Origin of the sequence: Ferruginibacter albus (genome assembly GCF_020042285.1) — a bacterium.
In the GTDB taxonomy this organism is placed as follows: domain Bacteria; phylum Bacteroidota; class Bacteroidia; order Chitinophagales; family Chitinophagaceae; genus Ferruginibacter; species Ferruginibacter albus.
Window position 1 is genome coordinate 2,730,833 of the sequence record NZ_CP083388.1, and the last position, 230,686, is coordinate 2,961,518.

A 230,686-nucleotide genomic window follows, 5' to 3' on the forward strand; every position below is an offset into this window, starting at 1 on the left:
TGGATGGACGATAGAATACCATGCCAGTCTTACCCAAACTATAGTTGGATAAAAAATTAAATGTAAACGGTGCTAATAAATAATATCCGAAAAGCCCACCCAGAAAGAAACACAGCGATATCCAAAAAATAGCAGCCGTTCCCATTTTTTTCTGTTTGAGAGAAAGAGCCGGCTTAATAAAGCGCCACAGTTCCCAGCAGATATAAGGGAATGCGCAAATTATTCCCCCCATCACGGCTATATTTAATGCTGAACTGAATGTACCATTAACTGTATTCACCTGCAGATCAATATTCATAGAAGGCATGCACAATGTATTACCTAAATGCAATGCCTGTCCTAAGTTGCATAAGGCACCATACGTATAAAAATCATATCGTGCAGGTGCCAATATTAAATGATCATATACCCAATCGATATAAATGAATATTATAGTGCTTGCCGTTAAACAAGCGATAATAGAACGGATAATATGCCAGCGAAAAGCTTCGATATGCTCCCAGAAATTCATCGTATCAGCAGCAGGTGTTTGCTTGCGAAAGCTGCTGAAGAATGATTTTCTATGTGATGTTTCCGTTGCTAACATACCTGAGTTACGGTTTAATTGTTTTATTGGTTTTAAATCCAACAGGTTTATTTTATCGTAACTCAATTATTATTCATTAAAAAAACATTTTATGATAGTTTCAAATTTTTTATTGATCCCTCTTTCCATATTTGCACCGGAACATTTAATAATGATCGCGTTTGTAGTATTATTATTATTTGGAGGAAAAAAGATCCCTGAATTAATGAGAGGACTTGGAAAAGGTGTAAAAGAGTTCAATGATGCAAAGACCAATGTAACAGAGCAGATACAAAAAAGCATTGATACCGATGAATCGGCTAAAGATAAAGAGCTGGAAGAATTAAGGAATAAAGTGCAGCTATTGCAACAAACAAAATGATCGGGAAAAGAATGAAATAATGTAGTCTTCTTTAAAGAAGAACAACTTAGTATAATAGTCGGCATGGCTATTATTTGATAATCTTATTTTATTATAATTTCACTACAATAAGGAGAAGCTCTTATTTTACTTCATACGGACTCGAATAGAGGCAAATCTACTCTTGCTTCATTCAAACAACTTAATTATTAGTAAAATCTTGCGCTAAAATTTATTTTCTATTTTATAAATTGAATTACTTCAATTTATAAATCTCTAATCCTAAACCCACTAATGTTGGGATATAACACATTGATTTACTGTTAAAATTGATATATATCAATAAATCTCATAATAGTTAGCTTTAACAGCAATATAAAACTTGAAAGCCCCGTTAGGGTGCTATCCAATTTTCCTAAAAACATGAAATTCCAAAATCCCTATGCCAAAGGCAATGCTATTGCTTTTTGCATATTGTTCATTAACCTTACTGCTATTGCTCAAATCAACGGAACAAAAACAATTCCGGGCGATTACGCAACTATTTCAGCTGCTGTTACAGCATTAAATACTTCCGGCGTTGGTTCAGGTGGTGTTACTTTCAACATCGCAGCTAACTATACGGAAACTATTTCTGCCACCATTTCACTAACGGCAACGGGTACTTCCGCTAATCCAATCGTATTTCAAAAAGACCCTGTTGCCAATGGAGCAAATCCTTTACTGACTTCTTATACAGGTGGTGTCGGAACTCCTGCTACCGCAGTGCAGGATGGCATTTGGCGATTGGTTGGTTCAGATTATGTAACCATCAATGGAATTGATCTGAAAGAAAATAGTGCCAATACCGGCAACCCGGCTACGATGGAATATGGTTATGCTTTGTACAAAGCAAGCACTACTAACGGTTGCCAATATGTTACTATTAAAAATTGTACGATCTCTTTAAGCAACATTAACAACGCAACAGGCACAGCACCAATGACAGATGGCTCTGCAGGCATAATTGTAATGAACGCTTTACCAGCTGCAGCCATCACTGCATTAAGCCCTTCCACTGTTGATGGCACTAACTCTTATAACAAATTTTACAAGAACACCATTCAAAATTGTAATACGGGAATTTCTCTGATTGGATATGCAGCATCCTCTCCTTTTACATTGGCTGATGATTTTAATGATGTAGGCGGCAATTCAATTGCAACAGGCAATACCATTGTTAATTATGGAGGTGCAGCAGGCGCTACTAATCCTGCTGTAGCTATTCGCACTTCAGCACAATACGATCTGAATGTTTCCTACAATTCAATCAACAATAATAACGGTGCCGGAACAAATCATCCAAATACATTACGCGGCATTTACATTAATACCGCTAAGAGCGCTAATGTAACAGTAACGAATAATACTATTACTGTAAATGGAGGAGGTACTACGCAAAATATTATCGGCATTGATAACGCCTCCGGGTCAACCGCAGCAGGCAATACAGTTACCATAGCCAATAACACGATCTCCAATTCCACTTATACAACTGCTACCACCGGTGGCTTTTATGGTATTAACAATAGTGGTACACCATCAGTATTGAATGTTACTAATAATATTATTTCCAATAACACAAACAGTGCAGTAACAACAGGTTTTTTATATGGGATATATAATTCCGGTGCCGCAGCAACAGTATTTATAAGTAACAATACAGTCACTGGGAACGCTACTACAGCATTAACCACAGGGGTATTTTCAGGTATTTATAATAGCGGTTCGTGTACAAGACTTATGGTAGACAGCAACACTATTGCAGGAAGCACTACTACAAGCTTATCCGGGCCTTATTATGCGATCTATAATACCGGCACCGTAACCACAGCTATTAATATCAACAATAATAATATCGGAACAAATACGTCTAATGCCATTACCTATAATGCAGCCAGTTCGGGCAGTTTGATAGGTATATATGTTACCAAAGGAGGAACTACCGCTGCATTATCTATTAGCAATAATAATTTCCAGGGAATTAATTACGCGGTAGCAGGCACAGGATCTAACACTTATATTTCCAACAGTGCTGCTACACTTTCGCAGGCAATTAACAACAATACGTTTACTAATCTGAATGTGAATACTACAGGAAGCATCACATTCCTGTCAAATGGTGTAATTGTTTCAAGCGCAGGAACACAAAATGTAAATAACAATTCCATTACAGGAACATTCACCAAAGCTGCTGCAGGGGGAACGGTAACATTGTTTACCAGCACAGCAAGCTCTTTAGCAGGCGCTGTCATCAACAATAACAATAATAATTTCTCTAACATAACTGTTACAGGAGGCACCACAATAGCAGGCTGGGTAAATACCGATGCAGGTGCGTCAACAAAGACAATTCAGAATAATACATTTTATAATTGGTCGGGAGGAACAGGTAGTGTTACAGGCATGTCAGCAAATATAACGGGAACGGGTAACTCCATAACAGGAAATACGATCAGCAATATTACCAGCTCGGGAGCTATTACAGGATTATCTACCAGTACAGGAAACAATAATGTCTACTCGAATAGTATTGACTCACTAACAACAAACGGCGCTTCGGTGGTAACAGGTATCGCCATACCCGGCGGCACTAACAACAAAGTGTTCAAAAATAAAATATACGATCTGCAGGCATCGATCACCGGTGGAACAGTTAACGGCATTTTGATTTCAGGTACTTCAATTGTTGCAGCCACTGTTTATAATAACCAGATCGCAAACCTTCGCACTCCCGCTTCCAGTGCAGCTGACCCAATAAGAGGTATTAGCATAACAGCAGCTTCTGCTAATTCAACTATTAATGTTTATTACAACACGATCTATCTTAATGCAAGCTCTACCGGAACAAATTTTGGAACAACAGGCATTTATCATGCTGCCAGTGCTACCGCTACAACTGCTGCATTAAATCTTAGAAATAACATTATCTGTAATACCTCCACTCCTAACGGAACAGGCCTGATCGTTGCTTTAAGAAGATCTTCTTCCTTATTGACCAATTACGCTTCTGCTTCCAATAATAATTTATTGTACGCTGGTTCTGCAGGGAGTACAAGATTGATCTTTTATGATGGTACCAATGCTGATCAAACATTGGCATCGTACAAAACAAGAGTAGCAACAAGAGACGCACAAACAGTTACAGAAGATATATCATCAAAGTTCTTAAGCACTAATGGAGCTTCTTCCAATTTCCTTCATCTTGATGCATCTAAAGCCACATTAGCAGAAAGCGGTGGCAGCAGCATTACGAATTATACGGATGATGCAGATGGACAAACCCGTTATGGCAATACCGGTTATGCCGGTTCGGGAACTGCTACCGATATAGGTGCGGATGAATTTGACGGAACAAAATCTGCTGCAATGTCGGGCACCTATTATGTAGGTACAGGACAAACCTTTACTTCTTTAACTAAAGTCGGCGGCTTGTTTGCATCAATTAACAGCTTAGGCTTATCGGGTGATGTTACGGTATATATTACTTCCGATCTTTCAGAAGACGGAGCCAATACATTATACAAATGGAATGAAACAGGTGCCGGTAATTACGCATTAACCATTCAGCCGGACGCTTCATCATTAAGAACAATATCAGGAGATGTAGTGAACGGGTTGATACGTTTTAATAATGCCGGCAATATCACAATTGATGGAAGCAACGGCACAGCCAACAACTATCTTACTTTCAGAAACACCAATGCTGCCGGAACAACCGGAACTGCCTTTACATTTATCAATGGCGCTTCAGGCAATACTATTACCAATTGTAATATCGAAGCGTATGCCAATGCAACAAACGGTACAATTCTTTTCAGCACATCAACGGTTGCAGGCGGTAACAGCGATAATACCATCAGCAATTGCAACATCAATGCTACTGTTAACAGTAACACTGGAAATGTTTGTATCTATTCAGCAGGTACTGTCGGCAATGAAAACAACTCCAACACTATTTCCAATAATACTATTTATAATTACAGAGACAGAGCTGTGGACATTACTTCTGCAGGTTCCACTGCATGGACCATTTCGGGCAACAGCATTTACAATGGAACTGTTACCGGAAGCATCAGCTATGCGGCTTCTACAACATTGCATGGCATAAGAATATTGGGAGGATCAGGATATACCATTTCAAATAATTATATAGGAGGAAGCGCTGCAATGGCAACAGGATCAAACGCAGTGTATTCATCCACGTTAGGAATAATGTCATACCAGGGAATTCTGTTGACCTCTAACAGTGCGAATGCGGCATCCTATATCAAAGGAAATAAAATCGCAGGCATATCAGTTTCTGCTGTACCCACCTCTACTACTGCTGCCAACGTTTTTATCGGTATAGAAACAAATGGTTCAGGTATTACTATCGGCGGAGCTAATAGCGGAGAAGGCAATACAATCGGATCCAATACCAACAATTCCTCTATAACAGTAACTACTTCTACCACTACTGCTACAAAAAAATCATTGATCATTGGTATTAACTGTTTAAGTACAGGTGGTGCTGTTACCGGCAACCAGGTAAGCAGTATTGACATTACCAATATTGGCACAGCACCTGCGCCATCTACCTTTACGGGTATTCTTGTAAACAATGCAACACCTCCATCACAGGTAACTAATAATATTATTGGAAGCACAGGAAGCGGAGCGATCACTAATAACATTCGTGTATTATCCACTTCAACTGCTACTACCACAGCTTTGATCGGTATATCAGCAGGTGCGCTAATAAACTCAACATTGCAGATAAGCGGAAACATTATTCAAAATATCAGTCATCAAAGCGCTACTGCTTCCGGAACTTTTACCGGTATTAATAATGCAGCTATTTCTCCTGCAGTAATTACAATAACAGGTAATACAATAACAGGCAACGCTAACAATGCTACCGCGGGCGTCTTCTATGGTATATACAGCAATGCTGCATCTTCATCCATTGCCATAACCAGTAATGTTATTTCAAATGACACAAGCACGGCAACCGGCGCAGGTGCACTATATGGTATTTATACAGCAAGCACTCCCTCCTCAATAGCTATCAATAGCAATACATTTTCAGGTAATATAACAGGCGCCCTGACAACCGGCTTGTTTGTAGGAATATATAATGCAGCAACGCCGGCAACACTTACCATTAACAACAATTCATTTTATGGAAATGCTACCACTGCAGTAAGCGGTGTACATTATTCCATTTACAATTCAGGAGCCGTTAGTTCAACTATAAATATCAACGGTAATATTATTGGAACGAGCACTTCCAATGCAATTACCTATAATGCAGCGAACTCAGGCTCACAGGTCTTTATATATAATGCGGGCGGCACTGCTGCTGCTGCACTGTCCATCAGTAGTAATACGTTCCAGGGCATCAATTATGCAACTGCAGGAACTGGAAATAACACCTATATTTTAAACAGTGCTGCAACCCTTTCGCAAGCAATCAATGGAAACACATTCACCAATCTTAATGTTAACACTTCGGGTAATATTACATTTATTTCAGACAATGTGATCGTTGCTGCTACCGGAACACAAAACGTAAACAACAATTCCATTTCAGGAACATTTACTAAAAAGGCAGGCGGCACGGTAACCTTATTTACAAGCACTGCTTCTTCCGTTGCAGGAGCCGTAATCAATAATAATACCAATAACTTTTCCAATATAACGGTTACGGGTGCAACTGCTATTGCAGGCTGGATAAATACAGATGCAGGTGCAGGAACAAAAACCATTCAAAACAATACATTCAGTACCTGGAGTGGAGGAACGAGCTCGGTTACAGCCCTTTCGGTAAACATAACGGCAACGGGTAACGCTGTAACCGGTAACGCTATTAATAATATTACCAGTGGTGCTGCTATTACAGGTATCGCTACTGCAGCCGGAAATGACAATATCTATTTAAATACGATCAATGCCCTTTCAACTACAGGAGCATCGGCTGTTTCGGCAATTGCCATTACTGCCGGTACAACAAAAAATATCTACAAAAATAAAATCTATGATATAGGCGGAACCAATGCTTCCAGTACCGTGAACGGCATATTGGTATCCGGCGGAACTACTGTAAACATCTATAATAACCTGCTTGGGAATCTGACTGCCGGTGCTGCCAATTCTACAACAGATGTTATCAGGGGAATTAGTGTAACATCCACTACTGCCACCTCTAATGTAAATGTTTACTACAATACAATTTATATAAATGCAACTTCAACCGGAACCAACTTCAGCTCTTCCGGTATTTATCATACCACCTCTGCAACTGCAACAACAGCTGCGCTTGACTTGCGTAATAACATCGTCATGAATACCTCTACTCCGAAAGGAACAGGTATTACAGCGGCATACCGCAGGTCGAGTGCAGCCTTAACCAACTTTGCTTCTACCGCTAACAATAATCTTTTCTATGCAGGAACTCCTGCCACTAATAAATTAATTTATTACGATGGCACTAACTCCGATCAAGCATTAACTGCTTATAAAACCAGAGTTTCTACAAGAGAATCATCTTCTGTAACAGAAGACCTAAGCTCCAAGTTTTTAAGCACTACAGGTTCCTCTTCAGTATTTCTGCATATTAACAACAGCCTATCCACACAAATAGAAAGTGGTGGTGCAAATGTTACAGGCTTTACGGATGATGTTGACGGACAGATCCGTGCAGGCAATACAGGATATGTAGGATCATCTTCATCACCGGATATTGGCGCTGATGAAATATTTGGTCTTGAGACCACTCCTCCTTCTATTTCTTATACTGCCTTAAGCAATACAACCTCTACTGTTAACAGGAGCATTACAGGAATAACCATAACAGATGGCAGCGGCGTTAATAACAATGCAGGTACAAAACCAAGAATATATTACAAACGATACAGCGATGCCAATACTTTTGTTGATAATACGGCAAGCACTAACGGATGGAAATATACAGAAGCTACCAACACTTCTTCTCCTTATACGTTTACTATAAATTATTCATTGCTATACGGAGGTTCATCTGCTACTGTTGGAGCTATTCAATATTTTGTAGTGGCGCAGGATATTGCCACTACGGCTAATGTTGGCATTAATTCCGGTACGTTCACGGTTACCCCGGCAAGTGTTGCGTTAACAGCTTCTGCATTCCCGATAACAGGCACCGTAAATAATTACAATATTCCTTTCTCAGGCACCTACAATATCGGCAATACAGAAGTTTTTAAATCGCTGACCAAAACAGATGGCTTATTTGCAGCCATCAATAGCGTAGGGCTGATAGGAAACACCACTATTACCATCACTTCTGATCTTTCAGAAGATGGAACGATCGCTTTAAATCAATGGGTTGAATCAGGAACAGGTAATTATACATTGACCGTACAACCGGATGCTGCCACAATGAGAACCGTTTCGGGAAGTGCAGCCACTGGATTGATAAGACTGGATGGCTCAGACAGGGTAACATTTGATGGAAGCAATGGCGGAAGCGGCAGTTATTTAAGCTTTAAAAATACCAATACATCCGGTACTACAGGAACAGCTTTTACTTTTATCAATGGCGCTACCAATAACACCATTAAGTATTGCGATGCAGAAGCCTATGCCGATGCGACGGACGGTGTCATTCTTTTTGGCACTACCGGTTCTGTTGGCAATAGCAATAATTTAATTGACAACTGTACTGTTAATGCAACCATAAACAGCAACACAGGCACTGTAGCAATTTACTCATCGGGAACTGCAGGAAACGAAAATTCATCCAACACGATCTCCAACAATACTATTTATAATTATAAGCAAAGAGCGATCGATATTGCCGCAACAGGTTCTACTGCATGGACGATCTCCAATAACAGCTTTTACAATGGAACGATAAGTGGAAGCATTAACTATGCAGCCAACACTGCATTGCAGGGTATCCGGATCGCCGGTGGCTCGGGTTATTCCATATTGAATAATTATATAGGAGGAAATTCAGCTTTAGCTTCGGGCACAAACGCTACCTATGCGTCAACGTTAGGAAGCATTTCTTATACCGGCATATCACTTACAACAAACAATGCTTCTCCTGCTTCATACATAAAAGGGAACATCATAAAGAAGATCTCTTTATCAACAATTCCAACTGCAGCGGGCACCGGCATCTTTACGGGTATTGAAACCTATGGTTCCGGAATTAATATTGGCGGTACGGCAGATGGCGATGGCAACAGGATCGGCTCTTTAACTCAAAACGGTTCCATTACGGTCGCTACTTCAACAACGGCTGCAACGAATACGTCCTTTATAAGAGGTATCAATTGCCAAAGCAATAACGGATCGATCGATGGCAACCAGGTTACCGGCGTTGATATCAGCAATACCGGCACCTCTCCTGCTGCATCGGCTTTCCAGGGAATTTATGTGAATGCAGCTGCTGCTCCTTCAGAAATAAACAACAATACCATCGGCAGCACTACCAAATTGAACAGCATCCGTGTTCTATCAACATCAACGGCTGCTGCAACTTCCTTAACAGGCATTGTATTAGGAAGTGCCGTTAGCTCTACTGTACAAGTTAACAGTAATGCTATTGAAAACATAAGCAACCTAAGCACTACTTCTTCCGGAAGCTTCACAGGAATTTATAACGGTGCTTCTTCAGGCGCTGCGGTAACGATCAGTAGCGATACTATTCAAAATATCAACAGCGTCAACAATTCAAATGTCGGCTCTACCATGTATGCAGGAATTGTTTCTGCCAGTACATCTGCCATTACCAATAATATAATCAACAGCATCACCTTGGCTTCAATAGGCAACAATGCACAATTGATAGGTATTGATGTAGCAGGTGCTTATACACATACTATTTCAGGCAATACCATTACTACATTATCTACTCCATCTACCAAAACGGTTTCATCGATCGAACTTTCATCACCGGCTACCGCAACCATTATTGGTATATTAAATGAAGCAACTGCGGCAAACCAGGTTATCTCTAATAATATTATTTCAGGATTGTATTCAACCACCATATCAGCTTTAAATACAAGTGTTGTAGGTATGGGTATTACTGCAACAGCATCCGGAACCATTTACAAGAACCGCCTCGCTAATCTTTCCAATACATCCACAGGAAGTGCACCGGGCATTTGCGGTATAACTGCGTTTGACGGTTCTTTCACTGCATATAATAACGTTATAAATCTTGCCAATACTTCTAATATTGACAATGCAACAAACAGCAATGGCGTTAAACTATATGGAGTAAACCATGCCACCTCCAACAATTGGAATTATTATCACAATACCATCCGTATCAGCGGTAACGCAACCGGAACGGCTCAACGCTCCGCTGCCTTTATTCGTTCTGTAGCGGGTACAGTTACGTTGCGAAACAATGTTCTTGTAAACAAAAGAAATGGTACCGGTAAACAATATGCCATCAGCAATATTACTTCACCGGCAGCTTCTTCGTGGAGTGCATCCGGTTCAAATTATAACGATCTATATAGCAATAATGCCGGCAACATTGCAGAATGGGGAAGCGGAGTGAATAACAGCTTTGCACAATGGCAAACCAATTCAGGCGGCGACGCCAATTCCGTAAATCGTAATGTAAGTTTTGTTAGCGCTACCTATGACCTGCAACCGGACAGCACTACGAACTGTTCGCTAAGCAATACCGGTATCGCTATAACAAATCCTGTTATTAATACAGATATCAACGACAACAGTCGCAATACAACCAACCCCGACCTTGGAGCGTATGAATTTAATTATACCGGGTTTTCGGTTACTGCGGATAACAGCTCTCCTGTTTGTTCGGGAAGTACGATAAGCTTTACCGTTGATGCAGATGATGCTGAAAATCCAACTTATCAATGGACAAATCCTTCTCATGCTGTAATTGCCACTACCCAAAACCCGGGCATTGCAATTTCTACAGCAGGAAGCTATACCATCAAAGTAACCGATATATTCGGTTGCTCAGATTCTGCGAGCACTGTTGTATCGTTGAATGCAACACCTACAGCTACAATAAGCGGCACCGCTTCTATTTGTAACGGAAGTAATGCTACCATCACATTAACCGTAACAGGCACAGGCACTATTGACGGAACATTAAACAATGGAGATGCTTTTAGCGGAACTGCCCCTACCATCACTGTTGTAGAATCGCCTTCTGCCAATACCACATATACCATCGCCACCATGAGTGACAGCACCTGTACTTCCAAAACAAGCGATCTAAAAGACAGCGCTGTAATCACTGTAAACACAGGCATCTGGACAGGCGCTGTTAGCACAGACTGGAACGATGCTTCCAACTGGTGTGGAGGAATGCCTACTGCAACAACAGACGCAACAATATCTTCAGGATTATTGAATTACCCCGTTGTAAGCAGCGTAGACAGCGTTCGCAACATCACTATTGCCTCCAACGCCTCATTATCTATAATTGCTGCAGGCAGCTTTGCAATAACCGGGCAGATCAATGACCAGGGAACATTGTCCAACAATGGCAGCATCATTTTAAAAGGAACGGCTGTTCAACGTTTCCCGGATAGCAATGCTACTGTATCCGCGATGAACAACCTTATCATCAACAATCCCGCAGGCGTAACTATCAATAAATCCTTTACACTAACGGGAACGCTTACCTCAACAGCAGGAACACTTGACCTGGCTGATAAAAACATTACGTTACAATCTGATTCTTCCAATACCGCCAGGGTGGCACCGGTAAGCGGCGCATTTGCATACAGCGGCGGCGGAAAATTCATTGTACAACGTTACCTTCCTGCACACAGAGCCTGGAGATTATTAACAGCTCCCGTAACCGCCTCTACCACGATATTCAATTCATGGCAAAACGGAGGAGTTTATACACCGGGGAAAGGAACATTAATTACAGGTGCATCGCCGGGTGTAGCTAACGGATTGGATGCAAGCCCCAGTAACAGCGTTTCTTTAAAAGCATTTAATCTCGCATCGCAATCATTGACAACAGTTACAAATACCAAAACAAGTATTTCACCGGGTAACACCGGCAATGCGGACAACGCCGGTTATTTTATATTTATTCGTGGCGACCGTGATCCTGCAACAACCAATAATCCAAATTTTGGGCACACACCTGTTAACAGCACTGTGCTTAGTGCAGCCGGTCGTTTGCAAACGGGCAATCAAACATTTACAGCTTCGGCTACCGCCGGCGGTTTTACTTTAATTGGTAATCCGTATGCATCACCGATAGATTTCAATAATGTTTCTTTAACCAATGTTGCAAAACGTTTTTATGTATGGGATCCTACATTGAACCTGGTAGGGGCTTATGTTTTACTGGATGATATTGATGAAGACGGTGTATTCAACTCTTCTGTATTAGGCAGCCACCAGGGAAAAGAGATACAATCCGGTCAGGCATTTTTTGTACAGACGCTGTCTGCTGGCAATGCTTCTGTACTAATCAATGAAAACAGCAAATCAACCATCAACAATAAATTAGTATTCAGACCTGCATCTGTAACACAATCTATTCATATCGTATTGAATTTATTGAATGATGACAGCTCAATAATTTTAGCAGATGGAACAATGGCACAGTTCAGCACTAAATTTACAAACACCATCACTGTAGCAGACGCTGTAAAACTGGCGAATGTAAATGAAAGCATAAGCTTTGTAGAGCAAGGAAAAAAGCTGGCAATTGAAAGAAGAGCGCCTGCTGTTGCCAATGATACGCTATTGCTTAACCTGGCAAATACTACCAAAAGAAATTACCAGCTTTCTGTTTCCAGTGATAATTTTACTGCTTCCGATTTTTCAGCTTATTTATTGGATAATTATACCGGCACTAAAACACCGCTTTCCTATACAGGGCCTGTTACCATTAATTTCAGTATCGATTCCAATTCAAGTTCCCAGGCTGCTAACCGGTTCCAGATCATATTCAATGGCGACAATGCTTTACCCGTTACATTCACCAGCGTTAAAGCCGGTAAGCAACAAAATAAAGCAGCGGTTCAATGGAATGTGGAAAATCAAACCAATATCAAAGAATACATAGTTGAAAGATCGGCTGATGGAAAAAATTTCAGCCAGGCTGCCATAGTAAATGCAAATACGAACAGTTCAACCACCAGCTACAATTGGACAGACGATGCTTCCATAACAGGCGACAGCTATTATAGAATAATAAGTGTGGACCTTGATGGCACTACACAAAACAGCCAGGTAGTAAAAGTAAATTTTGCAGCGGCAGTTACGGCTACTATTTCTGTTGCGCATAATCCTGTGATCAATGGTTCCATTGAATTACTGTTTAGCAATAGTACAGCCGGGCAGTATACACTTAATGTATACACACCGATCGGTCAGCTCATACAAACCAATGCGCTCAATTGTACAGCAACCAATACAAAGCTGGATGTTCCTTTAAGCAAACAGCTGTCTGCAGGAGTTTATTACCTGGAAGTAATGGATGCTAAAGGCGCATATGGAAAAATAGCTTTGGAGATCAGGTAACCGTGAGTAGCATGGAAGAAGGACCTGCATGGCATTTTATTAAACTTTGTTTATTATATTTTTTAACTTTATAAATACTGATACCTATTTTGTTTCATTTTTAATACCATCCTGTTAAAATAATATTGTACCTCTTTATTATAAATACAGTTCATTATGTTTAACGGTCAACTTATTTTTAAAGCAGTTGTATTTATTATTTTAATTAACCTGTATGCCTGTTCAGGCTCGCAGCAGAAAAAAGACAACACCGTTCCTGTTAGTGATACCACTACTACAGCAGCAGACGGCAAGGGTTTTCTCAAAATGAAACTGTCGGGCATTACCGATGAGCAGGTGACAAAAGGCACCGCCTTTTTGTTTATGCTGCCCGAGGGATGGACGTATTCGGGAAATATATCCTGGGATTTTTCGAGCGCTAATTTTCCTGCAAGAGGAGAAATGCAGGTAAGCAATGCAGACAATACTGTTCTGCAACATATATATCCAATGAAGGCGTTTATGCTTGGTACGCAAATGCTTTATATGAGCGGCTTTCGCCCGGGCTCCAAATACATGGGGTGTTATGTGCAAAGCCAGCTTCCGCCCGATACAAAGACAGCTTTACTGAACGAAGTAACGGCACAACGATTATTACCGGCCGGTTTTAAAATAGCCGATACAAAAGTTACACCGGTGCCTGCCAGCACCAATCCTGCAGATGTTGCAGCCGTACGTAATAACCCACAGGCAGCTTTTTTCAGCGATAATATTATCATTACCGGCACATTCAATAAAAACGGCGAAGAATGGAAAGCGTTTGTTTCAGGTAATGTGAATGGCATGGTCAATAAAACTGCGGGGTATGCTTCATGGAGCATAACCCCTATGATCACCTTTATAAAAAATGATCCGCATGAAAAAGAAAATGAAATGTTGGTTGATGCCGTTTACAGATCGATCCGGCCCAGCAAGCAATTCGTAGAAGTGCAATTACAGGTAACAAAAATGTTAACTAATCAATTTTACGCCAACCAGCGAACGATAGCAGCCATAAGCCAAAATATCAGCCGCAATAGCGATGCATTTTTGGCAAACATTGATAAACAATATGCCACCCACAGCAGTACAGGCAGTACGGGCAGCAGCACGGATGCATTTGACCAATACATACGCGGTACCGAAAATTATAAAGACCCCGATGGTGATGTGTACGAACTGCCGGCAAACTATAACAATGCATGGAAGAGTGGCAATGGAGAAGTAATAATGACGAATAATACAGGGTATAACCCTAATGAGGACATGAACGTAAGTAACCAGACATGGCAACCGCTTAATAAATAATGTTGTATGCGCAGGTATGCAACTTGATTGATACAATGCTAGAAGATTTTACTAAAAAGAAAAGGACTGCTGTCAGAAGTCCTTTTCTTTTATAAATGCAAAAATCAATTACCCGAAACTGTTATACTTGCCGGATCACTCCACATACCAGCCTGCACATCATTATAACGATAGATCGCTTTGTATTTCCAGACAGCGCTTGCACCTAAAGCAGGTAGAGGGGCTGTATCCGTATAGTTTGGATAAGTGTCGTATGCCAATAATTGCCAGTTTCCCGTACCTCTATCTACATAGATCTCGATACCATCCATGCGTTGTTTTTTCCAAATTATTTCGGGTTGTCCGCCGGCTATAAGGCGTAGTTGCAAAGCAGGTTTCATTTCGTGTACATCTGTTATTTCTTCAACACCTTCTAAACCTAGGTCATTTCCATCTGCAACAGTGTAAGTATGACTGTCTTTAATACGATTACCAATCGAAGTTGCCCGTTTAAAAAGTCCTGGTGCAACGGAAGGTGGTGGTGGGGCTATATTCGGAGGCGTTGGTTCTACACTGGCAACAGCACCATCTTCTACACCATCTATTAATTGATTTTTAAACTGTGTAAGTTTTAAGCTGTAATCGATGTACTGATTGCGATAATCTATCCAGTAATTGTAATAGGCAGCGCCTGCCATCATTTCCGAAATTTCTTCGGTAGTAATACGGTACTTTTCAGCATTAGCTGTTCAACTTTGCCGAAAAATTTTTAAGCCAATTGCTTTTCTCAAGGTCTGCTTTGGGCAGATAGGATTTCTTTGCCATGTTATTTTTATTTAGTGATTATAAATACAGTTTAAACTACCGACGATTAATTGGTCATCCTCTGAGCCGAAGCGTACGCCCCGAATGACTATACATTTATGCCGGAGGCTGAAGTATTGATGCTCAGACTATTTTCGTTGCTCCTCAATGACTGCAACTGAACGTCCGCTGCCCTGGTTTAAATATTTAATGCTTCAGCGTTTTTCCCCAATGATTTTGTGTAAATGCTGGAAGACAGAGCACACACACCTATTAACCCGGATTGCACACTGACGCATTAAGAATTTACCCTACAGCATCCAGTCTTCACAACCAATCATTGAGAATGGTATAATTACTTTCAAATAGCTTGATCTTTTATAAAATAAGGAAGGCTTTTACAACGGATATAGGTGATTAGGAATGCTTAGGCAAGTAAATTAAAATGTGCAGAATTGTGAAGAAGATTGAAAGCCTTTTAGGACAATTGGAAAGATTTAGGATGATGTATGTCAAAGGAGGTTAATGACATTGTATTTATAAAATGGAGACATTTACTAAATATACAAAGCAGCTCGAATACTTAACGTAATGTCCGTAATGGAGGCGTTGTTGGGAAGAAGAGAATTTCTATAAAAAACCCAAGAAGGCTTTCAAAAATTGAAAGCTTTCTTTTCATTTTATTGGAGTTGAAGAGTTTCATAAGTGTTCAACGATGCTCATTCTAATTCTAAGTATTTTTGTTGCAAACTTAACAAATGAAAGATATAGGCATTAGTGAAGTATCAAGAAGATTTGAAAACCACCTACAAATAGAAAAAAATTTTAGGGTAATAGTATCAGGGAAATTTGGGTTTGGAAAAACCTACTTTGTAGATAAGTTTTTTAAAGAAAGGAAAGAGAAATTTAATAATATTACGCTATTCCCCGTAAATTATGTAATTAGCAATAATGAAGATATTTTTGAATTAATAAAAGCAGATATACTAAAAGAATTATTTCTTACCAATAAGATAGAATTAAAAGAAATTAAAAAAGATACCAAAGCTCAAAAAACATCTTTATTCTTCGAAAATAAACCCTATTTAATTTACAAGTTCTTAATAAAGTTTCTTTCGAAATTAAATCCTACTCTTGAAGTTCCTGTCAGTTTACTAAACGAATTAAAAAAAATCTCAAAGGAGTATGAGAAAAATCAACAAAAAGAATCTAAAACATTAAGCCAAGAAGTCTTCAATTATGCAAGTGAAAGTGAAAATAAAATAGGAAGCATATATGAATATAATTATGTTACAAAGGCGATAAATATATTATTAGATGAAATAAAAACAGACGGAAAAAAAAATGTCTTAGTAATTGACGATTTAGATAGGATTGACCCAGAACACATTTTCCGTATTTTAAATATACTTTCAGCACACAATAATCACTTTGGAGCTGAAAATAAATTTCATTTTGATTATATTATTTTAGTTTGTGACATTGATAATATAAAAAATATTTTTTATCATAAATATGGAAACAATGTAGATTTTGATGGTTATATCGATAAATTTTATTCCACAGATATTTTTAAATTTAGCAATGACGATGCTGTAGAAAATTATATTGATTCAATCGAAATAGCTGAAACAAAAGAAGAAAAAGCCTTTCAAAATTTTTTATTAAAAAAATTAGTTAGGGCAGGACTTTCTGTTAGAAAACTTATTAAATGTCGTTTTGAATTAAATTTCCCCACTTTTGAGACAGACAGGACAAACAGTTTCAAAACATGGCAGCCTTTTTCTCCGAGATTTGCCAATTTCAATTCAGACTTTGTAACATTATCGACAGATGTAAAAATTATTTATTTCATAAAATTAATGTCAATTGTATATGGCGATTTAGATAGATTTAAATCAGCGTTAGAAAATTTAAAAAGAGAGAAAGACAATGAGAAAGACAAAAATTTATTTGAAATCGCAAGTTTTATTTTATTACAAAATCATATACTAAAACAAAACGGAATAGATCTTTACTTTTCCTACAATAAGTATTCAGACGGAGTGGGACGTATTAATTTGTCAGATTTTGATTGGCCAATTATAAAGTATAAAAATATTAGATTTCGAATTTGCCTAAAGTGGAGAGCTGGAAATGTTTACGACAGCGCTTATTCATATTTTTCAGAAGCAAAATTGCAGCATGATCCCCATTCAGGAAATTTTGATTCGGATATAACAAATAATGATATTATAAATATTTTTGAAGGTATAGTTAATGAAGTAATTAACAGAGATTATATGAAATATTTATAGTCTCTTTACCTGCCTAATGTTGAATAGCTAGCTAGCTTAAAAAAAATCTAAGTATATCCAAAAAGAAAAAGTTTATGCAAATGATATGTGCATAGTATGAATAGGGTTTTATTACTTTTGTACGAGAGCGACAATCCGGTTATTGCCACCCCTATCTTAAGTGCAAACCTTCTCATGCCATCCTCATAAAATTTTATGTATGTGTTTGGTGTGGCAGGTAAAATCAGTTATTAAATACAAAGAAAGATGTTTCCTTTTATCAAAGCTTAGTATATATTATATGGCATATTTTTAAATGGAAGCTGTTTTTATGCAAATTAAAAAGGGTCTCAACTTTCAATTCGTTGAAACCCTTTCTGCTACTGGTGGGAGTTGACGGGGTCGAACCGCCGACCCTCTGCTTGTAAGGCATAAAATAACATCAAAACAAAAAATACTAAATATAAATAACAACAAATAAAATATACGTCTATAAAGGATTTCAAAAGATTTATTCTGTTTTTATTTATTATTATTATTTGCTTTTTTATTGAATTTGTATGCAAATTGTATGCAAATTTATCTACGTTTGCATACAAATCTCCCACTAATGTTAAAAGCCACGACTGCTACGTTTTTGGATACACGAAGAATCAAAAAGAATGGAACATACCCGGTAAAGGTTAGAGTTACATTTGAAAGATGGCAAAAATATTATCCCACACCAATTGATCTAACGAAAGATGATTACGAAAAAGTGATGTTTGGTAAAAGACAAACAAGTAGTGAGAAATCATTAAAAATTAAAATCGATGCTTTTGAAAAGAAGGCAATTGAAGTAATAGAAAAATTATCAGTATTTACTTGGAGCAACTTTGAAAAACAATTTCTAAGCAATAGAGCAGCTAAAGATGAAATATTTTTAGCATTTGAAGAACGTGCAAAGGAATTGCGATTAGCCGGACAAATAGGAACTGCTGTAGCTTATGAATGCTCACAGAGAAGCTTAAATGAGTTTGCTCCTAAAACAAGATTCGCTGATATAACACCCGAATTTCTAAGAAATTATGAAAAATGGATGGTAAAAAAAGGCAATAGCTTAACAACTGTAAGTATGTATTTGCGTTCTTTACGTACTCTTTTTAATAATGTAATTGCAGAAGGTTTTCTTACTCAAGAATACTATCCCTTTGGAAAAAGAAAATATGAAGTACCTACAGGAAACAATATAAAAAAGGCGCTTACTCTACAAGATATCGCTAAGATATATTATTATAAGCCGAAGCAAGAGTTCGCTCAAATGTCAAAAGACTATTGGTTCTTTATGTATTTATGTAATGGCATTAATGTAAAAGATATGTGTTTACTCAAATATGAAAATATTAAAGGTGACGTATTAGAATATGAAAGAGCAAAAACTGCAAGAACAAAAAGAAAAATTGAACCTATTAGAGTAATGCTTAGTGAAGATTTAAAAGCTATTATAAATAAATGGGGAAACAAAAAGAAGGATAATAATACTTACGTATTTCCAGTATTAAACAAAGAACTTGACGCTGAAAATGAGAGACGTTTAATTCAGCAACTTACTCATGTCATTAATGATAACATGAAAAAGGTAGCTAAAGAATTGGAAATAGATGGAAATGTTACTACGTATGCAGCTAGACATAGCTTTGCTACTATCCTTCAAAGAAGCGGAGCTAGTACTGAATTTATAAGTGAAGCATTAGGTCATAGTAATGTAAGAACAACTCAAAGTTATTTAGCCGGGTTCGAAGACGAGAGCAAAAAAGAAGCTATCAAAGCATTAATAGCATTCAAAATATAGATTATCTTAATCACGCTATTAATAAATAATTAGTATCAGATTATTTTATTAACCAATCATAAATTTTTTCGATAAAGGATAACTCATCGGAAGTTACATAATAAGTATGATCATTTTCATTCCTTATTCTATTCAATTCTACTAACCATTTTGTTTTTGCCTCCTTTCCTCCTGATATTTTTTCTTCGCCGGGTATAGTATAATTTTTTTCGAATATTTTCTGCCAATTTTGGACAATAATATCTCTATAATTTATTAAATGAAGGCAGTCCCATGGATCTTTTTCGTCCTCCTCATTTTCAATCTCCCTATTTTTTTGAGCAGCAATAGTTGTTGCATCTGTGTAGATTTTTATAGGAACTCCTTTTTTGAACCAACCTTTTCCAAACTCTGTTTCAAGCCTTTCTCGTACACTGGCTTTCAAATACAATTCAATTTCACGGATATATTTAAAAGCTTCTTCATTATTTTCCTTATCCTCTTTCTTAAGAAATTCTTCCAATCCCTCATAATTAATTTCAGAATGAATCTCTTTCATTGCCTTTTGAAGCGTACGCCAGTATTTAGCATCTCCCCCAGCACCATAAGCATTTTTTAATTCATTTTCTTTTTCTTCAGATATATCTTTGAAAAAATGGATTAAAGTATTTAAGTACACTTGAGTTTCTTCGTGAACTTGTTTTGTAGAAGTGATATCGCTAATAACTTTTTCTTCAAATAAATAGTTGATTATATCGTTTAAAATTAAAATTATTCCATAAATACCTTTATTTAAAACTATTATATTGTTTTCTTTTTCCCATAATTCTTCAAGATGATTTTTGATGTAATCAAATGTTCTAATTAATAAATCTGTAATTTTTGTAAATGCCTTTTCTATATCTCCTGCATAAAATGTTCCTATTTTTTCAATCTCAAATTTTTTGACTTTACCTAAAAAATCAGATTTAGATAAAGCAATTGAAATTTGTTGTGTAGAAATTATTTTTTTGTCTTCTCCAATAGAAATTTTGCCAAATAAAGGAGATCTTCTTGACTCCCCGAGAGTTATTGCAATCCTAGATTTCAAAGCTCGCATTTGGTCTAAAAAGCTTTCTGAATCCCATAAAAGATCTGAATCTAATGTATTTCTTAAATCCTTAGAGACTGGCTTTTGGTTTTCGTTTATTTGCATAAACATTTTAACTTGTTCAGTCTTTTCTAAATCAACAAAAGCAACTACAGGGATGGTATTTGATGATTTATACATCGAATTAGAATATCCATATAACCTATGTTGCCCATCAATAATGTAAGCAGATTGATATTTTTTGGGAAGGTGTAAAATTCCTATTCGCGAAAGTGAATTGGGAGCCTGAAGGCTACTTCTTTCAAATTTAATATTCTTATTTCTATCAGACAGAATATTTACTATAATTGAATTGGGGAAAAACCCTTTTTCTTCATCAATGAAGTTATGAATTTCTTTTAAACGAGCTTTTTTGATAATTCTCTGATAAGTTGGCATCATATCTTCGTTAGCTTTATTTCTATGAAGAATATAACCGATTTTCAATAATTTTTCTGGTTCAATTGAGAATGAATAATAAGTATAACCTCCCATTTTACCTTCAATAGCTGGAATTATGTTGTCTAAATCAGGAATCGGTTCTCCAGCAAAGAGTGATCCCAATAATTGATATCTAGCAGAAAGTCCTATCTGTGAGAAAAGTGAATAATAATAATCAATAATTTCCTCTGAAAAATGAATTCCTTTAATAGATAATAATCTTGCTTTATCTGCATCACTAATAGATAAATTTCTAGTCGCTAAGATGTATTTAAACTTCGGAGAAAAATTAGGGAATAATGCACGCACAGAATTTATTAATCCTTGTTTCTTTGATTTCATCGCTTCTAATTCCTTCTTAAAATCTCCTATTTTATTTGAAGTAGCCGATCTGCATTCTATTAATAATACAGTTTCATCATCTTTAGCAAAAACATCAATTTGTTGAGTGAGACTTGGATTTGACTTATCATATGGCAAATGAAGATGCCTATCTTTGTTCATAATTTTAAATCCAAGCAGTGCAAATAAAGTCCAGGTTTTGTCTTCAAACGACACATCGTTTGGTTTTGGTTTTGTAAGCCTGGTTACAGTTTTTAAAATTGAGTCTATTTCCCATCCATGTTTTTTTCTTTCTTCTATATATGGAGAATTGTTCGGAAAACTTTCTTTATATAAATCAGACTTCCTTATTGATATTGCTTTAGCAATATCAGACTCCATTATCAATTTATTAAATAGCGCTATCTTGGCTTCTTCTTTCATCAAATTGTATTTGTAATTATCAATTCAGAATATTGTCCCCTTGTAGCATTTTTCCCACCTATAGAGCTAGCTCTTTTTAATTCAATAACTTTATCCTTATTGTTAAAAATCTCTCTTACCTTTTCATGGGCTGCATTGGTAAGAATGTAATAAGCACCGATTTCTTTGATTTCGCTTATTGTATTTGCCAATCGATATTGATCCTGTAGGGAAAACAATTTTTGATTATAGCTAACAAAGCCATTTTCATTATGAGTAACTGTATAAGGAGGATCTAAAAAAACTAAATCACCTGCATTTACATTTTTGATAGTATCTGTAAAATCCCCAAAAGCAATTTTACAATTTTTTAAAGCAATATTTGCCAACCTTAAGTTCTCAATATCAAGTCTATAATTTTTTCGATGTCCATATGGTACATTGTATTGACCTCTTGAATTTACTCTGTAAATTCCATTAAAAGAAGTTTGATTAAGATAAATAAACTGCGCTGCTTTTCTACTGCTTTTTACAAATTTTTTATTCCGAATCTTATAATAATCTTCTTCAGTGTTTTTAAAACTTAAAAGATCTGATATTACATTCTCAATATCGTCCTGAACAGAGTGATAAGTTTCAATTAATTCTTTGTTTAAATCAGAAAGAAACGATTTTTTTTTAGGTTCCAAAAAAAAGAAGATAGCACCTCCACCTAAAAATGGCTCATGAAAATTCTTAAATGATTTTTCTGGTAAAAGCCTTGGCAGATCTTTTAAAAGCCACCTTTTCCCTCCAGCCCATCGCAAAAATGGTTTAACTTTTATATTATTTTCAGTCATTATATACTTGTGCTATAATTAAAATGAAAAACGATATAGCGCACTATTAATTAAAATTAAATTTTCTATAAAAAGCAGAAAATGCATTCGATAATAATTTATGTCTTGAAATCACTCTCATCGTAGATCTAGATGTCTTTTCAATTAATTTATAATTATTAGAATCCACAACTAATTCCAAGTCCATTTTATTAATGATAAGACTTTTTAAAATTAATGCGCATGAATCAACTGATCGAGCGACCAGAATTCCATTCAAAACACCAGTGCTAAGAATTACTTGTAGTGCTAAAGGATGAACTTCTCTAAAGATTTTTGCTCTTTTCTCATATCTAATAGTTGTAGATACAAGCATACTAACTAATTCCTTATGAATTTCCGTTGGAATCGACGTAATTAAATCTCGTTTTATAACCCCGTCCATCCAATTTAAAAAAATAGTTTTTTTATTTTGATCGTCTATTCTTTTTTCAACTTCCCCATAAAGATCATAATCGGCCCAATGATTTTTTATGGCGATACATAAATTCTCAGTGTTAGAACTTTCCAATTTACTAGTCAATAATTTACCCATTAAAGATTCATCATCGATATTTTCATCTATTTCATTGGCAAATTCGATATCATACTTTTTTATTTCTTCAATCAATTCAGCCTTATTCATTTTTCCAATTTCTTCTGAATCTAATTTTTCTTCTATTATAACTAATTTTGGCACATATACAATAACTGGTTTCCCTTGTCCTAAAGACACTGATGCTTCTGAATCTTTGCCAAATGTGTCTTCTTTTTGAGCCATATATATACAAAAATCAGCCCTTTTTAGCATTAAAGCTTCTACTAAACCTTTAGCTATTCTATCCTCAATCCAAGATTGTGTAGGATTAAAATATCTTAATTTTAGTGGTCTAATATCAGGATTATTAAACAGGTTTTTTGTAAAATTATTGACTGACACAAAATCTGCGTCGCTTCTCATTGATGTAGCAACATATACATCCATGAAATCTGCGCTCAAATAATGAGCAAGATTTTCATACGCTTGTATTTGTGTTTTTTCCATTTCTTCAAAATCATTTCCTCCTTCAGGCTTAATAAATTTTGCTTCTCTTTCTAAAAACTCAGGTGAGGGCGAAAACAATGGAGAAAATAAACTATGCTCAATTTTTGAATTAAATTTTCTCAATAATGAATCATATTTTCTTTTAGTCTTTTCATTATAATTATTCAACGAGAGTTCATTTTTTCTTTTTTGATCTGCAAGAAGATTTAAAAAATTAGCTAGGTCTTTTCTTTCAGATTCTTCAACTTTAACCCGGCTTGCGGCTATATACCCTAAATAAGGAAGTTTTTCATCTGGAATATTTATGATAGATGTCCATTCTGTTCTTTCTCTATATAAACTATCAGATTTAATTGTCAATGGGAATAAAATTTCAGAAAGTTTCTTATGTGAATTAAGTGCAGCATATGCATCTTCGAATGAACTAAAAAGTCTTATTGCATCCTTTTGATATTCCTCTATTCTCTGTTGGAATGAAGCAATATCTTTAAATGCATCAGGAGTTATATATCTTTCAAAAAATTCAGTCGACATTTGAGGAATGTCGTAAAACACTAATATTCTTTGGAAAAAGCTATACGCTTGTTCTGAGGTAAATGTTTTTGAGAAAATATCACTGACTAATTTTTCGACAACCTCAATTACTGACTTATCATGATTAGTTAATGAAATCGGTATTCCTACTAATTCTGATAACCAAGATTCAAACTCCATTCTCAAAACAGCTTCTTTACTTGTAAAAGGCTTCCAAAACTGCTCAGGAATATTTAATTTCTGACAAATTTCAGCTAATATAGCTGTTGGAGGTAATCGGAGCCCTTGTTCAAGATGTGCAATATGGGAACGGTTTACATGACCACCTATTTCTTTCGCTAATTCAATTTGACTAATTTTTTTTGACTCTCTGTGAGCCTTCACCATATTTCCAAGGCTTTCTTTAGAACTTGCTTCAAACATTGCATGGGATTTTTTTGCAATATATCTTAAATTACTCAGGTTTGCAATATTAAAATATTGGATATTCCTCTGTTAAATTAAAACGCTAAAAATTTAATTCGAAAATTAATTAATGTTGGAATAAAGTATTAAAAAGTAAAAAACTCATTTAGATTCACTTGCAAAGTATCTGCAATTCTTAATAATGAAATTATAGTTGTATTAACTTCTCCTCTTTCAATTCTACCTAATTGTCGATATTCAATTTCTGCTTCATTTGCAAGAGCTTCCATCGTGAACCCATTCTCCTTTCGAATTCTTCGAATATTTGCCCCAAGCTCTTTAAGATAAGTATCGTAACGATTTTCTTTCACATTACGAAGCTGATTTATAAGCACAGAAAAATTTAGGTCATATATGACCTAAATGTCTATATTTGGACTAAACCTTTAACATGAAAAAATTATTAGTAATAATTGTATTCTTCATTCCATCTTTGGGATTTGGTCAAACTGCCAATTTATCTGGTGTCGTTACTTATTTTTTTAATGACAATTTTGGAAACAAGCCTGATATTGGAGCAGATGTATATATAATTGATAGTTCATTAGCTACTTTCATAGATATTAAATCATATGATAGTTTAATGAAGGGAAAATATTTTGTTTCAATTTATGATAGATTAATAATATTAAAGATTTCCTGTGATGGCTTAATCGATGAATATAAACTACATGCTAAAAAAAATAAAGAAAAAATCGATTCACTAAAACAGGTTTCAGATTCAATCTCACTTCAAGTAAATAAAACTTCTGACAGTGCATTGCTTTATGGTTGCTATACTGGTAGGTATCGCGCAACGTATTTAGATACAAAAATTTTTGAAATGAAAATGGATATAGAAAGATTAAAAGATAATTTTATAGTTACTAACGTTGATGGAAACGGCAGTTATTCTGCAAATATACCTCTAGGCACTTATTATGTATATATGCAATCAAAAAATCGAAAAGGATTAGGCTCAAGTGAAATCGGTGGAATGATTTATTTAAAAAAAATCACTGTTAAAAACACAATATCAAAAACTATAAGTCACAATTTTGATATAGATGACTAAGGTTTCTGTATAAGAATGTCTTTAAGCTTCAATAATCTTGTTAAATACGCTTTCATTTTAGGGTTAGTGTGATAATTTTTTATAATTAGAAGATGACTATTAATGAAATGAGAAATATCATTTACAAAACTGCAAACATCTAATTTTATTGATTTTGGCATTTTTTTAAAATTTTTAAAAAAAGTCTCTAATTCTAAAATTTCTTTCAATGAAGATTTAGCTTCTAATTTTTGGGGAAATTGAGCATTTATTTTTGGTAAAGGTTGGGATAAATATTGATTATCTATTTTCAGACGCTCAATTTCTTTAAAAGATATACTTGATGAAACTTTGTTATCTTCACTTAGACGTTGTTGGCAATGCTCTTTATAATTAAATCTTAATAAAAAATCGGCAATATCTAAGCCATTAATGTTATCTAGTTCTTTAGATTTAGTTTCAAGTAAATTGGAAACACTGATATTTATAAACTCTGAAAGCTTTTCTGCTTTTTCGTTCCAAATGCCATAAGCATTTATATCAGGAAATAAGAGTACTTTTCTTCCTTTTAGTACATTTACTTTTGGAAAACTCAGAGTATTAATACTTCCAGTTGCAAGCCAAATAAATTCTGGGAAATAAAGACTACTAATAATTGCCGTCTTTTCACTTTCGACAATAGCCACAGGACTGGTTAAATTTTCACGAAGTAAATGTTCTCCAAACAGACACTGTTCTAACTCGAAAGATTCTACACCAAGTAATTTATGTACCCACATTATATAACTTTTAGGAGTTTTAACTCTTTTACCATTATCAGAATTATACAACATTATTTTCCCCGTCCTAATTTTTCCGTGAAAGTCAACCTGCCAAAATATACAAGCTCCATTCCAAAAATTTGAAGTGCCAATAAAGTATTTACTAATTAATAAGCTTGTTGTTTCTTCTCCAAAAGTTTTACAGAGAAAATTTACAAAATTATTTTGTTCATAATCATCCTGTCTTAAACTACTTTGAAAAACTTTAGTATCTATAAATGAAGCTTTCTTTTTAATAACCGGCTTTTTAAAGTTATATTTTGCTCCTTTACTAATATCTTTTCTTTCTTGTTGATAAATTATTTTGTTATATCCATCTTTATACGGACTTAAGTGATATCCACATTTATCCCTACGATTACACATTCCATATTGAGGAGGTAAAAGTTCCCCTGTTTGTGTATCTAAGTAGTATGTAAATTCTCTCTTCTTACCGCAATTTGGACATGTGTGTCTACTTGACGGTGTTTTATAAGGCTCAAGTATAAATCTGTAATCATTCATAAAAAATTTTTTATTTTTTATGTTCGCATTGTTCATTTCGTTCATCGATGAACAATGCGAACAAAATGAATAAGAAAAGAAAAATTATTTCTGCATGTATACTACTAATCCATCAGATTTTTTAGTAATTATATATTCGAGTCTACGTAATCTTTCACACAGATTCTTTCGTGATACAGCAACGTAGCCTCCTTCTTGGCAATAAAGACGATAACCTTGATATATTGTTTTGGTAGGTATAAAATATTCAGTACTTTTTTGGTAACCTTCTTCCTCTAAAAACATCTGTACACTATCTGACATCTTTTTATATAACTCAAGATGCTCATCAACAACTTTACTGTAAGTAAATTTCTTATTAATTAATAATCTGTCAAGTCCTTTTAATATCCAATTAAAAACACCTGCTAGTTCTTGTTCAATTATTTTCTTTGACAATTCCTTATCTTGTTTATCATCAGGAATTGTAACATCAAATGGTACAATTAAAAACCTTCTAAAATAAGCATGTGACTGTTCTACTTCTTTTGGCAATTCATTACAATTGAAAATAAATTTTGCATAATTGCTAATCGTAATCGGTTGCTCGTATAATCTTCTAGCAGAAACAGGCTCTCCAGAAACTAATTGCTTAAAAGTATTACTATTAAGCTTTGCATTAATTTCACTAGCATAGTTTAATATTTTACCAACAAGAGCAGCTCTATAATTACCACTTTCGTTTGTTAGTTCTTGAAGAGAAAAGTTTGTAACATTTTTATCTCCTCCTAGTAATGAATAAACTACTTCAAAAAATACAGACTTGCCATTTGCACCTGTACCAAATAACAATAAAGCTTTTTCAAGTTTTAGTACGTGGGGTTTAATAAAAAGATAGCCTAAATATTCTGCCAATATATCCTGCCTTGCTTTATCAGGCTGAACCATTTCTAAATAATTCTCAAACAAAGGAGCCTTGGCATTGGGATCATAATCAAAAGGAAGCTGATAACATAAAAAATCATTTGGATCTGGAGGCTTTAGATAACGCTTATCAAATCCAATTACATATGTGCCATTTTTTAAATTAATTGTAACCTCATTATTTGAATGATTGGGTTGTGGTAAGTATGCAACTGCATAGAATTGCTTTAAAAGCCTTTCTCTAAAAGAATATAATTTTGCATCAAATTTATATACTCCCATTTTCTCTGCTGCACTACCAAGAAAAGCTTCAAGAACTTCGTCTTCTAAAGGATCCCAATACTCACTATTATATAAGTAAGCAAGCCCATTACTTTTACATAATTTCCAATTGTTTTGATGGGCAATTTTCATGATTTGCTCATTAACACAAATTAAGTAATGCTTTTGCCCTAATTTTTCCTTTTCATCAGTGATATTAGCTAATTCTCTGAAATTAACCACTTCAATTTGTTCTAAGAGTAATGAAAGAATTTTTCCATGAGGCTTTGAGGCAAAAGATTCCAATAGTCTTTTTGCTTCTTTTCTAATTTCCTCAGGATTGATTTCTATTCCTGATTTTTCAAAATCAAATTTTGGTTTTAGTTTTTTTTCCATTTTTTTTTGTTTAAAGTGATTATTTATTTTTTTTGATTTTTTAAAAAATTGTCAACGAATACAACTCCATCGTCCTCCATTTCTTTTGTGGTTTTCCTTCTCCCGTCTTTTAAATAATTAAGCAATTCCTTTTTAGAGAAATAGCATCGTTTAGACCGTTTCATTACGGGTAACTTTTTCTTTGAAACAAGAGAATAAATAGTAGAAACAGATAAATGCAAAAAATTGGCGGCCTCTTGAACCGTCAAAAATGAATCGTCTTCATGGACAGTTGTAGGAGTAGTTTTGAAAACATCTCTTATTGTTTCTTCAATAAGAATTTTTAATTCAGTAGGAGAAATTTGAAGAATAACCATGTCTTGCATTGCTTTTGTTTGTGAACACAAAATTCAATGCAAGAGATACAATGTACGTTTTTGTGTACGTACAATTAAACGGACTTTTTTGAAGAAGCTAAGTAGTCTTCAATTTTTTTTCTGCTCTTAGAGTCAATACTTGGCAGTATATTTTGAATTATTATATCTAAATTTTTCTTGTTGTTATTACAACTAAAATGAGTTCTTACTCTTTCTTTATAAGCTAGTTTATATTGCGCACATACTTTCTTGCAATAGACTTCAATGCTTTCTTCACCTCTCACAATAACTCCTGACTGAGAAACATACCAACAAAATAATCCAATAGCCGGATTAGTAACTTTTGGAGTGATTTCATTATCTAAAAAAAACTGTGATGCCGTATCAACTGAAACTAAATCGAGTGGAAAGCTTATTTCGTTACATATTTTAAAGAAATCAATCTTATATTTAACACAACACATTTGAATTTCAGCAAAAAGAAGATCAAAAAAAATATGTGCTGCTTTAATATATCTAGCATATTTATTTTCAATTTGCCATAGAGACCTAACTGGTTTTTTATCTTTTGTTTTCAGATTATCGTGTATATATTTTCTGTTATGATCAAAAAAATTTTCTGAAACAGCAAATTTCTTAATGTAATGAATTAAAACGTTTCTCTTGCCTTGAGGGCTTTCAATGCACAATAAGTTCATATTAAGTTCTTCAGAAAAAGGTTCTACAAACTTTTTGGGGAGAAATGGGAAATTATCTAATAGTTCTGTAACAACATCATTATTTTCGCCGCTATCATATGACAAAAAATCATCGTTAATTAACCCAGCACATTTTACTAACCATTCTGTGGATAATAAACTCATTTTATTTATCTTTTAATGCATTAAGAATCAATACAAAATAAAGATAATTATAAAATTAAAAGATGAAAAAAGATGAAGTATACGGAAAATTTTATTCGCATTTAAGATGCAAATAAAATTGTCTAATATTTAAAAGTAAAATGCAAATTGTATGCAAATGCCTTTTACTAAGCTATCAATTTTATTAATAAAAATCATGGCTGTATTGAATATGATTTCATGATAGAATAATTTAAGACTATGCCTACGAAGCATATGCTTAAAATGTCCGAAATTATAATTATAATATAAGAAGTTGCCTAGAACACGGATATAAAATGGTGAAGAAACATAAGGATGTTTAAAAAAAATCAGAAAAAGAATAAGGTAGCAAACTCTCTACCTGCTTATAGTATACCAATTTATCGTTGCCAAATAACACTGATTGTATAATTATGTGTAGGTGAATATAAGCAATATTCAAAAAATTTTGAGTCTTCTTCATTTTCTTTTAATTCAAACCAATCTGACTTCCAAATTTCTTGTTTTGCCTCATCTCCTAAATACGCTTTCTTTTTTGCAAATATTTCTGCAGCCACAGAGCCAGAAGGGATTGGTGCATTTTGCTTGAAATTGCAAAAAGAATAAAAATCGGTTGATTTTTTCCACCATTTCATTTTACCATCTTTACAATAAATAATAAAAACAGGATGGTTGCCTCGAGCTACAAATTTTAATATCGCAGCAGTTTTGCTTACGACAAATCGTTGAGCTAAATACCCAATTACTTCTGGGCCAAATTTTCTCTTTTCACATTCCTTATGAAAAATATGTGATGGCATAAGAAATTCTGCAGCAAACTGATTAGCTTCTTGTTCATGTGGTCCAGCTTGATACCAATTCATTAACTCCTCTTCTGTATCAGAAAATACAGGTATTAGGTTTCGATGCAAAATAAAATGGCCAAGTTCATGTGCGGCAGTAAAACGTTTCTTCCCTTCATATATAATATTGGAGTTGATAGAAATAATAGATCTTCCATTTGCTGAAACAATTTCACCTTCTTTTCCATCGAGGGGGACTTCTTCATAAAAAGCCTTTTTTGAGAGAATGATTGTTTTCAGAGGTATTTCTGTTGGATCTTCTATCCCACAATCTATGAGCACTTGTCTTGCCGCTATTTCAGATGGTGTATATACAAAACTGTTTATATTCATTCTTTTTTATTCATGAATTTTAACGTGAAATGTTTTATAAGAATTTTTTTCACGTCATCTATACTCAAAGATTCTACATTTCTAAAACTGACAGTTAACTTCTCTTTCTCTATTACATTTGGCAAAGAAAAATCAATTTCATTCAAAAGTTTTTCAACCCATTCCTCAGCCTGTTTTTTGTAAACATCTGCAGAGTTCATTTCATCTTTTGTTTTCTCAGCTTCAATCATCATTTGCATTTGTTTAATTCTCTTAAGTCCGTCGGAAACTATGTTATCAACTCCCAAGTTTTCGGATGACAGGAATTCCCTTGCTGCTTGTTTGTTGTGACTATCATTTTCTACGGTACTTAAAATAAGAGAGATAATTTCTGTCTTATCTTTTTTTATTTCTTTTTTCATACCGTTATTAATTTAACTTTAAAAAAAGCCGTTGCTTCTCTTATTACAGTCTGCAATCGGCGGTTACCATTGTCGTAATCATTTTCAGTCATTTTGAATTCGGAAATTATCTCTTTGCGTTTCATTCCACCTGAATAAACGCCTAAAAAGATTTCTTCCACGATTTTATCTCCTTTTATTTTTTCTTCTATATATTCTTTAATCAAATTATAATCCAATTCATCTGAAAACATTGGTTCAATATACGGCAGAATACGATCTAAATAAGGAGTTCCATCGCAATCTTCATTCTCGTACCTAAAAATATCCTTGCTTTTTAGATTTTCGTCTGAAGTAGCATCATTACTTACTAAAGAACGTATTAAGTTCCATTTCAAATAAGAGACTAAGTCACCCTTTGAAGAATCGTATTTTTCTGGATTTTTTAAAAATCTTCCTATTCCCTCATAGACATAATCTCTCATTTCTTTACCTTTCAGAAAAGAATTTATACCTCCTCCATGAAACCAATGTTGTTTTTTTAAAAAAGACCGGGTGAAAGCTTCCAGCCTTACAATGACATCCTCCCAATCTATAGAGTTTTCAATCAATCTTTCCATAGCGTATTAGTTCATAATTATAACTGTTGCTGAAGAATGTTTTTTTGCAGGTCTGCAAAAAAAGGTAACTGAGCAACAGTAATAAGTATAACCAAAATAATTAATTAAAATGATAGAACAAAATTCTGGCGCTTCAGACGCCATCGAAATTATTGATGTGGAAGAGTACATTATCAATGGCAGAAAGCCACCTCACGGCAAAAGATACAGAATTAGGGTTGACGGCAAAAAAATTGTATTTGATCATCACATCGTGACAGGGGAAGAAATTTTAAGGGTTGCAGAATTATTGCCTGTGGAGTGCTATTCTTTATACCTTAAAGAGAAAGGATGTGATTTTGAATTAATCAGGCCACACGAAAAAGTCGATCTTATCGAAAGATTAGTAGAACACTTCGTCAGCAAACCGCCTGTCGTATTCAACTATTTTGTCGACAATGAACCAGAAACTACGGAAGAGGAAGAACTTACTCCCAACCAAATCTTAGAACTTGCTGGTATTTTACCAGTTAAGGATTACTATTTAGTTCGTGTAAATAAAGATGGTAGCCAGATTTCTTATAAGGATACTCCTAATAAACCTATTAGAATGGAATGCCCGGCCGTACATTATATCTCAGTATTTAAAGGTGAAACTCCAGTCTCTTAAAATTTACCTTATGGCAAAGATTGACTTCGTAAATCAGTTGTTGGCACTCGGCTACCAAGTCGAGGAGCCACAACTTGGTTTTGTCAGCATAGAATACGAAATACCTGTTGGCAAATTCATTGGGCAAATAGTAATAGTTGCTTTTCAAGTGGATGATAGCTATCCAATGAATCCGCCTCCTGGACCACATTTCAAACCACATTTGCTACCTATAACAGGTGGGGGTGGCACCCATCCCTTTGGAGCTATACATCCAAGTGCTTTAGGCACGGGTTGGCAATATTGGAGCAGACCATTTACAAAGCATTGGAATACTTCAGATAGAACTGCTAAAACTTATCTTGCTCACATAAAAAATCTATTAGCAACCATACCATGAAATCATTTAGCGTAATTATTAAACAAAGTTTGCATGAACATCTATATTCCCATCTTATTCGTGAAGATGGGCAAGAAGATTTATGTTTTGCAACATATATTCCAAGCACAGGGGTTAACAGGTCAACTGGTATAATTTCACATATAATATTCCCATTGGAAGGCGAACGACATGTGCATGGGAATGTAGGCTTTTTACCCAATTATTTTGAACGGGCATTAATAATTGCGACAGAACGGAAAGAAGGACTGGTATTTTTACATTCACATCCTTCTGATGGATGGCAAGGTATGAGTGATGATGATGTAGTTGCAGAAACTAGACTTTCACCTGCAACTTTAGCAGCAACAGGTTATCCACTGCTCGGACTTACTTTAGGTACAGATGGGGCATGGAGTGCGCGATATTGGTTAAAAAATAAAGAAATTAAAAGAAGGTATGATCGTTATTGGTGCGAGACTGTACGTGTCATTGGTAAGGGCTTATCGATTACATTTAATGATGATTTAATTCCTCCTAATTTCCATTTAGAAAAACAGCTACGCACAATTTCTGCCTGGGGAACAAAAAAACAAGAAGATATATCCCGCCTTAAAATTGGAATAGTCGGATTAGGTAGTGTTGGAAGTATTGTTGCAGAAATATTAGCCAGAACAGGCATATCAAAATTTATACTTATCGATTTTGATAGCGTTGAAGAAAAAAATCTTGATAGGCTTACCAACGTCTTTGCAAACGATATTGGCAAATCCAAAGTAACTGTCATAGCAAGTGCAATAGAAAAAAGTGCTACAGCACCTAAAGTAGAAATTACCGAATGTGAGTATAGCATATGTGAACAAGTTGGTTATGAGCAGGCATTAGATTGTGATATTTTATTTAGTTGTGTAGACCGTCCTTGGCCTCGGCAGGTTTTAAATTTTATTGGTTATGCCCATCTTATTCCTGTCATTGACGGCGGTATACTTGTAAGAACCAACAAACGTAATGGTAAACTCATTGGTGCTGATTGGAAGACACAAATTGTAGGATATCGCAGAACTTGCTTGGAATGCCTAGGTCAATATAAAACTGAAAATGCTGTATTGGAAAAATCCGGAAAGATGGATGATCCAAGTTACATGGCTGGCTTAGACGCAAGGGATATTATAGACGCTCATGAAAATGTTTTTTGTTTTAGTTCACATTTAGCTTCAATGGAAGTATTTCAGTTTATATCACTATTCGTTTCTCCTTCAGGCATTAGTGATATTGGTCAACAAATGTATCACTTAGTCACTGGAGTTCTTGATAGAAATCTTAATGATAAATGCAACGAAAATTGCTTTTTTCCTACAGTTATAGGAAAAGGGGATTTATCAGGAATTTCAATCTATGGATTTCATGAAGTTGCCGAAAAAACAAGGCAAGAAAGACTTATAACATTGCAAAAAAATTCGTTCATAAATAAACCTCGACAATATAAATTATGGGAAAAAATAAAAAATTGGTTAAGGTCTAATTATTTCAGAGACAAAAGTTAATATAATAAATCTTCAGATATTCCTTCCTTATCGTAGCAATATTTCCTCGTTTATAACGTTATTTTGATGTAAACACACCTATTTCGAATTTTGCCCTCATAAACTTACCCACTATTTACCGGTCTATATTTTGTTTATATTAATTAAAATGTTTTGCTTATTTTTAAGCATTATAAAAAAAATATATTCAAATTCCAAAATTTATTTTTAACTTTGCAACCCTAAAATAATGACACAATCTAAAAACATATTACTTTCTGCAAAACTTTCTGGCATTAATGATCCGGCGTATACTAAATTTTTAAAAAAATCGAAAGATCTTAAAATTTGGTCAGAAAAGGAAGAAGATTATGTTCATCTTGAAAAGGACTTTCAAAATATTGTTGCCAATTATGCATATTTTATTTACGAATATTTAGAAAAAAATAACAGTAGGAAAATTGATTATAGAGTTGTAAAAAAATTTGCAAAAGAATATAAAAACATGTTAGATTATTTATTTGCGCAGACTTCCCTCCAATCTAAATTAAACTCTTGGTTAAAAGAAAAAGTTGAAATGGTTGAAATGGGAATGTATATGCCTACAAATAGTTATAATAAAAATGTTCACCACTAAACTGGTGAACATTTTTTATTTTAAATAAAATGCTTTCGATGCCTTCATAGCTATATCCCAAATACTTTTTAAATATTCTATATTAGCTTTTAATATTTCCTTTCTCTTTTTTTCTGATGTTGAGAAAATATTTCCTTTAGGATCAAGAAAAAGTTCTCGTTTATGATTTTTGTAGAATTGAATATTGGATTTTGAATTTACTAACGTTGTATCGTTTGCTGATTTCCTCATAATCGAATTATAATAACTTTCGGTAACTCGTGATTTAAAATGTTCATAAAAAGATTCTATTAACTTATAATTTAGAGAGATTATATCCTCATAGTGCTTTTTTTCTTCTGAATCAGTAAAGCCTTTATCTAATATATTAATTTTTATCAGTTCTTTAAATTCGTCTAAGGAAACATCATCACCTTCTTCTCCCATTTGTTTAAATTCTTGTTTTAGGGAATCTCCTAATCTTATTACAAAATCTAAAAGTGGTTTTTTTAATGAAAGCCAAAGTATATTTAACTCAACAGAAGGACAATCCTGATTTAATATTTCTAAATCACTTATCGAAATTTCACACATTAGATAGAACATTAAATTACACCTAATAAATAGAAACTTAAAATCGGCCTCATTAAAATACCAACTACCGTTTTCTTTATTCATAACATATAAATCGGCTCGTGTAAGAAAAAGAAACCAATGAGTGTGGTAATAAATTTTCAAAGAGCTTAGATCCTCATTATTCTGAAAATTATAGGCTAGCTTGTAAGATAAAAAATCTGTAAAAAGATATCTAATTGAATTTAATCCTATATATTCATCAATAAACTGAACTTCAAATTCATCTTTTGATCCAATTGATTGCTTTACACTTTGTTCAAAATTTATAATTTTTTCTTTTGTATTTTTTTCAATTATATTCTTTGGGTTTAATAAAAATGAATATTTTAGGTTAGCTAAATCCTTTACGAGAAAAGATATTACGTGGTTAGCTGCCTCATGCACACATTCACATGCATAAATAGATGGTTTAAATAAATGAGTAAAGTTTATTGTATTATTATATTTAGTCGAAGTTATTACATGGTCTATACGTACATTAACAAAAGGATCTTTAGAGAATTCACCATAAATCCTTTTTGAAATAATTTTATAAATCATATCGTAACAAAATAAAATTTGTTGAATTCCTCCGTGATGTTCAATATTAAAATCATTTATTTCTGTAAAATAATAACCATGAAAATGTCTATTCCAATAAGCTTTATTCCATGTTTCAATAAATGTAATAAATTCCTTAGCATTGCTTGAAATGATTTGATTTTTATCGTCAATTTCTTTATCCAAGAAATTTGACTCAGGATATAAAATATAATTTATTATACCTTCTATATTTTTATTTTTAGGGGATATATTCGAGATGTCTTCTTGATTAGTTTCATTATATAACAATTGTTCTTTTAAAAAAATTAATAAAGGCGATTTTAATCCTATAAAATAATTATACATTAATGGGTCGGTAACAGCGTCATTAAAGTTTAAAATCAAATTTTCCATTTGCCCTTTAATGGTGTGAGGAATTGGATATACACGAAGTTTTTCAATTATTTTATTAAACTTATTTTCATCAATTTTATATTCTTCTAATTCATAAGTGTAATGCTTTGAAATATCATAAGAAAAATACTTTATTGTATTTTCAAATCTTAGTTTAGCTTTATGATTTATAAAATTCTGAACAAACCCGGCATGAAATTTCTGGTTTATAGTAGATATTAAAAGGAAATATTCACTAAAAGAAATAAGCTCATTTGGAAAAACAAATGAAAATTTTCCATCCTGTATATTTTGATACAGATTTAAAGGTTTAATTAAACGCTTTCTCAACTGAGGGGAGAGGGCACCTAAAATAATTTGATTAGCATTCTCTTCATGTCCTGGCTTTATATTCCATGAAACTAAAATAAAATTCTTATCACATTCTTTTAAAAACAGTTCTTTTTCCTTAATCCTTAGCCGACCTTCTACTTTAATATTTTTTTTAGTGTTATAAATTACGTTATTAATATGATATCCAAAAGTTGTTGTTGAAGTGATTATTGGATGAGATTCTAGGAAATCTAAATCATTTATATTTTTATTATTTATCAAAAAAGCAAGAAAAGAGTTATTTGCTACGTCTTTTTGAATACACTCTATTTTTTTCTTTATCCTAATTTTATCATACTTGGAATTTAATGATTCAAACATAACAAGAATTTCTCTAAGATTATTTTTTCTTAATAACATTGAAATCTCATTAATAGCGGAAATACTATTCCCAAAAAAATAAATCGTTAATTCATTCCATCCCAAATTTTCGTTTATAATATAAAACATTTTAAAACCTGCCTCAGATCGTTTCTTTGTTTCTATGAAGTCATCAATTAACAATACTAAATAAAAATTTATAAGTTCAATAAAATTTTGTCCAACTCCAATTAACATCGAATTATTTAATTTAATTGACGTTATACCGGTGAATGGATAAAACTCCTTCCCGTTAAAAAAATCTCGGATAGCTCTATTTTGAAAAATTTCTAATTTTGAATTTTTGGAATTATATATTTCTATATTAGGTATTATTCCTGTATTTACTTGATATTTAAAATTTTTTCCCCCAGAATTTGGTTTGAACTTTTTTGTAGCAAAACTAAAATCATCAATAAGCGAAAATATTGCTAGATCAAAATTTCCAAATAAACAATAAGGAATTGGTTCATAAACTAATGAACTTGGGTGTGCGTTTTTTTGCAAAGCTTCATTTGATAGTGCGGAAATTTTTCCAAGTGATTCTTTATAACTTTTAAATATTTGCTTAATTTCTTTAAAGAAAGTCTGGGGATTATCTAATGATGGGATATCGGTAAAAGCAGAGAAAAAAGCATATTTAAAATATTTGTTGTTGTCGACATTAGGCATAACAGGAATATTTAGGAAACAGTAAATTATTGATAATAGAGAAAGTTAAGTTGGCAAAGATCATATTTGCTCTTTAATATAGCTGATTTTAATGACAGTATAAAATCATCTAAGTTACTGGGCAAATCTTCTTGATTAGAAGATATTTGGCTTATGTTTATTGCAAAAAAAACAAGAGGTCGAATTTTCTCATTGTTTAGTTTTGTTAGAAAATTAAATATTTTATTAGAGATATTGCCTGCATCTATTTTTGCAATTAAAATTGGATTACTATAGGCATTTAAACGTAAACAGTTCAGTCCCAAATACCTTGAAAAAAAGATATTTCTTTTATGAATTTTAACTTCAATAGCGTATAATTTTAATTGCGTTAATATTATTTCATTCCTATATTCATTTAAACTAAATCCACTAGGCTTTGAAATAGTATTCAATAAATATTTTATTATATTAATTTTTTCTAGCTCAGAAGATGTCTTTCTTTTTTTATTTTTTTCTTGAAAAGAATAGTAAAGGTTTTTATTTTTTATAGCCTCAAATTCAAGTGTTGTTGAATTATATTTATACTTTTTAACTTTAAATTTATCCAATTGCTTATTTACTTTTATTAGGGCATATGTAAATGGAAAACACTTGTCTTCGATTTTATCATTGGTAAATGTTGTTCCATTTGTAATAGTATAAACTTTTTGATACACTATCGAGGGTTCATGTAATTCTCCGTGAACATGTCCAGATAATATTATGTCACTACACTCGGCTAATTTATTAAAATTATTGTTTTCAGAATTTATGGGATAGATATACTCTGACTCATGCATATAATAATAAGGATGATGCATAAATGTAATAACAGGATAAGGAGATTCAATTAAAAAATTTGCTACTTTAGAAACAACATCAGTAATATAAAATAAATTATTTCTATCATTTAGACCACTAAAATTGCAGAAAAAGGAGCTATTAACTGATGCAATTCTAATTCCTAATACATCTTTAATGTATGTTGTTTTCAACCCATTATAAGGGAACTTTTTATCGATAATATTTATAATTTTTTTTGTTTCTAATTCTTTCTGTTTTTCTAAATAAGTTTTGAAGTATTCATTTTCGAAATCAGAAAGAAATTTTTTTAATTTCTTTTTATCAGGATCATCAAGGTTAAATTGTGAAACCGTATATAAGGTATTCACAATTTCACTTGATGTAAAAGAATTTTTATTTTTTAGCTTAGGATTATTTTTCTTTGCAGAATACAGATATTGATAGGCTGAAACTATATTTTCTCTATTTATATCATGGTTTCCTGGCGTAGAGAAAATTGCATTCTTTAAAGCTGGAAAAGATTTCACCAATTTTTCTATTAAGCTAAAATAGTAGTCGTAAGCTTCCGCTTTCCCTTGATTAACTAAATCTCCTGCTACTATAACAATGTCAGGCTGCCAATCACTATTAGATTTTGCCAAATTTTCTATACTCGAAACAAGCTTTGCATTAATTTCATCTGCAAGATTAGTTTTGGTTTTAGGGTCAAATTTTGTTTTGTCAAAATGTAAATCGCTTATTAATAATATATTAACCTCTTTCATTAGCCGTTCAAGATCAAGTGCCGAAAACAAGTCTTGAAATCTATAAGATTTTTTCATTAAGGCAGTCAATAATAAGTTAAGAATTATTTTATATTAGCGTAATATATTATTTTTTTCTAAAAAATAATAATACTTAAATGAATTGAAAAAATAATATAGACTACTATATAAAAACGTAGGGAAAGACAAGTAGTGGTTAAAGAAAATTATTAGTGATAGTTAATGTTCAAGAATTGTTTTAAATATTTCTCAAACGCTAGATTGTACGTTAATTTTGTATGCAAATTGTATGCAAACTATAAAAAACAAGAAAGGCTTTCAGTTATTGAAAGCCTTATCTATATTGAGTGGGAGTTGACGGGGTCGAACCGCCGACCCTCTGCTTGTAAGGCAGATGCTCTAAACCAACTGAGCTAAACTCCCTTTTTTATAAACGGAGTGCAAAGATAAGCGGATAATTATTTCTCCCAAATTTTTTTAGTATCATTTATCAAATAAAAAACCTGCCGGTCAAGCGGCAGGTTCACTTATAAAGTAAATGTGTTATTGTTTAATGATCTTTTTAGCTATACCGTTGCTGAAGGATATAAAATATACACCCTGCGGATACCTGCTTAGGTCGATCGTTTGCCTGGTATTCGTCAACGTGATCACCGACAAGGTTTTTCCGGTAGCGGAAGTTAAACGCATTGATGTATTCAACAGTTTATTATTTGTTACCTGTATCGTCAACGCTGTTTTAACAGGATTAGGATAAATAGTAACAGCAGCTCCTTTTAAAGTATACGTTAATACTACGGTATTGCTGTAGCTAAAGTTACCATCCTTGTCTACCTGTTTCAGTCGATATAAGTTGGTACCCTGCAAAGGCGTTTCATCAACAAAATCATATACAGACGAAACATCAGCGGCATTTACAAAGCCTATCTTTTGCCAGGTCTTACCATTATCGGCAGAGCGCCAAACTTCGTACCCGCTGTTATTGATCTCTGCACTTGTTTTCCATGTTAATTGAGCAACATCGTTATTCAGCTTACCGGTAAAAGATTGCCAGGTAACAGGCAATACTGCCGTGCTGCTTACTGCAAAGCTGAACGAAGCTGCATCTGCATCATCGCTATAAACGGTTACACGGGCTGTTTTGTATAAATTATCGGTAGAATGGAACTGAATGGTAAGCGACATGGAATTGCCCGGAGCTATTGTGGTAAGCAACGGACCGGAGCTTACACTAAAATTGCTGCTGTCGGTTCCTGAAACATGCACCGAATCAATGAACAAAGGCGATGCTCCTGTATTTTTAATAGTAAAGGTTTTAGAAAGCGTACCACCGTTCGCTACACCAAAATCGGTATTGTCTACCACGCTGGTAGTAGTGTCACCGGCTGCTATACAAATTGCATTCCCTGTTATATTGATATTAGGATAGCCTCTTACACTTTGTACAATAACAGGTGTATCGGCGATCCAGTTGGAAACGGTATTGTTCAGATCAAAATTATGCAGCTTACCGCCGTAACCGGTACAGCCTTTATGGCTTACATCGTATAATGTATCAATGCCTGTATTAACGCCGCCGGCTACCCCATTTTTAAAATCATAGTATGCCTGCAGGAAGGGCTCGTCGCCGGTAAGGGAGGAATCTTTATACGCCAATATTTCAGCCGGTGTTCTAACGGTATTCCATATGCGCACTTCGTCTATCACGCCGCCAAAATAATTGCTGCCGCTGAAACGTCCTATTTCAAGTGCTGTTTCCTGCTGGGGAGGATTGTTGCCAACAGAATCTCCTATCAAAACCCCGTTCTTATATAATCTCAATTCCTGCGTAACAGAATCGTAAGTTACTGCAACATGATACCAGGTATCTGCGTTTAATGGAGTTACATCTGTCAGCTGGTTGAAATTAGGGAAATGACCGGTAGCCAATTTGCCATTATTAATAAAGAGCGCCGTATTGGTGCCGGAAAGAATATTCGGAAATCCGCCGATAACCGTATTAAAGTTTGGTTTGATCCAGGCTTCTTTGGTATAGGAACCTGTGATGGGAGCAGTAAGCGCCACATAATCATCTACACCATCCATCGCCAATGATTTACCCGGACCGGCATAATTTCCTGTAACGGCATAGGTGAACGTACCTTCATCTCCATCATCATTTGTAATAATTACCTGTGCATTTTTTACTCCTAAATTTCCGGTAGGAGCAAACTGTACTTGTAAGACTGCCGATGAACCGGCAGCGACGCTGGTAACAGGCGAACCGACAACAGAAAAACTGGAAGGATCTGTACCGCCTATTGTTATACTGCTGATAGTAAGATCAGCACCACCTGTGTTTGAAATGATATAGTTCACTGTTATGGGTGTAGCTACGTACACACCAAAATTGGTAGAATCAGTAGTGGAAGGTGTATTGTCCCCTGTATTGATGCAGGAGGAGTTACCGGATACACTTATATTCGGATAGATGTTGGCTGCGGCACCGGCTAATACAACACCTGATGAAACAAAGTTGGATATACTACCGTTCAATGCAAACCCATTAAAAGTACCATTGTAAGGAGAACATTTATCAGCGCTATCAGGCAAAGACGTGATAGCGGTATTATCTGCGCCACCTACGCCCTGGTTAAAATTGTAATAAGCCATCAAGCCGGGTTCATCGCCGGTCAAAGAAGAATCCTGGTAATCGTTGATCTGCGTAGCAGTTCTAACAGTATTCCATATACGCACTTCATCCATTTGTCCGGCCCAGAAAAAACCTGCCTGGAAAGCACCTATGTAATTGGCTGCATCCGTGTACCCCTGAAGGGTTCCGCTTCCTACTTCTACTCCGTTCTTATATAATTTTATATCGCCGGTTGCGGCGTTGTAGGTAACTGCTACGTGATACCAAACGCCGGGATCCAAAGGCGTATTGGTTCCATCTGCAACTTGTGCATACGATGGAGAGATATGCGCCACCGTTAGTATTCCGTTTACCACGTCAAAGGCCTCATCCGTTCCTGAAATAATATTGCCGGTTGCGAGGGAATTATCTGCTTTTATCCATGCTTCTTTGGTATAAGAGCCTGATAAAGTGAAGGGCAGTGTTACGTAATCGCCGGAGCCGTTAAAGTATAGCGCATTACCCGACTGTGAAAAGACTGAAGAATGGGATAGTAAAAGAACAAAAACATATGCAATAAGACGATATGTTTTACGAGTGTTTCGTAGATCTTTTTTCATGTGAACTTGTTTTATGGTGGCAAATACTTTAATGCTACAGGCTAATATCAGGCCAGTATGCAATAAAGGCATAGAAAACAGAATAATGTATTTGTTACACGGAATCTTGGAAAAAAAATCTAATGGGAAGCATTATAAAGATACTATTACATTTACTTTTTGCATAAATATTGTTTTTTTAGTATAATAAATTGTGGAAAATTTTCCCCGCTAATTTCTACAGATTTTAAAAGATACCTTATTAATAATCTTCGGCATATATATAATATTTTTATTTGAATGCCGTTATCTTCGTACTACAAACGCATGCAGACAGACTTAACCAATAAAGCAATCATCGATTTTTTAAAGCGCAGGTATAAGCCAACCAATTTTATTGATGCGCTTAAGATAAAATACCGTTCGCTTATATGCCCTTTTATCAGCTTGATACAAATGGTAAAACCGGGCGAAAAAGTGGGTGATGTAGGATGCGGATCAGGACAGTTTTTATTGCTGCTGTCAAACTTCGCCTCCCCCTCCTATTTATTCGGCATTGAAATAACCCAACGCTTAATTGACAACGCCAATAATCTTTTTTCAGAACTTCCTGCCGGATCGTATGGCTTTAAAACGTATGATGGCATTAGTTTTCCTGAAGAATTAAAAGAGATGGACGTTATTTTCCTGATAGATGTGCTGCACCATGTACCTAAACAGAACAGGGAACTTTTTATAGCGAACCTTGCAAAAAGCTTAAAACCTGGGGCAAGACTGGTACTGAAAGATATCGATGCATCCAGCCCGTTTGTATATTGTAATAAGCTTCACGACCTTATTTTTGCCGGAGAGATCGGAAACGAAATAAGCTTTAATAAAGCAAAAACATTGCTGCAGGATAATGGATTGGAAATAATTGAACAAAACAAACGCTTAATGTATGTCTACCCCCACTATACCATCGTTGCAAAAAAGAAATAAACTTAAAACCTTTTTATTCTGCGTGGGATTTGCATTGCTGTCAATGTATCCCATCTACCATAATTTTTATTACAGCAACGGGTTATTAACCTATGAACGGCACCGTGCAGTAATTGAAAAACGTTCTGAATTTTATAACCCCTGGCAATACCGGGTGTTATGCCCTTATACCATAGAAGGAATGTTATGGGTGTACAATCATACTGTTGATAAAGTATACCCGGTAGAACAAAAGATACATTTCAATATTCAGAGCACATCGGGCACCAACGAAGAGACCGAAGAATTTATAAAGCTGATGCAAACACCGGGAGCCATCAAGTACATGATCCTTTTTATATTATTCCGGTTTATTGAACACGTATTTATCTTTTACCTTACCTGGCGGTTATGGAACTATTTTATTAAAAATAAATGGCTGCTATTTTTTGCATTGAATTTTTTGGCTATTTCTTTGGGGAATGCAGGAGCCGCTGCAGACCTGACCTTCAACACTTATCTCGATATCATTTTCTATTTGATCGCTGCCAATATGATCGTATATGGTGCTAATTCATTGTGGTTATTTGTGATCATTCCTTTTGCAGCATTCAACAGGGAAACCTCCATGATGATCCCGGCGTTATATTTTATTTCTCAAACAGATTTTACTCAATTCAGCTTTAAAAAATTAAATATCAACAAAATTGGTTGGCCAAAGAAAAGCTTGTGGTTACAAACCGCTGCATTGTATGTGATCTTCTTCAGCATATTCTTTTATTTAAGATGGTATTTTGGCTATCGTCCGCAACAGGTATGGAAAGTGCCTTCGGGATTGCCTATGCTGAAATTAAATTTATTCAGCGCTGTGGGTGTTAAAGCCTATTTTGAGCTGATCGGAACATTCGGCATTATCCCTATCATTTTATATAAGTTCAAAAGCTTTCCTCACCTGTTAAAAAAATGGTTCCTGTTTTTAGTACCGGTATGGTTTCTTATACATTATGTATCGGTAGTGGCGTATCAGCCAAGATTATTTATGGTACCGTTGATCTTGATTTTTATGCCGATGCTGTTGTGGCTGATCGATAAAGAAGGTAAGAGGGATGCCCAGCTTACGCATGATTCATAACTTTAAGCAATGAAAGCATATATACAATTAATACGACCAAAGGACTGGGCAAAAAATATGTTTTTGTTTGTGCCTGCTTTTTTTGCCGAAAAGATCTTCGACAAAAATTTATTATTGCATATCTGCGCAGGCTTTGTATGTTTTAGTCTTATTGCCAGCAGCGTTTATATTATTAATGATTACAGGGATATAGAAGATGATAGAAAACATCCTGTAAAAAACAAACGACCTTTGGCTTCGGGCGTTGTATCTAAAACAGCTGCATTAATTATCCTTGCCCTATTATTAATAGCCGGCTTTACAGGTGCGTGGATGATCCGTGATAAATTTTTATTTGTATTGGCTATTTATTTTGTACTGAATCTTGGGTATTCATTTGGCTTAAAGAATATTCCTATCCTGGATATCATCATTATTGCTATTGGATTTGTATTGCGTGTTAAAGCAGGCGCTGTAATTCCACGTATTGAACTGAGTGAATGGTTAACGATCATGGTTTTCCTTTTATCCTTGTTTATGGCAATTGCTAAGCGCAGGGACGATGTATTGATAAAATTAGAATCGGGCAACGATATGCGTAAAGCTGTTAAGGGATATAATTTGGATTTTATTAATGTGGCCTTATCATTGATCTGTGCTATTATAATTGTCTCCTATTTAATGTACACGATGTCGCCTGCAGTTACCGCACGGCTTAGCTATAGAGTATATTATACGTGCCTGTTTGTATTAGCAGGTGTTTTTCGTTACCTGCAATTGATCTTTGTACAACAGGATTCTCAATCACCCACAAAGATCTTATATAAGGATCGTTTCATCCAGGCAACCATAGCGCTTTGGATTATTAGCTTTTATATCATACTTTACATAAAGGATATCCATATTTTTAAATAAAGCTACTTGCAAAAAACTATTGCCTTTTTTGATTTTGATGGAACCATTACCACCAGCGACACCATGTTGGAACTGATCCAATATTGTAAAGGAAGTGCAGCTTATCTATCAGGAATGATATTGTTATCACCTACATTGATCTTAATGAAAGCGGGAATAATTTCTAAAGCTGCCGCTAAAGAAAAAATGTTATCTCATTTTTTCGGCAACATGCCGCTGAATGATTTTAATGAAATGTGTCATCGTTTTATTGATAACAGGCTTCCTTCTTTAATTCGTCCTAAAGCAATAGAAAAGATAAAAGAACATCTTGCCAATAACGATAAAGTTGTAGTAGTTTCTGCATCAGCAGAAAACTGGATCGGCAAATGGTGCACCACAAACGGATTATCCTGCCTGGCAACTAAATTATCTGTTTCCAATAATGTAATAACAGGCAAATTGGCTGGTGCCAATTGCAATGGGGAAGAAAAAGTAAACCGCATTAAAGCTGCTTATACGCTTTCGGATTATTCAACTATTTATTGTTATGGAGATACTAACGGTGACAAACCTATGTTGGCACTTGCTACTTCTTTTATTTACAAGCCGTTCAGGAATTAGTAAACTAAACTCTGCGCATATCAACAGCTACAGATAAGTTGTGATCGCCTACGCTGAAAATAACACCTTTTACGGGAGCAATATCAAAATAATCTCTTCCCCAACCTACTGTTACATGCTGCATGGATGGGAGCTGGTTATTTGTAGGATCAAAATCAACCCAACCTGTGCCGGGAATAAAAACTGAGAACCATGCATGAGAAGCATCTACCCCTATTAATTTTTCTTCGCCTTCAGGAGCGATCGTTTCTATGTAGCCGCTTATATAGCGTGCTGGTAAACCCATTGCACGCACGCAGGCAATAGCCAAGTGGGCGAAATCCTGGCATACTCCTTTTCTTTCTTTGAATACTACTGATAACGGTGTTGCAATGGTAGTAAATCCGGGCTTAAATATAAAATCATTGAAAATACGTTGCATCAGGTCGTATACAGCATCGAACATTGTTCTGCCAACGGTAAAAGACCGTGCAGCATATTCCAATATGTCTGCATTGGCCCTTGTAACAGCCGTATAAGGAATGTACTGGCTAACTTCCAGCCAGTCGCCCTTATGCTGATGCAGCTGCTCTTTCACTTCCTCCCATGATATATTGCCAGGAAGATATTCATCATTATTCAATTTTTGTATTTCTGATCTAACCGTTACCGTTAGTATCTTATGTTCCTGCTGAATGGCAAAGTAAACCAGCTTATTGCCAAAAAAATCTTCATACTCGTTGTAAACATCCGGCTTAGGTTGAATATCTATATTGGCTCTGGCACAAAGTTGTGTAGCAGTATTACGTGGCAGCAAGCGTACAATATTATAGCACAAGCCTACAGATTCGTCATATTGATAGGTGGTAGTATGTGTAACTATATAATTCATTTCACTTCCTTTATTCTGCCAAAAACAATTGTTGCTGCTTTTGCTGATGCTTAAAATATCTTTTTGAAATAGCGTTATTAATAGTTTGCAACAGATCACCTGCTTCTGTCAAAAATGCTTCCAGGCGTTTGTATTTCTTTTTGTTTGCTTCAATAGATGTCAATTGAGCCTTGTGTGCCATTTCCATTAACTCCTGTAATTCAAGCAATAATTTTTTATGCTCTGCAAGGTCTCCTTCTTCTACTTTATCAGGCAACGAATAAATGCTTACATGCAAACGCTCCAACTGGTAAGCCAATGAACGGGGATTGTTCGCATCAAACAACATCAGCTCTAACACCAATGGCAATTGAATATGCGCTTTGTATTTATAACGGTAACTCACCAAACTTTCATTACTCACTAAAAATGCTTCCTGCAGATTATATTCTATCTCATCCTTATACCGTGTGACCAGCATCGACATGATCATATTTATCAGTAAAAGACTGTACTCTATCTTACGACCCGCATCTAATATTAACCAGCCTTGCTCTCTCGAAATGCTTTCCCTATTCAATCCCATAAATGCCATCATGGAAGTGATCAATTGGTTCAATGGGTCTATCATTCCTAAATTCACATTTTCTGTATCAGGAATATTTTGCCATAACTCTTCCATGCCCCGTAACAGGCGCCAGGCATCTGTTGACCAATGCTCCCTTACGGCATAGACAGTATTTTTAAAAAACTGGTAATTATATTTTAAACTACCTGCCCTGTTTTCATTTAATAAAACATCTTTTAATTCAGGAAGGGGCTTTTCCATTAAGCGTATGCTTTTTGCAAAGCCGGGATGCGTATAGGTATATTGCGTCAAAGCTTTCAATAAGCGACGCTCTGTTTCTATATTATTCTTTGCCTGCAGGCGATTGCCCTCGGTAATATATTGTACAACCGTTCTGAAAAAGCGGGCATTCCCTAACACCCGTTCTGTATACCTGCCCACCCAGTAAAGATTTTCGGCAGTGTGGCTTGGCAATACCGGCGTAGCATATTCCAGGTCTTCGATGGATGGTTCGCTTACTGAACCTACAATGGTGCGTTCCGGTTCAGTTCCTATTACCCATGTATCTTTACTTAAGCCCCCCAACTGGTTAGAAATAACAAAATTTCCTTCTTCTGCAGAAGTACGACTTAAGCCGCCGGCGAGAAGCGTGTATTCGTTACTGTTATTCACCATAAAGCTCCTGAACAGTGTATTGCGGCTCAAAATTTTTCCGTCAACTAAAGAAGGTACCGGCGTAATGCCTACTTTCTCCTGCCCTACATATAATTGCGGATCAGCTTTTATTCTCAACGCCAGCGCTTCCAGCTCTTTGGATGAAAGTTCCGATCCATCTGTTGATGTTGGCGCACCCGTTTCTCTATATATTCTTTTTACTACCAATGAAGAAAGATTATCCAGCACATACTTCAATTCTTTCGGCTGACCACACCACCACGAAGCAATGTTGTGCATCACCAGGTCTGTATCAAAATAATAACGGCAAATATTTTCCAAGAAAGGCATAAAGCCCGGGTTTTCCAAAACACTGCTCCCTAAAGGGTTTGCAATGCTTACATTGCCGCTGCGTACTGCCTGCAATAAACCGGGTACCCCTAACTGTGAGTCATTTTTTAATTCCAGGGGATCGCAAAAAATATCATCCACCCTGCGCATGATCACATCTACTTTTTCCAACCCTTCCAGTGTTTTTAGCCAAACATAATTGTCCTTTACCAATAGATCATTGCCTTGCACCAATGTATAACCCAACAGGGATGCCATATACGAATGCTCAAAATAAGTTTCGTTATTAGGTCCCGGTGTTAATATTACAATGCGTGGGTGATGATTATTATGCGGAGCCATATTGCTTAACGCATTGCTTAAAGCAGTAAAATAAGGTTGCTGATGACGCACGGTTAATCCGTTGAAGAGTTCCGGCAATATGCGTATCATGGCTGCACGGTTTTCCCATGCATAGCCGGAGCCGGATGGAGCCTGTGTTCTGTCTGTTACTATCCAGATCTTTCCATCGTTGCTTTTAGCCATGTCGGCTGCATATAAAACAAGATTGCTTTTATGCGGCAAATTTATTCCTACACATTCACGTAAAAATCCCGGGTGACGGTATACTAATTCCATTGGCAGCAAGCCGTTTTTTATCAGTTGCTGCTCTCCATAAATATCCTTTAAAATTAAATTGAATAATTCGGCACGTTGTGTTAAGCCCGTTTCCATCAAATGCCATTCTTTTTCGCTGATGATATAAGGCAACAGGTCCAACTCCCACGGACGATTCAATCCTTTCGGATCACCATATATATTATAAGTAACGCCGTTCTCTTTCAGCAACCGTAACAAAGCATCGTTGCGACTGTTTACTTCTTTGTATCCTAATTTATTAAACGATTGAAAGAATGTATGCCAATGCCGGCTCAGGATCTCATCATTGCCTGATAAACCCTCATAATTGTATCCTTCCGTAAGGTATTGCTGAAAACCTGCATCGTCCAATAACCCTAAAATCATGCAAAAAATTTAAACCGTTGATCAGTTAGTTGGTGTTAAACCATAAAAATACTGAATAAAACGGTTTTAACCAGAATCGCACAGTACACACAAACACGGATATATGTGTTCCTATAATTATTTTTTGGGGCTATCGTCATTATAAAAAATCAGCACCAGTTCCGGCTGTACGCTATACTTCCGCTGCGCTAAGGTGTCGCTTCCATCCGGCAGCCTTTCAACAATATTATTCTATTCAGCTTTTATCAACCCGAAATGCATTTTACGCTTCCCATTTTGTCTATAGCTATTTACATCAACTCCATAGCGCATAGGTTTTGTATCTTTAATACTACTTCAATCATTTATGACAACCGCCATCATTATAACTATTTGTTCTTTACTTTTAATTGCATACGTTTTCGATCTTACTTCGTCTAAAACAAAAATCCCGTCTGTAATATTATTATTACTGCTTGGCTGGATCGTAAAGCAGGCAGCGGATCTATTAGACATTCATATACCTAACCTTACACCACTGTTACCAATACTTGGTACTATAGGACTTATATTAATTGTATTAGAAGGTTCATTGGAACTGGAATTGAATAAATCAAAAACACCAATGATCGCAAAGTCTTTTGTTGTAGCCCTATTACCAATGGTGCTATTAGCTTTTGCCGTTGCTTATTTTTTACATAAGTATGAAAATGTTTCTTTGAAAGATGCACTTACCAATGTTATTCCACTTTGTGTTATCAGCAGCTCCGTTGCTATTTCAAGCGCAAGATCACTAAGCACTCATAACAAAGAATTTGTTATTTATGAGAGCAGCTTGTCTGATATCATCGGTGTTTTATTTTTTAATTTTTTTGCATTGAACAGTACCATTGGGTTTGATTCATTCGGGCATTTTTTATTGGAGTTGGTCATCATTATTATTATTTCTTTTGTAGCTACCGCAGCCCTTTCATTGTTGTTGAACAAGATCAACCATCATATAAAATTTGCGCCCATTATTTTATTGGTCATTTTGATATATGATGTTTCAAAAATTTATCATTTACCCGGATTGATATTTATTTTATTATTCGGATTGTTTTTAGGCAACCTCGATGAATTAAAACGTTTCAAATGGATCGAAAAATTAAAGCCCGATGAATTAGATAAAGAAGTACATAAGTTTAAAGAATTGGTGGTAGAAGCTACGTTCCTGATCAGGGCATTATTCTTTTTATTATTCGGCTATTTAATTAATACATCCGAATTACTAAATACTGATTCATTGATTTGGTCCGTTAGCATTGTAGCAGCGATCTTTATTATAAGAGCCATCACATTCAAGCTGTTTAAAATTCCATTGAACCCGTTATTGGCTATCGCTCCAAGAGGCTTGATCACCATCCTGCTGTTTCTTTCTATCGAACCGTCTCAGACCATTCCCCTGATCAATAATTCGTTATTGATACAGATAATCATTTTAACTGCCCTGGTAATGATGTTTGGCTTAATGTTAAATAAGCCTGCCATAGCATCTACAAATGAAGAACTCGATATTTCCTCTTAAAAATTAATTTTTCATAACAGGGCAACCATTCGGATGAAGTTATTCGATTGTGTTTTCTATAAACAAAATTGTTATGAAAAAAATTTACACCTTCCTTTTACTGATTTCTTTTTCAAGCGCTGTTAAAGCTACTATCATTAATATAAGTGTTACGAACTACCAGTTTAGTCCTGCTAATGTTAATGTAAGTGTAGGAGACGTTGTACGATTTAATTTTGCACCGGGCACTTTTCATAATGCTACTACTAACGGTGTTCCAAACGGGTTACCTTCAGGCGCTGCAGCATTGTATAGTGGAGACGCAGGCACCCAAACTACCTACAGCTATACAGTAACCACAGCAGGCACGTATGAATATGTTTGTGAAATTCATGGCGATGCTGCTACTTACAGTGGAATGAAAGGAGAATTCACTGCCTCAGGCGTAACTCCTGTTATTCTTAATAAATTTTTAGTAAATATCAGTTCTTCAAAAACGGCCTTGCTTACCTGGAGTACTCAAACAGAAGTAAACACAGATTATTTTTCTGTAAAAAAAAGTACAGATGACATTCACTTTACAGAGATCGCAAAGATCCCTGCTACAGGAAATTCTTCAGCCCTGCAACAATACAATTATACTGATAACGACATCAGCAATAACGACAAATTTGTTTACTATGAACTGGCAATTGTTGATAAAGACGGTAATCAAAAGCTGAGCAATATAGAAGTGTTCAGAAATGCAGCTGCTTTACCTAAACTAATTACACAGATCAGTCCGAACCCAATTACCAAACCCGGTCAGCTAATGGTATATTTTAATTCAGAAAAAACAGGAGCAATGAAAGTGCAGGTTTTTGATGCAGAAGGACGACGGGTTCTCTCCACGAATATGAGCGCTATGCCGGGTTTAAACAGTGGTCATATTCATGTTTGCGATTTCAGTCCGGGAATTTATACTATTAATTTTTCGCTGGATGGATTAAAAGAAAGCAAACGAGTAGTAGTAAATTGATCTTTATAGTTTACAATTGATCCATAAAATAAAAGCGCCTCTTTTTTAAGAAGCGCTTTTATTTTATATAAACTTATTCGTTGTTTACCTGATAACAGATATAGAACCACTGATTGGTTTTTTGCCATCCACCAGCTTAATTATATAATAGTAAGTGCCCACCGGTACAGGGTTTCCATGAACAGTTCCATCCCATGCATTATTGCTGTAGGATAAACCTGCCACTTCATACAACAACTGACCGTAACGGTTGAAGATACTTACGGTTGATCCTTCGTATCCTTCCAGGTTCGTGATCACCCATTTATCATTGATCCCATCTCCATTCGGTGAAAATGCATTCGGTATCACCGGTATCTTTAAGATCAGCACCTGTACGCTGCTCGTGTCTGAACAACCATCAGCCGTGGTTACCTTCATCGTATACAGCTTATCCTTTAACGGTGTTACTGTTGGTGTATCGATGTCTGTTCTGTTCAAATATGTTGCAGGAGACCAGCTGATCGTAAGCGTTCCTGTACCACTTGCCTGACCATTCAATCTCGCTGACTTACCTTCTTCCACTGCCACTACCGGACCTCCCGCATAAGCAGATACTGCACTAACCGTTACCGTTATCCCCGTTCTCGGACTTTCACAGATACCGTTGGAAGAAGTCACGTAATAAGTTGTACTGCCTCCCTGGTCTGTCAATGGTGTTGGTGCAGTCGTTCCTATCGAAGCTCCAAAAGAATTGTACCACGTTAAATTAGTACCATTGGCTGTTAAAGGCTGTGCCAGATCCTGCTGGCAATATTTTACGATACCATTGTTTCCTACCGTTGGTGCAGGCGGTATAGCCGGCGGGGCATTGATAGGGGCAGGAGCGGCATTCGATAAACATCCCCCTGCATTGCTTTTGCCGATCACCTGGTAATTACCCTGTGATAAGGCGCCGCTCGTAGCTGAGGTCTGGTAGGTTACTCCGTTATCAAAGCTATACGTAGCATTGTTTTGTGCATTTACAACCGTTATAAATCCATTGGTATTGGTACAGGTAGGCTGCACTATATTCAATTGAGGATCGGCAGGAGCTGTTGGCTGGGTATTGATAATAGCTGTGGTTGCTGTTGAAACACAACCTCCGCTTATTTCTTTCACCAATACCTGGTAAGTGCCGGCTACCAAAGCACTGCTGGTGCCTCCGGGTTGGAAGGTCGCTCCGTTATCAAAGCTGTATTCAACATTAGGTGTGGTACTGCTTGCTGCAATAGTACCCGTAGCTGATGTACAGCTTGTTTGAGTGATATTGGCAGCAGGTGCCTGCGGTATCACAGGTGGCTGATTGATCGTAACTGATTGTGATGAGGATATACAACCTCCTGCTATGCTCTTTACTACCAATTGATAGGTATTCGGCAATAGATTACCAACAGTAGCTGATGCCTGGTAGGAATTACCATTATCAAAACTGTAGGTTACTCCACTTGCAGGTGAAGTAACGGTAATCGATCCCGTTGCTGTAGTACAGCTAGGCTGTGTGGGAGTACCGGTAGGTGCTGAAGGAATTGCATCCACTGTAACCTGCATAGTATCTGTACAGGTATTATTATCTGTATAAGTAATTATAGTTGTTCCGGTAGAAATAGCTGTTACTAATCCGGCATTACTAACACTGGCAACACCACCATTAGAAGATACCCATGCATTAGATGCAGCAGCAGTAGCTGTACTTGCTAATTGCGTAGTACTATTTTGACAAAGCTCAGCATTCCCCGTGATCAACGGCAATGCATTTACGGTTACAGGTAAACCGGCGCTGCAACCATTGATATCAGTATAAGTAATAGTAACTGCCCCTCCTTTTAATGCTAATATCTTTCCGTTCGTTTGATTAATAGAAGCAATAGAAGCATCAGAAGTTGACCATGGATTTGTTGCTGCCGGCGTACCGGAAGCTGTATATGTTGTACTGGTTTGTGCGCATACATTTTGAGAGCCACTAATTACAGGCAGGTCATTTACTGTTACTGTTGCTGTAGTATCATTACCTGCAGCATCCAGATAAGTAATAGTGGTAGTTCCTGCTTTTTTACCACTTACTAATCCTGTATTATCTATGGTTGCAACAGTAAGGTCAGAAGATGACCATGCCGTTGGTGTAGCCGGACTTGTAGTTGCCGACAGCTTTGTGGTACCGTTCACGCAAACCGTTAGCTTACCGGATATGATCGGACTAGAAGATACAGATACGACAGCAGTTGTCGTACATCCGTTGCTGTTAGTATAGGTAATAGTAGTTGTACCATCTACCAAACCTGAAACCAATCCTGTATTACTTACAGTGGCTACAGAAGTATTGGAAGATACCCATGCATTAGAGGCTGCCGCTGTTGGAGAACCTGTTAACTGTGATGTACTGCCGGTGCTTACAGCTAAAGTGCCGGTGATGGTTGGCAGATCATTCACTGTTACAACGGCACTTACTGTATCTGCATTGCTATTGGTATAAATTATTTTACTGGTACCAACGCTTACAGCCGTTACAAGACCTGAGTTACTTATAGTAGCTACTGAAGTATTGGAAGATACCCATGCATTAGAGGCGGCGGCTGTTGGAGAACCTGTTAACTGCGTGGTTTTATTTAAACAAACACTTAAATTACCCGTAATAGTAGGTAAGGTAGTAACGGTTACGGTTACCGTTTTTTGACAGCCGTTGCTATTCGTATAAGTTATAGTAGTAGTACCTGCTGCAATTGCGGATACCTTACCTGTATTATCTATTGTTGCAACTCCTGTATTGGAAGATGTCCAGGGAGCAGATGCTGCGGGAGTGCCATCTCCTGTTAACTGAGACGTGCTGCCCGCTGTTACTGTTGTAGTGCCGGATATAGTAGGTATAGCATTAACCCATATAGTAAGAGTATCCTGGCAACCATTACTATTTCTAAATGTTATTAGAGCATCTCCTATTAAAAGCTGCGAAGTTACTTTCCCTGTGTTATCGACTGATGCAGTTAAAACAGGCGATGATGTCCATGGGTTTACAGTAGCAGGAATAGCTCCGGTGGTTTCTGTCAATTGAATGCTGCCTCCTTGACAAACTGTTGTTGGTCCACTAATATTAGGAACCGGATATGCAATTACAGTTACAGAAGCATAAGCTTCGCATCCATCCGCATTTTTCGCTACAAAATAATAATTACCTTCATCGCCGGGAACAAATATTTTTGAATACCCTTTATTTTGATTGCTATCACTATAATCACGTCCAGGAATAACTGTGGCTGTACTAAATGTGGACCCTTTCATCCATTTCCATTCATCGCCTGTATCAGGGTTTCCAAAAAGAAGTATAGAGCCTCCCGGGCAAAAAGCCCCTCCACCAGTAGCTGCAGGGTTTAAATTTCCTTGTCCTTTAACAAGCTTAAAAGAGTAAGTCATGCCATCGTTACCACATTCAGAAGCTAATGGAGGTTGACCATTGGCAGCTCTAACACTATCACTGGAAACTTTTGCCCTGTAATAAGTAGTTGTGGTAGTTGGCGTAGCAGAATAAACACCTGTCCTTTCGGGGTTACCGATATTCGTCCATGGACCATTAGGTGAAGAAGCACTCATCCACTGGTAGTAAACAACACCCGAAGAGCTACCGGTAATGGCTAACGGCAGGTCATAAAAAGTAGTAACCTTTAACGGTACAGGCGTATTGCTACAAGTTGAAAGTGCAGTATCTTTTGTTCCACTATGATAGAGGTTAATGGATGGCGTACATTTTTTCACCACAATATCATCGATCATCAGGTCATTCCCTGCAGAAGCGCTACCCACCAGGTTGGTTACCTGTAAAGTATAAGTCGGACTTCCGGTTGATGGTGTTACAAATGTTACAGATGCTTCGTACCATTGTTCGTTAGCAGGTATTACGCCCGTTTGTACAGCATCCACTTTTGTTGCTCCATTATATATTGCAAACTCCATACTTGGCTTTGTTTCGGAACCCGTAGCCAAAGACGCATACCATACGGTAAATTCATACCGGGTATTCTGACATAAATTATCAAAGTTTGATTTATAAAAAACTGAATTTACATTACCTGTAGCATTGATGAACAAAGCACCGCTACCACTTCCACCGGTATGGTCTTTCACTTCGGGACGGTTCTGCCAATAATTCCCTGCAAAAGAACTTTGCACTACTGCATACTGTCCATCGTTTAAAGAATTACAGGTACTTCCAGCATAGGTATAAGCAGCGTCAATAAAATTCTTTGTTCCTTTATCAGGAATATCTGCATATCCTCCATGCCTTGAACCATCAGGTGTTCCACCCGTTGGACAAACATATGTAAGTGCATTAAAGCTTTGTCTATATACTTCATCGCTTGTACCGCCCACACTACTGCAACATATTTTTGATGTCAATGTAACACTTGCAGTATCCCACTCTCCTTTTGCTCTATAGTTATCTTGTGTACCAGGACCAATAGCGCTCACAACATTTAATGTATCGGAGGTTCTTCCGGGAATTAATGTTCCATTCTTATACCAGCTGTAAACAGAACCTTCGGAACCTATTCCCTGCGCTGTTAAAGTTATTTCTGTTGCTTCACAAACATTCGTTGTACCACCGGAAACATTAATAGCTTCCTGTTGGCAGCCATATACTTTAATATAATCTATCCCTAAAACAACAGGCATAGTGGATGAACCATCTTGCTTGTAAAATGTAAAGGTGAATCCATTGGTTTTATCACCCAAGGTCATCTGTCCTGTTAAGATAGCATAAGACCCTGCCGGTGTAACCCTCATTATGTGAGAGTTTTGATTTCCCCAGGCATCCCAACCACCACTTGCAACATTGTCTCCATTTGAACCTGTCCAGTTGGTATTACTTTGACCGTCGTGCGCATTATTGGCATTACCTTCCCATTTGATCTTTAATTCATTGTTCCAGTTACACCATTGGTTACAGCCACCAGGCCCTGTTGAAGGCGCAGATATAACATTGTATACTTTTATTTCTACATAATACGTTTGAAGCGGTTGTAAATTCCCAATTTGAAATTGTGCAAATTGATCGTCCTGCCCTTGCCTTGGGTTTATCACCATCATACCGTCAGTAGGTATATTGGCATATTGAGGGTTAAGATCTTTAGGGTTTCTTACAATAGCGTATTGCCTGCTGTTATTTAAATTACTATTTGGGTTTGCCCAATCTATATTTTGGCTGGAAAAGTTTCCGGTAGATGTATAGGTATAAGCAGTTTGATCGATAGAAAAACCGGTAGAACTAGCCTGGTTAACATCCCAACGAGCAGGTTCGGCACCTCCGCCGGTATAAGCAAAAGAAGCATTTGCTATTGCTCTTTGATTACAAGGCACTGTCTGCGACATCACATTTATCGTACAGAAAACTGTACTTATTAAGATCAATACATGTTTAAGTGCCGGTAGAATTTTTTGTAAGTTCAACGTAGGAGTTCTCTTCATAAATTAAGCAATCGAAAATTTAAAATATCACCCAGAAGTTATCTGAATGATTTATTCATTTTAGCTAACAGTAGATGCCGGATACAATGAAAAGGGCTGCTTGCAAATTGAATTTCCAGGTGAATTATTTCACGCTTTATAAAAATCATCTTACGCAAGCCTTTAGTTAATCCCGTCAAAAAACCGGCAAATTAAGCTTTTAAAAATTATTAACGTTATAGCAATAACAATCCTTAAAATTACTTAAGACAGGGTTTTTATTATTGTTTATATGGATAGGATATAAAAAATATAGGCATTTATTGAGATAGATTATTCCTAAATATTTGATAATAAATACAATATATGGTATTTTAATTTATTATAATATAATTCGAATATGCGCTAAATATAGACAAGAAAAGGGTTTCGCATTGCTGCAAAACCCTTTATCTTAAAGCATGAATACAAAGTTACTGGATAAGAATGGGGAAGGTTATCTTATCCGTTGAATTAATTTGTTTTACTTCCATTTCATATACGCCTTTGCTGATTCCTTTTGGTAAAGGCATAGATTGCATGGATACATTACCAGAATTTTTAATTACAGTAGCAGCAATTTGTTGACCTACAGCATTAAAAACCGTCAGTTTATAATTACCTGTAGGTTTGTTAATAAACTGCAGTTGTATCATATTATTTTTAACAGGATTAGAAGTAAGAATAATATTTGACACTTCATTATCGGTTACTTTTACAATAGTGCTGTAATGCTGAGCGCCGTTTACATCAACGCTTATTATACGATAATAAGTTTGTGCAGTGGTTATATTATTATCTATCCAAGTATATTGTTTATTATTACCTGCATTTACTACGCCTGCGTTTATAAAATTTATCCCGTCCGTAGATTTTTGCACTTCATATTGTTTTACCCCCGTTTCATTAGCAACATTCCACTGAACAGAATTGGCGGCATTTTGTTTCCATGCTTTTATAGCAGTAAATGTAACAGGCAATGGGCCTCCATCCGGAATAACAAAAACAATTTTAAAACGATTAACTGCCTGCGAGGCTGCATCCGAGGTAATGGTAAAATTAACTTTGGTTGTATCTCCATCAAGGCTTATAAGAGATCTTTTACCTGTGAAATTATCGATCAAAATACCATCAAATCCTTTTGATGATAAACCCAAAGATCCAAACGCAAACTGATATGTTTTTTGTGAAGTTCCTTTTAAACTTAAATAGATGGTGTCCGTTACCGTTAGTTCCGTTGTCTTGTCTATTGCTATGCTTTTACCATCTCTTATAATGGAAATATTTTCTCCGGGGTTTGGTATCTTCTGCGCATCTTCCAGCCAATTTACGCCATCGCTGTATTGAGGTCCGTAAAGCGCCAATGCTCCATCCACAACAGCGATCTCATCAGGATTCACAGCACTTAACTGAATACCGAATTCCTGAACATCGTTGACATTTACGGGACGGAAAACCATGGCACTTGTGGTGGCTTTGTCAGTCTCTAAAAAATGAGCCGTTCCGGATTTTCCATTCATTATAAATGCCTGACCTGATTCTATTCTGCCTTTTACAAAAGCTGATTGCGGCGCAACTGACCAGGAAGAATAGAAACCGGGACTTATGAATGCCAGGTAAGTATAATAACCAACATTATTATGCCCTCCTTTAGGATCCCAAACAGTATAGTTCTGCCCAACTTTTGGAGAATCTCTTGCAATCAAACTATCCATAATATATTCTGATGGATAAGGATTACCGATCACGTTAAAGCCATTGCCTACTGTTAGCGAAAGTGTGCCTTGTTTTATGGTACCCTTAGAACGCAAAATAGTAGAAGTATATGTATTAGCCGGAGGTGTTTGTACCAACACACTTCTATCTCCTCTTATAAAGATCATATAACCCGGGAAGGTTGTCATGTCAGTTGTATCTGTTCTGCCGGGCACTTTCCATTTTTGTGTAGGCACATCCATGTACATCAAGGAAGGATTATTTGTGGCTGACTTATCATATCCTGTAGCAGAAGGAACCGTTGACAACACATTGGTGATCTCAGTTCCATAACCATGAACATTATTGAACAGATCCGTAGTAACATTATTAGTAGTGTTTTCCTGCCATGCTTGCTTAATGGTTTGTCCGCGGGTGCTCAATGGTGCAGTTAATAAGCGCCATGCACGATAACTATCTATGTAACGTTCTATCATTACTTTACCGGTGATATAAGTAGAAGTTCCATAAATATTCGCTGCTACCTGTGCCGTGCCATTAATATCTGATTTTAATGTAAGACTATCATTCGTAGCAAATACGGCACCGCTATCCACTATTACAGTACCGGGTGTACTCGCCGTTCCTGCAATAATATTCAGGCTTGATGTATTGGTACCATTATTTTCCAAAGAGGCATTTCCAAAAACTGAAATCGTTTTCAAACAATTTTTTGAACCGGCAGCATCATAAGTAAAAGTAAGAGGAACTGATATTGCTGTCATTCCCACTACTAAACTTGAAGTAGAAGAACCCGTTATAGTACCTCTTTTTGTTGGTGCCGAAACATCCGCCGCTTTGTAAGTTCCGGATAATGTTAATGTATTACCGTTAATATCCAAAGTTCCCGACTTCAATGTGCATGCGCCATCCACTTCCAGGTTAGTGCCCAATTTTACATTTGCACCATTGTTACGATCGACATTAAAATTACGTAAGATCTGACCACCTACTAAATCTCCCGCCAATATAGGAGCTGTAAAATATATAGGCCCGATAGTGCCGGAATTAATTCCGGTAATTTCCATATTGGATGTATTAGATCCTGTGATAGTACCTGTAGCAAAACTTGTAAATGCACTACCTGAATACCTGAATGTATCTGTAGCTACATTACTCAATACCAATGCACCGGCAGTAAGTACTACTGATGTTGTTACCTGCAAGGTGCTTCCTAAAGTAGCTGTACTAAACAAATTACCTCTGCTTAAAGAAATTGCTTTAAGCTGATTGGTAGTTCCGGGAACAGATTGATCAAAATACATTGTACCCAAGGCTGTACCTGCACTTCCTCCAACATTCACAGTAGACGTAGTTGACCCCATTATTTTTCCCTTTCCTGTTATAATTCCTGTTAAGGATAATATATTTGTTTCAGCGGCATTAGGACCGATTGATAATTTAGCTCCGGGATTAATGGTAAGCTTTTTAGATATCTGTAATGTTAATACAGTATTGTTTGGATTATTGATAGAGGTAGTATTTTGATAAGATCTTTTACTAGTACTATCTACAGCTTCTCCATTATATACCGTCATATAATCGTAAGTTCCGTTATAGGTAAGCGCCTTAGCTGTCGATCCTCCATTGGAATTTACGGTACTGGTTGTAGTACCGGCACCACTTATAACCCAGCTTCCATCATCGTCCATAACAGCATAGGTAATATTGCCATCAAATCTTCTGTATTCAATTCGTCGAACACCAGTTGGCAAGCTGTTTGGAATAATCGTTCCCCACATGCTGGACTTAGCCACTACATTTGTATTATAATAAGCAACAAGTTTTGTATCAGGGGAGGAAATTTGTAGATTTTCTACTCCTGTTATTGCTAATGGACGGGTAATACCTCCTGTATCGCTATAAAGAAGAACAAAGCTTTTTCCATTCTCAAAACATTTTCCATAGATCCCTGTACATTGGGTTGTAGAGCCGCCGGTAGTACCATACGTTAAAACTGTAATACTTGAATCCAATGCTAATCTTGCTTTGGTATTACCTGAATTATCTCCTATCACGATAGTTGGATATACAGGATTTGTACCGTCAAATCTTGCATTACTTGTGTGTACAAACCCAAACCATCCTGTATAGTTTCCGCTCGCATCCGACGTAAAGGTTTCATAATTTCCGGCACTGGTTAATGCCGGACCGGATGTATAAGTGAATGTAGTTCCGGTTGGATTTATTAAAATAGTATTCCCTGCTCCCGGATTTGCAGTTCCGAAATCACTCGAATTTGCTGCTTGTGTAAAATATCTATAAGTGGTATTAGCACACAAACCACTTACCGTTGCTCTATAGAAATAAGGCAATCGTGTGGCATCACCCGTAGTCATGTATTTTGGAGCTAAAACAGCTTTAAAACTGATCTTAGTTAAATTGGTAGGTAACGTAGAGTTAATAGTTACCGAAGTTATAGGCGATACAGAACCACAACTGTTTTTAGCAGTAATATTATAAGTAGCCGCTGCTAATGTAGAAAAAGTTGCAGAAGCTTGATAAGTAGAACCATCCTTGCTGTATGTCATTCCTGTTTCTGCAGGAGCGGTAACAGTAATCGTACCTGTTGAAACTCCGCACAAACTTGGTTGTGTTGTAGTGACAGTTGGTGCAACCGGACTACTGCAAGATGAAGAACCGTTCAATTGCACGTAAAACATTTGAAAATTACCCGTAGCTCCGCTGGCGCCCCAACCATATATCCTAATCATTATACCATTTGTACTGTTTATAACAGGATTAATTGCCCATGTAACATTAGGAGTAGTAGTCGTTTGACAACCCGATCCATTTGCCGGATTAGTAGCAGCTCCTTTACCTATCCACGAACCACCTCCATCTGTAGAATAATAAATGTCATAATTAGGTGGACCAGTGGTACTGTTACGCAACACAGCAGAAATACTGCTTATTGTAAATTGATACCCTGTATTAGGTATTACTGTAAAAGATACATAACCCGTAGAGTTAAAATTGAATGTACTGTTTCCTCCTCCGGCTGCCGTCCAGTTATTGTTTGACATTCCGTTTGTACAAGCAGTTGTATTAACACTAACACCGTTGTTGCGAACCAAGGCCGCTGATGTTAAAGTAGTATTGATATTAGCAGCGATAAATGTTCTGGAAGGATCATTGGCTTGCCCACCACCTGTTGCATATGTAACTATTGCCTGCCCCTTGCTTTGAGTTATAGCAACTAATACCAAAGTGCACAAGAAAATAATGATCCTGTGCATTGTTTTTTTAGACCCGTTAAAATAAAAATTCTTCATGCTCTATGCTTTTATAAATACAGAATATTGCTTCTCAATAGGGGTAACAGCAATCAATTGATCACTTGATCTTACTCAACTACAACATTGATAGTATTTATAGAATTCTTCAGCCCTTCTACCGTTAATTGATACATGCCTTTCGCAATCTTTTTATTCACCTGTAAATTCTTTACTTGATTTGTTCCGTCATGTGATATAATTGTTCTCAGGATTTCCTGACCAATCGCATTACGAAGAGCTATTGTATAATTACCGGCTGAAATATTTTTAAGAGATATGTTTAGTAGTCCGTTTTTAACAGGATTAGGATAAATTGAGATCTCTGCATTCAAGGCATTGATAGATGCCATTGCTATTTTACTATATGCCTCTGTTCCACTGTTTTCAACAGTTTTAATACGATAATAATTGTTGCCTGCTCCCGCCGCGTTATCTATCCAACTGTATTGCAATGCTCCTGATGATGTTTGAACAGCTATTGTAGCTACTGTAGTAAATGTTTTATTATCATTTGATCGTTCCACTTCATAGTACTTGATACCCGATTGCTCTTCAACATTCCACTGCACTTTAATGGCATTATCAATTACAGGTTGTGCATTAACGTTAGTGAATCGTACCGGCGTTGTAGTTTGCGGGCGAAGGAACAGGACGAAGCGGGTAGGGCTTTTCGAAGCGCTATCACTGTTCACTGTAAAATTTACAATAGTAGAAGAATCTGTAAGAGACACTTTAGTTGAGTCTCCTGTATACTTATCTATCAGGTAAGCATCTGCGTTAACATCCGGTAAACTGTCAACAAAACGTATTTGATATTTTTGTTCGTTTGTGCGAAGCAACTTAAAAAACACTGTATCCAGGTTGCGTAAGCGGGGTCTTCTGTCTGAGAATAAAGCCACGCTATCACGCATTACCGAAAATGTTTCATTGATGTTTGCCAGCTTAGGAGCATCTTCTCCCAATACAGGATCTATACTATAAGCATCATTGAAATAAGTTTGATTATAATCCAGCACACTCACTGAATTATCGTTATTCACTTTATACAATCTTGCGATCATATACGGATTTGTTGGGGCTCCTGTCGGACGAAAGACCAAATTGTTATTTTGCGCTCCTGCTTTGCTGCTCTCATTAAAAATTACGGAACACTGATTGGTAGTTCCTAAAACAAAAAATGCCTGTGAGGACTGAATGAAATTATTTTGTCCTGTTGTTGCATTTGTTTGAAAACCTGAACCTGAATTTTCCAACAACACATATGCTCCTACCTGTCCTATAGAAGGATCCCAGGTGTATACATCTATATTACCTGCCCCATAACCCTGAAATGTAAGTTTATTCAGATCAACAGGTGCTGCATACGGATTGCCTATGAGTGTATATTTCTGAGAAGTAAAGTCGGCAGATGGTACAATTGAAAACTCTTGTTTGCCTGTTTGCAAATTCCCCTTTACACTTAATGTAGTATTATCAACAGGTGCAGTACCTGAATTAGGATTATTAACTGTTTGCGGATTTCTATCTCCACGTACGAATATGAAATAACCTGTATTTTCAGCGCTTCCATTATTTGCAGATTGAGAAATAGCCACATTTGTATTAGCAACATTTTCTAATTTCTGCGTAGCAGCATTAAAAAATTTCATCGAATAGCTACCATTAACACCCGACTCTAATCCATTAGAAGCATTAGGCCCGGTGATCATGGTTCCTTTGCCATGCGTGGAAGCATCATTATCAGAATATATTAAGCCACCTTCCTGCCAGGACTCGTATATAGTAGGTGACCCATTATTTTGCACTGGCGCTGTCATCAACCTCCATGCTCGTTTTGCACTACCTGTGGTAGGATTGCCTGTTGCATAAAAACTATTTTCATCACTTCTTAAATATCGTTGCACTGTTACTTTACCGGTAATGGCACCAAGCACAGGCGCTATCATTGCAGTATTGCAATTATTAGATATTAATGTCAATCCGTCTTGCGTGTTAAAAACAGCACTATTCCCAACGGTTAATTTAGCTGGAGTAGCATTTGTTCTGGCAGCAAGATTTAAAGTGCTTCCCAAAGTAGCTGTTGCATTGTCGTTTAATGTCAGGTTATATAGCGTATCAGCACCGGAAGCAAAATTCAATGATGGATTAACATGATCGTTTGCCAATAGTAAACCGGAAAGCGATGATCCTTTTAGTGTACCCGTTCCAGTTATATTATTATTAACAGTAAGCGTATTTGCTCCAAGTGTTAAAGTTGAAGCCCCTCCTAAAGAAAGATTATATACAGAAGTGTTTTGTGTAAGTTCCGGATATGGAGAAGCATTCACAGGAATATCAGCCAACATATATTGGGTAGGCAAACCATTTGTCCAGTTGCCTGCAGAAGACCAATCTGTAGTAGCATTACTTGTTTTCCATTGCGTAGAAGCTATAGATACAGTAATATTTCCTTGTGCATAAGCAATATTATAATTGCTTGCTGTAAATGTTCCACCCGTTGCTGCTGAAACTGTAATTGAATTGTTATAAATGCCCGGTGCAGCCGTTGCTGCTGCCCCTGAACCATAAGCCACTGTTACTGACCCGATCGTTTCAGGGCTCACCAAATTATTTGAAGTAAATGCTGTTGAACTCGTTCCATCAGACAATGCATCTCCATAATTTTTAGTAATATTTTTTGCAGTTATCGTTAATGATCTTGCGCCAATAACTCCTGTAGCAGTACCATTTACTAAATTATAATTGGATGCATTACCACCATTTGTTCCATTAGATAATGTATAAGTAATTACAACGTTGTTATATGTTCCCGCATTCGCACTGCTGTATGCCGCGGCTGTTGCGGAAACACCTACCGTTTGTGTTCCTACCAAATTTGACAACGTTCCTGCTGTTACTGCTCCTGCCGTTGTTGTACCATCATATGGTTTTTGTGCGATCGCAGGTGCCGTTATGGATAAATCTCTGGCTTTAATTACTCCTGTAGCGGATCCCGCCGCTAAACTATAATTGGATGCTTTGCCGCCATTCGTTCCGTTAGATAATGTATAAGTGATCACAACATTATTATATGTTCCTGCATTTGCGCTGCTATATGCCGCGGCTGTTGCTGAAACACCTACCGTTTGTGTTCCTACTAAATTTGATAAGGTTCCTGCTGTTACCGTTCCTGCTGTTGTTGTACCATCATATGTTTTTTGTGCGATAGCAGGTGCTGTTATGGATAAACTTTTTGCTGACACAGTGCTAGAAACAGGTACTACATTAAATGATTGAGCGCCTGAACTTGAAAGCCCGATATTACCTGAATAGGTTCCTACGTCTGTTGTTGCAGCTAATCTTACAAATACAGAAGTATTAACAATTCCTGATGCTTGTGAAAGCGTTAATGTAGAAGAATATGTTCCTCCGGAAGTAGTTGAATATTCAAACCCGGTTGAAGCTGCTATTGAAATACTACCTGAAAGACCGGTACCGGTTACCTGGAAACTTGTTGGTGTTGCAGAAGCAGTGCCATATGTAGTATTTACAGCAGTTAAAGTACCTACAGCAAATATATATACAGGCAATGTTAGTGCAGAATTAGTAGCGAAAAATTTTGAGGTAGTAGTAAGCTCTGTTGCCAGGCCTGACAAAGAACCAAAAAAAGAAACCTTCGTTGAAGAAGAACTACCGGCTGCATAATATAGATCGTTTGCAGAAGATGAAGGAAAATTTAGAAAATAGGTTGATGGCAATAAAGTAGTACTTGGTTGAAAAGTAGTTGATGCCGTTGCATCACTGCTCTTCGTTATTAAAGCTGCTCCATAATTTATGCCATACAATAAAGTAATTCCGGATTGGCTTGTCCAATGAGAATCATCAGCAGTACCTTGAAAGATAAATAATTGATCTCCGCTTGCATTAAATGAAAAGTTGCTTGGTGCACCCGAATTCCATCCTGTGCCGCTTACACTCATCCCGTTTGTCCACGATAAAATAGTTCCTGCTTTAAGATCTGAAGGAGCAGTATAAATTAAATAGTTCTCATTACTGCGTCCTGCTGTAGCGCTTGTAAATCCATTATCAGTAAAATTTATAACGGTACCGGATCCTATATCTTTTAACAGGATAACAGAAAACTTATCAGGGTTATCTGCATTTATTCCAAGCAATGCAATATCGCCCGGAGCAAGTGTCGTAGCTGTGGCATAAGTTTTTTGCACAGATGTAAATGTTATTACAACGAATAAAAATTTTAAAACTCCATTAAATCTTGAAAGGGATAATTGTTTCATAGTAAGTCCAAACGATAATTTTTGTCTTGTGTTAATATAGATACAGCCATCTGTTGCATTTACCTTTTACATACTTACATAACAGGCAATTCTCTTTCTATTTTCATTATTATAAATAATGTCCAAAGAGCAAATAGTAAAGTAGCAATGCACTTCATAGTTGAAATTTTACAGGTTACATTACTAAATGCAGGCAAATAACTGTTTCATATGTACATCAAGCAATAATTACAGCACTAAGCAGGGCTATTCAAAGGGATAAGAGGTATTGAGAGAGGGGATTCAATAGATTTAGATTCAGCGCAAAATTATCATGGCACTGTTAAGGAATCGTTACCTCAATGTGAACAAATAACACTGTGGAAGATTTTAAGATCGGGTGTGAATTATTCGTGTATTACTTACCGTAAGTTGTTTACTACTCTTTTTAGGTAACACAAAAAGCAGTCCGGCAATTGCTTGCCAAACTGCTTTACATTTTTTTATTTACGAACAATATTATTTGCTGTTAACAGCTGCTTCTGACTTTTTTTGTTTTACCTTTTTAATAACGATGAATGCAAAAAATGCTGCTATTAAAAGGAACATACATGTCATATTGCTGTCAAAAGGTACTGCTAATGGATTATTCTGATCCGGATTAGGTGATGTTGGTGACCCGGGATTGTCATCTTGCGCAAACGTCAGCACAGGCAATACCAACATACTTACTGTAGCCACATTGCGAACAAACCACTTTTTTACAGAATGATTTTTCATTTTAATCTTGAGTTTTTATTTTACAAATATTTTTTGGATAAACACATTTTTTGAAGGCGATACCACCTGCAACTTATAAACCCCTTGAGGATAGATAGCTTTCACATTTATTGTTTTAACCACACTTCCACCGGCATGATCTATCTCTGAATTATATAATTCCTGTCCGTTGGTATTTAAAACCCTGATCAAATATTTTCCTGCCGGCTGATTGGTTAAATGCAACTGTATTTTTCCATCAGTAACAGGGTTAGGATATACTTTTACGAAGCTGTTTGCTTCAGTCAACGTAGCATTTACAATGCTGCTGTATTTTATATCGCCCGACGATGCAATACTTTTAACGCGATAGTAATTGGCTCCTTCCACTGCATCTTCATCTATCCAGCTATAATTACTTGCCATACCTTTTGCAGGCACATAAGCACCGTTTGTAAAATTGATGCCATCAGCAGAATGTTCTACCTCGTATCCTGTAATTCCTGTTTCTTCCGATACCTTCCATTCTACCTGTACTGCTTTATTTAAAGGCGATGCTTTAATGCCGGCAAATGTTACCGGAACAATAGTAGGTGCATTTAACACAAGGCTGAAACGATTAGAAGCGACTGAACCTGCATTTGCATCAACCGTGAAGCTTACTGAACCGCCGTTTGTAAGATCTACCTTAGTGGAAGTATTTAAGTAACTATCTTTTAAGTAAGCGGCAACACCGTTCAATCCTGTCGGAACAAATTGCAATTGATATTGTCCCTGCGCCATATTCCACATGTTATAGAATATAGTATCGGTTGCAGTAACCGGTTGTCTCGCTTCCAATATTAACTTAGAACCGTTACGAAGGATCACAAAGTTTTGTAGTGTATTACTTAATTTTTGAGCATCGTTTCCATCAATAGCGTCAGAATAATCACTGTTGAATACTACAGCATTTGCATCTGCCAGGTTTTGTGTAGTGCCTGATACTGTATATAGATTTGTTTTTAATCTTACTACAGTATTTCCTGTAGGTCTGAACACCATTGCACTACCGTCTGTTTTAGCACTTTCGGTTAATGTGATAAGATTATCGTCATCGCTGGTAGCATGGATAAAGAATGCCTGACCTGACTGTATTATAGTATTCGCAGAAGAATAGCTACCACCCGGTATTATTGGCTCATAATTGTTAGACTCACTGAATACTTGATAAGCTCCCATGTAAGGCGGCGTATTAATTAACTTAGGATCCCACACATAAAACTTATGATCAATTCCCTCTCCTTTTGAAAGCTGTGTAAAATCAATTGCAGATGCATACACGTTGCCTATTAATCCAAACTTGCCAGCTGGCGTAGATATTGGGTTTTGCTCGCCTACATATAATGGACCTGTTGTACGCAAGGTAGTAGCACTGGTTGGCCCGCTATTGCCTGCGTTAGGTGTTTGACGTCTATCACCTCTGATATATAAGAAGTAGCCAGAGGTTGCTGCTACCGTACCAATTAACGGACCATTGGTAGCATCCACATCATTCCATTTATTAGTAACCTGGTCGTAAGTAAGCATAGATGCAGATGGTGTTTGATAATCAAATCCACGATCTGCCCAATCAGAAAGATTGCTTGTGATAATAGTACCATATCCTGCAGGTGTTGTAGAGCCTGTTGCTTCACCTTCCTGCAATGCATCGTGTACCGTTTGCGTTGTTTGCGTTGGAATAGATAATAATCTCCATGAACGTTGCGCATTTGCAGGTATATAACGCTCAACTGTTACATTAGCCGGATTATTAGAATTGATATCAATAATACTTCCGTCCATCGTTCCTACCCTTGCAGTACCATTTATATCAGACGCAAGGATCAAACTATCCGTTGTATATAAAGAAGATCCCGCTGCTAAAGAAACAGTACCTGATGATAAATTATTACCCGGTGCTATTTTCAATTTAGTACCCATTACTGCAGTGGTTCCACTCTCTAACGAAAGGTATTTAAGCAGCTCAGCACCCGGAGCAAATTTTACTGTTCCAGCTAACCCAACTGATGCAATATCCAAAGCCGAACTTGATGAACCTTTTAAGGTAACAGACGTGCCGTCATTTTCATCAGTATTATTATTGGATAGTGTACCGTTTACCGTTAGTTTATGATCACCAAGATCAAGTACAACATTGTTTTCTATCGTCAAATTTCCTACTACCACATCTTTGTTCAATACAGGCATATTTACTGCTGTATTTGGAATTTTGAAATCATTACCATCGGTCGGTACGCCGCATGTCCAGTTAGCTGCATTATCCCATACTGAGCTTACAGCACCTGTCCATGTCTTTCCTGATATAATTATATTAACAGTTGCTTGAGAAACACAAGGAGTTTTAGTAACTGTCCATTGTAAAGTATAAGTACCTTGTCCTTGCGCAGGAATGAATTTAGCAGCTTTATCTGTTGTTGGACTTCCAGGAGATGTTGAACTCGAGAATTGTCCTGCAGTAGCTAAGTTATCAGGATTAGGCGCACCTATTATTGACCATACACCATTTGCACCTGAAGGTAACTGTGCAGCTAATTGCACGTTATTAGCACCTCCATTATCACATACTGTCTGATCAGTACCTGCATCTGCAGTAATTGCACCAACTATAGTAACATTATCAGTAGCATCCACTGCTGCACAACCGCCACCAGCGGCTATTTGATAATGCACCACATATGAATTAGCTGTACTGGCAGAAGGTGTAATAGCACCTGCCGCACTTAAACTTAAACCGGTTGGTACCGATGAAAAAGTACCGCCTGTTGTTCCAGTACGTGTTACATTAATAACAGTAGCATCACTTCCGCAATAAGAAGCATTAGCATAATTAATAGTTGCTGAACGTGCTGCTGTTACAACAATAGTTGTGCTGCCTATTGTTCCGCAACCTGTTACTTGATAATTTACTGTATAAGTGCCTGCTGTACTTGCACCTAAATTAACTGCACCACTTGTAGCATTAATACTTAAGCCTGTAGTAGAAACATACGTACCACCAGCGGGAACTGATGTCGCTGTTACTGAAGCAGTACCTGAAGTGCTACAATAAGGCGTTCCGCTGTAGCTAAAAGTTGCTGTTGGACAAACTGTTTGTACTGATATTTCGTTAGAAGTAGCAGTAGTACTAGCACCATTTACTGCACGAACTGCATAATAATAAGTTGTACCTGCTGTTAAACCGGTTGTAACTTTTGAAACAGTTGGTGCTGTAATTGAGAATGGAGAGCCGGTTATAGGAGAATTTGTTATACCAGTTCCCTGTTGAATTGAAAGATTATCAAGGAAAAAACGTCCTTTACTTGACGAATTTCCTAGGAAGGTTATTGTTGTTGCAGCTGTACCTCCTGTAAGAGGAATTGAAAAAGTTTTCCAGGTGGTTTGATCAGTATTCATACTTGCGGTAGTAACTGTAGTACCATTTACTTGGATATTCAACTGTGCATTATCACCGCTCCAAGCTACTGCATCAAAAGTAAGGTTAAATGCACCTCCATTTGCTGACAAATTAATACTTGGAGTAGTTATGCTACCTACTGCGGAACCTGTCCCCATTTTGGTTGCACCTGCTGCCTGAAAAACCTTAACACCTGACCATCCTGGTGTTTGAGTAAAAGAATTTAAAGTGCCAGATCTATCAGTACTCTCACCTGCACTGGAACCACCGGTATTCGCAGTACCTCCGCTAAATCCACTAAAATTTTCACTAAGCACCGTGTTAATAACACTTCCTGTTTTTGTATAAACATCCAAACTATAGCTTGCTGCTCCTGTAACTGCATTCCAGTTAGCAGTAAATCCATTAGCTCCTATAGCTGTTGCAGCTGTAGCTACCGGCACACTCATTGCAGAAGTTGTAAAACTTAACGCAGTTGCAGAACCCGTACCTCCTCCATTAATTCCGTATGCTCTGTAATAATAGGTTGTACTTGGGTTTAAGCCCGTAATTGATGGCACAGAAAAATTATTTCCACTTCTGTTAGTTGCTGCTACTTTTGTACCTGCAGGGCTAACAAAATTCTGGTCTGTACTATATTCAATACCATAAGACGTAACACTGCTACAACCGTTTGAAGTAAAGGCACCCGCTAAGTTAGCAACACTGTTAACAGTAACAGTTCCACTGCTTACTGTAGTTAAAGCAGGTACTGTATTTACACCAACGCCTCCGGGAGTTACTGTTACATTACCTGAAAACCCACCACCGGCAACAACTATATTACCTGAATATGATTGTGCTGCAGTAGGATTAAATGATACCGACACTACCTGGCTAAAAGTACCGCCGGGTTGCGAAATTGATAATGAAGGAAAATAGTTTGATCCATCTATTGAATAGCTATATCCATTTAAAGCTGCAACAGTTACATTATCTGTTGTAAGGTTTGTACCACTTATCGTAAATGAAGCTGGATAATTGCCATTTATACATTGATTGCCAAAAGTTGTTATAGGTGAGCTTATTGATAATACTGGAGAAGAAACTGCTGTTACTGTAATACTACCTTTTACATAAGTTGGATTATAGTTACCAATAGTTGCTGTACCTGTAATGGGAGCGGATGGTGTAACTGAATTTGTATAAGTGCCGGGTGCATCACCTGCGGCAGCGCCTGTACCATAAGTCATTGTTACGCCTGTAATAGTTTCTCCATTTTGAGTTCCGCTTGTTGTAAAGAAAGCGTTCACGCCATTGGTCAATGTATTACCTTGTGGTTTTACAGTATCCTTAGCCGTAATTGTTATAGGTGCAGCTGTTACCCCGTTTCCTGTACCTGTGCTTATATTTACAGTAGTTAGTCCTGTACTTGTTAAAGCGATATTTTGCGAATTATAGCTACCCGAAACCGGTGCAGTAGCCTTTAACCGAACACTTAATGTACCGCTTACTGAGCCAGATGATGGCGTAAATACTGCGGTATTACCAAAGGTTGTACCATTTGAAGAAACTTCAAAATTAGTACTAGGTGCTGTAGCTGTAATTGTGTTGGTTCCTAAATTAGAGCCTGTAACAGTTGCCGTACGAACTGTTGATATAGCACCATAAGTAGTAGTTAATGCTCCGCTAAGTGTACCTGCTGACATAGAACCTGCAGGTGGTGCAGTAACAGTTCCACTAATAGTTAAAGATCTTGTATAACTATAACCACCTCCTGAACCGGCGCCTGGCGCACGATTTACTGTTATGGTAGCTCCTCCTGCAGGTATAGTTTGTCCATCACTAGGAGAAGTGGGAACAGATAAAGCAGTTAATGTTACATTCCCTCCACAATTACTGGAACTTCCAATACCGGTAACGGCACTGGTATAAGGCCCGCCTGTAGTACCACTTAATGTAAATGAGAAATTTCTTGAACCGGCATTACTGGCATAGGCTGCACCTCCTACAGAGGTAACTTTAACCGTATAACCGGTTTGTGGTGTAATAGTACAAGAATAAGAAGTATTAGCTCCGTTACCTGCTGTAACACAAGATGCAACAACTCCATTGTACTGGGAAACAGTTACCCCAGCAGGTACACCAGAAGCAGCAATATTACCGGTTAAGCCGGTAAAAGTAATAGTAAAAGCAGTGGGTGTTTGAGCCGATACGGAATTAACTGCTGCAAAAAGAAACAGCAGTACCAAAAGTTTTGGTAACAGATTTTTAAAGTGTGAAGCGCATAAATGTTTCATAAGCATAATTTGTTTAAGCCAGAATGATTTAATTATAATTCGATGTGAATCTTTGGGATATAACGGCTTCAGTGGATACTTAAATAGATGATGGCAGTAACGTAAAAGTGTGCGATGAGACTTTTAACAGGAATTTTGGAATTGCGATGTAAAAGTAGGTTTTGAGAAATAAACTTGATACAAATCAAGATTACTTAATCTTTACATAATTGTTACGTATCACATCTAAATAATCAGTATAAGTCGATAATTCTTACATTTTTAATAAGAAAGATGATAGTAGAAGACAGGACACAAAAAAAAATTTTATAAACATAAAGAGGACTGCTTTGCAGTTAAATAGTTTTTAACTTTCTTTATCCGCATTTAGAATTTCACTTATGCCAAAGAGTAAAAAAAACAAGGCAACAAAACTGCCTGCTGCTAATGTTGCGCAACTAACTGCTGCAAACGAACCCAGGCAATGGGTGTTACTTACTGTTTTAGTAATAGTGCTGTTTGTTGCTTTTTCTCCTTCTCTTTCTGCTTACTATATTAACCTTGATGATCCCATTTTATTACTCGATAATAAAACGTTGAAAGTGTTTAGTACAAAATGGAGCTGGAATGCAGTGTGGCATATTTTTACAAATGAGTTTGGAGGAACGTTTATTCCGTTGGTCATTCTTTCGTATGCAGTAGAAATATTTTTTTTCGCTCCCGATCCTTATGCTTCTCCATTTATATTTCACCTGGATAATGTGCTGTTACATATTGGCTGTGCAGTATTGGTATTTTTTATTCTTAAAAAGATGAATATAAATAAATGGGGTTCTTTCATAGGTGCGCTCCTATGGGGCATCAATCCTATGAAGGTAGACTCCGTTTCATGGGTTACAGAACGTAAAGATCTGTTATATGGATTCTTTTTTTTATTGTCGTTGCTTACTTACATTCAATACATCAGGGTAGATAAAAGCAAAACAAAATGGTACTTACTTACAATATTCTTTTCTTTATTCTCTTACTTATCTAAAACACAGGCAGTAACACTACCGCTCTGTATGATAGCAATAGACTTTTATTTTAAACGGGAACATTGGCGTACACCTAGGTTACTCTTACTTGAAAAATTACCATGGTGGTTCTTTTCAATTATGACAGGGGTTATCACCGTATCTTTTACACACACTTATCATGTTACAGGAACATGGGAAGCAGTGATACCATATACGTTTATACAAAAATTGGCAGTAGCCTGTTATACATATGCCTCTTACATCGTTAAGTTTATCTATCCATATCAATTAGCTTATTATCCTTTTCCGCAACAATTTCCGGTTATTGCCTATTTATGTTTGGCAATAGTCCCCTTAACATTGGCAGCAGTTATATGGATGGCAAGAAAAAATATAGTTATACTTACAGGGTTCGCCTTGTTTACAGTAAATGTGATGCTCATGTTCAATATTCCTTTCGATGGTGCAGGGTATATGACAGGGCGGTTTACCTATATTGCTTATATAGGTCTTATATTAATAGTAATACCCGCCTACCTGCAATGGAAGTATAAGAATAAAAAAATACTGCTGACTGCTTACATACTCTTGCTATTGTTTATAACGTATCGCCAGGGAAGTGTTTGGCAAAACACTGTTTCTTTTTGGAAATATAACATAAGTGAAAACAAAGATGATTATTATAATTATTTGGGGCTAGGATTATATTACCAGGACATTGCACAAAACAAATGGAAGGATCCTTTTGTGAATGCAAATGATCCGCAAATAAAACAACTGGCATTCCAAAATATAGAAACAGCAAGAATAAAAGATTCCCTTAATGGCGCCACAGACAGTTTTACTACAGCAAAAATATTAAATGCACATGGTGTGTCTTACACTATTTTAAACTCAAACAACGAAGCTATTGTTGATTTTAATAAAGCAATCGCCTTATCGCCGGGATTAAATGAAGCGTACGCAAATAGAGGATGGTGTTACTATCTTCAAAATAATTATGCACTTGCTTGGGAAGATTATGCGCAGTATACCAAAATGGATACTACCAATGCTGTAATGTATTACATATATGCTATTTGTGCAGGGAATATGAATAAATTTTCAGAAGGATTGAACGGTATTAATAAAGCCATTTCTTTAAATAGTACCAATGCTGAGTATTACCATGTAAAGTCCAGGTTTTTTCACTTTTTAAATCAGCCGGATTCTATGCACATCTATGCGCAAAAAGCTAAAGAAATGGGTATTGATGTAGAACCAATGCTGTTTAAATAACGCCCCGCATTAAATGATCTTGCAACACAAAACACAAACTTGGATAGAAAAATTATTCATGGCATAGTTGAAGACACAGAAATTATAATCGTAGATATAAACGGAATAAATGATTTAATTATCAAAGTATTCGTTTTGTATTTTATCCTCGCATAATTGTGCTTTATTCAATAGTTGCTTTCCCTTATAATAAACAGAAAGGTTTCTATAAATATCAGGTGTATGCACTGTAGATCTTTCTATTCCCTTTACAGAATATATTAATGCCGCCGAATCAAAACCATTAGCAAAACAGAAGGCAGCTTTCCTTATATCTGCTATGGACATTACCTGTTTTTTCCAGCCACTTTGTAACCACACGGTTATACCATCCGGTTTGTTAGGGCTGTCCACCAGCGAATCGATTCTTTTAATCACATTCTCATCAAGGCCTTTCAACACGCCTGTTGCTGTTAATTCCGGAACTTGAGGGAACACTGATACTTTAAGATAGATAGCAGACAGTCCATCAAAATAAACAGGCTTATATCCTGATGCAGCTTTATAAGAAAGAAAATAATTCCACCACCCGGGCTCTTCTATATAGGGAAACATCACAATATCCGGGTCAAAGTCGTCTAGTAGTTTTTTTATGCCGTTCTCCTCCATTACACTTGAATAGTAATTACTGAAAAAATCGTCGTCAATAAGTTCAAGACGTCCGTCAATAAAAACTTTAGTATTTGCCTTTGCCATAAGGTAACCACCAAAATTCAGATGATTCAATATCTTCCCTTTAATATTATTTTTTACAAGGAATGCAGTGGCTTCAACAGGTAGTTGATCTTTATCTTCATTAAGCCCAAATCGATACGGTGAATTTCTAAAAATAGCATAGCCATCAGTAATACTTGTAATGCTAATAATGATAGCCATAAAAACAGTTGCAATCATTATTCCGCGATAAGTGTTTTTATTAAAATTTACTGTTGTAAGCGTACTTTCCTGGTTGTTTTTTTTTCTTTTGTGATGATGATGTTTTTATTTTTTGCTTAGCTATTAATCGCAGCTCCAGCCAATTTGTTATGTAGCGGGTAGTTAAGGGTAAACATACCATTAAATAGTAACCGTAATTTTTTATACCCAGGTTTAGAATAAAAAGGTAAGCCGCCATCAACAATGTATCAGTATATTTTTTTTGTATTATTGAACGTAAAAGGCAAACAATAACAATTATGGCAGAAAGATGAATAAGTAATAATGGATTTGTAAAATAATACTTGCCCAATGCCTCTATTTCCTTTATAGAAAAAGGTGAGTGAAATTCCCCAATGTAAGACTTCGTCAATCCATTGCCTGATATAAGTCCAAACTGTTTAAAAGGAAAAAGTAATCCGTCAACAAAATACGGGTTTATAAGAAAAGCCCCTAGTGCGAAACCGGAGAATAATAAAAGCCTTTTTTCAATTTGTTTATTTTCAAAATAAAGTCCAACATTGTAAATACCTATAGTTACCAAACCCAGAATAGAAAGACTATGTGTATTTACCCAAAACAACATTATTACAGGTAGAAAAAAAATGGATTTGTATTTGCCTTTTTTATACGATTCAAGCACCAGCATTATAAGGTTCAAATATATCCATGAAAAAACATGAGGTCTTATTTCAAATGTAAGCGGTTGCACAAAAAATAAAGCCATAAGAGCAAAAAGACATGCTTTAATGTATGCGGGAACAGTGGTTGAATATTTTGAAAATCGAAACCAGGTTAAAGCAATGGAAAAAGTAATTAACAATGCGTTTACAATAACCAAAACAGGCTGCCCCATTTTATACAGAAAAAACACCAGCAATTGATACAACCATTGCATATCATAATTTGCATGTCCATCGGAACCGTAGCTAAAAGCATCCGTGTAAATAAATTTTTTGTTGTGCAGCATCCACTCTGCAGACTTCAAATGAAAGCCAAGATCGAAACTGTATATCTTTACAAGCCCCATTATAAAAACCATTACCAACAGTGCAAATAGCGATATTGATCCAATACCAAACTCAAACCTATTTTGAGTTTGCAAAACGCCGGATGTTGCAGAATTTTTATCCATATTGTTATCGTAATTCGCAAAAGTAGTTTTTTTGAGAAGTTTTATTGTTAAGTAATCAGCATGTTTTGCTCCTAAAAATAAAAGGGTTTGTGTATACACAACCCTTTTATTTTTTACTACTTGTTACTTGATCAACTTGATTTAATTGTTGCATTCACTGTCACTGCCTGTCCTAATTTTACTTTAATATTATTCACTGTTGTTGACTGGTATCCATTGCCGGATATTGTTACAGAATGTGTGCCATGTATTACCGGCTTTAAACTAAAATTGCCTTGTGCATCTGTTATACACTGTATAATATTGCCCATCAATTGTACTGTTACGCCCGCAACAGGTTGTTTTGTGTCAGCATCTGTTACAGTACCTTTTATTTGAGTGGCCGAATGTGCAGGATCTAAAATTATTCTTGCATTGGTATAAGCCGAAACAAAATCAGAATTGGATGATCTGAAGTTTACAATCAATTTATCCAACTGCTCTTTTAGCTGGTTATCTATGATCTTAATTAATTCTTTTATGTTCTGCGTATGTGTTCCTTTTATTGCTTTTGCTGTACGGGGTTTTGCAATTGAATTGTTATACGCATCTATCGCCGATTGAAAGGTAGTTAACATTGCTGCAGTAATTCCATAGTCGGTTAATGAAGCCGCATTATCATTAGCTGCTTTGTAAATGTTTTGTATAGTGGGCGCTACCAGTTCGTCTTTTAAACGGAATAGATCAGTATAGCTAAAATTAACCGACTGCTTTAATGTATTATTATTGTTGGCTGACGCAAAAGCAAATATAATGGCGCCTACATCCGTCGCATTTCGACAAAGGGCTTTCTTTGCTTCTGTTTTATCAATAGTAATACCCGTTATTACTTCACTCTCTAGTGAAATCGCGGTTATCAATGCGCTAATGTTTGCTTTGTAGCTGTTATACACTGTTTGAAAAGCCGGGTTAGTAGTGATGACATTAGCATTATCATCGCAAATTTTTTGTACGGAGTGATACATGTTGAGTTTTGTCTCCTGGCGTGCTTCCATGACGAATTTTTTTTGAAGTTATTTGATAAGGTTTGTAACTATAAAAGACTGGTTTTCTTTAATGCAGTTGCAGGTTGCTGCGTAAAAGAAGTTGATGTTTGATAATTAAATTTTAATTGCTTTGGTGGAGATGGTTTTTACTACAATGAAGATGGCGATTGTTTGAGTACAAGCACTCTTTACAAGATTCTGATTAACGATTGTTTTGCTGTAGAGGATATTTACAGTATTGTAAATACTACGTGTTTTTTGTTAGTTGATCATGCGTTCATATAAACTACTACTGTTTTACAGTAAGTAACAGTTGCTTCAACGCAAGCGGCATTTGTTGAAACGTAATGAGCGGTTGTTTTGGTGCAAATCATTGTTGTTTATTGGATTTTCGCACTGATCTCTTAAAAATATAATTAATATCTTAAACCCTTTTAGGGACGCTTACTTAGTATCAAAATCTTTTTTGGTAACAATTCCTTAGCATTTTGTTTACATAGCTCTTTTATGTTTGCGCCTCGATTATCCCACGTGATACCCATACCTGTGATTTCTGAAACCTGCATTGCACCAAAAAATGCTGCTTGAAAATCTAACAGTACAAGTGAGTGACACAAAGATGTTGATAGTAGTAATTCAGTTTGACTCAAAAAAATACTGGATACAAAGCTATCAGCAACAATTTTGTGTGATAAATAATAACCAACTGCTTTATTAATTAAAGCGATTTTAATTAATTAAATGAAGAAAATTTTTGCTTTACTCTTTTTATCGTTTTTAATAAGCGTTACTACCTTTAGCCAATGTCCTGTATTAAGGGCCTCTTTGATCAATTCATGTTCCAGTGGTGCCGGGGAAGGCTTGAACGAGTATGTTGTATTTACTACTACTGTTGCTGCTCCGGTAAGCTCTTACGATTATAAATATAGAAATACCGCTCCTACCAATAGTCCCACCGGGTTTTTAGTGGGTGCAAATGCGGGTGCTAAATCCGGTACAGGAACAGTTGCTACATCGGGCGGTTGTACAATTGTTGAAATAACATCACCGAGCCAGGTTATCCCTGCCAACAGTACAGTGGTATATCTTTCTGCAGCATTTGATCAGAACTATGACCTTTCAGGATTATGTACTACCGGAACTATCTATGTTGCTTATATTACTATTGGCACCAACGGTGCTGTATGGCCTACCAATGGCGTACAGGCAAACAGTGGCACCGGTGCAAGATATATGCAGCTTGCTTACCAGGGAACTGATTGCGATATCCATACTTATACTCCAAGCAGTTTAGTTGGTACAGATGGTGCAATGGTATGGTGGGATGCCGGAGTTACAGATGCAAGTGCTTATACCAATAACGGATGTACAACCCCTGTTCCTCCTACACCAACAACAACCATAACACCTTCTGCTATTGCTGCAGTATGTGCAGGCACTACTTCTACAACAATGGCATACACTGCTACCGGTAGCCCTGATGTATATAGTATTACATGGGATAATGCAGCTATCACTGCAGGCTTTACAAATGTTACCAATGCAACACTTACAGCATCACCTCTTACGATAACAATACCGACAGGAGCAACAGCAGGAACATATACAGGAAGCTTAGTTGCTACTAATACATCTAACAGTACCAGCAGCACTGCACAAAATATCAGCGTAACTATTAATGCAGGTAGTAGTTCAAGCATTACATTAACTTCTGCAACAGGAACAAATACTCAGATCAAATGTGTTAATTCTGCTATTACAGATATAACCTATAGTATCACAGGAGGAACGCCATCTGTTACCGGTTTACCTCAAGGCGTTACAGGTAACTTTAATGCAGGTGTGTTTACTATAAGCGGAACACCAACAACAGCAGGCAGTTTTAACTATACACTTAGCTTAAGCGGTGCTTCCTGCGGAGGCACTTCTATTGCAGTGGGCAGCATAACAGTAAGTGATGCTCCGGCTGCTACTATTACTACATCAAAGGCTCCGGTACTTTGCCAAAATGATTCTGTAACATTATCTACCATAGAGTCAAGCAATGCAGGCAATGCATTACAATTTACAGGCAGCAGCAATCAATATGTTGATCCGCAGATACTGCCGAACTTCTATGATAATTTCACTTTTGAAATGTGGGTGAATCCTACTACCACTATTACTTTACAAACACAAAATACATCAGGTGCTTCGGGCACAAGCGGACAACATTATGCATTGTTTCCTACATGGGGCGGTGGTAATGCCAATGGCGCCACTGATGCCGGTGCGGGAGTTTCTGTTGGAACCAATGGTATAGCTGTGTACGAACATGGCGCCGCTTACTTACCTGCATTATTAGTTTGGAATCATACAGTAACCGGTTGGACGCATATTGCCGTAGTATATACTAACAAGCAACCTTCCTTATATGTAAATGGTGTTTTAGTAGCAACCGGCTTAACAAGTTTAAGAACGCATGTATATCCATCATTAGGTCACGGGCAGAATTTCTCCGGACAATATGGTGGCATCGGCGGTGGTTATTACGGATCTTTTACCGGGCAAATAGATGAATTCAGATTATGGAAGACAGTTCGTACAGGTAATGAAATTGCAACTGATTATAACAAAAGCATAGCCTTACCAAACAGCGATCTGTTTGCATATTATAAATTTGATGAAGGTACAGGTACTACTACTGCAGATGCTTCCAGCAATGGCTTTACAGGAGCATTAACGAATGGACCTACCTGGGTTATACCATCGGGTGCTCCTTTAGGTGCATACAGTTATTTATGGACACCTAATGGAGAAACCACTTCCAGTATCACAGTGCATTCAGCAGGAACTTATACAGTTACTGTAACCAATGCAGCAGGATGTTCTAAAACAATTTCACAAGTTGTACAAAACATAACTGCAGTTGAAAAAGATACTGCTTTGACAGGTTGTACAAGTGTTACTTACGGGCCTACTACTTATACTTCTTCTACCACTGTAAGGGATACAGTAAAAAGTACAGGCGGTTGTGACAGTGTTTACATTGTAGCTAGTATAACCATACAGGGAATAACACCTGTTTCAAAAGACTCTTCACTCAGTGGTTGCAACAGTGTTGATTATGGATTAAATACCTATACTTCTTCTACTAATTTTAAAGATACTATACGAAGTGTGGGAGGTTGTGATAGTGTATACATAAACGTTAGTATATCTGTTACTCCTTTTAATGTAACAATAGCTGCTTCCAATAACCCGGCAGATAAAGGAAGTTCTGTAACGGTAATTGCCAGCGGCAATCCTAATACATTTACGGTTAGCAGTTGGGAACCTGCCGCAGTCTTCACATCGCAAAGTGCATTGAACCAAACATTCACTGCAGATACTTCTATGCTGATAAAAGTGACAGCATCCTCCAATGGATGTGCTGACACAGCTACATTGGCATTAAAAGTTAATCCCGTTAATAATGCAGACGATTTTTATATCCCTGATGTATTCTCTCCTAATAATGATGGTAAGAACGATGTGTTCAGAGCATATGGCAGCAACATAAAAATAGGGCAAATGAAAATATACAATCAATGGGGTGAATTATTATTTGAAAGCAGGAATATTGAATTTGGCTGGGATGGAACTTACAGAGGAAGAACACAACCTGTAGGTGTATATGTATATGTTATCACTGCAACTATGAACAACGGCAAAACTATTAACAGTAAAGGATTTTTTAATTTAATAAGATAATGCGGATAAAATTTAAAGTACTATTTTTTGTTGCGCTTTGCGTAAATGCAGTCAGCTCCTTTGCACAGGTGGATCCGCATTTTTCGCAATACTATGCGTTTCCTCTTTACCTCAATCCATCGCTTACAGGTGTGATGGATGGTGATTATCGTGCTACTGCTATTTATCGTAATCAATGGAGCAATATCGATAAGCCTTTTTCTACCATTGGTGTATCAGGCGATATGACCACTACTAAAAAAGTGAATATTGGTATCAGCGCATTCAATCAAACTGCAGGTAATGGAGGCTATAATTATTTGAATGCAAATTTATCAGTTGCCTATACAGGTCTTCAATTTGATCAGGAAGGATATGAACACGTATCGATAGGTTTACAATTGGGAATGATCAACAGGAAATTTGATCCTACTAAAATGAAATTCGGAGATCAGTGGACACAGGGAATCGGGTTTGATCCATCCTCTCCTACTATTGATCAGTTTTCTATAACTTCTTCTGCATCCTTTACAGCAGGTGCAGGCGCTACTTTTTTTAATGCCGATCCAGGCAAAAAATTAAATAGCTATTTAGGATTTTCAGCTATGAACTTAACGCAGCCTACTGATCCTTTTTTATCAGGCGGTAAAACAAAACTACCCATTCGTTATACTGTTCACGGAGGATTAAGATACCAGATAAATCCGAATGCAGCCATCATCCCAAATTTCATTTATATGGTACAGGGCAATGCGCAGGAAGTAGAGGCAGGCGCTTATTTACAATTAAAAACAAGTGAAATAAGCAATGTACTGGCAGGTGTTAATTATAGAGAATATGATGCCATTGCTCCTTATGCCGGATTATACTATAAGAACTTGTTGATCGGTTTAAGCTATGATATCAATACTTCAACTCTTGGTAAGGCAGTAGCAAACACCAACAGCTTTGAACTTTCACTAACAGTTACCGGAAGAAGAAAAGAAAATATAAAAAATTACAATTTCATATGCCCACGGCTTTAATTCAAAATATGCATTCTCGTTTAACCACAACAGCCGCCAAAGCGTTATTCATTGCGGGCATGTTTATCGTTCCTTCCATTACATTTGGTCAGTCTTCCCCTAAATTAATGGCAGCCAATAAATTTTATAAAGATGGTGATTATTACAGCGCCGTTATGCTGTATGAAGAATTATCAGACTCTTCTAAAAAAGATAAGCCAGAAGTAAAGCCTTATTCTTTATCTCGTTTACCTAATAATTATATTAAGTCTAATAGTGAAGACATGCAATTCCGCATGGGATATAGTTATTTTCAATTGCACAATTATAAAAAGGCGCAGCCCTTTTTTGAAAATATTAAAGACAAAAATTCACAGGCTCGTTATTATGCAGGCATATGTGAAAGAGCCAATCAGCAATATGTAGATGCTTCAAAAGATTTTAATGAAGTATTAAAAAGCGATCTTGACAGCAGCTTTAAAAACAAAGCCTCTGTTGAGTTGAACAATCTCCAGTTTGTTGAACAGGAACTGAACAAATCAACCAACGGCGTTTTTAGTGCAGAAAATATAAGCAGCGCAGATGTCACTGCTAACTATGCCCTTACTTCAATAGGAAATGACATCATCATTACATCTTCCCGTAAAGACTCTGTATTAGAGCAACAGAAAGGAAATCCATACATGAATCAATTGTATGCTGTTTCTATAACCAATGATCAGCTTTCATTCAACAATAAACTGGCTATTCCTTTTGATAAAGGAACACACCAGGGAATTGCTTCCTTTACACCAGATGGAAATAAACTATTTTTTACAAAATGGACAAGAACAGCGACTGACACGGTAGCTTCTATTTATATTTCTACAAAACAGATGAGTACCTGGCAGGCACCTGTTAAACTAAGCAATAAGATCAATGTGGATGGCTACAAGTCAATGCAGCCGTTTGTTACATCGGATGGCAAGTATTTAATTTTTGCTTCCGACAGGCCGGGAGGCAATGGCAAGCTGGATCTATGGTATGCCCCTTTGGATAGTAACTTTGAACCCGGCGATGCCATCAACTTAGGAAAAAACATAAACACTAACGGTAACGATGAAACGCCTTTCTATCATAACGCTTCTCAAACATTAATTTTTGCAAGCGATGGCAGGGTTGGTATGGGTGCTTTGGATCTTTATAAAAGTACCGGAGAGCTAACTTCTTTAAGTACTCCGGAAAATTTAGGATATCCGATCAACTCATCTAAAGACGACCTTTATTTTTACAGCACTAACAAAGATTCTATTTGGAAAGATGCGTATATAAGTTCAGACAGGGCTTCTGAATGTTGCTTACAATTAGTAGCCATTAAATATACACCGCCACCGCCACCCGATACTGTAAAGAATATAGTGGTTGACAGCGTTAAACAAGACACAACTGCAATTGTTGCTACAGATAAACAACCAGTGGTGCTTTATTTTGACTTTGATAAATCTTCATTGACAGATTCAGCACAGAATCTTTTAAATTTGATAGCAGAACATCTTCGTGAAAATCCTTCTACTGTATTAGACTTTACAGGATACACAGATGGATTTGGTAGTTCTCCTTATAATCTTAACCTCTCTAAACAAAGAGCCGAAGCCTGCCGGAAATATTTACTGGACAAGGGTATAACAGACAATCAGATCAAAATTCATTATTTGGGTAAATGTTGTCCTGTAGCAAATGAAAAAGATGCTTCTGGAAATGATAACCCGGAAGGAAGACAAATGAACCGCAGAGTAGAACTTAAATATATCAGCCCTGTAACGCTGTAGTAAAAGAAAAAACCTGTTGAACAATATCATTATGAAGAAGAATAAGATACTTGTAGCGCTTTTATCGTTAGCAGTTTTTTTTGCTTCCTGCGATAAAGAATACAATCCTACAAAACCTCCGGTAACTCCACCGGTTGATACAACTACTTATAAAGACAACGATAACCTATTGTTGGGAAATCCTAGTAATGCTGCACATATCTTGGATAGTGGCGATAATTATTTATTAGATCATCAATATTTCATTTTATCATACAACAAAGACAAAGGCATTCCTAATTGGGTAAGCTGGCATTTATCGCAAAGTGATCTGGGTTCAACAGATCGTACGGATGATTTTCGTTATGACAATGCATTGCCTCCAGGATGGTACAGACCGGACTATGATGCTTTTTTCGGAAGTGGCTTTGACAGAGGGCATAATTGTCCTTCTGCAGATAGAACCACTACTGTAACAGCCAACTCAACCACTTTTCTTATGTCGAATATGATACCACAGGCGCCTAATAACAACCAGGGAGTTTGGGCAAATTTCGAAGACTATATCCGCACAAGAATCAACACAGCAGGGCAAGAAGCTTACATTATAATGGGTAATTACGGCATTGGTGGCGTAGGTGATAACGGTCCTGCCAATTATGTAGATGGGGGGCATGTTACCGTACCGGCTCATATTTGGAAAGTAGTATTGTTTTTACAAAATGGCAATGATGATCTTAGCCGTATCAATACTTCTACAACCGTTGTAAGCATTGATGTGCCAAATACAAATTCAGTAAGCAGCAGCTGGCAAACCTACCGTACAAGCGTAGACGCAATTGAAGCTGCAACCGGGCTGGACCTTTTTTCAAGAGTGCCGGTAGATATTCAGGCTGTAATAGAAGCAAAATCAAACTAACATTTTAGCGCTGTTTTAATCTACTTACCAAGTTCGGAATTATCATTGTGTTGCAGATAACTTCTATCTGAATAAAACACCTGTGACGAGAATTAAGCTGAAGCTGAATAAATAACTTTTGTCGATCGTTCAATAGAAAATCATAGTGGAACGGAGCGTCGCCAATGAAGCTCAATCCAGCATCTGCAGCCGGGAAAAAAGACGGGCGGCATAAATGCCGCCCGCAGTTTATTTTTTAAAATGATTTTTAATTTTTCATAATTGTTTTAACAGTACTCAATTTATTAGTTCCTTTTGAACGAACGTTTACAAAATATATTCCTGTTCTATATCTGCTCATATCCACTGCAATCGTTTTTACTTGCTGATCTGCAGCAACAGTAGCAGTATACAAAGTAATGCCGCTTACATTGGTTACGGTAACCAGAATTGGTTCGTTTGTTATCGTAAGGTTTGTCAATTGTATATTTAGTGTAGAGCGAGTAGGATTTGGTCCCATTGTTACTTGTGCCTGCGCCGATGGATTTACCACTACCGAAACAGTATCTCTCGCAACATTACCTTTATTATCTTTCACAGTAAGCATGCATTTGTAAATTCCTTGAACCAGGTTGGCAAAGTTTGCTCTTGCACTACCTGCATTTGAAATACTTCCTGTTGAAGGTCCGGAAATTTTTGTCCAGCTATAAGAAACAATGGTCGTATTAACTGCGGTTCCGCTTCCGTTCAATGTTGCAGTACTTGTTGGCAATGCTATTGACTGGTCAGTCCCTGCATTGGCTGTTAATGCTGTTACCGGCGCTAACCTACCCTGGTCAACAAACACCTGCATAGTATCCGTTGCTGTAGCACCGCTATTATCCGTAACTGCTAGTGCAAACTGATAAGTTCCTTGTACCAAACCGGTTATTGTTGTTACAGCAAACGTGCTGTTAGTAATAGTTGCAGCACCTCCGGAAATTTTCGTCCATTGATACGCAACAATATTTCCATCACCATCATTACCACTTCCGGTTAAAGTTGCATTGTTAATAGGTAATGTAACTACCTGGTCTGCCCCGGCATTGGCTGTTGGTGCAATGTTTGCTGCAAGTACAGTTACCTGCATTATATCAACATCAGTGCCACCATAATTATCAGTAACAGTTAATACAAACCGGTATATGCCTTTTTGATCTAATACAACTCCAGCTGTTTTTGTAGTAGCATTATTGACAATTGCTGTTGAAGGTCCATCCACCTGCGACCATTGGTAGGATGCTACTGTACCATCAACATCCACACCACTACCGGTAATGCTTACACTATTTAATGGCAACTGTATCGTTTTATCAGGTCCTGCATTAGCAAATGGAGCAATGTTAGCAATTACCTGCATTGTATCCGAAGCAGTAGCACCCTGGTTGTCAGTTGCTGTTACTACAAACAGGTAAGTGCCTTGAGCAAAAGAAGTGATCGAAGTAGCAGAAGCATCTGCATTATTAATGATAACAGCTACCGGGCCATCTATTTGTCTCCATTTGTAAGAAACAATATTTCCATCAACATCCAAACCACTTGCTTTTACAGAAACCGTATTGGTTGGAAGTTGTATAACCTGATCAGCACCTGCATTTACCATTGGTGCAAGATTTGCTGCTTGAACAACAACCTGCAATGTATCTGTTGCTGTTCCCCCGTCATTATCCGTTGCAGTCATTGCAAACTGATATACACCTTCTTTTAAGCTGTTTATTATTGCATTGGCGGTGGCTGCGTTACTAATAGTTGCCGATGAAGGTCCTGTGATCTGCAACCAATTGTATGAAACGATGTCGCCATCTGTATCAGAAGCAGTACCTGTTGTTATAATACTGTCAATTGGTAATTGAATAGTTTGATCGCTGCCGGCATTAGCTATTGGCAATACGTTTGGCGCTTTCACAGTTATTTGCACAGTATCAGAACCGGTTGCACCTCTGTTATCTGTTACAGTGAAAACAAATTGATAGAACCCTTTTTCCAGATCAGCAATTGCTGTATTTGCTGATGTTGAATCACTGATAGTTGCCAATGAGGGTCCTGCAATTTGTAACCAATTGTATGAAGCGATGGTTCCGTCTGCATCAAGACCAATACCATTTAATGTAGTGGTTGTAACAGGAAGAATTAATTTCTGGTCGCTACCTGCATTTGCAGTTGGTGACATATTCTCTTTCACTGTAACCAATACAGTATCTATTGCCGCGGTTCCATTATTATCTGTTACCGTAAGTGCAAATTTATAAGCGCCTTTTATTAATTCAGTAGCTATACAACTGGCAGAAGCTGCATTGGTAATAGTTGACAGAGAAGGACCTGTTACCTGCGACCACTGATAAGAAACGATATTACCATCAGCATCTGTTCCACTACCGTTTAAAGTAACTTTATTAACAGGAAGGATTATGATAATTTCATTGGCTCCTGCATTTGCAGTTGGAGGAATATTTACCGGTTTTACAGTAACCTGGATGGTATCCGATGCTGTTGCACCCTGGTCATCTGTTACTGTTAATACAAACCGATAAGTTCCTTGTACTAAACCTTTAACTGTTGTAGTTGCAGATGAAGCATTTGCAATAGTTGCTGCTCCACCACTCAGTTTTGTCCACGAATAAGATGCAATACTTCCATCTGCATCAGTTCCACTTCCACTTAATATAATTGTATTTGTTCGTAATTGTATCGTTAGATCAGTACCCGCATTTGAAACCGGCGCTACATTCGTTGCTTTAACAGTTACGCTCAAAGTATCTGTCGCTGTTGCTCCTTGATTATCGGTTACAGTCAATACAAATTGATATACTCCTTGAGATAAATTATTTACTGTTGTAACTGCTGATGATGCATCTGTTATAGTTGCAGAACCACCAATTACTGACCAGCTATATGAAGCGATCGTTCCATCTGCATCAACACCGCTGCCGCTTAGGCTTACACTATTTGTTGGCAATTGTATTGTTTGATCAGTACCGGCGTTGGCTGTTGGTGCTGCATTCGCTGATCTAACAGTAACCTGAACAGTATCTGTCGCTGTTGCTCCTTGATTGTCGGTTACAGTCAATACAAATTGATATACTCCTTGAGATAAATTGTTTACTGTTGTAGCTACTGATGAAGCATCTGCAATCGTTGCAGAACCGCCAATCACCGACCAGCTATATGAAGCGATCGTTCCATCTGCATCAACACCGCTGCCGCTTAAGGTTACACTATTTGTTGGCAATTGTATTGTTTGATCAGTACCGGCGTTTGCTGTTGGTGCTGCATTCGTTGATCTAACAGTAACCTGAACAGTGTCTGTTGCTGTTGCTCCTTGATTGTCGGTTACAGTCAATACAAATTGATATACTCCTTGAGATAAATTGTTTACTGTTGTAGCTGCTGATGATGCATCTGCAATCGTTGCAGAACCGCCAATCACCGACCAGCTATATGAAGCGATCGTTCCGTCTGCATCAACACCGCTGCCGCTTAGGCTTACGCTGTTTGTTGGCAGTTGTATTGATTGATCAACTCCTGCATTTGCTGTTGGTGCTGCATTCGCTGATCTAACAGTAACCTTAATAGTATCTGTCGCTGTTGCTCCTTGATTGTCGGTTACAGTCAATACAAATTGATATACTCCTTGAGATAAATTATTTACTGTTGTAACTGCTGATGATGCATCTGTTATAGTTGCAGAACCGCCAATTACTGACCAGCTATATGAAGCGATCGTTCCATCTGCATCAACACCGCTGCCGCTTAGGCTTACACTATTTGTTGGCAATTGTATTGTTTGATCAGTACCGGCGTTTGCTGTTGGTGCTGCATTCGTTGATCTAACAGTAACCTGAACAGTGTCTGTTGCTGTTGCTCCTTGATTGTCGGTTACAGTCAATACAAATTGATATACTCCTTGAGATAAATTATTTACTGTTGTAGCTGCTGATGATGCATCTGCAATCGTTGCGGAACCGCCAATCACCGACCAGCTATATGAAGCGATCGTTCCGTCTGCATCAACACCGCTGCCACTTAAGCTTACACTATTTATTGGCAATTGTATTGTTTGATCATTACCGGCGTTGGCTGTTGGTACTGCATTCGTTGATCTAACAGTAACCTGAACAGTGTCTGTCGCTGTTGCTCCTTGATTGTCGGTTACAGTCAATACAAATTGGTATACTCCTTGAGATAAATTGTTTACTGTTGTAGCTGCGGATGATGCATCTGTTATAGTTGCAGAACCACCAATTACTGACCAGCTATATGAAGCGATCGTTCCATCTGCATCAATACCTCTGCCGCTTAGGCTTACACTATTAGTTGGCAATTGTATTGTTTGATCATTACCGGCGTTTGCTGTCGGTGCTGCATTCGCTGATCTAACAGTAACCTGAACAGTATCTGTCGCTGTTGCTCCTTGATTGTCGGTTACAGTCAATACAAATTGATATACTCCTTGAGATAAATTGTTTACTGTTGTAACTGCTGATGATGCATCTGTTATAGTTGCAGAACCGCCAATTACTGACCAGCTATATGAAGCGATCGTTCCATCTGCATCAACACCGCTGCCGCTTAAGCTTACGCTGTTTGTTGGCAGTTGTATTGATTGATCAACTCCTGCATTTGCTGTTGGTGCTGCATTCGCTGATCTAACAGTAACCTGAACAGTATCTGTCGCTGTTGCTCCTTGATTGTCGGTTACAGTCAATACAAATTGATATACTCCTTGAGATAAATTGTTTACTGTTGTAGCTGCTGATGATGCATCTGCAATCGTTGCAGAACCGCCAATCACCGACCAGCTATATGAAGCGATCGTTCCGTCTGCATCAACGCCACTACCACTTAAGCTTACGCTGTTTGTTGGCAGTTGTATTGATTGATCAACTCCTGCATTTGCTGTTGGTGCTGCATTCGCTGATCTAACAGTAACCTTAATAGTATCTGTCGCTGTTGCTCCTTGATTGTCGGTTACAGTCAATACAAATTGATATACTCCTTGAGATAAATTATTTACTGTTGTAACTGCTGATGATGCATCTGTTATAGTTGCAGAACCGCCAATTACTGACCAGCTATATGAAGCGATCGTTCCGTCTGCATCAACACCGCTGCCGCTTAGGCTTACACTATTTGTTGGCAATTGTATTGTTTGATCAGTACCGGCGTTTGCTGTTGGTGCTGCATTTGCTGCTTTAACTGTTATTGTAACTGTATCTTTCCCTGTTGCACTTTGGTTATCAGTTACAGTTAATACAAACTGGTAAGTACCTTGTGCCAAATCCGTAACTGTTGTTGATGCGGAGGATGTACTCGTTATAGTTGCTGTACCGCCACTTAATTTTGTCCATACATAAGAAGCAATTGTTCCGTCTATATCTGTTCCACTGCCGCTTAATGAAATATTGTTTGTTGGTAATTGTATTGATTGATTAATTCCTGCGTTTGCCGTTGGCGCTACATTCACTGCTTTAACTGTTATCTGAACAGTATCACTTGCCGTTGCTCCTTGATTATCTTTCACAGTTAATACAAACTGATAAACGCCTTGATTTAATCCGTTCACTGTCGTAGATGCAGATGAAGCATTTGCAATTGTTGCTGTGCCATTAATTACTGACCAGTTATATGATGCAATGGAGCCATCTGCGTCAATACCATTTCCATTTAATAAGACAGAGCTCATTGGCAACTGAATAACCTGATCATTACCGGCATTTGCAATTGGATCACCATTTGCTGCAAGAACATTAATCAATACTGTATCATTAGTAGTCGCGCCCTGATTATCGGCTACAGTCAATACAAATTGATACACTCCTTGAGATAAATTGCTTACAGTTGTAGTTGCTGATGATGCGTCTGTAATAGTTGCAGAACCGCCACTTAATGTTGCCCACGTATAAGATGCAATCGTTCCATCTGCGTCCGTACCGCTACCGCTTAATGAAATATTATTGGTTGGTAATTGTATTGTTTGATCAGTACCCGCATTTGCTGTTGGTGCTGCATTTGCTGCTTTAACTGTTACAGTAACTGTATCTTTTGCTGCTGCACTTTGGTTATCAGTTACAGTTAATACAAACTGGTAAGTGCCTTGTACCAAACCCGTAACTGTTGTTGCTGCGGAGGATGCACTCGTTATAGTTGCTGTACCGCCACTCAATTTTGTCCATGCGTATGATGCAATTGAACCATCAGCATCTGTACCATTACCACTTAAGCTTACGCTAGTAGTTGGTAATTGTATTGTTTGTGCTAAACCCGCATTTGCTGTTGGTGCTGCATTTGCTGCTTTAACTGTTACAGTAACTGTATCTTTTGCTGCTGCACTTTGGTTATCAATTACAGTTAATACAAACTGGTAAGTACCTTGTACTAATCCTGTAACTGTTGTTGATGCGGAGGATGCACTCGTTATGGTTGCTGCTCCACCGCTTAATTTTGTCCATGCATAAAATGCAATAGAACCATCAGCATCGGTACCACTGCCACTTAATGAAATATTATTAGTTGGTAATTGTATTGTTTGTGCTAAGCCAGCATTTGCTGTTGGTGCTGCATTTGCTGCTTTAACTGTTACAGTAACTGTATCTTTTGCTGTTGCACTTTGGTTATCAGTTACAGTTAATACAAACTGGTAAGTGCCTTGTGCCAAACCCGCAACTGTTGTTGATGCAGACGATGCACTCGTTATAGTTGCTGTACCGCCACTCAATTTTGTCCATGCATAAGATGCAATTGTTCCGTCTGCATCGGTACCACTTCCGCTTAATGAAATATTATTGGTTGGTAATTGTATTGTTTGATCAGTACCGGCATTTGCTGTTGGTGCTGCATTTGCTGCTTTAACTGTTACAGTAACTGTATCTTTTGCTGTTGCACTTTGGTTATCAGTTACAGTTAATACAAACTGGTAAGTGCCTTGTGCCAAACCCGTAACTGTTGTTGATGCGGAGGATGCACTCGTTATAGTTGCTGCACCACCGCTTAATTTTGTCCATGCATAAGATGCAATAGAACCATCAGCATCTGTACCACTGCCACTTAAGCTTACGCTAGTAGTTGGTAATTGTATTGTTTGTGCTAAACCCGCATTTGCTGTTGGTGCTGCATTTGCTGCTTTAACTGTTACAGTAACTGTATCTTTTGCTGCTGCACTTTGGTTATCAGTTACAGTTAATACAAACTGGTATGTGCCTTGTACCAAACCCGTAACTGTTGTTGATGTGGAGGATGCACTCGTTATGGTTGCTGCACCACCGCTTAATTTTGTCCACGCATATGATGCAATTGTTCCGTCTGCATCGGTACCACTGCCGCTTAATGAAATATTATTGGTTGGTAATTGTATCGTTTGATTCGTCCCCGCATTTGCTGTTGGTGCTGCATTAGTTACTATAGCAGGTACAAAGAAAGAAGGCGCACCGGTTAATGCTACTGTTTTACCCGCTACTGTTGTAGCATTTGTATTAGCATAATCCCATTCCATTCTGTTTCCTGAAAATGCAAAAGGGAAAGTGTAAGATGCACTTGCCGCTTCACTTTGGTCGATGGTTGTTTTTGCCCAAAGTACATACGTGTATGTTCCGTCACTTGCTTTAAACGCTCCACCGCCTATTGTTGAAGGCAAGTTTAATAAGGTCGTTTGCGCTGCATCATATGTTTTACCATATAATAATTTTGATTCGGTTCTTGTGGCATAGATCTGTTGTGTTATCGGAGCATTAGCAATGGTTGTAGTAGCCGGTGTTAAATTTCCATATACACCCATTACGTTAAATACACCGCTTGCATCCGCCCCGTTTCCTAAACCATATTTATAGGATTGCAATATTCCTAATTGCTGATGTAATATGTTTGCCTTAATAATAAAATTATTTGCTGCGTCCGGGGCACCCCATTGACCGCTTACAGTTGCCTGTCCAAGGTCAAATTCTGTTATGATGAATTTTTTTGTTGGATAAGTGACATCATCATATTTATATTTAGTCAATACTGCTTTAAACTGTTGCAAATATTCGTTTGCTACGGAAGCCATACCATCCGAGTGGCGACGACAAACCATTGCTCCTTTACTATTATCCCAGTAACAGGTATTGTATGTAGGATAATAGTGATAGCTGATCACATCAAAATAAGCACCGCCCTTTAAAGGATAATCAGTCGTAACACTTCCGTCAACAGGATTATCTGTATTTCTTAATAATGCATCTAAGAATGGAGGATACCCCAGACCACCTGTACAAACATAGCTGTTAGGGTTAAGTCTTTTTATTACATCATAACACACATGCATCATGCGTATGTAATATTGAATAGGCGCTAAAACGTTTGTCAATTCTGCAGGTGCAGGATTTGTTTTTCCCCAATAACCGGCTGAGCTTGCGTCCCACCCGTTATTTCCGTAAGTAAAATCTGCTTCGTTCACTACTTCATAAAATTTCACATAAGGTCCGTAAGTGTTTACTGTTTTATATATATAAGCAGCTAATGTATTGGCCGGATTGATCTGAGTCTTTCCTGCATCTAACCAGATAGGCAGATACATTCCTTTAAACGTTTTTGCTCTTTCTGCACAACCGGGAAAAACAATTGTATCCCTGTCATCCGGTGTACCCCAACCTATATCATTTGGAGCACCAACGAATACAGCGATATCTTTCATTCCTAATTGCTGATAATATTTAAAAGCATCTAAGCGTGAGTTGATACCATAGCCGGTAATTAATTGATCTGACAAAGAAGGACGAATGGATCTTGCGCCAGAGTTGTACGCAAGTGTTGCAATATCCTGATCGGTAAATTGATTACCGAACCAGCCCATATTACTTCCATAAGTAAATGCGCCTGTGTAAGGAACCACAGCGCCAAAATCATTGGCAGTTTGTGCGTGTACGCACAAGGTCACAAAGGTTACGAAAACGACTAATAATTTTCTCATAGGTATGGATATTTAAAACCAAAAAAGTATCGTCGTCGATATAACGAATACTTTAGAATACTTCCGGAAAAATATCCAAAGATGAAAGACCAACTATCGCCAAAGAGAAAACAACGTGAGAAGACGTTCTCAGTTTTGTTTCAGACAAGTGAAGTTTTGCCTGAATGTTTTTGGGCAGCGGATAATTCATATACTGGATTTTTCTTGGTAACTGATTCCTTTATACTAAAACGTAAACAGGCGTTCAATTATTACCGGATTCTTGACAAAAACAAAGCCAAACTCTAAAGTTTCGTAAAATTTCAACCACAATTTTTAAAACAAGTATAAAACGCAGGCCACGACTGCTTATTTCTCGTATTTTTCACATACTTTAAGTAGAAATTTTACTACGTGGATTTATACTAAGGCAGGTAAAATTAAATTTGAATCACATATATATCCTGAAGAAATTATTGTGCAGCATCTCTTATTTTTTTACAATAAATGCAAACTTATCTTTCAATTTAAGAAAATGTTTTTCATATAAATGATAAGAGAGTAAACTGATGATGATACTAACCACCAATACTATAGTACAGATAAGCAACGCAAAAAAAACTGAATTTACTGCAATATTTTTTCGTTCGATAACCTGTACGGCAATTTGAACAGCAATAAAGTGAAGGCAATACAAACCATATGTATAAACGCCCAGTTTACTGACTATTTTAAACTTAGAAAATTTGTAGAAGGAGTTGTTGGCGAAGTTTTGCTCTGCTATAATGAATGCAAAAAAAGCAGCTAATATCAACCTTTCGAACACCAATAAAATGGCAGTAGAAAATATTTCATTTTTAAACAATAAAATGCTGATGGCAAGAATATATACTACAACAATTTTCCAACGTTGCATATTGGTAATATATTTTAATACTTTACTATCCTTAGAACAGAAGTATGCCATTAAACCACCTGTTGCCATATCTCCTATCACAGAGAACGTATGAAAATTCAATACTGCAACATCATGAGAAGTTGCTCCTGTAAAAAATGAACGAAAGATCAATGTAAAAAAGGCAATACCGATAAACAGCCACGCATATTTCTTCGGCGAAGAAAATTTAAGTACGATCGGCCAAACCAAATAAAATTGTTCTTCCACAGCAACCGACCATAGCGCAGCTAAAAAAGCTGCATCAGGCAATGCATTAGAAGCTAAAGAACGCAGGCGTATAAAATCAAAATTACAGGCAAAGATGAGATAGCTTTTAAGATCGGCTACTTCTGCAGGGCTTGGGAAGGTTCTGAATTTTACATAAGGAAACACTACAAACCCCAACAATACCACTAAATAAAACAGCGGCCATATCCGCAATATACGGCGTATATAAAAATTCTTAAGGCTGATCGTTTGCTTAAAAGATTTTTCCTTTATCAATAAATAAGTGATCAAAAAACCACTCAGTACAAAAAATATATTTACACCAACATCTCCGTTTTGAAATAAGAAATTAAGAAAGTGTTTTATACGGCTATCTGGCAACTTCAACAAAATAGTGCCATTGCAATGGTATGCGAAAACAGCAAAAAAGCAAACAAACCTAAGTCCATCAAGGTTAGGAAAAAAAACTTTTTGTTGGGATGTTTCCGTCATATTGTTCGTAGCGATAATAATTGCTTTTATTGATTTTTTACAACATCACTTAGGGGAACACCTATTTGCTCTTCTAATTCAACCACAGAAACATTGTAGTCTTTTTTGGCTGAAACTAATTTTAATTGAGCAGCGATTGATTCTTCATATTGGCTGTTCAACTCATTCAGCTTAATAGAACCATCTGTATAATTTTTTTGCGCAGTTATGTAGGATTCATTTGTTTCTTCCACTATAATTTTTTGCAGACGCAGTAATTCTTTTTTTTCTTTATAGTTTTCATATAATGCCAGTACCTGCTTACGGATAGTACGTATCTTATCTTCTTTTTCAGCTTTGGCAATGTCTATTCTTTCCGTAGCAATTTTTTTGTCGTTCTTAGTTCTTGAAAAAATATCCAAAGGCACCACCACAGATGCATTGTATTTTGGATAGTATAATGCATTGGCACTATTATTTACAACAAACTCATTTACGTTACCAGAAACACTTAATGAGCTCAGCCAGGAATTTTTTGCTTTGTCGTAATTAATTTCTTCTATCCTTATACTTCCATCTGCTGCTTTTAATGAAGGATTATTTAATGCCAACTGTACCAATTTCTCTTTTATTACAGAATCATTTGGTTCATCTATTACGCCTAAGGTTTGTTTATTTTGTGCAGACACTACATTAGAGGATTGCTTATTCATTACTATTTTTCCTTCAGTAGCTGTTTGCGCTAAACTAATTGCACTATTACTGACTATTAATAATAATGCCGCTGTTAAACCCTTTTTTATTCTCATTTTCAGTTGTTTTTAAAACTAATTTACAAAGTATTTGAAATTCCGTTGCTGTTATTTAATTTTTCTGTTCTGCCAGATCAAACTCCATTAAGCGTTGTATTAAAGTCAGTGCTCCATAAAAAAATATTGCTCCGGGAATTTGCCCGATGGCGACCTGCGAGTATTGCGAAACGATAATGGGAAACAACGTACATACAATAGCTGCAACATATGCTCCGTATTCAGGATTTCGTATCCTGGAATGATACCATATTCCCTGGTAAAGAATTAATAAATCAAAAATGATGGTTATCGCCAATCCAAGCCAACCCGTTTCCAGCGCCGCTTTCAACAAACCACTGTCCGGAGGAAAACCGGCCAAAGGATGGGCAGGATAAAAACGTTTACCTTCTATGCCGCTTGTACTTAAACCACCGCCAAAAGGATTTGCATAAATATAGGGTTGAATATTATGCCTGTTTCGATCACGTACGTTCATTGATTCTTCTTTAGAATCGAATATGGTTCGAATGCGATACAATGTAGAATTAGTTACGGGCGCAAACAACACGGCAGCTATCAATAATACCGAAACGAATAAAGTAAGCAAGGTTGTTTTGTTTCTTACCGTCATCATTCCATATAAGGCCAATCCTGCGGGTAATATGATTAATGCAGTACGGGTACCGGAATAAGCCATGCCCATCATCAATATCAGTGTAAAGAAAAATAAAATGTACTTATATTTTTTGTTCGGAGTATTAACGCCTAGTATCAATGTTAAAACTGCCATTGAACCCGACAATATTCCAAACGAAACCACATCGGAAAAGAAAGAAAATTTCCGTAACAATCCTCCCTGATTCATCAACGCAAACTCTTCCGGCTTAGCCGTAATGTAATCCATTTCAGGTGGCAAATACCCAAACCACTGTTGAAAACAACCGTATAAGCCGCCAATAAATGAAAGTATTATCCAATACTTTAAATAGAATTTGAGTTTGGCCGGCGTATCTAATAGTCGATAGGTAACAACATATATGAATGTTAGAAAAACAAACCTTTTAAACGTAGAGACCCAGCCACCTAATCCCATACCGGAAATATTGGGATTGATCACTTCTAAAAAAATATAAATGAATGTAATGGTTAAGCCAATAGATACAGGCGTTTTAAACAGCTTATTTTCTTTTTTACGTTCTTTACGGGCTTTTAATACCGTTCCTAAAAACACAAACACTACCAATACTTCCACACCCGGCGTGATAGGCAGATCCTTCCTTAATAAATGGCTGGGATAAAAAATAAAAAAAGCAATTGTTGACATCAGGTAAAACCCGATCAACGGTTGAAAGATGCAACAATAAACAATAGCCAATCCTGCAATGGCAAACGTTAAACCAAAATTTAAAACTATCAGGTCTTTTGCTGCAAAAAATCCAAACGCAACAGCAATAAGAACAAGCACTATGTTTGCCAATGGCGATGTTAATTTTTTCCGGAAGATCTCTTTACGCATCCACCGCCAAAAACGAGGTTTTGTATAATCGATATTACTTGCCAATGATTAGTGGAATAATATTTTAATGAATAATGCGATCATTACTATTGTAACAAAAACAATAGAAACAATAGCAGTGAGCTGCCTGTTCTTCCGTTCTTTTTCATCTATGTTATTCTTCTGTTGCATGTTGCTTAACCAGTTTAGGTTTAAACCCGATCTTTTCTAAAACAATTTTAAACAGTTCTGGATAAAAATCAAAAGCATATTTAAAACAATTGAGAAAATTAATATTGAAAGACCGCCTCAGAATATACTGTGTCATTATAAATCCAATGACATGTGTTATTAGCAAAGCATATGCCGCTCCCATTAATGCAAAATTTTTAATAAAGAAAATGCATAAGCCGATCTGTATTAATGCAATGATGGTAGTAGTTAAACAATTGACGGCAGGCTTGCCGGTGGAATCGATGATAACACCATAATATTTTATGAACGCTAAAAAAACAACGCTTATAGAAGCCAGCTGCAAGTAAGGTGCTGCTCCATAATATTTGCTGCCACATAAAACCGCCAGGAATAATTTTGGAAACAATATGATAAAGATCACAGCGGGCAATACAAAGCTAAGCGTAGCGCCTACTGTTTTTTCATAATAGTATTTTATTCTTTCAGGATTGTTACTGGTATCACTCTTTGAGCTTTTGGGAAAAAGAATATCCGCCAATACCTGCGAAGGAGTATCAGCCAAATTAATTATACGCAATGCCATATTTTGATATGCATTCAATATCTTATTTCCCAATATAGATGAAAGCAGAAATTGATCAGCATTACGAAAAGCCATATTGCTTAACCCTGTGCCAAAAGCAAATTTTCCAAAATGCCATATCTTACTTACCCACTTTTTTGAATAAACGAGCGAATGACTTAAAGAAGATTTTACCGTAAAATAGGCAACAATAGCGCTGAATAAAATACCAAGGTTAAAAAGCCAAACTAGTAAGTTTAATGTTATATGATTGTTTGAGTAATAAAGAATTGCGATCAGCAACAAAGGAACACCTTGCCGTACAAGGTATGTCCAAAAAAGCCCTTTATACAATAGCTTACCATAGATAATAGATTCAAAATGCATAAATGGAATCAGCAGCAGCAATCCGATCTCATATGTATGCATCATTGGCGCCAGTCCCGGCATTTTTAGCCAGGTAGCTATTTGTACATTAAAAAAGAACAGTAGCACGGCAATAACAATTGTAATGACTGCATTCAAATAAAATGCAGCAGACAATACATCTGTATGTTCGTGCGATTCGCTGTAATTAATAAATTTAACAAGGGAGTTCTTTATTAAGCCCTGCCGGATAGTATCTATAAATGCAGTAACTGTTAAAAACAAACCCCATACGCCGTTTTCTTCTACAGTAAGAGCACGGCGTGCCAACAACATAGTGCTTAACAAGCCGAATAACGGCGTTGAAAAATTTTTCAACCCATTGTAAAACCCGGACGCTAACCACCCTTCATATTTTTTTGATACTGACATTTCTACTATTTTATTTCCATGAATAAAACGCAAGCAAGGTTATCTTCTATTTATCAGCTTTATGTGCTAATCGTAACGAAGGTGATCTTTCAAGACTGAACAACCAATCCATATTTAATCGTTTAGACAATTGGTATAATAAAATGGGAACTATACCTCCCGCAATTATACCCGACAACAATAACACCGGTACATTATATATATGCAATGCTTTGGTAAGCACTACCCGTAACGATGCAAATACTATTACATGCGATACATAAATATAAAGTGAGTGTCTTCCTAAAAATTGCAACCAATTAAGCGTTTTACTTTTTTGCAGCATAAAAGCAATGCAGGCAATAAAGGCGCATCCTATCATTGCAATTAAAATATAAACCAAGGGCTCTTTGTATTCAAAAGACTCATAGCGTGTGTCATTATCCTGCATTGCATAAGAAATACTTTGATGCAAAAAATACACTTGCGAAATAATGAAAGGAACAAGTAATACCAACAAGGTTTTCCAGGATTCAAACCAATGAAAATTCTTTCTGTCGTTCATAAAGCTACTGATAGCATCCCCAATTGCAAAAAATAAATAGTAATGCAGTATGTCTAACACAAATCCTAAGGCTGCCCCATAATGAAATACATAAATAATGGATGATACATAAAACAGTATGGCGCCAATGATTATATTTTGAAAAGCAGTTAGTTTAAATTTTGCTTTAACAAAAGCGTATATAACACTTACATTAAACAACGCATACAAATACCAGAACTGTTCTACTTTACGTGGCAGGTAAAGTAAGTACAGATAATCAACCGGAGAGCGCTGAGCATTTACATACTTTGAAAACACCAATTGCAACGTAATCTGTAAACCACCCCATAAAAAATAGGGGTACAAAATTGTTTTTACTTTAGTGACAGCAAAATCCGCCAGCCCTCTTTTTGCCAAACTACCCGCAACAAAAATTCCCGAAACGATAAAAAACAAAGGCATCCTAAAACTAAAAAACATAATATTGGCATGTTCCAACGAAATATATTTTTCAACCGAAATGCCTGATGCTTTGATCCCTTCAAACACATGACGATACAATACCAGTATAATGGCAATACCCCTTGCATAATCTATCCACGTCAACCTTCCGGGTTTTGTCATAAATAATTATGATTGTCAGGAATTAATATTTTCTACTGAGATATTATTCAGTATAACGCCAAAGTTTTTGTCATGTAAGTTTTGGGCAAACTGAAATGAATTTTCGTCTGCATGTGAAATAGATTCTTCTGCAGAGAACACTGTAAAAATTCCTTCTGCATATCCTGCCAGCTCTTTACTATCGGCGTAATCATTTAAAGATGCTCCTTCAATAATAATAAAATCAAAATATTTTTTCAGCTCCTGCAAAAATTTATCCATATCAATATTGTATAAAATTTCGGAAGGCGTGCTTTTAATTTCGTTACAGCCAATTATGCTTAATCCATCATAAGGTGTGCTGCTCCATAAATTTTGCTTATCTAACGGTAATGAATAATTGACCTTATCGCCGGCATCCTGGATAAATGCTTCTGCATTAAATTTAGTAGTAAGTGTATTGTGAGAGCAGTTCAGATCAATGATAAGCACCTTCTTCTTGCTTAATAACAAGCTGGTGGCTAGCGCTTCTATCACTGTACTTTTACCAGCTTGTTTTTGCGTGCTGGTAATTAAAAAAATGCTTTTACCGCTATTTATAAATTCATGGCGCAGTTTGCGAATGTTGTTTTTATAAATGCCTCTAGGTTTTAGATCTTTATCCGACTCCTGCATTATAATATCCATAACAGGCGTATGTTTCAATTTAAGATGATTCAATACTGCCACCACATTTGTTTTGCTTAACTTAGAAAAGATAGAAGGTGTTTTAACAGATGGATCAAATACTTCCAGGAAAATAAAGATCAAGGCAAGAAAAATTGCCATGGATATTCCTGACAAAGCCATCTTCACCAATGTTTTTTTAGAAGCCGGTTCTACAGCAGGTTGACCAACCCTTGTTTGAATAAAGTTAGCAGTAGGATCATCTTTTAATAAACCCTGTACCTGCGTGAATTTTTCTTTTGCAGATGATAATTGTTTATTCTCAATTTCCAGTTGTTGCTTTAAGGCATCCACTTTTACTCCACCACCAGGATCAGAATTCGCCATTCCCAAGAACTCACGGATCTTACCGGTATAATTATCTATAGTAGCGCTGGAAGCCGCCATTAATGCCTGTTCATCGCTTAGCTCTTTTCTGATATCACTGATCTGATCATTTACTTTACTGGCAGAAGAGCTGCTGTTTGATTTTAAAATGATCTGTGTACGCAGGTCACTTATTTGTTGCTGCAATCCGGCATCGTTTCCACCTTTACGTGAAAGCTCTTCCATCAATGCATTTTTTCTATTGGTTAATTGAATTACCTCACTGTTGCTTGCACTGCTTTGGCTAACACTATTTTCAAGCGAATTTAACTGACCTTGCAAAGCAGTTACTTTATTAGAATGTTCATTATATTTTCCTCTTTCTTCCGCCAGGCTTGCTTCATACTGCTCCACGGTTTTCATAGCGCTGCTGGATTTACTTTCAGGATCTATATTTCCCTGGCTAACCTTAGTTTCCAATAAAACCTTGCCAATACTATCTACCCTGTTTTGTTGATTTTGTACCAACTCTTTAATGCTTTCAGCATTTTCTTCAGTACGTTGTGAGTTTAAGTTCTTATAATAACTTAAAAATTCTTCTCCAATTTGATTTACTACAAATGCAGATAACTCAGCGCTTGGAGAATGATAGTTGATATCAATATAATCCGTTGCCTGAACTCTCTCAATGTTTAAGTTTTCTAATAATTTTTCATAATCATAATTATAGAGCTTAAGATATTCAATTAACAATCTTTCTTCCGGATCTTCTGAATTCAATAATTCATGGTTTGTGATCTTTAATGCCAGAATTCTTTTTGCATTTTCCACATTCACTTCTTTGTAAACCTGGCTCTGGGTATTTTTTACTGTTAGCTTTTTATATGCCTTAGGAGGATTTACGAGGTCGTGAAGCAATAAACGATAAGAGATCATCCCGATTACCTGGGGAGATTTCATTGTTTCAACTACGTTATTAAATTTTACATCCACAGAAAACAGATCTACAGCGGAAGTTCCGTCTGTCAGTCTAACTTTTTCCGCAGTAAAGCCGGTGGAATATTGTGCTACCGATTCATACAGAGGTTTTTTATTTAACAATAAAACAAAAGCGATAATCACAGCTAAAATAGACAAGCCTATTATTATCCACTTGCGACGGTATAATACCTTAAAGAAATAAATTAAGTCCATTATGGTTAAGATGATGGTTGTTAGCAAAAATAACGAAAAAAGGTCTGGCTATTATTTGCCAAACCTTTTACAAACGGGATTTTTATTATATTATTTTATTCAGATTCAATCATTTGTATATTATTAAAAGTCGATTTAAAGCATGAAGCCTGTTTTTCATTTCAAAGAAAACAGCAACAATTCGGCAAAGAACTCATTATCAACAAGATACACTTATCAGTATTAACAAAGAATAAAATTTTAAAAATCAAAAGGTTAAAACATAATGGATTAATTTATTAAAAAAGCCCGGAAATAAAATTACCGGGCCAAAGGTTTTTCGTTTTTAAATCAATTACAGATATAAAAAGTGGGGCTTACTGCACATTAGCAGCATAAATTGCTACAAATAACATCAATAACAAGATAATTCCTGTCAAGAATCTTTTTTTCATACTATCAATAAACTTTATTTAATTAATGCGAAATCTTTAATGGGGCTGTCGTAGTAAAAAGAAGACCGGAAAATAAATGAAAGGGTTACATGCTCAAGGACGCCATTGCAGCTTATTTGATATATATCAGCATAAAAATGGTGTATTTAATCTTCAGCCAATGGCAGCTCAACAAAGAAAGTAGTGCCTTTTTCTTTTTGTGTTTCAAACCAAATACGCCCCCTGTTATGTTCAACAATTCCTTTACACATCGCCAATCCTAAGCCGGCGCCGGAAGTTTTAGTAGTGAAGTTGGGAGTAAAAATATTTGCCTGCAGGGTTTCGTCAATGCCGGTACCATTGTCTTTCACCATCACTAAAATTTTTGAATCAATGAGCTGTTCCGAAACCTGTATATGTGGAGTACGATGTGCCGGTACTGCTTGTATTCCGTTTTGAATAAGATTTGTAAACAGGCGATTGATCTGTGTTTTATCAGCATTTATCATCACGGGCTCTGACAATGGTTCCCAATCCAACTGCAAATTTTCTTCAATAGAATGTAAGCGGGTAAGCTGTTTCAATGATTCGTTCAGATCAAACACTTCATTCTTAGGATTGCCAATATTGGCAAACAAAGAAAACTCTCCCGCTATCTGGCTTAAATGATCTATTTGTTCCACCAGTGTTTTTGCTACACTGCTGCTTAATGTTTTCACATCAGGAGAATTGCCGTCGATAGCTCTTTGCAAATATTGCAAGCTCAGCTTCATTGGCGTTAATGGATTTTTTATTTCATGTGCCACCTGTCTTGCCATTTCCCTCCACGCACCTTCCCGTTCACTTTTTGCCAACGCTGCTGCACGTTCATCCAGCTTTGCAACCATTTTATTGTATTCTTTTACCAGCCCGCCTATTTCATCATTACGGTTCCACTTTATTTCTTCATTCACTTCTCCCAGGTTAATTTCTTTCATTTTATTGCTGATAAAAGAAAACGATCGGGTAATGCGGTTAGTGATCACTAAAGCTACTAGACCTGCTATTAAAAATATAAATGCATTCAGGTTTATAATAGCAACCAGAAAATTGGATATCTCTTGCCGCAATTTTGTTTGTGAAGTGAAATAAGGAATGTTCAAATACGCAAACACCACACCGTTCTTATCAATTACTGGTATGTAATTACTCAAATATTTTAAGGAGCCAATCGTTTCTTCTTTAAAGAACTGTATCTCCTTCAACTTACTCAAATGATAGTAAGAAACTGGATCCATTTTAGTACTCACAATTCCCTTGCTGTATGGCAGCGGCAAAGAAGACACTTCCAATGTACCATCTATATCATACAAATTAACATCTACAGAATTTACTTCTGATATTCTTGTAATATCCTGTTCCAGCTTTTGCCGATAAATACTTTCATACATTTTGGAATTGCTGTCTGCCAGGTTCATTTCACTAACAGAGTTTTTTACTTCATTGCTTAATACCTGTATAGTTTCACTCAGCTTTTCCTGGTTGTTGTTATGATAACGGCTGATGAAAAACAATATGGTTGCAACACCAATTACCACAAATGATAACAAGCTTATGAAAATGATAATGCCATGCACCTGGCTGCGTATGCTTAACTGCCATGTAACACGAATATTTTTCCATCGCAAACGGGTGCGGGCGCAAAAACTAAGCAACCAGAACACAGCAGCGATCACAAGAAACGAACAAAAGAGATAAGAAAACAAAGTAATGGCTTCAATAGAAAAGTTATCTTCTTTTGCAATAATTACCACCCTGCCTCCACCGGCGTTATACCATAGTTCATCGTATCCTTTATTTCTAAAATTTTCAAAATCATTCTTAGGTATTTGTGAAGGTGATAATTGCAATGAGAAAGGATAATCATTATGACTATTTACCAACCTTAAATTATTATAAACTGCATAAGAATAAACCGGAGAATTTTCAATTGAGTTATTGTATCCTTTTAAAAACAGTTCGGGATATAATGCATCGGTTTTATATTTTTTCGGAGTAGTTAAAATAAATACGTACCCCAGCAAACTACCTGTTGTATCTGTAATTTCTTTTTTACTTATATAACTAAACTTATCATAGGATACATCATAATAGTATAGATCAGGGATTCCGGTAGTTTTTCCCTGTGACTTTAGAATAGTAGACAGCGTATTGTACGTAGTGGAATCCTGGTTAAATAAAGACCGTTCATCATCATCAAAAGTATAGATACGTGTATCGTATTTATTGAGATAGCCTGTAACATTTTCATTCAGTAAACTATCTTTTAATGACCGGTTACTGGCAGAATCATTTTTTAGCTTATTGAAAAGAGGAGCCAACACACCACTGCTAAAATCTGTCAATACGCTATTCATTAGCCTTTCGGTAGAGGGGTCGGCTTTTAAAGAAAGGGTTTCTGCGTAACTTTTCCTGTTCTCTGTTTCTTTTTTATCATTTTCAATAATGATAACAATAGTAATGGCCATTGAAAAAAAGAAGAGCCAAAAAATAAGTCTGGATGAGATTATATGGTAGGTATCCAATAAAAAAGCTCTGTTCACGGACAATAATACATATAACAAAAGCCACGCCAGTAAGGACATTTCAAAACCAACTGTATGTGTGCTCATTCGGATGGTCAATACAGCCAATCCTGCAAATGCGATCAGGGAAAGCGTCAATAAAATATTTTTCAGAAATAAAGGACGCAATAAATAAATAATGATCTGGCTCGAAAAAAAATAGCCGATAGCCACACATCCTAAAATAACAAAACCCAATACACTGTAAATATTAAGTGTAAAAAAGTTAACAACATCAAAAGAGATTTGTGAATCCGAAACCATTGATCGCACTAAATTTCCAGCCAACAAAGTGCATAATATCAATAATATTGCCCCTATTATCAGTATTGTCCATTTAGCTTCAGATCGCTGTACTCTTATCCGTATTTTTTTCTCCTGTATATAATATCTAATAAAAAGAATTACCCACAGAAACAATAAAGCGTTGATCAGCAAGTCGCCTAAAGACCTGAAAATAGCATTGTATCCATAAACAGTAGGATCGAATAATTCAAACTGCCGAAAGTTAAGAGGTATAGAAAAATAATAACCTAATATCCTGAATAATGTAACAGCAGTTATCAAAAACAAAACACCACGAAGAAAATTGGTTTGCACCAAATAAATGGCAGTCAGATGAATGAATAACAACAGCAATCCCCAACCTAACAAACGAAGTACGATCGCGATAGAGTTATTATACTCAATAGCACTGATCCTTTTTTGATTAAGATAAAACAATGTGCTGCCATCAACAGATCTAACTGCAGTGTGAGTAGGTTCTAAAGAAATATCATATTCATTGCTAAGCTCTTTGCCGATGATAAACGAATTCTCTAAATACTCGTTAGGAATTGAATAATTCCATTTTACAGGCGTTAATGCTATCAGTAGATAATCATTAATATTTGTCTTACGCCAAACATAATAGCCATTGACCAATTGCGCAAACCCGCTTTTAGAAGTATCATATATAATAGTGTTGGGAGGTTCTGTTACCTGCGTGTTCCAGAAAAAAAGTTTATACCTGTTATTATCGGCTTCCTGTTTATAAACAAATAGAAAGTATTTTTTATCAATTAATCCTTGCAGGAAATTTTCATCATATTGCTTATTGATTATTTTATTGATCGTTTCCCTGTTCCCGCTTAATGCATCAAAATCGATCTCACTTTTATTAATATAATTGGTCAGATTTTTTTGCACTATGTTCAATGACGAATTCCCCGACCAGTAATTATCAATAATGAACGAGATAGTGATCAGCCATGCAGCTGCCACCAGTATATAACTGTTGCGAATAAAGAACCGTTTGAAAGTATTTTCGTATTGCAACCTTTCTTAAATTTTATTTTGGCATTAACTGTACACAATCATTAACTTTTCTTAACCTTATTCCATATTTCATCCATTTCCCATAAGGTTAGTTGCTGTAACGTTTTTCCCGAAGCAGTAACCTCTTCTTCCATTTTTGTAAAGCGGTTGATAAATTTTTTATTCGTCCGTTCCAAAGCATTTTCTGCATCCAATTGCAAAAACCTTGCAAAATTCACCAGCGAAAAAAACACATCACCCAATTCATCTTCCATTTTATTTTTATCTCCTGTAGCTATAGCTTCCAAAAGCTCATTATTTTCTTCTTCTACTTTTTTCCAAACCTGTTCTTTATTCTCCCACTCAAAACCAACCTGCTTTGATTTTTCCTGTAAACGCATGGCTTTTACCATTGCCGGCAATGATTTGGGCACGCCGCTTAAAATGGATTTTTTCCCTTCTTTTAATTTTATTTTTTCCCAGTTTTTAGAAACATCTTCATCGGTTTCAACTTTTACATCGCCATAAATATGCGGATGCCTTGTTATTAATTTTTCGCAAACGCCATTTATCATTTCATCTAATGTAAATTGATTTTGCTCTGCCCCTATTTTAGAGTAAAAAACGATATGCAGTAAAATATCGCCAAGCTCTTCTTTGATCCCCTTCCAATCTCCTTCTGTAATAGCGTCTGTTAATTCATATGTTTCTTCAATGGTCAATTGGCGTAACGATTGAATGGTCTGTTTCTTATCCCATGGACATTTTTCCCGCAAGTCATTCATAATTGATACCAACCGCTCAAAGGCAACTGCATTTGCTGACATATTTTACTTTTAATTTTGTTAAAAATAATAAAGATAAATGGCATCTTCGTTTTTTGGTACATAAACAGCTATTCTAAATTCGATAATGTTGCAATTGCCTATTAGCTTATTTTTGCCGCGAAAAAAAACACTTAATGCACCGCTCAATTATCATCCTTTTGTTTTTTGTTGTTACTACAACAAATTCGCAGGCTCAATACTATTTTAAAGATATTCTTACGCCCAGGCAAATTGCCACAGACAATGGTATTTTAAAAGAACAAAAGATCCACAACATTATTCTGCACAGCTTTGAAGCAGATGAACAACCAAGTGAAGGGTTTTATTGCGAAAAAAAGATCAGCAAGGATTATAAAAAGATAGAAACTTATAATAAATCCCTATATACCAACAAATCCATACTAACTACTTATTTTAACGATAAAGGGCAATTAATTAAAACATCCGATAGTTCAGAAGCAAATGCCTCTTTTTCTGACTATAGTTATGATAGTCTGGGGAGAATAACCAATATCGCATCCGGTTCGCATTCCAGTGATGAAGACTTTCTCACTTCTTTAATCGAAATACATCAATATAAATATGATGACAGCGGACATCTGCAAAAAATGCTGCTTATAAAGAACAAAAAAGACACTACAGAAATAGATTTTCTGCACGACGAAAAAGGAAATATTACAGAAGAGATTGAAGTAGCCGTTTACGGAAATCATTATTATTACTATTATGATACTCAAAACAGGCTTACAGATATAGTTCGTTACAATATTGTAAAGCAGCAAATGGTTCCTGATTTTACCTATGAATATGATGAAAACGGGCAATTGACGCAGATGGTAGCTGTTGATGAAGGTGTTGGATCTAATTATTTCATCTGGCGATATCTATACAACGGTCCATTGAAAATAAAAGAGAAATGTTATTCAAAGGACAAAAAGCTACAGGGATATATTGAATACGAGTATAAATAACGCCTTTATTGATAGATATTCCATAATTATTGTTTAATTAACTTGCTTTTATTCGTTATTGTGATGCTTTAAGGTTACCTTCATCGCATGACTTTCATTGACCGGGTGCTTCAAAAACCCTCTTATGGCTGGAGTGATGAAAAGGGTGAACTGATAATTCCTTCTTCTAAAAAATTATATTCCGAAGCTTTTTCAAGAATAAATATCTTTTCTACTAAGAAAAATTGGATATCATTAATTAGTTGGCTGATGGCAGTTTGTATGCTTCCATTCTTCTTTTTCTTTCTTTTCAAATATTTTTCTTTAAAACTATTGGTTGCTTTTTTATTGTACAGCATGATCATCATGAGTACACATGGCACCATATGGTTCCATCGTTTCAGTACACACAAAGCATATACATTCAGTCATCCTATATGGAAATTTATAACACAGAACTTAGTACTGCGAACTTTTCCTGAAGAGATATATGTTGTATCGCATCATGTGCATCATGCAAAATCCGATAAGCCCGGCGATCCATACAATTCTCAAGGAGGCTTCTGGTATTGTATGCTCTCCGACGTAAATCATCAAAGCATTGCTAAAGATCTAAACGAAGAAGATTACAAACGTGCTGCCGGTTTTTTACAACACACCGGCATATGGATTAACAGCTACACTCAATATCTTAAATGGGGTTCTGTAGCATCCCCGCTCTATACAGTTGGCTTGTGGTTGCTAAATTGGTCTTTCTGGTATTTCATATTTTACCTGTTAGGCGGGAATGGCCTTGCTTGTACATTGTTTAGCGCCGCCATGTTTTGGTTCATTTTTGTAAGAGCCTTCAATTATACCGGTCATGGTAAAGGCAAAGTAAAACATGTTGACGGCATCGATTTTGACCGGAGAAACCTTTCCATCAATCAAACTCGCCCCGGTTTATTTTCAGGTGAGTGGCATAATAATCACCATTTATATCCGGGTAGTGCCCGTGCAGGTTTTCATCGTTTTCAGTTAGACCTGGCTTGGATTTATATCTTCAGTTTATACAAGATCGGGCTTGTTTCATCGTATAGAGATAACAAGAAAGATTTTCTTAAGAAGTATGGCACAAAAGAGGGCGAACTTAGCTCCGCCAATAATAAAACCGTCATTTCTCAATAAAAAGACTATATTTGCATTGTGATAATAGTTCTTTAAGCACTCTTTTTCGACAGACAGTTATATTTTATCTTCCTCTATTTAATATTTCTTCTTTTTTTATAGCGCTTTTCTTTCTACCGTCACAGGTATTTTATTTATTATTTAAATTTTATTTTATGAACATGTATGTTTCAAATTTGAGTTTCAATGTAGATGAAACTGAATTGAACAATCTTTTTTCTGCTTTTGGAACCGTTACTTCTGTTAAGATCATCACAGATAGAGAAACAGGCAGATCACGTGGTTTTGGTTTTGTAGAAATGTCTTCGGATGCTGAAGCAAAAAAAGCTATGGACGATCTTAATTTCAAAGAAATTGATGGCAGAAAAATTTCTGTTGCTGAAGCAAGAGAAAAAACAGAAAGAAGCGGCGGTGGCTCTGGTTTCAGAAGCAACTCCCGTGGAAACTCCGGCGGTTATAATAACAAATGGTAATTCATTCTTTCAATAGCAAGAGCCCGACAAAACGGGCTCTTGTTTCTTTTTATAAATCAATCATATGACAAGCGAACAAATTGAAAATTTTCTTTCCAAACATCTCCTTGACAATACAGAGATCAGAATAAATTTTAAATCACGTAATGCAGTCAAAGGAATATTTATTCAAACAAATGATTTCAACGAATTAAAGTCGAAAAATTTTTGGCGCATTGTAGGGGAACAACACATACCTGAATTTAAAAAAACCAAAGACATCAATCTTGCCAAAATATTTAACGGCACAGAGTTTACAAAACTGGGGTTAACTTAATCTTCTTTTACTGCATGTACCCGTATTAACCAGCATCAGAAGGCAATTCAACATCACACATAATCATTAAAATAATTTCTAAAGAAAAATATGGGAAAATCTCACGAAACATTTGGCAAGAAAGAAAGAGAAAACAAACGGCTTCAAAAGATAAGAGATAAAAAGGAAAAGAAAGAGCAAAGACAGTCTGAAGCAAAGTCAAAAAACTTTGAAGATATGCTTGCCTATGTTGATGAGAATGGAAATATTTCAGCAACACCTCCCAAATTTCCTCGTGCTAAGGTAAATGCAGAAGATATTACGATTGGTGTTCCCACCCAAACTGAAAGAGAGGCTGAAGCCATGAGAACAGGCGTGATCACCTTCTTTAACCAGGCTAAAGGCTTTGGCTTTATTAAAGACCAACAAACACAACAAAGCATTTTTGTTCATGCCAGTGCCCTACAGAATATGGTACAGGAAAATGATAAAGTTAGTTTTGAAGTAGAGAAAGGCCCGAAAGGATTGAGTGCTGTGCAAGTAAAAAAGATATAATTTTCTTCAACCGGAATAAATAAAAAAGCCGCTCAATTGAGCGGCTTTTTTTATCAACTATAATTAAGTACCCAGGATGGGAGTTGAACCCACACGAGCATTGCTGCCCACAGGATTTTAAGTCCTGCGTGTCTACCAGTTCCACCACCTAGGTATCCGAAAAAAAATCCTGTCTCACCTAAGCAAAACAGGATAATTTCTGAGCGGAAGACCGGGCTCGAACCGGCCACCCCGACCTTGGCAAGGTCGTGCTCTACCAAATGAGCTACTTCCGCATTATGTAAAGAACTATTCCTTTTTTTGGGATTGCAAAAATAAGGGGTTACAACAAAAAATAAAAACTTATTTATACTTTGGATTATACAACGTGTTTTCAGGAACTGCTACATCGGGTTTGCCCTTGTAACGATGAGCGTATAAGCCATAGCAACCGCCTAAAACAAAGGCAACCACTACAAACACCTGGCAAAACCAAATGAAACGGGAAGTAGATACCCAATTATGGGCGAAATCTTTATGCTTATTATCTATAAATTGTTCTTCCATTTTTATTAATTATTGCGATGCAAAAATAAGGTGTATCCAACAAAAAAAACTATTTGTTACCAACAATTTCCGAAAAGGTGCTCTTCTTTTTTATAAAATATTGCCATACAATAGAGCCTTTATAAACGCCTTCTAAATTCCTGTTATTTATTTTGGTAAAAACCGATCGCTTTTTATGAAATAATCTCCAGCTGATAAAATGAAAATGCGCTTTAATAACTGCAATAAAATAGCCCCCATTCCCTTTTAGTAATTCCATTACTGCGGCCAGCCAATCCAACAAAAATCTAAAAGGAATTTTCCATACAGCATTCCCAAACGATAAATTCTTTGCTAATAAAATAAGATTGTTTCTAAAATTCAAGAACACTTTTCGGTTATTACCGGTTGGCAATGTGCCGCCGCCAACATGATATACTATGGAATTAGGTTGCACGTATATTTTATATCCTGCAGATTGCGCCCGCCAGCAAAAATCTATTTCTTCCTGGTGTGCAAATAAAAAATCATCCAATCCATTTAGTTCATGATATACATTTGCTTTTACAAAAAATGCAGCCCCACTTGCCCAAAAGCAAGGACGTACTGCGTTGTATTGTCCATTGTCTTTTTCAACGGCATCAAATATCCGTCCTACCGCAAACGGGTATCCTAAGTTATCTATCCATCCGCCGCAAGCGCCGGCGTATTCAAATTCATTTTTATTAGCAAACGATAATATTTTCGGCTGGCAAACTGCTATCGTTGCATCATTCTTCATTAATTCAATAATAGGTTCAATCCAATCCGGCGTCACTTCAACGTCACTATTCAGCAAAACATAATAATCACTCTGCACTTGTTTTAATGCAGTGTTATAACCTTTGGCAAACCCTTCATTACTGCTATTCTGTATGATCTCTACACTGGGGAAATTTTGTTGCAGGAAAGAAACTGAATCATCTGTAGAAGCATTATCCGCAACAATGATCCTTTTGTTATTATAAGTAGTTGCCAGCACCGACGGCAGAAACTGTTGCAGGAAATGTTTCCCGTTCCAGTTTAAAATAACAATGGCCACAGCCGGATCTTTGGTACCAGCCGCAGTAAGCGCTTCGACATCATTGAGACGCATTTCGTTCATCGGCTATACTACTATTAAGCTTTAAGTATGTTTTGCACAAACATAGTTCATTTGTCTGAACCATAATGCTTGCCGGGAAGACAGGAAGTTGTAAAGTTTTAATTTACATAAGAACGTCTTTGCGACTTGCCGGCTATTAAATACATTTACAGTAATGTTCACTCAATATTTAAACTGGCGTACATTATTAGCCCTTGTTGCAATAACTATTGTAACAGGTACTATATTTTATTCCAACTTCTTAGCAAAAAAAATTGCTTTTGATGAACGCCAGAAAATTGAACAGTGGGTAGATGCCGTTAAAGATGTAAATAATGCCAGCAGCGCTACCACTAATTTATCTACACGAATATTAGTGGAGAACAGCAAAGAGATTCCCATGATCGCTGTAACAGAAAAAGACAGCATACTTGATCACTATAATTTAGATTCTTCGCTCGTTATCAACAAAGATTATTTAGAAAATACGTTAAAGGAGTTCAAATCCTTACACGAACCTATAGAATGGAGAAATCCTTTAGACACCACGCAGATCAATCGTGTATATTACGGAGAATCTTCTTTGTTAAAACAGGTTCGCTACTACCCTATTATTCAATTGATCATTGTAGCCCTATTCATCATTATAACATTGATTACTATTTCCACAAGAAATAAATCTACTCAAAACCAGGTGTGGGCAGGCATGGCTAAAGAAACAGCACATCAATTAGGCACCCCACTTTCATCTTTACAAGGTTGGGTGGAAATGCTGAAAGAAATAGAAGGCAACGAAAAAATTGCTTCAGAAATGTCTAAAGATGTTGATCGCTTAAAATTAGTAAGTGATCGTTTTGGAAAGATCGGTAGCATTCCACAATTAGAGCCGATCAATATAACAACACAGGTTGAAAACATGGTTGCTTATATAAAACGTCGTGCAACCGATAGGGTTAGCTTTGCCATTAACAGCAATGAAAAAGATATTGAAGCAAACATTAATGCTCCTTTGTTTGACTGGGTGATTGAAAATTTATTGAAAAATGCATTAGACGCAATGGAAGGCAAAGGCAACATTACTATCAATATAAAAAATGAAGCCGCCGAAACTGTTATTGATGTGACCGATTCAGGCAAAGGCATCAGCAAACAAAATGTTTCTAAAGTTTTTAAGCCCGGCTTTACTACTAAAAAACGTGGCTGGGGATTAGGCTTATCCTTAAGCAAACGTATTATTGAACAATACCACAAAGGAGAATTGTTTGTAAAGCATTCTGAAATAGGTAAAGGGACTACGTTCAGGATCATTCTTAAAAAATAAATATCTCACAGAGGCGCAGAGTAAAATTTGTCTTTTACTATTTAGATTATACATTTGCTTCGCAATATTCAATAGTATTTATTGAATATTCAACTATCAGCGGCGATGGCGAAATTGGTAGACGCACTACTTTGAGGTGGTAGCGGGGCGACCCATGGGAGTTCGAATCTCCTTTGCCGCACAAGGCTTCTCAAATGAGGAGCTTTTTTATTTATATTTATCCCTGCAAAAAACAAAAAAATGGCAAACGAAATAAAATGTCCTCATTGCGGAAATGTATTTGATGTGGAAGATGTATTGGCAGCAGACATCGAAAAAAAATATCAGCAAAAATACCAGGATGAATTAAAGCAATCACTTAATAAAGTAGAAGCCGACAAGAAAAAGCTGGAGACCGAACAAGTTCAATTTGAAGAAAAAAAGAAAAGAGAAAACGAAATTTTTGCACAAAAGCTTCAGCAGGAAAAACAAAAGATGGAGTTAGAACTCCAGGAACAACTAAAAAGCAAGATCGCAGCAGATTATGAAGGCAAATTGAAACTGGTAGAAGAAAACAATCGCCAAAACGAAGAAAAATTAAAAGCAGCAAGACAAAAAGAAATAGAGTTTCTTCAAAAAGAACAGCAGATGAAAAATAAGGAAGCTGAACTTGAAATAACCTTACAAAAGAAATTACAGGAAGAACGAACGAACATTACTGAGCAAATAAGAAAACAGGAAACGGAAAAAAACCTGTTGAAAGAAAATGAATTTCAGCTGAAGCTGCGGGAAATGGAGAAGCAACTGGATGATCAGAAAAAACTGGCGGAAGAAATGAAACGCAGGGCAGAACAAGGCTCTATGCAATTGCAAGGAGAAGTACAGGAAATAATTTTAGAAGAATTATTAAAAACAAATTTTCCGTTTGATGAAATTACGGAAGTAGGTAAAGGCGTACGTGGTGCCGATTGCATACAACATATTCGAAACAACACCGGGCAAGCGTGCGGTAAGATTATTTTTGAAAGCAAGCGTACCAAAGATTTTGCATTAGACTGGGTTGAGAAACTAAAAGTTGATATGCGCAACAGCAGTGCTGACATTGCCGTAATTGTTACGCAAGCTATGCCTAAGGATATGGAACGCTTTGGAGAAAAAAATGGTGTTTATATCTGCACATTCACAGAAGTTATTGCATTAGTAAACGTGTTACGCAACAGTATTATCCGGTTTTATGCGGCAACAAAATCGCAGGAAAATAAAGGAGAAAAAATGAATATGCTTTACTCCTATTTAACCAGTCACGAATTTGCGGAACAATGGAATGCAATACGGGAAGGTTTTATGTCCATGAAATTATCTATTCAAAAAGAAAGAGATGCCATGGAAAAACTCTGGAAAGCAAGAGAAAAACAGTTGGAAAAAGTTTTATTGAATGCAGCACATATCAGGGGTTCGGTAGAAGGTATTGCAGGAAGCGATAGTGTTGATCTGAATTTATTGGACTCAACCGAAACCAATTTATTAGACAGTTAAAGATTAGTATAATTGCAAGAATAATTTATGCCTCAGGAAAACCCTATAATCTCATACAAAATTGGCGACACTACATATGCGTTAGAACCGGGTTATTTACCCAACGGATTCGATACATTACCGCTTGCTACGCAGGATCAAATTCGGTATGCGATAGATAGCATTAAACAAAGCCGCGACCTTCAACAACAACAGGATGCAAGTGTTTCATTTGCACATTTTTGTTGGTCGGCAGTTTTTGGTGCTTTGTTGATCGTTGTGTTAACACTGGCATTAGGCAAATTCTTTGATCGCCTGCAAGGAATACTTAAACAAGAATTCAGCTGGTTCTTCATTGTAGGGCTGTCATTATTTATCCCTGCCATTTATTATGATATACAATGGCTTTCATCCATTCTACTTTTTCTAATCATTATAGCATTAATAATAGTTGTAAAAAAAGCAGGCGTACGTCCTGAAGATACTCCAACTCCTTACGCTATTCCACCGCAGGAAGACTATCCGCAGGAACAGGTGTTGCAATACAGAGGCAGTGAATTAAATTTTTCGCATCCTCAAATACATGATACGCTTACCAAAAGGTGGAACTATTATTCCACGCTCACTCCATTTAACCAACAAAGATTCGTAGGGCGCTTACAAGAATTTATTGCCATTAAAACTTTTTGCATTTATGATAAAAACGGCTTCCTGGAAATGCCCATTCTTATCAGCGCTGCTGCTATTCAACTAACTTTTGGGCTGGATGAATACCTATTAAAAAATTTTCCGGTTATCAATATTCATCCCGAAGAATTTATTGGCGTACATCCGTTCATTCGTTTTTTAGAGGGGAACGTTTCAAACGGTTGCATCAATCTTTCATGGAAACATTTCTTACTGGAGAGCAGCATTACTGATGATGGCCAAAATGTGGGCTTACACGAAATGTCGCATGCTTTGTATTGCGAATGTTTTGCAGATAGAGGAAGGGCAGACAAGCTTTTTCAAAAAACTTATGAAGAGTTCAATACAGTTGGCGGCAAATTATTTCAAACCGGGAAGCCAAATAATGAAAATTTGTTTTGCGATTATGCTTATAAAAATATCCAGGAATTTTGGGCAGTGAGTATCGAAATATTTTTTGAACGCTCAATAGATATGCAAAATAAATATCCCGAATTATATGCAGCACTTTGTGATATTTTAAATCAAAACCCGGCTAATAAAATTGCTATTTTAAAATCGTTGAACTAACCAGGATAAACTATATTCATCAAACAAAACAAATTGCACCTTTAACTGCTCATCGGTATTTTTTAAAAACCGGCATATGGCAGTACCTCTTTTGTTATCTAATAAAATATCCGTAATCTGAATATGCTCTTTAAAATCAACACCGCCATCTCCATACCATTTATAAACTGCTTCTTTGATGCTCCAGCAAAGCAGTTGTATATTGAGTGTTGAATATTGAGCATTAACTATTTTTTCTATTAATCGTTGCTCTTCAATACTCAAAAATTTATCTTTTATTCTACCGATCTTATCATTAAATAATTCAATATCCACTCCTACTCTTTCCTCTTTACTTACAATTACTGCTGCATAATCGCCACAATGTGAAATGGAAAAATGATACGCTTCATTTTCGAGAAAAGGTTTTCGTGTATCTGCAATCCGTATCAGGTCGTAAGGAAAATCAGGATATAATTGTTTTAATAATGATCTGCCTGCTAAATGTTGTAAACGCTTGTGCCAATGAGATATCTCACGTTGCAAAGGAACCTGTTCTAAAAAGAAATCTTCAGTTTCGGCAATATGCCAAATGCCAAGTTTTGTAGTGTCGTTAATATTTTGTTGATAAACCAGCGGCATATTGTTGATTGAATATTGAATATTGAATACTGAATATTTATTTTTACAAATTAACTGATAAATACATAAACAATGATATTGAGTGATAAGCGAATCCTGGAAGAAATAGAAAAAGGTACTATAAAAATCGAACCATACAATCGTGAAAAATTAGGGAGCAATAGTTATGATGTACATTTGAGTAAAAATTTGGCCCGCTATATAAATAAAGAATTGGATGCAAAAAAGCATAATGAAATTGATCATTTCGAAATTCCCGACGAGGGCTTTGTACTGCAACCACATGAATTTTATTTAGGTGTTACGGAAGAATATACTGAAACCCACGCCCATGTTCCTTTTTTGGAAGGTAAAAGCAGCACCGGTCGTTTGGGTATCGATATTCACGCAACTGCAGGAAAAGGAGATGTTGGTTTTTGCGGAAACTGGACCCTGGAAATTTCTGTTAAGCAACCGGTTCGTGTTTATAAAGGAATGCCTATCGGGCAATTAATTTATTTTCCTGTTGATGGCGAAATTGAAGTAAAGTATAATCAAAAGAAAAATGCTAAATACAGCGGTCAGCCAAATATGCCTGTTGAAAGTATGATGTGGAAGAATAAGTTTTAGAGCTTTCCATACTTTTTATAATATGCCACCAACAATCCTGTTACTTCATCGTAGGTTAAATTGCCGGCGGGTTGTTTGTTGCTCTGTAAATATTTCCCGTACATCCATCGTATGATAGGCTCTACAGGGTTTTGATGCGCTTCTGCAAAAGTTCTCCATTGTTTAATGTCTTCTTTTACAGCAGGAGATAATTGCTTTGCAAAACTTTTTGCAGCAACGGAATCAACGATATATAAATTTCTGTTAGTAGTTAAAAACAGATCCAGGTAAACAGAATAGTGAAACAAAGTATCCGATGATGCAGCAGCTGCAAGGTATCCCACAAAATTAGCTTCATCTTCTCTTGCATATCCCACCTGGTGCGCCATTTCATGGCAGGTTGTATAAGGTTGCAAAAAATACGGAACAGTTGTATTTACCTGTGCTTCTCCGGTGAATGGGTCATAATATCCCATGAAGCCTAAATAATTGCCCAACCATCCCCACAAAGATGATTTTACAGCATTGGTTTGATAGGTAAGAAAAGGAAATTGTATTGCAGCGTTTTTGTATGCTTCATCCGATCTTTTAAATATCTCTTTTTTGTTTATTTCTGTTTGATGAATTTGAATCAATGTCGATTTATTTTCATTTACTTTTTGCAGTAATAAAGAATCTACTGCTGCCAGGTCTTTAGCGGTGTATCTTTTTGTATCTAATCCAAGTTGATAAGCAATCCCTAACCTGTTATAGTTTATTCCCCATAAAACATTAAAAATGATGTAAATGAATAATATCCAAACAACCATTTTATAGGCACCACATTTCATCCATGCCCAATTCATTTCTTTTTTAAATATTTTGATAACTGCTTTAACGACCTTTACTACTAAACAAACAGCTATTACTCCATATAAAATATCGCCGATACTAAAAGGAAGCCAGCCGAAAAAAAATCGTAATAGACGGGCAAGGTGCGGATAAAAACCTGTTGAATAAGCAGTTTCGACGAAAAAGCTGTTATTAAACGCAAAATGAACGAATAGAGACAGAACAATTAATCCTAATATGATCAGAGATTTTTTCCGGGTTTGCATAACTGCCATAAAATTAAGCAATGCAGCCGTGCTAAAAATCTGTAATTTATAGCGCTTAATCTGCATTTTTTTATTACCTTTGCCGTCCTTTAAACCAAAACAGATGGCAAAACGAAGAGTATTTGAAATCGCATTTGTAGGTTTAAAGCCTGGAATCCATGAGTTTACGTACGAAGTGGATGACAAGTTCTTTGCAGAAATTGAAAACAAAGAGTTTTCCAATTGTCACGCTGCTATTAAGCTTGAGCTCGACAAAAAGAGCAGTTTTATGCTGCTTAAATTTGAAGTGGGCGGAAAAGCCGATGTAGTTTGTGATCGTTGCGGAAACTTGCTTACTAAAGATCTTTGGGATGAATTTAATATGCTGGTAAAGCTGGTTGATAATCCTGAAGAAATGAACGAGCAGGAAGATGATCCCGATGTTTTCTATATTTCACGAACCGAAAGCCACCTTTATCTAAACGATTGGTTATACGAGTTTGTAACGCTTAGTATTCCCATGCAAAAAATGTGTAGTGAAGATGAAATGGGTGGACCACAATGCAACAAGGAAGTGTTGAAGAAGCTGAAAGACATGGAAGCAAAAACAAAAGACAATACTTCGAACGATGTGTGGAAAGGGTTAGATAAATTCAGAGACAACTAGTTTATAATTTTTTAATTTTTAATTTATAGGTTATGCCAAATCCGAAACGACGCCACTCGCAACAGCGCAGCGCCAAAAGAAGGACACATTATAAAGCATCAGCAACTACATTAACAGTAGATGCCACTACGGGTGAAACACACGTACGTCATCGTGCTCACGTGAGTGAAGGTAAATTGTACTACAAAGGAAAAGTAGTAGCAGAAAAAGCTCCTTTAAAAGCATAGTATTTACAAATACCAAATTATAAATTCCAAATTCAGGGTAAATTATCTTGGGTTTGGTTTTTTTATTTTTGCTTGTAATCAATAATTTGCAATCTGTAATTAATAGTTTATAATTGTAATTAATGAACATTAGCATTGATATGATGGGTGGCGATCATGCGCCACTGGAAGCAGTAAAAGGTGTTGCTCTTTTTTTGAAAGAAGCTGCAAACAATGTTCATCTTACACTTATCGGTGAAGAAAATGCGATAAAAGAATTATTGACTCAACATAACATCCCTGCTCAAAACATAACCGTTGTAAATGCTACACAGGTTATTGAAATGCAGGAGCATCCCACCAAAGCTTTAAGAGAAAAACAACAATCTTCCATCGCTATCGGGTTTCAATTATTAGCTTCCGGAAAAACGGAAGCATTCATCAGCGCAGGTAATACCGGGGCTATGATGGTAGGCGCTTTGTTCAGCATTAAGGCAATTGAAGGGGTGAGCCGCCCAACTATTGGAGCTTATATGCCAAGAGAAAATGGAAAGCTGGGCTTATTGCTGGATGCCGGCATCAATGCTGATTGCAAACCTGAGAACTTAGATCAATTTGCCATATTGGGTTCTTTATTTGCTGAACATATTTTGGGCATTGAGCATCCTAAAGTAGGCTTGCTGAATATTGGTGAGGAAGAAGGAAAAGGAAATTTATTGGCGCAAGCCACCTATCCTTTATTAAAAGAAAACAATCTCATCAACTTTGTTGGGAATATAGAAGGCAGGGATATTTTATTGGACAAGGCCGATGTAATGGTCTGTGAAGGCTTTACGGGAAATGTAGTATTGAAAATGGCTGAAAGCGTTTTTGATATTGTACAACGCAGAAATATAAAAGACGAACATTTTGACCGCTTTGATTTTGAAGCATATGGCGGCGTTCCTGTTTTGGGGGTAGCCAAGCCCGTTATCATAGGACATGGAATTTCTCATGCCCTGGCATTTAAAAACATGATCATTACTGCACAGAAAATGATCGAGAAAGATCTGCTGCAAAAAATGAAAGAAGTATTTATCTCCAAAACTTCCTGATCAACTTTCTTTTTAGGGTGTAACTTTTTTTGCTCAACAGCATTACTATTGTTGACGGGCTGCCTGATTGAAGCGGCACCGTAGCGCAGCGAAGGTATAGCGTAAAGCAGGAACCGTATTTGAAGAAAGATAAAAAGACGAGAGCCCATAAATAAAAAACCGCTACATAAATGCAGCGGTTTTTTTATAAATAATTCGAATGAATTAGAAGCTATAAGCAGCTCTGATACCTGCGAAAGCAGAAGTACCACCATCTTTTGAAGCAGCTTGGTATTTAGCTAAAATATCAAAGTTTTCGCTCACTTTGTAGCCTATACCAGGAGCATAAGTGAATGCGCTTCCACCACCACTTTCAGTAGAGAAAGACATACCAACTTGTACGCTACCATACCAGCTTTCGTTAAAATAATAACGACCACCTACTAATACAGGAATTAAACCTGAAGAAGGGAAACCGTCTTTAGCCATGAAATTCAAATAACCAGCGTTTAATGTTACACCGATTGATGGATCAACCATATATTCACCTTGAACGCTACCGCCTATTGCGAAAGTTGAGATATTTCCTAAATCTCCAACAGGAACGCCGGCTTCAACACCTACGCTGAATTTAAGATCTTTTGAATCTGATTTTTTGCTGTCTTGTGCTTTTGCAGAAAAAGTAGCTATTGCTACAACTGCCAAACTTAAAATTAACTTTTTCATGTTTTAGTTGTTTTTGGTTTAAAAATTCGTGTTCTAGTTATTAAAAAGAGTTAAAAATAAAAATTTAATGATTTGCATAGATACCCTGAAATGGGTATTGGTTTAAACGGAATTAAAAAATATATGCAGCTCTTATTCCCAAAGCGCTTAACGAACCGCCGCTAACAGCATATCCGTCGTACTTAAACGTTAAATCAACTGCTTTCCCCTTATTGGTTTTAAAATTATATCCAATTTGAGGAGAATAAGCAAAACCTGTTGTAGAACTAAATGGAGAGCTAATGAAACCAACACCCAATTGAGCTCCCAAATGTAAACCATCACCAATATAATAGCGAGCCCCAATTCTTAACGGAAGAATAGTAGTTGCTTTATATTTTACACTTGAACTAATTGATTTTCCAAAATAATCAAGGAAACCAAAGTAAACTGTACCACTAACATTTTCCTGAAAAAAATGTTCAGCCTGCAGACTTGCTCCAATCCCAAAGGTAGAAACATCACCAAAACTCCCGGTAGGGAAACCTAATTCAACACCACCGCTAAAACGGGTGCCGTCTTTTTGAGCAAATGAGATGGATGCAAAAGAAATAGCAATAAGGGTTAATGCGAAGATTTTTCTCATAAGTAGAATTCGTGCTTTTAGTGAGGGCAAAAGTAATAGGCTGGCTGCTTACTACCAAATACTAACACATATAAATTTTCAACAAAAAGAGACAATTGGTGCATAATTCCCATATGACAAATCACAATCAATTGATAATAAAACAATTATGATAATACGGCAAAACAGACTTCATTAATTAAAGAAAGAGTTAATTTTTGACAAAAAGCTGATTATCATTACTTAAAATTTGGCCTTAAATGTCGTTTAAGATCATTTATAGGAGGGATAATACCTGCTGCAGATCATCGGGAGTATCTATACTATAACTTTCAAAACCGGTTTCTACGCACTTGATCTTATATCCATTTTGTAACCAGCGGAGCTGCTCTAAAGACTCAGCTTTTTCTAACGAAGAAACCGGCAGTTTGGTTATTTTTTCCAATACATCCGTACGATAGGCGTACATTCCTACATGGCGATAATAATTGTGATGCAAATGCCATTCCTTCTCAGAAACATTTTTTAAGTAAGGAATTACACTTCGGGTAAAATACAACGCTTCATTATTGGAGTTTAAAACGATGCGTGCTTTATCCGGGTTAAATAAGGTTTTATGATCTGTGATCTTTTGCATTTGGGTTGCCAGTTCCACCGTTCCGTCCAACACTGTAGCTAATTCATCTATTTGTTTTGGGTTGATGATGGGTTCATCGCCCTGTATATTAATTATGTATTGATAGTTTTCATTCAGTTGCTGTAACGCATCCCAACACCTGTCCGTTCCACTTGGATGATGAATTGCAGTCATTACCACTTCACCGCCGAAACCTTTTACATGATCGTAAATACGTTCATCATCAGTAGCAACAATAATTTTTTTTAATAAGGATGATTGTGATGCTTGCTCATATACCCGCCGTATCATGCTCTTTCCTTTAATATCTGCCAAAGGCTTGCCGGGAAACCTTGTACTGGCATAGCGTGCAGGTATAATACCAACTATCATTGCGGAACTTGTTCGGTGATTTGATTATTTAGAACAGTATAAAAACCGGTAGGCAATTCATTACGCTTTGCAAAATAAGTTTGATAATCGTTGGTAAAAGTAGAACGCTGCGTAATGGTTTCTTCAAATAATCCGCTTAAATGCATTGCAACTTCTGTTATTTCACGAATAGCACCATTGGCACCGCTGTGAAAGCTAACATAGTCTACCAGGTTATTCTTAATAGCGTAATCAATTAATAATGTATTGCAGGAATGTGCTACCATCATTCTTAAGCCGCAAATTTTAGCTGCAGAAAAATCCAGCACATCATCAAACACAAATAATACTTCGGAGGGTTTTAAATTGTTTTCATAACAGAAATGCTGTAATGCGGTCTCTTTATGTTTTACTCTATAATAAACATCGTTCAGATGTTCACGCTGTGCAAAATGAAAACCTGTTTTATTTTGCTCGCCGGTGATGATAGCTGTAGCAGCCATTTCTCCATTACTTTTTAAATAATGATTAAAGCGCAGCAGGTTGATGCCCATGGAATCGATCTCACTGAACATGCTGGTACCATCACTATATTTTACGCCATTCGTAAACACACCGTCCCAATCAAAAATAAATGCTTTAATGTGCTGCAGTTTTTCTTTGATCGTTTCAGGAGATGAAACAAATTTGCCTTTGAATATTTCTGATGGATTCATTAATTCGCTTCCAGGTTTTGAATATCTAACATTCCAACGGGTTTTTCACCGCTCACTACCATTATTGTATCAACGTTTGTTTTTTTGAATATTGCCAAAGCATCATTCAGCAAAGCATCCGCTTCAATGCTAACAGGTTGTTTATAAGTAAGGTCGCTTAATTTTTTAGAAAGGATCGTTTCTCCTTCTGTTTGTAAATACCTGCGAAGATCGCCATCTGTGAATACTCCTTTCACTGAACCATTACCGTTCGTAACGATCACTGCGCCAAAACCAAAATCGGTCATTTTAACAATAGCATCTTTAACTATTGTATTGGCATCTACAATTGGATTTTTACTATTGATGGCTTCTTTTACCGTTGTTGTCATTAAACGGGTATCACGATAGAATTGCTCCGTACCAACAGTAGTGAAATTATTTTCAGTTAATGATTTTAATACTTTTAAAGGAACAGTGATGGTATGTACACCAATATTAATGGCATTGCGCACATGTTCATTATGACGAACAGAACTGAACATGATCTTGGTATCATAGCCGTACGTATTCACAGCATCTACACATTGTTCTACTAACGCCAATGCATCATGCCCTTGATCTTGCAAACGACCAACCAACGGACAAACATAAGTAGCGCCTGCATGCATTGCCATATATGCTTGTTGTAAAGTGTACACCAAATGTACGTTTACCAATAACCCATCATTGCGAAGCAGTTTACAAGCTCTTACACCTTCCAATGAAACCGGAATTTTAAAAACGGTACGTTTAGGATCTAACCCCAAGTTTAATTGACGATGTGCTTCTTTTACTACTTCTTCGGCTGTATTACCCAATGCTTCAATCTGCAATACAGGAACTATTTTTGAAAGCTTTATAATAGTGCCGTCTACATCGGTTATACCTTCACGTTGCATGAAAGTAGGAGTTGTTGTAAGTCCATCTAAAAAGCCAAGCTTAAAGCCTTCTTCAATTTCTTTCAGGTTTGCTGAATCGAGATATAGTTCCATGTTTTTATTTTAATAAGGCAAAAGTATTACTTATTACGATACTTCACTTCTATCGCATGTAACTCCAATAATGGTTTTAAAAACTCTTCGAGGTCGTAAACACATAACTGGCTGGCTGCATCGCACAAGGCTTTTTCAGGTTCAGGGTGTGTTTCAATAAATACTCCGTCTACTCCTGATGCCACTCCTGCCCTGCTTAATACGGGCAAAAATTCTCTTGCACCGCCTTTTGCATCTGCACTTGGAATACCATATTTACGAATAGAATGTGTAATATCAAAAACCACCGGATAACCTAATTGTCCCATGTGATAGAAACTGCGTGGGTCAACGATCAGATCATTATAACCCATAGTGTAGCCTCTTTCTGTCAAGATAATTTTATCATTACCGGCTTCTACGCATTTGGTTACCGGGTGTTTCATGTTTTCGGGAGCCAGGAATTGTCCGTGCTTGATATTAATAACAGCACCTGTTTTTGCAGCTGCTACCATTAATTCCGTTTGCATACATAAGTAGGCAGGAATTTGTAATACATCGCATACTTCTGCAGCAGGGGCCGCCTGGTAAGGATAGTGAATATCTGTCAATACAGGAAAACCAAACTGTTCTTTTATTTTAGCCAGGATCTTTACCCCTTTTTCCAACCCTGGTCCGTTATAATATTTTAAACTGCTGCGATTATCTTTTGTAAAGGATGATTTATAGATAATATTGATATTCAGCCTGGCGCTTACTTCTTTTAGCTTTTCGGCGGTTTTCATCATTATTGATTCTTCTTCAATAACGCATGGTCCGGAAATAACAAACAATTCATCGGCGCCACAAGAGATATTGCCGACATTGATTTTTTTATTACTCATTTACAATTGAATTTAATTCGCCGCAAAGGTACAGGTAATGTACTAATTTGATAATACTGCTAATATGCTAATTTGAAGAGTTAGTTACATGCAAAAAGTAGCAAACTACTATTACAATTTAATAAGATCAAGAATCTTTTGCGTTGCACCGGCTTGTTCTTTCATAAACGCTAATAATGCCTGGTGAATATTTTGATAGTACAACTCTTCGCCTGAAAGATTTATTAATACGGCTTTACATTCCTCCGCATTCGTAACAGGAAAACAAAACTCTTTTTCTACTAACAGGTTTGCTTCAATGAATCTTTTATAATTAGGTCCGATAATTACAGGAAGTCCAAATACTGCAGGCTCTAAGGTATTATGAATGCCCGTTCTAAAACCGCCTCCCACAAAAGCTATTTGTCCATATTGGTATAAAGATGATAGCATGCCAATATTATCAATGATCAATACCCTGTCGTTGATATAATTCTTTTGCAATGAAAGACTCGAATACAAAACTGCACCTTCAAAAAATTGTAGCACTTCTGCTATACGTTTTTGAGAAACTTCATGAGGTGCAATAATCAATTTATAATTAGCAGGCAGTGCTGATAAACTTTCGAACAAGATTTTTTCATCATTCTGCCAGCTACTTCCTGCAATTAAAACAGGATCGTTGCCAATAAAGTGTTCTACTAACGGCAATTGTTTTTTGTTGGCAGCAATTGACAAAACCCTGTCGTAACGGGTATCTCCTGCCACAATAACCTTAGTTTCATCAACAATATTTTTTATCAATTCTTTACTGCTTTCATCCTGTACAAAAATGAAGGTGAAACATTGCAGCATTTTTCTGAATAAACCTCCATACCATTTAAAGAAAGGTTGTTCTTTGCGGAACGGTGCTGAAATAATTATTGCAGGAATGTTCTGCCGGTGAAGCATATGTAAATAATGATACCAAAACTCGTACTTAACAAATATTGCTAACGCAGGATTTACAGTTTGTATAAACTGTGCTGCATTCGTTTTTGTATCTATCGGCAAATAGAAAACATAGTCTGCATATTGATAGTTGTTTCTTAATTCATAACCGGATGGCGAGAAGAAAGTAAGTACAATTCTATATTGAGGATATTTTTCTTTTACTGCTTCTATTAAATTTCTCCCTTGTTCAAATTCTCCTACAGATGCACAGTGTACCCAGATGCGTTTTTCATTTGGCTGTAGTTTGTCTTTACTATTTTGTTGCCAATTCTTTCTTCCTTCTATCCATTGCTTTGCTTTTGGTTTAAAAAAGGATGCAATAAATATAGCTAAGCCGTATAAACGAATGACTATGTTGTAAAGGAAAAGCATTAATTGATCACACGATTTTTTGCGAATTTCACGAATTAAAGACAATTAGTTCAATTAGACTCAATTCGTGTAATAAAAAATTGAATAGAAATATGCCGTAAAAGGGAGTGACACAACAATGTTTAATAGTAGTACTAGGGCTAAGGACAAAAAAATCATAAATACCTGATCGGGTTGCGTCTCGCATTCATGATATAACGCTTGATATTCATCCAAAAGGCTACAAAAAAATAAACCACTACAGGAGAGCCGATGGTAAGAAAGGATATGTAAATAAAATATTTGCGGATGGTAGTAGTGGCAATGCCGAATTTTTCGCCAATGGCGGTGCACACACCAAATACATGCCACTCAATGAAATTGCGAAAACGGTTCATAGCTGCAATTTAAATAAAAAACGAAATCGTTGCCGTTAAAATTGTGTGATCGAATGCTCAGCCTTGGGCGTTTTTCAGTAAATTTGCAACTCAATTTGCTGATGCTTCGTGCATTATCGAATCCAAATCAAATTCTCAAATCTCCAAATCTGCACTATGGCTTTTGACATTGAAATGATTAAAAAGGTTTATGCAAACTTCGGCAGCAAAGTAGAAGCTGCCCGTAAAGTTGTTGGTAAACCGCTAACGCTGACTGAAAAAATATTGTACGCTCACCTTTGGGACGGTAATGCTACCCAGGCTTATGAACGTGGTAAAAGTTATGTTGACTTTGCGCCGGATCGTGTAGCGATGCAGGATGCGACAGCACAAATGGCTTTATTGCAATTCATGCAATCGGGCAGAGCAAAAGTAGCGGTGCCTTCTACCGTGCATTGCGATCACTTAATTGAAGCAAAAGTTGAAGCAAAGCAAGATCTTGACAGAGCCGTGCATGAAAGCAGTGAAGTGTATGATTTCTTAGCTTCTGTTAGTAATAAATATGGCATTGGATTTTGGAAACCCGGCGCCGGTATTATTCACCAGGTAGTATTGGAAAATTATGCTTTTCCGGGTGGTATGATGATCGGGACTGATAGTCATACTGTGAATGCCGGTGGTTTGGGTATGATCGCTATTGGTGTTGGTGGCGCTGATGCTTGTGATGTAATGGCAGGTTTACCATGGGAATTGAAAATGCCTAAATTGATCGGTGTTAAATTGACCGGTAAATTGAACGGCTGGGCTGCTCCTAAAGATGTTATCTTAAAAGTGGCAGGTATCTTAACCGTGAAAGGTGGTACCGGCGCTGTTGTTGAATATTTTGGCGAAGGCGCAGTAAGCATGAGCTGTACAGGTAAAGGAACCATTTGTAATATGGGTGCTGAAATAGGCGCTACTACTTCTACTTTTGGTTACGATGACAGCATGAGCCGTTATTTAAAATCTACAGGAAGAGAAGATATTGCTGCTGCTGCAGATGTGGTGAAAGAACATTTAACCGGTGATGCTGAAGTGTATGCAAATCCCGAAGCATATTTTGACCAGGTTATTGAAATTGACCTGAATACTTTAGAGCCACATTTAAACGGACCTTTCACTCCGGATCTGGCTACGCCGATTTCAGAAATGAAAGCCGCTGCACAAAAAAATGGCTGGCCTACAAAAATTGAAGTTGGCTTGATTGGTAGCTGCACCAACTCTTCTTATGAAGATATCAGTCGTGCGGTTAGCTTAGCTAAACAAGTAGCAGAAAAAGATCTTGTGTTACATTCTGAATTTACCATTACTCCGGGTAGCGAGCAGGTTCGTTATACTATTGAGCGTGATGGTTTCTTAGATACTTTTAATAAAATAGGTGCTACCGTATTTGCAAATGCTTGCGGGCCTTGCATTGGTATGTGGGCTCGTGTAGGTGCAGAGAAACAAGAGAAGAATACTATCGTTCATTCTTTCAACAGAAACTTTGCTAAACGTGCAGATGGTAATCCTAACACGTATGCATTTGTTGCTTCTCCGGAACTGGTAACTGCTTTGGCAATTGCCGGTGATCTTTCTTTCAATCCTTTAACAGATACATTAACGAATACAAAAGGGGAAAAAGTAAAATTAGATCCTCCATCTGGAGATGAACTACCTGTTAAAGGTTTTGCGGTAGATGATCCGGGATATCAGGCTCCTGCTGCTGACGGAAGCGGTGTTCAGGTTATTGTTTCACCAACCAGCAAGCGTTTACAATTGTTAGATCCATTTGCTGCGTGGGAAGGAACTGACCTTAAAGGTTTGAAACTATTAATTAAAGCAAAAGGAAAATGTACTACAGATCATATTTCTATGGCGGGTCCATGGTTGAAATTCCGTGGTCACTTAGATAATATCAGTAACAACATGCTGATCGGTGCTGTTAACTTCTTCAACGAAAAAACAGATTCTGTAAAGAATCAATTAACAAGAGAATACGGACCGGTGCCTGCAACGCAAAGATCGTACAAAGCTGCTAATATCGGTAGCATTGTGGTGGGTGACGAAAACTATGGTGAAGGTTCAAGTCGTGAACATGCGGCAATGGAACCCCGTCACTTAGGCGTTCGTGCCGTATTGGTAAAATCTTTTGCTCGCATACACGAAACAAACTTGAAAAAACAAGGTATGCTCGCATTAACTTTTGCTAATAAAGAAGATTACGATAAGATACAGGAAGATGATTCTATTGATATTGATGGCTTAACTGCTTTTGCTCCTAACAGACCATTGCAGGTTATATTAAATCATGCTGATGGAACGATTGATTCCATTACTGTTAATCATACTTATAATGAACAACAGATCGAATGGTTTAAAGCCGGCGGTGCGCTGAATATTATTCGTAGAGAGTTTGCTGCTAAAAATTAATAGCAACATCTTTTAAAATACAAAGCGAAGTGTAAAAGCTTCGCTTTTTTATTTTGTGAAATTTTTATTGTTGCTCTAAAGCAGTATTATAGTCTTTCTGCTATCTTAGTAAAAACATAACTCTTCTTGAAAACGTTCTACTTAACATTATTAGCTGTATGTGGGTTCCTATTGCCTGGAGTCGGTCAAAGGCTATATAATATCCGGGCACAAAAAATCAATCCCGATAAAGAACTTGGATTTGATTCCTCATATTCATATTCTTTTAAAAGAATTGTGGTGGACACCTTGTCCGTAGACAGTTTTTCAATAAGCAATCAAATTACATTTGGCGAATACAAAAGATATCTTTTAGAAATAAAAAATGATTCTTCTTATTCTTTTTATCTTCTTCAATTACCTGACAGCTCTATATTATCCAGGCAAGATTATATAAAGTACACTACTGATAACAAATACAATAATTATCCGGTAGTGGGCATACGCTGGAATGCTGCAATGAATTTTTGCAAATGGAAAACACTTAAAGAGAATAGCGGAGATAGCATCTGTTTTATTTACAGGTTACCAAAAATTTCTGAATGGTTAAGCGCTTATAAATTTTTAAAAGACAATTTATTAATCAACGATTTTAATAAAAATTTTTCTGACTGGACGGTAAACACCCATTTTGAAGGCGGTACCAATTTGGACAAGGATATTATTTTATTGACAAACGATAACGATCCTCCAAGGTTAAGCCGTGCAAATGTTATCGGTAATTCTTTTTTATTTCAACGACAAATACTACTCAATCCTATTGGCTATTTTAAATTCAATGGTTTTCGTCAAGTTGCATTTAGAGTTGTGAAAATAGATATAACGAGGGCGGACTCTCCCCGGAAGAGTATTAAAAGTTTATTAAACTATTGGAATATAAAAAATGACTACTAAAATAAAACCCGCATACCATCTCTTATATATACTTGTGTTGAATACATTCTTTTTTCTTTGTCCTTTTATCTCATTTTCACAAATAAATTCTCAAACAATTATACTGGATGACAGCATAAGCTCAACTTATACAATAAAAGATGGAAGAATTACAGGGAAATATTCTTCATACTACAAAAACGGGGTAAAAAAATCAGAGGGCTATTTGCAAAACGGCTATCGGATAGGCGACTGGAAAGTTTGGGATGCAGCAGGAAATTTAAAAATGGAACGGAACTATAAAACCATTTTAGAGTTTGATAGAATTTATCCCAAATCTGATACCAGCGGTGCTATTCCCATGCTTATGAATCATCCTTATAAAATAAAATATAATGAGGATGGTTATGTTGATCTATTTAACGTAAAAGCTGAGTTTGCAATTTGGCGTAACAGAAATTGGCGTTTTTTAAATTCTGTTGATAATAAAGAACTATTTAATGAGAACCGTTTGTATAAGATTATTTGTGCCGCATTGTTATCAAAAAAACAAACTGCTTTTGAAGATGAAAGATTTAAACAAGAACTTTCTTTTGACACCATAGCGAGCATAATAAAAAGCAATAACTCAATCATCATTGGCTATAAAATAAAAGAAGAACTCATTTTTGACCTGGATAGAATGGTCTTTGAATACCGCATTCTTGGAATATCGCCGCAAATAAAAAGCAATGATCAGTCTTCAGATTTATTTTGGGTCTATTATCCTGATTTTAGGAAAATCTTTGCTGGAGAAACTATAAAATTCCCTTCGTTCAAATTTATCAAATCTATTGATGATCTTTTTTTCTATCGTGACTTTTCTTCTACTCTTATCAAAACATCTCTAAATAATCCTTTTGACATGTCTTTAAAGAATTTTCCAGGAATGACTGCTGACAATATTCAATACGAACAAAAAATATTAGAATGTGAATTCATTGAAAGTGAAAATGATATTTGGCTGAATTTAGCCTACTAGAATAAGTCGTGAACAAATCGAATTAATTACACGATCTTATATCTTTGCAAAAAAATAAACCATGGGTATCGCCGATAAATTATTCCAGTTAAAGAACGAAAAAGCACAAGCCAATTTAAAAGAAGGAGAAGATTTTTTGTCAGCTAATAAACAACGGGAAGGTGTACATGAAACTGCCAGTGGCTTACAATACGAAGTGCTGATGTTAGGAGAAGGTGCAAAGCCAACTGCCAACAACAAAGTAACCTGCCATTATCACGGCACTTTAATAAACGGAACTATCTTTGATTCATCTGTACAAAGAGGCACGCCCGCTACGTTTCCGTTAAATATGGTTATTAAAGGTTGGACAGAAGGTTTGCAATTAATGCCCACCGGAAGCAAGTTTCGTTTTTATATTCATCCCAACCTGGGTTATGGAGATAGACATGTAAGCGCTCAAATTGGACCAAACACTACGCTAATCTTTGACGTAGAATTGATCTCTTTTAATTAGACTCAATTTAAAATATCCAGTTTTATTAATAGGACTTTAGAGCCATCCTCTCCCATTTCGATCAAGCTACCATTATTAAATATAACCCTGTTCTGTATTTCAGAATATTCTCGGCTATAAATATCTATTTTGTTATGGGAATGATATCTTAACTGTAGTTCTAAAAAATTATCTGCGTGTTGGTGTGATATCACAATATTGACCCTATTGCAATCTTTAAAAGACTTTAGCAGCAATAAAAAATTCTGTATTATCCTAAAGATGGATGTTTTACGCTTATCTGAAATACTTTCGATCCCTTCATAAGAACAATTAAAATCTACATCGCCTGCAAAAGTTTTGGCAAAGCTTGCAATATGTTCTTCCAATGCAGTGAGTAATCCAAAATGCACAATAACAGAAGAAGACAGTCCGGAACTGATAGCGATCAATTCATCAACAGTCATAGATATCTGATCCAAAATTTCCAGGAGAACCTTGTCATCAGTTTTTGAACTCTTTTCTTTATTACGGCTTTCCAACATTATTTTGCAATAAGAAAGTGTCTGGCTGATATTATCTCTCAGCTTTACCGCCAATGCTTCCCGTTCACCTTCCTGCGAATAGATCATCGACTGCAAAATATGGTTGTTCTTTTCTTTTTCCTGTGCCAATAATTTTGTTTCCAGGTTTTTAATAGGCGTCATATCAATCCCGTGCACAATAAATCCTCTTACTTCATTTTCCACTATATCGGGGTAATACATAACAAAAGCTCTCCGCATTTCGCCATTGGGCAATGTAAATTCTCTTTCAAAAGATTGTTTTTCTCCGTTAAGCACTTTAGCAATAAAGGGCCTCTGCTTGCTGTACAATTCTTTTCCCAGCACTTCAGCAATTGTCATTTTTTCTATCATCTCATCCGGCGCTTTACCCATCCATTCTTTATAAGATGCATTGGCAAAGCGGCATACTTCATCTTTGTCCCAATATGCAAGAACAGCACCAACAGATGATGTTACCAATCGATGCATATTATCAAGATTGTATATCGATGATGACATTAAAATGAGTTTATTGTTTTTAAATTTTTTAAGCTACCAGATCACAATCCTTTTTTCTTCCGGAACATACATTTTATCGCCGGGCTTAACATTGAAGGCTTTATAAAACGGGGTAAAATTGGATAATGGTTCGTTTATCCGTGCAATGTCCGGCGAATGTGGATCGGTATTTATTAACTGCATTGTAAGTTGTGGAGTGTATTTACTGCGCCATTCCGTTGCAAATGCTAAAAAGAAACGTTGATCCGGAGTATACCCGTTTAGCTTATTATTACTTTGACCTTGCTTTGTCATTTTAAACGCATCGTAGGCAATATTCACGCCGCCGAGATCTGCAATATTTTCGCCGGTGGTTAATGAGCCATTGATATGCACGCTATCCATCACAATAAAATTATCAAACTGGGTAATAATACTTTTTGTTTTATTAGCAAACTTTGCGCTGTCTTCAGAAGTCCACCAGTTATTTAAATTTCCTTCCTTATCATATTGCGATCCTTGATCATCAAAACCATGAGTCATTTCATGCCCTATTACCGTACCAATGGCTCCATAATTCAGTGCATCATCCGCATTCACATCAAAAAACGGCGGCACTAATATGCCTGCAGGAAAAACGATCTCATTATATGTTGGATCATAGTAGGCATTTAATGTTGGTGGAGTCATTTGCCATTCGGTTTTATCTACCGGCTTACCTAGTTTTCCTAAATTGTATGCGATCAAATTTTTTTCACAGGAAATAAGGTTTTCAAAGTATTTATTTTTATTGATGACCACTTTACTGTAATCAAACCACTTGTCAGGATAGCCGATCTTTTTAATAAAGGCATGTAATTTATCGATAGCCACTTTCTTTGTTTCACTGCTCATCCAATCCAACTTATTCATCCTCCCTTCAAAAGATTTTTGCAGGTTATTTACCATTTCAAGCATACGTTGTTTTGCCTGCGGTGTAAAATATTTGTCAACATATATTTTCCCTAAGGCAAAACCTAACTGTTCATCTATTGTATATAATACTCTTTCCCAACGTGGCTTCATTTGTTGCGATCCATATAATATCTTAAAGTAATCAAAACGGACCTTTATAAAAGAAGAACTTAAATAGCGTGCGCTGTTACGCAGTGTTGCTGCAGTTAAATAGGACTTCCATACACTAACCGGAGCTGAGGAAAGCAGTGAATCGAGCTTTTGATAATAAGCAGGCTGTTCAAGGTCCATTGAATCAGTATGCAGTCCCAATTCGTTCATGGTACTTAGCCATTTAAGCGAAGGCATTTGTTTGTCGATATCCACTATTGCTACTTTATGATAATTACTTTGAGGATCTCTTAACTCTACATTGGTACGATGACTTGCCGCCAATACTTTTTCCAGATTATAGACCTCGTTCATTTTTTGAGTAGCGGTTGATTCGTTATAACCAATCTGCATGAACAATTTGGTGATATAGGTTTTGTAACCGTTCACTACTGTTAGCGTAACCGAATCATCTTTAAAATAATAATCTCTATCCGGCAATCCCAAACCATCCTGCGAAAAAATAGCAATATTCATCTTGCTGTTTTTTTGATCAGGACCTACATTAACGCCCAATAACAGAGAATTGGCATCCAGAGCCTGGCTGGTTACAAAGGGCATTATGTCTGCATTGGTTTTAAGCGTTTCAATTTGTGCCAAGATCGGTTTAATCGGATCATAACCACGCTTATCAATACCGATGGTATCCATCCCTGAAAGAAAAAAATCGCCCACTTTTTGTGCCAATGTCCCGGGCTGGTTATTTGCTTTTGAAACCGAAAGAAGAATACCATGAAGTCGCTTGTTGGTTTTATTGTACACGTCTGTCCATGTACCAACAGACACTTCATCAGCTGGTATCTTTGTTTTCTTTATCCAATTACCATTTACATAATTATAGAAATCATCTCCCGGTTTTACAGATAGATCCATACCCGGTGAATCAGGAAACTTATTGTATTGCGCCATCGAACCTTCGGAATACAATATCATCAACATAAAAACTATAAGAGTATATTTCATAAACAGGATTTTAACTCTTAACAAGATACAAAGAGAAAAGTGAGGCGCATAATTACAACCGAGCATTTCGGTTTTTTTTGACTTTTGAACGTGTAGGATTTTACTTACACGCTTATGGGGGAAAATACTTAACCAGCTATTAACGCATCAATATATCAATAAAAATCCCGCTTTAAAAAGCGGGATTTTTTATTAAACTAAAAATTTAGACTTATGATCTTATGCAACAGCCTTGTTTACCAATGCAGCAGCTTCGCTCAATAAGATAGCGCTTTGAACTTTCAAGCCGCTTTCATCAATTAATTTTTTAGCAACATCAGCATTGGTTCCTTGCAAACGAACAATAATAGGAATTTCAATATTGCCGATTGATTTATAAGCATCGATAACACCTTGTGCAACACGATCACAACGCACAATACCACCAAAGATGTTAATTAGGATCGCTTTTACTTTCGGATCTTTTAAAATGATGCGGAAACCGGCTTCTACCGTTTGTGCATTTGCAGTACCGCCTACATCCAAAAAGTTAGCAGGTTCGCCACCGCTTAATTTGATCATATCCATAGTTGCCATTGCCAAACCGGCACCATTTACCATACAACCTACGTTGCCATCTAATTTTACAAAGTTCAGGTTGTATTTTCCTGCTTCCACTTCTGTCGGATCTTCTTCATTCAAATCTCGTAAAGCAGCAATGTCTGCATGACGCATCAATGCATTATCATCAATATTCACCTTAGCATCTACCGCAATAATTTTATCATCACTTGTTTTAAACAAAGGATTTATTTCGATCATGCCTGCATCAATACCAACATAAGCGTTGTATAAATTCGTTACAAACTTTACACAATTCTTTAATGACTCCCCGCTTAAACCAAGATTGAACGCAATTTTACGAGCCTGGAACCCTTGTAATGGTCCACCCGGATGAACTAATTCTTTAAATATTTTTTCAGGAGTATTATGTGCAACTTCTTCAATATCCATACCTCCTTCGGTACTATACATAATTACATTCTTGCCTGAACTTCTATCTAACAAAATAGATAAATAAAATTCTTTAACAGGATTTGGTCCATCATAATAAACGTCCTGCGCCACCAATACTTTATGAACCACTTTACCTGCCGGTCCGGTTTGAATAGTAACCAATGTTCCGCCTAAAATATTTTGAGCTATTTCTTTAACCTGTTCTGCACTTTTTGCAACTGCCACACCACGTTGATCTTTACCAACTATGCTTCCTTTACCGCGACCACCGGCATGTATCTGTGCTTTAACAACAGCGAATTTGCTGTCGTACTGAGTATGAATTTGCTTATAAGCTTCTTCCGCTTCGCCGGGTGTATTGCAGGCAATACCTTCCTGTACCGGAACATTATAACGTTTTAAAAGTTCTTTGGCTTGATATTCGTGAAGGTTCATTGTAAAAAAATTTTGGCGAAGATAAGTAATGACTTTCAAGCCACAAGTCGGGAAGCGGGAGTTTTTACGCAAACGTTGTAAATAGTAGATTTTGGTCTTTTTTGTACCATCAGCACATCATTATTCAACATGGTTGTGAACTTATTCTGTTATCCATTTCTTTCACTGAAAAAAATGAGATAATCTCACTTACACAACTACCTTTGCTGAACCTCTTTACCTTATTGCATTTTTGCCTCCTTGCCTATACTCCCTACCTTTGCCCCTTAAAATCAATCAATAATGATAGCAAAAATCAAAGAAGCTGTTGCATATATACAAAGCCAATATCAAACAAAACCAATTGCAGGTATTGTTTTAGGAAGCGGATTGGGAAGTTTTACCCGTGAAATGAACGTGGAAAAGGAAATTAAATATTCTGCTATTCCCCACTTTCCTGTAAGTTCAGTGGAAGGACATAGCGGTAAATTGATTTTTGGCGAGTTGGGGGGTAAGAAAGTAGTATGTATGTCCGGTCGTTTTCATTATTATGAAGGGTATTCTGCACAGGATGTGGTCTTTCCTATCAGGGTAATGAAATTCTTAGGTATTCAAACTTTATTCATCAGCAACGCAGCAGGCGGAATGAACCTTAATTTTAAAGTGGGTGAACTGATGGTAATAAATGACCATGTAAGTCTTTTTGCGGTAAATCCATTATTAGGAAAAAATTATGACGAACTCGGACCTCGTTTCCCGGATATGAGCGAACCTTACAGTAAGGAATTAATTAAAAAAGCAAAAGTTATTGCTGCTGCAAAAAATATCGATCTGAAAGAGGGTGTATATGTAGGCGTAACAGGACCCACATTTGAAACAAGAGCAGAATATAAATTATTGCACATTGTTGGCGGGGATGCAGTAGGTATGAGTACGGTACAGGAAGTAATTGCGGCTGTTCACATGGGCGTTACCGTATTTGCAATGAGTGTAATTACTGATTTAGGTATACGTGAAGAAGAGAATAAAATAACACATGAGGAAGTATTGCAGGCTGCTAAAGAAGCTGAACCAAAATTGACTGCCATCTTTAAAGAACTGATAGCTCAACTATAACACACGGATGAAGCGACTCATCATTTTTTGTTGTTGTTTATTATTTGCTGAAGCCGGTATTGCTCAATTGGGCAATATACTCACGCAAGGCACGGGCAGTAGTGGCAATAATTCACCCAATGACAGCACGCTTGGTTTCACCCATCGTGATCCTGCTGCTGATTCAGTTGCCATAAGTTTTAAGTACTTAGATTCTATTCGAAATAATCCCATTGATTCGTCAGTAAATGATTTTTCAAGATATTATAATATTCCTTCTGATCTGCAATATTTAGGCAACACCGGCAACGCAGGTTATGACCTTATCTATTCCCCTATAACAAAAACCGGATGGGATGCAGGCTATCACGCATTTGATGCCTATCGGTACACCTTACAAAACACTAAGTTTTATAAAACATCCAAACCTTTTTCCCAGATAGATTATTTGTTCATTGGCCCAAATTCTGAGCAGGACCTGCATGCATTTTATACAAACAGCATCAAGAAAAATTTAAACATTGGATTGGAATATAAACTGATAAGTGCACCGGGTTTTTTTGTTACGCAAAATACCAATCATAACAGCTATCGTTTATTTGGAAATTACCAGGGTGTGCGTAAACGTTACTCGTTATTTTTTACCATGGTTGGCAATACCATAAAGAGTTCAGAAAACGGAGGATTAATTAGTGATACGTTTTTAAACAATAAATTATATCCGCAGCTATTTACCATTCCTGTTCAATTAGGCGGTGCAGTTGGTTATTCTCCTAACCCGTTCAATACATCGATTGCTACGGGTAATATCTATAAAGACCTTACTCTATTTCTTCGGCAAACCTACGATATAGGTAAAAAAGATTCTGTAGAAATAAACGATTCTACCACGGAATATTTATTCTATCCTAAGCTACGCTTTCAACATTCATTAACATTTAGCACTTACTCTTACCAGTTTACCGACAATGCCGTAAATACTGCATTTGCAGCATATCAACAATGGTATAATTTAGATTTCCCTTCTACTGTAACCAGCTTTACCAATACCACAAAATGGAAAGTGATCTCCAATGATTTCTCCCTATTACAATTTCCTGATACAAAAAACCAGGCTCAGTTTTTCTTAGCGGGTGCACGACTGGAAAATATAACAGGCTCCAGGAGCACTGCTACTAATTTGTATTCATCCTCCAGTGATAATTATTCGTATTATAATATTGTATTACATGCAGAGTATCGTAATAAAACAAAAAATAAACTATGGGATATAGAAGCAAATGGAGCATTATATTCTACCGGTGTAAACAGTGGTGATTATAATATCTATGCAACTCTTTCAAGATACTTAAATAAAAAATTCGGCAACGTACGTCTTACGTTTAATAATATCAATAGAAGTCAGTCGTTTATTTTTGATCCCTTGTATTCTTTTAATAAAGGTACTACTATCAATTATTCAAAAGAAAACATAACTGCTTTAAAAGCTACTGCCGAAAATCCTTTTATCAATTTGTTTGCTACGAATTACTTTATTACTAATTATGCTTATTTCACAGACTATTACCATACGGCCCAGTACAGCGGTGTAATAAACCTATTGCAGCTAGGCGCTTCAAAAACAATAAAACTAAACAAACACTGGAATTGGTATATTGATGCAGTGCTTCAACAAACGGATGGCGCCGCTCCTATCAGAGTGCCTTTATTTTATACCCGTAATCGTATTGCATATGAAGGACTTTTCTATAAAAACCTGAACGTAAGCACAGGTATTGAATTCAGGTATTATACACCATATAAAGGATATAATTATTCCCCTGTTGTAGGACAGTTCACATTGCAGGATTCTGTAAGCATCAGCAACCGCCCCGAAATTTCTGCTTTTCTTCAATTCCGGATAAAAACATTCAGCGGTTTTTTACGTGTTGAGAATTTGAACACGTTGGATGGCGCTGTTAATTATGCCGCTCCTTTGTACGCCTACCCGGGTTTTATGATCCGTTTTGGTATCCGCTGGTGGTTTGCTAACTAAAATATCAGCCAATAACCTGTAGAAACATTACTAATTTGACAAGCGGTCTTTCAAAATAGACATAAGTCGCTTAATTTTGCAGTGCAATGCGCAAAGTCATTATAGGCATATTAGCTTTTTTATACCTGGGGATCTCTTCAGGTATTGCTATGGATCTGCACTATTGCATGGGCAAACTGATACGCGTTGAACTGCACGAAACACACGACAGCAAAAATTGTGATCATTGCGGCATGAAAGCCAAAAAAGGCTGTTGCGGAGATGATCATAAATTTTATAAGCTTACCGATTCTCACAAAGACGTATCGAACGATATTGATTTCAGCAAAATTGTAATAGCATTCATACATTCAAATTATGCTGTTTACAATACACTGCTACCTTCTAAAGATTCATACAATAATATCAGCAATCACTCTCCACCTGATTGCAATACAGTTTCACTCTGTATATTGAATTGCGTTTTCAGAATTTAAAAATGAATTGATTTTGTTTTTCCGGTAACTGTTTGCCGGAACATTTTTATTTCAATTCATCAAAAAAATCATTCAATGAAAACGTATTTATATTTCAGCATACTATGCTTATTATTCTTTAACATCGTCGCAAAAGGGCAAAGTGCTCCCGGCGACAGCACCATAAGTTTTAAAGTACACGGTACTTGCGGGCAATGCAAACAACGTATAGAAAAAGCAGCAAAGGTCAATGGCGTAACCCAAGCCAATTGGGATATCAGCACAAAAATGCTAACGGTCATTTATGATCCGTTACAGGTTACTCTTCCTTCTATTAAAAAGAATATACTTAATGCAGGGCATGATGTGGAAGATACTAAAGCAACTGATAGAGCTTATGGTAATCTACCACCTTGTTGTAATTATCGCGATCTGGAAAAAGAAGAAAATAAATCTTCCGACTTACCTGGAGTAAACGATAAAACACCCATTGTAAAAGGTATGGTTTTAGAAGCCGATAAAAAAGGGAATTTTAAACCATTAACAGGCGCTTCTGTAATTTGGTTAAATACTACTAAAGGTGCAACTACCAATAACGATGGTTTTTTTGAGATAGCTCCGGACAATTCAACCAATCAATTAATAGTTAGTTATTCAGGGTTTACGGCAGATACTATAGCAGTAAACGATTCAAAAGAATTAAAGATCGTATTGGCATCTAATCATCGGTTAAAAGAAGTGGTGGTAACTGCAAAACAACGTTCTACTTATGTTTCAGCATTTAATCCTATTCGTACAGAAGTGCTGAACGAAAAAGAATTATTCAAATCTGCCTGTTGCAATTTGAGTGAAAGCTTTGAAACAAATCCTTCCGTTGATGTTTCCTATAGCGATGCTGTTACAGGATCCAAGCAAATTCAGTTACTAGGTTTATCGGGGATTTATACACAATTAACCGTTGAAAATCTGCCAGGTCCAAGAGGTATTGCTACTCCTTTAGGTTTAAACTCTATTCCCGGCACATGGGTAGAATCTATTCAATTGATAAAAGGAACAGGTTCCGTTGCAAACGGATTTGAAAGTATTGCCGGACAAATAAATGTAGAATTAAAAGAGCCTGAAACAGCTGAAAAATTGTATGCCAATGCGTATGTAAATGACGGTGGGAAAACAGATCTGAATCTGAATCTCGCTAAAAAAGTAAGTGATAAATGGTCTACCATTTTGTTGCTGCACGACGATTTTTTAGCAAATAAAAATCTAGATTTTAATAAAGATGGATTCAGGGATCTGCCTACTGGAAATCAATTCAGTGCTTTAAATCGCTGGCAATATGAGGGAGAAAATTATCACATACAATTAGGTATTAAGCTATTGAATGATGATAAAACAGGCGGGCAAATAGACTTCAATCCACAATCGGATAAGTTTACTACTAATCATTACGGTCTGGGCATTAATACAAAACGGTATGAAGCATTTGCAAAAACAGGCTATATGTTTCCTGCTAAAAAATATAAGAGCATTGGCTTACAGTTATCAGCCATCAGTCATGAACAAAACTCTTATTTTGGATTAACAAAGTATGATGCTACGCAAAAAACCTTTTATTCTAATCTTATTTATCAATCCATTATTGGAAATACCAATCATAAATTCAGAACAGGTTTGAGTTTTTCGCATGATGATTATAATGAAACGTTTAATGCAAATAATTATTTACGTACTGAAAATGTGAGCGGAGGTTTCTTCGAGTACACATACGATTATCTCACCAAACTTACTATCGTAGCAGGTTTACGTGGAGACTACAATAATCTATATGGATGGTTTGCAACACCTCGTTTGAATATTCGTTATGAACCTATCAAAGGAACAACCATTCGTTTAAGTGCAGGGCGTGGGCAACGTACTGCTAACATTTTTGCAGAAAATATGGGTGTGTTCGTAAGCGCAAGGCAAATAATAATCACTGCTGCTAATAATAAAGGGTATGGGTTGGATCCTGAAGTAGCCTGGAATAAAGGTATCAGCATCGATCAAAAACTAAAATTGTTCAGTCGTTCATCTACATTAAGTTTTGATTTTTATAGAAATGATTTTACTAACCAGGTTGTAGTTAACCTTGAAAATCCAACGCAAATAAAATTTTATAACCTGGCAGGCAAATCATATTCCAATAGTTTCCAGGCGCAACTAAACTTTGAACCGGTTAAAAAATTGGATGTACGGTTAGCGTACCGCTATTTTGATGTAAAGACAACTTACAGCGGAACTTTGCTTGAACGTCCGTTTACCGCTGCCAACAGGGCTTTTGCAAACTTTGCTTATGAGCTAAAAGGATGGAAACTGGATTATACACTCAGCTACACCGGCAGCAAGCGTATACCCAATACCGAAGGCAATCCTGCGCAATATCAATTGCAACAATATTCACCCGAGTACGTTACAATGAATGCACAATTAACAAAAACCCTCGGTAAAAAATTCCCTGTGGATGTTTATATTGGCGGAGAAAATCTAACGAATTACTTCCAGAAAGATGTAATTGTACAAGCCGACCAGCCTTTTGGTGAACATTTTGATGCATCAATGGTTTGGGGTCCGGTATATGGAAGAATGTTTTATGCGGGTCTTCGTTTTAAATTAAAGTAGATGAAAAAGATATTCAAGTTTATATTATCACTATTCAGAAAGAAAAAATGTTGTGAGTAGTTGTGAGTAGTGAATGGTCAGTAATGAACCAATGTTACAGAAAAAATAATCTATAGAGATTTCACTATTGACTATTGACCATTCACTATTTATCTATTTTCCCGCATCCGATCACTAAGTGTTGTAAATTCTTTTCTGCGAAATATTTTTTACAAATATCATCCGATCTATCTAATATCTTTTTTATTGTCAGTTGTTTAGTACCGGTGATTTTATATGCCTGCTTAAATGCATCTGCATCACTCAACGAAGTATTTTGTTGCAATGCTTCCTTAATAACAATTACACGTAAACCTTCATCTTTCAATTTGCCTAGTTCGGCGATCATCCAGCTTAGTGCATAAAAGTGATTTTGTTCCAATATCAGGAAATGCTTTTTATCTCCTGCATCGGGCAATTTATTGAAAGGAGAAGACACAATTTCTTTCGTTAAATACTTTTTTAAATGTGCTGGAACTTTTGGGACTTTGCTTAATTGAATACTTCCGCAAAAAGCCTGGGGATAAATGCTCAGCCAACGCAGCTTACGACGTAGCTCGTGTACATCTGCTTCTACATTTTCAAAATGAAAATCAGAACGCCTGGTGAACTTAATGATCTCTTTAATGGATAGATCGTAATATTCTTTTATCGCTTTTATATCTGCCGCCTCTTTTCTCCATTTTATTTCGCTCATTTTAGAGCGTATCTTTTCAATTTTGGGATCCTTATCAGTTATCCAGCTTTTTTCTTTCAGTATTTCATTGAAATTTTGAGTCTTTTCTCTTGTCATAGCCTGCAGGTATGTAAGAACCGGAGCCGGTATTGCTTTATTAATAGCAAACTCTTTGGCAAAAGCATCATAATAATCAATAGCACCCAAAGCATCTTCCAACACTTTAAAACGGGCATCTAATTTGGAAAACTTGAACTCAGGATACATAGCTGCATACGCTCTTGATAAGGCTTCCAGCATAAATAAGGGCGTACGGGCGTTGTTACGGTATAACCATAATGCAGGATTTTTTTGACTGGTAGCCTTGTTTAACAGCACTTCCAGCTTGCTTAAATAAAAATCGAAGCAGGTAAAACCCTGGTATTTTTTTGATTTCATGGCTATCGCATTGGTTGGATTGACAAGTTATAAATATTTTTTTATCATTCGTCAACAAAAAAAACAATAGATTGTTATAAAGCAAAACAATGTTTAAACATTGATTAATTAACTTTGTATAAAATTACCAACAATGGCAACAACAAAATGGTCAATAGACCCTACACACAGTGAAATTCATTTTAAAGTAAAGCACCTGATGATCACTACCGTAACCGGAAGTTTTGGAAAATTCAGCGGTACCGCAGAAACCGAAGATGAAGATTTTACTACTGCAAAGATTAACTTCTCGGCAGATGTTAACTCAATATCTACAGGAGTTGCAGATAGAGACGGACATTTAAAAAGCGCCGATTTCTTTGACGCAGCCAATTATCCTGAACTGGCTTTTACCGGAACAAAATTCGCAGGTAAAGATTCAGATTTTGAACTGGAAGGAGACCTTACCATCCGTGGTACAACTAAAAAAGTAAAAGTAAATGTAGAATTTGGTGGTATAACTAAAGATCCATGGGGTAGTACCAGGGCAGGTTTTACTATCAGCGGAAAAATAAACCGTAAAGACTTTGGATTAAGCTGGGGTGCTGTTACCGAAGCAGGCGGCGTTGTGGTTAGTGATGAAGTGAAAATTGCAGCGGAAGTTCAATTTGTAAAACAAGCATAACATATATTTCCTACGAAACCGTAAAGCAAAGTTGGTAAATGCCGGCTTTGCTTTTTTTAGTTTTGAGCTATTCTGCCCCGCAATTTATGTTTACGCCGATGCGCTATAATTGCCATTGGCTTAGTGCTTACATTTTTAAAATCATTTGATATTACGCTGATATTTCCATCCGCTTCCAGCGTAGCAATATCTACTTTTTTTACATCTTCTACTCCATGTTCCCTTACTGCTGCTTCCAGTTCTTCTACAGAAATTTGCAGATGATGCAAATGGTCAATCTGTATTTCGCCTTTATAAATAAGTAATACTGGCTTCCCCTCCAGGAGTTGATTTAGTCGCTGGCTTTTATATAAAATACGTTTTAAAATAAAATTGGTAATAAATAAAGCGCCGGCAGCCAATAAACCACCCGATAAAGAAGAATCCTGCCCTACCATTGCATTTTGCACTGCATTGCTTATCAATAGAATAAAAACGAGGTCTATCACTGAAAGTTGCGCCAGTTCTTTCTTTCCAAATATTCGTATAGCAACTACAATAAAAAGATACACCAATATTGAGCGTACCACTACATCAACATAATTACTATTAAAAAGAGAATGCATGAGAATTATTTTTTCAAAAATAATTTGCCTTATGGAATTAACACAGTTTCCTTTGTTAATAACCGTAAAATAGTCAATTGGCTTACTTAAAGATAAAGAATTGAAAACTATTGCTTCGCATCAAACCATATTTGCGTTGCATCTTTCCAATCACCGTTGTAATTAATAGTCAATTCTTCTCCTTTTTTAATAGCTCTTACTGTTTGAATAGTGATAGTATCATCAGTATAGTCCATAATATACTCGCAATTACTTTCATAACTATGATTATACATCGGCACTAATCCAATTGCCATACAGCATTTACCTTTTTTGCCCCAATCAAAAATATAGTTAAATAATACTGTCTTTTCGATGTGAGCTTTATCTTCTTTGCTCATGACGATCACCGGAGAAATTTCGATCACTGTTCCGGGGGCAATACGTTGCTTTGTGAAAACACCTCTGCCCTTTTTTGCTGTTTTGTCAATAAATAAATATGGTTTCAACATAATGTTCAGTTAAAATTAAATAGAGTAAATTGCGGCACAAATTTCAGGGCTATTTTAATAACTTGTATCAATGTCTTTAGAACTGGAAGATATATCTATTCAACAACAGTTTGAAAAAGTAATAGCCACCGGCGATAAATTGCAGTTGCAGGAATTCCTCGACGAGCAAAATATTACCGATGTAGTAGAACTGGTATATGAAAATGAAGATCATGAAGGCAACATCATGAACTGCCTCTCTACACACAGAGCTGCAAGTGTTTTTAAGATCCTGGAACTTACCTATCAAAAAAGAATTATTAAGGAATTATCTCCTCACAAAACAGCCGAGCTTTTAAACGAACTTCCTCCCGATGACAGAACTGCTTTTTTAAGTGAGCTGCCGAGCAATGTGGTACGGGAACTGGTGAAAACACTGGATCCGGAAGAAAGAAAAGTTACCTTGTCACTTTTAGGCTATCCTGAAAACAGCGTTGGGCGCTTAATGACACCGGACTATGTGTATGTTTATGAAAATGATAGTGTAAACGATGTATTAGACACAATTCGCCGCTTTGCTAAAAACAGTGAAACTATTGATGTTATTTATGTGATTAACGAAAAGGGAGAACTGTTGGATGATATTCGGATAAGAGATTTTATTTTGGCTAGTCCCGATAAAAAAGTAAGCGAATTGATGGACGAACGCTATATTTCTTTATATGCCGAAGACGATCAGGAAGTAGCAAATGAAGCGTTCAAAATGAATAACCGTGTGGCATTGCCGGTGGTAAGCCAAAGTAATAAGCTGTTAGGTATTGTAACGATAGATGACGTTTTGTGGGTAACCAACGAAGAATTTAGTGAAGACATTCAAAAGATCGGCGGTACGGAAGTATTGGACCAACCCTACCTGGAAATGCCCATTTTTAAACTGGTGAAAAAACGTGCCAGCTGGCTTATTATCTTATTTTTAAGTGAAATGCTAACAGCTACGGCTATGCAATATTTCAGCAAAGAGATCGAAGCTGCTGCAGTATTAGCATTATTTATTCCTTTAATTATGAGTAGTGGTGGTAACAGTGGTTCACAAGCTTCTACGCTTATTATTCAAGCCATGGCTTTGGGCGAATTAACTATTACCGACTGGTGGCGGGTAATGCGCAGAGAAATCATATCAGGCCTATTATTGGGATTAACCTTAGGCAGCATTGGTTTTCTCCGTATTTTTTTATGGCAGCATATGCACATTTATGACTATGGAATTTATTGGAAATCGGTAGCTACTGTAATTTTCTTCTCACTCACAGGCATTGTGTTGTGGGGTAGTCTTATGGGATCTATGCTCCCTATTATATTAAAAAAATTAAAATTAGATCCTGCTACTTCTTCAGCGCCATTTGTTGCTACCTTAGTGGATGTAACAGGCATTATTATTTATTTTTCAGTTGCCTATATCTTTTTAAAAGGATACTTATTGTAAAAATCTACTCGGACTTATTCGGATACTTGTGCAAGCAGCGTTTATTTTTTATAAATTGCCTCTTCTTTGCTGTGCTGATGTTTTCCATTTTGGCAATAACAATCTTATAGCAAAAAAATTAGTCTAATAATCTTTATTTAGCGCAAAAATAATTAAAAAAATATGTGTGGAATTGTTGGATATACAGGACCAAGAGAAGCTTACCCCATCATTATCAAAGGTCTTAAACGATTAGAATACAGAGGTTACGATAGCACCGGTGTTGCATTGCTTAACAGCGGACTAAAGGTATATAAAAAGAAAGGACGTGTAGCAGAACTGGAAGATTCAATTGTCGGAAAAGATCTGCATGCACATACCGGCATTGGTCATACACGTTGGGCAACCCACGGCGAACCAAGCGACAGAAATGCGCACCCTCACACTTCAAGAAGTGGTAAACTGGCCATGATCCACAATGGCATTATTGAAAATTATGCTCAATTAAAGCAAGATCTTACCAAAAAAGGGTACCAGTTTAAAAGCGATACGGACACAGAGGTTTTATTGAATTTCATTGAAGACATTAAAGAAAACAATCAGTGTAATTTAGAAGAGGCTGTGCGTATAGCATTGAAAAGAGTTACCGGGGCGTATGTAATATTATTGATCGCAAATGATGATCCCGATACGATCATTGCAGCACGTAAAGGAAGCCCATTGGTGATCGGCGTTGGCAAAGGCGAACATTTTCTTGGCTCTGATGCTTCTCCCATGCTGGAATACACAAAAGAAGTGGTGTATGTGAATGACTACGAATTAGCGATCGTTCGCCCCGATGAATTGATATTGAAAAATTTGGGCAACGAAAAAATAACTCCTTTTGTTACTAAGTTAGATATGGAACTGGCTGCTATTGAAAAAGGTGGTTATGATCATTTCATGCTAAAAGAAATTTTTGAACAGCCCAGCACTATTCATGATTGCTTACGTGGACGATTAGACGCAGAAGCCGGTTTAATAACCATGAGTGGTATTACCAATAACCTGGAGCATTTTAAAAATGCCAACAGGATCATTATTATTGCTTGTGGAACCAGCTGGCATGCAGGCCTGGTAGCAGAATATATTATAGAAGAGTTATGCCGTATCCCTGTAGAAGTGGAGTATGCTTCCGAATTCCGGTATAGAAATCCTATTGTAAACAAAGGCGATATCATTTTTGCTATTTCTCAAAGCGGTGAAACAGCAGATACTTTAGTTGCTATTGAAAAAGCGAAAGAACAAGGTGCTATTATATTTGGTATCGTAAACGTAGTAGGCTCTTCTATAGCAAGAATCAGTGATGGCGGCGCTTATACACATGCCGGACCTGAAATCGGTGTAGCTTCTACAAAAGCATTTACAGCACAATTGGCAGTACTTACCATGGTAGCTTTAAAAATTGCCAAAGAAAAAAATACTATCAGCGAAGCGCTTTATAAAGAATTATTGTTTGAGTTAGCAGAAGTGCCGGAAAAAGTAGAAGTACTTTTAAAAAGCGCAGACACTATTAAAGCTATTGCTGAAAAATATAAAGATTCTCCCAACGCTTTGTTCTTAGGAAGAGGTTATAATTTTCCTATCGCATTGGAAGGAGCGCTTAAATTAAAAGAGATCAGCTATATACATGCAGAAGGTTATCCTGCAGCAGAAATGAAGCATGGCCCCATTGCATTGGTAGATGAAAATCTTCCGGTAGTTTTTGTAGCTACCAAAGACAGTTACCATGAAAAGATCGTGAGCAATATCCAGGAAATAAAAGCCCGCAAAGGAAAGGTAATTGCTATCATTACCGAAGGCGATGAAACAACACCAACCCTGGCAGACGATGTATATTATGTTCCATCTGCACATGAAATAATAGCGCCGATGCTGGCTACTATTCCATTACAATTACTTTCTTATTATGTTGGCATTGCTAAAGGCGTTGATGTTGATAAGCCAAGAAATCTTGCCAAAAGCGTAACTGTTGAATAATTACAGGTATCATTAAAACTATTTTAGTACATTAGGTGGCTATTTGTTTTAACTTTTGCTATCCTTGTAATCATTTATGAATATCATCAACAAATATCCGGTTAACGAGCTTGGTTATAATTTTATTCCTGCTGAATATATTCCTGCCGGCAAAGATGAATATTACCTTCGGGATCAACAGAATACTAACGATATTGTGTATCGTAAACTGACAGCGCTTGAAATTGAAGTACTGGTTCGCAATCGCAACACTTCTAACAACTGGAATGAAATATGGGTTTCAGAATCATTTAGCCCTGAGTTGGTTAAAAATTGTCAGTTTTTTGGACTGGTAAGAATAGGCAAGCTGGAATCTTTTTATTTAGAATATCATAACCTGCGGGTTCCCGTGGGACTTTACAATAGTACTATTATTAGTTGCGACCTTGGAAATAACATTTGCATTGACAACGTAAATTATTTGAGTCATTATATTATTGGCGACGATGTTATCATTGTGAATGTAAATGAAATGGCAACTATCGACAATGCAAAATTTGGAAACGGAATTCTAAAGCAAGGTGAAGAAAAGAAGGCGCGGATAGAATTAGAATTATGTAATGAAAATGGTGGCAGAGCCATCCTTCCATTTGACGGCATGTTGCCCGGTGATGCATATATGTGGAGCAAATACCGTGACGATGAAGCCTTGTTAGAAAAATTCAAACAATTTGTCGAACGTAAATTTGATAAGCAACGAGGTTATTATGGAAAAGTTGGCAATAGAACTGTCATAAAGAATTGCAGCATCATTAAAGACGTTCACATAGGAACGGACGCCTATTTAAAAGGGGCTAATAAACTAAAAAATCTTACCATCAATAGCGATGAAAATCGCAAATCTCAAATTGGCGAAGGCTGTGAATTAGTAAACGGAATTGTGGGTTATGGCTGTAAAATATTTTACGGCGTAAAAGCTGTTCGTTTTATCATGGCTTCGCACTCGCAATTGAAATATGGCGCAAGATTGATCAATTCTTATCTTGGCAATAATTCTACTATCTCCTGCTGCGAAGTATTGAATTCATTGATATTTCCTGCTCATGAACAACATCACAACAACTCATTCCTGTGTGCATCTTTATTGATGGGACAAAGTAATTTGGCGGCAGGTGCTACTATCGGAAGCAACCACAACAGTAGAAGTGCAGATGGAGAAATTGTTGCCGGTCGTGGTTTTTGGCCAGGACTTTGCGTGAGCCTTAAGCATAATTCAAAATTTGCTTCATTCACTATTTTAGCCAAGGGCGATTTTCCTGCGGAATTGAATATTTCTATCCCTTTTAGTTTAGTGAGTAATGATATAACGAATAATAAATTGGTGATCATTCCTGCATACTGGTTCTTATATAACATGTATGCACTCGCCCGCAATTCCTGGAAATATGATGACAGAGATAAACGCACAGAAAAAATACAGGTAATAGATTATGGCTATTTAGCGCCGGATACTATTAATGAATTATTTGATTCATTAAAATTTTTGCAGCAATTACGTGTAAATGAAATGGGGGTGGCGGAAGTGAGTGGCTGGGAAAATGCGGATCGTAAAACAGAAATTCTAAAAGTGCCGAAAGCAATTGGTGTTTTTAAAGAACTGATACAATATTATGGTGTAACGGAAATACTAAAACAGATTGCTTCGAATGAATTTGCTGATTTTGATACATTGAAAAAATCTTTATCCGCAAAAATACAACGCAGCGAATGGTTGAATATTGGCGGCCAATTAATTCAAAAGCAATCGATAGATAAGTTAAAAAAAGATATTAAAGAGGATAAAATAAAAAGCTGGGATGAATTGCACAACTTCTATCGCCAACAAGGTGCTGCCTATGCAAAAGATAAATTGCATCACGCCTATACCTCTCTGTTGGAAATATTAAATATTACACCGAAACAATTTACGGCTGCATTGTTTGGCCAATTACTGCAACAATGTTTGATCACTAAAGAATGGATGTGTAAGGGTATTTATAATTCAAGAGAAAAAGATTATACCAATCCGTTCAGAAGGATGGTTTATGAAACCAACGAGGAAATGAATAAAGTAGTTGGCAAACTCGAAGACAACAGTTTTATTCAGCAACAATTAGCAGAGCTGGAAGAAATGAAAAAACAAATTGCCGCCATTACTAAAAAATACAAGCTGTAAGTTCTCCCTATCTTTATCAAAACAACTACCGTGAATAAATTATTCCTGAGTTTATTTTTATTGTGTTGCTGCAACTTTGCCAATGCACAAAGTATTGCGCAAATGAAAAAAGTATTGGATACTACTTCTGACCCTATTGGTTATGTAAAATATGTATTAAAGAAAAAATACACCATTGACACTATAAGTATTTCAAGTACTACTTCTTTTGCCGGCGTTGCGGATAGTCTTGCCTATAAAGGAAAGCAAGGAAAAACATATGGACCTTACACAGGGCGTAGAGGAAAATATCTGGTTAAAATATTAACGAAAGTTCCCAATACGTTTTATCATGTTAGTCATATTTTATTAGATACTTCTGTATTTAGAGTAAAATTTGCCAACTCATTGGCTGATACAATCATTGCAAAAATTCAAGCCGGCAGCAGCAGTTTTGCAGCAATGGCAAGTACTTATAGTTCTGATAATTTAAGTGCTGCAAAGGGCGGAGACCTGGGTTGGTTTAGTCGTGGTGCAATGCTACCTCAATTAGATAGAGCTATTGCCATGCATAAGAAAGGCGACATTTTTAAAGTATGGACTCGTGCCGGTTTGCACATTGTAAGCATTACAGATAGTCCAAAAGAAGATGTAGGATTTGCTTTAATTTTAAAAGTAACGTTGTAATGCTACGCTTTAATTAAAGTTGAAAATTGGAATGCCGTACAAGAGAGTGACACAACGATGTTGAATAGAGGTCAAATGATTGCTACAAAAATTATAGCAGATAAATTATTTCTCTTCTAATTTTTTAAAAGCATAAAACATACAGCAAGCGTGTAATGCCTGTTCAAATTTATTTTGGTTGAGCATTTGTCTCACTTCTTCCAAAGGCAATAATACGATCTCAATATCTTCATTTGCATCCAGTTTTTGCGATGCAATTTTTTTGCCTCCCTGAGCTAAAAACAAATGAGTAAACCCATCTAAAACACCAGGATTAGCAGCTATTTTACCAAGATGAGTGTAGGAGGAAAATTCATAGCCGGTCTCTTCGAGTAATTCACGGGCAATGGCTTTTTCCGATGCTTCATTTTCATCAATGAAGCCACCGGGCAATTCCAAAATAGTTTGTTGAATGGGATGGCGATACTGGCGGACTAAAACTACTTCATTGTTTTCGGTGATTGCCAATGCACATGCGGATGTAGGCAATTCAACAACAAAGTAAGGATCAACAATTTGCCCGTCGGGCCGTTGACAACGGTCACGACGGGCAGTAAAATATTGATGCTTTGAAATATATTCTGAAGATAAAATTTTCCAGTTCATTACCAACTGTTACGTTCTCTTAATTTAGTGATATGCGCTGTATGATGCCTGCCATGCCATGAATAAATAGCCAACAGATCCCACAACGTAATAGTTTTTTTCATTTCAGGATGAAATACCGTACGCTGCCATTCTTCATCTTTAATGCTCTTTAATACTTCCACCAAACGTGTATGTAATGTGTACAACAACGTTATAGAAACATTTACAGGAACATTTTTTGTGTCTGCTAAGTTTGCCCAGCGATCCTGATCGTATGGTTTAATAGTTGGGTTATCTTCCGTTAAACCCAATTTGAATCGTATCAATGAGTTCATGTGGCTATCTGCAACATGATGCACCACTTGCTTCACCGTCCAACCGCCTTCACGATAAGGCGTGTTCAATTGCGATTCATCTAAATTCAGAATTGATTCTTCCAATAGTTGCGGTAAGCTTTCAATATTTTTGATTGCAGCTTTTTTTAATTCTTCCGAGTAAGTTTCTTTACCTGTAAAAGCCTGTTCACTTACTTTCCCGATAGGAAAACTTAAATTCTCACTCATGCTTATTGCTTTTTAGGTTCTTCTGCTTTTGCTGCAGCGGACTTGATGCCTAATAATTCCATTTCAAAAACCAATGCAGAGCCACCGGGTATTGTATTACCTGCGCCTCTATCGCCATAACCCAATGCACTTGGAATATACACTTTCCACTTGTCGCCAACATGCATCAATTGTAAAGCCTCTGTCCAGCCTAAAATTACACCACTAACGGGAACGGATAATGGTTCTCCTCTTTTATAAGAATTATCAAATTCTGTTCCGTCGATCAATGTTCCAATATAATGTGCCACTGCTGTATCTTCTAATTTTGGAGAAGCTTTGGATGAATCGGGAGCTTTTTTCAACACTTCATATTGCAAACCGTCAGGCAAGGTAATTACTCCGGGGCGTTTGCTATTAGCCAATAAAAAACTATCACCGCTTGCTTTCACTTTTGTAGCTTTAACAGCAGCTTCAGCTTGTAACACTTTTTCACCTTCTTGTAATTTTACCTGTATTACTCTGCTTGCCTGCGCCTGGTCTAACAACGACGGAGTTCCTTTAAAACCATCAGTCATTGCTTTTTGCACCATTGCATAATTAATGCCCACACCGTTAATTCCCTGGCTTTTTAAATTGTTGGCAACATTTGACCCTAAGGCATAACTAAAAGAGTCATTCAAAGTTTTTAATAATGGTGCAGCAGGCTTTACTGCTATTGCTTTTGTGGTAGTTTTGGGTTTTGCGGGGGTTGTTGTTTTTGGTTTCACCTGTGCGTTAGCGGCTGTAGTTATTACCAGTACGCTTACTGCAAAAAAGAATTGCTTCATTTGTTTGGTTTTTTATTTATAGATTTTATTTTTTTGTTACAAGCATGTCACCTTTGCTCATCATCGTTGTGTCACTCTCTTTTACTTCAAATTCTTATTCAACCAGTTTAAACTATTCTTCTCTTATATCTTTTCCTGTTAAGTGAATAAAAACGTCTTCTAAATTAGCTGCTTTTACCTGCTTCGGGCGTTCAAAGCCTGAAGCAATCAGGTCGTCGATCAATTTATCAGGCGAAGCTAAAGCAATTATTTTCCCCTCATCTAAAATTGCCAGGCGATCACAAAGTTGTTCCGCTTCATCCATATAATGAGTAGTAATAATAACCGTAGTTCCTTTTGAACGGATGTCTTTGATCAGGTCCCACAAATTTCTTCTTGCCTGCGGATCTAGCCCGGTAGTGGGCTCATCTAAAAAGATAATTTTGGGTTTGTTAATTAAAGTAGTAGCAATAGAAAAACGTTGCTTTTGTCCACCGCTTAATTCTTTGAACTTATTTTTTGCTTTGTCTTCCAGGTTAACCAGCTTCAATAATTCATTTGCATTTACCGGTTGATTATACAGTCCTGCAAACAGTTCTATCAATTCAACCAATTTAAGTCCCGGGTAAAAGCCGGAAGTTTGCAACTGAACGCCAATGATACGTTTTATTTTTTCCTTATCGTTGTCAAGGTTCAACCCATCCACAATGATCTCTCCCGAAGTTTTTTCACGCAGGGTTTCAATTATTTCCAGTGTGCTGGATTTACCTGCGCCATTCGGGCCAAGTAATCCGAATATTTCTCCTTCGTATACTTCAAAAGAAATATCCTTTACTGCCTCAAACGAACCATAACTCTTTTTTAAATTTTTTACAGAGATGATTGTGTTATTCATATCTATTAATACTACGCCTGCTTTAAATAAGTTTCCAATTCCTCCATCATTAATTTACTTCCTACATAGAACGGTGTGCGCTCGTGTAAAGAAGTTGGCTGAATATCCAGCACACGTTGCTTTCCATTGGTAGCAATGGCACCTGCTTTTTCTGCTATAAATGCAAACGGATTACATTCATATAATAAACGCAATTTACCATTTGGTTTTTTAGCAGTACCCGGGTACATAAAAATTCCTCCTTTAATAAGATTACGATGTACATCGGCTACCATACTTCCAATATAGCGCTGCGTATAAGATTCAGGTGTATCCAATACTTTACCCTGGCAGGCATGAATATAATCCTGCACCTGCTTAGGATATTGAAAAAAGAATCCATGATTAACAGAATAGAATTTTCCTGTTGGAGGACATTTTATATCAGGATGACTCAATGAAAATTCTCCAATAGATGGATCTAACGTAAAACCATTCACGCCCACTTTAGTGGCATATACTAAAATAGTTGATGAACCATATACCACATATCCTGCTGCTACTTGTTTATTTCCCGGTTGTAAAAAATCTTCTTTTGTTGCAGGCTTACCTAATTCAGAAACTCTTTTATAAATGCTGAATATTGTTCCGATAGAAACATTCACATCAATATTTGCACTGCCATCTAACGGATCGAACAGGCAAACGTATTTACTTTTATTACTTGTTTCATCATCAAATATTACTACATCTTCCATTTCCTCACTGCCAATACCTGCACAACTAATACCATGACGTAAAACTCCCATCATTTGGTTATTAGCAAATATGTCCAGTTTTTTCACTTCCTCTCCTTGTACATTGGTGGTTCCATAATCACCTAGTATGTCAACCAGCCCGGCTTTATTAACTTCTACATTAATTCGTTTTGCGGCCAAACCAATATCTCGCAATAAGCTTGATAATTCGCCGGTTGCTTGTGGAAATCCTCTGAATTGTTGAATGGTAAATTCGTCTAAGGTTAAAATCCTGCGGTCAATAGCCATAGTTAATTTCTAATTGCAGATTATAGATTTTAGATTTGCGGTTCAAATGTAGTAAGAATAAGGTTCTAAAGAGATACAATTTTAAATTTTTAATTAACAACAGATGAAAGTTTTCAAGTTTGGGGGAGCAAGCATAAGTACCATAGAAAGAATACAAAACGTAGCAGCTATCATGCAATCGTTCCCAAAACAAAAAATATTGATCATTATTTCTGCAATGGGCAAAACTACCAATGCGTTGGAAAAAGTTGCAGAAGCTTTTTATGCCGGTAAAAAAGAAGAAGCATTACAGTTATTTCACCAGGTAAAAGAAAATCATTTAAACACGCTCAAGTATTTGATCTCTGTAAACTGGCAGCAGGCAGAAAACCAATTGAAAGATTTTTTTACAGAAGTTGAATGGCTATTACATGATAAGCCTGTTCGTGAATATGATTATTACTACGACCAGATCGTTTGCTGCGGCGAATTATTAAGCACAGCTATTGTCAGTAATTATTTGAATGAAACAGGCATTAAAAATACCTGGCTGGACGTAAGAGATATTTTTAGAACAGATGATAATTTCAGAGATGCTGCTATTGACTGGAATTTTACACAGCAAAAAGTTACAGAAGATATATTACCACTTTTTGAAACGAATGATATTATAATTACACAAGGCTTTATTGGCGCTACAGATGAAAATGAAAGCACTACTTTAGGCAGAGAAGGGAGTGATTATAGCGCTGCTGTTTTTGCAAACCTATTGGATGCAGAAGATCAAACCATCTGGAAAGATGTAGAAGGTGTAATGAATGCCGATCCCAAACAATTTGCTGATGCAAAATTTATTGAACAATTAAGTTATGCAGAAGTAATTGAAATGGCTTTTTACGGTGCGCAGGTTATTCATCCAAAAACCATAAAACCATTACAGAATAAAAGTATTCCCTTACATGTACGATGTTTTCTAAAACCGATATTACCGGGAACCATTATCAGCAACAAGCCGGTTCATAATCTACCGCCGATCATTGTTGTGAAAGAAAACCAGGCACTGATACAATTTACATCCAAAGATTTTTCTTTTGTAGAAGGAAAGCCGATCGATTTTTTACATGGATTGTTTGACGAAATAAAGATACAGCCCAACCTTACACAAAATACTGCTATTACTATTTTTTGCTGTTTAGATGATCGTACTGATAAAATAGAAAAATTAGCAATAGCTGCAGGTGAATTGTTTGATGTGCAAATTCAAAAAGGGTTAACGTTATTAACGGTTCGCCATTATAATAAAGAAATAGTAGAAGAATTAACAGCGAATAAAATTGAATTGCTTAGTCAAAAGACGAAAGATACTATGCAGATATTGGTTGCTAGTCCAGCTCAATAAAAAACAGAAAGTACAAGTGAGTGACACAACGATGACGGGTAAACGCAGAAATGTTTGTTCCAAAAAAATAACTATATAAAACAAGAAGCGCCTTCTACGAAGGCGCTTCTTAACTCTAAACTATTATTAAATAAGAAAACTAAACTTTAGCCGATTTAACGGTTTTGATGATACGTGCAGCTACTTTGTAAGGATCTGCTGCAGAGTTTGGACGGCGATCTTCTAAATAACCGCTCCATCCTTTTGCAGGAACCAAAACAGGGATACGAATAGAAGCACCACGATCAGAAACTCCGTAAGAGAAATCGTGGATAGAAGCTGTTTCATGCTTACCTGTTAAACGCAATTCGTTGTCAGCGCCATAAACTGCAATATGTTCTTTAACTACCGGACGGAAAGCTTCGCAAACCGCATCAAATGTAGCTTTGCTGCCTGCAGTACGCAATAATCCGTTAGAGAAGTTAGCGTGCATACCGCTTCCGTTCCAATCCAATGCACCTAATGGTTTACAATGCCAGTTAATGGCAACTCCGTATTTTTCACCAATTCTTTCTAATAAGTAACGAGCCACCCAAATTTGATCTCCTGCTTGTTTAGCACCTTTAGAGAAAATCTGGAATTCCCATTGACCGGTAGCAACTTCAGCATTGATACCTTCCACATTGATACCAGCTTCCAAACAAGCATCTAAATGCTCTTCTACTATTTCACGACCGTAAGCGTTGCTAGCACCTACTGAACAGTAGTAAGGACCTTGAGGACCAGGGTAACCACCCGCAGGGAAACCTAATGGTTTGTTTGTTTCTGGATTCCACAAGAAATATTCCTGTTCGAAACCAAACCAAAAATCATTGTCATCATCTTCAATTGTAGCACGACCGTTTGATTCGTGTGCACTTCCATCAGCGCTCAATACTTCGCACATAACCAAGTAACCGTTTTTACGTTGTGGATCTTTTACAACATATACAGGCTTTAATAAACAATCAGAAGAACCACCTGGCGCTTGTTCAGTAGAAGAACCATCAAAGCTCCATTGTTCCAAATCTTCCAGCTTACCGCTGAAATCTTTTACGATTTTTGTTTTGCTACGAAGGCTTTGAGTTGGTTTATAACCATCCAGCCAGATGTACTCAAGTTTAGATAATGACATAAAATAACGATTTTAAAAACATTAAGAAAAATATTAATAATAACTATTTACTGTTTTTTGTGATAGTTACCTTACAAAAATAAGGCGTTAATTCAATAAAAAAAATAAAGATTGAATAAAAATATTAAAAAACTGAAAAAAAATTGATATAATTTATAGATTTAATATAAAAAGATAATAAAATCAATTACAGCGGGTTTTAGAGCGTTTTATTGGTTGCAATGTATTAACATAAAAAAAGGCTCTTTATAAAAAGAACCTTTAAAAAATATATATTTTATAAAATTTTTATCTTAGGAAAAGAAGCTCCCTGTATTTAGGCAACATCCAATGGGCATCGTCTACCAACATCTCCAATTTATCTACATTATAACGGATAACATCAAAATATTTGCCCTTAATAGTATCGCAATATGCGATTGCTTTTTCTCTAGTGTCTGTTAATGCATTTGCCTTTTTACGTTCAGCGATCATTGCCTCCACGCCGCTACTCATACCTTCAATATGCTTGCATATTTTTTCTAACACCTGGGTTTGACTTGCATAAGCAGCTTCACTCAACCCGGCATCTTTCAATCCCTTAATATTTTGAATTAATACGTTCTGGTATTTTATTACAGATGGCAATATGATAGTAGTTGCCAACTCTCCCATTATCCTCGCTTCTATCTGCACTTTTTTAATATACTCCTCCAGCATTATTTCGTGGCGGGCTTCCAATTCAATATGATTGTATATATCGTTGCTTTCAAAAAGTGTTTTTGATTTTTTAGTCAGATATGCATCCAATGCCAATGGCGTTGTTTTTACATTTGGTAAACCACGCTTAGCTGCTTCTTTCTCCCATTCATCGCTATATCCATCTCCTTCAAATAATACTTTTTTACTTTCTACTACATAGCGTTGAATAACGTGCATTACCGCAATTTCTTTCTTCTCTCCTTTATCAATGCTCGCTTCCACATCTTTCTTAAACTGCTTTAATGTTTCTGCAACAATGGTATTCAAAACTGTCATTGCCTGTGCGCAACTTACAGAAGAACCAACCGCCCTGAACTCGAACTTATTTCCGGTAAATGCAAAAGGAGAGGTTCTGTTCCTGTCTGTATTGTCCAACATCAACTCCGGAATACTTTTATGAATATCCAGTTTCAACATGGCTTCATCCTGTTCATCGAACTTGCCTCCTACTCTTGTTTCTACCTGGTTCAATACTTCTGATAAATACTTACCAATGAAGATAGAAATGATAGCCGGTGGTGCTTCGTTTGCACCTAACCGATGGTCGTTACCGGCGCCTGCTATTGAAGCTCTTAACAGATCTGCATAATCGTGTACCGCTTTAATAGTGTTCACAAAAAAGGTAAGGAACATTAAATTGGTTTTCGGCGTTTTACCGGGAGCTAATAAATTAACGCCGGTATCCGTTGCCATACTCCAGTTATTATGCTTACCACTGCCGTTGATCCCTGCAAATGGTTTTTCGTGTAACAATACTGCCAGGCTATGACGTTTAGCAACACGGGTCATAAGATCCATCAATAATAAATTATGATCAACCGCCAGGTTCACTTCTTCAAAGATGGGTGCACATTCAAATTGTGCAGGAGCCACTTCATTATGACGTGTACGTAATGGAATACCTAATTTATAAGACTCTTCTTCAAAGTCACGCATAAAAGCGTATATGCGTTCGGGTATGGTTCCAAAATAATGATCTTCTAATTGTTGCCCTTTTGCAGGCGCATGACCAAATACTGAACGACCGGACATTAATATATCAGGACGGGCATTTGCCAAGCCTGCATCTACTACAAAGTATTCCTGCTCCCAACCTAATGTAGGCGTTACTTTGGTAATGTTCTTATCAAAATATTGGCATACATCTACCGCTGCCTTATCTAAGGCCACCAATGCTTTTAACAAGGGGGTTTTTGCATCCAATGATTCTCCGGTGTAGGATACATATATAGTTGGTATGCATAACGTTTTACCTGTTCCGATCTCCATTACAAATGGTGGAGAAGAAGGATCCCATGCAGTATAACCTCTTGCTTCGAATGTTGCTCTTAAACCTCCGCTTGGAAAAGAAGATGCATCCGGTTCCTGTTGGATTAATGCAGCACCTTCGAATTCTTCAATAGGTGTTCCATCTCCTTTTATAGTAAAAAATGAATCATGCTTTTCTGCAGATGCACCCGTTAATGGTTGAAACCAGTGTGTAAAATGCGTCACTCCTTTTGTTTCTGCCCATGCTTTAATTCCGTTGGCAATTTGATTGCCCATCATGCGGTCGATCTTTTTTCCACCACGTACCGATGACAATAAGCTTTTAAAAGCTTCATCGCTTAAAAACTGTCGGGCCTTTTTTATAGTGAAAACATTCTCACCAAAAATGGCGGTGATCTTTGCAGAAGATTCTACTTTAATATCAGTAGTACTATTGTTTAATTTATCAATTGCCTTAAAACGGAGAGATTGCATATTTTTAAGATTTTGGGACAAAAATGAGGTTGAAGCTAATAAATAAATATAAATATTTGAGTGATTAGCAATAAAAGTTTTATAAATCTTTGAAAAAAGATTAAAAATCAGTGAAATTTAAAACATATATTAATTTTTAATTTGACTGTGCTTATTCCAAAACCTCCAGTTTACATTACATAAAACTGGTGCTATTAAAAAAGGAAGATAAATAGAACGGTATCGAATGACAGCACCTATTACCGGTATTGTATATCCTATTATCAAACAGATTGATAAGGCAAAAAACAGACAAAACGCAATCAATGGATCAGGATTAAACTTCCTGAATTTTATAATAAAGAGAATAGAAGCAAGCAACAATAATTCATATATAAAAACTTCTCCCGCAAATGGAAATAAATATTTAGCATAATGAAATGCGTCTTTAATCGATGGGCGCATTAAAGAATGATTAATTGCTTGCGGTGCATTTCCAAAAAAGCTCTTAAATGTTGGTTGTAATTCATTTACAGGAATATTGGTTGATGATGCCGGAAGCAATAAAAAATCTTTTTGTTTTGTTACCACTTTTTCGGGTAGGCTAAATCGTGAGTTTATTTTATCAGCATTAAAAAATACTACTATTCCAATTATATAGATGCACGAAAAAACCAAAAGCGTTTTTCTTTTATTATAGTAAGATAGAATCCACGCTACTACGGCAGGCAGTAACATTAGCAAAATATAACTACGTAAAAAGAAAATAAATACGGATGCAATCAAAATAGTGATAATAGCACTAATACTTATTCTGCTTGTTTTTAATGATTGATGAATATGATATACAATTCCACTGATCGCCAATAATATTAATCCATCTTTATGAATGCTGCTACCAAAGTATAATAAGGATGGTAAAAGAAAGCAGGCTACGATCAATTCACATTTTCTATTATTGTATACATCAGTAAAAATTCTGAACAAAGCAATACCGCCAAAGAACACAATGAAATTATAGAATACAGTATTTACATAGTAATTACCAAAACTCAATATATCAAATAAAGAATCGAGCTTGATCATCACATTACTTTTCAGATCATTCCAATAGGAATTAGTAGTAGCATTAAAACTTCCGTAAGTAGAATAATTAGATTGAAAAAAGTTGAGAAAATATTCTTTCGGATTGGAGAATAAAAGATGATATTCCTTCACCCCTTCATTATGATAGATCCACACATCTGCCAGGTAATTTACATGTGCTAGTTGCCATCCGTTCACTACACCTGCAATTACTTTTAGTATAAAAATCAGCAATATGATTCTAGTGCTTATCCCCGCATTTTTGATAAATGGAATTTTTACAAGCACCCATGCAAATACCAACAGGTAAATGAAAAACAATAAGTAGCCCAAAGCAGAAAATTTTTGTGTGGGAAGATAGTTAAAATATTTACCATCAACCTAACATAAAAAAGAAATAGCAACGTACTTTTGCGTTTTCTTAAAATATATGGACATAACCGTTAAAACCGCCGAAGAACTTCGCCTTACTGCCGAAGAGTTTGAACTGATAAAACAAAAGCTTGGACGCACTCCAAATTTCACTGAACTGTGTTGCTTTAGCGCCATGTGGAGCGAACACTGCAGCTATAAAAATTCTATTAAATGGCTGAAAACGTTACCTCGTGAAGGAAAGAAAATGCTGGTAAAAGCCGGTGAAGAGAATGCCGGTGTGATGGACATTGGCGATGGTTATGGTGTGGTGTTTAAAATAGAAAGTCATAATCACCCTTCAGCTATTGAACCCTTTCAAGGGGCGGCTACCGGCGTGGGCGGTATTCACCGTGATATTTTCACCATGGGCGCTCGTCCTATTGCTTCTTTAAATTCTCTTCGTTTCGGGAATTTAAAAGAAGCGAAAACGCAACATCTGTTAGCAGGTGTGGTGCATGGTATTGGTCATTACGGAAATTGTTTTGGCGTACCAACTGTTGGTGGCGAAATATACTTTGAAAACTGCTATCATACGAACCCGTTAGTGAATGCAATGAGCGTTGGCACATTAAAAAATGGTGAAACAATTTCTGCTACTGCAAAAGGAACGGGCAATCCTGTTTTCTTTGTTGGTAGTGCAACTGGTAAGGATGGTATTGGCGGTGCTTCTTTCGCATCTGCAAATATTACAGAAGATAGTGTGGAAGATCTACCTGCTGTACAGGTAGGTGATCCGTTTCAAGAAAAAAAATTATTGGAAGCTTGTTTGGAAGTAATCAAAACCGGCGCTGTTGTTGGAATGCAGGATATGGGTGCTGCCGGAATTATTTGTTCTACATCTGAAATGAGTGCTAAAGGAAACGTAGGAATGAATATTCATTTGGATAAAGTTCCTGCACGACAAAATAACATGAAAGCCTGGGAATTATTATTAAGTGAAAGCCAGGAAAGAATGTTGATGGTAGTAGAAAAAGGAAAAGAAGAGGCGGTGTTAAAAGTGTTTGATAAATGGGATCTGCCTTGCAGTGAAATTGGAACAGTAACAGAAGATGGCATATTGAATTTTTATATGAATGGAGAACTGGAAGCATCATTACCAGCAGAAGAATTGGTATTGGGCGGCGGCGCTCCACAATACACAAGAGAGTTTACCAGGCCTTCTTATTTAGATAAAGTGGAATCATTTAAAATTGATTCAATTGGTGAACCTAAAAATTTAAAAGAAGTTGCAGAGCAGTTAATTCAAATTCCAAGTATTGCATCTAAACGTTGGATATATGTGCAATATGATAGCACTGTTGGTGCAGGCACAGTAGGTACAAACGCTCCAAGTGATGCGGCTGTTGTTATTGCTAAACCTACTGATAAAGGTTTGGCATTGACTACCGATTGTAACAGCCGTTATGTGTATGCTGATCCATATAAAGGTGCAATGATCGCTGTTGCTGAAGCTGCAAGAAATATTGTTTGCAGTGGCGGACAACCAATCGGTGTTACCAACTGTTTGAACTTTGGCAACCCTTATAACCCGGAAGTATATTATCAATTTACAGAAGCAATTAAAGGAATGGGAGAAGCTTGTAAAAAGTTTGATACTCCTGTCACCGGTGGTAATGTTAGCTTTTACAATCAATCGCCTGATGGCGCTGTTTATCCTACACCAACAATTGGTATGGTAGGCGTAATGGATAGTGTGAATGATAAGATGACATTGAATTTTAAAGAATGCGGCGATGCCATTTATTTAATTGGCAAAAGCAGGAATGATATTAATTCATCTGAATATTTACATAAGATACACGGCGTAGAACATAGTCCTGCTCCGCACTTTGATATTGATGAAGAGTTTGCATTGCAACAAGCTATCAGCTCATTAATAAAAGATAAATTAATTTCATCTGCACATGATATCAGCGATGGTGGTTTATTTATTACATTGATAGAAAGCGGCTTTACTAATTGTTTAGGCGTTGATGTAAAACAAGCGGCAACGGATATACGCAAAGATGCTTATTGGTTTGGAGAAGCGCAAAGCCGTGTAGTTGTTTCTGTTAAAAAAGAAGATATCGCTAAAATTGAATCTTTCCTAAAAGGAAAAAATATTGCTTTTGAAAAATTAGGCACTGTAACATCGGGCGAAATAATTATAGATGATACCAATTGGGGGAATATTGCTGAGTGGAAAGATAAATATGATAATGCAATTGGTAATTTGTTAGCCGTGCATGAATCAGAACATGCGTTAAGTGCTTTGTAATTTTATTTCACGAATCAAATCGAATTACACTAATTAACTACATCGGACAGTTTTTAAATTCGTGTAATTAATAAAAATAGTGTACTGCAAGATGAAGTTTCTCGTAATAAGACTTTCTTCTATTGGCGACATTGTGCTGGCATCTCCTGTACTGCGTTGCCTCAAGCAACAGGTAACAGATGCTGAAGTTCACTTTCTTACCAAATCATCTTTCAAAATAGTTACTGAAGCCAATCCATACATTGATAAGTTTTTTTATTACAACAATAATATGGATGAGCTGATCGAAGATCTAAAAGAAGAAAACTACGATTACATCATCGACCTACATAATAATATCCGCACATTAAGAATTAAGACTGCGCTAAAAGTAAAGTCGAACACCATTAATAAACTTAATACGCAAAAATTCCTGTTGACGAAATTGCGTATTAACCTGATGCCAGGTATTCATATTACTAAACGCAGCTTGCAAACGGTTGAAAGTTTTGGAGTGAAAGATGATGGTTTTGGATTGGATTATTTTATTCCTGAAAAGGATATTGTTCCGCAAAAAGATATTCCTACTTCTCATTTAGCAGGCTTTATAGCGATTGTTATCGGTGCATCATATTTTACAAAAAAATTACCCGTACATAAATTAAAAGAGCTGTGTAATAAGATCGATCATCCTATTATTTTATTAGGAGGAAAAGACGATGAAAAAAATGGAAGGGAAATTGCGGCTGTTGATCCTGTAAAAATTTATAACGCTTGCGGTAAGTTTAATTTGAATGAATCTGCAGACTTAGTAAGACGTTCAAAATTGGTAATCTCTCATGATACAGGCTTGCAATATATCGCCTGTGCTTTTAATAAGCAAGTATTGGCGATTTGGGGTGGCACTACGCCAAAGCTGGATGTAGAGCCCTATTACGGCAGCCGTTTTTTATCTACTCAAAATAAATTACCTTACGAAAATATTATAGTGCCGGGTTTATGGTGCCAGCCATGCAGCAAATTTGGAAAGAAAAAATGCCCGCTTGGACATTTTAAATGCATGGAATTGCAAAACATAGACAACATTGTACAAAAAGTAAATGAACGATTAAAAAAATGATATGAGTAAGAAAATAGCCATCATAGGCGGAGGAAATTTAGGTAGCGCCATTGCAGAAGGAATATTGAAAAGCAAGTTTGCAAAAGCTGCTGATATTATCGTTACCAAAAGAAATGTAAGCACCTTAAAGTCATTAAAAGACAAAGGTATTGCTGTTATCAGCGATAATGCAGAAGCTGTACGTAAAAGCGAATTGATCATTTTGGCAGTTAAGCCTTTCCAGATTGCAGATGTATTAAGCGGATTAAAAAAAGAACTAACGGCAAAGCATATACTGGTTTCTGTTATAACGGGCGTTTCTATTGCTGATATTGAAGAAATCACCAAAAAGAAATTACCTGTTTTTCGTGCTATGCCTAACACGGCGATCGCTATTCAACAAAGCATTACCTGCATCAGTCAGAAAAATGCAAGCGATGAACAAATCAAATACGTAAAAGAGTTGTTTGCTACATTAGGCAAAGAAGTAAGCATTGACGAAAAATTAATGGATGCTGCTACTGTACTAGGCGCTTGCGGAACTGCCTATGCCATGCGTTATATTCGTGCCAACATTCAAGGTGGTATTGAAATTGGTTTTGATGCAAATACTGCAAACACCATCGTTGCACAAACCGTAAAAGGCGCAGCGGAATTATTATTGCAAAAAGGCACTCATCCTGAACAGGAAATTGACAAAGTAACTACTCCAAAAGGCTGTACGATAGCAGGTTTAAACGAAATGGAACATCAGGGTTTCAGTTCTTCTTTGATAAAAGGAATTGCGGCGAGTTATGATAAGATATTAAAGGGATAATTCTTTTCAAGCAAAGCTTATCCAATTCTTTCAGTGAAACAATTGGACAAGAGAACCAATTCACAACGATGTCACATCAAGGAACAAAAGTTTGTAACAAAATTCTATGCTAATTTTTCAATAACATCAACGGTATCTCCTATCTCTCCCATTCGAGGAAAAATATGTTTTAAACTGTTATCGTGTGCTTCGGGAAACATATCTGTCATTGCATCTTTTACAAAAGAAATATTATAGCCTAATTCGCTTGCCTGTCTTGCTGTACCTTCTACGCCAATACTTGTAGCTACACCGGCAATAACAATCCCTGTAACATTTTTTTCCTGTAAAGCTTCGTGAAGCTTGGTTTCAAAAAAAGCGCCCCAGGTATGCTTGGTTATAAAAATATCACCAGGTTGTGTTTGTATTTCAGGTACGATCTCCAGCCAATCTTCTTTAAAAGCACGATTGGGAACAGGATTGGGTTCTTTACGTGTTTTTGTCCATGCTGCGCCGGCAGGATTTACATTTACTATTACGATCGGCAAATTTGCTTTTCGAAAAGCAGCTACCAATTTTGCCGAATTGTTTAAGATAGTACCCATTGTATGTGCAGTGGGTAACCCTGCAACTCCTTTTTGAAGGTCGATCAAAATCAAAGCGGTGTTTTTGTCAAGTGTGGTAATCATATTAAAGTGTTTAGGTTATACTTCTATTGCAACTTCAACAGGCTGTTTGGAGATCATTTTTTCTACAGACTGTTTTAGTTTTTGTTTTCTAATAAAGCGCAGATGCAGAATACCTATAAGTATTGCCAGAATGCCTTCTGCCAGTACTGTATTTTGAACATCTATCCATTGCGATACAGAGCCTACGATCAAGCCTCCTAAAGGCGTTAACCCAAAAAAAGCCATAGCATAAAAACTGATTATTCTTCCCCGCATATCTGCACTTACAGTGGTTTGTATAATGGTATTGCTGATAGTCACCTGCGACATCATTCCAAATGCGCCTATAGCAGCAAATAATAATGCGAATGGATAATTGGTACAATGCGAAAACAACACCAATCCAATACCGAAAACAAAAGTATTGATGGTTAAAATTTTTCGTAATTCAGTACCCGGTTTTAAGGATGCTAAAAAGATAGCACCCGAAAAAGCACCTAAGCCGATCACACTATCAATTACACCAAACGTAGAGGCCGTTCCATGAAAAATATCTTTTGCATATACAGGTATTAGTGTTGCAAAGGGAAGTACCAACAAACTTATTAGACCGAGCATGATAATTATAAATGCTATTTCAGGAGTTTGTTTTATATAAGTAAATCCTTCTTTGAAATCGGCAAAAGCATTCTTTGTTTTTGGCTTCATGGCACGCTTAGGCAGTTTCATCATTAATAAGGAAACGATCACAGCCAAAAAGCTCAAGGCGTTCAATCCAAAACAAACTGCATCTCCTAATTTTTCAATAGCAATACCTGCAATGCCCGGACCGATCAATCTGGACAGGTTAACCATCGATGAATTTAATGCTAACGCATTCGGCAAGTCATTTTTATCATCTACCATTTCATACACCAACGATTGGCGTGCAGGCACATCAAATGCATTAACAACTCCTAATAAAACGCTCAATACAATTATTCCTGTAACGGAATAATATCCTAAAAATATCAATACGGTCAGCAATAATGCCTGCACCATAGATACTATCTGTGTTGCTAAAAGCAGTTTGTAGCGATCATACCTATCCGCAGCAATTCCACCTATAAAAGAAAATAAAAATGATGGGAACATGGTAGCGAATAAAGTAACTCCCAACATAAACTTTGAATGAGTAAGGGAATAAATTACCCAGCTTACAGCGGTTTTTTGCATCCACGTTCCTATCAATGAAATTGATTGTCCTGCAAAAAACAGCCGATAATTACGACTTTTAAAAGCTTTGAATGTAGTGATCTTCATATATTATTCGTTCTCACAATTGTAACGCTTCAAAAACTGAACCATTACAATTATTAATCATAATTCACCAATTTGGTTAAGGAGTTTATTGCTTTCTGCAATAATTGCAACTCCTGGGCAGAACAGGTTTCTTTTAAAGCTTTACTTAACCATATGTCCCGCTCATCACGAACCGTGTATAAAACCTGTTGCCCTTTTTTTGAAAGGGTAATGATCGACTTACGTTTATCTGTTTTAGAAGGTTTCCTGTTTATATATTCAAGTTCAACCAAATGATTTATTATTTGCGACATTGATTGCGTAGTGATCTTTTCCATTGTAGCCAGTTCACTCGGTGTTAGTTCTTTATGATGATCGAGCAGGGAAAGTGTGGAATGTTCAGTGAGAGAAAGTTTACCGTTTACATCCGATTTGCTACGCAGTTTCATTATAAGCCTGCGTATAACAGTACGTAAATCAGAAGCTAATTGTTGCTCTTCAGTTTTTGTTGGCATTTTAGTAAAGTAAACTTGTAAGTTTACCTTACAAATTTAACTATAATAAACAAGCACGTCTAAAGATTGTTTGGCAATTAACAGTCTGTTTACAAGAAAATTATCGCATGGCTCTTTTATAGAGGTAATACGCCAATGCTCCGAATATAATATTGGGTGTCCATGCTGCTAACCAGGGAGTAAAGTTTCCCTTTTCGGCAAATACCACGGAGAAGCGGCTCGACAGCACATATAATACGCTTAATATAACGCCCACTCCTAAGTTTAATCCGCTACCACCACGGGTTTTACGTGATGCCAAAGAAACAGCAATAATGGTCAGTATAATAATGGATGCAGGAATAGCATCCCGGTTATATTTTTCGAGCAATAAAGATTTTACAATTTCTGATCCGCTTAACCTGCTTTTATTAATATAGGAATTCAACTCACTTGAAGTTAGCCTATCTTTAAAATAATCATCGCTATGAAGATCTTCCGGTTTAAAATCGTATTTTTTTTTCATGACCGATGTTCGTACTATTCTTTCTTTTTCACCTGTAAAATAATGTTCCACCACCTGATTTAGTGTCCATTGCTTTTTTATGGTATCCCATGAAATAGACTGCGCCCGCAGATCATATTTCAATTTATTATCGGCAAATTGCTGAACGAAGAAAGTAGATCCATTCCTATATATGGCATCATAAGAACGTAGCCCGATATAAGAATTATCGGCACCTTTAAAATAAATATTCGCCGGCCTGTTCAAATCAACAGAACCGCTGTTCTGCGAATCAATATACCTGGTCAAAAAATCTCCCCATATTTTATTTGCTTTGGGTAATGTGTATTGATAGCCCACCCACAACAACAACGCTAAAAAAATACTGCCGATCCAATAAGGAAATAAAAATCTTCTGTAACTAACGCCACTGCTTAATATTGCTACCACCTCCGATCTGTCGGCCATCCTGGAAGTAAAAAATATTACGGATATAAATACAAATAATGGAAAGAGCATGGCATCAATATGCGGAATAAAACCAATGTAATAATTAGTGACCAGCTGCCAGAAAGAAAATTTTATGCGAACAAAATCTTCGGTTTTCTCACTAATATCTACCACCACCACGATGGCTGTAAACAATAACAAACAGAAGAAAAAAGTGGTAAGAAATTTTTTGAGTATATAGCTGTCTATCTTCTTCATAAACGTATGCCTGCAAAAGTAACCCAAAAGAAGCAGGACATGAAAAAAGCCGCAAATTGCGGCTTTCGTTAATTAGTTATCGGTGCTTAATGTTTTTACTTCTATGCGTCGGTTGTTGGCTCTTCCTTCTGCGGTTTTATTATCATCAACAGGATTACTCATTCCAAAACCTTTTGCACTAACCCTGGTGGCTGCAATGCCTTTTGACACTAAATAGTCTCTTACTGTATTTGCCCTGTTTTGTGATAATACCAAGTTATCTGCCGCCTTCCCAACATTATCAGTATAACCGTCTATTTCTATCACTTCATTTTCTTTACGTTGAAGATAAGAAACCAATTCATCCAACACGGCAAATGATTCTTCTTCCAAGGCTGCTTTACCTGTTTCAAAATTACAGCCTTGTATTACAAAAGAACTGGCAGGTGTAAAGGAAATGTCGATGGTAAAAGGTTTAGAATAATATTTGTTAGGACCTAAAGCCGGAATATCCAATACATTATTTTGTAAAGAATCATGAAAGCCTAATATAAAATAATCGTATTTATCCCCGGCAGGTAAGCGCAATGAAAATTTACCACCGGCATCTGTCTGTCCCTGGTATTCCGTACCATTTATCTGGCTTTTAAAAATAACGATCTCATTTTGCAATGGCTTATCATTTTTATCATCGTGTACTGTTACATCAATTTTTGCATCCTTTGGCAAGTTAGCCGGTGTTACCGGAGTTTGAGCAAACATTGTTGCAGAAATAAAAAGTAAAACAGCTAAAACAGAAAATTTCAGTTTCATATCATCTTTATTAAGTCTTAAAATTATAATATCAAAAATAACTTTTGGCATTTTTTCAATTATTATGCCATTTTTAACTAATGCCAGACTACAATCGTTGTTGCAAGTTTAAAACCATGTTATTTTTCCATGAAATAAAATCGCCTTCTATAATATGTTTACGAGCCTGCTTTACCAGCCATAAATAAAAAGCCAGATTATGTACGCTCGCAATTGTCAATGCCAGTATCTCCTTTGATTTTACCAGGTGACGAAGATATGCTTTACTATAATAATTACTCATTTCGCAATCAATTCCATCATCGATCACAGAAAAATCCTTTTCCCATTTTTTATTATCAATATTAATTACACCTTTAGACGTAAACAACATAGCATTTCTTCCATTGCGTGTCGGCATCACGCAATCAAACATATCTATTCCCAGTGCAATACATTCCAAAATATTCCACGGAGTGCCTACGCCCATTAAGTAGCGGGGTTTATCTAGAGGCAGGATATCGGCACATAAAGAAGTAAATTCATACATCATTTCAGTTGGCTCTCCCACACTTAAGCCACCAATAGCATTGCCTGCTGCATTTTTAGAAGCTATAAATTCTGCTGATGCAATTCTTAGATCCTTATAGGTACTCCCTTGAACAATAGGAAATAAATTTTGCGTATAGCCGTACCTGTCAGGTGTGGCATTAAAACGGGTAAAGCACCTGTCTAACCAGCGATGCGTAAGCTCCATACTGTCTTTGGCATATTTATATTCGCTGGGATAAGGCGGGCATTCATCGAATGCCATAATAATATCGCCGCCAATGCTGCGCTGGATATCCATTACATTTTCAGGAGTAAACAAATGTTTGCTGCCATCTATATGCGATTGAAAGATCACTCCTTCTTCGGTGATCTTTCTATTGTTAGCCAAAGAAAAAACCTGGTAGCCGCCACTATCTGTCAATATGGGCTTGTGCCACCCATTGAATTTATGCAGTCCGCCCGAAGTTTCCAGTACATCTAAACCAGGCCGTAAATACAAATGATAGGTATTTCCTAAAATGATTTGTGCCTGCACATCTGCATTTAACTGTTGTTGTGTTACAGCTTTTACGCTTCCTACCGTTCCTACAGGCATAAATATCGGCGTCTCAATTTCGCCATGATCAGTTATGATTTTTCCTGCCCTGGCCTTGGAATCTGTATTGGTATGCTGAAGTTGAAATTGTAAAGAAGACATAAATTAATTACACAAATTAAACCATCAATTTAGGATTAGTTATTGGGAATTTAGAATTTTGTTCGACAATGGTATGCTGTTCAAGTGAGTGACACAACAATGCTGAACAAAGCCGAAATTGTTGGTAACAAAAAGATAATTTTAGATCGCATACCGCTATTTTTGCGGCATGATGCACCTGCACTGGCAACCAATTCTTTTTTACTGCTTTTGTTTTTTTACTTTTATTCAAGTGTTGTATTATTTAGTGCTATATGTGCGGCTGGCATTATATAAAACACACAAAAAGGACATTTCACAAACACATCCTGTAACTGTAATTATTTGCGCCAGGGATGAAGCGGCAAATTTAGCAAAAAATCTGCCCGGTTCTTTATTGCAGCAATATCGTACTACGCACGAGATTATCGTAGTAAATGATAATTCATTTGATGACAGCAAATATGTATTGGAAGAATTACAACGCCAGTTTCGCCAATTGAACATTGTTGAATTAAAGCAGGAAGCTAAATTAATTCCGGGAAAAAAATTTCCTTTAAGCATCGGCATAAAAGCAGCCAAGTATGAAATTGTTTTATTAACAGATGCAGACTGCGTTCCCGCCAGTGAATTATGGATCGACAAAATGCAACAAACATTTGACGATGATACGGAGATCGTATTAGGTTACGGCGCTTTTCATAAAACAAAAGGCTTATTAAATAAATTGGTTCGCTGGGAAACCTTTCATACTGCTTTGCAATATTTCAGTTATGCATTGGCCGGTATTCCTTACATGGGCGTTGGTAGAAATTTAAGCTATAAAAAAACAATTTTCTTTCGACACAAAGGCTTTTCGGCGCACAATCATATACCCAGCGGAGATGATGACCTTTTTATTAATATGGCTGCCACTAAAACAAATACTAAAATAAATATCGATAAAGATGCTTTTACTTTAAGCGCTCCTGTTAAAACATGGAGCCAATGGAAAAAGCAAAAGCAACGCCATTACAGTACAGGAAAATACTATAAGCCAAAGCACAAATTTCTATTAGGGGCATACAGCTTTTCACAATTTGTATTTTATCCGCTGCTGGCTGCCTCTTTAATTTTTTATTGCTGGCAATTGGCATTAATAGTTTTTGGCGTTCGCTTTTTGATACAGGCAATTGTTTTATACCCCGCAATGAAAAAACTAAATGAACAGGACCTCTACCCTGCTTTTCTTTTCTTTGATATATGGATGTTTTTTTATTACCTCATCTTTGCAGCATCTATTGTAAAAAAGCCTAAGCAATCGTGGAAATAGTTTTAAAATATTTTGATGACTTTTCTGAAACACAGCTTCAGCAATTTGCTGCATTAAAAGATCTGTATACTGAATGGAATGAAAAAATAAATGTGATCTCCCGCAAAGACATCGATAACTTTTATGAGCATCATGTGCTACACTCTCTGGCAATTGCAACACAATTTGATTTTACCCCGGGCATGCAAATAATGGACCTGGGTTGTGGTGGTGGTTTTCCCGGCGTACCATTAGCAATATTTTTTCCTGATGTTCATTTTCATTTGGTTGACAGTATTCAAAAAAAACTAAAAGTAATAGATGCCGTTGCTGCTGCTACCAACATAAAAAACATCACTACTCAACATACCCGTGTGGAAGATATTAAAGATAAAAAGTTTGATATAGTGGTTTCAAGAGCAGTTGCGCCCTTAAAAGATTTATGGAACTGGAGCAAGCCTTTGCTCAAAAAAAACAATACCTCTACCTCTGGCTTAATATGTTTAAAAGGAGGCGATCTTTCTAAAGAAATTGCCGAAAGCGGTTGCAAACCACTGATCTGGGAGCTTGAAAGCCTATATACAGAAGCATTTTTCAAGGAAAAGTATATGTTACAGGTTCCACTTAAGTAGATGTTTTTCTACACAACAATGAAAGTTATCGCTACACATATAAAGTAAATCATCTATTCCCTATGTGTTGACTTATTTGTCAATTTGCATATTCGTTTTTAACGAAGAGCTATTGCACAAATATTCAATATCTATGAATTTCGAACTAACCCAAATTTCTTCGACAGAAGAAAAGAATGAACACAATCTGCATCGATTGGTGAGCAAAATACTTCAATCCTATTTACCTATTGCTACCGATAAAAAAACGTTATTGGTAAATGATATCGATGAGAAGATAGTGGCTAATATTAATGGAACGCATCTTTCTGGCGTCATTGATTCTATTATCAATATGCTCATCATAAATTCCGAGAACAATTGCATCTGGCTTACTGCCAAAAGATTCCATGATGTGGTATTGATACATGCCAAGAACAATAAACCATTTGATGTTTATTTAAATAAAAGAGAAATAGAAAAATTGCAGGATATTGCCCAAAAAGCAGGAGGCTGTATTTCTATAAATGTACATACCATTGGGAATACTACCATTGTTTTTAGCTTTGTAAACTTAGCTGTTGCAGCTTAAAAGAATTTCCAAAACCATAGATCTGTTTGCGGGGTATTGCCAATCGGGAAATCGTGTCTGTAACCCGAATCTATAAAGCCATACTTACCATAAAATTTTTGCGCTCTAAAATTAAATTCCCATACGCCGAGCCACGCAGCTTCGTATTTATTGCTAACTGCATGATCCAAAAACAATCCCATTAATTGTTGTGCAATTCCTTTTCCGTGAAATTTTTTTTGAATATACAATCGCTTTAATTCTATTGCCTTCCATTTATTTATTTGCGGAAAGCTTTCATCATCTTGTTTAAAGCGGATATACCCTGCAGGAGCATTATCGATCATCGCAAAAAAATTGAAACTATCCTTTTCTTCCAATTCTTTTGTTATTTGCACAACATTAAAATATTGTTCCAGGAAACCCTGCATATCTTCTTCTGTACAGGTTCCGGTAAATGTATCATAAAAGGTTTGTTTTGCTAAAGCAGATAAAACTTCAGCGTCGGTAACTTCTATTTTTTGTATGATGATATTATTCGTCAATCGTGAAACGTAAGAGGTTAATGGCGAGAAGTCTATAGAGAAAGATAAAATATATAATCACATTCTACGATTGACTTCTCACGTTATTACCATTTTAACTCTAATAAATTATTTTTCCTGTCCACATCCGCCATTCGTTTAGAAGGATCGATCTCAACCTTTCTAATATTGGTTAAACGCTGTTTTATTTCAACAACATAGGTTGGATGGGTCCAACGCCATTCATCATGTACAATCCTTGTTTCTTTTGCATTTTCATTTGGCTTTTCGCCGAACATTAGATTTAACGGAATGTAATGCACTTCTGAAGAACCATCTTTAAATGTCAATTGCAAATCTATCGGCATTGGCATTAACCCAATTCTTTTTAAACGGATTTTAGTTACACCATTTTCTTCCCATAAACTATCAATAGAATAATTGATCGTTTTGGTAGTGCTGCACCAATATTCTTTGTACCAGTCCAATTTAATATCACTGACATTTTCGGCTATACGTACAAAATCATCTGCGTTTGGATGTTTGAATCGCCATTGCTTATAATATTCCAATAAAATTTTATCCCGCACGGGAGCTCCAACAATGTAACCCAATTGTTCTAAGAACATTTCTCCTTTGCAATAAGATGCAATGCTGTATGCATAGTTAGTATTGAAATGATCGGCATGAGTGGTCAACGGTTCTTCAAACCCGCTTTTTTCTAATTGAAAATAGCCTGCATATCCATCGCAATGATCATCAGGCAACATGCTTAACAGGTCTTTTAAATTATTATTTTCGGGATCTTGCTTTAATGCATCTTTATATTCATCAATAGAAGCATGCCCCGTGTAAAATTTCATTACCAAATTTTCCGCATAGCTTGTAAAACCTTCGTCCATCCAGGCATACATGCTTTCATTCGTTCCCAACATCATCTGGAACCAGCTGTGCATCCATTCATGAAAAGCGCCATCCAATCCCGGTCCTACCAGCAATGTTGCCATTGGATATTCCATGCCGCCATCACCGCCTTGTATAAAAGAGTAAACAGGATAAGGATATTTACCAAACGTTTTTTCAATAAACGGCAACACTTTTACTGCAGCATCTGCCAATGTTGTCCATTGTGCATCATTGTCTTTATCTTTTGGTTTATTCTTATAGATAACGTTAATAATGGGACCTCCGGCATAGGTTTTACGTACCAAATGAATATAATCAGGATCAGCAGCCCAAACAAAATCATGAATATTGCTACCGGTAAAATGCCAAATTCGTGTATCCTTTTCCGTTGGTTTCAGATCTGAGTTTGGTACATCATATCCCCACCCTATTTCATTGGCATTCTGTAATGTTCCTGTTGCACCTAATTTATATGTTTTATCTATATTGACAGTAACATCGTAATCTCCCCAAACACCATAAAATTCTCTGGCAACGTAAGGAGTAGGATGCCATCCTTCATAATCGTATTCGCACATTTTAGGATACCATTGACTCATGCTGTAACGAACCCCGGTAGTAGGATTATCTCTTCCGCTGCGACGAATTTGTAAAGGAACCTGGCATTTAAAAGCTACGTCAAATACTACTTTTGACCTGGGTAAAATAGGCTGCGCAAGATCTACTTCTAAAATTGTTTCGTGATATTTTAATGATTGCAAAATGCCATTCATTTTTAATGATACTACAGAATCATACCCGATTTCGTCAGGTGTAAGGTTTACGATCCTGTCCCTAACTCTATTATCCCAATCAGGACGCTTTTGATTGATCATTATTTTACCTAACTCACGGCTACGCACATCCATACTGCTGTTTGGCTGAAATGCATTCCAGTATAAATGATAAAACACTTTCTTTAAGGTATCAGGAGAATTGTTGGTATACTCTAATTGTTGCTTGCCTGTAAAGCGATTCGTAGTAACATTCACATCCACATTCATTGTATATTTTACATGTTGCTGCCAACGATCGGGCTGAGCAAACGCTACAACGTTACATAGAGCAAGCAACGAAAGAAAAAATTCTTTTTTCATCTTATTATTATTTTATTTTCCTGCAACAACAATTACGATTTCGCCTTTTACAGTTTTACTGTTAAAGTAATCACAGACCTGTTGCAAAGTACCTCGTTTATTTTCTTCAAATTTTTTTGTGAGCTCCCTGCTAACACAGCATTGGCGTTCTGCACCAAAGTATTCTATAAAATCATGTAAGGTTTTAACCAATCGCATCGGGCTTTCATAAAACACCATCGTTCTTTCTTCTTCTGTAAGATTTTTTAAAAAAGTTTGTCTTCCTTTTTTTAATGGAAGAAATCCTTCAAAACAAAAATTATTTATGGGTAGTCCGCTATTTACCAATGCCGGCACAAATGCCGTAGCTCCGGGTAAACATTCTACTTCAATATTATTTTTGATACATTCCCTTACTAATAAAAAAGCGGGATCACTAATCCCCGGCGTGCCAGCATCTGTAAGCAATGCCATTGTTTTACCGGCTTGCAATTGCTCAATTAAATGTTGTAAAACTTTATGCTCGTTGTGCTGGTGATAAGGCGTGATGGGCTTTTGTATTTGATAATGCTGCAATAATACAGAAGAGGTCCGGGTATCTTCTGCCAAAAGAAGGTCGGCTGTTTTTAATGTATCAATTGCACGAAAAGTTATATCAGCTAAATTACCTATTGGAGATGGAACAAGATAGAGTTTCATATGCTGATGTAAATGGAACGCTGATTTTTATGATCTATCATGATCATCTGCTCTATCTGCATTATCAGCGTTCTATCGTAATACTTTATTATTTTAGCTGATCGATACTTCGAACATTTCCATTACCGGGTTTGCCAATAGTTTTTTAGCGGCTTCTTCTGCAGTTGCCTTTGCACTGTCGGCTGAAGCGGCTTCTATTTGCAAAACAATATTTTTACCGATGCGTACATCCTGAACATTGTTTAAACCCAAATTATCTAATCCGCTTTTTACAGCTTTTCCCTGTGGGTCTAATAATTCTTTTAGCGGCATTACTTTTATCTGTGCAGTAAAGGTCATGTTGATTGTTTGTTTTTAAAGAGCAAAGATAAAATAATGTAAGCAATGAAAATAACCGGAATTGCCAGCCACCTCAACAATAATACGGCAACTATTCCCAATGCTATTAATATAAATTGAGGCTGGTTATTTTTAAAGGAGAAATTTTTAAATTTTAATGCTAATAAAGGCAGATTGCTGACCATGAGCCAGCTTACTACAATTATTACCGAATATAAAAACCATTTGTTGATAAGCCATTCGTTTATGTTGATGAAACCGGAAGGAAAGTGCAATATCAACGGAAAGGATGCTATCAATAACCCAACTGCTGGAGTTGGCACACCTTTAAAGCCGTATTGTTGTGTTGTGTCTATATTGAATTTTGCCAGGCGGTATGCTGCCGCACAACTAATTAAAAATGCGGGTAATAATAGAAAAATGGACACATCCAATCCCATTTCTTCCTGGGCATAGCTCATTCGCAATAATTGATACACTATTACTCCCGGTGCTACACCAAAGCTTACTACATCCGCCAATGAATCTAACTGCTTGCCCATTTCTGAAGTTGCCTTAAATAAACGAGCTACAAAGCCATCCAAAAAATCTACAACAGCTGCAAAAAATAATAGAAGCGCGGCTACTGATAAATTTTCAGGAATATTGAAACTGCTGGCAAATTCATCATTTGTATATATTAATACACTTTGCGTTTGTAATGCAAATACAATTGCCACAGCACCCAGAAATAAATTGGTGAGCGTAAAAAGATTGGGAATTTGTTTCATTTATTTATGAATAAGAAGCAAGATAATGGATATTTGATTAACGTAACTGTTGCCAACAAATGTGACGAGTTCTTGACGGAAACGAATTTACTATTTCTATCTAGTCCCAGCTACAATGATCTTTTGTACTACAGGTATTTTATCACTACCTGTTACCTTAAGTATGTAAATACCTTTTTTAAAAGAAGTATTTATAGATGATATGGTCTGAGTCATCGTACTTGTATAAATCATTCTTCCTTGTTGATCATACAAGCTGACAATGGCAGGTAAAACTTCGGGAGGTGTATTAATGGAAATACTACCAGTAAAAGAATTATTAATTACTTTAATTACTGATGTTATAGGAGCTTTTACAGAAACTACTGAAGAATATTTTATATCCCCTGCTACATCTACAATTTTTATACGATAGTAAAGCGACGCTTCCATAAATGATTCGTCTGTATAAGAATATGTTTTTACAGCGGCAGCATTCTTTGCTTTCAATGTGCCAATATCTGTAAAACTGTTGCCATCAATACTTTTTTGTATAATGTATGAAGTATACCCGGACTCAGAAGAAACATTCCAGTTAAGTATGTTCTTTTCATTGACAGCATTAACAGTGAAATTATTAAGAGTAACCGGCAACACAACATTGTATATAATAACACAACCATTTAAAGCATTGGGAACATTAGAAGCAAAGATCAGATCCTGATGACAAGGGATACATACAAAAGCAGCACCTGAAGGGCCGATAACACCAGAAGAACCTATAGAATCGAGTGGAACTGCAGTAAATATGTTAACAATAACTCCGGGCGGCCAACCTTGTAATAATACACCGCATCCACCTGTACAGGTTGGATTTCTTACTTCAATACCTGATGCTCCCGGGGGACATTGCGCTTGAATAGTAGTTATAAAAAAAAGCGCAATAAAAAAATTCAAAACAAACTTCATAAAGATATTGTGCGTTTTCAGGGTTCTCAAAGCTACCTTATAATTTTTAAATGAAAGAAAGAATAGTAAAAATTATGTCGGCAATTTTCAATAAAATATTATAAACTGATTTAAATTATTTTGTTTTAAAATTTGTCTTACCGAAAAAAGGTTATGCGAAGGCGTTAGTAACGATAAACTGAAGGTATATTATAAAAAATACATCTTTTAAGTAATTTATATTTATGAAAAAAAATATAAATTATTTGTTACAAGCTATAAAAGATTTTGTTACCCGACCTGGTTTCGAACCAAGACTATCAGAGTCAGAATCTGATGTACTACCGTTATACTATCGGGCAATAATGCAACTGCAAAGATAAAATGTTTCTTTACTGATGAAAAGAGAAAATAAAATTTTAATGCTATACTTCAAATGCTCCTTTCATATAGAACACACACTGGCCGCCGATGGAGACTCTCTCTTCATTTAACTGTTCGCACCAAAGTTCGCCTCCGCGTTGCGATAATTGAAATGCATGCAGCTTATTTTTATTCAACTTTGCAGACCAATAAGGAATTAATTGAGAATGTGCAGAACCCGTAACAGGATCTTCATTTATACCGGCAGATGGAGCAAAGAAGCGGGAAACGAAATCGGCATTACTTCCTTTTGCTGTGATGATAACTTTTTCTCCTGTTTTTTTTAATGCTGTAAAATCCGGCGTACAATTTTTTACAGCATCTTCATTTTCCAATTCTACTAAAAGATCTCTATTTTTTGAAACGTTTACAATTTTTACGTTTCCTAATATTTCTGATAGATGAAGAGGATAAGAGCTATACGGTTGTGGTTTCCACGAGGGAAAATCCATTATATACTTGCCGGCATTTTTTGTAATAGTTAATAACCCACTTTTAGAACTAAATACGATCTTATCTTTTTTAAAATCCAATAACTCATATAAAACATAGGCAGACGCCAATGTAGCATGCCCACATAAATTAATTTCAATTTCAGGTGTAAACCAACGAATATCGAAATCGGCGTTTTCATTTTGGGAAGGAATAAAGAAAACAGTTTCGGCCAAATTATTTTCCAACGCCAATTGCTGCATCAACTTATCATCTATCCACTGCTCCAAAGGCACTACAGCCGCAGGATTACCATGAAATAATTTATTTGTAAATGCATCTATTTGATATAATGTCATTTTGTTGTTTTATATGATTGATTACGAAATAAACAGCAGGAACAAGGGTCACTAAAAGTATAGCCGGCAAAAACCATATGCCTAATCCATTGCTTTTCCCGATTGTCATTAAATAAGTTGTTACCTCTATCATACTAAAGATAATAAGTATTATCATTTTAAGGTATCTAAGCATTTTAGTTGAATTTGCATACAGCGTCAATGCGTTTTCTTCCGTTACATTTACCGGATAGTTATGCAAATAAGGATACCTGTTTATTATTGTAAGTAGCAGGTAAATGAAAGTAGCAACAGAAGGTAAAATAAAAATAGATGATCTGCTGCCGTATTCATTTACTTGCCCTGAAGTATTAAAATGTATTGGAATTGTTTGGGGCAAGTTTGAAAAGACAAAAAAAGGCAAACACCAAATAAAAACCAGCAAGACTATAGCAGCTATTTCAAGTAGTTTATCACGAAGAGTAAGTTCAGCTTTTAAACGTGGTCTTGTTTTCATATTGATAAATTTAAAAGCCGGGCAATATGAATTTCAACAATTACTCACCCATCATTTCTTTTATTACCCTGATTATATCTTCTACATTCGGTTTACTGAAATAATCTCCATCGCTGCCGTAAGAAGGGCGATGTGCTTTTGAAGTGATTGTACGGGGAGCAACATCCAGCCATTTATAACCATTTTGTTCTTCCATTACTTTATTGAACATGTATGCTGCTGCACCACCGGGCACGTCTTCATCAACAAAAAGAATGCGATTGGTCTTTTTCAATGAGTCCAGGATAGAGTGATGGACATCAAATGGCAATAAGGTTTGCACATCTATTATTTCGCAACTGATGTTTAGTTTTTCTAACGCTTCAGCCGCTTCTGCAATGATACGCAATACAGAGCCATAGCTTACTATGGTAACATCATTCCCTTCTCTTATTGTTTCAGGAATACCCAACGGCACTGTATATTCCAACAAATTAGAAGGCAGCTTTTCTTTTAAGCGATAACCGTTCAGGCTCTCTACGATCATCCCCGGATCATTTCCTTTTAATAAACAATTGTATAAGCCAACAGCCTGCACCATATTACGAGGCACACATATATACATTCCACGAAGTGCATTAATGATCATTCCCATTGGCGAACCGCTGTGCCAGATACCTTCCAGGCGATGCCCCCGTGTTCTTATTATCAATGGCAGACTTTGTTGCCCGATCGTTCTGAAATGTGTTGAGCAAACATCATCACTCAATGTTTGAATGGCGTATAAAACGTAATCCAAATATTGTATTTCAGCAATAGGTCTTAATCCGCGGAAAGAAGTCCCTATAGCTTTTCCCATTATGGTTAATTCACGAATACCGGTGTCGGATATACGCAGTTCGCCATGTTTTTTTTGCAGGCCGGCAAAACCCTGGTTCACATCTCCTATCATTCCCAGGTCTTCTCCAAAAGCAATTACTTTTTTATTAGTTGCAAACAGTTCATCAAAATAATGATTCAACACTTCGTACCCATTTACAATTATTTCTTCTTCGCCATAAGTAGCTTCAACACCTGCAACACTCACCGTTGCCTTTCCTCCTTCATTGTACAATTGCGTATTGAATATATTGGCAAAATCAACCCTCAGCTTTTGATAGTATGCATTTACTTCTGCATAACTTCTATTGTTAGCGGCAATATCCAGAGCGCTTGCCAATGCCTTCATTACGTCTTTACGCAATGGCTCTCTTATAGCAGTTAACTGACTTATGATTTCTTCCACTCCGGGAGTGTCTGTAACCAATTTACTCAAATGAGCAGCAGTTGTCGCCACTAATTCTTTTAGAGGCGCAATATATTTTTCCCAGGCATGTTGCTTTCCTTCCTTCACAAGCATTTTTACTTCTATTTCAATTTCGCTAAGCTCATGCTCGTCTGCCAGTTCATTGGAAAGTATCCATTCCCGCATCTTTTTATTACAATCCCATTCTCTTTCCCAGGCAAGACGCTCAGGTGTTTTATAGCGTTCATGGCTACCCGAAGTAGAGTGCCCTTGCGGTTGCGTTAATTCTTCAATATGAAAAACAGCCGGTGTATGTGTATCCCTTATTTTCTGAATGGCAGTGTCCAATACTTCGCACATTCCTGCATAATCCCAACCTTTCAACTTATAAATATCGATTCCATTCGTACCGGGTTCTTTTTGCAACCCCTGTAAAGCGTCAGATATAGAACCTTTGGTAGTTTGATATTTTACCGGAACAGAAATACCATATCCATCGTCCCAAACAAAAACAGCCAATGGTATCTGCATTACACCTGCAGCATTTACGGCTTCCCAAAAATGCCCTTCACTGGTGGAAGCATCGCCAATGGTACAAAAACAAATTTCATTTCCATTATTGCTTAAATGTGTCAGGTCTTTCAACTCAGGAATGTTCCTGAATAATTTAGAAGCGTAAGCCAATCCTGCTGCTCTCGGCATTTGCGATGCAGTAGGCGCCATATCACTGGTAATATTCTTTCTATTTACCAGGTCAAGCCATTCGCCATTTTCATTATGTATACGGGAAGCAAAATGGGCATTCATTTGCCTGCCTCCGCTGAACGGCTCGTGTTCTATATCAGGATCTGAAAATAATTGAGAAAAATATTGTTCAGGAGTAACAAGATTGCTGGCAAACATAAAAGTTTGATCTCGGTAATAACCTGCACGATAATCGCCGGGCTTAAAGAACTTGGCCATTGCTACCTGTGGCACTTCTTTCCCATCACCAAAAATCCCAAACTTGGCTTTACCGGTTAACACTTCTTTACGTCCCAGCAAGCTTACCTCACGGCTTATGCATGCATAACGATAATCTGTCAACACTTCCTTTTTGAAGCTTTCAAATGAAAGCTCCTGCAAAGAGACATTTCCGGTATGAACTGTATCCATATAACAAATGTAAAATAACTATTCCTGATTGTGCGAACAAGATACAAGGTTTTATGCTTTTTTGTGTCTTTCGTTTTTGATAATATATGTTGCGAAAGCTCCGCCATTAATAATAAAATTAATGTGGCAGATACTTCCAGAGATGTGCTAACCTTAACTAAGGCCAAATTCGATTTTAGGAAAATTCAATAAGGCAAACCTGGAATAAAATTTAGGGCTATTTATAATGGCTTTCTCGCTGCTTTTTTCACTAAAAACATTTAAAATTGTATATAATGATAACAGGAAAATTCTTGCGAGACAATGTGAAGAAGACAATTAGCGTCTACTAACCATTTTCAATAAAACAGGCTGGCTGTTTAAACCATTTTAATGACACGCTGTCTTATTCGCCATTATTTGTTAATAAATTGATAAGCAAGTACAATTTACGATGATTTACGTCGTTTTTGTATCTTTGGAATTATATTTGAAAATTGCCGGAATTATTATGAAAAAACTGTTTTTCCTTTTTAGTATAGCTTTAATTTCGTTTTCGTCCTATGCCCAAACGGCAACTTCGGGGCAAACGATCTTAACGGGAGTTAAAACCGGCGATATATTAGATCTTAAAGAAACAGAATTTGATTTTGGAAAAATACCTCAAGGCAAGCCTGTAACACATATTTTTCATGTTGCAAATACAGGAAAGGATTCTTTAAAAATTGCCAACGTTCAGGCAAGCTGCGGATGCACTACACCTGAATGGGATAGAGACAAGGTAGTTGCCCCGGGAGAAGGTACCGATATCACTGTAGGATATAATGCAGCGAATGATGGCCCTTTTACAAAATTCATTACGATCACTTATAATGATAATAAAACAAAACAGATCACTATTAAAGGCGAAGTATGGAAAACTCCTACCAGTTCTGCTCCTGCAAATAATGATCTGGATAATTTAAAAGATTAATAACTTTACAAAAATTTAAAAACCTAACATGAAAAAATTATTTTTCTCAGCAATTTTTTTAGCGGCAACAACAACTACCATATTTGCACAACAGGCAAAGAAAATATCGGATGTGGCAAGATTTCAATCGGACACAGTTATTCTTGGCAATATTAAACAAGGTAACCCTACTAAAGGTACTTTTAATGTAACAAATATCAGCCCTAGTCCATTGATCATTGAACAAGCTAATCCAACTTGCGGATGTACTATTTCTGATTATACAAAAGAACCTATTGCTCCGGGTAAGAACGGTGTTATCAATGCTACTTACAATGCAGCGAACGTAGGTCATTTTGAAAAACACTTAACAGTAAAATTTGCAGGTGTTGAGGAAATGAAAACCATTACTTTAAAAGGTGATGTTTTAGTTGCTGCAGATTACGATAAATGGAAAGCTGAACAGGATTCAATTCAAGCAGCTAATGCAGCTGCCGCAGCTAATGCAGCTGCCGCAGCTAAAAAGCCTGCTAAAAAAGCGAGCAAAAAGTCAGCGAAAGCAACCACCAGCAATGCTTCTCCTGCTAATAAAAATTAATTTTTTTTCTTCTTAATACAAAGCCTCCGTTGATAAAATTAACGGAGGCTTTTTTATTTAGAGGTTAAATAATTATTTCACGGATGCGCTAATAATTTTTAATCCAACACTATCTGTATCTTTTGCAACGTATTGCTTGGTTTTGAATTTTACTGTATTCCCCGGCGGCACCTCCTGGTAAATAGTTTGATTATCTTTTTCTAAAAGGGTACCTGTTTTGCTGTAATAGGATAATTCCAGTTGTACATCTTTATACACGCAAACGGTGGCTGTGTTTGTAATAGCACCCTTGATAACAGTTTGGCCTATTAGGTTGTGTTTGTTTTCTCCACTTATTGATAGAAACAATAAAGGGTTTTTCTTTTCCTTTTCTTCCAGTGTTTCTTTTATTTGCTCATAGTTCTGCTTTTCTTCAGCCTCATTCGCTTTTTTACTATGGCAGGAAAATAACAATAAAGATGAAACAGAAAGTATTGCCAGGATTTTCATGCTATTAATTTTAATCGCAATAAAAACATTTTTACTTAAACAGTTTGTTAAATGAACCAGTTGTTTAATTAATTGTCTGACCCTAACCACAAAGCACCTCCACTACTTGCCCTCGTTGCTCCTGTTACAGACGTCATAACATTCACTTCTTCCCTCCAACGCAAAGCGCCGATCAACGCCATGATCAAGGCTTCCTTGTATTCGATCAATTTATTATCAGGAACTACTATTTCAATACCCGGCAAAAGAGCTTTTAAACGATCAATTAAAAAGCTGTTATAGGCGCCTCCGCCGGTCACTAATAGTTTTGATGAATTATTTTTTAAATGCTGGCTTAACTGTACACAGATATGTTCTGTGTAAGTACGTATAGCATCTTTTGTAGCAATGTGATGCTTTTTTATCAATGGCATTATTTCATTTATACCAAAACTATTATCCAATGATTTGGGATATGGTTTACTATAATATTCCAGATTGTTTAACTGCTTTAGTAATTCTTCATTCAAATTTCCCGAAGCAGCGATCATTCCTTCCTTATCAAATTCTACATTCAATTCTGCCGCTAATGAATTCAACACCCTGTTCGCAGGACAAACATCGTATGCTACATGACCATCTTCTTTAAAAAAAGAAATATTTGCAATTCCCCCAATATTTAAAAAGCTGTCATAGCCTTTAAATAGTAATTTATGCCCAATCGGGACTATAGGCGCTCCTTGTCCGCCTAATGCCACATCCATTGAACGCAGGTCACTAACTACCGGCAAATTTGTTGCTGCAGCAATAGCAGCACCACATCCAATTTGCGCTGTCATTTTCTGTAAAGGCAAATGAAAAACGGTATGCCCGTGAGATGCTACCAGATCTACTTTATGATGCAGGTTGTTTTTTTCAATGAAGTCATTCACTTTATTACCGATAAAATGCCCATAACGGGTGTGCAATAATTGATATTCCAATGCCGAAACATTTACTGCATTACTTAAATTATTTTTCCAATCACGTGTATATGAATAACAGTCAGCCGCAATTATTTCATATCCCCATTTACCGCCGGTTTCCTGTAAATGCACATAAGCAATATCCAAACCATCCAGTGAACTGCCACTCATGATACCCACAACTTTATATAACATAATAAATTTCAGATTTTAACCCGCAAAATATAGATTTGTAACTCAAGCGGCAAAACTACAAACTAATATGGTCATCAATCTCAGTAAAGAATTCTCGTTGGTAAGCACATGGGTGGCAGAGTTACGGGATACCGAAATTCAAAAAGACATGATGCGTTTCCGCAGAAACCTCGAACGCATTAGCGAGGTTGCCGCATATGAGATAAGCAAAAAGTTAGAATGGAAAGAAATTGACGTAACTACTCCTTTAGGAACATCCACCACAAAAATATTAAAGCAACAGCCGGTAGTTGCAAGTATATTAAGGGCTGGTATTCCTATGCACAATGGTTTGCTTAATTATTTTGATAAAGCAGAAAGCGCTTTTATAGCTGCATATCGGAAACACAGTCCCGATGGCTCTTTTCAAATTAGCCTGGAATATATGAGTTGCCCTGAACTGGAGGGAAAAGTGGTGATCATTAGTGATCCTATGATTGCTACAGGTTCATCATTGGTAAAAACTATTCAATTCTTAAAACAGGAAGGTGATATAAAAGAACTGCATATTATCTGTGCTATTGCCTGTACTGTGGGTATAGAATATGTATTAAGGGAATTACCAAAAGCGATCATTTGGTGCGGAGATATTGATGATGAATTGACTGCCAAAGGATACATTGTTCCCGGGTTGGGCGATGCCGGTGATCTTGCTTTTGGACCAAAACTGCAAAGCTAACAAGCGTGTGAAATTTTATGATCGTAAAATATCAAGAGTTTAACACACAAAATGTAACATTTTGCTGCAATACCTTATCTTTATTGCCGAATAACTATTGTAAATGAGAAATCTTATTCTGCTGTGCTTACTTGCTGTAACAGTTTCTGCAAAGGCACAGGATCCGCACTTTTCACAATTTTTTGCTTCACCGCTTACTTTAAATCCTGCTTTAACAGGTAAGTTTGACGGGCAATTTCGTTTTGAAGCCAATCATAGAGATCAATGGCCTAGTATTCCGAATGCTTACGTAACTACCAGTGCTTCGATTGATTTTCCTATATTAAAGAAGATTGTTCCTGAAAATGACCGCTTAGGTGTCGGCATTTCCGGCTTAAGCGACCAAAGTGCAGATGGCGCTTTAAATCTGAACTACGGATCTTTGTCGGTAAGTTATCATAAAGCTCTTTCAGATGACGGATTCAATACTATCGGTGCAGGTTTGCAGGCAACCTATAGCTCTCTGAACATTGATATGGCAAAACTTACGTTTGAAGACCAGCTTACTCAAAATGGTTTTACAGGCGTTACCTCTGAGGTTTTGACAAACGGAAATAATGTAAACTATTTTGATATTGGAGCCGGATTATTATTTTCGGGTTCTACCAACGGAGAAAATAACTATTACATTGGTGCTTCTATGTATCATATTAATCAGCCACAAGTTGGTTTCCAGGATAAGAACTGGATCTTATTACCAAGAACTACATTACATGCCGGCGGTACATTTCCTTTAAATGATCAATACAGTGTGAGCGCTTCCATTATTCAACAATTCCAAAATGAAGCTTCTGAAACAGTTTTCGGAGGTGCGTTAGGAATTAATTTGAACCATGATACAGAAGACCCCACCAATTTTTATATTGGCTCCTGGTATCGTTGGGAAGATGCTGCTATTCCTTATGTGGGATTGGAATTTAATGGCTGGCGTTTAGGTGCCAGTTATGATATTAATATTTCTTCTTTAAAAGCAGCTACACAAAGCCGGGGTGGAACTGAGTTTTCGTTGATCTATATAAAGAAAACTTACGAAACGAAAGGTATTCCCTGTCCTACTTTCTAAAATAAACCTGACTTTTATTTAACAGGACTGCCACTAACAAATTTATTTCCTTTAACATAAAATCTATATGGCAGTGAAGCGGATGGCTCTCCGGCGCCTTCCACACCAATTCGTATACTGGTGCCCGTTATTTCTTTATCAGCAACAAATCCGTCATCTGCAATATATAATTGATTGCCCAATAAATTTAACCCCGAATGTTGCTTATCAATTCCTAAAGCCTTTCCCACATTGCCCGGTCCCTTGGTTAATGTATTATCTAATTTCCTTTTGCCGGTACGTTTCAACATAATATCAATTCCCTGCAAAGGTTCAACAGCCCGTATCAATACAGCATCGGGAATATCCTTTTTATTAGTAACCACATTAAACAAATGATGCATGCCATAACAGATATACACATACGATGTTCCTGCTTTAGCATACATATGTTCATTGCGTGCTGTGCGTCTGCCGTTAAATGCATGAGAGGCTTTATCGTCAACAGATAAATAAGCTTCTGTCTCTACTATTCTTCCGGTTGTCAGTCCCTCGTTAAATTTTGTTACAATGATCTTGCCCAATAGCTCTTTTGCAATTTGTATCACATCTTGTCTATCAAAAAAATCAATCGTTAATTTCTTCAACTTATATGTAATTTTAGCCGTTAATCTTAGATAAATGGAGAATTAGTTAACAGATAATTGAAAATGTATTTGTGCTATTGAAGTAAAATTATCCATTCTCTATTATAAAATTATCAATTAAACAAGAATGCTCAAAGAAATCGTTATCGCTATACAATCTTATTTTCAGGCACACCGCTTTATTAACAAGCATCGTTTATGGAAATGGATCTTAATACCGGGCATTATATATGCCATTCTTTTTTTTGCAGGTATTTATTTGTTTTGGATAAGCAGCAATCATGCAATTGATTATTTATTCTCCATAACAGGAGCTAAGGCCTGGATGCAGGCTTTGCAGGATGGATGGTTACGGTTCTTATTTATTTTTGGACAGGTAATTCTTCATATGATATTGCTTTTATTTTATTTCTCCTTATTCAAATATTTATTTTTGATACTCGGCTCTCCTTTATTTGCTTACCTGAGTGAAAAAACAGAATCCATCCTGGAAGAAAAAGAATACCCATTTAGTTTTTCTCAATTTTTAAAAGATATTGCAAGAGGAATTAAAATAGCCTTACGCAATAGCTTGTGGCAAACAGTTTACACCGTTTCACTTTTAATTTTATCATTTATTCCGTTAGCAGGTTCGGTTACCCCTGTAGTAGGATTATTTACTGAATGCTATTATTTAGGGTTCTCTATGTTGGATTATACTTTTGAAAGAAACAATCTATCTGCATCCCAAAGTATTGCTTTTATTGGCAGACACAAAGGCTTGGCAATAGGCAACGGCATAGTATTTTATTTAATGCACCTGGTATTTTTTGTAGGCTGGGTATTAGCGCCAAGTTATGCAGTGATCGCAGCTACTTTAAGCTTACACAATTCAGGACTAAGTTCCGATACACAAAACCTAAACCTGCATAAGATCAATTCATGAGCAATATCGTTTATTTAATTCCTACTGTTTTAGATGAGATGGCTACGCATACTATATTGCCTTATACCATTGATGCAATAAAAGATTCCAAAGTGATTTTTGCTGAGAATGAACGAACTGCCCGTCGCTTTTTAAAAAGCATCGACAAAACGATTGTTATTGATGATTACGAATGGTTTACTATTCATAAAACGGAAGAAGATCAGCGAAATGTTTTTATTCAAAAAATCAAGGAAAATAAAAATATTGCTATTATTAGTGAAGCCGGCTGTCCCGGTGTTGCCGATCCGGGTCAATTATTAATTGAAACAGCTCAACAATTAAATGCCATCGTAAAACCTTTAGTAGGTCCAAGCTCGATTTTATTGGCTTTGATGGCGAGCGGCATGAACGGACAACAGTTTCAATTTATTGGTTACCTGCCCATCAATCAACAGGAACGCATACACGCTGTCAAAGAATTGGAGATCGAATCCAGAAGAAAAAATTGTACTCAGATCTTTATAGAAACCCCTTATCGAAATAATCAACTGATCGAATTGTTATTAAAAACCTGTCAGTCATCTACCCGAATTTGTATTGCAGCAGAACTTACATCTGCCAATGAATATATTAAAACAAAGACTGTAACCGAGTGGAAAAAAGAAAAAGTTGATTTTCATAAAAGACCGGTTATCTTTTTATTAAAAGCCAGTTGATATTTCCTCACTGATTTTGCAGATTTATGGACAGGCACTTGCAGAAAATGAGTAGCCAGAATTTGTGTTTACAATCCCCAAAAATCTGCTTGAATCCTTCGAACAATTGCTTATCAAAAATGTTATAGGTAAATTGCATTAAGAAACTAAAAAGCAAACTATGAATATTGCGATTGTTTGTTATCCGACATACGGCGGAAGTGGTGTACTAGCTACCGAATTAGGAAAAGCACTGGCTGATAAAGGGCATAATATTCATTTTATAACATACCAACAGCCTATTCGCTTAAGCGGATTTCATACCAATATTTTTTATCATGAGGTAAGAGTTCCTGAATATCCTTTATTCGATTATCCTCCTTATGAAACTGCATTATCCAGCACAATGGTAGATGTTGTATTGAATCATGACATTCAATTGTTGCACGTACATTATGCCATTCCGCATGCTTCCGCTGCCTACATGGCTAAGCAAATTTTGGCAAAAGAAGGCCGACACATTCCTGTTATCACCACTCTTCACGGCACTGATATTACATTAGTTGGAAGAGATAAAACATACAGCCCGGTAGTAACCTTTTCAATGAATGAAAGTGATATTATCACAGCGGTTTCGCAAAATTTAAAAGATGAAACGTATAAGAATTTTGCTATTGATAAAGACATAGAAGTAGTACACAACTTTGTTGATGTAAAACGTTTTCATAAAAAACCGGTGGATGCATTTAAAAAATTAATTGCGCCGGATGGAGAAAAAATAATTGTACATGCTTCCAATTTTAGAAAAATAAAAAGAGTAGAAGATGTAGTGAAAGCTTTTTTATTGATCAACAAACAACTTCCATCTAAATTATTATTATTAGGCGATGGTCCTGAACGTCCTTATGTAGAAAGCATCTGCAGAGATTGTACAGGTATTGAAAGAATTAAGTTCCTGGGCAAGCAGGAACAAATGGAAGATATCTTCCCTATTGCCGACTTGTTTTTATTAACCAGCGAATATGAGAGTTTTGGATTGGCTGCATTGGAAGCAATGGCTGCAGAAGTTCCTGTAATAGCTACTAATGCAGGCGGCTTACCTGAAATTGTAATAAATGGTTATAATGGTTTTATGAGTAATGTGGGCGACATTGAAGACATGTGCAGTAATACGCTTAAGATATTCAAAGATGAAGAAACTGAAAAACTATTCAAACAGAACGCATATACACAGGCGAAGAAATTTGATATTCACCACATTGTTCCGCAATATGAAAAACTATATGAGCAGGTGACATCATTGGTGTCTTAACCAGCTTCTCGGGTTTTGATTTCCTTTATCGTTACTGATAATAAGATCCATTGCACCAACGCCTTCATCATTAGAAGCAACTCTTCCTATTACCTGCCCGGTAGTAACTTTTTGCCCACGTGATACTGTTACACTATTAAGATTGCTATAAGTGGTAAAATATAATCCGTGCTTTATTATTACCACTTGCATGTCTTCAATCGGAGTAATATTACAAACTTCGCCATCAAATACAGCTTTTACAGAAGAACCGATATCACTGCCTATCGTTAGCCCAGGATTATCCACGATAACCCCGTTCGGTAATTTGTTAGAACCAAATTCCATAATAACATATCCCTTACTAACCGGCCAAGGCAAACCTCCTTTATTCCGTACAAAGTCTGCATTCAATTTAACATCTTCAGATGGCAGATTGCTTAAAGTACGAACAGGTGCCGGACCTTTACCCCCCTTTACCCCTTTAATACTATTATCATTGGGACCGACATTTGTTTGGGTTTGCGTTTCAGCCAATCTTTTCTTTCGTTCTTTTTCAGCAGCAAGTCGTGCATCTTCCTGCGCTTTTAATATTGCCTGCTTAATAGCAACATTTACTTTCTGCATCTGCTTCTTTCTTGCTGCAATTTGTTTATTCAGCTCCTTGCCCTCTGATTTCAATTTTGAAACTACATCATTTTGTTCTTTTTGCTGATCCGCCAAAACATTCATCTCTTTACTCTGCGTTTGCAAAGCATCATCTTTTCTATTCTTATTAGAATTTAAGACCCCAATCTGGTTTTTTAATAATCCCTGTGTACGCAGAATATTCTCACCCTGCATTTCACGATAGCTACGATAACTTTTTAAATATTGAATACGACGTATCGCATCATTAAAGCTTGATGCAGAAAAAATGAAATTTAAAAAATCAGCATTACTCCTGTTCTTATAAGAATAGATCATGCTGGTAGCATATTGTTGTTTCAATGTATCCAGCAACAGTGATAGTTTCCGAACATCTTTTTGTGATCTCACAATATTATTATCAAGCATATCAATATCCTTATTAATGTTCTTGATAACACGTTGTTGCAGATCAACCTTGCTTCGGATCAATGCCAGCTGGCTAAGATTTTGCTTGGTTAGCTTTTTATTCTTATCCAACAAACGTTGCTTTTCTTCCAATTCCTTTTTTAAAGACGAGCGTTCTTTTTCAAGATCCTGCTGTTCTTTATCTGCCGCGGTTTGTGCAACAGCTGCATTTAAAATAAAAAAAGAGAAAAAGGTTAAAACAATTTTATTCATACACTGATTTTATCAGTAGGGATTCAAAAATACTATTCACACAGCTAGTATGTCATCATTAATAACTAACAGGTGTGTATAATGTTATTTACGGGTGTAATTCTGAGGAATGTTGAAAGCAACCGACACGTCCTTATTAAACTCATACTGTTTGTAATTTAAACGAACGTCAATTTTATTCTTTTCGGAAACCGTTACTTCACGATATGTTGAAAAATTGAAACCGATCTTATTTTCGTAGGCATCATAGGTAATATCCGCAGTTCGGTTCTCATTAATATCTACATCATCCAGTTTACTGTGCAATAATAATGCCTCATCGCTATTATTAAGTGTTATCAGGTTCTTAAAATATTTTCCAATGGTTGCTATCAGTATTTTGTTTTCAGCAGTTTTTTTATAGGAAACAATATTCTTATTATCTAAAAAAACAGGGTTGCCTACTAAGAGATCCTGTAGGGTTTTAAAGTCAAAAGGAATATTGGTGACCTCCTGCAAATAGTCCATAGAACGTAGCGTGGCTTCTTTCTCTATTTTATTTAGAACAAAAACACTGTCTTTTGTTATCAATACACGCAATGCTTCTATATTGAATACAGTAGCATACATGGAAACCCATATCACGCTGTCTTTTAAAATATGCACATAAGCGGTAACGTTAGGCTGCTTGCCTTTACTATCCTCATATTCCACTTTTATTTTTGCAGAGAATGTATTAAAATCTATATAACGGCTATGTAAGCTGTCTAATGTTTTTTTTACTTGTTGAGCAGAATCGATTTCCGTTTGATTGATTACAACAGTTGGAGAATCTTTTTTTACAATGGCAGTTTGTATTTTTTTTGCTGTCTTACAGCTCAATAAAGAACTGCCAAACAATATTGTTGTAAATAAAACAACTACAAACGCTGACTGACCATAATTTTTTTTCATTAAACGCAATGTTTTATGCCTTGCTAATTTTTTCCGGTATGCCCAAAACCGCCCTCTCCTCTCACCGTCTCCGTTAATTCTTCTACCAACAAAAACTCTGCCTTTTCTACTTTAGCAATGATCATTTGTGCAATTCTATCGCCATGGTGTAGTGTTTGGGGCTCTTTTCCTAAATTAACCAATATTACTTTTATTTCGCCACGATAATCGCTGTCAATTGTACCCGGTGTATTTAAACAGGTAATTCCCTGCTTAGCTGCCAAGCCGCTACGCGGACGGATCTGTGCTTCAAAACCTTGTGGCAATTCTATAAATAAACCTGTAGGCACCATTGCACGTTCCAAGGATTGTAATGTTATCGGTTCAGAAAGATTTGCTCGCAGATCCATGCCTGCAGAACCTTCTGTAGCATATGTCGGTAATGGGTTAAGTGATCTGTTTACGATCTTAATATGAATGTTTGACATGGCAGCAAAAGTAATTGATAATTGGTATTTGTGAATGACGAATAGTCAATAGTGAAATCTTTGTTAGAAAATTCAGATCACTCATTTTTCCAGTAATACTGTAGCATAGGCCACTAATCCCTCTTCCCTTCCAACAAAGCCCATTTTTTCTGTTGTGGTTGCTTTAATGGATACATCCTCTGCCTCAATAGAAAGGATACCGGCGATCGCCTCCTGCATTTGAGGTACATAATTTTTTATTTTGGGCGATTGCAGGCAAATGGTACTATCTATATTTACAATTGAATAACCTCGCTGTTTTACCAGGTCATACGTTTTTTGCAATAAAATCTTACTGTCTATATTTTTAAATGAATTATCCGTATCGGGAAAATGCACTCCAATATCTCCCAAACAAGCTGCCCCTAAAATAGCATCGCAAATAGCATGCAATAAAACGTCTGCATCGCTGTGCCCTAATGCACCTTTTGGATATTGAATTTTTACACCGCCCAGCCAAAATTCTCTATCTTCTATTAATTGATGAAAGTCTATTCCGAAACCTATACGATAACCCATTGATAAAATTTTAAAAAGTAAATATCTGCAAAATAACTGACGGAAAATTTATTTTACCGATTGTTATGATTTTAAAATAATAGCAGTGTGAATTATTTCCATGCTATCGTATAAATAAAGAAGCGCAACATTTCTGTTGCGCTCCACCAAACAAAATATTTTGTATTCCTTATTCAGGTTTTGCAGTACCGTCAGCAGCACTTCCATCTGTATTTATATCAAACAGCATTGAAAAACGCAATGTATTCGACAATGGATTACGAGTTACGCCATCACCCGCAGGCAACAGGTAAGAAAAATCCAAACCAAATGTATTATACTTTAATCCTACACCTGCAGTAAAGAACTGCCTGTTTCCTTTGTCAGGATTTTCGTAGAAATAGCCTGCACGTAAAGCAAACTGGTTATTATACCAATATTCAGCACCAACAGATATCTGGAATTCTTTTAACTCTTCGCTGAATCCACCGGGCGCATCACCAAATGAACTGAACCAGCTGCCTACTACACCCTGGCTACGGTACTTTTCAATAGCTGCTTCATTAGTTCCTGACGTATCATTGCTGAATGTTGGTGGCGTTGGCACTAATAATTTATTAATGTCCATAGCAAATGTAACCTTGTTACTTGCGTCATATACTTTAGTATAAGCAACACCTAAACCAAGGTTGGCAGGTATATAATCTTTTTGAGTAGCATCTGTGGTGTAAGATATTTTTGAACCTAAATTAGTAAGACTAACACCAAGTGATAATCCTTCACCGTTTTCTTTCAGGTTATTATAATAATATTGAAGATCACCGGAAACAGCTATCCCCGCTTTATACACTGTGCTGCCTGTTCCCACCGGACCATTGGCAAGTGCAGAGTTAATATATCTTAATGCAATACCTATCCCTGATTTAGGAGATAATTTTCTTGAATAACCAACATCCAAACCAAATTCTTTTGGATTACCCAAACCGGTAGTTTCGCCTGAGCCATCTGTAAATTGAATGCTACCCAAGCTGAAATAACGTAAGCCAAGAGATAATGCCTGGTCTTCATCCAATTTGTAATATCCTGCTAAAGAAGCCAGGTAAACATCGTTCAATCCAAGATCTTTTAACCATGGAGTATAGGTTACCATTACGCTTGCGTTTTGTTCTGCAAAAGGTAATTTTGCCCTGTTCCAGAATACTGCGCTGGCGCCACTGTTAGGTGTTGCAACACCTACATCACCCATTCCGCCTGCACGGGCATCCGGTGAAATACGTAAAAAAGGAACCGCCGTAGTAACTACGTTAATGGTATTGGATTGTGCATTTACTTTGGAAAAACCTACTACAAAAAGCATTAGTGCAGTTAGTTTTAAAAGTGCTTTTTTCATTCTTTATTCTATTGTCTGGTTAGGTAAACCTTATATCAATAATAGTAGGATTTTGTAGTTAATTTTTTTTGTAAAAGTAACAGATTTAATTAAATGCTCAATAAAATAAACTTTCATTAAAGCAAACTTTTAAAATCTATTAATTAACAATTTTTTTTTACAATTCTTTTAGCAATTTGGTTAAAACAAAAACGCCTTTTTGGTATGTTTATTGCTTAAAGACGAGTCTTTATAAAAAACTGTTGCCTGTAAATTGTTGAAAAATAACACTAATTGACAGGCAAAAAATTAGTTTTAACAGGTTGTTTTGCAGAAAGTAGCATATATTCGCACCTGCAAAATTGCTTGCACAATAAAAAAAGAAAACCTTTCGTTAACAACTCTGCAAAACGGATGCACATGCAAAAAATAATTTCTGCTAAAAATTTCATTATCCTTGCGGCTACTGCATTTTCTATCAGCTCTTGTAGTAAGAGCGGTAAAAGTGGCAAATCATCTGTAACAGGATGGAACTACGATGATCCAAAAATGGGAAATTATCACGTTGCCAAGTTAAAATACCCTAAGGCTGGTCCTGGGTTGGTATTTGTGGAAGGTGGTACTTTCTTAATGGGAGCTAAAGACGAGGATGTAATGCGTGACTGGAACAATGTTCCCCGTCGTGTTACTGTTCCTTCTTTTTTTATAGATGAAACAGAAGTTGCCAATGTACACTATCGTGAATATTTATATTGGTTAAACAATACTTTCAGCGGCGATACAGCTATTATGCGTAAAGCACTTCCTGATACTCTTTGCTGGAGACAAGAATTAGCATATAACGAACCTTACGTAGAATATTACTTGCGTTATCCTGCTTATAACTACTACCCTGTTGTAGGTGTTAGCTGGTTACAGGCTCATGATTTTTGCGTTTGGAGAACTGATAGAGTAAATGAATTAACACTTGTTCAAAAAGGTTATTTAAAACCTGATTTTGCAAAAAAAGAAATGAAAGGTGGTGGTGCAGATGCATCATTTAATACAGATGCTTATTTAATTAATCCTGAATTGATCACCAATAAAGGAAAGCCTAAAAAATCTGATCTAAAAGACGTTAATAATAAACCTAGAACTACTGTACAGATGGAAGATGGTATTTTAAACATGGGATACCGTTTACCAACAGAAGCTGAATGGGAATATGCTGCATATGGTTTAGTTGCTCAAAACCCTGCTCCCCGTCAAAAAGAAGGAAAACCGGGTGAAGAGTTGGAAACAAATCAACAGATCTATTCATGGAGCAAAAACCCGAATGGTTTACGTGATAGCAAAAGAGGTACATGGCAAGGACGTTTCTTAGCAAACTTTAAACGCGGTAGTGGTGATAATATGGGTGTTGCAGGTGGTTTGAATGACCGTTCTGCTATTCCTGGTGAAATTCACTCCTTCTTTCCTAATGCATTTGGTTTATACAATATGTGCGGTAACGTAAATGAGTGGGTAATGGACGTTTACAGACCATTATCTCCCGGTGACGTAGAAGATTTCAATGCTTTCCGTGGTAACAGATTTCAGAAATATTATAAAAATGGTTCCGGAGAATATGAAAGAGATTCAATGGGTATTTTAAAGAAAGTAGATGTTAGTGATGAGGAAACTAAAAACCGTCGCAACTATCAACACAACTATGGCTTGAACTTTAAAGATGGAGATAGCTCTACTCAAACATTTTATGATTACGGTAATACTACTTTGATCAGCGATAAATCAAGAGTATATAAAGGTGGTAGCTGGAATGACAGAGCTTATTGGTTATCTCCAGGCACTCGTCGCTTCTTAGAAGAAGATCAATCTTCAAGCACTATCGGTTTCCGTTGCGCTCAAACATATATGGGTGCGCCTGAAGGACCCGGCTTTAAAGAAGGTAATATCTTCAGCAAGCGTAAACAAAACAGCAGAAAGAAATAATATTCAAATAAGTTATTCAAAACCCTTCCTAATTACGGAAGGGTTTTTTGTTTTAATAGCTTTCTCTATATATTTTTGATTTATGCAAATTGCTCAACTATACTCCATCTTTTTAGAATATCCTTCTATACAAACAGACACAAGGAAACTACAGTCCGGCGACATTTTCTTTGCATTAAAAGGAGACAATTTTAATGGTAATCTTTTTGCAAAACAAGCATTGGAAAAAGGTGCTGCTTATGTTATAGTTGATGAAGAACCTGGTTTTACAGATAAAAGAATCATTACAACAACAGATGTATTGACCACTTTACAGCTATTGGCAAAACATCATCGCGAACAATTTAATATTCCGTTTATAGCCATAACAGGAAGCAACGGTAAAACAACTACCAAAGAATTGATACATGAAGTTTTAACTACCAGCTATAAAACGTATACCACTAAAGGTAACCTGAATAACCATATCGGTATTCCGCTTACTATCTTATCTGTTAAGAAAGATGCTGCAATAGCAGTGATCGAAATGGGCGCCAATCATCAAAAAGAAATACAAGGGTATTGTGAATATACAAAGCCTACGCACGGATTAATTACCAATGTGGGCAAAGCGCATTTAGAAGGTTTTGGCGGAGAAGAAGGCGTTAGAAAAGGGAAAGGTGAATTGTTTGACTATTTACGAGCTAACAAAGGCACAGCTTTCATCTTCCATGATTTTGATTATTTGCTGGAAATGAGCAGCGGTATTGATAACATAATTTCTTACGGAACAAAAAATGCTGATATCATTGGAAATGCACTGCAAAACGAAAATGAATATTTGCAGGTTGTATTTGAAAAAGGAACTTCTATTAAAAAAATAAATACCAATCTTGTTGGAACTTATAATTTACCCAACGTATTGGCAGCAGTAACACTTGGCAAATATTTTACTGTTGATGATGAGAAAATAAAAACAGCGCTGGAAAATTATGTACCCTCCAACAGTCGTTCTCAATTAATAGAAAAGGATAGTAACAAAATAATACTCGACGCTTATAACGCTAATCCATCCAGCATGAAGGCGGCTATTGAAAACTTTGTAAAAATGAAAGCCGATAATAAAATTTTATTGTTGGGAGGAATGATGGAATTAGGGTATGAAAGCGTAAAAGAGCATCAATCTATCATAAATCTCATTCAGTCTTATGGCGGCTGGAAACAAGTTGTTTTAGTAGGTGGTGATTACAACAAAACAACCAATCCTTTTATTAATTTTTCCAATGCAGCAGAGGCTAAACAATGGTTTCAGCAGCAGCATTTTTCCAATGCTACTATTCTTGTAAAAGGCTCCAGAAGTATGCAAATGGAAAAGGTATTGGAATAAATTATCCAATTACCTGATTACGTAACAGGTCCTCAAATACATCTCTTTTGCGTATAAGCTGCGCTTTACCATCTTTCACCAACACTTCAGCAGGCTTATAGCGGGAATTAAAATTAGAAGACATTTCAAATCCGTAAGCGCCTGCATTATAAAATACCAGCAGATCATTTTCACGTATTTCAGGGAGTTTTCTATCCCAGGCAAAAGTGTCGGTTTCACAAATATTACCAACAATGGAATATTTTTTTTCTTCACCGTCAGGATTGCTTATGTTCTCTATATGATGATAGGCATCGTAAAACATCGGGCGGATCAAATGATTGAAACCGCTGTTAACGCCGGCAAATACTGTGGCGTTCGTCTCTTTTAAAACATTTACACCAGTAATTAAATAACCACATTCGCTTACCATGAATTTACCCGGTTCAAACCATACCTGCAAATGCTTTCTATTGGGGTTAGGATGATTCGCAAACGCTTCTCCTACTTTTTGCGCCAATAAATGTATATCTGTTTCATAGTCGTGTTTTTTATACGGCACTTTAAAACCACCACCCAGATCAATTGATTCGAGCTCATTGAACTGAGGAATGATATCAAACAACACTTCAATGCCTTTTACAAAAACGTCAACATCTTTGATCTCACTACCGGTGTGTATGTGCAGGTTGCGGATAAAAATATCATATTGTTTTACCAATGATAGTATATTATCGAGCTGGTCAACAGGTATTCCGAATTTACTTTTATCATGCCCTGTTGAAATTTTCAAATTACCACCCGCCAAAATATTTGGGCGTAAGCGAATACCAACAGGATAACTGTGCCCGTATTTTTTGCCAAATTTTTCAAGGTTATGAAGGCTGTCGATATTAATATGCACTCCTTCTTTTACAGCTTCCTCTATTTCTGCAAAATCAATTCCGTTGGAAGTATATAAAATGTTTGAAGGTGCAAAACCTGCCAGCACAGCCAGTTTTACTTCATTAATAGAACTGCAATCAACACTGGCACCAATGCTTTTTATATGTTTTAATATATTAACGTTGGTAAGCGCTTTACAAGCGTAGAAAAATCTTGTATCTGTTTTTGCAAAAGCATCTGTCAATTTTTTGTATTGCTCTGTTATACGTTCTGCATGATACACATATACGGGTGTACCAAATTCTTCGGCAATTTCTTTTAATTGTTGATGTGATAATACCTGGGACATTTCTAACCTTGTTTGTTAAATAAAAAAGGCATGAATAATTTCATACCTCTTGCTATTCGCTTTGTAAAGTATGTTGTTTACGTTTCTGATTGCTTGTCATCTTGTGCAGGCTCGTCATTCACAATTTCCTGTTCTACTATTTCTTCATTCACTCCTTCCAATTGTTCTTCCATTGGTTCAATTGCTGCTTCAGCCTCTGACACTATTGTTGCCTGTACCAACTCTTCCATCAACACTTCACTTATCTTGGGTAGATCATCAGGGCCATTAATTCCAAAATAATCCATAAATGATTTAGATGTTGAGTATATCAGCGGCTTACCAACAGCTTCTTCATTTCTTCCTGAAATAATGATGAGATCTTTTTCCAATAACTTTTGTACTGCATAATCGCAGTTAACACCACGGATCGATTCGATCTCACTTTTGGTGATCGGTTGCTTGTATGCAATAATTGCCAAAGTTTCCAACGATGCAGTAGAAAGACGTTTTAAAAACTTATCGCCGTTTAATTGTGCAACCGTTTTATGATATTCTTTCTTTGTAAGAAACTGCCAGCCGCCACCGCTTTGCACCATTTCAAAAGAATAAAACTCACCGCTGTACTTTTCACGAATACCTTCTATTGCAGCTTCTATCTGTTCCAATGTTGCTCTGTCTTCAATAAAAGCCAACGCATTATTCAGCAAGTCCACCAACTCTAAGGTTGTAAGTGGCTTTTCACTGGCAAATATCAATGCCTCAATATGTGGTATTATCTGTGAAAGTTCCATTATTCAATTAGCACATTATTATCCCTGTAATGCTGCGGCACCGCTTACAATTTCCGTTAATTCGGTTGTAATAGCCGCCTGTCTCGCACGGTTGTAACTGATCTTTAAAGATTTTAATAACTCATTGGCATTGTCGCTCGCTTTGTCCATCGCTGTCATTCTAGCCCCATGTTCACTTGCATTTGCGTCCAACACCGCTTTGTATAATTGCGTGTTCAATATTTTAGGGATCAATTCTGTTACCAGTTCTGCTTTGCCCGGTTCGTAAATGAAATCGGCTTTCTTTTGTCCTGCTTGTGCCTCTACTTTTTTTACAGGTAAAAATTGTTCGGCAATAAACTGTTGAGTAGCCGCATTTTTAAACTCACTGTAAATAACCTCTACCGCATCAAATTCTTTATTCGCAAATGCATCTCTTGCATATTGAGCAGCAGCCTGCACCTTATCAAAGCTCAAGCCTGTAAATATATCCCAGAATTTATCGATTACATTGAATTTATTCTTCGCAAAATGCTCATATCCTTTTTTACCGATCGGTAATATCTGAACATTTCCTTTTTGCTGTTGACTGCTGTATTTATCAGCGATGACCTGTTTCGCTAATTTAATAAGATTACTATTGTAACCACCACAAAGACCTCTATCGCTGGTAACCACAATGATCAATACTTTTTCTACCGGGCGTTCAACTGCCAGGTCTATGTTTACATCACCTTCGCCGCTGCTTACAATGTTAGCCAGCATTTCCTGTAACTTTTGCGCATATGGGCGCATTTGTGTAATAGCATCCTGTGCACGACGTAACTTGGCAGCACTCACCATTTTCATTGCTTTGGTTATCTGCTGCGTACTTTGAACTGATTTTATCCGGTTACGAACTTCTTTTAAAGCACCACTCATGTTTGATTCGGTTTAACTCTTTTCGGGGGGCAAAGGTAGGGCAAAATCAGTTGATAATTTATTCGAAAATGAGAATTTTTACCCTGTTTATACCCAGTTTATGCTTCAAATTGAGTATTTCCTGCCCGTAAAGCCCAAATTGCTTTTATGGTATTAAAAATCACATCCCTCTAAATCATTATTTATGCAACCGATTACTAACAAAAGCATTATAGCATCTCCGATAATACGCTCATTAACGATATTATCCTGCAGCAAAGAAAATACGACCGGTGGAGTGAGTTTAGAAGATAATAATTTTTCGTTCGATAGTAAACTAATGGTACATCAACAGAAATGATCTAAAAAATTAAGTGCTTATACAAAAGCCTTTAGGAATATTTAAACAAACCCGTCTTCGACAAGCTCAGACTGAAAGCTTAATAATTCTGCTTTTCTATACCCGATAAGCAATTTAATTAATATCCTTACCTGCTTTTAATTTTTCAATTATTGTTTGCATGTTGTTTTTATTGATCATATCAGGAGCCTGTGGCAAGGCAATGTTTGCATATTTTAGTGCTTCCTTGTAATTTCCTTCTGCGCTTAAGCAACGTGCCATACCCACATTGGTAGTAAATTGGTTCGGAAACTTTTTATAGTTTGCCCTGAAAGCTGCACAAGCTTCTTTTGTACGTTTGTTCGTTAATAATTGCCTTGCATAATTGTGTACATCGCTTATAGATCCCAATGGCATTGCTTCTTTCATCACTGAATCAGCCTCCGCCGGTTTACCCATAAGCTGCAACAGTCTTGATTTTACAGATAATGTTTTAAAATTCTTTTCTCCTACAAATGTTCCGTTAATAGAATAATCAGCCCATTGCAGCGCTTCATCCAAATTGGTATTATTATCAGCACACCACTCTGCAGCATACTCCCAAGCTTTCCAATCAAAACCTCTTTGGCTAATTAATTCACGTCTGAAAGATTCGATCTGGCCTTTATTAACATCCACTTCTATTTTAAAAGGAATAGAAAGGTATTCCCACTCCAGTGCAACAACAGCACTGTTAGTCGTTTCATCAGTAAATTCATATTTCAGCCATTCCACTTCTTTTTCTAAAGGCTTGTTTTTTACAGACACTCTTAATGCATCTTTGGTAGAATCATAAAAGAAGCTTCCCCAAGCGGAATTGGTTTTAGAAAAAATTATTGTCGATTCATCTTTACCTACCGCAATAAAGAATGCATATTTACCTGCAGGCAGATCCTTGCCTTCTATTTTTACATCACCGGAAAATTCTATTGTTGTATTTTCATTTGCACCTGCACGCCATGGTGAAGCTTTGCTGGTACCAAAGCCCAATGCATTAAAGCCATAAGGAACCAACGATCCCCATATCTTTCCTTCTCTTCCCTTAACGCCCGGACGGTCATAATTAATTTCTACTTCCGTAATACCAATATGTTCGCCAACCATTGCTTTTTTATTACCGCCATTTTGAAGTGCAGTTAAAAACTGTGCCTGTGTAGATGAATAAGAAAGGAAGATCACTATGCAAATAATAAACTGTTTCATATAATTAGTTTTTGGTGATCTAATGTACTCAACCTTAACGGCAAATAAAACAGGAATTGATGGACGGCAAAGATGCTTCTTAAGCGGCTTTGCCTCATCAACTTGCCTGCTTCTAAAAAATATTTACCTTACAGTAAACTTTACAAAATGAAGAGAATAGTTTTTTTACTTGTTATTTTAATGGCTTTGACCTACTTCACTAACCCGGGCTATGAAAAACATCTAAATAAACTAAAAGAAAAATTTGCCGACGAATATGCACAGTTTGCAGAAAGTGGCGGAGATTTTGATGCTGCCTTCGAATACCATAACTATTATTTTTTTTCTACCACCACCGATAAAGCGTCCGACCTGCATGAATTGGCAACTATTGGTATTTTAGGATTTGTACTTTGATATTAACCCAACAGGTCTTTACGATCCTTCTTTTGCATCTGCATCATAATTCCAAAATGCCAGCCTTTACTTAACGCATTTACTGCTTGTGCAATACGTTTGGCTTTGGTAGGTTCTGTTTTGGCACTCTTTATCCAATTGCCATAATAATTCTGATGCCCTTTGGTAAGTTTTTTAAAATTCTCAAAAGCTTTCGGTTCATCCTGCAAACATTCCAGTAATTCCTGCGGTACCGTTGTCTCCTCTTTATCTTCTTCAATAGCCACTTTTAGTGTAGCACCTTTTCGTTTACCAATTTCCTTTCGTATAGTGGCATTTAGCGCCATTATAAATTTTCCATCACCCATTGGCATTAATGCAATGCCTTTTATGGGATGATCATCCAGCTTACCTTTAACGCGGAACGATTTTTTATTTCCCGGTTTTAATTTTTGTGCAATGGAAGCATCCAGTTCAATATAAGTCCAGCCGGTTTTTTCTCCCTGCTCAGCAAATTGTAATATAGTAGTGGTAAAACGAACCATGCGTTAAAATTACAGATCGGAAATTACTTTGAGAATTTGTTTTGCATAACAACATTATCTTCCAATAACCAGACAAACCAACGTTAGATTTAAGCAATTTACTGTTGCAGCGAAACAATAGCAGGTAATGGTAAAGCAACCCGTGCTAACTGTAAAACAAATAAATGTAAGGGTTTAGCAACTTATTGTTACCTTAAAACAATTGAAAGTAATTGTAAAACCAATGATGCGGATAGTAAAGCAAGACGGTTGAGAGCCTGACCAAATTGCAGTTATCCTGAAACAATTTCATGTAAGGGTAAAGCAAATCGTGCCGAGGGTGAAGCATATGAGTGTAAGAGCTAATTAATTAATAATGAAGTAGAAATGATGACATGTAAGTATTGAGTAATTGATATAGACCCTTATGCAGGCAGGGATCATAAAAGATAAATGAAAAATAGAAGATATTGCTATCTTAGTGACTGTTGAAACAATTGAGAAAAGTTTGGTTAAAAGAGCGAACATCGAAACAAATGAAAATAAGGTATCTACGAATTAAAATTTCAAACTGAGACATTCCCCTAATTTATGAAACCCATACTTTTTCTGCTTATTAGTTTGTTGATTATTTCTTGTGGTACCAATAAAAAATACAACTCTTTACACAGATGGATAGTAGGTAATCAGGATGAGTTTATGCGGACTACAGATAGTATAATTAATGCCTACCATAAAGAAAACAATTTGAGTACAACTTGGTATTCGGCAAGTTTTATTAATACCATTTACGCTCATAATATTTTGGGGGAATTAGCAAAAATAGGTGGAGATTCAGATGAATGTATAGCCGTAGAAGTCACTTTTTATAGAGATGTCAAGATAAAAAGACGCATTGTGATTGTCGCACAAGATTCAACATGTTCAAATAAATTAGCCTCACTAATGTTGGAAACTGATTCCACCGATAGATTCATATTTGGTAAAAGTGAGCAGTAAATTTCAAACTGCGTTACTCCCCTAATCCCTCTCTAAAATATAAATTCTTCCAATCATTTATCTTTGCACCTTATTTAAAAATATGAGCAAAGTAAAAGTAGCCTTGGTACAGGTGAGCTGCGTTGCCGATAAGCAAAGCAATCTTGCCAAAGCCATCGAAAAAATAAAAGAAGCTGCTGCAAAAGGTGCACAAATAGTATGCTTGCAGGAGTTGTTTACTTCGTTGTACTTCTGTGATGTGGAAGATTACGAAAATTTCAAGCTGGCAGAAGCCATCCCCGGTCCATCTACCGAAGCCATCAGCAAAGTAGCTGCCGAACATAATGTAGTAGTGATCGCCTCTTTATTTGAAAAAAGAACACAGGGCATTTACCATAATACTACTGCAGTGATAGATGCGGACGGAACCTATGTAGGCAAGTATCGTAAAATGCATATTCCTGATGATCCTGCATTTTATGAGAAATTCTATTTTACTCCCGGCGATTTAGGCTACAAAATATTTAAAACAAAGTTTGCAACATTCGGTGTATTGATATGCTGGGATCAATGGTATCCTGAAGCAGCAAGAATTACATCGTTGATGGGCGCCGAAATATTATTCTACCCTACGGCTATTGGTTGGGCAACATCGCAGGATGAAGCAACCAACAACGAACAATACAATGCATGGCAAACCATTCAACGCAGTCATGCTGTTGCCAATGGCGTACACGTAGTAAGTGTAAACCGTGTTGGGTTTGAACAGGATGGAGCAATGAAATTCTGGGGGGGCTCCTTTGTTTCCAATCCTTTTGGAAATTTAATTTACCAGGCATCGCACGATACAGAAGAAACTACTGTTGTTGAAATTGATCTGGCAAAAACAGATAGTTATCGTACGCACTGGCCGTTCATGCGTGACAGAAGGATCGACTCTTACCAACCCATTACCAAACGTTTTATTGACGAAGATTAAAATGACTCCAAATTATTTAGGCTTTCGCTTTCCTGCAGAATTTGAAAAACATGATGCGTGCTGGCTTAGCTGGCCGCATAAAGAAGCATCGTGGCCGGGAAAGATAGAAAAGATATATCCTTATTATTCGCAGTTTGTAAAAGAGCTTACGCAAAGTGAAATTGTTCGCATCAATGTAAATGATGAAGCAATGAAAAGTTTTGCTGTGGGGCATTTACAAAAAACTAACGTTGATCTGGATAAAGTTGAATTTTATTTTCATCCTACCAATGATGCCTGGTGCAGGGATCATGGACCTGCATTTCTCATCAATCCAACAACAAAGCAAAAAGCAATTGTTGACTGGAATTATAATGCGTGGGGCAACAAATATCCTCCATACGATCTGGATGATGTAATTCCTACATTGATCGGCAAGCAATTTAATTTGCAGGTATTCAATCCGGGTATTGTTATGGAAGGAGGTTCGGTAGAGTTCAATGGTAAAGGAACAATACTTACTTCGACCGCCTGTTTATTAAATCCTAATCGCAATCCGCAACTTGATCAACAACAGATAGAAAAATACTTGTGCGATTATTACGGCGCTGAACAAGTACTTTGGATAGATGAGGGCATTGTTGGTGATGATACGGACGGACATATTGATGATACCGTTCGTTTTGTGAATGAAGATACTGTGCTGACTGTTATTGAAGAGAATAAGAACGATGAGAATTACGCATTACTTCAACATAATTTAAAACAATTACAACAACTGCGTTTATTAAACGACAAGCAATTGAATATTGTTGAGTTGCCGATGCCGGATGCTGTTGTTTATGAAGATCAGCGCCTGCCTGCATCTTACGCTAATTTCTATATTGCCAATCATGCCGTGATCGTTCCGGTATTTAATTGTGCTAAAGATGATAAAGCATTGCAGATAATACAGGAATGTTTTCCTACAAGAAAAGTGGTTGGTATCAATTCTGTCGATATCATCTGGGGATTGGGAAGCTTTCATTGCATGAGCCAGCAGGAGCCTTCGGTTTAAGGATTATTAACGATTGTTTTTAATCAGCATCCATTAGTTATTGTTATTTTTATTGCATGATACAAGTGCGAAAAACAATAATTGCTATTCTCTTCATTGCTGTTTCTTCTTCTGCCCGATCTCAGGGGTACAAACAAGTAGATGATTATGTAAAAAAGCTAGGCTCGTTAGATTCCATGAACATGGGAACGATTGCCAATCTGCTCACTAAAAATTTTCCTGATAAAATAAATAAAACAAGAGCCATCTTTGATTGGATCGCTTTTAATATCAGCTATGATTGTAAAGCCGCCCGTAATAGTGATAACAGTAAAACTGGCAGCGAAGAAATATTAAAAACCCGTATGGCTACAGCGTTTGGCTATGCAGCCCTCTTCCAGGATATGTGTAGTGTTGCTGGCATCCGTTGTTTAACGGTGGATGGTTATTCCAAAACTACTACAACAGAAGATGATGAATTGCCGGAAGGTTTTAATCACTCGTGGAATGTGGTTCAATTAGGACAAAGTCCCAGTGAATGGTATTATGTTGATCCAACCTGGGGAAGTGGTTATACGGATAACGATGTAAAGGTTTTTACCAGGTCTTTTAATGATAAATATTTCTTTACAGATAATGCTATTTTCAATGCAACGCATTTTCCTGATAATACAGCGTGGCTATTAGGCGGTGCTCGTGGAGGTCAGAATAAAAAAACCTTTTTTTCAATGCCCGGCATAAAACCACAAGCTATTGAATTTGGAATTACAGGTGTTAAACCGGCACAATCTCATATTAAAGCCAAGGTGGGTAAGCCGGTGCAGTTTAGTATTGATGTAAGCAATAAAGATGCGATCGGTATTGTATCTCTTGCAATGGGCGATGCTAAGAAAAGAAAAACAAAACAGGTAGATTATTCTACTGCGGGCAGCAGCATTGTATTTAGCTATAAGTTCCAGGAGGCAGATGAATTTCCTGTTAGCGTATTGTTCAATGGCAAAGAAGTAATAGTGTTTTGGGTAGTAGTGGAAGAATAGTTTTATTATATGAAATAAAAGAAGAAGGAGACTCATAAAGTCTCCTTCTTCTTTTATAAAACTGAAAGATGTTTTATTTATGTAGTTTAATATTACCTAATGCTACGTTTCCACCTGCCGTTACGTTTACATTAGTGATGGTTGTATCTGAATAACCATTAGAAGAATTGATAAATACAGAATAGCTTCCTGCGGTTAACCCTCTAACCTTAAATTCGCCACCGGGATTAGGTAAAGCATAAGCTGTATCCGTGCTGTTTGATATGGTGATCACAGGAAATGCATCTTTAACCGGGGTAACTCTACCATTGATACTTCCGGTAGTTTTAATAGTGAATACTTTTATGAACGGACTAAGGAAGAACTCATTATTACGTACTACTACAATTGAACGTTGCACATCAAAATCCAACCATAGTCTTACATGTTTTGGCTTAAATTCATCCCATTCATCTCCTCTTAAATTAACCACTATAAAACTTGGTTGATTGGTTGGAAGATTTAATGGATAAGTAACTCCATCTTTTACCAATGAATTATTAGTTCCCAATTCAATTTTGATCTTTACGATCTTTCCATCGGGTAGATTACCGCCGGCTAATAAGGTGTCCGTACCGTTCCTTAAACTTAACAGGTCATAAACGCCGGGTGTAATATTTAATGTATCCCAAACCGGACAATGATCATCAGAACCATTATTGTGATCGTCGTTTCCATGATGATCATCGTCTCCCCAACCCCATCCGTTATCATGTTTACAAGTATCTACTAATACCTGTACCGAGCGAATGTCTATCATTACATTATCAAAAAAGCCCGGGGCATCGGTCATGTAAATAGAAGCATTTTGTGTTCCGGGAGTTAAGCTTTCACTCAAGGAGGCATCTTTTGAGCAGGAAAAAAATATGAGAACGAGGGATAATACAATGGCGAGCAAGCTCGCAACTTTGGCTGTCTTTTTCATATTCTGCATTTTTAAGTTTATAATAGAAAACAGCTAGTTTTGGAAACAAAGAAAAAAGATTCAAATAGTATGCCTTTAATTAATTGCCATTAGTGTCTCTAACATTTTTTTAAGGCAATAGCAACCAGAACGTGTTGTTGAATAATGATACACCGTAAAAAGGGAGTGACACAACAATGTTTAATAGTAGTATTACAGCCAGGTACATAAAAAAGCAAAACCTAATAATTGTTTTGCATAATGTGAAGCAATATTTTTATTTACTATTCTTTAACTTTTTTGAAAGGGAAACAAATAAAAAACCTCAACGGATTGTTGAGGTTTTTACATATTGTGAGATATTTTATGCTCTTTGTTTAGCAGCTTTTGAAGCCGGTTTCTTTTTAGTTTTTTTCAAGGCATCTTTTAACGCTTTGCTTAAACCATCAAAAGTTGGCTTGCCTACATAGCGTTCACCGTTAATAAAGAATGTTGGAACATCTTTTACTCCACGATCCAAGCCTTCACGCAGATCGCCTTGTACCTGCCAGCCATACGTTGCATTCACCAGATCATCCAGGAAATGCTTATTAACAACACCTGCTTCTTTTGAATATAGTTTTAAACTGGTAGTTCCCAAATTGCGGCGATTGGCGAAAAGTATATTGTGCATTTCCCAAAACTTACCTTGTTGCGCTGTAGCTACAGCTGCTTCACCTGCTTTTAAACTGCGTTGATGAATAGTAGTTAATGGAAAATGGCGGAAATTGAAACGGATATCTCCGTCAAAGTCTTCCAGTAATTGTTTTACCACTTCGTTTGCTTTAGCACACGCTTCACTTTCGTATTCGCCAAATTCTTCTAAAGTAACTGTCGCTTTTGGATTGCCCACAAATACATTTCTAGGCTCGATTATCTCTACTGTTTCTTTCTTAAATGCCATAATTGTTCGTTTTAGTTTTATCTGATACTCCCTGAAAAATCAGGGCTATATTGTTTCAATTCAGCATGCATGTTAATGGGAAAAGTACCGTCTTAAAACTCTGTCAGAAGTAATAACAAGTTGCCGAAGGTAATTGTTTTGCCAATACACAACTGTACCGATAATGTAATTTTTTGCTGATTAACTATAAATTAACTGATAATCAACGTTTTATTTTTGAAAAAACTACTTTATTTTACCTTTTCCCGTTGCTTTTTTGGCTCTTTTTCGGTGTGAGCAGCCTCATTTCTGAAAACTACTGTACCGTCAAATACATCCACCAAAACAGGTTTTGTTTTATCGATACTACCGCCCAAAATGCGCTTACTTAATTGATTTACGATCTCTTTTTGGATCAACCTTTTTAAAGGACGGGCACCAAACTGAGGGTCGTAGCCATTTTCTGCCAGGTAATCGAGCGCATATTCGCTGAACTCTAACTGGATGCCATTTTGTGCTACCAGTTTTTTCAAATTATCCAATTGTATGCTGATAATACCTTTTATTTCTTTTCTCATTAAAGGCTGGAATAATATGGTTTCATCGATCCTGTTTAAAAATTCCGGACGAATGGTTTGACGTAATAAGTTTAAAACTTCTGCCTTTGTACTTTCTACGATCTCATCTTTATTTTCATCTGAAACCTTTTCAAAATTATCCTGGATAATAGTGCTGCCAAGGTTGCTTGTCATGATGATGATAGTGTTTTTGAAATTCACAACGCGACCTTTATTATCGGTCAAGCGACCATCGTCCAACACTTGTAACAATACATTAAATACATCCGGATGCGCTTTTTCAATTTCATCCAACAATACTACAGAATAAGGCTTTCTTCTAACCGCTTCGGTCAGTTGTCCACCTTCATCATAACCAACATAGCCGGGAGGTGCACCTACCAAACGACTTACCGAATGTTTTTCCTGGTATTCGCTCATATCGATACGGGTTATCATGCCCTCATCATCAAACAAATAATCAGCCAATGCTTTTGCCAATTCTGTTTTACCAACACCGGTTGTACCTAAGAAAATAAATGAGCCTATCGGTTTTTTAGGATCTTGCAAACCTGCCCTGCTCCTACGTATCGCATCACTTACCGCTTCAATAGCTTCCTCCTGCCCAACTACCCTTTTATGTAATTCATCTTCCAGGTTCAATAATTTTTCGCGTTCGCTTTGCAGCATTTTTGTAACAGGAATGCCGGTTGATTTTGCTACATTTTCAGCAATATCTTCCGCATCTACTTCTTCTTTCAATAAGCGCTTTTCACTTATTTCATCTAATTGCAGCATTTGTTCTGCAATGATCTTTTCCTGTTCCTGCACTTTACCATAACGTATTTCAGCAACTCTTCCATAATCACCTTCTCGTTCTGCTTTTTCGGCATCTAATTTCAATTGCTCCACATTTGCTTTAGCAGATTGAATTTTTTCAACGATCTCTTTTTCCTGTTTCCACTTAGCTTTAAACGTATCTCGTTCAACAGAAAGATTGGATATATCAGTATTCAATTCTTTCAGCTTTACTTCATCATTTTCTCTTTTGATAGCTTCTCTTTCTATTTCCAGTTGACGGATCTGTCTTTCGAGCTTGTCTAGTTCTTCCGGCATAGAATTCATTTCCAATCTTAACCTTGCTGCACTTTCATCAATTAAGTCGATGGCTTTATCCGGTAAAAAACGATCAGTTATATAACGATGTGATAATTCAACCGCAGCAATAATTGCTTCATCTTTTATACGTACGTGGTGGTAGGTTTCATAACGATCTTTTAATCCACGCAAAATGGAAATTGCATCATCAACAGTAGGTTCATCGATCATTACTTTCTGGAAGCGACGTTCTAATGCCTTATCTTTTTCAAAGAATTTTTGATACTCATTTAATGTGGTGGCGCCAATTGCTCTTAATTCACCACGAGCAAGGGCAGGTTTTAAAATATTAGCTGCATCCATAGCTCCATCACCGCCGCCTGCACCCACCAACGTATGTATCTCATCTATAAATAACACTATTTCGCCTTCGCTGGTAGTAACTTCTTTAATAACTGATTTTAAACGTTCTTCAAACTCACCTTTATACTTTGCGCCGGCAATTAACTGCCCCATATCCAATGCATAAATGATCTTTGATTTTAAGTTTTCGGGAACATCGCCATTTACAATACGCATTGCCAAACCTTCGGCAATAGCAGTTTTACCAACGCCGGGTTCACCTACTAAAATGGGGTTGTTTTTTGAACGACGGGAAAGTATGTGCAAGGTCCTACGGATCTCTTCATCACGACCAATAACCGGGTCTAATTTTCCTGTACGTGCCATTTCATTCAGGTTCTTTGCATATTTATTCAATGAATTGAATTGTGTTTCCTGTGTTTGGGAAGATACAGTTGAGCCTTTACGCAGATCTTTTACAGCCGCGATCAAACCCTTTTCTGTTAAACCTGCATCTTTTAATATCTTGGCTGTATTGTCGTTGCCTTGCAGAATAGCCAGCAATAAATGTTCAACGCTTACAAACTCATCATTAAATGTTTTTAATAAAGAGCCTGCTTTTAAAATAACATTGTTGCCATCCCTACTGATAGATTGTGCGGGTTCGCCTGCCTGAACAGGAGGAAGTTTTTGAATACTTTCATCCAATTTGCTTTCAACAAAGTTCACATTCACATTGTTTTTCTTTAATAGAAATTCAATCGGCGAATCTTCGTCGCTCAACAATGCTTTTAGCAAGTGTTCCGTTTCTATATTAGGATTCCGTTGGTTAAACGCCAATTGCTGCGCTTTTGCAATGGTTTCCTGTGCTTTTATTGTGAAATTATTTAGATTCATATATTTAATATTGCTTTTAAGTTTAAACATTCAAAGCAAAGAATAATCCAAACGTTTTTGTTACGCAATTATGTCTTATAATTTTAATATAACCTGTCGCAAATGCAGCCTGATTGTAGTTTTCATGTTATTATTACAGGTTTCTTTTGCCCAATATAATTTTAGCAAAGTTGATGCCTGGCTCGGCCAAAATGTAAAGGAATTAGGTGGCAGAGCTGTTATTGTTGTTTATAAGGATGGAAAGGTTGTGTATGACAATGCAGCTAATAACCTTGGCTGGCGGCAAAAAATGGTAGGCAAATTTTTAGCAAAAAGACAGGGAAGACCGGCAACCGATGAGGCACTTAAATTTTCTGACACCAGTAAAGCTCCGATCGCCAGTTGTAGCAAATGGTTAAGCGCTGCATTGGTAATGAGTTTTGTAGATGAAGGCAAATTGAATTTAGAAGATACGATCGGCAAATATTTACCGGTGATGAATAAATATGGTAAGGGCGGCATTAAAGTAAAATATTGCTTAAGTCATTTAACCGGAATTAAGTCAGGCTCTTTAAAAGAAAGCAGGGATCTGATCAATAATGCAGCTTCGATGGAAGAGGCAATCAACAATATAGCCAGGGCATCAATGGATGGTGAACCGGGAAAAACATTTCATTACAGTAGCGCCGGCCTACAAATTGCAGCAGCGATCATTGAAAAGATCGGTGCCAAAGATTTTAATACTCTATTTAAAGAAAGAATCGCTAAACCTTGCAAAATGTTGAATACTGATTTTGGCGATGGTAAAGTTCCTTTAGCTGCGGGAAGTGCTTTAAGCACTCCATTAGATTATTTGAATTTTTTAGAAATGATCTTGAACAATGGTATCTTTAATGGCAAGCAGGTTTTAAGTAAAGAGTCGATTGCAGCCATGCAAATAAACAGAATTTCACAGGATGTTGTTATTGCATATACTCCCCCGGGAGCTGAAGATTGGGGGTATGGCTATGGGGAATGGACAATGGATGCTACATATAATACGATCTCAAACGCAGTAAGTAGTCCGGGATTATTTGGAAGTTTTCCATGGGTAGATAAACAGAAAAATTATGCTGCTTTTTTGTTTACGGTCAACATCAATTATAAAGGAAGAAAAGAAAAATACACAGAGTTAAAAGGATTGGTAGATGAAGTATTTTCTCAATAACTTAACCATTCTTTACGAAAACGATCTTTTCCCTATCTGCCTTAGAAATTTTATTTAAATAATCCGCCAATACTTTGCCATCACTTGCTGGATATACGCCGGCAACTCTTTCATTCATTCTATAGTAAGTAATCTTTTCTGCTGATACTTTCGCTGAACAACTATATCTTCCAAACTTAGATTCGATCGATACATCTGCAGGTAAAGCTTCAGGAGAATACCCTTTAGGAATGGTGATCTCTACTGTATCAATATCACGATATTCTGTCTTAATAACTATATCGCATGTACGCTTTTCATAGTCAGTAAACTTATTTTCGTAACGCGAAAGAATATTAGGCATTACAAAAAGCCGCTTTCCACTTATTGTAGCATAGCTTCCTGACGTGATCTGAACATTTTCTTCTACAACAGGCATGCTGTTCTTTTCTTCAGAATATTTATACGAAACAAGATCAAAAGAGGGCAGGTTAAATTTTTCTCTTAATTCATCTTTTATCTTTTCTTTTGATAATGCATGGATCATTTCAAATAAAGCATCTTGTTGCAAACAGGCATATTTCGTGTCTGCGTCTAACTGCAAAAAACCTGTACTATCAACTGTTGCTTTTATCTTTCTCAACTGGATGTTATCTCTTTTTTCATAGTCCGGCGTGTGAACCAATTTACTATTTCCACCATCAATTAATAAGGCGCTTCTGTTGCAAGTAAATCCACTTAAATACCCGGCAGGAAGTATTTGGCTTGTACACTCTAGCCAAACGGTATCCGTCTTCATAGGCACACAAGCAATTGCATGGTTAAAAAGATTACAGGGAAAATCATCTATTAACCCTGTTTTGTTTCTACCTGCCAAAATAAGTACATAATCAGCTTTAATTCCTGCTTCTCTCAATAATGAACACATATAATTACTTAACGCTTTACAATCGCCATATCCTTTAGTAGCTACATACGAAGCACTAAACGGTTGCCATCCTCCAATACCTAATTGAATGCCTACATAGCGTGTATTCTTTTGCATGTATTCATAAAGCAATCTTATTTTTTCATGAACATCCTGAATTTTATCCGTTAAAGAATGAACTGTTTGTTTGATCGCATCCGGCAATTCATCCCTGCCCTCGTTTAAAGCTGTAATAAATTCTCCAAATCCCTTCCATGTATTCATATTGCCGTCATAATCTTGCATTTTAAAATCGGAAGGTGCCAAAAAAACCGTTGGAGTTAGCTTATACCAGTCAGGTTGATATTGCTGATCTAAAACAGCAGCAATATTTTCTACAGACCAGTTATATGTTTTAACAGCATTATTTATTGCACTATCAGGAGCTTTATTGTAATTAAACATTCTATAGCGAAGCGTATAAGAAGCTGGACATTGAACCTGCAAAGCGCTTAATTGCACAGCATATTTATCATCCTCTACAGGTTGCCATGCGGGTAGAAAAAAGATATCATCACAATCTGTTTCTGATTCATACTCTATTGTATAAGGATATTGTCTACATTGAAAATTATGATGCTTAACTCTTCCATCTGTAATAATATTTGCTCCTACAGCGCTTATATCTTCCAGGTCATCTTTTTTCATAGAGCGTATCTTTTTCCCATTCGCATCATACAACTTGCCTTCTATATGTTTTACATCCCGGAAGGCATCATAAAACGTAACGAAATCTGCTTGGTGATCTCCGCCCTCATTTAAAATAGTGATAGCATACTTTTGATAAATAGTAGCTTTATCACCAGTATTGATAATAATTTTCAGTTCTTCAACCCTTTTAACAGCATTGGCGTTTTTTAATAATTCGACAGGTATTGCACTAACTGCATACTTATTTTCCTGTGCTGCTATGTGTAAAGACCAACAAATGTTCAGCAATAAAAAACAGGCTATTCTTTTCATCATTATTGTTTCTTCTTAAATACGATTTGCTCACTGCATTTCTTTACTATATAGTCAAAAAAACCTCTCAGGTCTTCATAACTATCCTGCGAGAAAGTGGCTTTAAAAAATTGCAAATGAAACAAAAGGTCAATCTTCTCTGCATCCGCAACAATAAGGTAATCAAAAGTTGCATCCGATTCATTAAAAGTTACCTTACTTGATTTCGGAAGTTCATCTACTACATATCCATCGGGTATTTCTATGCTAAGTGAATACTTATCATCAATTAAATAAGGCATTTCCACAGGATATTTTCTTTCTGCCGATTTAAGCGGATTTTCCTTGTATTCGTTTCGCATTATCGGAGAAAAATAAATAATGTTGTCAGCCGTTGTTCCTTCAGCAGTAACATTACATTTCATTGTTAACGGCTTTTCACAGTCGTCTTTATCTTCAAACTTTATTTTTGAAATAGAACATTCATCTGTATTTGAAGCAGTAAGCCCTTTTTCAACATCCTCCATTCCTTTTGTTGCAATTTTTTCTCTTAGTTCATTTGATTCATCAAAATTCAAATTATATAGAATATTACCACTCCACTTACCCGGAGTGCTATCTTTAAATAATATCACGCCTGTGAGCTTATTCTCTTTTAATATATCTGAGGAAAAAAACACAGGTTTTGCTTCGTTATCTATTATTCGTGCATGCCCATTATAGCAATAAGACGGAAGTTCATTAAATCCTAAATAATGTTGAGATGCATCTAAGTAATAAGTACTAGAATCTAAAGTAACCTGGCACACCACATAATTAAATTTATCAATGATAGGATAATAAGGACTAGTGTAACCATGACTTTTTGTACTTAATATAACCGGCGTTGCCTGAATGTTTTCATGACGAAGCATGGTTACCAATAACATATTTATATCGGCAATTGAACCGCTTTTATTTTTAAAAACATCTTTCAGGTTTTTATCTAATAATATTCCTTTTATATCTGTTGATTTAATATTATTACGCACATAATAATATATCTTCTTTGTCTTATCCAAACCAGTTGTTGCACCAGATAAAATATTGGCTGACTCGTCATTTAGCCATCCATTGTTCCTGTTAAGCCGATCTCCAAAATCTTCCCGTTTTAATAATTCTTCTGAGGCTTTGGTCCAGGTGCCCATTATACTTTCGTAAGGCCGATTAGGAAGTTTTATTCCAGCCAATTGAAATTCGATCTTTGCGATATGATTTTTAATAGAACTTGTATAAGCTTCTTCTTTTAATGCAGGCACGTTTTTCATTACCCAACGTTTTTGAGAAGTATTAGGAGATAATGTAAGATTTTCTGCTCTTCCCGATTGCCCATCCGGATGAATGGTAATATTATAAACAGCAGAACCGGATTCTTCTGTTTTTATGCTGAATGGTTCATACCCCTGAAATAAAGTGACATAATCAAAATATTCAGGAATGTTTACTGAATATTCACTCCACACTACCGGGTAATTATCCTGAAAGGCCCACGGTTGCAGATCAAACAAAAAGTCCGAATGAACTACATAACTATATTCTATAATTGAACCTTCTTTTACAGAAGGAAGCGTAAATTTTTTAATAAGCCTTTTCTGATCATATTGGTCAGAAAAAATAGCATCGCTTTTCATTTTTGTTTCTTTTACCTCTCCATCTTCTATATTATAAGTAGATGCTTTTACATTTGATAATATTTCTTCTCCACCACTATTTTTATATAAATACACGGACACATCAGCCAAATCAAATCCGTTCTTATTAATAATTTTGATTCGTTTTTGGTGTTTAAACACAAGACTAAACCAGCCTGCTGAATTACCTTCAAAATCGCTATAGCCAACATCAGAAACTATTACAGCTCCTGCAGATGTATCTACATTATACTTGCTAACATCAAAATCATCTTTTGTTACGTGTCCGAATTTTACAGGTGTTTTTTCTTGTTGTGCCAGGGACAACAAACAGCTAAACAATAACAGAGATAGCACGGATAAAGATTTGCTGAACATATTAAGTAGATTTGGGATTATTTGGCGAAAGATATTCCATTTTTTAATATGATTCTTTTGGACAGAACAAATTTTATTAAACTCAAATCTAAAGACTTAGGTTTTGATTATTGTGGCATTGCAAAAGCTGTGCAATTAGAAGAAGATGCCCGCCGATTAGAACAATGGTTGAAGAAAGATATGCATGGTTCCATGCATTATATGGAGAACTATTTTGACCTACGTATAGACCCCTCTAAATTGGTACCTGGTGCAAAATCAGTTATTACTTTATTGCTAAATTATTTTCCTGATCAACAACAAAATGAAGATGTTCCTAAAATTGCCAAGTATGCTTATGGTAAGGATTATCATGAAGTAATAAAAGAAAAACTAAATGCATTAATAACGCTTATAAAAGAAAACATTGGAGACATAAACGGAAGAGGCTTTGTAGATTCTGCCCCGGTATTGGAAAGAACATGGGCATTAAAAAGCGGATTGGGCTGGATCGGTAAAAATGGAAATCTCATTAATAAGCACCAAGGTTCTTTCTTTTTTATAGCTACGCTGATAACTGATCTTGAATTAAATTATGACAACGCATATGTAAAGGATTATTGCGGAAGCTGTACACGTTGTATTGACTCCTGCCCTACAGATGCCATTTTACCAAACAAAGTAATTGATGGAAGCAAATGTATTTCTTACTTCACCATTGAACTAAAAGAAATGCTGATTCCGGAAAACATGCAAAACAAGTTTGATGGCTGGATGTTTGGTTGTGATACCTGCCAGGATGTTTGCCCCTGGAATCGTTTTTCAAAACCTACTAAAGAAATCAGCTTTAACCCCATTCCAGAGATATTAGATTTTACTAAAAATGATTGGGAGGAATTAAGCGAAGAAAGTTTTAAAAAAATATTTGCTCATTCTCCATTGAAACGAAGTAAATGGAAAGGAATTAAAAGAAATCTTCAGTTCATAAATAATTATTGAATTTTTATTCCTTTATTTTTTACCGATCTGTGTTTGTACCCGGACTCCTATAAAGCTATAGTGACTATTTGCATACATACCTGTTTTAGCTACTGTTGACAAACCATAATAAAAATCCGGACCAAGCTGTAGTGCTATTTTTTTACCATAGATCAGATCAAACAAATAAGCTGCAGTTATACCAACTCCCGTGTTATTAAGCAAAGAGTTGTCGGGATAATATAATCCGTTGCCTCCATTCCTTGCCGGATCAAACTGAAGAGTGTTTGTTGCAACCAGTTTCGATAAACTAATACCTGCTATAGCATGCATTGATAACTTATCATTGTTCCCCACACGAAACTGAAATTCAATTGGAATATCGATAAACTGATACGAATTGCGATATGTTTTGTTGCTTCCAGTTTTATAAACGGTAAAACCGGCACTATCTTCACTATTGCCGGTTTTCATTGTAGTTGTATATAATTTATACGTTACTCCTGTAACTATGCTCCATTTTTTTGAAAGAGCATACGTAGCAGAAATACCCAATTTTCCTGCCAATGAAGAGCTAATACGAGAGAAATAGACCGAATTACTATATTGAGGCCCAGTAGGCGTTACAGATCCGCCTGAAGTTAATGGAGGTGCCACATCGTAATAACTATTATTGTTTCCAAAATATCCTTTTCCTGTTGCAGCTATTCCTGCTGCCGCCTGAACAGCAAAACTCCATTTGCTTTTTTTCTTTTTAGTAGATGCCGAGTCACCTTTAGAAACAATCACATTTTTATTTATTTCCTTCTTTTCTGTTTTAGCCAATAAGCTATCATTGATTTTTATAGGGTCATTATTTATTTTACCTTCTATATTAATTATTGAATCAAAAGTTGCTGCTCCGTTTTGTTCTTCTTCACCCTTTACCATTTCATCTGTATCGACATTTGATACAGTGGTTGTAATTTTTTGCTTAGTAGTTTTTTTTCGCTTTACAGTAATGCCTGTGGGTTGTGTATTGATTTTACTACTAATGAATGAAATGGCTTTTATCCTTTTTCGTTTATCGGTTACTAATATATTTTCTGTTAACCCAATACTTTTTTCATTCTCAACAACTTTATTTTCGTTTGCACTTTCTTTTAAACCATTTTGCTTTGATGGAATTGATTGATGTTGATTAATTGAGACAATCCTATTAGTCTTATCAGCTTTTGATGTCCACCAATAAACTCCCCCCGAAAGAAGCAATAGCCCCAATAACAAAAACCAGAACCCGACCCTGCGCCTTTTGTCCTGCCTGATCTCCAGCTCTACCTTTTGCCATACTTCTGCAGAAGGATGCAATTGCAACTCTTCTATCTTTTTCTGCACTTGCTTTTCAAAATTATTTTCCTGCATAGCTTTCTCTTTTTGAAACCGAAGAATGTTTTTCTATCCATGAGATCAACAATGCTCTTGCTCTTGAATATTGTGATCGGGAAGTGCCTTCATTAATTCCTAACATCTCCGCTATTTCTATATGCGAATAACCTTCTATCGCATATAAATTGAAAATGGTTTGAAATCCTGTGGGTAATTGCCTTACTAAATCAGCTAATTGCTTAGCATCCAATTTAACGGTTGGGTTTTCATCAGAAACCGGGTGCAATACCTCGTTTGTAAAGGACAATTCGTTTTGATATTTTTTATTGCGCTTTAAATAGTTGAGCGCAGTTGTTACCATTATTCTTCTGATCCATGCGCCCAATTCACCTTCTGAGCGATATTGATGCAAGTTTTTAAACACTTTTACAAATCCCTCTTGTAAAATATCTTCCGAATCTTTAGTGGATTTTGTATACCGGTAACAAACCACAAACATAGCAGGAGCAAAATGCTCGTACAGCTGACGCTGAGCATCCGATTTCTGCTTTAAACATTGTTTTACCAGTAAGTTATAATCCATGATCTACGGATTTGACAATAGCATATGTTGAATCGTTGCACAACAAATTAAAAATTACAACGCAGAAATTAAAATGATTATGATACAAATAGTGTTGGTATTGCGCTTGTTACATAAAACCTGGTCTTGTTGGTTCAAAAAACAATGATATAAGTCAAATATTTGTAGGCAAAATACGACACAACTCAACTATCAATACTACAAATAACCTTTTTAGAGGAATATATCTTTGTCTTACAATAATGCAACAGACGAGTAAAAGAATCAAAATAAAAAATAGAAACAGCCGGTAAACGATTTTAATATCCAATATCAAAAACCAAAATCGTTACAATATCCAGAAAAGCCCGTTTTTAATCCGTACAACACCTATCAAAACATCCGGCTGTTTCTACTTTTTAAAACCGAAATCCAGTACTCTTTTGAAAACATGTAATCCGTGAAAAACTTGTTTTTGATCTGTGCCTTGAGAACTTAATATCCAAATCCTGTTGAAGATGTTTAAAATTCAGTTTTAAACAATTTTGTACCTTTTGAAAAACAATGTTTCGTTCGAAAAATCCTCTTTAATCCGTACCTGAGTACGTTAAAATCCAAACCTGTTGAAACCTTGTAAAATTCAATGTCAAAACACTCATCAACCTCTCAAAATTTTTTATGTATCCTGTGATCAGTGTAAAAACATTTTGATATGATTAGTTGGTCTCGGTAATCTTTTTTAAATTATTTAAAGACTCTTCGTAACCGGGGCCAATTATTCTGTCAATAAAAATGCCGCGAAATTTATCCCAGGGGAACCAGCTGAGTTTAACTAAGGTCTTCCATTCAACCTGTGTTTGATTTGTATTTATTGGAGTAATGCTTATTTCATTGAAAATATCTTTTTCATTTTTTGATTGCAACAAAAATTGTATTGCCGAAGGCATATTAGATAGCATTTGTATGTGCAATTGCCTGCCTTCAGAATTTATATCGCAAAAAGGGTTTTTATTTAAAGAGTCTGAATAGGTAATAGCAGACCCACTGTCTGCAAACAGCGGTTGCCAGTTTTTCCAATTTCTTAGATCTGCTACTTGTGGGTAAATTTTATAAGCGGAACTATTAATTACAACAGCCCTTGAAATTTTTATTTGAGATGGCAGCAAAAGAGACATTAATGTAATAACGATTGTCAGTCCAGTTAATCCAATTAAAAAGGGCTTTATAAATCTCATAAATTTTATTGAAAAATAGGTTTGGAATGCAGCAATTTCTTTCTTTACCGGAATCAATATTTTATTATTCCCAACGGAATACTTTAATAGCAATTGCGTATACTATGATGCCCCAAATAGCAAGAACTCCTATTTCTTTGCCACAACTTGTAATATGTGCTCCTTCAAAAGAAATCTTACGTAGGCTGTCATTCAAAGCTGTTAATGGCAATATTTTTATCAACCATTGAATATTATTAGGCAAAGCAGCTTTTGAAAAAAAAGTGCCTGATAAAAAATATTGGGGAATCATGAATAAGTTTGAATATATGGGAATTACATTCTGGTTTTTTGCAACACTGCTGATGATAAATCCAACACCCATAAAAACCAATACTGCCAAAGTACTTACAACCAGCATATTCAGGAATGTTTCTATCCCATTCGCTAATGTAAAATGATAGAAAAAAGTTCCGAATAGTATTAAAATAACTACTGTAAACAATTGAAATATTATTCGGGACAAAGTTTCTCCCAAAATTATATTACGCTTGCGGATAGGAGATGCATATAATCGTTTTAATACAAGAGTTTCTCTTAAACTATAAAACAAAAAAGCTACTCCAAAAACTGCAGAGCCTATCAAGGAAAAGCCGATCATACCCGGCAAATAAAAATCAATTAATTTATACTCTCTTCCCTGTATAATATCAGGCTTTGATATTGTTGCAATAGAAGGTGAAGTAACACCTGCACCTTTATTAATTTTTTCTATGGTGTTTTCTAAAATAGCTTGTAAGCCGGGCAATTCCCGTTGGTTAGCAGATGATGATCTCAATTGGATATTATACTTATCTGTAAAGTCGCGTTCAAATTCCTTATCACTGGTTTTTGGAAGTTTTACAATATTGATAAGTGCAGTGATCTTTCCTTTTTGCATCAGATCCACCAAAGAATCTTCACTTCCTGAATGAAAGTATAAAAAGGGAGAATGTTTTATTGCTTCATATACAGCATTGCTTGTATCTGCTTTTTTATCAATTGCAACATCCATACTTATGCCCCCACCTCCATTACTGATAGCACCAAAGATCACTATCAATACAATTGGAAAAAACATAGAGAAAAAAACAGATTGTGGGCTTCTGAAAATAGCTCTTAAACTTGCTTTTGCTATGGCCAACAAGGCTTTGAACTGACTATATTGCTGCATTATTGTGTAGGAAAGTTTCAGCAAAACTATTAAGAAAAAAAGTGGGAGAAAAATTTAAGAATTACAGACATTTGTCGTAAATTCGGTGACAAATGGCAGGAAATGAAAAAAGGTATTAAATCTAAAAAAACAGCGGCATACAAGCATGCCGATGAAATCATTTCAAAGGTAGAAGAACCCGTTGCATTTTATAAAACATTAAAGGTAGTTTCACCGGTTACCAAAGACTTTACTTACAACGAATTTAAAAAAATCGCCGATAAAACACCGCTTACACAAGCAGAATGGGCATCGGTACTGCACATTAGCGAACGCACTTTACAGCGCTATGCAAAAAATAACGGCGTGTTTGCACCTATTAATGCTGAGAGGGCTGTGCAAATTGCCGAAGTTTTAAAACAGGGCAAAGTTACTTTTGGGAGCATTGATAAATTCTATAGCTGGTTAAAGCAAAATCCATTTATGTTAGAAGGAAACCTATCTTTCGATTCATTAAAATCTTCTGAAGGCATTAACAGAATTCTTACGCAATTAGGAAGAATCCAACACGGCATATTTGCATGATCACTTATCGCATTACCAATTCGCTGTACAATAACGACATTTCGGGAAACGGTGCTAAGATCAATGGAGGACGTTGGAATTCAAAAGGTATTCCTTTATTATATACGTCACAATATATTTCACTAACATTGCTTGAAATGCTGGTGCATTCAAACTTTTCTAATTACACCAAATCGTTTGGGTTGGATCTGCTGTATATCTTTATTCCGGACAATTCTCTTGTTCGGGAAATAAATGCAGAAAAACTAAAGAAAGATTGGATTGAAGATGTAGAGTACACCCGCTTTATTGGCGATGAATTCATAAAAGCAAAAGAAAATCTTATTTTAAAAGTTCCTTCGGTGGTAGTAACAGAAGAATATAATTTTCTTTTAAACCCTTTACACACTGATTTTAAGAAAATAAAAATCAATAAAACAAATCCTTTTAAACCTGATCAACGACTTTTTCATTTTTAATGAACAGAATATATCTACTTCTTGGAAGCAACATAGGCAATAGCCAACAACAACTGTTAAAAGCAATCAAGCTGATCGAAAAAAATATTGGCAATGTTATTCGTCAGTCAAAATTGTATCAAACAGCGGCCTGGGGAAATAATGATCAACCTGATTTTTTAAACCAGGTTATTATAGTTGCAACAAAACAAGCTCCTGAAAAATTAATACAAACTATTTTAGCAATTGAAGAAAAAATGGGCAGGGTACGCACTATAAAAAATGCACCCAGGATAATTGATATTGATATTCTTTTCTTCGATAAAGACATAATTCAGCAAAAAGACCTGATCGTTCCTCACCCTGAAATTCAAAACCGACGTTTTGTTTTAACTCCCTTAAATGAACTTTCACCTAATTTCAAACATCCTGTCATTAAAAAAAATATCCACCAATTACTCAGCATTTGTAAGGACAAGCTGGATGTGAAAAAATTTTAATTGGGCTTACTATCCTTTAAAAGTATTTTGCGCTATACAAATCTGCTACTTATACATTGAAGTATAATTTTATTACCATAGAAGGAAATATTGGCGCCGGCAAAACCACGCTGGCACACATGCTTAGTAAACATTTTAATGCACGATTGATATTAGAGCAATTTGCAGACAATCCTTTTCTACCTAAATTTTACGAAAACCCGCAACAGTATGCTTTTCCACTGGAATTATTTTTTATGGCTGAACGCTATAAACAATTAAAAGAATTGCTGCAAACAAAAGACATGTTCCAAAACATTACTGTTTCAGATTATCTTTTTACCAAGTGTTTATTGTTTGCCAAGGTTAATTTACCGGATGAAGAATTTCGTTTGTATCAAAAACTGTTTGATATCATTAACCCGCAGATCGTTCAACCCGACATATTGATTTATTTGCATGCGCCTGTTAACAGGCTGCAACAAAATATTAAAAGTCGTAATCGAACATACGAGCAGGCAATCAGTAACAGTTATTTATTTAATCTACAGGAAACATACACTCAGTACATCAAACAGCATAATATAAAAACGCTATTTATTGATTCATCCAATGCTGATTTCTTAGGCGATTCCGGTCATCTGCAAATTGTGATTGACGCTTTAGATAAAGAGTACAGCGATGGGCAACATTACATTACACTTCCTTGACGTGAAACATGAAACGTCAGACTTGAGAAGTGAAAAACGAGGCCTGATAATATCACATTTCACGATTGACGTCTCACATCTACTCGCCTTTCCCGTTTGCCGTATCTTTGCATTTCACTAATATTTTTCTTTTGAACAAACCAATATCAGCCGCTTTAAAAATTCCTGAGTTTAGAAACTTCATCATTGGTCGTTTTGTTTTTGTAATGGGCATCCGCATGATGGGCACATTGGTTGCCTGGTGGATGTACGAATTAACAAGAGATGCTTTTTACATTGGCATGATCGGGCTGGCAGAAGCTATTCCCGCCGTTTCGTTAGCATTATATGCAGGACTTGTAATTGATAAAAGCGAGAAAAGAAAATTATTGGTTAGCACGGTTATATTATATGCTGTTGCAGCAGCTATTCTATTAGGCACTTCAACACATTGGTTTAATGACGCATTTGGCAAAAAAGTTATCATTGCCTTTGTTTATAGTATTATTTTTTGCACAGGTATTGTAAGAGCGTTTACCGGTCCAAGTTTTGGCGCTATCATTGCGTCATTGGTACCAAGAGAATTATTAACCACTGCGTCACAATTAAATTCATCTGCGTATTTAACAGCCAGCATATCAGGGCATGCTTTGGCTGGATTTTTAATTGCAGGGATAAATGTAACAGGTACTTTTTTAGTGATTACAATATTTATTGCTGTTGCCAGTTTTTTATTATCCAGGATCAAAGAAATACCGCCGATCATAAGCGCTGAAAAGAAAACACTGGAAGCGGTTGGTGAAGGATTGAAATATGTTTTAAAAACAAAAGAAGTGTTGGGTGCTTTGTCACTAGATCTGTTCGCTGTACTTTTTGGTGGCGCTGTTGCAATGGTGCCTGTGTATGCAAAAGATATTTTACATGTT

Annotated in this window: 174 protein-coding genes and 5 tRNA genes (2 of these 179 cut by a window edge); 76 read left to right on the forward strand and 103 right to left on the reverse strand. The window is 36.4% G+C overall.

Annotated elements, in window-relative coordinates; genetic code table 11:
• A protein-coding gene (tatC, locus tag K9M53_RS11815) for a twin-arginine translocase subunit TatC (protein WP_224015110.1) crosses the window boundary here: on the reverse strand, positions 1-586 show its 5' portion. Its footprint begins 287 nt before the window's first position; only the first 586 of its 873 coding nucleotides appear in the window; it begins with the start codon at positions 584-586; its stop codon lies beyond the left edge, outside the window.
• A gap of 91 nt (positions 587-677) precedes the next feature.
• Between tatC and K9M53_RS11820 the strand changes: the two genes are divergently transcribed.
• The 3 genes from K9M53_RS11820 to K9M53_RS11830 all read left to right on the forward strand — a co-directional run bounded on the left by K9M53_RS11820 (position 678) and on the right by K9M53_RS11830 (position 14,810).
• The gene (locus K9M53_RS11820) at positions 678-947 is read left to right on the forward strand and encodes a Sec-independent protein translocase subunit TatA/TatB (protein ID WP_224015112.1); all 270 of its coding nucleotides are present in this window, start codon (positions 678-680) and stop codon (positions 945-947) included.
• Between the two features lie 402 nt (positions 948-1,349).
• Entirely contained in the window at positions 1,350-13,484 is a 12,135-nt protein-coding gene (locus K9M53_RS11825; RefSeq protein ID WP_224015114.1) for a hypothetical protein, read from the forward strand.
• Between the two features lie 156 nt (positions 13,485-13,640).
• Positions 13,641-14,810: a hypothetical protein gene (locus K9M53_RS11830; protein WP_224015116.1), complete on the forward strand. Its 1,170-nt coding sequence runs from the start codon at positions 13,641-13,643 to the stop codon at positions 14,808-14,810.
• A 104-nt stretch (positions 14,811-14,914) separates the two neighbouring features.
• On the opposite strand, the gene K9M53_RS11835 is transcribed toward K9M53_RS11830, so the two are convergent.
• Positions 14,915-15,490 carry a hypothetical protein gene (locus K9M53_RS11835; RefSeq protein WP_224015118.1) on the reverse strand — a complete coding sequence of 192 codons (576 nt, stop codon included), beginning with the start codon at positions 15,488-15,490 and terminating at the stop codon, positions 14,915-14,917.
• A gap of 861 nt (positions 15,491-16,351) precedes the next feature.
• Here K9M53_RS11835 and K9M53_RS11840 point away from each other — a divergent pair.
• Together K9M53_RS11840 and K9M53_RS11845 are read left to right on the forward strand one after the other, a co-directional pair.
• Positions 16,352-17,890 carry a P-loop NTPase fold protein gene (locus K9M53_RS11840; protein ID WP_224015119.1) on the forward strand — a complete coding sequence of 513 codons (1,539 nt, stop codon included), beginning with the start codon at positions 16,352-16,354 and terminating at the stop codon, positions 17,888-17,890.
• A 589-nt stretch (positions 17,891-18,479) separates the two neighbouring features.
• Positions 18,480-19,700 (forward strand): site-specific integrase, encoded by a 1,221-nt coding sequence (locus K9M53_RS11845; protein WP_224015120.1) that lies wholly within the window; start codon positions 18,480-18,482, stop codon positions 19,698-19,700.
• A 40-nt stretch (positions 19,701-19,740) separates the two neighbouring features.
• On the opposite strand, the gene K9M53_RS11850 is transcribed toward K9M53_RS11845, so the two are convergent.
• The 4 genes from K9M53_RS11850 to K9M53_RS11865 form a co-directional block, all read right to left on the reverse strand.
• The gene (locus tag K9M53_RS11850) at positions 19,741-22,014 is read right to left on the reverse strand and encodes a DGQHR domain-containing protein (protein WP_224015121.1); all 2,274 of its coding nucleotides are present in this window, start codon (positions 22,012-22,014) and stop codon (positions 19,741-19,743) included.
• Positions 22,014-22,832, reverse strand: coding sequence for a DNA adenine methylase (locus tag K9M53_RS11855; protein WP_224015122.1), 819 nt, complete (start codon positions 22,830-22,832; stop codon positions 22,014-22,016). Before K9M53_RS11855 ends, K9M53_RS11850 begins: the two co-directional genes overlap by 1 nt.
• A 46-nt stretch (positions 22,833-22,878) precedes the next feature.
• Complete coding sequence (locus K9M53_RS11860; RefSeq protein ID WP_224015123.1) at positions 22,879-24,852, reverse strand: helix-turn-helix domain-containing protein; 1,974 nt, start codon at positions 24,850-24,852, stop codon at positions 22,879-22,881.
• Positions 24,853-24,980: 128 nt separating this feature from the next.
• The gene (locus K9M53_RS11865) at positions 24,981-25,205 is read right to left on the reverse strand and encodes a helix-turn-helix domain-containing protein (RefSeq protein ID WP_224015125.1); all 225 of its coding nucleotides are present in this window, start codon (positions 25,203-25,205) and stop codon (positions 24,981-24,983) included.
• 80 nt (positions 25,206-25,285) lie between these two features.
• Between K9M53_RS11865 and K9M53_RS11870 the strand changes: the two genes are divergently transcribed.
• Complete coding sequence (locus tag K9M53_RS11870) at positions 25,286-25,948, forward strand: hypothetical protein (RefSeq protein ID WP_224015128.1); 663 nt, start codon at positions 25,286-25,288, stop codon at positions 25,946-25,948.
• On the opposite strand, the gene K9M53_RS11875 is transcribed toward K9M53_RS11870, so the two are convergent.
• The 7 genes from K9M53_RS11875 to K9M53_RS11905 form a co-directional block, all read right to left on the reverse strand.
• The gene (locus tag K9M53_RS11875) at positions 25,945-27,252 is read right to left on the reverse strand and encodes a DUF6965 family protein (RefSeq protein ID WP_224015130.1); all 1,308 of its coding nucleotides are present in this window, start codon (positions 27,250-27,252) and stop codon (positions 25,945-25,947) included. The genes K9M53_RS11870 and K9M53_RS11875 overlap by 4 nt on opposite strands.
• A gap of 84 nt (positions 27,253-27,336) precedes the next feature.
• Positions 27,337-28,812 carry a DNA primase family protein gene (locus K9M53_RS11880; protein WP_224015132.1) on the reverse strand — a complete coding sequence of 492 codons (1,476 nt, stop codon included), beginning with the start codon at positions 28,810-28,812 and terminating at the stop codon, positions 27,337-27,339.
• Between the two features lie 23 nt (positions 28,813-28,835).
• A complete protein-coding gene (locus K9M53_RS11885; RefSeq protein WP_224015134.1) occupies positions 28,836-29,177 on the reverse strand; it encodes a helix-turn-helix domain-containing protein in 342 nt (113 codons plus the stop codon).
• 65 nt (positions 29,178-29,242) lie between these two features.
• Entirely contained in the window at positions 29,243-30,031 is a 789-nt protein-coding gene (locus tag K9M53_RS11890; protein WP_224015136.1) for a hypothetical protein, read from the reverse strand.
• A gap of 401 nt (positions 30,032-30,432) precedes the next feature.
• Entirely contained in the window at positions 30,433-31,227 is a 795-nt protein-coding gene (locus tag K9M53_RS11895; RefSeq protein WP_224015138.1) for an ImmA/IrrE family metallo-endopeptidase, read from the reverse strand.
• Positions 31,224-31,628 carry a hypothetical protein gene (locus tag K9M53_RS11900; protein ID WP_224015139.1) on the reverse strand — a complete coding sequence of 135 codons (405 nt, stop codon included), beginning with the start codon at positions 31,626-31,628 and terminating at the stop codon, positions 31,224-31,226. The genes K9M53_RS11895 and K9M53_RS11900 overlap by 4 nt, the downstream gene beginning before the upstream one ends.
• A complete protein-coding gene (locus tag K9M53_RS11905) occupies positions 31,625-32,227 on the reverse strand; it encodes a hypothetical protein (protein ID WP_224015140.1) in 603 nt (200 codons plus the stop codon). The genes K9M53_RS11900 and K9M53_RS11905 overlap by 4 nt, the downstream gene beginning before the upstream one ends.
• A 109-nt stretch (positions 32,228-32,336) precedes the next feature.
• On the opposite strand from K9M53_RS11905, the gene K9M53_RS11910 reads away from it, so the two are divergent.
• The 4 genes from K9M53_RS11910 (at position 32,337) to K9M53_RS11925 (ending at position 35,394) form a co-directional block, all read left to right on the forward strand.
• Positions 32,337-32,876, forward strand: coding sequence for a multiubiquitin domain-containing protein (locus tag K9M53_RS11910; protein ID WP_224015141.1), 540 nt, complete (start codon positions 32,337-32,339; stop codon positions 32,874-32,876).
• 10 nt (positions 32,877-32,886) lie between these two features.
• On the forward strand, positions 32,887-33,255 hold the full coding sequence (locus K9M53_RS11915) for an E2/UBC family protein (RefSeq protein ID WP_224015142.1): 369 nt from the start codon (positions 32,887-32,889) through the stop codon (positions 33,253-33,255).
• Complete coding sequence (locus tag K9M53_RS11920) at positions 33,252-34,778, forward strand: ThiF family adenylyltransferase (RefSeq protein WP_224015143.1); 1,527 nt, start codon at positions 33,252-33,254, stop codon at positions 34,776-34,778. The genes K9M53_RS11915 and K9M53_RS11920 overlap by 4 nt, the downstream gene beginning before the upstream one ends.
• Positions 34,779-35,007: 229 nt before the next feature.
• Positions 35,008-35,394 carry a hypothetical protein gene (locus tag K9M53_RS11925; protein ID WP_224015144.1) on the forward strand — a complete coding sequence of 129 codons (387 nt, stop codon included), beginning with the start codon at positions 35,008-35,010 and terminating at the stop codon, positions 35,392-35,394.
• Positions 35,395-35,409: 15 nt separating this feature from the next.
• Here K9M53_RS11925 and K9M53_RS11930 read toward each other — a convergent pair whose 3' ends face one another.
• From K9M53_RS11930 to K9M53_RS11945, 4 genes are all read right to left on the reverse strand, one after another.
• A complete protein-coding gene (locus tag K9M53_RS11930) occupies positions 35,410-38,349 on the reverse strand; it encodes a hypothetical protein (protein WP_224015145.1) in 2,940 nt (979 codons plus the stop codon).
• Between the two features lie 26 nt (positions 38,350-38,375).
• Positions 38,376-39,995: a metallophosphoesterase family protein gene (locus K9M53_RS11935; RefSeq protein WP_224015147.1), complete on the reverse strand. Its 1,620-nt coding sequence runs from the start codon at positions 39,993-39,995 to the stop codon at positions 38,376-38,378.
• 291 nt (positions 39,996-40,286) lie between these two features.
• Positions 40,287-40,361: transfer RNA gene (locus K9M53_RS11940), tRNA-Val, on the reverse strand.
• Positions 40,362-40,481: 120 nt separating this feature from the next.
• The gene (locus K9M53_RS11945; protein ID WP_224015150.1) at positions 40,482-43,169 is read right to left on the reverse strand and encodes a LamG-like jellyroll fold domain-containing protein; all 2,688 of its coding nucleotides are present in this window, start codon (positions 43,167-43,169) and stop codon (positions 40,482-40,484) included.
• Positions 43,170-43,475: 306 nt separating this feature from the next.
• On the opposite strand from K9M53_RS11945, the gene K9M53_RS11950 reads away from it, so the two are divergent.
• Genes K9M53_RS11950 through K9M53_RS11965 form a run of 4 tightly spaced genes read left to right on the forward strand, consistent with a single transcriptional unit; the run spans position 43,476 to position 46,737 of the window.
• The gene (locus K9M53_RS11950) at positions 43,476-44,129 is read left to right on the forward strand and encodes a class I SAM-dependent methyltransferase (protein WP_224015152.1); all 654 of its coding nucleotides are present in this window, start codon (positions 43,476-43,478) and stop codon (positions 44,127-44,129) included.
• 43 nt (positions 44,130-44,172) lie between these two features.
• Positions 44,173-45,240 (forward strand): hypothetical protein, encoded by a 1,068-nt coding sequence (locus K9M53_RS11955; RefSeq protein ID WP_224015154.1) that lies wholly within the window; start codon positions 44,173-44,175, stop codon positions 45,238-45,240.
• Between the two features lie 9 nt (positions 45,241-45,249).
• A complete protein-coding gene (locus K9M53_RS11960; protein ID WP_224015156.1) occupies positions 45,250-46,134 on the forward strand; it encodes a decaprenyl-phosphate phosphoribosyltransferase in 885 nt (294 codons plus the stop codon).
• Positions 46,135-46,140: 6 nt separating this feature from the next.
• Positions 46,141-46,737, forward strand: coding sequence for an HAD family hydrolase (locus K9M53_RS11965; RefSeq protein WP_224015159.1), 597 nt, complete (start codon positions 46,141-46,143; stop codon positions 46,735-46,737).
• A 4-nt stretch (positions 46,738-46,741) separates the two neighbouring features.
• Here K9M53_RS11965 and K9M53_RS11970 read toward each other — a convergent pair whose 3' ends face one another.
• Together K9M53_RS11970 and K9M53_RS11975 are read right to left on the reverse strand one after the other, a co-directional pair.
• A complete protein-coding gene (locus tag K9M53_RS11970) occupies positions 46,742-47,608 on the reverse strand; it encodes a transglutaminase family protein (protein WP_224015161.1) in 867 nt (288 codons plus the stop codon).
• 10 nt (positions 47,609-47,618) lie between these two features.
• A complete protein-coding gene (locus K9M53_RS11975) occupies positions 47,619-50,165 on the reverse strand; it encodes a circularly permuted type 2 ATP-grasp protein (RefSeq protein ID WP_224015163.1) in 2,547 nt (848 codons plus the stop codon).
• 346 nt (positions 50,166-50,511) lie between these two features.
• Here K9M53_RS11975 and K9M53_RS11980 point away from each other — a divergent pair, with 346 nt between their 5' ends.
• Together K9M53_RS11980 and K9M53_RS11985 are read left to right on the forward strand one after the other, a co-directional pair.
• Positions 50,512-51,711, forward strand: a complete 1,200-nt coding sequence (locus tag K9M53_RS11980) for a cation:proton antiporter (RefSeq protein WP_224015166.1) — start codon at positions 50,512-50,514, stop codon at positions 51,709-51,711.
• Between the two features lie 73 nt (positions 51,712-51,784).
• A complete protein-coding gene (locus K9M53_RS11985; protein WP_224015168.1) occupies positions 51,785-52,708 on the forward strand; it encodes a T9SS type A sorting domain-containing protein in 924 nt (307 codons plus the stop codon).
• Between the two features lie 84 nt (positions 52,709-52,792).
• On the opposite strand, the gene K9M53_RS11990 is transcribed toward K9M53_RS11985, so the two are convergent.
• The 5 genes from K9M53_RS11990 to K9M53_RS12010 all read right to left on the reverse strand — a co-directional run bounded on the left by K9M53_RS11990 (position 52,793) and on the right by K9M53_RS12010 (position 73,964).
• Entirely contained in the window at positions 52,793-58,183 is a 5,391-nt protein-coding gene (locus K9M53_RS11990; protein WP_224015170.1) for an Ig-like domain-containing protein, read from the reverse strand.
• Between the two features lie 452 nt (positions 58,184-58,635).
• On the reverse strand, positions 58,636-63,231 hold the full coding sequence (locus K9M53_RS11995) for a beta strand repeat-containing protein (RefSeq protein ID WP_224015172.1): 4,596 nt from the start codon (positions 63,229-63,231) through the stop codon (positions 58,636-58,638).
• A gap of 71 nt (positions 63,232-63,302) precedes the next feature.
• On the reverse strand, positions 63,303-67,511 hold the full coding sequence (locus K9M53_RS12000; RefSeq protein ID WP_224015175.1) for a YDG domain-containing protein: 4,209 nt from the start codon (positions 67,509-67,511) through the stop codon (positions 63,303-63,305).
• A 498-nt stretch (positions 67,512-68,009) separates the two neighbouring features.
• A complete protein-coding gene (locus K9M53_RS12005) occupies positions 68,010-68,270 on the reverse strand; it encodes a hypothetical protein (protein WP_224015177.1) in 261 nt (86 codons plus the stop codon).
• Positions 68,271-68,285: 15 nt separating this feature from the next.
• The gene (locus K9M53_RS12010; RefSeq protein ID WP_224015179.1) at positions 68,286-73,964 is read right to left on the reverse strand and encodes a T9SS type A sorting domain-containing protein; all 5,679 of its coding nucleotides are present in this window, start codon (positions 73,962-73,964) and stop codon (positions 68,286-68,288) included.
• A 380-nt stretch (positions 73,965-74,344) separates the two neighbouring features.
• Here K9M53_RS12010 and K9M53_RS12015 point away from each other — a divergent pair, with 380 nt between their 5' ends.
• The gene (locus K9M53_RS12015; RefSeq protein WP_224015181.1) at positions 74,345-76,240 is read left to right on the forward strand and encodes a hypothetical protein; all 1,896 of its coding nucleotides are present in this window, start codon (positions 74,345-74,347) and stop codon (positions 76,238-76,240) included.
• 114 nt (positions 76,241-76,354) lie between these two features.
• On the opposite strand, the gene K9M53_RS12020 is transcribed toward K9M53_RS12015, so the two are convergent.
• The 3 genes from K9M53_RS12020 to K9M53_RS12030 form a co-directional block, all read right to left on the reverse strand.
• Complete coding sequence (locus K9M53_RS12020) at positions 76,355-77,155, reverse strand: hypothetical protein (protein ID WP_224015183.1); 801 nt, start codon at positions 77,153-77,155, stop codon at positions 76,355-76,357.
• Positions 77,156-77,195: 40 nt separating this feature from the next.
• Entirely contained in the window at positions 77,196-78,329 is a 1,134-nt protein-coding gene (locus tag K9M53_RS12025; protein WP_224015185.1) for a hypothetical protein, read from the reverse strand.
• Between the two features lie 131 nt (positions 78,330-78,460).
• Complete coding sequence (locus K9M53_RS12030; protein WP_224015187.1) at positions 78,461-79,363, reverse strand: carboxypeptidase-like regulatory domain-containing protein; 903 nt, start codon at positions 79,361-79,363, stop codon at positions 78,461-78,463.
• Positions 79,364-80,095: 732 nt separating this feature from the next.
• Here K9M53_RS12030 and K9M53_RS12035 point away from each other — a divergent pair.
• From K9M53_RS12035 to K9M53_RS12050, 4 genes are read left to right on the forward strand one after another with little or no spacing between them, the layout of a single operon-like run.
• Positions 80,096-83,086, forward strand: a complete 2,991-nt coding sequence (locus tag K9M53_RS12035) for a T9SS type B sorting domain-containing protein (protein ID WP_224015189.1) — start codon at positions 80,096-80,098, stop codon at positions 83,084-83,086.
• Positions 83,086-84,090, forward strand: coding sequence for a PorP/SprF family type IX secretion system membrane protein (locus K9M53_RS12040; RefSeq protein WP_224015191.1), 1,005 nt, complete (start codon positions 83,086-83,088; stop codon positions 84,088-84,090). Before K9M53_RS12035 ends, K9M53_RS12040 begins: the two co-directional genes overlap by 1 nt.
• Before the next feature lie 8 nt (positions 84,091-84,098).
• A complete protein-coding gene (locus tag K9M53_RS12045; RefSeq protein ID WP_224015193.1) occupies positions 84,099-85,877 on the forward strand; it encodes an OmpA family protein in 1,779 nt (592 codons plus the stop codon).
• Between the two features lie 31 nt (positions 85,878-85,908).
• On the forward strand, positions 85,909-86,775 hold the full coding sequence (locus K9M53_RS12050; RefSeq protein WP_224015195.1) for a DNA/RNA non-specific endonuclease: 867 nt from the start codon (positions 85,909-85,911) through the stop codon (positions 86,773-86,775).
• Positions 86,776-87,022: 247 nt separating this feature from the next.
• On the opposite strand, the gene K9M53_RS12055 is transcribed toward K9M53_RS12050, so the two are convergent.
• The 10 genes from K9M53_RS12055 to mazG form a co-directional block, all read right to left on the reverse strand.
• Positions 87,023-95,734, reverse strand: a complete 8,712-nt coding sequence (locus K9M53_RS12055) for a PKD domain-containing protein (RefSeq protein ID WP_224015197.1) — start codon at positions 95,732-95,734, stop codon at positions 87,023-87,025.
• 469 nt (positions 95,735-96,203) lie between these two features.
• Positions 96,204-97,370 (reverse strand): acyltransferase family protein, encoded by a 1,167-nt coding sequence (locus K9M53_RS12060; RefSeq protein WP_224015199.1) that lies wholly within the window; start codon positions 97,368-97,370, stop codon positions 96,204-96,206.
• A gap of 26 nt (positions 97,371-97,396) precedes the next feature.
• On the reverse strand, positions 97,397-98,158 hold the full coding sequence (locus tag K9M53_RS12065; protein ID WP_224015201.1) for a TolC family protein: 762 nt from the start codon (positions 98,156-98,158) through the stop codon (positions 97,397-97,399).
• Positions 98,159-98,213: 55 nt separating this feature from the next.
• The gene (locus K9M53_RS12070) at positions 98,214-99,701 is read right to left on the reverse strand and encodes an O-antigen ligase family protein (protein WP_224015203.1); all 1,488 of its coding nucleotides are present in this window, start codon (positions 99,699-99,701) and stop codon (positions 98,214-98,216) included.
• Positions 99,702-99,704: 3 nt separating this feature from the next.
• Complete coding sequence (locus K9M53_RS16105) at positions 99,705-99,827, reverse strand: hypothetical protein (RefSeq protein ID WP_255580628.1); 123 nt, start codon at positions 99,825-99,827, stop codon at positions 99,705-99,707.
• Positions 99,811-101,190, reverse strand: coding sequence for an oligosaccharide flippase family protein (locus tag K9M53_RS12075; protein WP_224015205.1), 1,380 nt, complete (start codon positions 101,188-101,190; stop codon positions 99,811-99,813). The genes K9M53_RS16105 and K9M53_RS12075 overlap by 17 nt, the downstream gene beginning before the upstream one ends.
• A gap of 46 nt (positions 101,191-101,236) precedes the next feature.
• Entirely contained in the window at positions 101,237-102,340 is a 1,104-nt protein-coding gene (locus tag K9M53_RS12080; protein WP_224015207.1) for an acyltransferase family protein, read from the reverse strand.
• A 15-nt stretch (positions 102,341-102,355) separates the two neighbouring features.
• The gene (locus K9M53_RS12085) at positions 102,356-104,545 is read right to left on the reverse strand and encodes an exopolysaccharide transport family protein (protein ID WP_224015209.1); all 2,190 of its coding nucleotides are present in this window, start codon (positions 104,543-104,545) and stop codon (positions 102,356-102,358) included.
• A gap of 580 nt (positions 104,546-105,125) precedes the next feature.
• Positions 105,126-108,878 carry a sensor histidine kinase gene (locus tag K9M53_RS12090; protein ID WP_224015211.1) on the reverse strand — a complete coding sequence of 1,251 codons (3,753 nt, stop codon included), beginning with the start codon at positions 108,876-108,878 and terminating at the stop codon, positions 105,126-105,128.
• A gap of 41 nt (positions 108,879-108,919) precedes the next feature.
• On the reverse strand, positions 108,920-109,684 hold the full coding sequence (gene mazG, locus K9M53_RS12095; protein ID WP_224015213.1) for a nucleoside triphosphate pyrophosphohydrolase: 765 nt from the start codon (positions 109,682-109,684) through the stop codon (positions 108,920-108,922).
• 134 nt (positions 109,685-109,818) lie between these two features.
• Between mazG and K9M53_RS12100 the strand changes: the two genes are divergently transcribed.
• From K9M53_RS12100 to K9M53_RS12120, 5 genes are all read left to right on the forward strand, one after another.
• The gene (locus tag K9M53_RS12100) at positions 109,819-110,655 is read left to right on the forward strand and encodes a hypothetical protein (RefSeq protein ID WP_224015215.1); all 837 of its coding nucleotides are present in this window, start codon (positions 109,819-109,821) and stop codon (positions 110,653-110,655) included.
• Positions 110,656-110,742: 87 nt separating this feature from the next.
• Complete coding sequence (locus tag K9M53_RS12105; RefSeq protein WP_224015217.1) at positions 110,743-111,801, forward strand: fatty acid desaturase; 1,059 nt, start codon at positions 110,743-110,745, stop codon at positions 111,799-111,801.
• A gap of 155 nt (positions 111,802-111,956) precedes the next feature.
• Positions 111,957-112,274: an RNA recognition motif domain-containing protein gene (locus tag K9M53_RS12110; protein ID WP_224015219.1), complete on the forward strand. Its 318-nt coding sequence runs from the start codon at positions 111,957-111,959 to the stop codon at positions 112,272-112,274.
• A 64-nt stretch (positions 112,275-112,338) separates the two neighbouring features.
• Positions 112,339-112,590, forward strand: a complete 252-nt coding sequence (locus K9M53_RS12115; RefSeq protein WP_224015221.1) for a short-chain dehydrogenase — start codon at positions 112,339-112,341, stop codon at positions 112,588-112,590.
• A 90-nt stretch (positions 112,591-112,680) separates the two neighbouring features.
• Positions 112,681-113,124, forward strand: a complete 444-nt coding sequence (locus tag K9M53_RS12120; protein ID WP_224015223.1) for a cold-shock protein — start codon at positions 112,681-112,683, stop codon at positions 113,122-113,124.
• 68 nt (positions 113,125-113,192) lie between these two features.
• On the opposite strand, the gene K9M53_RS12125 is transcribed toward K9M53_RS12120, so the two are convergent.
• The 4 genes from K9M53_RS12125 to K9M53_RS12140 all read right to left on the reverse strand — a co-directional run bounded on the left by K9M53_RS12125 (position 113,193) and on the right by K9M53_RS12140 (position 114,793).
• Positions 113,193-113,278, reverse strand: a tRNA-Leu gene (locus tag K9M53_RS12125).
• A 48-nt stretch (positions 113,279-113,326) separates the two neighbouring features.
• Positions 113,327-113,399, reverse strand: a tRNA-Gly gene (locus K9M53_RS12130).
• A gap of 67 nt (positions 113,400-113,466) precedes the next feature.
• Positions 113,467-113,670, reverse strand: a complete 204-nt coding sequence (locus tag K9M53_RS12135; protein ID WP_224015225.1) for a hypothetical protein — start codon at positions 113,668-113,670, stop codon at positions 113,467-113,469.
• A 49-nt stretch (positions 113,671-113,719) separates the two neighbouring features.
• Entirely contained in the window at positions 113,720-114,793 is a 1,074-nt protein-coding gene (locus K9M53_RS12140; RefSeq protein WP_224015227.1) for a glycosyltransferase family 2 protein, read from the reverse strand.
• 154 nt (positions 114,794-114,947) lie between these two features.
• Between K9M53_RS12140 and K9M53_RS12145 the strand changes: the two genes are divergently transcribed.
• From K9M53_RS12145 to K9M53_RS12160, 4 genes are all read left to right on the forward strand, one after another.
• Positions 114,948-116,093 (forward strand): sensor histidine kinase, encoded by a 1,146-nt coding sequence (locus tag K9M53_RS12145; protein ID WP_224015229.1) that lies wholly within the window; start codon positions 114,948-114,950, stop codon positions 116,091-116,093.
• Between the two features lie 99 nt (positions 116,094-116,192).
• A tRNA-Leu gene (locus K9M53_RS12150) sits at positions 116,193-116,274 on the forward strand.
• 59 nt (positions 116,275-116,333) lie between these two features.
• The gene (locus K9M53_RS12155; protein ID WP_224015232.1) at positions 116,334-117,608 is read left to right on the forward strand and encodes a DUF2130 domain-containing protein; all 1,275 of its coding nucleotides are present in this window, start codon (positions 116,334-116,336) and stop codon (positions 117,606-117,608) included.
• A 27-nt stretch (positions 117,609-117,635) separates the two neighbouring features.
• On the forward strand, positions 117,636-118,844 hold the full coding sequence (locus K9M53_RS12160; RefSeq protein WP_224015234.1) for a zinc-dependent peptidase: 1,209 nt from the start codon (positions 117,636-117,638) through the stop codon (positions 118,842-118,844).
• Here the strand turns inward: K9M53_RS12160 and K9M53_RS12165 are convergent.
• Positions 118,827-119,465: a 4'-phosphopantetheinyl transferase family protein gene (locus K9M53_RS12165; protein ID WP_224015236.1), complete on the reverse strand. Its 639-nt coding sequence runs from the start codon at positions 119,463-119,465 to the stop codon at positions 118,827-118,829. The two genes, K9M53_RS12160 and K9M53_RS12165, sit on opposite strands and share 18 nt — an antisense overlap.
• 72 nt (positions 119,466-119,537) lie before the next feature.
• On the opposite strand from K9M53_RS12165, the gene dcd reads away from it, so the two are divergent.
• Positions 119,538-120,074, forward strand: coding sequence for a dCTP deaminase (gene dcd, locus K9M53_RS12170; protein ID WP_224015237.1), 537 nt, complete (start codon positions 119,538-119,540; stop codon positions 120,072-120,074).
• Here dcd and K9M53_RS12175 read toward each other — a convergent pair.
• Positions 120,071-121,159, reverse strand: a complete 1,089-nt coding sequence (locus K9M53_RS12175) for a DUF3810 domain-containing protein (RefSeq protein WP_224015238.1) — start codon at positions 121,157-121,159, stop codon at positions 120,071-120,073. The two genes, dcd and K9M53_RS12175, sit on opposite strands and share 4 nt — an antisense overlap.
• 94 nt (positions 121,160-121,253) lie before the next feature.
• Here K9M53_RS12175 and K9M53_RS12180 point away from each other — a divergent pair, with 94 nt between their 5' ends.
• From K9M53_RS12180 to plsX, 3 genes are all read left to right on the forward strand, one after another.
• The gene (locus K9M53_RS12180; protein WP_224015239.1) at positions 121,254-121,796 is read left to right on the forward strand and encodes a YceD family protein; all 543 of its coding nucleotides are present in this window, start codon (positions 121,254-121,256) and stop codon (positions 121,794-121,796) included.
• 32 nt (positions 121,797-121,828) lie between these two features.
• On the forward strand, positions 121,829-122,023 hold the full coding sequence (gene rpmF, locus K9M53_RS12185; protein WP_224015241.1) for a 50S ribosomal protein L32: 195 nt from the start codon (positions 121,829-121,831) through the stop codon (positions 122,021-122,023).
• 122 nt (positions 122,024-122,145) lie between these two features.
• Positions 122,146-123,096, forward strand: a complete 951-nt coding sequence (gene plsX / locus K9M53_RS12190; RefSeq protein WP_224015243.1) for a phosphate acyltransferase PlsX — start codon at positions 122,146-122,148, stop codon at positions 123,094-123,096.
• 204 nt (positions 123,097-123,300) lie between these two features.
• On the opposite strand, the gene K9M53_RS12195 is transcribed toward plsX, so the two are convergent.
• The 8 genes from K9M53_RS12195 to K9M53_RS12230 form a co-directional block, all read right to left on the reverse strand.
• Entirely contained in the window at positions 123,301-123,801 is a 501-nt protein-coding gene (locus K9M53_RS12195) for an outer membrane beta-barrel protein (RefSeq protein WP_224015245.1), read from the reverse strand.
• Between the two features lie 112 nt (positions 123,802-123,913).
• Complete coding sequence (locus K9M53_RS12200; RefSeq protein WP_224015247.1) at positions 123,914-124,426, reverse strand: porin family protein; 513 nt, start codon at positions 124,424-124,426, stop codon at positions 123,914-123,916.
• Positions 124,427-124,682: 256 nt separating this feature from the next.
• Positions 124,683-125,414: a 3-deoxy-manno-octulosonate cytidylyltransferase gene (gene kdsB / locus K9M53_RS12205; protein ID WP_224015249.1), complete on the reverse strand. Its 732-nt coding sequence runs from the start codon at positions 125,412-125,414 to the stop codon at positions 124,683-124,685.
• Positions 125,411-126,109 (reverse strand): HAD family hydrolase, encoded by a 699-nt coding sequence (locus K9M53_RS12210; RefSeq protein ID WP_224015251.1) that lies wholly within the window; start codon positions 126,107-126,109, stop codon positions 125,411-125,413. The genes kdsB and K9M53_RS12210 overlap by 4 nt, the downstream gene beginning before the upstream one ends.
• Positions 126,109-127,122 carry a transaldolase family protein gene (locus K9M53_RS12215; protein ID WP_224015253.1) on the reverse strand — a complete coding sequence of 338 codons (1,014 nt, stop codon included), beginning with the start codon at positions 127,120-127,122 and terminating at the stop codon, positions 126,109-126,111. The genes K9M53_RS12210 and K9M53_RS12215 overlap by 1 nt, the downstream gene beginning before the upstream one ends.
• Before the next feature lie 26 nt (positions 127,123-127,148).
• Positions 127,149-127,985, reverse strand: a complete 837-nt coding sequence (gene kdsA / locus K9M53_RS12220; protein WP_224015255.1) for a 3-deoxy-8-phosphooctulonate synthase — start codon at positions 127,983-127,985, stop codon at positions 127,149-127,151.
• A 111-nt stretch (positions 127,986-128,096) separates the two neighbouring features.
• Positions 128,097-129,329, reverse strand: coding sequence for a 3-deoxy-D-manno-octulosonic acid transferase (locus tag K9M53_RS12225; protein ID WP_224015257.1), 1,233 nt, complete (start codon positions 129,327-129,329; stop codon positions 128,097-128,099).
• Between the two features lie 155 nt (positions 129,330-129,484).
• Complete coding sequence (locus tag K9M53_RS12230; RefSeq protein WP_224015259.1) at positions 129,485-129,706, reverse strand: PspC domain-containing protein; 222 nt, start codon at positions 129,704-129,706, stop codon at positions 129,485-129,487.
• Between the two features lie 156 nt (positions 129,707-129,862).
• On the opposite strand from K9M53_RS12230, the gene K9M53_RS12235 reads away from it, so the two are divergent.
• From K9M53_RS12235 to K9M53_RS12250, 4 genes are all read left to right on the forward strand, one after another.
• The gene (locus K9M53_RS12235) at positions 129,863-132,136 is read left to right on the forward strand and encodes an aconitate hydratase (RefSeq protein ID WP_224015261.1); all 2,274 of its coding nucleotides are present in this window, start codon (positions 129,863-129,865) and stop codon (positions 132,134-132,136) included.
• A gap of 126 nt (positions 132,137-132,262) precedes the next feature.
• Positions 132,263-133,069, forward strand: coding sequence for an SUMF1/EgtB/PvdO family nonheme iron enzyme (locus tag K9M53_RS12240; RefSeq protein WP_224015263.1), 807 nt, complete (start codon positions 132,263-132,265; stop codon positions 133,067-133,069).
• Positions 133,059-134,069, forward strand: a complete 1,011-nt coding sequence (locus K9M53_RS12245) for a hypothetical protein (RefSeq protein WP_224015265.1) — start codon at positions 133,059-133,061, stop codon at positions 134,067-134,069. Before K9M53_RS12240 ends, K9M53_RS12245 begins: the two co-directional genes overlap by 11 nt.
• A gap of 61 nt (positions 134,070-134,130) precedes the next feature.
• Positions 134,131-134,565: an FKBP-type peptidyl-prolyl cis-trans isomerase gene (locus K9M53_RS12250; protein ID WP_224015267.1), complete on the forward strand. Its 435-nt coding sequence runs from the start codon at positions 134,131-134,133 to the stop codon at positions 134,563-134,565.
• 2 nt (positions 134,566-134,567) lie between these two features.
• On the opposite strand, the gene K9M53_RS12255 is transcribed toward K9M53_RS12250, so the two are convergent.
• The 3 genes from K9M53_RS12255 to sucC all read right to left on the reverse strand — a co-directional run bounded on the left by K9M53_RS12255 (position 134,568) and on the right by sucC (position 139,085).
• Positions 134,568-135,608: a PAS domain-containing protein gene (locus K9M53_RS12255; RefSeq protein WP_224015269.1), complete on the reverse strand. Its 1,041-nt coding sequence runs from the start codon at positions 135,606-135,608 to the stop codon at positions 134,568-134,570.
• Between the two features lie 33 nt (positions 135,609-135,641).
• Positions 135,642-137,654: a M13 family metallopeptidase gene (locus K9M53_RS12260; RefSeq protein ID WP_224015271.1), complete on the reverse strand. Its 2,013-nt coding sequence runs from the start codon at positions 137,652-137,654 to the stop codon at positions 135,642-135,644.
• A 219-nt stretch (positions 137,655-137,873) separates the two neighbouring features.
• Positions 137,874-139,085, reverse strand: coding sequence for an ADP-forming succinate--CoA ligase subunit beta (sucC, locus tag K9M53_RS12265; protein ID WP_224015273.1), 1,212 nt, complete (start codon positions 139,083-139,085; stop codon positions 137,874-137,876).
• Between the two features lie 282 nt (positions 139,086-139,367).
• Here sucC and K9M53_RS12270 point away from each other — a divergent pair, with 282 nt between their 5' ends.
• The 4 genes from K9M53_RS12270 to K9M53_RS12285 all read left to right on the forward strand — a co-directional run bounded on the left by K9M53_RS12270 (position 139,368) and on the right by K9M53_RS12285 (position 145,304).
• Positions 139,368-140,180 carry a purine-nucleoside phosphorylase gene (locus K9M53_RS12270; protein ID WP_224015275.1) on the forward strand — a complete coding sequence of 271 codons (813 nt, stop codon included), beginning with the start codon at positions 139,368-139,370 and terminating at the stop codon, positions 140,178-140,180.
• A gap of 7 nt (positions 140,181-140,187) precedes the next feature.
• Positions 140,188-142,194, forward strand: a complete 2,007-nt coding sequence (locus K9M53_RS12275) for a putative porin (protein ID WP_224015277.1) — start codon at positions 140,188-140,190, stop codon at positions 142,192-142,194.
• A gap of 86 nt (positions 142,195-142,280) precedes the next feature.
• The gene (locus tag K9M53_RS12280; RefSeq protein WP_224015279.1) at positions 142,281-142,670 is read left to right on the forward strand and encodes an HYC_CC_PP family protein; all 390 of its coding nucleotides are present in this window, start codon (positions 142,281-142,283) and stop codon (positions 142,668-142,670) included.
• 75 nt (positions 142,671-142,745) lie between these two features.
• Positions 142,746-145,304: a TonB-dependent receptor domain-containing protein gene (locus tag K9M53_RS12285; RefSeq protein WP_224015281.1), complete on the forward strand. Its 2,559-nt coding sequence runs from the start codon at positions 142,746-142,748 to the stop codon at positions 145,302-145,304.
• A gap of 145 nt (positions 145,305-145,449) precedes the next feature.
• Here the strand turns inward: K9M53_RS12285 and K9M53_RS12290 are convergent, their stop codons facing one another.
• A complete protein-coding gene (locus K9M53_RS12290; RefSeq protein ID WP_224015283.1) occupies positions 145,450-146,457 on the reverse strand; it encodes a hypothetical protein in 1,008 nt (335 codons plus the stop codon).
• A gap of 133 nt (positions 146,458-146,590) precedes the next feature.
• On the opposite strand from K9M53_RS12290, the gene K9M53_RS12295 reads away from it, so the two are divergent.
• Positions 146,591-147,121, forward strand: coding sequence for a YceI family protein (locus tag K9M53_RS12295; RefSeq protein ID WP_224015285.1), 531 nt, complete (start codon positions 146,591-146,593; stop codon positions 147,119-147,121).
• A 56-nt stretch (positions 147,122-147,177) separates the two neighbouring features.
• On the opposite strand, the gene K9M53_RS12300 is transcribed toward K9M53_RS12295, so the two are convergent.
• Both K9M53_RS12300 and K9M53_RS12305 read right to left on the reverse strand, forming a co-directional pair.
• The gene (locus K9M53_RS12300; protein ID WP_224015287.1) at positions 147,178-147,726 is read right to left on the reverse strand and encodes a DUF421 domain-containing protein; all 549 of its coding nucleotides are present in this window, start codon (positions 147,724-147,726) and stop codon (positions 147,178-147,180) included.
• A 107-nt stretch (positions 147,727-147,833) separates the two neighbouring features.
• Positions 147,834-148,217, reverse strand: coding sequence for an SET domain-containing protein (locus K9M53_RS12305; RefSeq protein WP_224015289.1), 384 nt, complete (start codon positions 148,215-148,217; stop codon positions 147,834-147,836).
• Positions 148,218-148,287: 70 nt separating this feature from the next.
• On the opposite strand from K9M53_RS12305, the gene mgtE reads away from it, so the two are divergent.
• The 4 genes from mgtE to K9M53_RS12325 all read left to right on the forward strand — a co-directional run bounded on the left by mgtE (position 148,288) and on the right by K9M53_RS12325 (position 154,537).
• A complete protein-coding gene (mgtE, locus tag K9M53_RS12310; RefSeq protein ID WP_224015291.1) occupies positions 148,288-149,679 on the forward strand; it encodes a magnesium transporter in 1,392 nt (463 codons plus the stop codon).
• Between the two features lie 162 nt (positions 149,680-149,841).
• On the forward strand, positions 149,842-151,677 hold the full coding sequence (glmS, locus tag K9M53_RS12315; protein ID WP_224015293.1) for a glutamine--fructose-6-phosphate transaminase (isomerizing): 1,836 nt from the start codon (positions 149,842-149,844) through the stop codon (positions 151,675-151,677).
• Between the two features lie 76 nt (positions 151,678-151,753).
• Complete coding sequence (locus K9M53_RS12320; protein WP_224015295.1) at positions 151,754-153,871, forward strand: DUF4954 family protein; 2,118 nt, start codon at positions 151,754-151,756, stop codon at positions 153,869-153,871.
• Between the two features lie 30 nt (positions 153,872-153,901).
• A complete protein-coding gene (locus K9M53_RS12325; protein WP_224015297.1) occupies positions 153,902-154,537 on the forward strand; it encodes a peptidylprolyl isomerase in 636 nt (211 codons plus the stop codon).
• A gap of 105 nt (positions 154,538-154,642) precedes the next feature.
• Here the strand turns inward: K9M53_RS12325 and K9M53_RS12330 are convergent, their stop codons facing one another.
• The 5 genes from K9M53_RS12330 to fbp all read right to left on the reverse strand — a co-directional run bounded on the left by K9M53_RS12330 (position 154,643) and on the right by fbp (position 158,435).
• Positions 154,643-155,182 (reverse strand): NUDIX hydrolase, encoded by a 540-nt coding sequence (locus K9M53_RS12330; RefSeq protein ID WP_224015299.1) that lies wholly within the window; start codon positions 155,180-155,182, stop codon positions 154,643-154,645.
• Positions 155,182-155,727, reverse strand: coding sequence for a YfiT family bacillithiol transferase (locus tag K9M53_RS12335; protein WP_224015301.1), 546 nt, complete (start codon positions 155,725-155,727; stop codon positions 155,182-155,184). The genes K9M53_RS12330 and K9M53_RS12335 overlap by 1 nt, the downstream gene beginning before the upstream one ends.
• A 2-nt stretch (positions 155,728-155,729) precedes the next feature.
• Positions 155,730-156,536 carry an FKBP-type peptidyl-prolyl cis-trans isomerase gene (locus K9M53_RS12340; RefSeq protein ID WP_224015303.1) on the reverse strand — a complete coding sequence of 269 codons (807 nt, stop codon included), beginning with the start codon at positions 156,534-156,536 and terminating at the stop codon, positions 155,730-155,732.
• A gap of 112 nt (positions 156,537-156,648) precedes the next feature.
• Positions 156,649-157,410 carry an ABC transporter ATP-binding protein gene (locus K9M53_RS12345; protein WP_224015305.1) on the reverse strand — a complete coding sequence of 254 codons (762 nt, stop codon included), beginning with the start codon at positions 157,408-157,410 and terminating at the stop codon, positions 156,649-156,651.
• A gap of 11 nt (positions 157,411-157,421) precedes the next feature.
• Positions 157,422-158,435, reverse strand: coding sequence for a class 1 fructose-bisphosphatase (gene fbp, locus K9M53_RS12350; RefSeq protein WP_224015307.1), 1,014 nt, complete (start codon positions 158,433-158,435; stop codon positions 157,422-157,424).
• Positions 158,436-158,538: 103 nt separating this feature from the next.
• Between fbp and K9M53_RS12355 the strand changes: the two genes are divergently transcribed.
• The gene (locus K9M53_RS12355) at positions 158,539-159,813 is read left to right on the forward strand and encodes an aspartate kinase (protein ID WP_224015309.1); all 1,275 of its coding nucleotides are present in this window, start codon (positions 158,539-158,541) and stop codon (positions 159,811-159,813) included.
• 139 nt (positions 159,814-159,952) lie between these two features.
• Here K9M53_RS12355 and K9M53_RS12360 read toward each other — a convergent pair whose 3' ends face one another.
• The 3 genes from K9M53_RS12360 to K9M53_RS12370 form a co-directional block, all read right to left on the reverse strand.
• The gene (locus tag K9M53_RS12360; protein WP_224015311.1) at positions 159,953-160,966 is read right to left on the reverse strand and encodes a glutamine synthetase beta-grasp domain-containing protein; all 1,014 of its coding nucleotides are present in this window, start codon (positions 160,964-160,966) and stop codon (positions 159,953-159,955) included.
• A gap of 288 nt (positions 160,967-161,254) precedes the next feature.
• Positions 161,255-163,450, reverse strand: coding sequence for a glutamine synthetase III family protein (locus K9M53_RS12365; protein ID WP_224015313.1), 2,196 nt, complete (start codon positions 163,448-163,450; stop codon positions 161,255-161,257).
• 129 nt (positions 163,451-163,579) lie between these two features.
• On the reverse strand, positions 163,580-164,848 hold the full coding sequence (locus K9M53_RS12370) for a hypothetical protein (protein WP_224015315.1): 1,269 nt from the start codon (positions 164,846-164,848) through the stop codon (positions 163,580-163,582).
• A gap of 97 nt (positions 164,849-164,945) precedes the next feature.
• Between K9M53_RS12370 and purL the strand changes: the two genes are divergently transcribed.
• From purL to proC, 3 genes are all read left to right on the forward strand, one after another.
• Positions 164,946-167,186 (forward strand): phosphoribosylformylglycinamidine synthase subunit PurL, encoded by a 2,241-nt coding sequence (gene purL / locus K9M53_RS12375; RefSeq protein WP_224015317.1) that lies wholly within the window; start codon positions 164,946-164,948, stop codon positions 167,184-167,186.
• A 91-nt stretch (positions 167,187-167,277) separates the two neighbouring features.
• The gene (locus K9M53_RS12380) at positions 167,278-168,285 is read left to right on the forward strand and encodes a glycosyltransferase family 9 protein (RefSeq protein ID WP_224015320.1); all 1,008 of its coding nucleotides are present in this window, start codon (positions 167,278-167,280) and stop codon (positions 168,283-168,285) included.
• A 1-nt stretch (position 168,286) separates the two neighbouring features.
• Positions 168,287-169,081 carry a pyrroline-5-carboxylate reductase gene (gene proC / locus K9M53_RS12385; protein ID WP_224015321.1) on the forward strand — a complete coding sequence of 265 codons (795 nt, stop codon included), beginning with the start codon at positions 168,287-168,289 and terminating at the stop codon, positions 169,079-169,081.
• 104 nt (positions 169,082-169,185) lie between these two features.
• Here proC and K9M53_RS12390 read toward each other — a convergent pair whose 3' ends face one another.
• The 6 genes from K9M53_RS12390 to tgt all read right to left on the reverse strand — a co-directional run bounded on the left by K9M53_RS12390 (position 169,186) and on the right by tgt (position 174,736).
• Positions 169,186-169,749 carry a cysteine hydrolase family protein gene (locus tag K9M53_RS12390; RefSeq protein WP_224015323.1) on the reverse strand — a complete coding sequence of 188 codons (564 nt, stop codon included), beginning with the start codon at positions 169,747-169,749 and terminating at the stop codon, positions 169,186-169,188.
• 15 nt (positions 169,750-169,764) lie between these two features.
• Positions 169,765-171,030 carry an MFS transporter gene (locus tag K9M53_RS12395; protein ID WP_224015325.1) on the reverse strand — a complete coding sequence of 422 codons (1,266 nt, stop codon included), beginning with the start codon at positions 171,028-171,030 and terminating at the stop codon, positions 169,765-169,767.
• A gap of 53 nt (positions 171,031-171,083) precedes the next feature.
• Positions 171,084-171,524: a MarR family winged helix-turn-helix transcriptional regulator gene (locus K9M53_RS12400; RefSeq protein ID WP_224015327.1), complete on the reverse strand. Its 441-nt coding sequence runs from the start codon at positions 171,522-171,524 to the stop codon at positions 171,084-171,086.
• 100 nt (positions 171,525-171,624) lie between these two features.
• Positions 171,625-172,716 (reverse strand): LptF/LptG family permease, encoded by a 1,092-nt coding sequence (locus K9M53_RS12405; protein WP_224015329.1) that lies wholly within the window; start codon positions 172,714-172,716, stop codon positions 171,625-171,627.
• A gap of 72 nt (positions 172,717-172,788) precedes the next feature.
• On the reverse strand, positions 172,789-173,508 hold the full coding sequence (locus K9M53_RS12410) for an OmpA family protein (RefSeq protein WP_224015330.1): 720 nt from the start codon (positions 173,506-173,508) through the stop codon (positions 172,789-172,791).
• An 88-nt stretch (positions 173,509-173,596) separates the two neighbouring features.
• A complete protein-coding gene (tgt, locus tag K9M53_RS12415; protein ID WP_224015332.1) occupies positions 173,597-174,736 on the reverse strand; it encodes a tRNA guanosine(34) transglycosylase Tgt in 1,140 nt (379 codons plus the stop codon).
• Between the two features lie 232 nt (positions 174,737-174,968).
• On the opposite strand from tgt, the gene K9M53_RS12420 reads away from it, so the two are divergent.
• The 3 genes from K9M53_RS12420 to K9M53_RS12430 all read left to right on the forward strand — a co-directional run bounded on the left by K9M53_RS12420 (position 174,969) and on the right by K9M53_RS12430 (position 177,209).
• Entirely contained in the window at positions 174,969-176,027 is a 1,059-nt protein-coding gene (locus K9M53_RS12420) for a glycosyltransferase (RefSeq protein ID WP_224015334.1), read from the forward strand.
• Positions 176,018-176,638 (forward strand): 16S rRNA (guanine(527)-N(7))-methyltransferase RsmG, encoded by a 621-nt coding sequence (gene rsmG / locus K9M53_RS12425; RefSeq protein WP_224015336.1) that lies wholly within the window; start codon positions 176,018-176,020, stop codon positions 176,636-176,638. Before K9M53_RS12420 ends, rsmG begins: the two co-directional genes overlap by 10 nt.
• Positions 176,639-176,771: 133 nt before the next feature.
• Positions 176,772-177,209, forward strand: coding sequence for a hypothetical protein (locus K9M53_RS12430; RefSeq protein WP_224015338.1), 438 nt, complete (start codon positions 176,772-176,774; stop codon positions 177,207-177,209).
• Here K9M53_RS12430 and K9M53_RS12435 read toward each other — a convergent pair.
• From K9M53_RS12435 to K9M53_RS12480, 10 genes are all read right to left on the reverse strand, one after another.
• Positions 177,206-177,733, reverse strand: coding sequence for a GNAT family N-acetyltransferase (locus K9M53_RS12435; protein ID WP_224015340.1), 528 nt, complete (start codon positions 177,731-177,733; stop codon positions 177,206-177,208). The genes K9M53_RS12430 and K9M53_RS12435 overlap by 4 nt on opposite strands.
• An 86-nt stretch (positions 177,734-177,819) precedes the next feature.
• Positions 177,820-179,754: a M1 family metallopeptidase gene (locus K9M53_RS12440; protein WP_224015343.1), complete on the reverse strand. Its 1,935-nt coding sequence runs from the start codon at positions 179,752-179,754 to the stop codon at positions 177,820-177,822.
• A gap of 12 nt (positions 179,755-179,766) precedes the next feature.
• A complete protein-coding gene (gene rsmI / locus K9M53_RS12445; protein ID WP_224015345.1) occupies positions 179,767-180,432 on the reverse strand; it encodes a 16S rRNA (cytidine(1402)-2'-O)-methyltransferase in 666 nt (221 codons plus the stop codon).
• 93 nt (positions 180,433-180,525) lie between these two features.
• Entirely contained in the window at positions 180,526-180,771 is a 246-nt protein-coding gene (gene purS, locus K9M53_RS12450) for a phosphoribosylformylglycinamidine synthase subunit PurS (RefSeq protein WP_224015347.1), read from the reverse strand.
• On the reverse strand, positions 180,768-181,541 hold the full coding sequence (locus tag K9M53_RS12455; protein WP_224015349.1) for a CDP-alcohol phosphatidyltransferase family protein: 774 nt from the start codon (positions 181,539-181,541) through the stop codon (positions 180,768-180,770). Before K9M53_RS12455 ends, purS begins: the two co-directional genes overlap by 4 nt.
• 96 nt (positions 181,542-181,637) lie before the next feature.
• Positions 181,638-182,489 carry a T9SS type A sorting domain-containing protein gene (locus K9M53_RS12460; protein WP_224015351.1) on the reverse strand — a complete coding sequence of 284 codons (852 nt, stop codon included), beginning with the start codon at positions 182,487-182,489 and terminating at the stop codon, positions 181,638-181,640.
• A 270-nt stretch (positions 182,490-182,759) separates the two neighbouring features.
• Positions 182,760-182,830, reverse strand: a tRNA-Gln gene (locus K9M53_RS12465).
• 63 nt (positions 182,831-182,893) lie between these two features.
• Complete coding sequence (locus tag K9M53_RS12470) at positions 182,894-183,682, reverse strand: PhzF family phenazine biosynthesis protein (RefSeq protein WP_224015353.1); 789 nt, start codon at positions 183,680-183,682, stop codon at positions 182,894-182,896.
• On the reverse strand, positions 183,648-184,178 hold the full coding sequence (locus tag K9M53_RS12475; RefSeq protein WP_224015355.1) for a DUF1648 domain-containing protein: 531 nt from the start codon (positions 184,176-184,178) through the stop codon (positions 183,648-183,650). The genes K9M53_RS12470 and K9M53_RS12475 overlap by 35 nt, the downstream gene beginning before the upstream one ends.
• 40 nt (positions 184,179-184,218) lie before the next feature.
• Entirely contained in the window at positions 184,219-186,597 is a 2,379-nt protein-coding gene (locus K9M53_RS12480) for an alpha-ketoacid dehydrogenase subunit alpha/beta (RefSeq protein WP_224015357.1), read from the reverse strand.
• 490 nt (positions 186,598-187,087) lie between these two features.
• Between K9M53_RS12480 and K9M53_RS12485 the strand changes: the two genes are divergently transcribed.
• Together K9M53_RS12485 and K9M53_RS12490 are read left to right on the forward strand one after the other, a co-directional pair.
• Complete coding sequence (locus K9M53_RS12485; RefSeq protein ID WP_224015359.1) at positions 187,088-187,549, forward strand: DUF1573 domain-containing protein; 462 nt, start codon at positions 187,088-187,090, stop codon at positions 187,547-187,549.
• Positions 187,550-187,577: 28 nt separating this feature from the next.
• Complete coding sequence (locus K9M53_RS12490; protein WP_224015361.1) at positions 187,578-188,126, forward strand: DUF1573 domain-containing protein; 549 nt, start codon at positions 187,578-187,580, stop codon at positions 188,124-188,126.
• A 72-nt stretch (positions 188,127-188,198) separates the two neighbouring features.
• Here K9M53_RS12490 and K9M53_RS12495 read toward each other — a convergent pair whose 3' ends face one another.
• Positions 188,199-188,615 carry a hypothetical protein gene (locus K9M53_RS12495; RefSeq protein WP_224015364.1) on the reverse strand — a complete coding sequence of 139 codons (417 nt, stop codon included), beginning with the start codon at positions 188,613-188,615 and terminating at the stop codon, positions 188,199-188,201.
• Between the two features lie 68 nt (positions 188,616-188,683).
• A complete protein-coding gene (locus K9M53_RS12500; RefSeq protein WP_224015366.1) occupies positions 188,684-189,754 on the reverse strand; it encodes an anhydro-N-acetylmuramic acid kinase in 1,071 nt (356 codons plus the stop codon).
• A gap of 67 nt (positions 189,755-189,821) precedes the next feature.
• Between K9M53_RS12500 and upp the strand changes: the two genes are divergently transcribed.
• Complete coding sequence (gene upp, locus K9M53_RS12505; protein ID WP_224015368.1) at positions 189,822-190,472, forward strand: uracil phosphoribosyltransferase; 651 nt, start codon at positions 189,822-189,824, stop codon at positions 190,470-190,472.
• Positions 190,473-190,575: 103 nt separating this feature from the next.
• Positions 190,576-191,574: a PorP/SprF family type IX secretion system membrane protein gene (locus K9M53_RS12510; protein ID WP_224015370.1), complete on the forward strand. Its 999-nt coding sequence runs from the start codon at positions 190,576-190,578 to the stop codon at positions 191,572-191,574.
• 14 nt (positions 191,575-191,588) lie between these two features.
• Here the strand turns inward: K9M53_RS12510 and K9M53_RS12515 are convergent, their stop codons facing one another.
• Entirely contained in the window at positions 191,589-192,200 is a 612-nt protein-coding gene (locus tag K9M53_RS12515) for a DNA-3-methyladenine glycosylase (RefSeq protein ID WP_224015372.1), read from the reverse strand.
• A gap of 127 nt (positions 192,201-192,327) precedes the next feature.
• Between K9M53_RS12515 and K9M53_RS12520 the strand changes: the two genes are divergently transcribed.
• The 3 genes from K9M53_RS12520 (at position 192,328) to bshA (ending at position 195,114) form a co-directional block, all read left to right on the forward strand.
• Positions 192,328-193,125 (forward strand): EI24 domain-containing protein, encoded by a 798-nt coding sequence (locus K9M53_RS12520; RefSeq protein ID WP_224015374.1) that lies wholly within the window; start codon positions 192,328-192,330, stop codon positions 193,123-193,125.
• On the forward strand, positions 193,122-193,823 hold the full coding sequence (locus K9M53_RS12525; protein WP_224015376.1) for an SAM-dependent methyltransferase: 702 nt from the start codon (positions 193,122-193,124) through the stop codon (positions 193,821-193,823). The genes K9M53_RS12520 and K9M53_RS12525 overlap by 4 nt, the downstream gene beginning before the upstream one ends.
• A gap of 160 nt (positions 193,824-193,983) precedes the next feature.
• Positions 193,984-195,114 carry an N-acetyl-alpha-D-glucosaminyl L-malate synthase BshA gene (bshA, locus tag K9M53_RS12530; protein ID WP_224015377.1) on the forward strand — a complete coding sequence of 377 codons (1,131 nt, stop codon included), beginning with the start codon at positions 193,984-193,986 and terminating at the stop codon, positions 195,112-195,114.
• On the opposite strand, the gene K9M53_RS12535 is transcribed toward bshA, so the two are convergent.
• The 5 genes from K9M53_RS12535 to porV all read right to left on the reverse strand — a co-directional run bounded on the left by K9M53_RS12535 (position 195,100) and on the right by porV (position 199,728).
• Positions 195,100-196,401: a murein hydrolase activator EnvC family protein gene (locus tag K9M53_RS12535; RefSeq protein ID WP_224015379.1), complete on the reverse strand. Its 1,302-nt coding sequence runs from the start codon at positions 196,399-196,401 to the stop codon at positions 195,100-195,102. The genes bshA and K9M53_RS12535 overlap by 15 nt on opposite strands.
• 84 nt (positions 196,402-196,485) lie before the next feature.
• Positions 196,486-197,334: a DUF4292 domain-containing protein gene (locus K9M53_RS12540; RefSeq protein ID WP_224015381.1), complete on the reverse strand. Its 849-nt coding sequence runs from the start codon at positions 197,332-197,334 to the stop codon at positions 196,486-196,488.
• Between the two features lie 23 nt (positions 197,335-197,357).
• Positions 197,358-197,801, reverse strand: a complete 444-nt coding sequence (dut, locus tag K9M53_RS12545; protein WP_224015383.1) for a dUTP diphosphatase — start codon at positions 197,799-197,801, stop codon at positions 197,358-197,360.
• 81 nt (positions 197,802-197,882) lie between these two features.
• Positions 197,883-198,359, reverse strand: coding sequence for a 2-C-methyl-D-erythritol 2,4-cyclodiphosphate synthase (gene ispF, locus K9M53_RS12550; protein WP_224015385.1), 477 nt, complete (start codon positions 198,357-198,359; stop codon positions 197,883-197,885).
• Positions 198,360-198,528: 169 nt separating this feature from the next.
• A complete protein-coding gene (porV, locus tag K9M53_RS12555; RefSeq protein WP_224015387.1) occupies positions 198,529-199,728 on the reverse strand; it encodes a type IX secretion system outer membrane channel protein PorV in 1,200 nt (399 codons plus the stop codon).
• 399 nt (positions 199,729-200,127) lie between these two features.
• Between porV and K9M53_RS12560 the strand changes: the two genes are divergently transcribed.
• Positions 200,128-201,678: an SUMF1/EgtB/PvdO family nonheme iron enzyme gene (locus K9M53_RS12560; RefSeq protein ID WP_224015389.1), complete on the forward strand. Its 1,551-nt coding sequence runs from the start codon at positions 200,128-200,130 to the stop codon at positions 201,676-201,678.
• A gap of 82 nt (positions 201,679-201,760) precedes the next feature.
• Complete coding sequence (locus tag K9M53_RS12565; protein WP_224015392.1) at positions 201,761-203,044, forward strand: UDP-N-acetylmuramoyl-tripeptide--D-alanyl-D-alanine ligase; 1,284 nt, start codon at positions 201,761-201,763, stop codon at positions 203,042-203,044.
• Between the two features lies 1 nt (position 203,045).
• Here the strand turns inward: K9M53_RS12565 and lysA are convergent, their stop codons facing one another.
• The 3 genes from lysA to atpG all read right to left on the reverse strand — a co-directional run bounded on the left by lysA (position 203,046) and on the right by atpG (position 205,930).
• Positions 203,046-204,257, reverse strand: a complete 1,212-nt coding sequence (gene lysA / locus K9M53_RS12570; protein ID WP_224015394.1) for a diaminopimelate decarboxylase — start codon at positions 204,255-204,257, stop codon at positions 203,046-203,048.
• A gap of 77 nt (positions 204,258-204,334) precedes the next feature.
• Positions 204,335-205,030 carry an SMC-Scp complex subunit ScpB gene (gene scpB, locus K9M53_RS12575; RefSeq protein WP_224015396.1) on the reverse strand — a complete coding sequence of 232 codons (696 nt, stop codon included), beginning with the start codon at positions 205,028-205,030 and terminating at the stop codon, positions 204,335-204,337.
• Between the two features lie 18 nt (positions 205,031-205,048).
• Positions 205,049-205,930, reverse strand: coding sequence for an ATP synthase F1 subunit gamma (gene atpG, locus K9M53_RS12580; RefSeq protein WP_224015398.1), 882 nt, complete (start codon positions 205,928-205,930; stop codon positions 205,049-205,051).
• A gap of 184 nt (positions 205,931-206,114) precedes the next feature.
• Here atpG and K9M53_RS12585 point away from each other — a divergent pair, with 184 nt between their 5' ends.
• The gene (locus K9M53_RS12585; RefSeq protein ID WP_224015400.1) at positions 206,115-206,270 is read left to right on the forward strand and encodes a hypothetical protein; all 156 of its coding nucleotides are present in this window, start codon (positions 206,115-206,117) and stop codon (positions 206,268-206,270) included.
• 114 nt (positions 206,271-206,384) lie between these two features.
• On the opposite strand, the gene K9M53_RS12590 is transcribed toward K9M53_RS12585, so the two are convergent.
• Positions 206,385-207,491: a DUF2911 domain-containing protein gene (locus K9M53_RS12590; RefSeq protein WP_224015402.1), complete on the reverse strand. Its 1,107-nt coding sequence runs from the start codon at positions 207,489-207,491 to the stop codon at positions 206,385-206,387.
• A 147-nt stretch (positions 207,492-207,638) separates the two neighbouring features.
• Between K9M53_RS12590 and K9M53_RS12595 the strand changes: the two genes are divergently transcribed.
• Positions 207,639-207,887 carry a hypothetical protein gene (locus tag K9M53_RS12595; protein ID WP_224015405.1) on the forward strand — a complete coding sequence of 83 codons (249 nt, stop codon included), beginning with the start codon at positions 207,639-207,641 and terminating at the stop codon, positions 207,885-207,887.
• Positions 207,888-207,889: 2 nt separating this feature from the next.
• On the opposite strand, the gene K9M53_RS12600 is transcribed toward K9M53_RS12595, so the two are convergent.
• Positions 207,890-208,411: a YdeI/OmpD-associated family protein gene (locus tag K9M53_RS12600; RefSeq protein ID WP_224015406.1), complete on the reverse strand. Its 522-nt coding sequence runs from the start codon at positions 208,409-208,411 to the stop codon at positions 207,890-207,892.
• 570 nt (positions 208,412-208,981) lie between these two features.
• On the opposite strand from K9M53_RS12600, the gene K9M53_RS12605 reads away from it, so the two are divergent.
• From K9M53_RS12605 to K9M53_RS12620, 4 genes are all read left to right on the forward strand, one after another.
• Positions 208,982-209,389, forward strand: a complete 408-nt coding sequence (locus K9M53_RS12605) for a hypothetical protein (protein WP_224015408.1) — start codon at positions 208,982-208,984, stop codon at positions 209,387-209,389.
• 82 nt (positions 209,390-209,471) lie between these two features.
• Positions 209,472-210,347 carry a carbon-nitrogen hydrolase gene (locus tag K9M53_RS12610; RefSeq protein ID WP_224015411.1) on the forward strand — a complete coding sequence of 292 codons (876 nt, stop codon included), beginning with the start codon at positions 209,472-209,474 and terminating at the stop codon, positions 210,345-210,347.
• Position 210,348: 1 nt separating this feature from the next.
• Positions 210,349-211,383, forward strand: coding sequence for an agmatine deiminase family protein (locus tag K9M53_RS12615; RefSeq protein WP_224015413.1), 1,035 nt, complete (start codon positions 210,349-210,351; stop codon positions 211,381-211,383).
• 56 nt (positions 211,384-211,439) lie between these two features.
• Positions 211,440-212,399 (forward strand): transglutaminase domain-containing protein, encoded by a 960-nt coding sequence (locus tag K9M53_RS12620; protein WP_224015415.1) that lies wholly within the window; start codon positions 211,440-211,442, stop codon positions 212,397-212,399.
• A 73-nt stretch (positions 212,400-212,472) separates the two neighbouring features.
• Here the strand turns inward: K9M53_RS12620 and K9M53_RS12625 are convergent, their stop codons facing one another.
• The 3 genes from K9M53_RS12625 to clpB all read right to left on the reverse strand — a co-directional run bounded on the left by K9M53_RS12625 (position 212,473) and on the right by clpB (position 217,158).
• Positions 212,473-213,363 (reverse strand): DUF4382 domain-containing protein, encoded by an 891-nt coding sequence (locus K9M53_RS12625; protein WP_224015416.1) that lies wholly within the window; start codon positions 213,361-213,363, stop codon positions 212,473-212,475.
• 343 nt (positions 213,364-213,706) lie between these two features.
• The gene (locus K9M53_RS12630) at positions 213,707-214,285 is read right to left on the reverse strand and encodes a DsbA family protein (RefSeq protein ID WP_224015418.1); all 579 of its coding nucleotides are present in this window, start codon (positions 214,283-214,285) and stop codon (positions 213,707-213,709) included.
• 230 nt (positions 214,286-214,515) lie between these two features.
• Positions 214,516-217,158 (reverse strand): ATP-dependent chaperone ClpB, encoded by a 2,643-nt coding sequence (gene clpB, locus K9M53_RS12635; RefSeq protein WP_224015420.1) that lies wholly within the window; start codon positions 217,156-217,158, stop codon positions 214,516-214,518.
• Between the two features lie 70 nt (positions 217,159-217,228).
• On the opposite strand from clpB, the gene K9M53_RS12640 reads away from it, so the two are divergent.
• Positions 217,229-218,344, forward strand: coding sequence for a serine hydrolase domain-containing protein (locus K9M53_RS12640; RefSeq protein ID WP_224015422.1), 1,116 nt, complete (start codon positions 217,229-217,231; stop codon positions 218,342-218,344).
• A gap of 1 nt (position 218,345) precedes the next feature.
• On the opposite strand, the gene K9M53_RS12645 is transcribed toward K9M53_RS12640, so the two are convergent.
• Together K9M53_RS12645 and K9M53_RS12650 are read right to left on the reverse strand one after the other, a co-directional pair.
• Positions 218,346-220,256: a DUF3857 domain-containing protein gene (locus K9M53_RS12645; protein ID WP_224015423.1), complete on the reverse strand. Its 1,911-nt coding sequence runs from the start codon at positions 220,254-220,256 to the stop codon at positions 218,346-218,348.
• A complete protein-coding gene (locus K9M53_RS12650; RefSeq protein ID WP_224015424.1) occupies positions 220,256-222,280 on the reverse strand; it encodes a DUF3857 domain-containing protein in 2,025 nt (674 codons plus the stop codon). The genes K9M53_RS12645 and K9M53_RS12650 overlap by 1 nt, the downstream gene beginning before the upstream one ends.
• A gap of 57 nt (positions 222,281-222,337) precedes the next feature.
• On the opposite strand from K9M53_RS12650, the gene queG reads away from it, so the two are divergent.
• Positions 222,338-223,258 carry a tRNA epoxyqueuosine(34) reductase QueG gene (gene queG / locus K9M53_RS12655; RefSeq protein ID WP_390686758.1) on the forward strand — a complete coding sequence of 307 codons (921 nt, stop codon included), beginning with the start codon at positions 222,338-222,340 and terminating at the stop codon, positions 223,256-223,258.
• 12 nt (positions 223,259-223,270) lie between these two features.
• Here the strand turns inward: queG and K9M53_RS12660 are convergent, their stop codons facing one another.
• The 4 genes from K9M53_RS12660 to K9M53_RS12675 all read right to left on the reverse strand — a co-directional run bounded on the left by K9M53_RS12660 (position 223,271) and on the right by K9M53_RS12675 (position 227,591).
• Entirely contained in the window at positions 223,271-224,638 is a 1,368-nt protein-coding gene (locus tag K9M53_RS12660) for an outer membrane beta-barrel protein (RefSeq protein ID WP_224015426.1), read from the reverse strand.
• Positions 224,625-225,185 (reverse strand): RNA polymerase sigma factor, encoded by a 561-nt coding sequence (locus tag K9M53_RS12665; protein WP_224015427.1) that lies wholly within the window; start codon positions 225,183-225,185, stop codon positions 224,625-224,627. Before K9M53_RS12665 ends, K9M53_RS12660 begins: the two co-directional genes overlap by 14 nt.
• A 695-nt stretch (positions 225,186-225,880) precedes the next feature.
• On the reverse strand, positions 225,881-226,399 hold the full coding sequence (locus K9M53_RS12670; RefSeq protein ID WP_224015428.1) for an SRPBCC family protein: 519 nt from the start codon (positions 226,397-226,399) through the stop codon (positions 225,881-225,883).
• Between the two features lie 64 nt (positions 226,400-226,463).
• Complete coding sequence (locus K9M53_RS12675) at positions 226,464-227,591, reverse strand: ABC transporter permease (RefSeq protein WP_224015429.1); 1,128 nt, start codon at positions 227,589-227,591, stop codon at positions 226,464-226,466.
• Between the two features lie 102 nt (positions 227,592-227,693).
• Here K9M53_RS12675 and parS point away from each other — a divergent pair, with 102 nt between their 5' ends.
• The 5 genes from parS to K9M53_RS12700 all read left to right on the forward strand — a co-directional run.
• Positions 227,694-228,155 carry a type II RES/Xre toxin-antitoxin system antitoxin gene (parS, locus tag K9M53_RS12680; RefSeq protein ID WP_224015431.1) on the forward strand — a complete coding sequence of 154 codons (462 nt, stop codon included), beginning with the start codon at positions 227,694-227,696 and terminating at the stop codon, positions 228,153-228,155.
• On the forward strand, positions 228,152-228,613 hold the full coding sequence (locus tag K9M53_RS12685) for an RES family NAD+ phosphorylase (protein WP_224015432.1): 462 nt from the start codon (positions 228,152-228,154) through the stop codon (positions 228,611-228,613). The genes parS and K9M53_RS12685 overlap by 4 nt, the downstream gene beginning before the upstream one ends.
• On the forward strand, positions 228,613-229,092 hold the full coding sequence (gene folK, locus K9M53_RS12690; protein WP_224015435.1) for a 2-amino-4-hydroxy-6-hydroxymethyldihydropteridine diphosphokinase: 480 nt from the start codon (positions 228,613-228,615) through the stop codon (positions 229,090-229,092). Before K9M53_RS12685 ends, folK begins: the two co-directional genes overlap by 1 nt.
• Before the next feature lie 56 nt (positions 229,093-229,148).
• Entirely contained in the window at positions 229,149-229,781 is a 633-nt protein-coding gene (locus tag K9M53_RS12695) for a deoxynucleoside kinase (RefSeq protein WP_224015437.1), read from the forward strand.
• Between the two features lie 131 nt (positions 229,782-229,912).
• On the forward strand, positions 229,913-230,686 hold the 5' portion of the coding sequence (locus tag K9M53_RS12700) for an MFS transporter (protein ID WP_224015439.1). Its footprint extends 456 nt past the window's final position; 774 of the gene's 1,230 nt are visible here — the first part of the coding sequence; it begins with the start codon at positions 229,913-229,915; its stop codon lies beyond the right edge, outside the window.

Excerpts from the sequence above, each read along its gene's own strand:
- K9M53_RS11820 (WP_224015112.1), top strand. The coding sequence starts at position 678 with ATGATAGTTTCAAATTTTTTATTGATCCCTCTTTCCATATTTGCACCG.
- K9M53_RS11825 (WP_224015114.1), top strand. The coding sequence starts at position 1,350 with ATGAAATTCCAAAATCCCTATGCCAAAGGCAATGCTATTGCTTTTTGC.
- K9M53_RS11830 (WP_224015116.1), top strand. The coding sequence starts at position 13,641 with ATGTTTAACGGTCAACTTATTTTTAAAGCAGTTGTATTTATTATTTTA.
- K9M53_RS11835 (WP_224015118.1), bottom strand. The coding sequence starts at position 15,490 with ATGATGGCAGGCGCTGCCTATTACAATTACTGGATAGATTATCGCAAT.
- K9M53_RS11840 (WP_224015119.1), top strand. The coding sequence starts at position 16,352 with ATGAAAGATATAGGCATTAGTGAAGTATCAAGAAGATTTGAAAACCAC.
- K9M53_RS11845 (WP_224015120.1), top strand. The coding sequence starts at position 18,480 with ATGTTAAAAGCCACGACTGCTACGTTTTTGGATACACGAAGAATCAAA.
- K9M53_RS11850 (WP_224015121.1), bottom strand. The coding sequence starts at position 22,014 with ATGAAAGAAGAAGCCAAGATAGCGCTATTTAATAAATTGATAATGGAG.
- K9M53_RS11855 (WP_224015122.1), bottom strand. The coding sequence starts at position 22,832 with ATGACTGAAAATAATATAAAAGTTAAACCATTTTTGCGATGGGCTGGA.
- K9M53_RS11860 (WP_224015123.1), bottom strand. The coding sequence starts at position 24,852 with ATGTTTGAAGCAAGTTCTAAAGAAAGCCTTGGAAATATGGTGAAGGCT.
- K9M53_RS11870 (WP_224015128.1), top strand. The coding sequence starts at position 25,286 with ATGAAAAAATTATTAGTAATAATTGTATTCTTCATTCCATCTTTGGGA.
- K9M53_RS11875 (WP_224015130.1), bottom strand. The coding sequence starts at position 27,252 with ATGAATGATTACAGATTTATACTTGAGCCTTATAAAACACCGTCAAGT.
- K9M53_RS11880 (WP_224015132.1), bottom strand. The coding sequence starts at position 28,812 with ATGGAAAAAAAACTAAAACCAAAATTTGATTTTGAAAAATCAGGAATA.
- K9M53_RS11885 (WP_224015134.1), bottom strand. The coding sequence starts at position 29,177 with ATGCAAGACATGGTTATTCTTCAAATTTCTCCTACTGAATTAAAAATT.
- K9M53_RS11890 (WP_224015136.1), bottom strand. The coding sequence starts at position 30,031 with ATGAGTTTATTATCCACAGAATGGTTAGTAAAATGTGCTGGGTTAATT.
- K9M53_RS11895 (WP_224015138.1), bottom strand. The coding sequence starts at position 31,227 with ATGAATATAAACAGTTTTGTATATACACCATCTGAAATAGCGGCAAGA.
- K9M53_RS11900 (WP_224015139.1), bottom strand. The coding sequence starts at position 31,628 with ATGAAAAAAGAAATAAAAAAAGATAAGACAGAAATTATCTCTCTTATT.
- K9M53_RS11905 (WP_224015140.1), bottom strand. The coding sequence starts at position 32,227 with ATGGAAAGATTGATTGAAAACTCTATAGATTGGGAGGATGTCATTGTA.
- K9M53_RS11910 (WP_224015141.1), top strand. The coding sequence starts at position 32,337 with ATGATAGAACAAAATTCTGGCGCTTCAGACGCCATCGAAATTATTGAT.
- K9M53_RS11915 (WP_224015142.1), top strand. The coding sequence starts at position 32,887 with ATGGCAAAGATTGACTTCGTAAATCAGTTGTTGGCACTCGGCTACCAA.
- K9M53_RS11920 (WP_224015143.1), top strand. The coding sequence starts at position 33,252 with ATGAAATCATTTAGCGTAATTATTAAACAAAGTTTGCATGAACATCTA.
- K9M53_RS11925 (WP_224015144.1), top strand. The coding sequence starts at position 35,008 with ATGACACAATCTAAAAACATATTACTTTCTGCAAAACTTTCTGGCATT.
- K9M53_RS11930 (WP_224015145.1), bottom strand. The coding sequence starts at position 38,349 with ATGCCTAATGTCGACAACAACAAATATTTTAAATATGCTTTTTTCTCT.
- K9M53_RS11935 (WP_224015147.1), bottom strand. The coding sequence starts at position 39,995 with ATGAAAAAATCTTATAGATTTCAAGACTTGTTTTCGGCACTTGATCTT.
- K9M53_RS11945 (WP_224015150.1), bottom strand. The coding sequence starts at position 43,169 with ATGAAAAAAGATCTACGAAACACTCGTAAAACATATCGTCTTATTGCA.
- K9M53_RS11950 (WP_224015152.1), top strand. The coding sequence starts at position 43,476 with ATGCAGACAGACTTAACCAATAAAGCAATCATCGATTTTTTAAAGCGC.
- K9M53_RS11955 (WP_224015154.1), top strand. The coding sequence starts at position 44,173 with ATGTATCCCATCTACCATAATTTTTATTACAGCAACGGGTTATTAACC.
- K9M53_RS11960 (WP_224015156.1), top strand. The coding sequence starts at position 45,250 with ATGAAAGCATATATACAATTAATACGACCAAAGGACTGGGCAAAAAAT.
- K9M53_RS11970 (WP_224015161.1), bottom strand. The coding sequence starts at position 47,608 with ATGAATTATATAGTTACACATACTACCACCTATCAATATGACGAATCT.
- K9M53_RS11975 (WP_224015163.1), bottom strand. The coding sequence starts at position 50,165 with ATGATTTTAGGGTTATTGGACGATGCAGGTTTTCAGCAATACCTTACG.
- K9M53_RS11980 (WP_224015166.1), top strand. The coding sequence starts at position 50,512 with ATGACAACCGCCATCATTATAACTATTTGTTCTTTACTTTTAATTGCA.
- K9M53_RS11985 (WP_224015168.1), top strand. The coding sequence starts at position 51,785 with ATGAAAAAAATTTACACCTTCCTTTTACTGATTTCTTTTTCAAGCGCT.
- K9M53_RS11990 (WP_224015170.1), bottom strand. The coding sequence starts at position 58,183 with ATGAAGAGAACTCCTACGTTGAACTTACAAAAAATTCTACCGGCACTT.
- K9M53_RS11995 (WP_224015172.1), bottom strand. The coding sequence starts at position 63,231 with ATGAAGAATTTTTATTTTAACGGGTCTAAAAAAACAATGCACAGGATC.
- K9M53_RS12000 (WP_224015175.1), bottom strand. The coding sequence starts at position 67,511 with ATGAAACAATTATCCCTTTCAAGATTTAATGGAGTTTTAAAATTTTTA.
- K9M53_RS12005 (WP_224015177.1), bottom strand. The coding sequence starts at position 68,270 with ATGAAAAATCATTCTGTAAAAAAGTGGTTTGTTCGCAATGTGGCTACA.
- K9M53_RS12010 (WP_224015179.1), bottom strand. The coding sequence starts at position 73,964 with ATGAAACATTTATGCGCTTCACACTTTAAAAATCTGTTACCAAAACTT.
- K9M53_RS12015 (WP_224015181.1), top strand. The coding sequence starts at position 74,345 with ATGCCAAAGAGTAAAAAAAACAAGGCAACAAAACTGCCTGCTGCTAAT.
- K9M53_RS12020 (WP_224015183.1), bottom strand. The coding sequence starts at position 77,155 with ATGGCTATCATTATTAGCATTACAAGTATTACTGATGGCTATGCTATT.
- K9M53_RS12025 (WP_224015185.1), bottom strand. The coding sequence starts at position 78,329 with ATGGATAAAAATTCTGCAACATCCGGCGTTTTGCAAACTCAAAATAGG.
- K9M53_RS12030 (WP_224015187.1), bottom strand. The coding sequence starts at position 79,363 with ATGGAAGCACGCCAGGAGACAAAACTCAACATGTATCACTCCGTACAA.
- K9M53_RS12035 (WP_224015189.1), top strand. The coding sequence starts at position 80,096 with ATGAAGAAAATTTTTGCTTTACTCTTTTTATCGTTTTTAATAAGCGTT.
- K9M53_RS12040 (WP_224015191.1), top strand. The coding sequence starts at position 83,086 with ATGCGGATAAAATTTAAAGTACTATTTTTTGTTGCGCTTTGCGTAAAT.
- K9M53_RS12045 (WP_224015193.1), top strand. The coding sequence starts at position 84,099 with ATGCATTCTCGTTTAACCACAACAGCCGCCAAAGCGTTATTCATTGCG.
- K9M53_RS12050 (WP_224015195.1), top strand. The coding sequence starts at position 85,909 with ATGAAGAAGAATAAGATACTTGTAGCGCTTTTATCGTTAGCAGTTTTT.
- K9M53_RS12055 (WP_224015197.1), bottom strand. The coding sequence starts at position 95,734 with ATGAGAAAATTATTAGTCGTTTTCGTAACCTTTGTGACCTTGTGCGTA.
- K9M53_RS12060 (WP_224015199.1), bottom strand. The coding sequence starts at position 97,370 with ATGACGGAAACATCCCAACAAAAAGTTTTTTTTCCTAACCTTGATGGA.
- K9M53_RS12065 (WP_224015201.1), bottom strand. The coding sequence starts at position 98,158 with ATGAGAATAAAAAAGGGTTTAACAGCGGCATTATTATTAATAGTCAGT.
- K9M53_RS16105 (WP_255580628.1), bottom strand. The coding sequence starts at position 99,827 with ATGCAACAGAAGAATAACATAGATGAAAAAGAACGGAAGAACAGGCAG.
- K9M53_RS12075 (WP_224015205.1), bottom strand. The coding sequence starts at position 101,190 with ATGTCAGTATCAAAAAAATATGAAGGGTGGTTAGCGTCCGGGTTTTAC.
- K9M53_RS12080 (WP_224015207.1), bottom strand. The coding sequence starts at position 102,340 with ATGACAAAACCCGGAAGGTTGACGTGGATAGATTATGCAAGGGGTATT.
- K9M53_RS12085 (WP_224015209.1), bottom strand. The coding sequence starts at position 104,545 with ATGGACTTAATTTATTTCTTTAAGGTATTATACCGTCGCAAGTGGATA.
- mazG (WP_224015213.1), bottom strand. The coding sequence starts at position 109,684 with ATGTCAGCAAATGCAGTTGCCTTTGAGCGGTTGGTATCAATTATGAAT.
- K9M53_RS12100 (WP_224015215.1), top strand. The coding sequence starts at position 109,819 with ATGCACCGCTCAATTATCATCCTTTTGTTTTTTGTTGTTACTACAACA.
- K9M53_RS12105 (WP_224015217.1), top strand. The coding sequence starts at position 110,743 with ATGACTTTCATTGACCGGGTGCTTCAAAAACCCTCTTATGGCTGGAGT.
- K9M53_RS12110 (WP_224015219.1), top strand. The coding sequence starts at position 111,957 with ATGAACATGTATGTTTCAAATTTGAGTTTCAATGTAGATGAAACTGAA.
- K9M53_RS12115 (WP_224015221.1), top strand. The coding sequence starts at position 112,339 with ATGACAAGCGAACAAATTGAAAATTTTCTTTCCAAACATCTCCTTGAC.
- K9M53_RS12120 (WP_224015223.1), top strand. The coding sequence starts at position 112,681 with ATGGGAAAATCTCACGAAACATTTGGCAAGAAAGAAAGAGAAAACAAA.
- K9M53_RS12135 (WP_224015225.1), bottom strand. The coding sequence starts at position 113,670 with ATGGAAGAACAATTTATAGATAATAAGCATAAAGATTTCGCCCATAAT.
- K9M53_RS12140 (WP_224015227.1), bottom strand. The coding sequence starts at position 114,793 with ATGAACGAAATGCGTCTCAATGATGTCGAAGCGCTTACTGCGGCTGGT.
- K9M53_RS12145 (WP_224015229.1), top strand. The coding sequence starts at position 114,948 with ATGTTCACTCAATATTTAAACTGGCGTACATTATTAGCCCTTGTTGCA.
- K9M53_RS12155 (WP_224015232.1), top strand. The coding sequence starts at position 116,334 with ATGGCAAACGAAATAAAATGTCCTCATTGCGGAAATGTATTTGATGTG.
- K9M53_RS12160 (WP_224015234.1), top strand. The coding sequence starts at position 117,636 with ATGCCTCAGGAAAACCCTATAATCTCATACAAAATTGGCGACACTACA.
- K9M53_RS12165 (WP_224015236.1), bottom strand. The coding sequence starts at position 119,465 with ATGCCGCTGGTTTATCAACAAAATATTAACGACACTACAAAACTTGGC.
- dcd (WP_224015237.1), top strand. The coding sequence starts at position 119,538 with ATGATATTGAGTGATAAGCGAATCCTGGAAGAAATAGAAAAAGGTACT.
- K9M53_RS12175 (WP_224015238.1), bottom strand. The coding sequence starts at position 121,159 with ATGGCAGTTATGCAAACCCGGAAAAAATCTCTGATCATATTAGGATTA.
- K9M53_RS12180 (WP_224015239.1), top strand. The coding sequence starts at position 121,254 with ATGGCAAAACGAAGAGTATTTGAAATCGCATTTGTAGGTTTAAAGCCT.
- rpmF (WP_224015241.1), top strand. The coding sequence starts at position 121,829 with ATGCCAAATCCGAAACGACGCCACTCGCAACAGCGCAGCGCCAAAAGA.
- plsX (WP_224015243.1), top strand. The coding sequence starts at position 122,146 with ATGAACATTAGCATTGATATGATGGGTGGCGATCATGCGCCACTGGAA.
- K9M53_RS12195 (WP_224015245.1), bottom strand. The coding sequence starts at position 123,801 with ATGAAAAAGTTAATTTTAAGTTTGGCAGTTGTAGCAATAGCTACTTTT.
- K9M53_RS12200 (WP_224015247.1), bottom strand. The coding sequence starts at position 124,426 with ATGAGAAAAATCTTCGCATTAACCCTTATTGCTATTTCTTTTGCATCC.
- kdsB (WP_224015249.1), bottom strand. The coding sequence starts at position 125,414 with ATGATAGTTGGTATTATACCTGCACGCTATGCCAGTACAAGGTTTCCC.
- K9M53_RS12210 (WP_224015251.1), bottom strand. The coding sequence starts at position 126,109 with ATGAATCCATCAGAAATATTCAAAGGCAAATTTGTTTCATCTCCTGAA.
- K9M53_RS12215 (WP_224015253.1), bottom strand. The coding sequence starts at position 127,122 with ATGGAACTATATCTCGATTCAGCAAACCTGAAAGAAATTGAAGAAGGC.
- kdsA (WP_224015255.1), bottom strand. The coding sequence starts at position 127,985 with ATGAGTAATAAAAAAATCAATGTCGGCAATATCTCTTGTGGCGCCGAT.
- K9M53_RS12225 (WP_224015257.1), bottom strand. The coding sequence starts at position 129,329 with ATGCTTTTCCTTTACAACATAGTCATTCGTTTATACGGCTTAGCTATA.
- K9M53_RS12230 (WP_224015259.1), bottom strand. The coding sequence starts at position 129,706 with ATGAACCGTTTTCGCAATTTCATTGAGTGGCATGTATTTGGTGTGTGC.
- K9M53_RS12235 (WP_224015261.1), top strand. The coding sequence starts at position 129,863 with ATGGCTTTTGACATTGAAATGATTAAAAAGGTTTATGCAAACTTCGGC.
- K9M53_RS12245 (WP_224015265.1), top strand. The coding sequence starts at position 133,059 with ATGACTACTAAAATAAAACCCGCATACCATCTCTTATATATACTTGTG.
- K9M53_RS12250 (WP_224015267.1), top strand. The coding sequence starts at position 134,131 with ATGGGTATCGCCGATAAATTATTCCAGTTAAAGAACGAAAAAGCACAA.
- K9M53_RS12255 (WP_224015269.1), bottom strand. The coding sequence starts at position 135,608 with ATGTCATCATCGATATACAATCTTGATAATATGCATCGATTGGTAACA.
- K9M53_RS12260 (WP_224015271.1), bottom strand. The coding sequence starts at position 137,654 with ATGAAATATACTCTTATAGTTTTTATGTTGATGATATTGTATTCCGAA.
- sucC (WP_224015273.1), bottom strand. The coding sequence starts at position 139,085 with ATGAACCTTCACGAATATCAAGCCAAAGAACTTTTAAAACGTTATAAT.
- K9M53_RS12270 (WP_224015275.1), top strand. The coding sequence starts at position 139,368 with ATGATAGCAAAAATCAAAGAAGCTGTTGCATATATACAAAGCCAATAT.
- K9M53_RS12275 (WP_224015277.1), top strand. The coding sequence starts at position 140,188 with ATGAAGCGACTCATCATTTTTTGTTGTTGTTTATTATTTGCTGAAGCC.
- K9M53_RS12280 (WP_224015279.1), top strand. The coding sequence starts at position 142,281 with ATGCGCAAAGTCATTATAGGCATATTAGCTTTTTTATACCTGGGGATC.
- K9M53_RS12285 (WP_224015281.1), top strand. The coding sequence starts at position 142,746 with ATGAAAACGTATTTATATTTCAGCATACTATGCTTATTATTCTTTAAC.
- K9M53_RS12290 (WP_224015283.1), bottom strand. The coding sequence starts at position 146,457 with ATGAAATCAAAAAAATACCAGGGTTTTACCTGCTTCGATTTTTATTTA.
- K9M53_RS12295 (WP_224015285.1), top strand. The coding sequence starts at position 146,591 with ATGGCAACAACAAAATGGTCAATAGACCCTACACACAGTGAAATTCAT.
- K9M53_RS12300 (WP_224015287.1), bottom strand. The coding sequence starts at position 147,726 with ATGCATTCTCTTTTTAATAGTAATTATGTTGATGTAGTGGTACGCTCA.
- K9M53_RS12305 (WP_224015289.1), bottom strand. The coding sequence starts at position 148,217 with ATGTTGAAACCATATTTATTTATTGACAAAACAGCAAAAAAGGGCAGA.
- mgtE (WP_224015291.1), top strand. The coding sequence starts at position 148,288 with ATGTCTTTAGAACTGGAAGATATATCTATTCAACAACAGTTTGAAAAA.
- glmS (WP_224015293.1), top strand. The coding sequence starts at position 149,842 with ATGTGTGGAATTGTTGGATATACAGGACCAAGAGAAGCTTACCCCATC.
- K9M53_RS12320 (WP_224015295.1), top strand. The coding sequence starts at position 151,754 with ATGAATATCATCAACAAATATCCGGTTAACGAGCTTGGTTATAATTTT.
- K9M53_RS12330 (WP_224015299.1), bottom strand. The coding sequence starts at position 155,182 with ATGAACTGGAAAATTTTATCTTCAGAATATATTTCAAAGCATCAATAT.
- K9M53_RS12335 (WP_224015301.1), bottom strand. The coding sequence starts at position 155,727 with ATGAGTGAGAATTTAAGTTTTCCTATCGGGAAAGTAAGTGAACAGGCT.
- K9M53_RS12340 (WP_224015303.1), bottom strand. The coding sequence starts at position 156,536 with ATGAAGCAATTCTTTTTTGCAGTAAGCGTACTGGTAATAACTACAGCC.
- K9M53_RS12345 (WP_224015305.1), bottom strand. The coding sequence starts at position 157,410 with ATGAATAACACAATCATCTCTGTAAAAAATTTAAAAAAGAGTTATGGT.
- fbp (WP_224015307.1), bottom strand. The coding sequence starts at position 158,435 with ATGGCTATTGACCGCAGGATTTTAACCTTAGACGAATTTACCATTCAA.
- K9M53_RS12355 (WP_224015309.1), top strand. The coding sequence starts at position 158,539 with ATGAAAGTTTTCAAGTTTGGGGGAGCAAGCATAAGTACCATAGAAAGA.
- K9M53_RS12360 (WP_224015311.1), bottom strand. The coding sequence starts at position 160,966 with ATGTCATTATCTAAACTTGAGTACATCTGGCTGGATGGTTATAAACCA.
- K9M53_RS12365 (WP_224015313.1), bottom strand. The coding sequence starts at position 163,450 with ATGCAATCTCTCCGTTTTAAGGCAATTGATAAATTAAACAATAGTACT.
- purL (WP_224015317.1), top strand. The coding sequence starts at position 164,946 with ATGGACATAACCGTTAAAACCGCCGAAGAACTTCGCCTTACTGCCGAA.
- K9M53_RS12380 (WP_224015320.1), top strand. The coding sequence starts at position 167,278 with ATGAAGTTTCTCGTAATAAGACTTTCTTCTATTGGCGACATTGTGCTG.
- proC (WP_224015321.1), top strand. The coding sequence starts at position 168,287 with ATGAGTAAGAAAATAGCCATCATAGGCGGAGGAAATTTAGGTAGCGCC.
- K9M53_RS12390 (WP_224015323.1), bottom strand. The coding sequence starts at position 169,749 with ATGATTACCACACTTGACAAAAACACCGCTTTGATTTTGATCGACCTT.
- K9M53_RS12395 (WP_224015325.1), bottom strand. The coding sequence starts at position 171,030 with ATGAAGATCACTACATTCAAAGCTTTTAAAAGTCGTAATTATCGGCTG.
- K9M53_RS12400 (WP_224015327.1), bottom strand. The coding sequence starts at position 171,524 with ATGCCAACAAAAACTGAAGAGCAACAATTAGCTTCTGATTTACGTACT.
- K9M53_RS12405 (WP_224015329.1), bottom strand. The coding sequence starts at position 172,716 with ATGAAGAAGATAGACAGCTATATACTCAAAAAATTTCTTACCACTTTT.
- K9M53_RS12410 (WP_224015330.1), bottom strand. The coding sequence starts at position 173,508 with ATGAAACTGAAATTTTCTGTTTTAGCTGTTTTACTTTTTATTTCTGCA.
- tgt (WP_224015332.1), bottom strand. The coding sequence starts at position 174,736 with ATGTCTTCTTTACAATTTCAACTTCAGCATACCAATACAGATTCCAAG.
- K9M53_RS12430 (WP_224015338.1), top strand. The coding sequence starts at position 176,772 with ATGAATTTCGAACTAACCCAAATTTCTTCGACAGAAGAAAAGAATGAA.
- K9M53_RS12440 (WP_224015343.1), bottom strand. The coding sequence starts at position 179,754 with ATGAAAAAAGAATTTTTTCTTTCGTTGCTTGCTCTATGTAACGTTGTA.
- rsmI (WP_224015345.1), bottom strand. The coding sequence starts at position 180,432 with ATGAAACTCTATCTTGTTCCATCTCCAATAGGTAATTTAGCTGATATA.
- purS (WP_224015347.1), bottom strand. The coding sequence starts at position 180,771 with ATGACCTTTACTGCACAGATAAAAGTAATGCCGCTAAAAGAATTATTA.
- K9M53_RS12455 (WP_224015349.1), bottom strand. The coding sequence starts at position 181,541 with ATGAAACAAATTCCCAATCTTTTTACGCTCACCAATTTATTTCTGGGT.
- K9M53_RS12460 (WP_224015351.1), bottom strand. The coding sequence starts at position 182,489 with ATGAAGTTTGTTTTGAATTTTTTTATTGCGCTTTTTTTTATAACTACT.
- K9M53_RS12470 (WP_224015353.1), bottom strand. The coding sequence starts at position 183,682 with ATGACATTATATCAAATAGATGCATTTACAAATAAATTATTTCATGGT.
- K9M53_RS12475 (WP_224015355.1), bottom strand. The coding sequence starts at position 184,178 with ATGAAAACAAGACCACGTTTAAAAGCTGAACTTACTCTTCGTGATAAA.
- K9M53_RS12480 (WP_224015357.1), bottom strand. The coding sequence starts at position 186,597 with ATGGATACAGTTCATACCGGAAATGTCTCTTTGCAGGAGCTTTCATTT.
- K9M53_RS12485 (WP_224015359.1), top strand. The coding sequence starts at position 187,088 with ATGAAAAAACTGTTTTTCCTTTTTAGTATAGCTTTAATTTCGTTTTCG.
- K9M53_RS12490 (WP_224015361.1), top strand. The coding sequence starts at position 187,578 with ATGAAAAAATTATTTTTCTCAGCAATTTTTTTAGCGGCAACAACAACT.
- K9M53_RS12495 (WP_224015364.1), bottom strand. The coding sequence starts at position 188,615 with ATGAAAATCCTGGCAATACTTTCTGTTTCATCTTTATTGTTATTTTCC.
- K9M53_RS12500 (WP_224015366.1), bottom strand. The coding sequence starts at position 189,754 with ATGTTATATAAAGTTGTGGGTATCATGAGTGGCAGTTCACTGGATGGT.
- upp (WP_224015368.1), top strand. The coding sequence starts at position 189,822 with ATGGTCATCAATCTCAGTAAAGAATTCTCGTTGGTAAGCACATGGGTG.
- K9M53_RS12510 (WP_224015370.1), top strand. The coding sequence starts at position 190,576 with ATGAGAAATCTTATTCTGCTGTGCTTACTTGCTGTAACAGTTTCTGCA.
- K9M53_RS12520 (WP_224015374.1), top strand. The coding sequence starts at position 192,328 with ATGCTCAAAGAAATCGTTATCGCTATACAATCTTATTTTCAGGCACAC.
- K9M53_RS12525 (WP_224015376.1), top strand. The coding sequence starts at position 193,122 with ATGAGCAATATCGTTTATTTAATTCCTACTGTTTTAGATGAGATGGCT.
- bshA (WP_224015377.1), top strand. The coding sequence starts at position 193,984 with ATGAATATTGCGATTGTTTGTTATCCGACATACGGCGGAAGTGGTGTA.
- K9M53_RS12535 (WP_224015379.1), bottom strand. The coding sequence starts at position 196,401 with ATGAATAAAATTGTTTTAACCTTTTTCTCTTTTTTTATTTTAAATGCA.
- K9M53_RS12540 (WP_224015381.1), bottom strand. The coding sequence starts at position 197,334 with ATGAAAAAAAATTATGGTCAGTCAGCGTTTGTAGTTGTTTTATTTACA.
- dut (WP_224015383.1), bottom strand. The coding sequence starts at position 197,801 with ATGTCAAACATTCATATTAAGATCGTAAACAGATCACTTAACCCATTA.
- ispF (WP_224015385.1), bottom strand. The coding sequence starts at position 198,359 with ATGGGTTATCGTATAGGTTTCGGAATAGACTTTCATCAATTAATAGAA.
- porV (WP_224015387.1), bottom strand. The coding sequence starts at position 199,728 with ATGAAAAAAGCACTTTTAAAACTAACTGCACTAATGCTTTTTGTAGTA.
- K9M53_RS12560 (WP_224015389.1), top strand. The coding sequence starts at position 200,128 with ATGCAAAAAATAATTTCTGCTAAAAATTTCATTATCCTTGCGGCTACT.
- K9M53_RS12565 (WP_224015392.1), top strand. The coding sequence starts at position 201,761 with ATGCAAATTGCTCAACTATACTCCATCTTTTTAGAATATCCTTCTATA.
- lysA (WP_224015394.1), bottom strand. The coding sequence starts at position 204,257 with ATGTCCCAGGTATTATCACATCAACAATTAAAAGAAATTGCCGAAGAA.
- scpB (WP_224015396.1), bottom strand. The coding sequence starts at position 205,030 with ATGGAACTTTCACAGATAATACCACATATTGAGGCATTGATATTTGCC.
- atpG (WP_224015398.1), bottom strand. The coding sequence starts at position 205,930 with ATGAGTGGTGCTTTAAAAGAAGTTCGTAACCGGATAAAATCAGTTCAA.
- K9M53_RS12585 (WP_224015400.1), top strand. The coding sequence starts at position 206,115 with ATGCAACCGATTACTAACAAAAGCATTATAGCATCTCCGATAATACGC.
- K9M53_RS12590 (WP_224015402.1), bottom strand. The coding sequence starts at position 207,491 with ATGAAACAGTTTATTATTTGCATAGTGATCTTCCTTTCTTATTCATCT.
- K9M53_RS12595 (WP_224015405.1), top strand. The coding sequence starts at position 207,639 with ATGAAGAGAATAGTTTTTTTACTTGTTATTTTAATGGCTTTGACCTAC.
- K9M53_RS12600 (WP_224015406.1), bottom strand. The coding sequence starts at position 208,411 with ATGGTTCGTTTTACCACTACTATATTACAATTTGCTGAGCAGGGAGAA.
- K9M53_RS12605 (WP_224015408.1), top strand. The coding sequence starts at position 208,982 with ATGAAACCCATACTTTTTCTGCTTATTAGTTTGTTGATTATTTCTTGT.
- K9M53_RS12610 (WP_224015411.1), top strand. The coding sequence starts at position 209,472 with ATGAGCAAAGTAAAAGTAGCCTTGGTACAGGTGAGCTGCGTTGCCGAT.
- K9M53_RS12615 (WP_224015413.1), top strand. The coding sequence starts at position 210,349 with ATGACTCCAAATTATTTAGGCTTTCGCTTTCCTGCAGAATTTGAAAAA.
- K9M53_RS12620 (WP_224015415.1), top strand. The coding sequence starts at position 211,440 with ATGATACAAGTGCGAAAAACAATAATTGCTATTCTCTTCATTGCTGTT.
- K9M53_RS12625 (WP_224015416.1), bottom strand. The coding sequence starts at position 213,363 with ATGAAAAAGACAGCCAAAGTTGCGAGCTTGCTCGCCATTGTATTATCC.
- K9M53_RS12630 (WP_224015418.1), bottom strand. The coding sequence starts at position 214,285 with ATGGCATTTAAGAAAGAAACAGTAGAGATAATCGAGCCTAGAAATGTA.
- clpB (WP_224015420.1), bottom strand. The coding sequence starts at position 217,158 with ATGAATCTAAATAATTTCACAATAAAAGCACAGGAAACCATTGCAAAA.
- K9M53_RS12640 (WP_224015422.1), top strand. The coding sequence starts at position 217,229 with ATGTCTTATAATTTTAATATAACCTGTCGCAAATGCAGCCTGATTGTA.
- K9M53_RS12645 (WP_224015423.1), bottom strand. The coding sequence starts at position 220,256 with ATGATGAAAAGAATAGCCTGTTTTTTATTGCTGAACATTTGTTGGTCT.
- K9M53_RS12650 (WP_224015424.1), bottom strand. The coding sequence starts at position 222,280 with ATGTTCAGCAAATCTTTATCCGTGCTATCTCTGTTATTGTTTAGCTGT.
- K9M53_RS12660 (WP_224015426.1), bottom strand. The coding sequence starts at position 224,638 with ATGCAGGAAAATAATTTTGAAAAGCAAGTGCAGAAAAAGATAGAAGAG.
- K9M53_RS12665 (WP_224015427.1), bottom strand. The coding sequence starts at position 225,185 with ATGGATTATAACTTACTGGTAAAACAATGTTTAAAGCAGAAATCGGAT.
- K9M53_RS12670 (WP_224015428.1), bottom strand. The coding sequence starts at position 226,399 with ATGAGATTTATAAAGCCCTTTTTAATTGGATTAACTGGACTGACAATC.
- K9M53_RS12675 (WP_224015429.1), bottom strand. The coding sequence starts at position 227,591 with ATGCAGCAATATAGTCAGTTCAAAGCCTTGTTGGCCATAGCAAAAGCA.
- parS (WP_224015431.1), top strand. The coding sequence starts at position 227,694 with ATGAAAAAAGGTATTAAATCTAAAAAAACAGCGGCATACAAGCATGCC.
- K9M53_RS12685 (WP_224015432.1), top strand. The coding sequence starts at position 228,152 with ATGATCACTTATCGCATTACCAATTCGCTGTACAATAACGACATTTCG.
- folK (WP_224015435.1), top strand. The coding sequence starts at position 228,613 with ATGAACAGAATATATCTACTTCTTGGAAGCAACATAGGCAATAGCCAA.